199 protein-coding genes, 2 tRNA genes, 2 pseudogenes and 1 riboswitch (2 of these 204 running past the window's edge) are annotated in these 230686 nt (G+C 52.9%); of the genes and pseudogenes, 134 read left to right on the top strand and 69 right to left on the bottom strand.

Translation table 11 applies throughout. The features are described 5' to 3' along the window. The 5 genes from ACFFJP_RS01470 to ACFFJP_RS01490 all read right to left on the bottom strand — a co-directional run. Positions 1-353 carry the 5' portion of an ExbD/TolR family protein gene (locus ACFFJP_RS01470; RefSeq protein ID WP_377239713.1) on the bottom strand. The gene continues 61 nt to the left of window position 1, outside the view, so 353 of the gene's 414 nt are visible here — the first part of the coding sequence; it begins with the start codon at positions 351-353; its stop codon lies beyond the left edge, outside the window. Continuing rightward, positions 353-1090, bottom strand: a complete 738-nt coding sequence (locus tag ACFFJP_RS01475) for a MotA/TolQ/ExbB proton channel family protein (protein WP_377239716.1) — start codon at positions 1088-1090, stop codon at positions 353-355. Before ACFFJP_RS01475 ends, ACFFJP_RS01470 begins: the two co-directional genes overlap by 1 nt. Before the next feature lie 153 nt (positions 1091-1243). Beyond that, entirely contained in the window at positions 1244-1870 is a 627-nt protein-coding gene (locus ACFFJP_RS01480; protein WP_377239719.1) for an energy transducer TonB, read from the bottom strand. A gap of 195 nt (positions 1871-2065) precedes the next feature. Continuing rightward, entirely contained in the window at positions 2066-2848 is a 783-nt protein-coding gene (locus ACFFJP_RS01485; RefSeq protein ID WP_377239721.1) for a substrate-binding periplasmic protein, read from the bottom strand. Between the two features lie 104 nt (positions 2849-2952). Continuing rightward, a complete protein-coding gene (locus ACFFJP_RS01490) occupies positions 2953-4131 on the bottom strand; it encodes an acyltransferase family protein (RefSeq protein WP_377239724.1) in 1179 nt (392 codons plus the stop codon). 130 nt (positions 4132-4261) lie between these two features. Here ACFFJP_RS01490 and ACFFJP_RS01495 point away from each other — a divergent pair, with 130 nt between their 5' ends. Continuing rightward, entirely contained in the window at positions 4262-4546 is a 285-nt protein-coding gene (locus tag ACFFJP_RS01495) for a hypothetical protein (RefSeq protein ID WP_377239726.1), read from the top strand. Positions 4547-5035: 489 nt separating this feature from the next. Here ACFFJP_RS01495 and ACFFJP_RS01500 read toward each other — a convergent pair whose 3' ends face one another. After that, a complete protein-coding gene (locus ACFFJP_RS01500; protein WP_377239728.1) occupies positions 5036-5992 on the bottom strand; it encodes a methylenetetrahydrofolate reductase in 957 nt (318 codons plus the stop codon). A 204-nt stretch (positions 5993-6196) separates the two neighbouring features. Between ACFFJP_RS01500 and ACFFJP_RS01505 the strand changes: the two genes are divergently transcribed. The 7 genes from ACFFJP_RS01505 (at position 6197) to ACFFJP_RS01535 (ending at position 11455) form a co-directional block, all read left to right on the top strand. Further along, entirely contained in the window at positions 6197-6907 is a 711-nt protein-coding gene (locus tag ACFFJP_RS01505) for a transporter substrate-binding domain-containing protein (protein WP_377239731.1), read from the top strand. A gap of 97 nt (positions 6908-7004) precedes the next feature. Beyond that, positions 7005-8483 carry a TrkH family potassium uptake protein gene (locus ACFFJP_RS01510; protein ID WP_377239733.1) on the top strand — a complete coding sequence of 493 codons (1479 nt, stop codon included), beginning with the start codon at positions 7005-7007 and terminating at the stop codon, positions 8481-8483. Positions 8484-8492: 9 nt separating this feature from the next. Beyond that, on the top strand, positions 8493-9506 hold the full coding sequence (locus tag ACFFJP_RS01515; protein WP_377239735.1) for a sensor histidine kinase: 1014 nt from the start codon (positions 8493-8495) through the stop codon (positions 9504-9506). Then, complete coding sequence (locus tag ACFFJP_RS01520) at positions 9503-10204, top strand: response regulator (protein ID WP_377239737.1); 702 nt, start codon at positions 9503-9505, stop codon at positions 10202-10204. Before ACFFJP_RS01515 ends, ACFFJP_RS01520 begins: the two co-directional genes overlap by 4 nt. A gap of 42 nt (positions 10205-10246) precedes the next feature. Next, positions 10247-10681, top strand: coding sequence for a hypothetical protein (locus tag ACFFJP_RS01525; protein ID WP_377239739.1), 435 nt, complete (start codon positions 10247-10249; stop codon positions 10679-10681). After that, the gene (locus ACFFJP_RS01530) at positions 10671-11147 is read left to right on the top strand and encodes a phage holin family protein (protein ID WP_377239741.1); all 477 of its coding nucleotides are present in this window, start codon (positions 10671-10673) and stop codon (positions 11145-11147) included. Before ACFFJP_RS01525 ends, ACFFJP_RS01530 begins: the two co-directional genes overlap by 11 nt. Next, the gene (locus tag ACFFJP_RS01535; RefSeq protein WP_377239743.1) at positions 11123-11455 is read left to right on the top strand and encodes a hypothetical protein; all 333 of its coding nucleotides are present in this window, start codon (positions 11123-11125) and stop codon (positions 11453-11455) included. The genes ACFFJP_RS01530 and ACFFJP_RS01535 overlap by 25 nt, the downstream gene beginning before the upstream one ends. A 55-nt stretch (positions 11456-11510) precedes the next feature. Here ACFFJP_RS01535 and ACFFJP_RS01540 read toward each other — a convergent pair whose 3' ends face one another. Further along, positions 11511-11930 carry a PRC-barrel domain-containing protein gene (locus ACFFJP_RS01540; protein ID WP_377239745.1) on the bottom strand — a complete coding sequence of 140 codons (420 nt, stop codon included), beginning with the start codon at positions 11928-11930 and terminating at the stop codon, positions 11511-11513. A gap of 290 nt (positions 11931-12220) precedes the next feature. Here ACFFJP_RS01540 and ACFFJP_RS01545 point away from each other — a divergent pair, with 290 nt between their 5' ends. From ACFFJP_RS01545 to ACFFJP_RS01560, 4 genes are all read left to right on the top strand, one after another. Further along, on the top strand, positions 12221-12382 hold the full coding sequence (locus tag ACFFJP_RS01545; protein WP_377239748.1) for a DUF3309 family protein: 162 nt from the start codon (positions 12221-12223) through the stop codon (positions 12380-12382). Between the two features lie 43 nt (positions 12383-12425). Further along, the gene (locus tag ACFFJP_RS01550; protein ID WP_377239751.1) at positions 12426-12737 is read left to right on the top strand and encodes a BON domain-containing protein; all 312 of its coding nucleotides are present in this window, start codon (positions 12426-12428) and stop codon (positions 12735-12737) included. A 93-nt stretch (positions 12738-12830) separates the two neighbouring features. Next, complete coding sequence (locus ACFFJP_RS01555; RefSeq protein ID WP_377239754.1) at positions 12831-13529, top strand: Crp/Fnr family transcriptional regulator; 699 nt, start codon at positions 12831-12833, stop codon at positions 13527-13529. A gap of 107 nt (positions 13530-13636) precedes the next feature. After that, positions 13637-14413, top strand: coding sequence for a Crp/Fnr family transcriptional regulator (locus tag ACFFJP_RS01560; RefSeq protein ID WP_377239756.1), 777 nt, complete (start codon positions 13637-13639; stop codon positions 14411-14413). A gap of 59 nt (positions 14414-14472) precedes the next feature. Here ACFFJP_RS01560 and ACFFJP_RS01565 read toward each other — a convergent pair whose 3' ends face one another. The 3 genes from ACFFJP_RS01565 to ACFFJP_RS01575 form a co-directional block, all read right to left on the bottom strand. Next, positions 14473-15672, bottom strand: a complete 1200-nt coding sequence (locus tag ACFFJP_RS01565) for an OmpA family protein (RefSeq protein WP_377239759.1) — start codon at positions 15670-15672, stop codon at positions 14473-14475. A 64-nt stretch (positions 15673-15736) separates the two neighbouring features. After that, entirely contained in the window at positions 15737-15880 is a 144-nt protein-coding gene (locus ACFFJP_RS01570; protein ID WP_377239761.1) for a lmo0937 family membrane protein, read from the bottom strand. Between the two features lie 57 nt (positions 15881-15937). After that, on the bottom strand, positions 15938-16411 hold the full coding sequence (locus ACFFJP_RS01575) for a PRC-barrel domain-containing protein (RefSeq protein WP_377239763.1): 474 nt from the start codon (positions 16409-16411) through the stop codon (positions 15938-15940). Between the two features lie 235 nt (positions 16412-16646). Here ACFFJP_RS01575 and ACFFJP_RS01580 point away from each other — a divergent pair, with 235 nt between their 5' ends. From ACFFJP_RS01580 to ACFFJP_RS01600, 5 genes are all read left to right on the top strand, one after another. Then, positions 16647-17063 (top strand): hypothetical protein, encoded by a 417-nt coding sequence (locus tag ACFFJP_RS01580; RefSeq protein ID WP_377239766.1) that lies wholly within the window; start codon positions 16647-16649, stop codon positions 17061-17063. A gap of 134 nt (positions 17064-17197) precedes the next feature. Continuing rightward, complete coding sequence (locus ACFFJP_RS01585) at positions 17198-18022, top strand: BON domain-containing protein (RefSeq protein ID WP_377239768.1); 825 nt, start codon at positions 17198-17200, stop codon at positions 18020-18022. A 101-nt stretch (positions 18023-18123) separates the two neighbouring features. After that, a complete protein-coding gene (locus ACFFJP_RS01590) occupies positions 18124-18600 on the top strand; it encodes a DUF4398 domain-containing protein (protein ID WP_377239770.1) in 477 nt (158 codons plus the stop codon). Next, complete coding sequence (locus ACFFJP_RS01595) at positions 18597-19520, top strand: OmpA family protein (RefSeq protein ID WP_377239772.1); 924 nt, start codon at positions 18597-18599, stop codon at positions 19518-19520. Before ACFFJP_RS01590 ends, ACFFJP_RS01595 begins: the two co-directional genes overlap by 4 nt. A 78-nt stretch (positions 19521-19598) precedes the next feature. After that, on the top strand, positions 19599-19982 hold the full coding sequence (locus ACFFJP_RS01600; RefSeq protein ID WP_377239774.1) for a DUF1840 family protein: 384 nt from the start codon (positions 19599-19601) through the stop codon (positions 19980-19982). Positions 19983-20018: 36 nt separating this feature from the next. On the opposite strand, the gene ACFFJP_RS01605 is transcribed toward ACFFJP_RS01600, so the two are convergent. Continuing rightward, the gene (locus ACFFJP_RS01605; protein ID WP_377239776.1) at positions 20019-20693 is read right to left on the bottom strand and encodes a diguanylate cyclase domain-containing protein; all 675 of its coding nucleotides are present in this window, start codon (positions 20691-20693) and stop codon (positions 20019-20021) included. Between the two features lie 262 nt (positions 20694-20955). On the opposite strand from ACFFJP_RS01605, the gene ACFFJP_RS01610 reads away from it, so the two are divergent. After that, on the top strand, positions 20956-21165 hold the full coding sequence (locus tag ACFFJP_RS01610) for a hypothetical protein (protein WP_377239778.1): 210 nt from the start codon (positions 20956-20958) through the stop codon (positions 21163-21165). A 181-nt stretch (positions 21166-21346) separates the two neighbouring features. Further along, entirely contained in the window at positions 21347-21541 is a 195-nt protein-coding gene (locus tag ACFFJP_RS01615; RefSeq protein WP_377239780.1) for a hypothetical protein, read from the top strand. 293 nt (positions 21542-21834) lie between these two features. On the opposite strand, the gene ACFFJP_RS01620 is transcribed toward ACFFJP_RS01615, so the two are convergent. Next, a tRNA-Pro gene (locus ACFFJP_RS01620) sits at positions 21835-21911 on the bottom strand. 237 nt (positions 21912-22148) lie between these two features. Beyond that, on the bottom strand, positions 22149-22340 hold the full coding sequence (locus tag ACFFJP_RS01625) for a ribbon-helix-helix protein (protein WP_377239782.1): 192 nt from the start codon (positions 22338-22340) through the stop codon (positions 22149-22151). A 514-nt stretch (positions 22341-22854) separates the two neighbouring features. Between ACFFJP_RS01625 and kdpA the strand changes: the two genes are divergently transcribed. The 9 genes from kdpA to ACFFJP_RS01670 all read left to right on the top strand — a co-directional run bounded on the left by kdpA (position 22855) and on the right by ACFFJP_RS01670 (position 36150). Further along, entirely contained in the window at positions 22855-24618 is a 1764-nt protein-coding gene (kdpA, locus tag ACFFJP_RS01630; RefSeq protein ID WP_377239784.1) for a potassium-transporting ATPase subunit KdpA, read from the top strand. A 35-nt stretch (positions 24619-24653) separates the two neighbouring features. Next, positions 24654-26702: a potassium-transporting ATPase subunit KdpB gene (gene kdpB, locus ACFFJP_RS01635; RefSeq protein ID WP_377239786.1), complete on the top strand. Its 2049-nt coding sequence runs from the start codon at positions 24654-24656 to the stop codon at positions 26700-26702. A 1-nt stretch (position 26703) separates the two neighbouring features. Continuing rightward, positions 26704-27363, top strand: coding sequence for a potassium-transporting ATPase subunit KdpC (gene kdpC, locus ACFFJP_RS01640; RefSeq protein ID WP_377239789.1), 660 nt, complete (start codon positions 26704-26706; stop codon positions 27361-27363). Between the two features lie 155 nt (positions 27364-27518). Next, entirely contained in the window at positions 27519-28265 is a 747-nt protein-coding gene (locus ACFFJP_RS01645) for a TorF family putative porin (protein WP_377239791.1), read from the top strand. A gap of 11 nt (positions 28266-28276) precedes the next feature. Further along, positions 28277-30997, top strand: a complete 2721-nt coding sequence (locus ACFFJP_RS01650; RefSeq protein ID WP_377239793.1) for a DUF4118 domain-containing protein — start codon at positions 28277-28279, stop codon at positions 30995-30997. Next, positions 30994-31671, top strand: coding sequence for a response regulator (locus tag ACFFJP_RS01655; protein WP_377239795.1), 678 nt, complete (start codon positions 30994-30996; stop codon positions 31669-31671). Before ACFFJP_RS01650 ends, ACFFJP_RS01655 begins: the two co-directional genes overlap by 4 nt. A 126-nt stretch (positions 31672-31797) precedes the next feature. After that, positions 31798-32409, top strand: a complete 612-nt coding sequence (locus ACFFJP_RS01660; protein WP_377239797.1) for a DUF642 domain-containing protein — start codon at positions 31798-31800, stop codon at positions 32407-32409. A 143-nt stretch (positions 32410-32552) separates the two neighbouring features. After that, a complete protein-coding gene (locus tag ACFFJP_RS01665; RefSeq protein ID WP_377239800.1) occupies positions 32553-33893 on the top strand; it encodes a sensor histidine kinase in 1341 nt (446 codons plus the stop codon). Between the two features lie 229 nt (positions 33894-34122). Next, positions 34123-36150, top strand: a complete 2028-nt coding sequence (locus ACFFJP_RS01670; protein WP_377243335.1) for a methyl-accepting chemotaxis protein — start codon at positions 34123-34125, stop codon at positions 36148-36150. Between the two features lie 48 nt (positions 36151-36198). Here the strand turns inward: ACFFJP_RS01670 and ACFFJP_RS01675 are convergent, their stop codons facing one another. Next, positions 36199-36852 carry a cupin domain-containing protein gene (locus tag ACFFJP_RS01675; protein ID WP_377239802.1) on the bottom strand — a complete coding sequence of 218 codons (654 nt, stop codon included), beginning with the start codon at positions 36850-36852 and terminating at the stop codon, positions 36199-36201. A gap of 34 nt (positions 36853-36886) precedes the next feature. Beyond that, positions 36887-37648 carry an SDR family NAD(P)-dependent oxidoreductase gene (locus tag ACFFJP_RS01680; RefSeq protein ID WP_377239804.1) on the bottom strand — a complete coding sequence of 254 codons (762 nt, stop codon included), beginning with the start codon at positions 37646-37648 and terminating at the stop codon, positions 36887-36889. Between the two features lie 162 nt (positions 37649-37810). Here ACFFJP_RS01680 and ACFFJP_RS01685 point away from each other — a divergent pair, with 162 nt between their 5' ends. From ACFFJP_RS01685 to ACFFJP_RS01700, 4 genes are all read left to right on the top strand, one after another. Further along, positions 37811-38344, top strand: coding sequence for a TetR/AcrR family transcriptional regulator (locus tag ACFFJP_RS01685; protein WP_377239806.1), 534 nt, complete (start codon positions 37811-37813; stop codon positions 38342-38344). A 665-nt stretch (positions 38345-39009) separates the two neighbouring features. Next, complete coding sequence (locus ACFFJP_RS01690; RefSeq protein WP_377239808.1) at positions 39010-39645, top strand: TetR/AcrR family transcriptional regulator; 636 nt, start codon at positions 39010-39012, stop codon at positions 39643-39645. Positions 39646-39760: 115 nt separating this feature from the next. Next, a complete protein-coding gene (locus ACFFJP_RS01695; RefSeq protein ID WP_377239811.1) occupies positions 39761-40861 on the top strand; it encodes an efflux RND transporter periplasmic adaptor subunit in 1101 nt (366 codons plus the stop codon). After that, entirely contained in the window at positions 40858-43938 is a 3081-nt protein-coding gene (locus ACFFJP_RS01700; RefSeq protein ID WP_377239814.1) for an efflux RND transporter permease subunit, read from the top strand. Before ACFFJP_RS01695 ends, ACFFJP_RS01700 begins: the two co-directional genes overlap by 4 nt. Positions 43939-44084: 146 nt before the next feature. On the opposite strand, the gene ACFFJP_RS01705 is transcribed toward ACFFJP_RS01700, so the two are convergent. Together ACFFJP_RS01705 and ACFFJP_RS01710 are read right to left on the bottom strand one after the other, a co-directional pair. Continuing rightward, positions 44085-46748 carry a TonB-dependent receptor gene (locus tag ACFFJP_RS01705; RefSeq protein ID WP_377239816.1) on the bottom strand — a complete coding sequence of 888 codons (2664 nt, stop codon included), beginning with the start codon at positions 46746-46748 and terminating at the stop codon, positions 44085-44087. Positions 46749-47185: 437 nt separating this feature from the next. After that, positions 47186-49060: a cyanophycinase gene (locus ACFFJP_RS01710; RefSeq protein ID WP_377239818.1), complete on the bottom strand. Its 1875-nt coding sequence runs from the start codon at positions 49058-49060 to the stop codon at positions 47186-47188. 405 nt (positions 49061-49465) lie between these two features. On the opposite strand from ACFFJP_RS01710, the gene yfcC reads away from it, so the two are divergent. Beyond that, positions 49466-50956, top strand: a complete 1491-nt coding sequence (gene yfcC, locus ACFFJP_RS01715) for a putative basic amino acid antiporter YfcC (RefSeq protein WP_377239820.1) — start codon at positions 49466-49468, stop codon at positions 50954-50956. A 12-nt stretch (positions 50957-50968) separates the two neighbouring features. After that, on the top strand, positions 50969-52150 hold the full coding sequence (gene iadA / locus ACFFJP_RS01720) for a beta-aspartyl-peptidase (RefSeq protein ID WP_377239822.1): 1182 nt from the start codon (positions 50969-50971) through the stop codon (positions 52148-52150). A gap of 75 nt (positions 52151-52225) precedes the next feature. Here iadA and gorA read toward each other — a convergent pair whose 3' ends face one another. Beyond that, complete coding sequence (gorA, locus tag ACFFJP_RS01725) at positions 52226-53575, bottom strand: glutathione-disulfide reductase (RefSeq protein WP_377239824.1); 1350 nt, start codon at positions 53573-53575, stop codon at positions 52226-52228. A 391-nt stretch (positions 53576-53966) separates the two neighbouring features. Here gorA and ACFFJP_RS01730 point away from each other — a divergent pair, with 391 nt between their 5' ends. Next, entirely contained in the window at positions 53967-54620 is a 654-nt protein-coding gene (locus ACFFJP_RS01730) for a DedA family protein (protein WP_377239826.1), read from the top strand. Between the two features lie 16 nt (positions 54621-54636). Here the strand turns inward: ACFFJP_RS01730 and ACFFJP_RS01735 are convergent, their stop codons facing one another. Continuing rightward, positions 54637-55056, bottom strand: a complete 420-nt coding sequence (locus ACFFJP_RS01735; RefSeq protein WP_377239828.1) for a DUF1801 domain-containing protein — start codon at positions 55054-55056, stop codon at positions 54637-54639. 55 nt (positions 55057-55111) lie between these two features. Continuing rightward, positions 55112-55825, bottom strand: a complete 714-nt coding sequence (locus ACFFJP_RS01740; RefSeq protein ID WP_377239830.1) for an ArsR/SmtB family transcription factor — start codon at positions 55823-55825, stop codon at positions 55112-55114. Positions 55826-55926: 101 nt separating this feature from the next. Between ACFFJP_RS01740 and ACFFJP_RS01745 the strand changes: the two genes are divergently transcribed. The 10 genes from ACFFJP_RS01745 to ACFFJP_RS01790 all read left to right on the top strand — a co-directional run bounded on the left by ACFFJP_RS01745 (position 55927) and on the right by ACFFJP_RS01790 (position 66821). Next, positions 55927-57102: a cytochrome P450 gene (locus ACFFJP_RS01745; RefSeq protein ID WP_377239832.1), complete on the top strand. Its 1176-nt coding sequence runs from the start codon at positions 55927-55929 to the stop codon at positions 57100-57102. Beyond that, positions 57102-57449 (top strand): antibiotic biosynthesis monooxygenase family protein, encoded by a 348-nt coding sequence (locus ACFFJP_RS01750; protein WP_377239834.1) that lies wholly within the window; start codon positions 57102-57104, stop codon positions 57447-57449. Before ACFFJP_RS01745 ends, ACFFJP_RS01750 begins: the two co-directional genes overlap by 1 nt. A gap of 115 nt (positions 57450-57564) precedes the next feature. Further along, entirely contained in the window at positions 57565-58917 is a 1353-nt protein-coding gene (locus tag ACFFJP_RS01755) for a DNA recombination protein RmuC (protein WP_377239836.1), read from the top strand. Next, positions 58917-59729, top strand: coding sequence for a substrate-binding periplasmic protein (locus ACFFJP_RS01760; protein WP_377239839.1), 813 nt, complete (start codon positions 58917-58919; stop codon positions 59727-59729). The genes ACFFJP_RS01755 and ACFFJP_RS01760 overlap by 1 nt, the downstream gene beginning before the upstream one ends. Before the next feature lie 22 nt (positions 59730-59751). Then, positions 59752-60255 (top strand): alpha/beta fold hydrolase, encoded by a 504-nt coding sequence (locus tag ACFFJP_RS01765; RefSeq protein ID WP_377239841.1) that lies wholly within the window; start codon positions 59752-59754, stop codon positions 60253-60255. A gap of 790 nt (positions 60256-61045) precedes the next feature. Beyond that, positions 61046-61930, top strand: a complete 885-nt coding sequence (locus tag ACFFJP_RS01770; protein WP_377239843.1) for a DMT family transporter — start codon at positions 61046-61048, stop codon at positions 61928-61930. A gap of 247 nt (positions 61931-62177) precedes the next feature. Continuing rightward, positions 62178-64355, top strand: coding sequence for a prolyl oligopeptidase family serine peptidase (locus ACFFJP_RS01775; protein WP_377239845.1), 2178 nt, complete (start codon positions 62178-62180; stop codon positions 64353-64355). A 140-nt stretch (positions 64356-64495) separates the two neighbouring features. Continuing rightward, a complete protein-coding gene (locus tag ACFFJP_RS01780; protein ID WP_377239848.1) occupies positions 64496-65344 on the top strand; it encodes an ion transporter in 849 nt (282 codons plus the stop codon). A 39-nt stretch (positions 65345-65383) separates the two neighbouring features. Next, on the top strand, positions 65384-65929 hold the full coding sequence (locus tag ACFFJP_RS01785) for a GNAT family N-acetyltransferase (protein ID WP_377239850.1): 546 nt from the start codon (positions 65384-65386) through the stop codon (positions 65927-65929). Between the two features lie 58 nt (positions 65930-65987). Beyond that, positions 65988-66821, top strand: a complete 834-nt coding sequence (locus ACFFJP_RS01790) for a type 2 periplasmic-binding domain-containing protein (protein WP_377239852.1) — start codon at positions 65988-65990, stop codon at positions 66819-66821. Positions 66822-67218: 397 nt separating this feature from the next. On the opposite strand, the gene ACFFJP_RS01795 is transcribed toward ACFFJP_RS01790, so the two are convergent. After that, positions 67219-68190, bottom strand: coding sequence for a transposase (locus ACFFJP_RS01795; RefSeq protein ID WP_377239854.1), 972 nt, complete (start codon positions 68188-68190; stop codon positions 67219-67221). A gap of 488 nt (positions 68191-68678) precedes the next feature. On the opposite strand from ACFFJP_RS01795, the gene ACFFJP_RS01800 reads away from it, so the two are divergent. Beyond that, a complete protein-coding gene (locus ACFFJP_RS01800) occupies positions 68679-69578 on the top strand; it encodes a hypothetical protein (RefSeq protein ID WP_377239856.1) in 900 nt (299 codons plus the stop codon). A 13-nt stretch (positions 69579-69591) separates the two neighbouring features. Continuing rightward, complete coding sequence (locus ACFFJP_RS01805; protein WP_377239858.1) at positions 69592-70212, top strand: class I SAM-dependent methyltransferase; 621 nt, start codon at positions 69592-69594, stop codon at positions 70210-70212. Here ACFFJP_RS01805 and ACFFJP_RS01810 read toward each other — a convergent pair. Continuing rightward, entirely contained in the window at positions 70209-70442 is a 234-nt protein-coding gene (locus ACFFJP_RS01810) for a hypothetical protein (RefSeq protein WP_377239860.1), read from the bottom strand. The genes ACFFJP_RS01805 and ACFFJP_RS01810 overlap by 4 nt on opposite strands. 470 nt (positions 70443-70912) lie before the next feature. On the opposite strand from ACFFJP_RS01810, the gene ACFFJP_RS01815 reads away from it, so the two are divergent. Further along, positions 70913-71245, top strand: coding sequence for an antibiotic biosynthesis monooxygenase family protein (locus ACFFJP_RS01815; protein ID WP_377239862.1), 333 nt, complete (start codon positions 70913-70915; stop codon positions 71243-71245). A 28-nt stretch (positions 71246-71273) separates the two neighbouring features. Here ACFFJP_RS01815 and ACFFJP_RS01820 read toward each other — a convergent pair whose 3' ends face one another. Further along, on the bottom strand, positions 71274-72659 hold the full coding sequence (locus tag ACFFJP_RS01820; RefSeq protein WP_377239864.1) for a MurL-like N-terminal domain-containing: 1386 nt from the start codon (positions 72657-72659) through the stop codon (positions 71274-71276). 297 nt (positions 72660-72956) lie between these two features. Between ACFFJP_RS01820 and ACFFJP_RS01825 the strand changes: the two genes are divergently transcribed. From ACFFJP_RS01825 to ACFFJP_RS01925, 21 genes and pseudogenes are all read left to right on the top strand, one after another. Further along, positions 72957-73322, top strand: coding sequence for a hypothetical protein (locus ACFFJP_RS01825; protein WP_377239866.1), 366 nt, complete (start codon positions 72957-72959; stop codon positions 73320-73322). Beyond that, entirely contained in the window at positions 73323-73820 is a 498-nt protein-coding gene (locus ACFFJP_RS01830; protein ID WP_377239868.1) for a cupin domain-containing protein, read from the top strand. A gap of 18 nt (positions 73821-73838) precedes the next feature. After that, the gene (gene fos / locus ACFFJP_RS01835) at positions 73839-74243 is read left to right on the top strand and encodes a fosfomycin resistance glutathione transferase (protein ID WP_377239871.1); all 405 of its coding nucleotides are present in this window, start codon (positions 73839-73841) and stop codon (positions 74241-74243) included. Between the two features lie 333 nt (positions 74244-74576). After that, positions 74577-74807: a DUF2798 domain-containing protein gene (locus ACFFJP_RS01840; protein WP_377239875.1), complete on the top strand. Its 231-nt coding sequence runs from the start codon at positions 74577-74579 to the stop codon at positions 74805-74807. A gap of 5 nt (positions 74808-74812) precedes the next feature. Beyond that, positions 74813-75331: a DUF2938 domain-containing protein gene (locus tag ACFFJP_RS01845; RefSeq protein WP_377239878.1), complete on the top strand. Its 519-nt coding sequence runs from the start codon at positions 74813-74815 to the stop codon at positions 75329-75331. A 24-nt stretch (positions 75332-75355) separates the two neighbouring features. Next, positions 75356-76267, top strand: coding sequence for a LysR family transcriptional regulator (locus tag ACFFJP_RS01850; protein WP_377239880.1), 912 nt, complete (start codon positions 75356-75358; stop codon positions 76265-76267). Positions 76268-76458: 191 nt separating this feature from the next. After that, on the top strand, positions 76459-77925 hold the full coding sequence (locus ACFFJP_RS01855; protein ID WP_377239882.1) for a glycoside hydrolase family 28 protein: 1467 nt from the start codon (positions 76459-76461) through the stop codon (positions 77923-77925). 301 nt (positions 77926-78226) lie between these two features. Beyond that, positions 78227-79807 carry a UxaA family hydrolase gene (locus ACFFJP_RS01860; RefSeq protein WP_377239884.1) on the top strand — a complete coding sequence of 527 codons (1581 nt, stop codon included), beginning with the start codon at positions 78227-78229 and terminating at the stop codon, positions 79805-79807. 76 nt (positions 79808-79883) lie between these two features. Further along, complete coding sequence (gene uxaC / locus ACFFJP_RS01865) at positions 79884-81305, top strand: glucuronate isomerase (RefSeq protein ID WP_377239886.1); 1422 nt, start codon at positions 79884-79886, stop codon at positions 81303-81305. Further along, on the top strand, positions 81302-82819 hold the full coding sequence (locus tag ACFFJP_RS01870; RefSeq protein WP_377239888.1) for a mannitol dehydrogenase family protein: 1518 nt from the start codon (positions 81302-81304) through the stop codon (positions 82817-82819). Before uxaC ends, ACFFJP_RS01870 begins: the two co-directional genes overlap by 4 nt. Next, entirely contained in the window at positions 82816-83490 is a 675-nt protein-coding gene (locus tag ACFFJP_RS01875; RefSeq protein ID WP_377239890.1) for a bifunctional 4-hydroxy-2-oxoglutarate aldolase/2-dehydro-3-deoxy-phosphogluconate aldolase, read from the top strand. The genes ACFFJP_RS01870 and ACFFJP_RS01875 overlap by 4 nt, the downstream gene beginning before the upstream one ends. Before the next feature lie 13 nt (positions 83491-83503). After that, complete coding sequence (locus ACFFJP_RS01880) at positions 83504-84457, top strand: sugar kinase (RefSeq protein ID WP_377239893.1); 954 nt, start codon at positions 83504-83506, stop codon at positions 84455-84457. Positions 84458-84546: 89 nt separating this feature from the next. Then, positions 84547-86169 carry an aldehyde dehydrogenase family protein gene (locus tag ACFFJP_RS01885; protein ID WP_377239896.1) on the top strand — a complete coding sequence of 541 codons (1623 nt, stop codon included), beginning with the start codon at positions 84547-84549 and terminating at the stop codon, positions 86167-86169. A gap of 279 nt (positions 86170-86448) precedes the next feature. Beyond that, the gene (locus ACFFJP_RS01890) at positions 86449-89523 is read left to right on the top strand and encodes a TonB-dependent receptor (protein ID WP_377239899.1); all 3075 of its coding nucleotides are present in this window, start codon (positions 86449-86451) and stop codon (positions 89521-89523) included. After that, the gene (gene pelA, locus ACFFJP_RS01895) at positions 89523-90782 is read left to right on the top strand and encodes a pectate lyase (protein WP_377239902.1); all 1260 of its coding nucleotides are present in this window, start codon (positions 89523-89525) and stop codon (positions 90780-90782) included. The genes ACFFJP_RS01890 and pelA overlap by 1 nt, the downstream gene beginning before the upstream one ends. A 318-nt stretch (positions 90783-91100) precedes the next feature. After that, positions 91101-91631 (top strand): annotated as a pseudogene (locus ACFFJP_RS01900) (family 43 glycosylhydrolase); the annotation flags it as partial. Between the two features lie 74 nt (positions 91632-91705). Then, positions 91706-92026, top strand: a pseudogene (locus ACFFJP_RS01905) (hypothetical protein); the annotation flags it as partial. A gap of 73 nt (positions 92027-92099) precedes the next feature. Beyond that, positions 92100-93182 carry a TMAO reductase system periplasmic protein TorT gene (torT, locus tag ACFFJP_RS01910; RefSeq protein ID WP_377239904.1) on the top strand — a complete coding sequence of 361 codons (1083 nt, stop codon included), beginning with the start codon at positions 92100-92102 and terminating at the stop codon, positions 93180-93182. 94 nt (positions 93183-93276) lie between these two features. Beyond that, positions 93277-94125, top strand: a complete 849-nt coding sequence (locus ACFFJP_RS01915; RefSeq protein ID WP_377239906.1) for a hypothetical protein — start codon at positions 93277-93279, stop codon at positions 94123-94125. Between the two features lie 129 nt (positions 94126-94254). Then, positions 94255-95055 (top strand): c-type cytochrome, encoded by an 801-nt coding sequence (locus ACFFJP_RS01920; protein ID WP_377239908.1) that lies wholly within the window; start codon positions 94255-94257, stop codon positions 95053-95055. Positions 95056-95145: 90 nt separating this feature from the next. Then, positions 95146-96006, top strand: coding sequence for a TIGR02285 family protein (locus ACFFJP_RS01925; RefSeq protein ID WP_377239911.1), 861 nt, complete (start codon positions 95146-95148; stop codon positions 96004-96006). A 47-nt stretch (positions 96007-96053) separates the two neighbouring features. Here ACFFJP_RS01925 and ACFFJP_RS01930 read toward each other — a convergent pair whose 3' ends face one another. Further along, a complete protein-coding gene (locus ACFFJP_RS01930; RefSeq protein ID WP_377239913.1) occupies positions 96054-96887 on the bottom strand; it encodes a LysR family transcriptional regulator in 834 nt (277 codons plus the stop codon). Between the two features lie 126 nt (positions 96888-97013). Here ACFFJP_RS01930 and ACFFJP_RS01935 point away from each other — a divergent pair, with 126 nt between their 5' ends. From ACFFJP_RS01935 to ACFFJP_RS01950, 4 genes are all read left to right on the top strand, one after another. After that, positions 97014-98189, top strand: coding sequence for an acyl-CoA dehydrogenase (locus ACFFJP_RS01935; protein ID WP_446686816.1), 1176 nt, complete (start codon positions 97014-97016; stop codon positions 98187-98189). Between the two features lie 181 nt (positions 98190-98370). Further along, positions 98371-100569: a thiamine pyrophosphate-dependent enzyme gene (locus ACFFJP_RS01940; protein WP_377239915.1), complete on the top strand. Its 2199-nt coding sequence runs from the start codon at positions 98371-98373 to the stop codon at positions 100567-100569. Further along, complete coding sequence (locus tag ACFFJP_RS01945) at positions 100566-101567, top strand: malonyl CoA-ACP transacylase (RefSeq protein WP_377239917.1); 1002 nt, start codon at positions 100566-100568, stop codon at positions 101565-101567. The genes ACFFJP_RS01940 and ACFFJP_RS01945 overlap by 4 nt, the downstream gene beginning before the upstream one ends. Before the next feature lie 382 nt (positions 101568-101949). After that, complete coding sequence (locus tag ACFFJP_RS01950; protein ID WP_377239919.1) at positions 101950-104685, top strand: Ig-like domain-containing protein; 2736 nt, start codon at positions 101950-101952, stop codon at positions 104683-104685. 230 nt (positions 104686-104915) lie between these two features. On the opposite strand, the gene ACFFJP_RS01955 is transcribed toward ACFFJP_RS01950, so the two are convergent. Then, positions 104916-105077 (bottom strand): tyrosine-type recombinase/integrase, encoded by a 162-nt coding sequence (locus tag ACFFJP_RS01955; RefSeq protein ID WP_377239921.1) that lies wholly within the window; start codon positions 105075-105077, stop codon positions 104916-104918. 16 nt (positions 105078-105093) lie between these two features. After that, positions 105094-105978 carry an integron integrase gene (locus ACFFJP_RS01960; RefSeq protein WP_377239923.1) on the bottom strand — a complete coding sequence of 295 codons (885 nt, stop codon included), beginning with the start codon at positions 105976-105978 and terminating at the stop codon, positions 105094-105096. A 254-nt stretch (positions 105979-106232) separates the two neighbouring features. Here ACFFJP_RS01960 and ACFFJP_RS01965 point away from each other — a divergent pair, with 254 nt between their 5' ends. The 10 genes from ACFFJP_RS01965 to ACFFJP_RS02010 all read left to right on the top strand — a co-directional run bounded on the left by ACFFJP_RS01965 (position 106233) and on the right by ACFFJP_RS02010 (position 111719). After that, positions 106233-106496, top strand: a complete 264-nt coding sequence (locus tag ACFFJP_RS01965) for a hypothetical protein (protein WP_377239925.1) — start codon at positions 106233-106235, stop codon at positions 106494-106496. A 62-nt stretch (positions 106497-106558) separates the two neighbouring features. Then, positions 106559-106807 carry a hypothetical protein gene (locus tag ACFFJP_RS01970; protein ID WP_377239927.1) on the top strand — a complete coding sequence of 83 codons (249 nt, stop codon included), beginning with the start codon at positions 106559-106561 and terminating at the stop codon, positions 106805-106807. A gap of 524 nt (positions 106808-107331) precedes the next feature. Beyond that, on the top strand, positions 107332-107721 hold the full coding sequence (locus ACFFJP_RS01975) for a GFA family protein (RefSeq protein WP_377239929.1): 390 nt from the start codon (positions 107332-107334) through the stop codon (positions 107719-107721). 181 nt (positions 107722-107902) lie between these two features. After that, positions 107903-108160, top strand: a complete 258-nt coding sequence (locus ACFFJP_RS01980) for a type II toxin-antitoxin system Phd/YefM family antitoxin (protein ID WP_233010640.1) — start codon at positions 107903-107905, stop codon at positions 108158-108160. After that, positions 108148-108450, top strand: coding sequence for a type II toxin-antitoxin system RelE/ParE family toxin (locus tag ACFFJP_RS01985; protein ID WP_377239931.1), 303 nt, complete (start codon positions 108148-108150; stop codon positions 108448-108450). The genes ACFFJP_RS01980 and ACFFJP_RS01985 overlap by 13 nt, the downstream gene beginning before the upstream one ends. Before the next feature lie 87 nt (positions 108451-108537). Next, positions 108538-108909: a nuclear transport factor 2 family protein gene (locus tag ACFFJP_RS01990; protein ID WP_377239933.1), complete on the top strand. Its 372-nt coding sequence runs from the start codon at positions 108538-108540 to the stop codon at positions 108907-108909. A 105-nt stretch (positions 108910-109014) separates the two neighbouring features. Beyond that, the gene (locus tag ACFFJP_RS01995) at positions 109015-109326 is read left to right on the top strand and encodes a hypothetical protein (protein ID WP_377239935.1); all 312 of its coding nucleotides are present in this window, start codon (positions 109015-109017) and stop codon (positions 109324-109326) included. A 704-nt stretch (positions 109327-110030) separates the two neighbouring features. Beyond that, complete coding sequence (locus ACFFJP_RS02000) at positions 110031-110609, top strand: pyridoxine/pyridoxamine 5'-phosphate oxidase (RefSeq protein ID WP_377239937.1); 579 nt, start codon at positions 110031-110033, stop codon at positions 110607-110609. 127 nt (positions 110610-110736) lie between these two features. Further along, positions 110737-111153 carry an ACT domain-containing protein gene (locus ACFFJP_RS02005; RefSeq protein ID WP_377239939.1) on the top strand — a complete coding sequence of 139 codons (417 nt, stop codon included), beginning with the start codon at positions 110737-110739 and terminating at the stop codon, positions 111151-111153. Next, a complete protein-coding gene (locus ACFFJP_RS02010; protein WP_377239941.1) occupies positions 111150-111719 on the top strand; it encodes a VOC family protein in 570 nt (189 codons plus the stop codon). The genes ACFFJP_RS02005 and ACFFJP_RS02010 overlap by 4 nt, the downstream gene beginning before the upstream one ends. Positions 111720-111830: 111 nt before the next feature. Here ACFFJP_RS02010 and ACFFJP_RS02015 read toward each other — a convergent pair whose 3' ends face one another. Continuing rightward, positions 111831-113063, bottom strand: a complete 1233-nt coding sequence (locus tag ACFFJP_RS02015; RefSeq protein ID WP_377239943.1) for a helix-turn-helix transcriptional regulator — start codon at positions 113061-113063, stop codon at positions 111831-111833. A gap of 79 nt (positions 113064-113142) precedes the next feature. Here ACFFJP_RS02015 and ACFFJP_RS02020 point away from each other — a divergent pair, with 79 nt between their 5' ends. Beyond that, on the top strand, positions 113143-113286 hold the full coding sequence (locus tag ACFFJP_RS02020) for a hypothetical protein (RefSeq protein ID WP_377239945.1): 144 nt from the start codon (positions 113143-113145) through the stop codon (positions 113284-113286). Between the two features lie 17 nt (positions 113287-113303). Then, on the top strand, positions 113304-114143 hold the full coding sequence (locus ACFFJP_RS02025; protein ID WP_377239947.1) for a DUF2306 domain-containing protein: 840 nt from the start codon (positions 113304-113306) through the stop codon (positions 114141-114143). Positions 114144-114166: 23 nt separating this feature from the next. Here the strand turns inward: ACFFJP_RS02025 and ACFFJP_RS02030 are convergent, their stop codons facing one another. Next, complete coding sequence (locus ACFFJP_RS02030) at positions 114167-115630, bottom strand: high affinity choline transporter 1 (RefSeq protein WP_377239949.1); 1464 nt, start codon at positions 115628-115630, stop codon at positions 114167-114169. Between the two features lie 353 nt (positions 115631-115983). On the opposite strand from ACFFJP_RS02030, the gene ACFFJP_RS02035 reads away from it, so the two are divergent. Together ACFFJP_RS02035 and ACFFJP_RS02040 are read left to right on the top strand one after the other, a co-directional pair. Next, on the top strand, positions 115984-117429 hold the full coding sequence (locus tag ACFFJP_RS02035; protein WP_377239951.1) for a Na+/H+ antiporter NhaC family protein: 1446 nt from the start codon (positions 115984-115986) through the stop codon (positions 117427-117429). 224 nt (positions 117430-117653) lie between these two features. After that, entirely contained in the window at positions 117654-119888 is a 2235-nt protein-coding gene (locus ACFFJP_RS02040) for a winged helix-turn-helix domain-containing protein (RefSeq protein WP_377239953.1), read from the top strand. Positions 119889-119948: 60 nt separating this feature from the next. On the opposite strand, the gene ACFFJP_RS02045 is transcribed toward ACFFJP_RS02040, so the two are convergent. The 3 genes from ACFFJP_RS02045 to ACFFJP_RS02055 all read right to left on the bottom strand — a co-directional run bounded on the left by ACFFJP_RS02045 (position 119949) and on the right by ACFFJP_RS02055 (position 124967). Beyond that, on the bottom strand, positions 119949-122768 hold the full coding sequence (locus ACFFJP_RS02045; protein WP_377239955.1) for a TonB-dependent receptor: 2820 nt from the start codon (positions 122766-122768) through the stop codon (positions 119949-119951). Positions 122769-123345: 577 nt separating this feature from the next. After that, positions 123346-124242, bottom strand: coding sequence for a matrixin family metalloprotease (locus ACFFJP_RS02050; RefSeq protein ID WP_377239957.1), 897 nt, complete (start codon positions 124240-124242; stop codon positions 123346-123348). Positions 124243-124466: 224 nt separating this feature from the next. Next, positions 124467-124967 carry an aldolase/citrate lyase/malate synthase family protein gene (locus ACFFJP_RS02055; protein WP_377239960.1) on the bottom strand — a complete coding sequence of 167 codons (501 nt, stop codon included), beginning with the start codon at positions 124965-124967 and terminating at the stop codon, positions 124467-124469. Positions 124968-125109: 142 nt separating this feature from the next. Between ACFFJP_RS02055 and ACFFJP_RS02060 the strand changes: the two genes are divergently transcribed. From ACFFJP_RS02060 to ACFFJP_RS02085, 6 genes are all read left to right on the top strand, one after another. After that, complete coding sequence (locus ACFFJP_RS02060) at positions 125110-126630, top strand: DUF3612 domain-containing protein (RefSeq protein WP_377239962.1); 1521 nt, start codon at positions 125110-125112, stop codon at positions 126628-126630. An 81-nt stretch (positions 126631-126711) separates the two neighbouring features. Further along, a complete protein-coding gene (locus ACFFJP_RS02065) occupies positions 126712-128595 on the top strand; it encodes an alpha/beta fold hydrolase (RefSeq protein WP_377239964.1) in 1884 nt (627 codons plus the stop codon). 208 nt (positions 128596-128803) lie between these two features. After that, complete coding sequence (locus ACFFJP_RS02070; protein ID WP_377239967.1) at positions 128804-129901, top strand: HDOD domain-containing protein; 1098 nt, start codon at positions 128804-128806, stop codon at positions 129899-129901. Positions 129902-129938: 37 nt separating this feature from the next. Next, on the top strand, positions 129939-131219 hold the full coding sequence (locus tag ACFFJP_RS02075; protein WP_377239969.1) for an efflux RND transporter periplasmic adaptor subunit: 1281 nt from the start codon (positions 129939-129941) through the stop codon (positions 131217-131219). A 3-nt stretch (positions 131220-131222) separates the two neighbouring features. Then, positions 131223-134291 (top strand): multidrug efflux RND transporter permease subunit, encoded by a 3069-nt coding sequence (locus ACFFJP_RS02080; RefSeq protein ID WP_377239971.1) that lies wholly within the window; start codon positions 131223-131225, stop codon positions 134289-134291. Then, positions 134288-137353 carry an efflux RND transporter permease subunit gene (locus tag ACFFJP_RS02085; RefSeq protein ID WP_377239973.1) on the top strand — a complete coding sequence of 1022 codons (3066 nt, stop codon included), beginning with the start codon at positions 134288-134290 and terminating at the stop codon, positions 137351-137353. The genes ACFFJP_RS02080 and ACFFJP_RS02085 overlap by 4 nt, the downstream gene beginning before the upstream one ends. 10 nt (positions 137354-137363) lie before the next feature. On the opposite strand, the gene ACFFJP_RS02090 is transcribed toward ACFFJP_RS02085, so the two are convergent. Next, positions 137364-138416 (bottom strand): ROK family transcriptional regulator, encoded by a 1053-nt coding sequence (locus tag ACFFJP_RS02090; protein ID WP_377239976.1) that lies wholly within the window; start codon positions 138414-138416, stop codon positions 137364-137366. Positions 138417-138594: 178 nt separating this feature from the next. Between ACFFJP_RS02090 and ACFFJP_RS02095 the strand changes: the two genes are divergently transcribed. Continuing rightward, positions 138595-140208, top strand: a complete 1614-nt coding sequence (locus ACFFJP_RS02095; protein WP_377239978.1) for a methyl-accepting chemotaxis protein — start codon at positions 138595-138597, stop codon at positions 140206-140208. A 26-nt stretch (positions 140209-140234) separates the two neighbouring features. On the opposite strand, the gene ACFFJP_RS02100 is transcribed toward ACFFJP_RS02095, so the two are convergent. Next, positions 140235-140495 carry a superinfection immunity protein gene (locus tag ACFFJP_RS02100; protein WP_377239980.1) on the bottom strand — a complete coding sequence of 87 codons (261 nt, stop codon included), beginning with the start codon at positions 140493-140495 and terminating at the stop codon, positions 140235-140237. A gap of 236 nt (positions 140496-140731) precedes the next feature. Between ACFFJP_RS02100 and ACFFJP_RS02105 the strand changes: the two genes are divergently transcribed. Continuing rightward, a complete protein-coding gene (locus tag ACFFJP_RS02105; protein ID WP_377239982.1) occupies positions 140732-141307 on the top strand; it encodes an outer membrane beta-barrel protein in 576 nt (191 codons plus the stop codon). Between the two features lie 65 nt (positions 141308-141372). Further along, a complete protein-coding gene (locus ACFFJP_RS02110) occupies positions 141373-141510 on the top strand; it encodes a hypothetical protein (RefSeq protein ID WP_377239984.1) in 138 nt (45 codons plus the stop codon). Positions 141511-141514: 4 nt separating this feature from the next. On the opposite strand, the gene ACFFJP_RS02115 is transcribed toward ACFFJP_RS02110, so the two are convergent. Further along, complete coding sequence (locus ACFFJP_RS02115; RefSeq protein ID WP_377239986.1) at positions 141515-141841, bottom strand: DUF4870 domain-containing protein; 327 nt, start codon at positions 141839-141841, stop codon at positions 141515-141517. Between the two features lie 289 nt (positions 141842-142130). On the opposite strand from ACFFJP_RS02115, the gene ACFFJP_RS02120 reads away from it, so the two are divergent. The 8 genes from ACFFJP_RS02120 to ACFFJP_RS02155 all read left to right on the top strand — a co-directional run bounded on the left by ACFFJP_RS02120 (position 142131) and on the right by ACFFJP_RS02155 (position 152386). Further along, positions 142131-142553, top strand: coding sequence for a MarR family winged helix-turn-helix transcriptional regulator (locus tag ACFFJP_RS02120; protein WP_377239988.1), 423 nt, complete (start codon positions 142131-142133; stop codon positions 142551-142553). 114 nt (positions 142554-142667) lie between these two features. After that, on the top strand, positions 142668-143039 hold the full coding sequence (locus ACFFJP_RS02125) for a bleomycin resistance protein (protein ID WP_377239990.1): 372 nt from the start codon (positions 142668-142670) through the stop codon (positions 143037-143039). A gap of 218 nt (positions 143040-143257) precedes the next feature. Continuing rightward, entirely contained in the window at positions 143258-144508 is a 1251-nt protein-coding gene (locus ACFFJP_RS02130) for a cation:proton antiporter (protein WP_377239993.1), read from the top strand. 85 nt (positions 144509-144593) lie between these two features. Beyond that, complete coding sequence (locus tag ACFFJP_RS02135; RefSeq protein ID WP_377239996.1) at positions 144594-146432, top strand: PAS domain S-box protein; 1839 nt, start codon at positions 144594-144596, stop codon at positions 146430-146432. Then, entirely contained in the window at positions 146429-148837 is a 2409-nt protein-coding gene (locus ACFFJP_RS02140) for a two-component system response regulator (protein ID WP_377239999.1), read from the top strand. The genes ACFFJP_RS02135 and ACFFJP_RS02140 overlap by 4 nt, the downstream gene beginning before the upstream one ends. A 144-nt stretch (positions 148838-148981) precedes the next feature. Further along, on the top strand, positions 148982-149488 hold the full coding sequence (locus ACFFJP_RS02145; protein WP_377240002.1) for a hypothetical protein: 507 nt from the start codon (positions 148982-148984) through the stop codon (positions 149486-149488). Between the two features lie 97 nt (positions 149489-149585). Beyond that, positions 149586-150455 (top strand): hypothetical protein, encoded by an 870-nt coding sequence (locus tag ACFFJP_RS02150; protein WP_377240004.1) that lies wholly within the window; start codon positions 149586-149588, stop codon positions 150453-150455. A gap of 143 nt (positions 150456-150598) precedes the next feature. Beyond that, a complete protein-coding gene (locus ACFFJP_RS02155; RefSeq protein ID WP_377240006.1) occupies positions 150599-152386 on the top strand; it encodes a putative bifunctional diguanylate cyclase/phosphodiesterase in 1788 nt (595 codons plus the stop codon). A 250-nt stretch (positions 152387-152636) separates the two neighbouring features. On the opposite strand, the gene ACFFJP_RS02160 is transcribed toward ACFFJP_RS02155, so the two are convergent. Beyond that, positions 152637-154277: a S8 family serine peptidase gene (locus tag ACFFJP_RS02160; protein ID WP_377240008.1), complete on the bottom strand. Its 1641-nt coding sequence runs from the start codon at positions 154275-154277 to the stop codon at positions 152637-152639. Between the two features lie 472 nt (positions 154278-154749). Here ACFFJP_RS02160 and ACFFJP_RS02165 point away from each other — a divergent pair, with 472 nt between their 5' ends. Next, positions 154750-157038: a sensor domain-containing diguanylate cyclase gene (locus tag ACFFJP_RS02165; protein WP_377240010.1), complete on the top strand. Its 2289-nt coding sequence runs from the start codon at positions 154750-154752 to the stop codon at positions 157036-157038. Positions 157039-157097: 59 nt separating this feature from the next. Here the strand turns inward: ACFFJP_RS02165 and ACFFJP_RS02170 are convergent, their stop codons facing one another. Further along, positions 157098-157991, bottom strand: a complete 894-nt coding sequence (locus ACFFJP_RS02170) for a dienelactone hydrolase family protein (RefSeq protein WP_377240012.1) — start codon at positions 157989-157991, stop codon at positions 157098-157100. Between the two features lie 302 nt (positions 157992-158293). On the opposite strand from ACFFJP_RS02170, the gene ACFFJP_RS02175 reads away from it, so the two are divergent. From ACFFJP_RS02175 to ACFFJP_RS02190, 4 genes are all read left to right on the top strand, one after another. Continuing rightward, a complete protein-coding gene (locus ACFFJP_RS02175; protein ID WP_377240014.1) occupies positions 158294-159334 on the top strand; it encodes a LacI family DNA-binding transcriptional regulator in 1041 nt (346 codons plus the stop codon). 154 nt (positions 159335-159488) lie between these two features. Then, positions 159489-159695 (top strand): hypothetical protein, encoded by a 207-nt coding sequence (locus ACFFJP_RS02180; protein WP_377240016.1) that lies wholly within the window; start codon positions 159489-159491, stop codon positions 159693-159695. A 36-nt stretch (positions 159696-159731) separates the two neighbouring features. Further along, a complete protein-coding gene (locus ACFFJP_RS02185) occupies positions 159732-161402 on the top strand; it encodes a GGDEF domain-containing protein (RefSeq protein ID WP_377240018.1) in 1671 nt (556 codons plus the stop codon). A gap of 17 nt (positions 161403-161419) precedes the next feature. Further along, the gene (locus ACFFJP_RS02190) at positions 161420-162217 is read left to right on the top strand and encodes an SAM-dependent methyltransferase (protein ID WP_377240020.1); all 798 of its coding nucleotides are present in this window, start codon (positions 161420-161422) and stop codon (positions 162215-162217) included. A 27-nt stretch (positions 162218-162244) separates the two neighbouring features. On the opposite strand, the gene ACFFJP_RS02195 is transcribed toward ACFFJP_RS02190, so the two are convergent. Beyond that, on the bottom strand, positions 162245-162820 hold the full coding sequence (locus tag ACFFJP_RS02195) for a hydrolase (RefSeq protein ID WP_377240022.1): 576 nt from the start codon (positions 162818-162820) through the stop codon (positions 162245-162247). A gap of 92 nt (positions 162821-162912) precedes the next feature. Here ACFFJP_RS02195 and ACFFJP_RS02200 point away from each other — a divergent pair, with 92 nt between their 5' ends. From ACFFJP_RS02200 to ACFFJP_RS02215, 4 genes are all read left to right on the top strand, one after another. Continuing rightward, positions 162913-163323, top strand: coding sequence for a cupin domain-containing protein (locus ACFFJP_RS02200; RefSeq protein ID WP_377240024.1), 411 nt, complete (start codon positions 162913-162915; stop codon positions 163321-163323). 184 nt (positions 163324-163507) lie between these two features. Continuing rightward, positions 163508-164764 (top strand): MFS transporter, encoded by a 1257-nt coding sequence (locus ACFFJP_RS02205; protein WP_377240028.1) that lies wholly within the window; start codon positions 163508-163510, stop codon positions 164762-164764. Between the two features lie 152 nt (positions 164765-164916). Then, positions 164917-165507 carry a LemA family protein gene (locus ACFFJP_RS02210; RefSeq protein ID WP_377240031.1) on the top strand — a complete coding sequence of 197 codons (591 nt, stop codon included), beginning with the start codon at positions 164917-164919 and terminating at the stop codon, positions 165505-165507. Between the two features lie 10 nt (positions 165508-165517). Next, complete coding sequence (locus ACFFJP_RS02215) at positions 165518-167497, top strand: M48 family metallopeptidase (RefSeq protein WP_377240034.1); 1980 nt, start codon at positions 165518-165520, stop codon at positions 167495-167497. 175 nt (positions 167498-167672) lie between these two features. Here the strand turns inward: ACFFJP_RS02215 and ACFFJP_RS02220 are convergent, their stop codons facing one another. The 3 genes from ACFFJP_RS02220 to ACFFJP_RS02230 form a co-directional block, all read right to left on the bottom strand. Beyond that, complete coding sequence (locus ACFFJP_RS02220) at positions 167673-168701, bottom strand: DUF2157 domain-containing protein (protein ID WP_377240036.1); 1029 nt, start codon at positions 168699-168701, stop codon at positions 167673-167675. Between the two features lie 41 nt (positions 168702-168742). Then, positions 168743-169345 (bottom strand): HvfX family Cu-binding RiPP maturation protein, encoded by a 603-nt coding sequence (locus tag ACFFJP_RS02225; RefSeq protein WP_377240038.1) that lies wholly within the window; start codon positions 169343-169345, stop codon positions 168743-168745. 81 nt (positions 169346-169426) lie between these two features. Continuing rightward, complete coding sequence (locus ACFFJP_RS02230; protein ID WP_377240040.1) at positions 169427-171631, bottom strand: TonB-dependent siderophore receptor; 2205 nt, start codon at positions 171629-171631, stop codon at positions 169427-169429. Between the two features lie 317 nt (positions 171632-171948). Between ACFFJP_RS02230 and ACFFJP_RS02235 the strand changes: the two genes are divergently transcribed. The 6 genes from ACFFJP_RS02235 to ACFFJP_RS02260 all read left to right on the top strand — a co-directional run bounded on the left by ACFFJP_RS02235 (position 171949) and on the right by ACFFJP_RS02260 (position 181098). Further along, positions 171949-173172, top strand: coding sequence for a PepSY-associated TM helix domain-containing protein (locus ACFFJP_RS02235; RefSeq protein WP_377240042.1), 1224 nt, complete (start codon positions 171949-171951; stop codon positions 173170-173172). After that, on the top strand, positions 173169-173627 hold the full coding sequence (locus ACFFJP_RS02240; RefSeq protein WP_377240044.1) for a PA2404 family protein: 459 nt from the start codon (positions 173169-173171) through the stop codon (positions 173625-173627). The genes ACFFJP_RS02235 and ACFFJP_RS02240 overlap by 4 nt, the downstream gene beginning before the upstream one ends. A gap of 489 nt (positions 173628-174116) precedes the next feature. Beyond that, the gene (locus tag ACFFJP_RS02245; protein WP_377240046.1) at positions 174117-175823 is read left to right on the top strand and encodes an alginate export family protein; all 1707 of its coding nucleotides are present in this window, start codon (positions 174117-174119) and stop codon (positions 175821-175823) included. Positions 175824-175843: 20 nt separating this feature from the next. Next, positions 175844-176839 carry an SDR family NAD(P)-dependent oxidoreductase gene (locus tag ACFFJP_RS02250; protein WP_377240048.1) on the top strand — a complete coding sequence of 332 codons (996 nt, stop codon included), beginning with the start codon at positions 175844-175846 and terminating at the stop codon, positions 176837-176839. Positions 176840-176995: 156 nt separating this feature from the next. Continuing rightward, positions 176996-178051 carry an efflux RND transporter periplasmic adaptor subunit gene (locus ACFFJP_RS02255; RefSeq protein WP_377240050.1) on the top strand — a complete coding sequence of 352 codons (1056 nt, stop codon included), beginning with the start codon at positions 176996-176998 and terminating at the stop codon, positions 178049-178051. Then, entirely contained in the window at positions 178051-181098 is a 3048-nt protein-coding gene (locus tag ACFFJP_RS02260; RefSeq protein WP_377240052.1) for an efflux RND transporter permease subunit, read from the top strand. Before ACFFJP_RS02255 ends, ACFFJP_RS02260 begins: the two co-directional genes overlap by 1 nt. A 50-nt stretch (positions 181099-181148) precedes the next feature. Here the strand turns inward: ACFFJP_RS02260 and ACFFJP_RS02265 are convergent, their stop codons facing one another. Continuing rightward, on the bottom strand, positions 181149-181595 hold the full coding sequence (locus ACFFJP_RS02265) for a hypothetical protein (protein ID WP_377240054.1): 447 nt from the start codon (positions 181593-181595) through the stop codon (positions 181149-181151). Between the two features lie 310 nt (positions 181596-181905). On the opposite strand from ACFFJP_RS02265, the gene ACFFJP_RS02270 reads away from it, so the two are divergent. Further along, the gene (locus tag ACFFJP_RS02270; protein WP_377240056.1) at positions 181906-182958 is read left to right on the top strand and encodes a CobW family GTP-binding protein; all 1053 of its coding nucleotides are present in this window, start codon (positions 181906-181908) and stop codon (positions 182956-182958) included. Positions 182959-183020: 62 nt separating this feature from the next. Here the strand turns inward: ACFFJP_RS02270 and ACFFJP_RS02275 are convergent, their stop codons facing one another. Then, positions 183021-183368, bottom strand: a complete 348-nt coding sequence (locus ACFFJP_RS02275; RefSeq protein WP_377240058.1) for a rhodanese-like domain-containing protein — start codon at positions 183366-183368, stop codon at positions 183021-183023. A 22-nt stretch (positions 183369-183390) separates the two neighbouring features. Beyond that, the gene (locus ACFFJP_RS02280; protein WP_377240060.1) at positions 183391-184248 is read right to left on the bottom strand and encodes a hypothetical protein; all 858 of its coding nucleotides are present in this window, start codon (positions 184246-184248) and stop codon (positions 183391-183393) included. Between the two features lie 190 nt (positions 184249-184438). Between ACFFJP_RS02280 and ACFFJP_RS02285 the strand changes: the two genes are divergently transcribed. Continuing rightward, a tRNA-Arg gene (locus ACFFJP_RS02285) sits at positions 184439-184515 on the top strand. 708 nt (positions 184516-185223) lie between these two features. Here the strand turns inward: ACFFJP_RS02285 and ACFFJP_RS02290 are convergent. The 7 genes from ACFFJP_RS02290 to cadR all read right to left on the bottom strand — a co-directional run bounded on the left by ACFFJP_RS02290 (position 185224) and on the right by cadR (position 193063). After that, positions 185224-185577 (bottom strand): copper resistance CopC family protein, encoded by a 354-nt coding sequence (locus ACFFJP_RS02290; protein WP_377240062.1) that lies wholly within the window; start codon positions 185575-185577, stop codon positions 185224-185226. Positions 185578-185624: 47 nt separating this feature from the next. Then, positions 185625-188741 (bottom strand): efflux RND transporter permease subunit, encoded by a 3117-nt coding sequence (locus ACFFJP_RS02295; protein ID WP_377240064.1) that lies wholly within the window; start codon positions 188739-188741, stop codon positions 185625-185627. Between the two features lie 9 nt (positions 188742-188750). After that, positions 188751-189995, bottom strand: coding sequence for an efflux RND transporter periplasmic adaptor subunit (locus ACFFJP_RS02300; RefSeq protein WP_377240066.1), 1245 nt, complete (start codon positions 189993-189995; stop codon positions 188751-188753). Between the two features lie 4 nt (positions 189996-189999). Further along, positions 190000-191277, bottom strand: a complete 1278-nt coding sequence (locus ACFFJP_RS02305; RefSeq protein ID WP_377240068.1) for a TolC family protein — start codon at positions 191275-191277, stop codon at positions 190000-190002. Positions 191278-191328: 51 nt separating this feature from the next. Beyond that, positions 191329-191643 carry a hypothetical protein gene (locus ACFFJP_RS02310; protein ID WP_233080762.1) on the bottom strand — a complete coding sequence of 105 codons (315 nt, stop codon included), beginning with the start codon at positions 191641-191643 and terminating at the stop codon, positions 191329-191331. Positions 191644-191690: 47 nt separating this feature from the next. After that, positions 191691-192575 (bottom strand): cation efflux transmembrane domain-containing protein, encoded by an 885-nt coding sequence (locus tag ACFFJP_RS02315; protein ID WP_306518626.1) that lies wholly within the window; start codon positions 192573-192575, stop codon positions 191691-191693. 68 nt (positions 192576-192643) lie between these two features. Continuing rightward, positions 192644-193063 (bottom strand): Cd(II)/Pb(II)-responsive transcriptional regulator, encoded by a 420-nt coding sequence (gene cadR / locus ACFFJP_RS02320; RefSeq protein WP_306518624.1) that lies wholly within the window; start codon positions 193061-193063, stop codon positions 192644-192646. Positions 193064-193153: 90 nt separating this feature from the next. Here cadR and ACFFJP_RS02325 point away from each other — a divergent pair, with 90 nt between their 5' ends. From ACFFJP_RS02325 to ACFFJP_RS02345, 5 genes are all read left to right on the top strand, one after another. Continuing rightward, positions 193154-193504, top strand: a complete 351-nt coding sequence (locus tag ACFFJP_RS02325; RefSeq protein WP_377240071.1) for a DUF3703 domain-containing protein — start codon at positions 193154-193156, stop codon at positions 193502-193504. A gap of 642 nt (positions 193505-194146) precedes the next feature. Next, the gene (locus ACFFJP_RS02330; protein WP_377240073.1) at positions 194147-194683 is read left to right on the top strand and encodes a hypothetical protein; all 537 of its coding nucleotides are present in this window, start codon (positions 194147-194149) and stop codon (positions 194681-194683) included. Next, positions 194680-196857 (top strand): hypothetical protein, encoded by a 2178-nt coding sequence (locus ACFFJP_RS02335; protein ID WP_377240076.1) that lies wholly within the window; start codon positions 194680-194682, stop codon positions 196855-196857. The genes ACFFJP_RS02330 and ACFFJP_RS02335 overlap by 4 nt, the downstream gene beginning before the upstream one ends. Further along, positions 196854-199562, top strand: a complete 2709-nt coding sequence (locus ACFFJP_RS02340) for a site-specific integrase (RefSeq protein WP_377240078.1) — start codon at positions 196854-196856, stop codon at positions 199560-199562. Before ACFFJP_RS02335 ends, ACFFJP_RS02340 begins: the two co-directional genes overlap by 4 nt. Beyond that, a complete protein-coding gene (locus ACFFJP_RS02345) occupies positions 199555-200775 on the top strand; it encodes a hypothetical protein (RefSeq protein WP_377240080.1) in 1221 nt (406 codons plus the stop codon). Before ACFFJP_RS02340 ends, ACFFJP_RS02345 begins: the two co-directional genes overlap by 8 nt. Positions 200776-201179: 404 nt before the next feature. Here ACFFJP_RS02345 and ACFFJP_RS02350 read toward each other — a convergent pair whose 3' ends face one another. Next, entirely contained in the window at positions 201180-202796 is a 1617-nt protein-coding gene (locus ACFFJP_RS02350; protein WP_377240082.1) for an MFS transporter, read from the bottom strand. Positions 202797-203108: 312 nt separating this feature from the next. Here ACFFJP_RS02350 and narL point away from each other — a divergent pair, with 312 nt between their 5' ends. From narL to ACFFJP_RS02365, 3 genes are all read left to right on the top strand, one after another. After that, positions 203109-203798: a two-component system response regulator NarL gene (gene narL, locus ACFFJP_RS02355; RefSeq protein ID WP_377240084.1), complete on the top strand. Its 690-nt coding sequence runs from the start codon at positions 203109-203111 to the stop codon at positions 203796-203798. A 3-nt stretch (positions 203799-203801) separates the two neighbouring features. Next, positions 203802-205097 carry a molybdopterin molybdotransferase MoeA gene (gene moeA, locus ACFFJP_RS02360; RefSeq protein ID WP_377240086.1) on the top strand — a complete coding sequence of 432 codons (1296 nt, stop codon included), beginning with the start codon at positions 203802-203804 and terminating at the stop codon, positions 205095-205097. Positions 205098-205227: 130 nt separating this feature from the next. After that, complete coding sequence (locus ACFFJP_RS02365) at positions 205228-206913, top strand: thiamine pyrophosphate-dependent enzyme (protein ID WP_377240088.1); 1686 nt, start codon at positions 205228-205230, stop codon at positions 206911-206913. A 22-nt stretch (positions 206914-206935) separates the two neighbouring features. On the opposite strand, the gene modC is transcribed toward ACFFJP_RS02365, so the two are convergent. The 9 genes from modC to moaA form a co-directional block, all read right to left on the bottom strand. Beyond that, positions 206936-208009: a molybdenum ABC transporter ATP-binding protein gene (gene modC / locus ACFFJP_RS02370; RefSeq protein ID WP_377240090.1), complete on the bottom strand. Its 1074-nt coding sequence runs from the start codon at positions 208007-208009 to the stop codon at positions 206936-206938. Continuing rightward, positions 208009-208710, bottom strand: a complete 702-nt coding sequence (gene modB, locus ACFFJP_RS02375; RefSeq protein ID WP_377240093.1) for a molybdate ABC transporter permease subunit — start codon at positions 208708-208710, stop codon at positions 208009-208011. Before modB ends, modC begins: the two co-directional genes overlap by 1 nt. Next, a complete protein-coding gene (gene modA, locus ACFFJP_RS02380) occupies positions 208707-209507 on the bottom strand; it encodes a molybdate ABC transporter substrate-binding protein (RefSeq protein WP_377243341.1) in 801 nt (266 codons plus the stop codon). The genes modB and modA overlap by 4 nt, the downstream gene beginning before the upstream one ends. Beyond that, on the bottom strand, positions 209507-209995 hold the full coding sequence (locus ACFFJP_RS02385; RefSeq protein ID WP_377240095.1) for a molybdenum cofactor biosynthesis protein MoaE: 489 nt from the start codon (positions 209993-209995) through the stop codon (positions 209507-209509). Before ACFFJP_RS02385 ends, modA begins: the two co-directional genes overlap by 1 nt. Beyond that, a complete protein-coding gene (locus ACFFJP_RS02390) occupies positions 209995-210258 on the bottom strand; it encodes a MoaD/ThiS family protein (protein WP_377240097.1) in 264 nt (87 codons plus the stop codon). The genes ACFFJP_RS02385 and ACFFJP_RS02390 overlap by 1 nt, the downstream gene beginning before the upstream one ends. Before the next feature lie 4 nt (positions 210259-210262). Further along, positions 210263-210748, bottom strand: coding sequence for a cyclic pyranopterin monophosphate synthase MoaC (moaC, locus tag ACFFJP_RS02395; RefSeq protein ID WP_377240099.1), 486 nt, complete (start codon positions 210746-210748; stop codon positions 210263-210265). Next, positions 210741-211295: a molybdenum cofactor synthesis domain-containing protein gene (locus ACFFJP_RS02400; protein WP_377240102.1), complete on the bottom strand. Its 555-nt coding sequence runs from the start codon at positions 211293-211295 to the stop codon at positions 210741-210743. Before ACFFJP_RS02400 ends, moaC begins: the two co-directional genes overlap by 8 nt. A gap of 16 nt (positions 211296-211311) precedes the next feature. After that, positions 211312-211911 carry a molybdenum cofactor guanylyltransferase gene (locus ACFFJP_RS02405; RefSeq protein WP_377240104.1) on the bottom strand — a complete coding sequence of 200 codons (600 nt, stop codon included), beginning with the start codon at positions 211909-211911 and terminating at the stop codon, positions 211312-211314. Between the two features lie 2 nt (positions 211912-211913). Then, positions 211914-212885, bottom strand: coding sequence for a GTP 3',8-cyclase MoaA (gene moaA, locus ACFFJP_RS02410; RefSeq protein WP_377240107.1), 972 nt, complete (start codon positions 212883-212885; stop codon positions 211914-211916). Next, positions 212877-213014, bottom strand: a riboswitch (molybdenum cofactor riboswitch). (Overlaps the previous gene by 9 nt.) A 418-nt stretch (positions 213015-213432) precedes the next feature. Here moaA and ACFFJP_RS02415 point away from each other — a divergent pair. After that, on the top strand, positions 213433-216144 hold the full coding sequence (locus ACFFJP_RS02415) for a nitrate reductase (protein ID WP_377240109.1): 2712 nt from the start codon (positions 213433-213435) through the stop codon (positions 216142-216144). Between the two features lie 86 nt (positions 216145-216230). On the opposite strand, the gene ACFFJP_RS02420 is transcribed toward ACFFJP_RS02415, so the two are convergent. From ACFFJP_RS02420 to ytfE, 5 genes are all read right to left on the bottom strand, one after another. Then, a complete protein-coding gene (locus tag ACFFJP_RS02420; protein ID WP_377240111.1) occupies positions 216231-217514 on the bottom strand; it encodes an NAD(P)/FAD-dependent oxidoreductase in 1284 nt (427 codons plus the stop codon). Further along, positions 217511-218365, bottom strand: a complete 855-nt coding sequence (locus ACFFJP_RS02425; protein WP_377240114.1) for an ABC transporter ATP-binding protein — start codon at positions 218363-218365, stop codon at positions 217511-217513. Before ACFFJP_RS02425 ends, ACFFJP_RS02420 begins: the two co-directional genes overlap by 4 nt. A gap of 42 nt (positions 218366-218407) precedes the next feature. Beyond that, on the bottom strand, positions 218408-219373 hold the full coding sequence (locus tag ACFFJP_RS02430) for an ABC transporter permease (protein WP_377240116.1): 966 nt from the start codon (positions 219371-219373) through the stop codon (positions 218408-218410). 3 nt (positions 219374-219376) lie between these two features. Continuing rightward, positions 219377-220690 (bottom strand): CmpA/NrtA family ABC transporter substrate-binding protein, encoded by a 1314-nt coding sequence (locus tag ACFFJP_RS02435; protein ID WP_377240119.1) that lies wholly within the window; start codon positions 220688-220690, stop codon positions 219377-219379. A 305-nt stretch (positions 220691-220995) separates the two neighbouring features. Next, a complete protein-coding gene (gene ytfE / locus ACFFJP_RS02440; RefSeq protein WP_377240121.1) occupies positions 220996-221676 on the bottom strand; it encodes an iron-sulfur cluster repair protein YtfE in 681 nt (226 codons plus the stop codon). A gap of 234 nt (positions 221677-221910) precedes the next feature. On the opposite strand from ytfE, the gene norR reads away from it, so the two are divergent. Together norR and ACFFJP_RS02450 are read left to right on the top strand one after the other, a co-directional pair. After that, positions 221911-223533 carry a nitric oxide reductase transcriptional regulator NorR gene (norR, locus tag ACFFJP_RS02445; protein WP_377240123.1) on the top strand — a complete coding sequence of 541 codons (1623 nt, stop codon included), beginning with the start codon at positions 221911-221913 and terminating at the stop codon, positions 223531-223533. A 4-nt stretch (positions 223534-223537) separates the two neighbouring features. After that, the gene (locus ACFFJP_RS02450; RefSeq protein WP_377240125.1) at positions 223538-224305 is read left to right on the top strand and encodes a HesA/MoeB/ThiF family protein; all 768 of its coding nucleotides are present in this window, start codon (positions 223538-223540) and stop codon (positions 224303-224305) included. A gap of 12 nt (positions 224306-224317) precedes the next feature. Here the strand turns inward: ACFFJP_RS02450 and ACFFJP_RS02455 are convergent, their stop codons facing one another. From ACFFJP_RS02455 to ACFFJP_RS02470, 4 genes are all read right to left on the bottom strand, one after another. After that, positions 224318-224704, bottom strand: a complete 387-nt coding sequence (locus ACFFJP_RS02455; RefSeq protein ID WP_377240127.1) for a putative zinc-binding protein — start codon at positions 224702-224704, stop codon at positions 224318-224320. Between the two features lie 195 nt (positions 224705-224899). After that, positions 224900-225832 carry a LysR family transcriptional regulator gene (locus tag ACFFJP_RS02460; protein ID WP_377240129.1) on the bottom strand — a complete coding sequence of 311 codons (933 nt, stop codon included), beginning with the start codon at positions 225830-225832 and terminating at the stop codon, positions 224900-224902. 81 nt (positions 225833-225913) lie between these two features. Beyond that, positions 225914-227116 (bottom strand): NnrS family protein, encoded by a 1203-nt coding sequence (locus ACFFJP_RS02465; RefSeq protein ID WP_377240131.1) that lies wholly within the window; start codon positions 227114-227116, stop codon positions 225914-225916. A 22-nt stretch (positions 227117-227138) separates the two neighbouring features. Next, positions 227139-228461 (bottom strand): MFS transporter, encoded by a 1323-nt coding sequence (locus ACFFJP_RS02470; protein WP_377240133.1) that lies wholly within the window; start codon positions 228459-228461, stop codon positions 227139-227141. Positions 228462-228772: 311 nt separating this feature from the next. Between ACFFJP_RS02470 and ACFFJP_RS02475 the strand changes: the two genes are divergently transcribed. Together ACFFJP_RS02475 and ACFFJP_RS02480 are read left to right on the top strand one after the other, a co-directional pair. Next, complete coding sequence (locus ACFFJP_RS02475) at positions 228773-230263, top strand: NarK family nitrate/nitrite MFS transporter (protein WP_377240135.1); 1491 nt, start codon at positions 228773-228775, stop codon at positions 230261-230263. 1 nt (position 230264) lies between these two features. Next, a protein-coding gene (locus ACFFJP_RS02480; RefSeq protein WP_377240137.1) for a bifunctional protein-serine/threonine kinase/phosphatase crosses the window boundary here: on the top strand, positions 230265-230686 show its beginning. The gene runs 1390 nt beyond the window's last position; the window shows 422 of its 1812 coding nt (coding positions 1-422); its start codon is at positions 230265-230267; the stop codon falls past the right edge of the window.

Raw genomic sequence — 230686 nt, forward strand, 5'->3', positions numbered from 1 at the left:
AGTGTCGACACGACGTGTTCATAAGCCACTGCGCGATCACCTTTGAGCTGAAAGGTGGGCTGCGGTGTTTGCAGCGCGGCTTGCTGTAGTCGTTGTGCCAGTTCAGTACGGCTCAATTTATCACGGTTCCAATACACAGAACCGTCGGCAGTGATGGCTAGTGTGACTGTGTCCGGCTTGGTTTGACTCGGTTGGTGGCTAACCTGTGGTAACTCCAGCGGAATGGAATGCGTCAGCACCGGCACTGTGATCATAAAAATAATCAGTAACACCAGCATCACATCGACCAGCGGCGTCATATTGATTTCGCTGATCACGCCACTGTCCTCGTCAAAATCATTGTGAAAAGACATCAGGCGGCTCCGTTCATCGGGTTGGTGTGCGTATGCGACACCGTTGCTTTTGGCGCGGCGCCGGTAATGAAATACGCGTGCAGCTGGAAAGCGAAACGGTTCAGTTGCGACACAATGCCTTTGTTACTGCGGCTAAAGGCGTTAAACGCCAGCGTGGCCGGGATCGCCACCGCAAGGCCAAAAGCCGTCATGATCAGTGCTTCACCGACCGGGCCGGCAATCTTGTCGATACTGGCCTGACCGCTGGCGCCGAGGCTGACTAAGGCATGATAGATGCCCCAGACAGTACCAAACAAACCAACGAATGGTGCGACCGAGCCGACAGATGCCAAGATCGCCAGACCCCGTTGCAGTTGTTCAGCGCTTTCATCGATTGCGCCTTTTAAATTCGCCGTCAGCCAATCGGATAATGGCAGATGGCCGTGTAAGTCGTCACGGTGGGTACTGTGATGCGCTAACGCCTGCTGGCCCTGATCAGCCAGATAAAAAAACGGATTGCCGGGGCCATCCACCGGCCGTGCTTGCTGTAACAAGCTGAGCCCAGCCTGAAAACTCTGGGCATGCCAGAATTCACGGCCAGCTTGCTGCAGGCGACGCAGTTGCCATAAGGCATAGCTACGCCGGGCAATCACGGTCCAGCTGGCAACGGACATCAGCAGCAGCAAAAATGCTACGGTTTTGCTGACCATATCGCCTTGTTGCCACAACAACGCGATGCCATAAGGATTGTCTTGCATGATGTACTCCTGTTTATTATCTGGGATCATGGCCCCGAAAATCTTATGTGGCCGACGCTTTTGGTGCGGTGACTTTTCTGCGCCGTATTTGCCTGTATTCGCCGTGGTGTAGGGTGTAATGAGCGTAGTGAATTACACCAATCAAGCCTGTGGCTAACCCTGCTGTAATGAGAACTTCAGTGGCAGCTCGTACCAATAATCAATCGGCTGACCTTGTTTAAGTGCCGGCTGGAATTTCCATTTTTTCACCGCCTGCAGCGCAGCCTGATCCAGCCGGTCAAAACCGCTGGTTTTTTTCAGTTTCAGTTCTGTGACCAGCCCGTCTTTACTGACCAGCAATAACATCCAGACCGTGCCTTGTTCTTTGCGTTTGCGTGACAACATCGGGTACACCGGTGCTTTATTATTCAGGCCTGCAGCGTCGGCACTGGGCAGTTGTGTGCTGGGCTCGGTTGTTTTTGCGCTGCTGGCCGGCGCCTGTCGCGTGACAGGCTTGGTGCTCGCTGGAGCCGGTGCTGCGCTTGCCGCTTTTGCCACTGGCGGCGGTGTTTTTTGCTTGGGCGCAGTCTGCTTCAGCGGCGGTTGTTTCGTGATGGGCTTCGGCTGTGGTTTCACCGGTTCCGGCTCAGCTTTAGGCGGCGGTGGCGCAACTTTGGGTTCAGACGCGATCAACATGCCCTGCAGCTTCGGTGGTTCCATGTCGATTTTGGGTTCTGTAATGGCTGCATCCGCCTGCACCAGCGCGGCAATAACGCTTAAGTGCAGTAATAGCAACAGCAAAAAAACTCCGGCAGATCCGCGCGACATGATAAAACTTAAAGCATATGAGAATGATTCGCATTATATGCAAGTGTAAAGGTTTTGTCAGCAGCTTTTTGTTTTAAGCGAGGACCCCGCTAAAACCTCGTTTGGCCACACAGGCTTGCAGCTGGGGCTGTGATGGATCTGGAGATTTGAGGCAGAGTAGTGAATTGGTTAATACAGTACGGTATCGCCCAAAATGCGTTGTAAAGAACCGTCTTGTTTCATTTGAGCCAGCACAGCCCGGATCTTGTGTTCCGTATCAGGGTGTTTTAGATGGCGGGACAAACCGATAAAAATATCCTCCGGCTGCAGATCGTCGTGCAGAAATTGAGTGCTTTGCAATTGCCTGGCGATGTCTGGATGTTGGTCCAAGACAGTTTTCACAATATTTGGTGACAGCAATGCCGCTTCAGTCCTGCCCATCGCGACCAATTTCAATGCGTTTAATGCCGAATCCACGTATTGAATTTGGCTGGCTGGTAGCGCGTCAGCAATTTTCTGTAGTTTGTGATGTAAGCGGAACCCCCTGACGATCACGATGCTCATGCTGCTGATTTGCGACAGCAGTAACACAGGTTTTGCAGCAGTGACGGGTCTGTACAGCTGGTCCGGCAGCCGCGAGGCGAACCTGATCAGGATAAACTGTCTGGCACGCTCCTCGTTATAGAGCAAATTGACCATGATGTCGGTGTCGCCTGCAGCGAGATCTTTCAGGCAACGGGCGATGGGTGTCTGACGCGAGAGCTCTAAGCTGAAGCCGGCTCTGTCTGCGATTGCTTGCATCATTTGAACAGAAGGGCCAGTCGCGGTCCTGCCTTTTGCATCAAATTCGTGTAAGCGCGGAAAATGATCCAGACACCAGCGCATCGCAACAGGCGCGGCCTCTGCATTTTTGCTACCGGCAGCGTTGCCAAGCAGCGCCAGGAGTAACCAAAGAAATGAAGGAAATTTCACTATTGCGCTGTCGGGTAATGGCGATTGTTAACAGCATAGCGCAGTAGCAGGGGGCACTGGCGCAAACTTTTGCGCCAGCCCGAGGAAAAGTATGTAGCGTCGAATTAACCAGGTACTTTGGCAGGCGCCGCGTGTTCAGGCTGCGTCGCAGGGCGAAAGATATCCGGATAAACGCGGTCTCGCAACGCCATCGCCGGTGCCTCCAGCAACTTGTACAACAGCGCGCTGACGCCAAGTGATATCGCAATATTCAGCAGCAGCACCAAGCCGTCTGACCAGCCATACTGCGGCGCCTGCTGTTTAATGATAAAGCCAATAGGTTTATGCACCAGATACAGTGAATAGGACCAAAGCGCCAAAGTCGCAGCGCCGGGGATCTGGTAGCGTGCCAATAGACTGCCCGGTTGCAGCGCGCTCGCCAGCAACAAGGCAAACGCCATTGCCAGTAAGGAATAGCCAAACACTGTGGCAAAAAAGCCGTAACCTTCGCCTTTGATATAGCCATAATTCAGCAGCAGATAGCACATCACTGCCACGGCGCCAAATGCCAGCAGCTGCAGCTTGGTCTGATGTTGCGCCAAGGCCGACCAGCGCGCCGGATACGCATTTTTAAACAGGGCCACTGCAAGCCCTGGCAGTAATTCGTCCATCCGGGCGAAGCTGGAATAATAAATAAATGCATTAAAATAGCGCGTCTGGCCATCGGCTTCATTCCCATATAACTGCCACATCTGATAACGATAACAAGTCGCCGCGACGATCAATGCGCCCATCAGCCAGAAGGCATGCTGCACTTTGTTACCCACCCGCAGGCAAAGCCAGACCAGCAATGGCAACAGGAAATAAAACTGTTCTTCAATACATAAAGACCAGGCGTGCGAAAAAGCGGTGCCTGGCATCAGTTGGTAATTTTGCGTGAAGGTCAGAAAGCGCCATAACGGTGGCGGCGTGTTGCCGCCCATCAGCTGTGGTAACAGAAAAAAGGCGGCCAGTACCAGCCAGAACACCGGCCAGGTGCGCAGGGCGCGCCGCCAGTAAAACCGCCGGAATGACAGCTGCTTTCCTTGCGCCAGTCCTTCCAACAGCTGATTACCAATCAGATATCCAGATAAAACAAAAAACAAATCCACGCCAACCCAACCGATTTGACTGAGCCAGCCAAAGGTCGGTTCGCCACTGACAAACACCATATAGTGATACATAAACACCAGCGCAATAGCGCAAGCCCGCAGCAGGTCCAGCCCGCTGTGGCGAGAAGAGTGGCGCGACGACAACACGTTCATTAAAACCCCGGGAATTGTGACGGAAACACGAATGAGAGCAGGCAATTGCATTGAAATTACCATCCTGTCCGGGGATTGTCGTCAGAATGTTCGGCCCGACCTGCCAGCGCTGGGATGAGTGGGGCACGGCATGGGATTGCAGATTGCTGTTTGCTGGTTTTCTGCCCTGTGGGCGGGTGTTTTCGCTGATGCTGAGTCTTTGTCCTACGGGCGGTTTTTATTCAAATTGCATTTTTGCCTGTTGCGGCAAGACCGCTTAGCAAAGATGTCACCTGACGGTGAGTTCCTTTCTTTTATGAATGGCTATGCCATTCACCCTTCGGGCCAGCTAAAGCTGTTCAATCGGACTTTGTCCGATTGTGTCTTGCCAAAAGAAAGGAACCGAAAGAAAAGGCGCCACCCGGTTCCGCTCTAAAGCCCGTCTGAAAAGTCGCCGTCCAAGGCGAAAACGTAACTCGCACGGCGCTAGCGTCGCCGTGCTCAGACACCCGTTTTCTTAAAACCTTGGCCAACGATTTTCAGCCGGTTCGCTCCAACGGGCAGCCGGTCTCAATTAGTGGTACTTGCTTTTAATTCTCTTTGGTTAAAATCAAAAACAACTAAAAAAGCCAATCCCCCCGTTGGAGCGAGCCGATGCAAATCAGCGGTTTGAGGTTTTAAGCTGGGGAGTGTTTGAGTGCGGCGACGGTAGCGCCGCGCGAGTTGCCCCAGCGCCTCAAATTGTTGATTTTCATCGGTCTTTCGAGCGTAACCGGGGTCGGTTTTTCTTTGGTTACTTTCTTTTGCTGAAACAAAAGAAAGTGACTCACCAACAGGTGAAATCTTTGCTAGACGGTCTCATCGTGAAGGTAAAAACGAGAAATAAGCCAAGTGCCGCCCGCAGGGCAAAAAACAAAGGTAATCGTCAGGCCACTTGCTTTTCAGCCAGATGCAGCTCCATCGTGGCTTTGAGCAGGCGGAACAGCAGCACTGAGGCGTCGATTTCTTCACGTCGGTTGGTCAGACTTTCCACGTTAAGGCCAAGCGGAATATCTAAATTGGCGCAGTGCTGCAGTATTTGTTGCAGGTTGTCGCGGCAGATGCGGATCGATTCATTCAGTGGATTTTCTGCATCCAGAATGCGGTAACGCGCTGCTTCTGGCACTGAAATGCCAAGCCAGTGCATAAAATCTAACGTCTGTTCACCGCCACAAGGCGTGAACGTCAGGATCACGCGGTTCGGTGTCAGGCCTTGCTGGCGGCAGCTGCGGGCGTAGCTAGTCAGTAAATCAATGGTGGCCTGCGCGTTGTAGACCGCCTGGGTGATAAAAAACTGACACCCTTGTGCCGACTTTTCGATCAGGCGCTGGTGTTCATTGCCTTTGCTGGCATGACGCTCAGCAATGGCGACACCGCCAAGATATACATCGGCCGGATGTTCCGCTAACTCGCGGTAAGCGTCGGCCAGACTCAGTTTGATCGTGCCGTTGGATGAAGGGCTGCCGACCAACACCAGATTCTGCAGCTGATAATCGCGCGCTGTTTCACCCAGCCAATCACGAAATTCGGCTGCATCGCGCTGCGCCACGGACTTGTAGGTGATCACATCCCGACGCGCCAGCTTACGCAGCAACAGGCTGTACTCACGCGGGTCCAGCGTGGCGTGAAACGGGAAAGGCCGTTCGCTGCTGACCCGGCTGCTTTCGTCCTGAATGTCATAAACAACTAAACCGTCGAATTCGATTTCGTTTAAGCGCTTCAGCAGCTTGCTGGCAATGCGTTCGGTTTTATCCGTCGCAGTGCCGGCTTTTGGCGGAGTTGTGCCAATCAGGTACACACCTTGGTTCGGGTCCTGAATCTTTTGCTGCAGACTGAGCGGCATCGTCGAAATCTCTTATAGCAGTTGATGCGGCTAAGTATACAGATGTTTGGATGGCTGGCCATCTAAATTTAATTGAATTTTTTCGAATCTTCAGTTGAGAAAAACTCAAACTAACTAGTCGAGATGGGGAAAGTGCAGAAAAATCACCTTAGATCGATTATCTTCATACAGATATTTTGCATGGATCTGGCCGGGAGTATTTCAGTGCGAAGCGTCGTTATTTTACTGTTGATATTGTCCAGCATGGTGACGCCGGCTGCAGAGGCCAACGCAACGGCAACGGTATATCCAAAGCTGGATATCTACCTCATTACAGATGAGGCGCCGGCCCCCGACGGCCGGGAAACTGAGGCAACCCTGCGCTTACGTAGTATCATGGCGAAAGTACCGGAACTGCGTTACCAACTGCACTATGTGTCCTGGCCCAAAGCGATGCGGCAGGTCGAACAGCGACATAATGCACTGATTTTCCAGATATTACGCACGCCGCAGCGTGAAGCACGATATCGTTGGTTGGTTGCCGACCAGCAAGTGCCGATCAACCTTGTGGCATTAAACCGGAATCCGAAAAAAAACTGGCCTTTGTCACGTTTGAAACAGGACAAAGACCTCAGGATCGCTTGCCCGGCAAATACCGCGCAGTGTGAAATTCTGTTACAGCAGGGCTTCGATGAGAATCAAATTGTGCAAATCAGCCCGCAACAACAACAAAGCCTGGAGCGGGTGTTGCTGGCCGGGCGGGTCGATTTTATTGTGGTGGCGCCGGTCGATTTACAGCGCAATATGCAACGATTGTCTGTGGCAGCTTCGGCCTATCAAATCAGCCATAAACTCACTTCAACTGACGACTATCTGGCCGGTGGTTTGTTCTTAGAACCGGCGGTACGCCAGCTGTTTCAGCAAAAATTTCCATGACCAGCCAGTCAGGCGCCGCAATCCTTATAGTTTCTTTATAAAGCCGTTCGCGCCACAGTTTTACAATAAACACCTCTGATGTTGAAGGTGTTTGCTGATGTCCAGCCTCACGTTGTCGGCGCCACGCCAGAGTGGTCGCCTGCTGATTTACAAAGTCCTCGGTTACTTGCTGTTATTGTTGTCGGTGGTACATCTGAGCGGCGCCGCGGTGTCGGTGTATTTTAACGAAAACACTTTTTGGACCTTCCTCGGTACTGCAGCGACCTGTGTCATTGTCGGCTACAGCCTGACGTTAATGGGCCGCGATGCGGTTGCGATGAAGCAGCGACAGTTGTTTTTGTTGACCACGTTAAGCTGGTTGGTCATTTGTGTTTTTTCTGCCTTGCCGTTCTGGCTGATTATTCCTAATTCAAGTTTTACCAATGCCTGGTTTGAGACGGTTTCCGGTATTACCACTACCGGCGCGACTGTCTACTCGGGCTTAGATAATCTGCCAAAAGGTATTTTGTACTGGCGCGCGATCCTGAACTGGATTGGTGGGATCGGCATTATCGTGATGGCCATCGCCATTTTGCCAGCGTTGAAAATCGGTGGCATGCGGCTGTTTAAAACCGAAAGCTCCGACACTTCAGAGAAAATCCTGCCGCGTAGCTCCTCGATGTCGGCGGCGATTGGCGGTGTTTATCTGGTGCTGAGTCTGGTCACGGCGATTGCGTATTATCTGGCTGGTATGAATGGCTTTGATGCCATTACTCATATGATGGCGACTGTTGCAACCGGTGGTTTTGCCAATTACGACGCCTCATTTGGTGTTTACAAAGAGATGCCACAGATTTATTGGCTCAGCAGCTTTTTTATGTTGCTGGCGGCGATGCCTTTTGTGTTGTTTATCAGCATGGTGAAAGGGGATCGCAAAGCGCTGTGGAAAGATCCACAAGTCCGGGCTTTCTTATTAATTGTGGCTTTTTGCACTGCGCTTCTGACTTATTATCAGGTAGCGCATAATGCGCGGGGCGCTTTTGATGCACTGACGCATAGTCTGTTTAATGTGGTGTCGATCATTACCACTTGCGGTTTTGCTTCGGAAGATTACACGCTGTGGGGCAATATGGCGGTGATGCTGTTTTTCTACATCACCTTTGCCGGTGCTTGTTCCGGCTCGACATCAGGCGGCCTGAAAATCTTCCGTATTCAGTTGTCTGCGATGTTACTGGTCAAACAGCTGAAATTGCTGATCCATCCTAAAGCGGTTTGGAGCCAGAAATATGGCGGCAAATCAGTTGATGACCAGTTGCTTGGCAACGTGCTGGCGTTTTGCTTTATCTATTTCGCCAGTATTGGTTTCATTGCGTTGATGTTGTCGTTTTATGAATTAGATCTGGTCACTGCGGTGACAGGCGCAGCAACAGCTGTGGCAAACGTAGGGCCGGGTCTTGGTTCTATTATTGGCCCCGCCGGCAATTTTTCCAGCTTGCCAGATGGTGCCAAGTGGTGGTTAAGTTTAGGTATGTTATTGGGCCGGCTCGAAATTCTGACGCTGGTGGTGTTATTTTCCCCGTCGTACTGGCGGTATTGAGGCAACACGATGGCCTTGGCTTATCTGCAAAAGAATAGCGGGTGGCGTCATTCACTGCTGTGGTCGGTCAGCGGGATCCTGCTGCTGCCGGTACTGGGGTGTCTGCTGCTGATACCGCTGCGCGAGGCCATCAGTCCGACTGATGTCGCGATGCTGTTGTTATTGTGGATCAGTGCGATGGCTCTGCAGTTTGGCAAAGCACCGGCGATGCTGACGACGATCTGGTCGGTGTTATTGCTGAACTGGTGTTTTGTGCCGCCGTATTACACGCTGAACGTGCATGATATCAGTAACTTTATCAGCTTTTTTGTCATGGCTGCGTTTGGGGTATTTATCAGCTATTTGTCTGATCGTTTGCGTCAGCAACTGCATACCAGCGCACAGCAACAATTGCAGGTGGAACTGGAACAACAACGCGCCGTGTTGCTGCGCAGTCTGTCACATGATCTGCGCACACCACTGGCGACCATCATGGGCGCGTCCAGTATGCTGGCGGATACTGATTTGCAATTGTCGGCCGAGCAACGGCAGCAACAGGCGCAGAATATCTATCAGCAAAGTCTGCTGCTCAATCAACATTTTGAAAAAGTGCTGGAATTAAGTAAAGCCCAGCTGATGCGCGATTCGTTGCGGATCAGTGTATTCAGTGCAGATGATTTAATTGCCGGCGCGCTGGCCAGACGCAGTGACGATGCCGGCTTAATGCCGGTTTGCCTGCGACCGGAGGGCGCGGCGCAGCAGCTATCCGGCGATTTGGAGTTATTAGAAATGGCGCTGGCGAATTTACTGGAAAATGCCCATCGACACGGTGCTCCGCCTTATCAGCTGGTGTTCAGCGCGGCGGACGGGCATTACCAGTTGCGACTGCACAATGCCCCCGGCGAAAAACGTCAGACGCAGCGCGACAGCGGCACCGGGCTTGGACTGCGGATCTGTCAGACCGTCGCGGCATTGCATCGTGGCCGCTTTGTGCTGGAACACAACGCGACCGGCGTGACGGCGTTGCTGGAGTGGCCACAATGAAAAGTACCACGCCAACATTAATGCCTGCACCAAACCGGGTCCTGCTGCTGGAAGACGACGCGGGTATGCAGAGCTTTCTGCAGGCTTTGCTGCAAAGTCAGGGTTATCAGCTAGAGATCTGTGCCGAAGGGCTCAGTGGTCTGGAACTACTGGCGCACCAACATTTTGATGTGCTGCTGCTGGATTTGGGCCTGCCAGACATCGATGGCATTGAGCTGTTACGCCAGTTGCGGCAATGGTCCGAGGTCCCGGTGATTGTCATTTCGGCCCGAGGTAAAGAACAGGACAAAGTGACGGCACTGGATTGTGGTGCCAACGATTATGTCACCAAACCGTTCAGTGCCGGCGAGCTGCTGGCACGGTTACGGGCAGCGCTGCGACCGCGGCATGGTCATACACCGGTCCTGGGCTTTGGCACAGTGCGGATTGACCCGGTGCAGCGGCTGGTCCACAAAGATGACGTCGCAGTCCATCTGACCAAAACTGAATACGAAATGTTGTTATGCCTGCTGCGTCACGCCGGCTCTGCATTGACCCACAACCAAATCCTGACCCAGGTTTGGGGCGCTACCTATCAGGACAGACCCGAGTACATCCGTGTGCATATGGCGCAGCTTCGGCAAAAGCTCGAAGACAATCCGGCCGCACCGCAGCATCTGAAAACCGAGGCCGGAGTGGGCTACCGCTTGTGTTTGTAACTTCACTTTGTTTGCGCGTTATTCCCCCGGTGATGCCCTTTTGTGACACAAGTGCGTCAGCGCACCGAAGTCCTGCGCTACAGCTGGCATAGTCGCAGTTCCTGCCCCGCACTGCTGCGGATCTGGCAGAGTTCTGAGGTAGCTATGCAAACGTCAACCGACCCGCTCAAAATGAATACCAGCGCCGATGCCAAAGCATCAGGTTTTAATCATGTGATTGACCAGGCGTCTGCTGCCGCCCATCCGGTAATTGATCAGTTCAGTGTCAAAGCCCATGACACTGTCGATCGGCTGGCCAGCGCCGCCAGTCATAGTGCCGAGAATTTTGATGTACGTTCCGAACAGCTGACCGCTGCCGGGCAACGTCTCGGTAACGCGGTCAGAGGCCAGATCCGTCGCCGGCCTGTGGCTGTACTTGGCGCTGCTGTGGCCACCGGTTTTGTCATCAGCTGGTTGCTGAAATCCCGTGCCGGCTGAACCGGCCGGACCTGCCGATACGCCCGGCGCTGCTCCGGTCCATGCCGCAGCGCCGGGTCTGGTGGATCAGCTGAAAGAGTATCTGCAGCTGATCCGCAGCCAGTGGCGGCAACAATTGCAGTTACTGACTCTCGAGACACAGCGCGCTGCCGAAAGTCTGGTGGCGATCTGTGTGCTTGGGCTCTTTGCCGCATTGCTGCTGCTCAGTAGCTGGGTGATTCTGCTGTTGTTAGTGTGGACCGGTTTGGCTGCGCTTGGCTGGTCAGCCTGGCAGGGTTTGCTGGTGTTATTGCTATTACAGCTGCTGGCGCTGGCAATTTGTTTGCGGCAAATCCGTTATCACAGTCACTTTCTGCGTTTTCCGGCGACGTTGCAAAGCTGGAGCGATCACCCGCCCGGCGATAGCGGCAACAAATCTGAACCACTTGCTGAGGTCGCACCATGTCCTTCACATCCAGTCAGTTAAACCAGCAAATCCAGCGCTGTGCCGGTTCATTGCAAGCCCGCCGGGCCCAGCGCCAACAAGTACAGCACCGGTTGATCGTCCGCTTGAAAACGCCACTGCTACTGGCTGGCGGATTGGTGCTGACCCTGAGTCTGCTGCAGCACCTGTCGGTCGGCGCTGCCGAAAGACGTAAAGGCAGATCGTCGTGGCTACAACAACTGCCGGTCTGGTTGTTCGCGTTGTGGCAGAGTGTACAGCATGTGCGTGTTCTGCCACAGCAACGCACCACGTCGCAGCAACGCGCCGCGGCTAAACAAGCAAACGCATAAAAAAACGGCGGGTGCACAGGTGATTTACTATCACCGGCACCCGCCGTTGCAGCGATTAATTCAGGTTGCTGCCGTAAAAGCTATGAAGTGATTTTTCCCATTCCACATCTTTCATATTGGGCCAGTGGCCTTTGTCAAAACCCGGCGCGTTTTTCAGCCGCTCGGGTGACAAATCCATGACAAAACATTTTTGCAGCGGGTCCAGTTTCAGCATCTTCCAAGGTACGGCGAACAGTTTCTCGCCGAGGCCAAAGTAAGTGCTGAACGACAACACGGCATAGCCGACGCGGCCGGTTTCCACTTCCAACATGATTTCTTTGATGTCACCCAGGGTTTGACCTGCATGATTCAACACGTTGTTGCCAATCAACGTTTCGGCACCCATCAAATGTGGACCCGGGCCTTGTGCCATTAGCGGCGGGGAAAACTGTGGATTGTTGTAAATGCCATAAATATCGCGTTCGTGATAATTCATCTGATGAACCTTCTGTGGTTGCCGGCGAACCGGGCAGTGACGATAACGCCGCGTTGGAGCCGCGGGCGGCGGATGTGTCCTGTAATGGACAGTTCATTGAGCATGCGCTGTCAGCGTGCGGTTCTCTGTTCGGCGGAGCACTTATCCCGCCGACGGCCGGGCTATTGCGCTGTATGTAAATTAGCCATTGCAACGGTGTTGAGTGCGCCAGCGCACCGATCGTCTGTACTGAACCGGGCAGACTTGGGTTATCCGGGACCTTCTGTGCTCCGGCGCCACGGAGGCCACCCATGTCCATTTCGACAATTTTGCTGATCATTCTGATCTTGTTGTTTCTGGGCGCTCTGCCCACCTGGCCGCATAGTCGTAGTTGGGGTTACCGCCCTGGCGGAGCCATCGGCATCATGCTGCTGGTGTTGATTGTGCTGCTGCTAACCGGTCGCGCCGGCTGATGCGGCAAGGTGATTTTTTCTGCTAAACCACGGAGTGTATGTGATGAAAACCAATCAAGTTCTGCGTATTTTTCTGCTGACGCTGAGTCTGGCGACCGTTGCCGGCTGCAGCTCTGAACACAACAAAGAAGGCACTGGTGAGTATCTGGATGACAGCGTGATCACTACTAAAGTGAAAGCGGCGATCCTCGGCGAAAAAACGCTCAGTGTTGCCGAAATCAATGTCGAAACCTTTAAAGGCGTAGTGCAGCTCAGCGGCTTTGTGAATTCACAGCAAGACATTAGTACGGCGATGCGGCTAACGCGCGATATTGGCGGCGTGGTGTCGGTGAAAAATGATATGCGGGTGAAATAACCAGCTATGGCGCAGTGATCGTTATCGCAGGACCAGCAATAACATGCTGGCAACCCTGTCATCTGTTTCTTCATGCGTTAAGAAAGGAGTCTTATGCCAGTCGTGATCCCCGCTACTCAAAGACCACAGATCCAGAACCGGTTGCTGCGACATCTGCCGGAAGCCGAACAAACGGCATTGTTGGCGCAGGCCGAATTGGTGCAACTGGAGTTTGCTGAGGCGCTCTGTTTGCCCGATGAACAATATCAGCATTTGTATTTCCCACTGACGGCGTTTATCTCGCTGATCGCCAAATTGCCAGGCCATCCACCGCTGGAAATGGGGCTGGTCGGCTATGAAGGCATGCTCGGAGTCACCATATTGCTGCAGACCCGGCAAGTGCCGTCAGAAGCGATAGTGCAGGGCGCAGGCCTCGCCTGGCGCTTCCCGGTACCGGTGTTTGAAGCGGCGTTGGCGCAGAGTGAACATCTGGCGCCTTTGCTTCGCGTGTACATGTATCTGTTGTTACGTCAGCTCAACAAAAACGCGGTCTGTGCGCATTTTCATCAGGTCGAAGCGCGGTTAGCGCGGTGGTTACTGATGAGTCACGACCGGATCCAGACTGATGAATTGTATTTAACCCATCAGTTTCTGGCTGACATGCTGGGCGTGCGCCGCAGCAGTATCACGGTCGCCGCCGGCGATTTACAGGCCAACGGCATCATTTTGTATAACCGGGGCCGGCTGCATATTCTCGACCGGCAAAGCCTATTGGCACGCAGCTGCAGCTGTTACCAGCCCTTGAGTGGTTAGAACAACAACTAAACACCGCATATGTGCGTTACCGCACATAGCGATAAATTTTTTCTCGTATACTACAACTGTATCTTTTTAGGTACGCTACCGCAAAAGGATCTGCTATGACGATTGACCCGCCGGCAGTAAAATCTGTATCGGAAAAACTGCACACCAAAGCTACGCAGCCGCCACCAGAAGCAAACCGCCTGTTATGTGAACTCCCGCCTGACGTCAAACAACGGATTAACCCGCACCTGGAACTGGTGGAACTCAAACTGGGCCAGGTGATTGGTGAAGCTGGCTGCAAGATGCGTTACGTGTATTTCCCGGTCGACTCGATCATTTCACTGTTATATGTGATGGAAAATGGCGCTTCGGCAGAAATAGCCGTCGTTGGCAACGACGGCATGGTTGGCGTGGCGCTGTTTATGGGCGGCGAAAGCACCACCAGCCGCGCCGTGGTGCAAAGTGCCGGTTATGCCTACAAGTTGTTTGGTCAGCGCCTGAAAGACGAATTTAACCGCCACGGCGCTTTGTTATATTTGCTGCTGCGTTATAGCCAGGTATTGTTAACGCAGATGGCGCAAACGGCGGTGTGTAATCGCCATCATAGTATCGAACAGCAGCTGTGCCGCTGGTTGTTGTTGTCGATAGACCGGCTGCCAAATGATCATTTGCTGATGACGCAGGAACTGATCGCCAATATGCTCGGTGTGCGCCGGGAGGGCGTCACAGACGCTGCCGGTAAACTACAGCGAATGGGTATCATCAATTACAGTCGCGGTCATATCGAAGTGGTGAACCGCAAGCTGTTGGAAGACACCTGCTGCGAATGCTACAACGTGGTCAAACATGAATCGGAACGTTTAATGCCACCGGGGCATTGCGGCAAATTCTGATAATTGACAGAAAAAAAACAGCGGCCTTAGCCGCTGTTTTTTTTGTCGTGCGGAAGTCGTTATTGCAACAGCAAACGAAACAGTACCCGCATATTGGCCATTGCTGCGCTGGAACGCAGTTCGGACGGCTTAATCTCCACTTCGGCCGGTGACGCTTCGCCGTAACCGATACTGGTCAGCCGGGCTGGGGTTAGCCCGCCTTCATTGGTCAGATAGTCCTGCACTGCTTGCGCCCGGCGCTCACTGAGCTGCTGATTATAAGCATCGGTGCCACTGGCCGAGGTATAACCGGCGATCTGTACCTGCGTATCCGGTTGCGCTTTTAACGTTGCAACATGCTGCGCCAGGATGGTTTTGGCGGCAGGCGTCAGCGCAGACTGGTTAAACTCAAAATGCACGTCGGCCAGTTCTATCAATACCGGCGCGGCGTCTGGCGCTGCAGGCGCTGGCGGATCGGCGTACGGTTCCGGTGCTGCAGTTGGCTCGGGTGCTGCCGTGGGCTCAGCATAAGCGGTGCGCTGACCATATTGGTACACCAGACCCAGCGACAGCAGCTTCATATCGCCCTGGTCGCCCCAGAGATCATCCAGCCGGTAGCGTTCCAGTTCCAGCCGCATGCCCCAATCCGGCGTCAGCTGATATTCCAAACCTGCACCAAATTTATGTTTCAGATAGTGCTTACTGCGGTCGTACTGATCCAGATTGATCGGCCGCTGATACTCAAGCCGCGAATCAGTGTCGTTATAGGTCAGACCCAGTCGCGCCGTGACCGCAAAAGCACTGCCTAATAACATCCGCGCCACCAAATCCAGATTGGCCCCCTGATCACGCAGATGACCAGCGAGCGGATACGTGCTGCCGTCCGGCGTGGCGGCAGTGACAGCGGAGAAATCCACTTCACCGAGGCGAAAATAACCGCCCTCCAGTGCCAGATAATCATTCAGCGCGAATCCGGCAAACAGCTTATAGCCGGTGTCATTGGTATTGCGCGACAACGACGCCAGCGGTAAACCTTGCGCCTGCATATCACGTTCAAGTTGTGAGGTATCGAGACTGAGCCGCGATTCGCCAACACTGGCACCGACATACCAGGAAGGTGTTTCCATCCGGTAACTGTCGGCCATTACGAGCTGTGGCAATACTAAAACGCAGCCGCTGCAGAACCACAACGCCAGTGTTCGCGGCGTCAAATGTGGGCAAGATGCAACAGATGCGTCAGCGGGCAGTGCCGGGGCGACGCCTTTGGATTGTATTAACATAATCATCTCCAACAAATCCGGACCTGCCTTACGGGGGCGGAACCGGCAATAAACGGGACCGTCTCTAACTGCGGGCCTGAAAGACATCAACCAGCAGCAGGATCAGCGCAAATACCAATAACGCGTGGATCAGGCTGCCAATCCCTATCGGCGCTAACAGCCCAAGCAGCCACAGCACCAGCAATACCAAAGCGACGGTTCTTAACATGTCAGTTCTCCTATGGGTTGTTGGCCAGCTGACGGCGCGTCCGCGCTGGCCAGACTGTCAGTCACTGCTGTAAAAGCCATCTACCTTGCGCTGCCACTGCGGATCGGCCATCGCCGGCCACAGGGCACGGTCAAAACCAGCCTGACGCTGTAATTCGGTATGTTCAGCTTCAGCGCTAAAGTGGCGCTGGTCAGCATCCAGCACCAATGCATGCCAGGGCAGGGCGAACAGGCGCGGCGGTGCGACAAACGAGCTGGGATAGGCCAGCACTGCATAGCTAATCCGGCCGGTTTTCAGGTCCAGCACAATGCTGTCCAGCGTGCCTAATACCTCACCGCGATGATTCTTCAGCCGCTGCCCGACCAGCTTTTTACAGCCAAGCAACAAAGTGTCGGGATTATCTGCGTTGACTGGATATGGCTCAGTCGATCCGGCGTGCATTGCGGCATGGTTTGCGGCATGGTGCCGCTGCGCGGTACCGCCCGAAATGGACCCTGTTGCTGCTAAGGTTGCTTTATGGTGTTTGTTCATCGGACGCTCCTGTGTCATGACATTCACTCCCTGCAACATGGCTGGTTTGACGGCGTTGATCTGTGCGCTGCAGCACCGAGTCCGTAAAAGCCCCCGGCAACAACCCTGATTTGCTAACAGCATTGCCACAATTGATGCCATGCGCGCTAACGCACCGACTACAGCCTGCTGACTTGCCAAGCTGCACGTCCGGTTCCTGCAACTCTGCAAGACGCCGAATTACCCTGAGGTCCTTATGAATAAGTTCACCGAACAGAATAAAGCTGCTGCAAAAATCGACCCGAATACCACCACGGCAAAAACTGACGCTGCGGCCAAAACGGCCAAAGACGATGCCAAAGCAACTGCCAGCGACACCACCAACATGAGCAAAGCGGTTGCCGCTGATAAAGCGAAAATGGACGCCACCAGCCACAAACCTGCTGATAGCGGCAAACCGGCTGACAGCGTGAAAAAAGATGCGTTTAACGGCAAATGGCATAGCCAAATTCAGGCGGCAAAAAGCAACTGGAGCAAAATCAGTGAAAGCGAATTACTGAAATCCGGTGGCGTGGAGACCAACCTGACTGATTTGGTGCAACAGCGTTATTCGCTGAGTCAGGACATGGCGAGCAAACAGGTAAAAAGTTTTATTGATAAATGCCATTGCTAAGTGAATTTGCACCAGGACCTGACCAGACGGCGGAGCCTAAATAGCTGATTCGCCGCTGTTGTCCGGCCCTGTGCAGCACAGCCGGCGCTGCCAGTGCAGCACCGGTTGCCTTTTCCACCAACAGGAGCACGCTGATGAACCCTCTCTATCGCAAGTTTATGTTCGCCTCGGCCATTTTATTAACGATGGCACCGCAAACAGTTCTGGCCGCCGATGCAGTCACCACCTCGATGGATGACGTGCGGCAGGAAGCTCAAATCGCCACCAGCTATGCGTTAAATCCGTATTTGCGCGCCAACGATCTGAAAGTCACAGTACAAAAAGGCAAAGCGGTATTGACCGGTAAAGTGGATGAAAAAGTCAGTAAAGAACTGGCCAGTGAAATCGCGCTGGGCGTGTCAGGAATTACGGATGTCGACAATCAAATTGTGGTTGAAGCCAGTTATGTGCCGCATTTTGGCCAGAGTGGATTTGGCGACAAAATTGATGATGCCAGCATTTCTGCCGCTATCCGCTCGAAATTGCTGTGGAACAAGGATGTGGATTCGGTGGGCACCGATGTCAAAACGAAAAATGGCCGGGTCACCCTGACTGGCAGTGCCGACAGTCAGTCCGCCAAAGATATCGCCAACCGGCTGGCAATGAATACCCGCGGCGTGATGTCTGTGACCAACAATCTGAAAATTCAGGATCATCCGATGAGCGACGACGACAAAGCAAAAGCGAAAAAGCAGGATGAAAGTCACAACATTTCGGACAGCTGGATCACGGCCAAAGTGAAATCCAGTTTTATGTACTCCAGCAATATCAGCGGTGGCGACATTGATGTCAGCACCAACAACGGCATTGTGACACTGACCGGCAAAGTGGCCAGCGGCATTGAACGCTCACTGGCGATCGAAACTGCGCAGAATATTCGCGGCGTTAAAAGTGTGACCTCAAAAGCATTGTTGTTCTGATATGCCGGATCCGGCAGAGCCTGGCAAGACAACATGCCGGGCGCTGCAGGGCTTTTGTCCTGAACACTCCCGGTATCAAGAACCCGGGCAAGGAGTTGCAGATGTCGAATCAAAAGTTGAATCAAATGTTGAATCAAATCCAGAAATGGTTGCCGGACTGGCCGCGCTTACCATTCTGGCCGCGCCTGCCGCTCTGGCGCCGGCTGCTGCCGGTAATAGCGCTGCCGGTGCTGGTACTGACCGGCGCTGCCGCCTGTAGCTCTTCGCCGCTGGCCACCACCGATGAAATGACCAGAGCAGAGCGCACCATCGCCCGCGCTGAACAGGACCGTGTTGGCCAATATGCCGCCAGTGAACTGGCCGAAGCGCGGCAAAAACTGCAGGCATCACGCAGCGCCTTATTGCATCGGGACGCCGTCAATGCAGATCGCTATGCCATGCAAGCCACACTGGATGCCGAGCTGGCTGTTGCCCGCGCAGATTTGGCGCAGGCCAATAGTGTCAACGACGAGATGAAAACCAGTCTCGGTATCCTGCAGCAGGAAATGCTGCGTAACACGCAAGGAAATCAGCCATGAACCTGCCCTTTGTTTTGACCCCGTTACGCCGGGCGCGCCAGCTGTGCTGGTATGGCCTGACGCTAACTGTATTGACGGCCTGCAGCAGTGCACCGAAGCTCGCCAGTGGTATTACTGATGTGCGCGCTGAACTCAGTGCCCTGCAGGCCAATCAGGAGCTGGCGGTGTTGGCGCCGACGGCGATCACGCAAGCTGAACAGGCGGTGCGCGCAGCGGAACAACCGGTAAAAGACGAAGCATTATCCAGTCATCTGGTGTTTGTCGCTGACCGCAAAGTGAATATTGCCTGGGCGCAGGCGCAAAGTCGTTATGCCGAAGATCAGCAAAAAGTGCTGACCAAAGCGCGCGATGACGCCCGGCTGGATTCCCGCACCCGTGAAGCGGATTTGGCGCAGCAGGATGCACGTAATGCCCGCACTGACGCTGCGGCGGCTCGCCAGCAAACTGATGTGGCGCAGCAGCAGGTATTAACTGCCAAAGCCGATGCTGATAACGCGGCGCAATTGGCCAGCGAACTGCAGGCACAAATAAAACTGCTGAACGCCCGCCAGTCGGAACGGGGTTGGGTGGTGACCTTGGGTGACGTGTTATTTGACACCGGCAAAGCCAATCTGAAGTCCGCCACCAGTCAGCATCTGAGCGATCTGGCATCGTTTCTCAGCAAGTATCCGCTACGGGGCGCCATTATTGAAGGTCACACTGACAGTGTCGGCAGTTCGGGTTACAACCAGGGATTGTCGCAACAACGTGCGGACAGCGTGCGGAATTTTCTGTTAGGCCGCGGCATTCAGTCCGGCCGGCTCAGCAGTCAGGGCAAAGGGGAAGAGCTGCCGATCGCCGGCAATGACTCAGTGGGTGGACGTCAGCAAAACCGTCGGGTCGAAGTGATCATTACGGAACCGGCGCTAGCCGCGCGCTGATCCGTAGCATCAATATCAAGCATCGCAGCTGCCGGGTGTGACACCGGCAGTGTTTTTTTCAATAACGGAGTGATGATTATGATTACCTTCACAACACCAAACTGGTACCCGCTGACCTACCTGCAGGCTCAGGGGGAGCAGATGCTGCAAATGATGGGCTGTACGCCCTATGACAACAACACCGGTCGTGGCGGCAAAGCGGCAAAAGCCGAAGGCATAGTGCCGGCTGGCGCCGTTGCTGATGCGCTGGCGTTATTGCAACAACACAGTGACGCTGACGCCCAGGCCGCCGTACAGACTGACCAGGCGGACAACAGCAATCTGGCCGGGCATATCGCGCCGGTATTGCAGCTGGAATCACAAATCAGTCTGGCTACCCGTACCTTTCCACTACTGCAGTTACTGCAGGCCGCTCAAACGGCGGGCCAACCGGTGATTTGGCGTCATTCGACCAACAGCTGACCGGCGCTGCGCCTGCAACGCCGGGCGAGATAAAGGTTAACCGGTAGTCTTGCCATTCATTGCACTGATGCGAAAATGCCGGCCACCATCCGCTTTGGCGGCGTACATCGCCTGATCAGCCTTTTCAATCAGGCTGGCCAGAGTCTGACCATGTAACGGGTAAATCGCGACGCCGAGACTGATTTGTGGCACTATGACCTGCTGACTGATGGTCATCGGTTGCGTAGCACAATGCAGCAGTTTGTTAACCAGCAGCTGGACATCACGTGGTTCACAGGTCAGTGGCAACAGCAAGACAAACTCGTCACCGCCATAGCGGCAGACGGTGTCAGTGATCCGCAAACATTGTTGCAACCGCGCCGCTAACTGCACCAGTACCTGATCGCCGGTACTGTGGCCAAAGTGGTCGTTGATTTGCTTAAAACGGTCAATATCGATAAATACAACTAACACTTCGGTATGTTGACGTGTCGCTTGGCGGAAGGCTTGGGAAGCCCGATCACTTAGCAACAGCCGGGTTGGCGTCTGGGTCAGAAAATCGAGCTGACTTTGTTGGCGCAGCCGCTCAAAGGTTTGTAGGTCGTTGGCAATTTGCTGGCGGGCCTGATAAAGCTCAGTGCGTAACCAATTGTTTTCAATCACGAGTTGCTCTGGAGTCAGTGCTGACGTTGCACTGTGCACCAGTAATGCCTGTTTTATTTTTTCAGCCATGTTATTTGCTCTCACAATCCCTTTTTACGCACTGCTGTGCTGGTGGCTGCCTGACAACATCACGTCTGCCTTGCAGAGACGGTTAAAGCTTATCAACTGGTCTTAAGATGATCGGTTCGATATCCCACATGGCTGATGCACGTGGCTGTGGGCTAGCGCACCGAACATTGGTTAAACGCGAACGATAATAGCGCCGTCTGTACAGCAATACCGCTGACACTCCGCTGTTTTTGCCGCTGTATTATTTTAAGTAAGGACACCCATGATCATCAAAGCGAAGACTGAGAACACAACACCGCTGCGGGCCGGCTTTAACAGCCTGGTGCCGGATCCGGATAAATGGCTGCAGTTTGACCAAAACCAACGATTGTCCCGGGCACTGCGCAGCAAAGCGACTGCGGAGCAGAATTTTTGGCATGGCTGGAGTGCCATGTTGGTGAAGTTACATTTGAAGACCAGCCCCGGTAAATGACCGGGCCAGCGTGGCGACCGCCGCATTGTTTGAACCCCACCGCAACACCAGGAGCGCCAGAAGCCATTAACCAGCCAGGCTGACATGAAACGGTTATACCGGCTTTGATTGTCATTGCATTATAATAAGATTATAATGGCTGGTTAATGTGCTTTTCATGTTCAAATCAGGAGTTGATTAGATGCAATCTTTTTCCGAATCGCAATGGCGTGTTGGTATTGATGTGATTGTCACTGATTCAACCAGTGAATATTTTGGTCTGGTGGGGTCTGTCGTACGGATCTCCACGCGGGAAAAAGGCGTCAGATGTTCAGTCAATTTTGACGGGGATGTATACGGCTTTGAAAAAGATGACCTGCAAATAGCGACGCTCTAAATAGAACTGCTCTGAATAAAGTTAAATAAAACAGTTATTTAACCTTGATTAATGCTACGGCCGAGGCAGAGTTCGGCCAATGAATCCCTCACTGAATTTCCCGTTTTTTTTATCGTCATGTCTGCGGCAAATACGCCTTATGAGCACCACTGCGTCGATCAATATCGCGATCGGGACAAGCTGCTTTGCGCTGTCTGATAAAGCTGTGTCTGAGAGTGCGTACTGTGGTCGTTGTGGACTGAACAAGGCTGGTACTGCGGGGCCACAGCGACAACAGGCCGGCAGAAAAAAAATGGTCGGTGATGCAAGATTCGAACTTGCGACCCCTTGGACCCAAACCAAGTGCGCTACCAAGCTGCGCTAATCACCGACTGCTGAATTGGGGAAAAATCAATTCTGCTGACATGGTCATCAATGGGTATCTGATGATAATCGCATTATAATGTGATTACACTTCGATTACCAGATATTGGCACACTGATTATTCCTGCTGACTTTGAACAGCAGCCTCAACGAGAGCTAATGGGTGGGTTGTGGTCACAGCGCAGCCCAGACTGTTGACCAGAGTTTTGCTTGATATGGTGGGGCAAAACGTAGTGAGCGGCAGTTATGAAGAAGCTTCACCGTCGCGCTTGGCGATCCTGGCTTTGTAATCAATACCATGGTCCGTCAGGTAGCTGCGGATCAATTGCCGCAACACCTGTGACGGGGTGATGTCCTGTTGCAGACACAACTCTTCCAATGCAGCTTTTTTATCCGGGTCAATCAAAATGGTTAACCGGGCTGTTTTCTTTTCCATGGGCACACTACTTAGTTAAGGTTGTTCAGTACGGGCAGAATCAGATTTTTATCTGCTAGTTATTACCATCTTATTGTAAGGCGATTGCAATAAGTTGCCAATGTCACTACAGCAGCTGATATGCCGTGTTCCAGCATATTCATTGCAAATCTTCACGCTGAAACAGCGCTCTGATCTCGACTTCTCTATGACCCTGCATGGGCTGTGTTCGGCCCAAAACAGCGCCTCATCCAAGTCTTTGACCTGCCACAGTCAGAAACCGGCAGCTCGCTGTCCGAGCGAGTTATAAGGCTCTTTACTGACTCGAACACGCCCATTGTGGCGCTGATTTTACGCCTTCTTTACGCCAGCCCCTGCTTTGCATCTGGAGACTTTACGGCCGGAACTCTGACAATTCTCAATGGAATTACCACTGAGGAAAAGTGATGAACTGGTTGTTGTTATTCACCCTGTGTGCTCTGGCGCTGGTGCTGGCGGAAGCCATGCGTGCGCCGGAAAGATTTTAGGAGCGGCGATGGACGTTGTATTGATTTTACTGGCGGCGGGGCTGTTGTCCTGGCCGCTTGGCCGTTATATGACGGCAGTGTTTGCCGGTGCGCTGCACTGGTCCGATAAAATATTCGCCGGACCGGAGCGGTTAATCCTGCGCCTGCTTGGCGTCGATGGCCGTGCCGGTATGAACTGGCGGCAATATGGTCTGGCGTTTATTGCGGCTAACCTGCTGCTGGGCATCATCGCCTATGTACTCTTGCTGAGTCAGCATCTGCTGCCACTAAATCCGGATAATGCCGGGCCGCTGAGCTGGGATTTAGCGCTGCATACCGCCGTGTCGTTTTTAACCAATACCAATCAGCAACATTATTCCGGCCAGCTGCAACTGAGCTTTTTCAGTCAGAGCGTGGTGCTGGTGACTTTGCAGTTTTTAACGCCGGCGATGGGGCTGGCATTAGCACTGGCGGTGCTGCGCGGCATGACCGGTGGCCTGAATGCTGCGACTTCTAAAACCGGCGAGCCCCGTAACCTTGGTAACTTCTATCAGGACACACTGCGCGCTTTTACCCGCGTGTTGTTGCCGTTGTCGGTGGTGTTGGCGCTGTTGCTGGGCAGTCAGGGCGTACCGTCGAATTATCAGCTGGCAACTGAAGCTGTGTTGCTGGACGCGCCGGCTGAACAGGCACAAAGCCAGAAAATCCCACAAGGCCCGGTCGCTGCGATGGTCGCGATCAAACAGCTCGGCACTAATGGCGGCGGCTGGTATGGCCCGAACAGCACGAACCCGCTGGAAAACCCAACGCCGTTTTCAAACGCCTTACAAACCATTGCGTTAGTGCTGGTGCCAATGGCGATGCTATGGCTGATGGGCGGCATGTTAGGCCGTGCCGCTGCTGCCGGTGGTTCAGGCACACATGCCGGCCTGAGCGTTGCGGCAGGACAGGGATTTGCCCGGATGAGCTTTGCCGTGATGGCCGTGCTGAGCCTGTGTTTTGTCGCAGCGGCTGTCTATAGCGAATTGCAGCCGAATGCGGCTTTTGCCGGCCTTGGCGCCACTGGTGGCAACATGGAAGGGAAAGAAGTGCGTTTTGGCACCGATTTGTCAGCGCTCTGGTCGACACTGACTACGCAGACGTCAAACGGCTCGGTCAATGCCATGCATGATTCAATGAATCCGCTGGCGGGCCTGATCAGCCGGGCCGGCATGCTGATTAACGCGATCTGGGGCGGTATTGGCTGTGGCCTGATTAACTTTATCGTCTACATCTGGCTGGCCGTGTTTATTGCCGGGCTGATGATTGGCCGTACGCCGGAGATCTTTGGCCGCAAGCTGGAGAAAACCGAACTGAGCTGGCTCGGCCTGTTATTGGTGCTGCCGAGCGCGGTGATCCTTGTGTTGACTGCGATCACGCTGTCCGTTCCAGCCTGGACCGGCAACAGCAATCCGGGTCTGCACGGTATTTCCCAGGTGTTTTATGAATACACCTCCGCCTTTGCCAACAATGGTTCTGGCTTTGAAGGCCTCGCTGACAACACGCCATGGTGGAGCCTCAGTACTGTGCTCGCGCTGCTGCTGGGTCGTTATCTGCCACTGCTGATCCCATTGCTGATTGCCGGCCGTTTGGCGAGAAAAGCCGTGACGCCACCCGGCGCAGCCAGTTTACCGCTGCAGAGCCTGACCTTTGGTGTGACTGTGGTGGTGGTGATCCTGTTGCTGAATTTCCTGTCTTTCCTGCCGTCGATGGTGCTTGGCCCGATTGGCGAAGCCCTTGTTGACCTGCGTTAGTGCCTTAATTATTGAGTTTCGAAGCGGAGTATCTGATGAATCATTCAATGCGTATCAGCGCCAGCGCAGTGCGGACGGCCAGTCTGGATGCATGGCGCAAACTGGCGCCAGGGCTTGCCATTAAAAGCCCGGTGATGTTTGTGGTCTGGGTTGGCACTGTGCTGTCGTTTGGTATGACGGTACAGCGCCTGGCACAAGGCGAACCTTATGGTTTTGCGCTTTGTACCAGCCTGATTTTGTTTTTTACCGTCTGGTTTGCCAACTTTGCCGAAGCCATCGCCGAAGCGAGAGGCCGCGATCAGGCGGCGAGTTTAAAAGCCACCCGGCGCGATTTAACTGCGACTTTGCGCAACAAAGCCGGTCAGCTGACGCAGGTTAATGCCAGCGCGCTGAAAAATGGTGATCTGTTGGTGGTTGAAGCCGGCCAGCTGATCCCAGCCGATGGCGAAATCGTGTTAGGTGTGGCCTCCATCAACGAGTCGGCGCTGACCGGGGAATCGGCGCCGGTGCTGCGTGAAGCCGGCACCGACCATTCCGGGGTGATCGCCGGCACTATGTTGCTGAGTGGCCATATCGAAGTGCAGGTTACGGCGGAATCCGGCCACAGCTTCTTAGACAAAATGATCCGGCTGGTTGAAGGCACTCAGCGGCAAAAAACACCCAACGAACTGGCGCTGACCGTGTTGTTGGCGGCGCTGACCCTGGTGTTTTTGCTGGCGGTTGCGACGTTACCGGCGATGGCGGAATTTGTTGGCATCACACTGGACCCGCTGCTGCTCATCGCTTTACTGGTGTGTTTAATTCCGACCACGATTGCCGGTCTGCTGCCAGCCATTGGCATCGCCGGGATGAACCGCGCTTTAGCCGCTAACTTGATTGCTAAATCGGGTAAAGCGGTGGAAGTGGCCGGTGACATCGACACTTTGCTGTTGGATAAAACCGGCACTATCACGTTCGGTGATCGCCAGGCAACAGCATTCCTGCCGCTGCCGGGCGTGACGCAGACCGAACTGGTGCGCGTTGCCGTGCTGAGTTCGTTGCAGGACCCAACACCGGAAGGCAAATCTGTAGTGAAACTGGCACGGGATCTTGGTGATGTCACGACATTGCCGATTGATGCCGAGTTTGTACCATTCAGTGCCGAAACCCGCTTATCTGGTTTACGCCTCGCTGCGGCAGAGTCGTCTGGCAAAGATAGCGGCTTTGCTCACGCTTTTGCCTACAAAGGCGCCAGCGATGCGATCCGCCGCTTTGCATTAGCGCAGGGACTGGCAGTGCCACAGGCGCTCGATGGCATTGTCAGCAAAGTCGCGCAGCAAGGTGCCACGCCGCTGGTGGTGGTGTCCCAACAACGGATCCTTGGCGTGATCCAGCTCTCCGACGTGATCAAACCCGGCGTAGCGGAACGTTTTGCCAAATTGCGCGCGCTGGGTGTACGCACCGTGATGGTGACCGGTGACAACCCAATCACTGCCGGTGCTATTGCCGCGGTGGCGGGTGTTGATGACTTTGTTGCTGAAGCGCGGCCAGAAGATAAGCTGGCGCTGATCCGGGCCGAGCAGGCCAAAGGCCATCTGGTTGCGATGGTCGGGGATGGCACCAACGACGCGCCGGCACTGGCACAGGCGGATGTTGGCCTCGCGATGAATTCTGGTACTCAGGCAGCGAAAGATGCCGGCAATATGGTCGATTTGGATTCAGATCCAACCAAGTTACTGGCGGTGGTCGAAGTAGGCAAACAGCTGCTGATCACGCGCGGCGCGCTGACCACTTTTTCGCTCGCCAATGACGTGGCCAAGTACTTTGTCATCATTCCTGCCGTGTTTGCCGCGTCTATGCCAGGCATTGGCCTGTTGAACCTGATGCAGCTGCCAGATCCGCAACTGGCGGTGATCTCAGCACTGATTTTTAATGCGGTGATCATTCCAATTTTGATCCCACTGGCGCTCAAAGGCGTGGCCATTCGCGCCATCAGCGCAGAAAAACTGCTGCGTAATAACCTGCTGATCTATGGACTGGGTGGTCTGCTACTGCCTTTTGCTGCGATCAAACTGATTGACCTTGGCCTGAACTGGATGCTTTGAGATGAATTCTAAATCTGCTTTTGCTCAACCTATTTCTGTGACCACGCCAGACGATGCGCCTGTTGCGCAGCATGCCGTGTGGCAACCGGCGCTGCGCTTTAGTCTGGCTGGGTTGGTGCTATGTGGCGCTTTGTATTCCGGCGGCGTGACGCTGCTGAATCAACTGCTGTTTCCGGCACAATCTGCCGGCAGTTTGATTCATGGTACCGATGGCAAAGTGCTGGGCTCGGTGCTGGGCTCGGTGTTGGTGGCACAGCCGTTTAGCGCTGAGCACTATTTTCATGGCCGGCCGAGTGCGGTGAATACCGACCCAATGAATACCGCCGGTTCTAACTTAGCGCCATCAAACCCGGCGCTGCGCGAGCGGGTGGCGGCTGACAGTGCGCGTCTGAGTGCTTTGTATCAGGTGAAAGCCGAGGCACTGCCACTGGACCTGCTGGCCAGTTCCGGCTCCGGTGTTGACCCGCATATCAGCCCGGCGTCGGCACAACTGCAGGTTGACCGTGTGGCGAAGGCCCGGGGTTGTGCACCTGCGACTGTGGCTGCTTTGGTAGCGCAACAGACCCAAGCGCCGCAGTGGGGTGTGCTTGGCGAGCCGCGCATTGCCGTGTTGCCGCTGAATCTGGCGCTGGATCAGGCTTGTCCGCAGCAAGGACAGTGATCTGCTGCTGAAGTGCTGGGTTTCGCTGCGCTCTATCCACCCTACGCACCGGATACAGGATTGTAGGGGGCAAAGAGCCTGCGAATTGCACCGGATACCGCGTATCGCATACCGGGTATCGCATACCGGGTATGACTATTTTTTTAAGGATCTTTATGAAAGCTTTATCTCGTGCCGTATTTGGTTTCGGTAAAATTTGTGCCGTAGCAGCATTATTTGGTTCGAGTGCGCAGGCAGACGCTGTGCAATCCGGCTGGCAAAGCAGCGGCAATCTGACTTATATCTCGGATTATCTGTTTCGCGGCATCTCCCAAACCAATGAGGGCATGGCGTTGCAGGGTAGCCTGACGCTGGCTACTCAGGACGGCTGGTATGTCAGCAGTTGGGCCTCCAATATCCGCTTTGGTGAGGGTAGCATGGAACTGGATTTGCTGGCCGGGCGCAAATGGACGCTTTATGACGACATGACGCTGGATCTCGGCCTGATGCAGTACCGCTATCCACAAGGCCATAACAGCAGCAATGGCTTTAACTACTGGGAAGCCTACAGCAAACTGAGTCTGGGCGCCTGGACCTTGGGTCTGGCGCTGACCGACAATTATTTCGCCACTGGTGTCGGCAAATTTGGCTACCTGAGCGCCGACTGGCAACAGGCGCTGACTGCCACTGTGCAGCTGCAGGCGCATGCCGGGCTGAACCGGTTCGCAGCAGCCGATGAGTTCAGCACTTTTCTCGGTGGCGACACTGCCGCTAGCAGTTATCTGGACTGGAGTCTGCTGCTGCAGGCGCAGTGGCTGACGCTGGACTGGGCGGTAGGCTTCGCCGGCACTGACGTCTCGGCTCAGGCTTGTCCGGCGCTGTGTGATGATCGGCTGTTACTGCGTCTGAGTCGCAATTTCTAGGGATGTAAGCAATGAGTTCGACCCGCTATCCATCGCAGCATCAATACTCTGCATCAAAGCCTGACCTTCGCCGGCAACAGGCCGATGCGTTGTTAAAATCGCTGACGCCAAGCGGCGGCCAGTTGAAAATTTTCCTTGGTGCTTCGCCGGGCGTGGGCAAAACCTGCGCCATGCTGGAGGCCGCGCGCGAGCTGCAACAGCAAGGTGTGTCGGTGCTGGTCGGACTGATAGAAACCCATGGCCGCAGTCATACTGCGGCCTTACTCAGTGATTTCCCGCTACTGCCGCGGCGCGAAGTTGAGTATCAGGGCCAGCTGCTGACCGAGTTTGATCTGGATACCGCACTGGCACAGAAACCGAAACTGATCCTGGTCGACGAGCTGGCGCACAGCAATATTCCCGGTAGCCGGCACAAGCGCCGTTATCAGGATATTGCCGAATTGCTGGAAGCCGGCATTGATGTCTACACCACGATGAATATCCAGCACGTCGCCAGTCTGAACGACCTGGTGCTGCAGGTCAGCGGCGTGCGGGTGCGCGAAACGGTGCCGGACCAGTTTATCGACGATGCGCATCAGCTGGTGTTTGTTGATTTAGAGCCGGCGCATTTGCTGCAACGGCTGGCGCAGGGCAAAGTTTATCTGGGTGACTTTGCCACACAGGCGCAGCAGCAGTTTTTCCAGCTGGAAACCTTAACGGCGCTGCGCGAAATGGCGATTAAGCTGGTGATGCACCATGTCGACAGCCAGCTAAAAACTGAGCAACAGGCCAAAGCGACCAGCCAGGACTACACCATCGCCGACAAGCTGCTGGTGCTGATCTCCAGCCGGCGTGACCATGAATATCTGATCCGTATCGGCCGGCGCGTGGCAGAAAAACGTCAGGTACCCTGGGTCGTGGTCTGGGTCGATACCGGTGCAATGCAATATCAGGCGCAGCAACAACGGCTGCAGGCGGCTTTTGCTTTAGCGCGTGAACTCGGCGCCAGCACTGATGTACTGCGCGGACCTTCCACCTTGCAGACCATCGGGCCTTATATCACCGAGCAGCGGATCAGTGCCGTGCTTGTCGGCGCCGGCACGCTACGTTGGTGGCAACCCTGGCGTAAACCTTTGTATCAGCAGCTGGTCAATAGCGGCTTGCCGCTGGAAGTGTCAGTGTATCGCGCTGATGCCTGCAGCCATGCCGAACTGCCATTGCCGGCCAGTCCTTTTGGCCAGACCACCGGTTATGGCGTTGGCGCGCTATTAATGGCGCTCGCCAGCGCTGTGGCACTGGTGTTGCACCGGGTGCTGGATAACGACAATCTAGTGCTGATTTATGTACTGGCGGTGGTGGCCTGTGGCCTGAAATACGGCGCGCGACCGGCGATTTTTACCGCCGTCTTGTCGTTTTTCAGTTTTAACTTTTTTCTGACTGAACCCTATTTCAGCTTTAACGTGAATAAAAGTGACGACCTGGCCACGCTGATTTTTATGCTGGTGATTGGCATGGTCTGTGGCCCGGCGGCATCAAAAATTCGCCAGCAGCTTTTACTGCTGAAAGCCGCCAATCGTTTTTCCGAATTTCAACGTGATTTTGCCGCTCGACTGACCGTGGTACATCAGACCGAAGAACTGGCGCAGGTGCTGGCGGCGCAACTGAGCAGTGCGCTGCAGGCGCCGGTGCATCTGGCGATCAAAGCAGAAAACCAGTGGCAGTTATTGCCTACGGCCACTGGGCCATTATTGCCGATTGACGGTGCGGTGCTGGACTGGTGTCGCCAGCATCAAGCTATGGCCGGCCGCTTCAGTGATACGTTAAATGCCAGCGTCTGGACGGCACAGCCGTTAATAGTGCAGCAGCAAGCTGTGGCGGTGTTGATGGTCCGGTTTCCGACTCAGCAGGCTGTGCTGCGACCGGACGATGAGCGCTTGATCACCAGCTTATTGCAACAAGCCGGCTCGGTCTGGCAACGCATCAGCCTGAGCAGTGAACTGGAAAGTTCGCGCGTGAAAGCAGAAATGGAGCAGCTGCGCTCAGCATTGTTAAGTTCAGTGTCGCATGATTTGCGCTCGCCCTTATCCGCCATGATGGGCTCGGCTGAAAGCCTGTTGGTGCTGGAGCAGCAGATCAGTGCGGCGGATCGGCATGAACTGCTGCAAACGATTTTGAGTGAAAGCCAGCGGCTGGACCGATATATCCAGAATCTGCTCGATATGACCCGGTTGGGCCATGGCCAGCTCAAATTGGAACGCGACTGGGTGTCGGTCAATGATATCCTCGCCAGTGCACGGCAACGCTTAAAACGGTTTTTCCCGCAGCAGGAATTGTTGTGTCAGGTCAGTGCTGAATTGCCGCCATTGTTTGTCCATGCCGCATTGCTGGAGCAGGCGCTATTTAATATTCTGGAAAATGCCGCCCGTTACAGTCCGCCGGACGTGCCTATCGTCGTGACGGCCGAGCTGCGGACGGATAAGGGTCATCGTTGCTGCCATATTGAAATTGAAGATCAGGGCCCAGGCATCGCGACAGATTTACGCGAAAAAGTCTTTGATATGTTTTACGTGGTGGCTGACGGCGACAGCAAACGCCACAACACCGGCATGGGGCTGGCGATTTGCCGCGGCATGATTGGTGCGCACGGCGGTACTGTCGAAGCCCGTGCCGCGAAGAGCGGTCAGGGGTCCTGTTTTGTCGTGGAATTACCGCTGCCGGCGCAGTGCCGTGAGGCGCAGGAGGAGATGGTGTGAGCGCAAAAGTACTGGTGGTCGACGACGAGGTCCAGATCCGCAAAATGCTGCGTATTGCGCTGAAAAGTGTCGGTTATGAAGTAGTCGAAGCGGACAGTGTCGAGTCTGGGCTAGCCGCTGCGGTGCGCCAGCAACCGGACTTGCTGGTGCTGGATTTAGGTCTGCCGGACGGGGATGGCAGTGAATTGTTGGCGGAACTGCGCAGTTTTAGCAAAGTGCCGGTCATCGTGCTGTCGGTACGCGCCAGCGATCGCGATAAAATTCAGGCGTTGGATTTGGGCGCACAGGATTTTGTCACCAAACCGTTTAGCGTCGAAGAGTTGCTGGCACGGGTGCGGGCGCAGCTGCGCGATCGCCTAGTGCAGACGGCCTCGCCGGTGCTGAGCGACGGCCATTTGCAGATTGATTTGGCACTGCGGCAGGTGCAGGTGGCTGGTCAGAGCGTCGAGTTAACACCGAAAGAATATGCGGTGCTCGCCGCTCTGGCGCAGCAAGTACACAAAGTGGTGCTGCAAAAACAGCTGCTCGAGCAAATCTGGGGCCCCAGTCATGGCGACAATACTCACTATTTACGGATAGTTGTCAGTCACTTACGGCAAAAGCTGGGTGACGATCCAACTGCACCGCATTATTTAAAAACCGAAGCCGGAGTGGGTTATCGCTTGTGTCTGTGACGGACGAAAAGAATAAAATTTAACCAGCTCAATGACTTATGTAATGATTAAAAAACATACTGGTCAGGCCTGAAACAAACTGATAGCATGCGCGCCACTTTCAGGTTGTACAGAGGACTGTGTTGTATGAAATGGGCTGTAATTTCTGCGTTATTCCTGGCACTGGCTGGTACTTCAGCACAGGCAACTGTGATCGCTAATGGTAACTTTGAAGACAACGTGATTGGCAACAACAGCTGGCGCTGGTTTGGTGCCGATCAGGTGAATGGCTGGGATGGCAGCAATCTGGAGATCTGGCGTGGTTATGCCGGTGTTCAGGCATATAGCGGTCAACAGTTTATTGAATTAAATGCCCACGGCAGCAATAACGGCGCCTGGTCGATTTTCCAGACTTTCAATACCGTCAGCGGTGCACGTTATCAACTGAGTTTCGCCTACCGCGCCCGCGCCAGCGACAACGAAGTGTTCAGCGTGTCAGTGGCAGATCTGAACCAGATCATGACGGACCACAGCACTGCTGAATGGCGTCTGTTTACCGGTTATTTCACCGCCGGCAATACCAGCAGTTTGCTGCGTTTTACTTCCGGCAATAACGGCACTATCGGTAACTTTATCGATGATGTCAAAGTGACGGAACTGCCGCCGCAAATCGCTAGCAATCCGGTACCAACAGGCCCAACGGGTGTGTTATTGGCTATCGCCGCTGCAGCCATGTTTTGGCGTCGCCGCGCAGTCTAACCGACGAATCTCTTGAAAAGCCGCAGCTCAGTCTGCGGTTTTTTTTATCTGCGCAATAGCTTAATTCACCTCAGATGCTCCGGGAATGCATTACTCTGATATCCGGACGAGATATCACCGATGCGTTGATAAAGGACTCCCGGATGATTGATGAACAACTGCGTAAAGTCATTGAAGGCATCACCAATACTTATGGTGATGAGTTTTTTGTCGCCATTACCGGCCACCTGCATGACATCATTGGTGCTGACTATACCTTTGTCGCCCGGCTTGATTTGGATAGCTACCAGGCCTCGACTATCGCACTGATCGCCAAAGGACAACGCGCGGAGAATTTCAGTTATTCCTTGCTGAATACGCCTTGCGCCAATGTGGCAGACAACAGCGTGTGCTTTTATCCACGGCAGGTCTGTAATGTGTTTCCCGATGACCAGCTGTTAATTGATATGAAGATTGAAGCTTACATCGGTACACCGCTGCTGAATGCTGCCGGAGCAGTGATTGGTCTGATCGTTGGTTTGTATGAAAAAGAAGTGCCGGATGGGGCGCAAACCAAAATGCTGTTTCAGTTATTGTCTGGCCGGATCGCGGCTGAACTGCAGCGACATGATTATGAGCAACGTTTGTTGCTGCTGAACAATGCGCTGGAAGAAAAAGTATCGGCACGAACCGCAGAGCTGGAGCGCACCCTCAGTGACTTGCAACAAACCCAACATAAATTGATCGAGTCGAAAAAAATGGCCTCGTTGGGAGTGTTGGTCAGTGGTATTGCCCATGAAATCAATACTCCGCTCGGCATCGCTATCACAGCGGTCAGCTCCATCTCTGAAGATCTCCGTACACTGGGCAAAGCCATTTCGCAGCGGCAGCTGACCGTTGAGCAACTCAGGTTGTTTCATCAATCCTCTACTGAATTAACCGCTCTGATGGAGCGCAATTTGTTGCGGGCGGGCGAGTTGGTGGAGAATTTTAAAAAGTCATCGGCTGACCAATACTCAGATGAGTTTGGCGTCGTCAGATTAAAAGCCTATTACCTGTTAGTGATTTCAACGCTGAAGTCATTTTTGAAAAGTAACAAAGTAAAGGTAGAGATTGATGCAGATGATGCGCTGACCTTTGCTACCTTTCCGGGTGTGCACGCCCAAATCCTGACCAACCTGATTATGAATAGTATTCAGCATGCATTTGGCCAAACGCCTGAACCGCTGATCCAGATCCGAGTGCGGATGGATGCAAATGGTCTGGACTTCTTGTATGTTGACAATGGTTGTGGCGTTGCAGACATGATTAAAGCGCAGATTTTTGAGCCTTTTGTCACCACGAACCGCTCTGGTGGGGCTACTGGGCTTGGCTTGTTTACCGTGTTTAATCTGGTGACGCAAAAGTTAAAAGGTCAACTGGAGTTAAATGCGGACACAGGTTTTTCCCTGCGGATCCAGATGCCAAAGTTAGCACAAAGCTCCATTTGCAGCGCTGTTGGCTAACGCTGCTTTGTTTACGACCTGGCAAAACAGGGAATATTGTAAACAGCTCGAATCTTCCTACATTTGGTTTTGGCTTGCTGATTTACATTAATTGTTCATTTGTACCTTAATCGTTCCAGCTTTGACTGGCTCGAATATTAATTTAATATAATCAAAGGATTGCTATTTACTATTCGTCAAAAGGACTTCATCTTTAGCGCATGTCTGCACCTTGAGGAGAGTCCTGGTGATGCTGAATTTTATTATTGGTCCTGCGATCCGTTTGTCCCGCAACTTAAGTTTTCAAAGCAAATTTTTACTGATTTTTACCGCATCAATTTTGCCTGGTTTGTTGTTATTGCTGAATTCGCTTTTAGCTGATTTGGCCTATATCGAACGGGATGAAACGGAGCTCGCCGGTAAACGATTTATTTCAGCGTTAACACCGGTCAGCCGGGCTATGTCCGATCACCGGACTTCGACGGCGTTAGCCCTGAACGGTGATGAAAGTGCCAGGGCACAAGCCAAGGCCGACGCCGGGAAGGTTGAACAAGCGTTAGAGCAGCTGAACAAAACGACTCTGCTGATGCATGTAGAGCAATGGCAGGACAAAATCGACGAGTTTTCAACCAAGTGGCGGGACGTGCGTCAGCAGTGGCCACAAATGTCGGCGAGTCAGAATTCTCTGGCGCATATCGAGATGATTGGTCTGGTGTATGAATTCAGACATCATATTGCCGGTGACAGTGGTTTGTTGCTGGACCCGGATGCCAGTACTTATTACATGATGATCACCGTGGTGGATAGCGTGCCGGCTTTGGCTGAATCGCTGCAGCAACTGCGTGGCTCTTTGTCATCGACGCTGGCTGCCGGTGCTGTTGGCGACAAACGCCTGGGGCGAATGGAAAGTACCGTGCAGCGCGAAATCCCGAAAATGCTGCAACGCATCAATAACGATTTGGAATTAGCCAATGATGTTGACCCGCAGGCGGCGCGGGATCTACTGCAGAACTGGGAACCCATCGTTAAAAATCTGGACGCATTTACCGGCCAGTTACAGCAGGTTAATTTTAATAGTCAGTTCGATAAAACCCAGGTCGAAAACCAGCTGATTCAGGTCGATAAAATTCTGGCTGAATTACTCGATCTGGAAAATTTCCTGACGGCAAAACTGGAGAAGGGATTGCTGGCGCGGATTGACAGTCTCTGGTTTGAGTTGTATCAGTTACTCGTTTTGGGTGTCGGTATTCTGCTGTTCGTCGGCTGGCTGATTGCCGGTTTTGCCCGCGATTTAACCAGTCGGGCGCGCAATCTGGAGCAGGATATGAGCGTGTTGGCGTCGGGCGATTTCAGCGCACATGTGCGTGAACGCGGCGACGATGAACTGAGTCGCATCGCGCAGAGTGCAATCGAGCTATCGCGGCAATTGGGCGCGATGCTGCGCGAAGTGCAGCAAAGCGCAGGTCAATTGATGGTTGCCGCCAATGATATCGCTGCATCCAGTACCCAACTGGCAGGCTCCAGCGCCGATCAAAGTCATGCCGCGGCATCGATGGCGGCAGCGATGGAGCAACTGACGGTCAGCGTCAGTCAGATGTCGGATAATGCGCAAGAGGCAAGAATTCAAACCGAAGCATCCGGCAAAGCCTCGGTCGCGGGCAGTAAAGTGATCCACGACACCGTGCAAAGTATGCAGAATATCGCCGCGACGGTGCGCGAAGCGTCGGCCAGTGTGGTGTCGTTGGGGGATAACGCCAAAGCGATTTCCAGTATTGTCGATGTGATCCGCGGCATTGCTGAGCAAACCAACTTACTGGCACTCAATGCGGCGATTGAAGCGGCGCGCGCTGGCGAATCCGGTCGTGGATTTGCCGTGGTCGCAGATGAAGTGCGCAGTCTGGCCGGGCGTACCGCAACTTCTACCCGTGAAATTGCCCAGATGATTGAACGCATCCAGACTGGTACCACTTTGGTGGTGAACAACATGGAACGTGGCACACAACAAGTCGAACAGGGTGTGTTGCTTGCCACTGAAGCCGGTGTCGCGATTGCCAGCATCAGTGAGCGTTCCGCCAATGTCGAGCAGATGGTGCTGATGATGACGCAAACCTTGAGCGATCAGGCCGCGGCGGCTGCCGAGGTGGCGCTGAAGGTGGAAACTATTGCGCAAATGTCGGAAGAAAACACGCAGGCGACCCATCTGACCGCCAGAACTTCCGGCGATCTGAAACAAGTGGCTGCGGTTCTGGATGCGAAAGTGAGTCAGTTCAGGTTCTAAGGGCAGGCCAATCGGCTTGCTCCGGCGCATCCGCTGGAGCAAGCTTTGTTAAGCAAACGGCAGGTGTCCGGTTTTCACCAGGATGATGGTCTCTTCCCGGACAAAAGGCGTGTGCTGACTCAAATGCGGGCTGCGCAGCCAGCTCAGCGCCGGATATTCACCGAATTCATCACAAAAAGTCCCGCTCAGCACCAGTATTTCTTCGCCACCAAAATGGCGGTGTGGCAGAAACACCTCACCGGCCGGCCAGCGCACCAGCGCGGTATGTTCGCCTTCGAAGCTATGCAGCGGCATCACCTGTAAACCACCATGTCCGGGTAACCAAGCGGTATTTTTGCTATCAATCCGCACTGTGGCCTGATCGGCCGGATCAAACTGATGAAGTTTGACAAACAAAGTGCAGCCGTCGCGGCTAAAAGGCGCATGCTGGCTACCCGGCGGATTACGCAGGTAAGAGCCAGGGCCGTAGTCACCATGTTCATCACTGAACACGCCTTCCAGCACCAGAATTTCCTCGCCACCCGGATGCGGATGCGATTGAAAGCTGGAGCCGGCGGCATAAGATACCAGACTGGTGGCATGGCCAGATTCTGCGCCGCCGCGCGACAATGGCTTTCGCTGCACGCCCGCCATCGGGCTCGGTTGCCACGGCAGTGTTGTGGTATCAATCACCACACGTTCGGCAAAATTCATATTCAGCATTAGAGTCTCCAATCACTTTGCGGAAATTGCCGTTTTAATTCCGGCCCGCCATCACACCACCATCCACATCGACAATAGTACCGCTGATCCAGCTGGCTCGATCAGATAACAGAAAAAACACCGTTTGCGCGATATCCAGTGGTGTGCCGATCCGGCCCAATGGATGGAAACCGGCAAAACCGGCCAGGGCGTCGCGGATCTCGGCTTCAGCGATAAATGATTTGTAAATGGTCGACAACACGACCGCCGGAGCAACCGCATTGACACGGATACCATATTCAGCCAGTTCTATCGCCAGATTTTTAGTCAGCGCGTGCAAGCCGGCCTTTTGCATCGAGTAGGCCGACGACGGTGTCGCTTTGACCGCCTGATGGGCCCACATCGAACCAATATTGACGATGGCGCCGCCGCCGTGCAATTGCATGTTCTTCGCAACCGCTTGGGTGATAAAGAAAAATGCCTGATTGATGTCCATCTGTGCCGCGTAATCCGCCGGGCTGTGGTCAAGAAAACTGACCGGTTTAAAGTAGCCGGCTGCGTTCACCAAATATTGAATATGACGTGATTCTGCAGCCAGTTGCGAGATAAAGGCTTGGACTGCCTGTGTGTCATATAAATCCACTGGCGCAATCTCGACGCCAGCGCCGCTGAGTTGTTTCAGTTCGGTTTGCGCAGCCAATAGTTTGTCGTAATCACGGCCCACTAATAACAGCGGCGTGCCTGCTGCGGCCAGTAACCGGGCTGTCGCCAGGCCAATACCACTGGAACCACCGACGATTAACGCGATCTGTTGCATGCTGTTCTCCTTCAGGTTGATTGATGTTTAGCTACCTATCGATAGGTAGGTGGCTTGGTGAGCAAAATATAGATCTGGCGGTTTGCTGTCAATACCTACCTTTTGATAGGTAGAAAAATTTGTTATGCTGCGCCGCATCACATAAGACAAAAGGGGGCTGTTATGGCTGGTTCAACCGCTGAAAAAATTATGGATATCGCCGAATCGCAGGTGCGGGCCGGAGGCTATAACTCCTTTAGTTTCCGCGAGATATCGCAGGAAATTGGTATAAAAAGCGCAAGTATTCATTACCATTTCCCAACTAAAACTGATCTGGGTGTGGCCATCGCCAGCCGGTATACCACGCGGTTTGCCGAACAGCTGGCGCTTATAGTGACGACATATCCAGGCGCCAACGACCGGCTTCAGGCCTATGTGGCGCTGTTTCGCCAGGCGTTGTTACACGACCAAAAAATGTGTTTGTGCGGCCAGCTTGCCAGTGAATCCGATGTATTGCCTGAGCCAATCCGGTTGGAAACCCGGCGGTTTTTTACGCTGAATTTAGACTGGCTGGCCAGTGAAGTCTTTACCGGCGATGACGCAAAAGCACGAGCCGCATCAGTCCTGGCGGCGTTGGAAGGCGCTTTGTTGATGAGTAAAGTATTGGATCAAGCTGACTTATTCGAGCAAGTGGCGGCGGGTTTTGCTGTGATCTAGTCCCGTGACGACAATTCACCAAACTGACACCATTGAAAGCTGAACGGCACCACGCTTTGTAATTGCTGGCAGTTGAGTGTGACCGTTATAAGAGAAAATCCCACCTGTCGTGGCAAAGCCACCGCCGCCACCACTACGTTCGCCAGTTCGCGCCTCCCGCGTTCACTCCGTGGCTGCCGATGCTGGCTTTGTTGGAGTATGGGACAGCAGCTTTAAGCGAATTGCAGACATTCCGTTCAGGCTGTTTGACGCTGCGACAGGTGTCAAAGGTGCAATTCGCTTTGCTCATTGCACCCTACGATCGGGCCGCTGGCTCGTAGGGTGGGTAGAGCGCAGCGAAACCCACCGGTTGTCGCACAACGGTTGTCGCACACAGAGTGTTGCTGACCGTACCTACACTCATGTCGGGGCGGTAGGTACCGGCAAGCAACGCCCGCTGGGCGTCACACGCCGTACATGATAATTAAAGAATGTCAGCTTCTAGCACCCAGCCGCTATGACAGAGAGGCTGCCGAACTACTGCGCCTACTTCATTCTATTACTGCATATTCTGCCCCAAAGTGAACTCCCACTTGCATAAAACCTGAAACATTTTCAGATTTTGCTTGTGCTGGTTTTTTAATCTGAGCTAAAATCTGAAAAATATTCAGATTTAGGGCTTTGTCATGGACCAAACCAATGAACCTGTGGTGCGCTCGCCACAGCAGCAGCGCAGTAAACAGCGTGCGGACCAAATTCTGGCTGCAGCCCGAGCCATCATTCTGGAGAAAGGCTGCGCCAATCTGACGATCAGCGAGATCGCTGAAGTGGCCGGTATCACGCCGGGTTCGATGTATCAGTACTACCGTAATAAAGCCGCGATAGTGTTAGCACTGGGTCAGTACTATGTAGAACAGTTTCAGCTGCGGCTGGCGCAGATTTTTACCGAACCGGTCAGCAACCGCGAGCAATTGTCGATGCTGTTTTTGCAAGTGTTGGAGCAACACTATCAGCTGTTTCGCGACGATCCGGTGGTGCGCGATATTTGGGCTGGTGCTGCCACCGATAAAGATATGCAGAATCTGGAACAGCAGGATAACGTCCGGCATCTGCAGTTTTTCTGCAGCGCGGCTGCACCGTTTTTCCCGCCGTCCGCAGCGCCAGAGCTGCACAGAACCCTGAACCTGCTGCTGCATTTTGGCATTGCCGGTTCACGGCTGGCGCTGGACCAGGATGAGGTAGAAGGCCGCCAGACGCTGAATGCAGCGAAAAAAATGCTCGGCGAAGTCTGGATACAATTTTGTCGCAACTACACTGATTAGGCCCCGGTCGCGGGCCTTTCATTTGTCATGTCACACAGGAATTGATGGTTCAATCTGAATCATTCACAAGGATGGAACGCCACCTGCCGGTGGTCATGTACTCATAGGAGCTCTTATGTCTGTTTTTCCCGATTTATCCCGTCTGTTAGCGGCAAGTTGTGGCTTGTTCACGCTATCTTTGCTTAGTGCTTGTTCTGAAGCGCCACCAGCACCGGCCGAGACGGTCCGCCCGGTCAAAACTGTCGTCGTCAGCGCCGGTACCGGTGCAGAAAAATTGGTGCAAACCGGTGAGATCAGGCCTTCGGAAGAGACCAGTCTGGGCTTTCGGATTGATGGCCGTATCGTCAAGCGTTTAGTCGATGTCGGCGCCGTGGTCAAAGCCGGCGATGTGATTGCGACGCTGGATCCAAGCGACAGTGAAAACCAGTTAAAAGCAGCAAAAGCACAGCTCGACAGTGCCGTGACCGCAGAGAAACTGGCGTTATCGAATTTCAAACGGCTCAAACAACTGGCGCCGGGCGGTGCAGTCTCTGAAGCGCAGTTAGAGCAGGCGGAGTCTGACCATGAAGCTAGTTTGTCGGCCCGTCAAAGTGCTGAAGCCAACGTCACCAGTGCGCAGGACCGTTTGAATTTTACCGCGTTGACCGCCACCAGTGAGGGCGTAGTGTCGGCAGTGACGGCCAATCCGGGGCAGGTGGTCAGTGCCGGTCAGGAAGTGGTGCGGCTGGCGGCGCTGGCCGGTCGCGATGCGGTGTTTGATGTGTCAGAAAGTCTGGTCAACAGTAAAGCCGGCCATCCCACTGTCTTAGTCAGTCTATTATCCGATCCGTCTATCCAGGCTATTGGCCGTATCCGGGACGTCAGCCCGGTGGCAGATCCGGTGACCCGCACCATTCGCGTGCGCGTCACGCTGGAACAACCGGCCGCAGCCTTTGGTTTTGGTGCCACAGTACAGGGCAGTATCGACAAACCGGCCTCCGACCAGCTGGTGGTGCCGGCGAGCGCGATGACGCGCGACGGTACAGAGCCGGCGGTGTATGTGGTAGACCCAAAAAGCTCTCAGCTACAGCTAAAAAAGGTCAGCGTCAGCCGCTATTCTGACACTGAAGTCTTTATCAGTAGCGGTTTAACCGACGGTGAGCGTGTGGTGGTGGCAGGGGTTGGCAAGCTGCGGCCAGGCCTGACGGTGCGTCTGCTGACGGAGCCAAAAGCATGAGTATGCCGCTGACAACACCGGACGAGAAGCAGCAAGGCTTTAACTTATCGGCCTGGGCACTGGCCAATCAGCAGTTAGTCGCCTTTTTGCTGCTGGTAGTGATGGTCTGTGGGGTGTTGAGCTATGACCGGCTGCCACGCAATGAAGATCCGGCTTTTACCATTAAAACTGCCGTAGTATCAGCGGGTTGGCCCGGTGCGACTGTGCTGGATACGATGAATCTGGTCACAGAGCCGATGGAGAAAAAGCTGCAGGAAATTCCGTATCTGGATTTTGTCGAAAGCTACACCAAAAGCGGCGAGGCTTTGGTGTTTCTGGCGCTGAAAGACAATACCCCGCCGGAAATGGTGCCGGACATTTGGTACAAAGTACGGAAAAAAATGCAGGATCTGGCGCCCAGTTTGCCCGTCGGCGTGTCGCCTCCAGGCGTCAATGACGAGTTCGACGACACCTTCGGCACTATCTTTGGCTTTGTCGCCGACGGTTTTAGCCCGCGCGAACTGCGTGAATATGTCGAAACCATGCGCACTGCGCTGCTGCAGGTGCCGAACGTCGGTAAAATTGACATCTTAGGCGTGGAAGAAGAGCAGATCGTCGTCGAATTCTCACCCCGGCGGATGGCGGGGCTTGGTCTGGACCCGATGATGGTGATGCAAAGCATTCAGGCGCAAAATGCCGTGACGCCAACCGGTGTGGTGCGCACCGACAAAGAACGCATCAGCTTGCGGGTCAGCGGTGCCTTTACCTCTGAACAAAGTATTCGTGATATCACGCTGCGCCTCGGCGACCGCTTTGTGGCCTTGTCCGACATTGCGACCGTGTCGCGTCAGCTGGCCGAACCGCCGGTGCCGCTGTTTAAGGTTAACGGCGATAAAGCGCTCGGCCTCGCCATTTCAATGGCGCCAACCGGCAATATGCTGGAATTCGGTCAGGCGATCCGCGCCAGCATGACCCGGCTTGCCGCTGACTTACCGCATGGTATTGAGTTGCACGTGGTGGCCGACCAATCGGCGGTGGTCAAAGACGCCGTCGGTGGTTTCCTTAAAGTACTGATTGAAGCTATTGTCATCGTGCTCGCGGTATCTTTTGTCTCGCTCGGCACCCGAGCCGGCTTGGTGGTTGCGGTGTCGGTGCCGGTGGTGCTGGCGATGACCTTTGTCGGCATGGAACTGGCGGACATTGGCCTGCAGCGAATTTCGCTGGGGGCGCTGATTATCGCGCTGGGTCTGTTGGTAGACGATGCGATGATCACAGTCGAAGCGATGGTGTCGCGGCTTGAAGCCGGCTGGAATTTACGCCGTGCCGCTACTTATGCCTATGAAACCACCGCATTTCCGATGTTGACCGGCACGCTGGTGATGATCGCCGGTTTTATTCCGGTCGGTTTTGCCTCCTCCAGTGCCGGTGAATATTGTTTCTCGTTGTTTATGGTGGTGCTGATTGCGCTGGTTAGTTCCTGGATTGTCGCGGTGTTGTTTTCGCCATTGTTAGGCGTTTGGTTATTAAAAGCCACGCCGGGCGCGGCACATCCGGCGCCGGGGCGTTTTGCGCTGGCCTACGACCGTTTACTTGGGCAGGCGCTGCGCCATCGTGGCAAAAGTATCGCGCTGGCACTGGGGATTTTTGCGCTGTCACTGCTTGGCGCGGGTCAGCTGCAGGAAGAGTTTTTCCCGGCGTCCGACCGGCCTGAGCTGCTGATCAGTATCAACTTGCCGCAAAACAGCGCGCAGGCGGAAACCGCACGCCGCACCGCGCAAATTGAGCAGATGCTCAAAGCTGACCCCGATGTGGCCTATTTTTCCAGCTATATCGGCTCCGGCGCTATCCGGTTTTATCTGCCGATGGATGTGCTGCTTAGCCATGAACATGTGGCGCAAATTGTCGTGGTAACCAAAGGCCTGAACGAGCGTGATGCAGTGCGTCAGCGCCTCGATGCCCTGGTGCTAGAGCAATTCAGCGATCTGGTGGTACGGGTGTCGCCGCTGGAACTGGGGCCACCAGTCGGCTGGCCGCTGAAATACCGCGTGATGGGGCCGGATATTGATGTGGTGCGCACGCAAGCCTTAGCGCTCAGCGGAGTCATTGGTCAGAACCCCAATACCCGTGATGTCAATATGACTGCCGGTGAGCCGGAGCGCACTGTACTGGTCGAAGTGAATCAAACCGAAGCCCGCGCCGCTGGTTTTAGTTCCGAAGACGTGGCGTCGGCGCTGGCGACTATTTTCTCTGGCCAGACTTTAACGTCGGTGCGCGATGGCAAACGGCTGGTCAATGTGGTGGTACGGGGTCAGAGCAATGAACGCGAAGATTTAGCCACTGTGGCGAACCTGCAGATCCGCACCGCGGATGGCCGCGCCGTGCCGCTGCGGCAAATTGCCAAAGTCAGTTATGGCCTGGCCGATCCGATGGTCTGGCGCCGGCAACGCCAGGCCTTTATCACAGTGCAGGCCGATGTGGCGCCGGGCATGACCGCGCAGGGCGTGGTCAACAGTCTGGCCTCTGATGTTGCAGCCTTTAGTGCGCAGCTGCCGGCTGGTTATCAGCTGGAAGTCGGCGGTGCTGCGGCCGAGTCGGAGAAAGGCAATGCGTCGATTTTTGCCGTGCTGCCGCTGACGATGCTGGTGATGCTGGTGTTATTAATGATCCAGCTCAAGCGTATTTCGCGCACCTTGCTGGCATTTATTACTGCACCTTTTGGTCTGATTGGCATTGTGCTGGCGATGTTGCCGACCGGCACACCGATGGGGTTTGTCGCGTTGTTGGGTTGTATTGCATTAGCCGGCATGATTATCCGTAATGCGGTGATCCTGATTAGCGAAGTGGATAGCAATGTCGAGCAAGGCATGGCGCGGGACGACGCCATTATGGCCGCGACCCGGCACCGGGCCCGACCGATTTTGCTGACCGCTGCCGCGGCTATTCTCGGTATGATCCCGATCGCGACTCAGGTATTTTGGGGGCCGATGGCCTACGCCATTATCGGTGGTTTATTTGCTGCGACTATTCTGACGCTGACGGTGTTGCCTTGTGCGCTCAGTCTGCTGATGCAGCGCGAAAGCAGACCGGTGCATGGTTGATGGACGTGATTACCGGTTGTTACTACACATCGCTTCACTCGGGTTTTATCAAGATGCAGTGACGGTGGTGTATTTTGTGATCGCTGGATAAAGAAAAGGGTCGGTAAGCAAAGCGCTACCGACCCTTTATGTTGGTTAAACCCTTATCAGAACTTCACAGTGTAACGCACAGTCCAGACGCGACCGAGCCAGTCGTGGATTGAGCTGGCATAGCCGTTGGTTGGCGATGAGGCGTACGGTGGTTCTTTATCGGTCAGGTTACGCACGGCGAACTGCACATCCTGTTTGTCGGTGATGTTGTAACCGACGCTGGCGTTTAAGGTCAGCCAGGATTTCACCGTCTCGTTATCAAACTTAAAGTCGCCGTCGCCGAGCGAGCTGACATAGTGCGTGCTGATGCTGGCGTTCCAGTCTTGCAGTTCCCAGTCAATCGCGGCGTCACCGACAAATTCCGGCCGGGCGATTTCGCTGGCACCACTGAGTTTGCCCAGCAGATCTTCTGCCGGATCATCTGCTGTCAGCTGACGCTCGTAGCTTAAGGTACGGGTGCCGGCAATAGTCGTGGTGAAACGACCGACACTGCTGTCAAAACCATATTTCAGTTTGACGTCGATACCGTCGGTTTCCTGCGCGCCGACGTTAAAGAAGCCGGTGCGTAAGAAAGTCAGATCGCCACCGGAGTCTTTGACGCAACCAAAGGCGCCATTTAAAGCATCAGCATTGGTGACTGTTGGTGCGGTGCCGGCCAGACAGGCTTTTAACGTGGTGTTGGCATCAACATCAACGATATCGGTGTGTTCATAGCGCCAGTAGTCGACTGTCACGTTCAGGTCGTCGGTCAGGTTCCAGGATAAACCGGCGTTCCAGGCTTCAGAGTTCTCTGCATCGAGGCCGAGGTTACCCAGCGTTTCCTGGTCAAATTCCAGTTCACCGGCCTGAGCACCGAAGCTGCCGCAAAGACCGTTGTATGGTTTGCCGCTACCACAGTCGATGTAGTTCGAGCCTAATGAAGTACCAGCGCCCAGTTCAGATAAAGACGGTGCACGGAAGCCGGTACTCCAGCTGGCACGCAGGATCAGATCTTCGGTTGCTTTGTAACGCAGCGACAGTTTCGGGTTGGCGTCGCCACCAAAATCGCTGTAGTGGTCATAACGGACAGCGGTGATCGCATCAAGTTGTTCGGTCAGCGGCAGGTTAAATTCGGCATAACCTGCATATTGCGTGCGATCGGCTGCAGCATCACTGGCGCCTAAAGTACTGACCAGACCTTGTTGCGCCACCAGCGCCGGACGGTCAAAAATCTCTTCGCTGCGCCATTCACCACCAAATACCGCGCTGATCGGGCCGGCTGGTAATTCACCGAGTTGACCGCTGAAGTTAAAATCGACTGATTTCACATCAGATTCACCGGTCCGCGGCGCCAGTTCACGCAGGCTGGCCAGTACGTCGGGCTTGGTGTCACGGCCTAAATTGAACGGATTGAACTGCCCATTGGCATTGGCTGCAGCCACGCGGTCCAGATGGAAATAACCACTGGTGTGCAGCACTTCGTTGTCTGATTTACCGATGGTTGCGGCGGTTTCCCAGCGCCAGCTGTCGCTGCTGCCAAACAATGTGGTTTCACCACGCAGACCGGCGAGCAGGCGGTAGCTGTTGCTGTCGTATTCTTGCATCCGCACTTCCGGATAACGCGAGCGGATGCGGATAGTGCCGACAGAACCGTTTTTCGCATCGATATCGCGGACCCATTGCGGCACTGTGCTGAGGCTGCCTGGCACACGCAGGTCAAAAGAGCCGGCAGAATCATAAGAATGGCCGCTATTTTGCTGATACATAGCTTCAACAAACAGTTCTTTTTCACCACCGAGGCGGTAAATATGGTTCAGCGTGGCACCGACGTTTTTGGTATCTGGCTGAATAGCCCGCTCGCCAACATAATCGTACTGACAGCGGGTGCCGCCATTGCTGGTTTTGCTGCCACACCAAGGCTCGGCATAATCTTTGCCGTCAATGGTGACGCGGGTTGATGATTTGAATGTGACATCGATTGGCCGATCGGCATTCATCAGTTCGTCGCGTTTGAAATAATCCAGCACTACTGTGGTGCTGGAGTTTTCAGTGGCGAAACCGCCGGTATAAGTGAAGTTGTAACGACCAAAGTCACCGGCGGCTGAATCGTCACCGTACAAGGCGCTGACTTCATGGCCTTCATAGTCTTTTTTCAGGATGAAGTTGATGACGCCGGCGATAGCGTCAGAACCGTACACGGAGGCGGCGCCGTCGGTCAGCACGTCAATGCGCTCGATGGCGGTCATCGGAATGGCGTTGACGTTCACAAAGGAATCAAAGCCGTTAGAGAATGAATCGACTGCGACGCGGCGACCGTTCACCAGCACCAGCGTTGAGCTGGAACCCAGACCGCGTAAGCTAACGCCGGCCGCGCCCGGTGGCGTGCCATCAGAGCCACCGACGTTACCGTTTTCGGTGAAGGTACCAGCGCTCGCGGCTTGCGGCAGGTCACGCAGGAAACTGGCAACGCTGTCGTAGCCCTTGTTCATCAGCTCTTCGGCAGTGAACACCTGCAGTGGGTTCGCGCCTTCCATATCGACGCCTTTGAGACGTGAGCCGGTGACTTCAATTTTTTCAATTTTCTTTTCGGCTTCAGCACCTTCGGCGACTGCAGCTTGTTGAGCCTGCGCGGAAAAAGCCAGCAGCAGCGCACTGCACAGTGCCGTTTTTTTCAGGGCCGATTTTTTCAGGGTGGCGGCCAGCATATGGCGTTGTTGTTGCTTCATTTTTGTTGTGTACATACTCATTCCTCTGGATCAAATGTTGCCTGCAGGCAAGCTAGTTTTTATGTTCAGAAAAATGACGAAGAGGGGGCCGCACAGGCGGATCCGGAGTGACAGGCTCTGCACAGATCACCAATAACATCAGCACATGCCCGCAGGGAGTACGCGTTAGCATGCACATCGGTTATTGCCGTAAAGCCGGGATCTGTGAAGCGTCCCTCTGCGTCAGGCAGAGGGCTGGCTAATTATTAAACCACTCGGAGAGGTAGTAAGGGGAGTAGCGATAGTTGCTAAGATTGACTGCGCATTTCAGCATAACTCCCCTCCTATCTGGTTGCAGGCGCCTTCGCGTCGCTGCGGGTGATGATGGTGTGTGACTCAAACCGAAAACCGGCTGTGCTTTCAAACTCACTGATTTAGAATTTTCTGTCAAGCGGTTTTTTTTAACTCGTTCCTTAACGTTTGATCTGCAGATAAAAATTCTGGTAAGAACAATAATTCACCGCTTGGTCCGCTGCGGCAAAAGTTCCGGCTGCCGCTTTGCTGTCCTTACCCCGAAGCAGTTGTACCTGCGCGACAGCGCTTTGGCCATGCGCCTGAGCTTGGCCGCTGCGGCATAATTCACCGGCGAGTTGGCGGTAATTGTCGTCTGCCAGAAAGTCTTTGGACCAGCTCTTTGGCTTGACCTGTTGCTCTGTCTTGGTTGCCTGAGTGTCAACGATTGCATGAGTGTCAACGTTTGCATGAATGCCGACCGGTTTTTTCCAATCCGCAAAGCGAACACTGAGCTCGCCGTTTTGCAAAGTGGCCTGATCTTCTCGGCTCAGGTAGTGCGTGCGCACCTGATTGATTTGCCAGTCTGCACCATTGCCGTTGGCTTTGGCGCCTGCCAGATCGGCGATATAAACACCGGAAGCACCAATCACCCCGAAGCGGGCGTTGGTGGGCTGCGCCGGGTCAAACCCCACCAGCAGCGCTGTGGCTTCGTCAACGCCAAAACCATACCGCGTTTGTGTATCGCTGAGTAGCCGCACCAGACGGGCTTCGCGGCCGCGTTCGGAAAAATGCGTATCCATCACACCAAACGGGAATAAACCCAGGCCACCCTGGGCGCGATAGGTCAGCTGGTCTTCAGCCAATGCCGCCGGGCAACTGTGGTTTTTCTCACAACCGGCCAGCGGGGCCGCTGCGGCAACGGCGCCAGTTTGTAACGCTTGCCGGCTACTGCCGTTGCTGATCATCGGTATTTGTCCCTGTGCAAACTTTGCCCCAGGCTTGCCGCCGGACTGCACCGCAGTACCGGCACTGGTGCCGGCGACAATCAGTTTGCCGGCCTGCATCCGGGCCGTGATGGCCTGTAATTCCGGAGTCGGCGTGCCATCTGCCAGGCGCAGTGCCTGCAAGGTCAGGCTTTGGTCGCCGCCGTTAAAAAAAATCGCATCGGCTTGCTGGATTTGCGCCACCGCATGAGCCGGGCCTTGTTGGCAAAACTCAGTCAGCTGCTGCATCAAATCCGGGTAAACCGTCGCCCGGCCATAACTGCCGTGGATGTCGGCCAGGTACTGCGGCAACTGCTGGCAACTGGCTTTACCGGCGGTTTTTTGCTGCTGGGCGGCCTGATACGCAGCGTTCAGTGGCAACCACTGCACCTCAGCGCCGGTTTGGGCAAAAGCGCTGAGATAAAAATCGACCGCAGACAACGGGTCGCGACTGGACGCAGTTACCACCAAAATGACTGGCTTTCCCGGCTTTTGCCGAACTTTAGATGCCAATTCGCTGATTTTTTCATAGACTTCAACGCTGAATTTGTCTTTTGTCTGTGCCAGACTAGCGACCTCACTTTGTCGTTGTTGCTGGCGGCCTATTTTTGCTTGTTGCAGCAGGTCTAAAATCAGATTGAGTTCCAGTTCGGACAGCTGCTGGTACAGCGTTTCACCACTGATGGTTTTGTCTTGTTGAGTCACTTTGGTGACGCGCCAGCGCTGCAGCAATTCGTCTTCGCTCATCGCCGTCGGGCCAAAATCGAGCAACAGCTGGCTCAGAATGATTTGGGTTTGCTGGCGTTGTTCCGCCCGGCTGGCTGGCCAGACCGGTGCCTGCACGATTTCGATGATACGGGGCATGCTGATGGCATAGTGTTCGGTAGTTTTGGCGTCAGTCGGAAACTGCGGATTGTCCTGACAGGAAGCCCGGCCTTGTGAGCTGCAGGTATGCAGGCCACCACCGACTAAAACCATTGAATATTCAGGAAATTGTGGCGCAGCGGCTACAGTGGATGCGGCGCTGAGCAGGCTCAGAGCCATGAGCTTTCGGGTAAGATGATGTTTCATTATAGGGTCCGTATTGACGTGTTTATTTACTAATACGCCGGGCCATGCTGCAAAATCCAGCAGTTTTTTTTGGTTGGTGCAGCTTGACTTCTCGCCGGCAAATCAGTAATTGTGAAAAGGACTGCCGGCCGTCAGGCCCAGCATCTGAACATTTCCCATGGTAGCGATATGCTGAAAAATGCCTTTTCCCTGAGCTCATATCACTACTCGTCCTACTACCTGTCGGAGTGGTTTAACGAGTAGCACGCAGCCAGACATCCAGTGTCTGGCTGGCGTTTCTCATGCCGCCCCAAATCCATCACATGCAGTTTGCGACCTGGAACATCCGGGTTAAGACCGCAGTGTGTTGTTCCCAAAGCTCTCCGGCCGTCTTGTTGTTACCGGCCGTTTTTCACAGGTTATGTCATGTCTGTTGACCATAAAACGACTCCATCATCGTCCATGCCGGACGCCATGGTGATCCTGTTTTTTATCATGGTGCTGGCGGCGATTGCGTCGCATCTGGTGCCGGCCGGCTCTTTCCAGTTACTGGAGCCGGCGCCCGTCGCGGAAGGGGCGGCCAAACTAAAAGGCAAGCTGGACCCGAACAGTTTCAGTTTTGCTGAAAATAGTCAGAGTGGTGTGCCGCTGTTTGCCGAAGGCGGCGGTATCGGTTTTTTTAATTACGCCTTTGAAGGCCTGGTGTCGGGCAACAAGTGGGGCTCGGCGGTCGGGGTTGTGATGTTTATCCTGCTGACCGGCGGCGCTTTTGGCATTTTGATGAAAACCGGCGCTATCCATAACGGTATTCTGGCGTTGATTGCGCGCACCCGCGACTTACAGTTTTTGTTTATCCCTATTTTGTTTTTGCTGTTTTCGCTCGGTGGCGCCGTGTTTGGTATGGGTGAAGAGGCCATCGCCTTTTGCATCATCCTGCTGCCGCTGATGCTGGCACTGGGTTATGACGCCATTACCACAGTGCTGGTGACTTATGTCGCGACGCAGATTGGTTTTGCCACCTCGTGGATGAACCCGTTTAACGTCGCGATCGCGCAGGGCATTGCCGAGATCCCGCTGTTTTCCGGCCAGGAATTGCGAATGGGGATGTGGGCTGTGTTCACGCTGTTTGGCCTGGTTTTTACCATGCGCTACGCCGCCCGCATCAAAGCCAATCCAACGCTGTCGCTGAGCTATGAATCTGATTTACGTCAACGCGATCAACAAAGTAGTCAGGTTGTCACCCAATACCAAACGCTGGATTCGGTGATCTTATTGGCCTTTTTTGCCGGTCTTGGTTGGATCATCTGGGGCGTGACCACTCGCGAATATTACATCCCCGAAATTGCCAGTCAGTTTTTTACCATCGGTGTTGTGATTGGGGCGATCGCCGTGCTTGGCCGGCGCATGAGCGTCAACGATGTCGCGGACGGTTTTAAACAAGGCGCCGCAGAGTTGCTGCCGGCCGCCATGATTGTCGGCATGGCCAAAGGCATGTTGTTGCTGCTTGGCGGTGGCGATCCGGAAACACCGTCGGTGCTCAACACTTTGCTGTATTACTCCGCACAATCACTGCAGGATTTACCGACTTATCTGTCGGCCTGGCTGATGCTGATCGTACAGTCGGTGATTAACTTCTTTGTCTCATCCGGCTCCGGCCAGGCGGCGTTGACGATGCCGTTGATTGCACCGTTATCTGATTTGATTGGCCTGTCGCGCCAGACTGCCGTGCTGGCTTTTCAGCTCGGCGATGGCCTGACCAACTGCATTATTCCAACCTCTGCAGCGCTGATTGGCTGCCTCGGTGCTGTGCGGCTCGACTGGACTATCTGGTTGCGATTTGTCTGGCGCCTGCAGCTGTATCTGTTTGGTCTTGCCAGTCTGTTTATGCTGCTCGCCGTGGCCATTCAATATCAGTAAAAGGAATTTTTTGTGAACTCAATTCTTCTGTTTAAAAATGCTGAATTAATGGCGCCTGGCCCGCTGGGCCGGCAGGATCTGGTGGTGGCCGGCAACCGCATTGCCGCTATTGGCAGCGATTTTAATTTGGCGGGCAGCAACTTACCGGTGACGGTGATCGACTGCGCCGACTACTACCTGACGCCAGGTTTTGTCGATTCGCTGGTGCATTTTATCGGTGGCGGCGGTGAAGGCGGTTTTGCTACGCGGACGCCGGAAATGCAGCTGACCGACGCGACGCTTGGCGGCGTGACCACTGCTATTGGCGTGTTGGGCACGGATGCGACGACGCGCACCCTGACCAATCTAATCGCCAAAGCCCATGCGCTTGAGACTGAAGGCATCAGCACGTATTGCCATACTGGTTCTTATGAGATCCCTTGCCGCACGCTGACCGGCAGCATCACCGACGATTTAATCCTGATCGACAAATTTATCGGTGTTGGTGAAATTGCTATCAGTGACCATCGCTCGTCGCAACCCACCACGGACGAAATCCGCAAAGTGGCGGCTGCGGCACGGGTCGGCGGCATGTTGTCTGGCAAAAGCGGCGTCGTCAGTGTGCATGTCGGTGCTGGAGAGCGCATTCTGCAGCCGCTTTATCAGGCGGTCAGTGGCACTGAGCTCAGGCTCAAACAGTTCTATCCAACCCATATGAACCGCAATCGCCGGGTGTTTGAAGCTGGTATTGAGTTTGCCAAAAAAGGCGGTGTGATTGACTTTACCACCAGTACTACCGACTTCGATTTGCAGCATGGTGAAGTCGCTGCTGCTGCAGCATTGGCCGAAGCCCTGTATTTGGGCATTGCACCACTACAGCTGACATTGAGCTCAGATGGCAATGCCAGCTTGCCGCTTTACAACGACGACGGAGAGCTGCAGGGGCTGCAAGTCGGGCAAGTCCGTAGTTTGTTCCAGAGTATGCGCGATGCGGTGCAACGCCATCATGTGCCGCTGGCGCAGGCATTAACCAGCGTGACGGCGGCGCCTGCTGCGGTGTTAGGTCTGCAACAAAAAGGCCGGTTGGCGCCGGGGCTGGATGCGGATTTGGTGCTGTTGCGCCGTGACGACCTGCAGATCGACTCGGTGATCGCTAAAGGCCGGATGCTGGTGCAGGGCGGTGCGGCGCTGGTCAAGGGTACTTTTGAGCGCTAGTAAATCGCCGATCTGTGGCTCATTGATTGAGATGAAACCTTGATTAAGGCGGGTCTGTGCAGACCCGCCGAACCCTCAGCGCATCGTGACGAATTCCTCGGCAGAGGTAGGGTGGATCGCGACGCAGTTGTCAAAATCTGCTTTGGTGGCGCCCATTTTGATTGCGACAGCAAAACCCTGCAGCATTTCATCGGCGGCATAACCAATGACATGCAAGCCCACCACTTTTTGTTCGGGACCGGCGCAGACCAGTTTCATCCGCGTTGGTTCGCGGTGCGAGGTCAGCGCGCGGTACATCGCGGTAAATTCGCTGGTGTAGACCCTCACCGCTGCGTCGCCGAATTCAGCGCGCGCCTGCGCTTCAGTCTGACCGACGGTGCCAATCGGCGGGTGGGAAAACACCACAGTCGGCACTAAGTCGTAGTTGAGATGTTCGTCGGTTTTGCCGTTAAACAGCCGTTCTGACAGGCGCCGGCCTGCCGCAACCGCGACCGGCGTCAGCGCCAGCCGGCCGGTATTATCGCCAATGGCATAGATGCCCGGCACATTGGTGTTCTGGTATTTGTCGGTTGGAATAAAACCTTGTGCATCAATCTCAACGCCCGCAGCTGCCAGATTGAGATTTTGTGTATTTGGCGTGCGGCCAATCGCCCAAATCAGGCAATCAACCTGCAGCACGTGGCCACTGTTGAGTTTCAGCAGTAACGAGCCGTCGGCGTCGCGGCTGACTGCAGTGACTTCACTGTGCGAATGTACCTGAATACCGTTTTGCTGCATCAGCTGATGCAGAGTGTCTGACAACATGGCATCAAACTGGCGCAAAGCTTTGTCGTGGCGCACCAGTAAATGCGTTTCGCTGCCCAGTGCCTGCAGTACGCCGGCGATTTCGACCGCGATGTACCCGGCACCGACCACCGCGACCCGTTTCGGGCAGTGGTCGAGAGCGAAGAAGCCATCGCTGTCGATGCCAAGCTCAGCACCAGGAATGGCCGGCCAGGTTGGTACGCCGCCGGTGGCAATGCTGATATGGTCGGCGCTGTAGCGCTCGCCGTCGACTTCGATGGTATGGGCATCAACAAAGCGGGCAAAGCCATTGATCACGGTCACCTGATTTTTGCCGAGCACCCGCTCGTAGGAGCCGTGGATCCGTGAAATATAAGCTTCGCGGCTTTCTACCAGTTTGCCCCAGTCGAGCGCTGGCGCGACCACGTTGTAGCCGTAATCCGGCGCCAGTTTCATCGCATCGGCAATTTGGCCGGCAAACCACATGGCTTTTTTCGGCACACAGCCGACATTGACACAAGTGCCGCCTAATACTTTGGCTTCAACAATTGCACAATTTTTGCCGTAACTAGCTGCTCGGTTGGCGCTGGCGATACCGCCGCTGCCGCCACCAATCGCGATGTAATCAAAATGCCGGGTCATAAAGCTGCCAAAGAAGGGGATAGATTGTTGTCGGTTATAAGGACTGCCGTACGGAAAAACAAGGGGAACGGTGACTCTGCTAACAGCGGCGCGAAGCTTTTTTCCCAGGCGCGGAACTTTCGCTGGCTATACAGGTTCTTTATAAATCAACAGGCTGATTGGCATTTCCGTGTGACAGATAGAAAAACAGCTGAGATTGTGCCGCTTTGTGCCAAAAACTTTGTTTGACGAAACGCCTGTCAGCCGTTAAAAAGTCCGCCTTCGCACAGCTGAAACGCTGCTGTCTGTATTTGACCGGAACGATGAAAAGTGATTGCCGCAGCGGTATTGCCGGCAGCTGACATCTTCCCAGGTTGACGTCACTGTCAGCCTTCCAGAGGAACCGCAGTAGATGCAAGAAATGCTCATGGCAATCTGGCACCAGAATTTTGATCAGTTGATCCAGCTGGGAAAAGTGGATTTGCTGATTTGGTGTTTAGTGTTGATTTTGTTTCTGGAATCAGCGTTTGTATTTTTACCTTTACCCGGCGATAGCCTGGTGCTGATGGCCGGTGGCTTGTTAGCGGCGGGCGTTGTGCAGCCGGAAGTGGTGTATGTCTATATGCCGCTGGCGGCGGGGCTTGGCAGCTTGCTGGCGTATTGGCAGGGCTATGCGCTGGCACACACCCGATTTATGCATCATATCGGGCGCATAGTGCCCGACAACAGCCTGCCGCGGGCCACTTCGTTGCTGGAGCGACACGGTTTGCTTGCCATGTTTTCGTCGCGGTTTATTCCATTTGTCCGCGTGCTGACGCCGATGATGATGGGCATGACCAAACTGACGTTTTTTCATGTCACAGTGATTAGCCTGGTCAGCGCCTGGTGCTGGGCTGTTGCGTTAAGCCTGGCCAGCGCGACGCTGATGAAATTGCCGTTTTTGATGAAATATCACGAACTGCTGGGGAAAGGGTTGATGTTGATGTCACTAGGACTGTTTGTGCTGGCTGTGTTGGCGATTGTCTACCGTCTGATGCGCAGCCAGAAAACGGCAACAATCGACTAAGCCCGGTTGCAACCGTTTAGTCAGGATACTTCAGGCGTGTTGCTTGTACTGAACCGGCCATCAGCTGCTGTAATACCGGCAGCTGAATATCGCTGAGGCGACGTACCGACAAACAGGCTTTGCCCATTTTATGCCTGCCCAGCTGCGCTAGCAGCTGTTGCTGGTTCTCACCAGATGCGACCAGATAAATACTGATATCAGTTTTGCGGCTGGAAAAACCAATAATACACATATCGCCTTCACGGCCGCTGTCATAGCGATAATGATACTGATCAAAACCGACAATACCTGGGCCCCACATTTTGGCGGCACAGCCGGTAATGTCCTGCATCATGGCCTGTAACCGCTCACAATCAATACGACGCTGCGGATCGGTGATGGCCGCGAGATAAGCCGAAACCGGCTCAGTGGTGGCGATGGTTTTGTTTTCTGGCATGGCAAGCTCCTGTTGGCAGGTTCCCGGATCTTCAGTAATTTTGAGTATAAATGGCTCAGTCGCGTTCGGGCAGACTCATTGCAAAATGCTGTTTTAATGCGATTTGGCCTTTGTTTGTCAGGTGTAGTACCCGATCATCCGGCTCCCGCAGCAGCCACTGTTGCGCTAGCATCATTTCAAGTAAGGCGGCACCGAGATACCCCCCTAAATGCGCTTTACGTTCGCTCCAGTCCAGACAGGCGCAGGCATATTGCCGCCGACTGCGTGGTTTTGGGTGCAGTTCTACGCCCAGTTTTATGAACAGTTGTGCGCCGGTGCTACTGAGCTGATAGTGCCGGGTGCCTGTCTGAGGTTCGTCAGCAGCGCTGACTAACCAGCCTTGCTTTAGCAATTGGTCGTGCAAGGCGACAGCCACTGTACCAGCGAGATGGTCGTAGCAACTGCGCGCATAACGCAGGTGGGTTGGCGTATTTGGGCTAAAGCTGGCTGCAGGTGTTGCCGAGAGCTGCAATAGGGCTTCCAGTGCCGTGGCGACCTGCGTATTGGCCAACTGAAAATAACGGTGTTTGCCCTGTCGAACTACACTCAGAAAACCCAGCTCAGTCAATTTCGCTAAATGCGCACTGGTGGTGGAGCTGCTGACTTCTGCACTGATACTCAGTTCGGTTGCGGTGCGCGCTCTGCCGTCCAGCAATGCACACAGCATGCGGGCGCGTGCCGAATCCGCGATAGCACCAGCGACTTTAGCCAATTGCAGATCTGCGGTCATAGTTCGTTCCAGAGCGAAGCGTAGATGTAAAAGAGCATGCATGATGCCGGCAATTCAGCGTAGGCACAAGAATCGCTGAAACCACAGGAGCCGAGACGAACATGACAAAACCTTTATTCACGATACTACAGGCAGCAGTGCAGCCAGACCCATACCCATATTACTCCGAATTGCGGCAAGGTCCGTTGTTACCCTTCGACACTGGAAGCGGCTGCTATCTGGCCAGTCGAGCCGATGTGGTCACCGAGGTGTTGCAGCATCCGGCTGCCAGGGTACGGCCAGTCGGGCAACCGGTGCCAGCGGCGCTACATGGGCATCGCTGTGGCGAGGTGTTTGCCGCCTTGCTGCGGATGACCGATGGGCCACGCCAACAGCAGCTGAAAGCGATTTTGCAGCGCCAGCTTGCGACAATAGCTCCGGCGCAACTGACAGGCTTATGCCAAGCCGTTTTGCATGAAGCGATGGGGGCGATGCTGCCTGACGCGACGCAGATTAATCAGCTGATTTATCAACTACCGGTGCGGGTCATGGCGCAATTACTTGGCATGCAGCCGGCCGCAGCCCACTTGGCCGCAACGGCGATTGCAGATTTTGTGCGTTGTCTGCCGGCACAGGCTGATGCTGCTGATATCAGTGCCGCCGATGCTGCTGCATTAAAGCTACAGGAGTTGATCCAGAACTGCCTGCAAGACGCCGGAAGTTGGAGTGCTGCGCTGTCAGATGAATTTGGCACGGCGGCGGTACAGATCGCAGCAGCGAATTTGCTGGGGCTACTGTCGCAAAGTTATGAAGCGACAGCGGGTCTGATCGCGAACAGTTTAATTGGCTGTTACCGGCAGCCAGAGTTGGCACCTAAGGACCAGCTGCAGGCGTTGTCTTTTGTCCGGGAAGTCAGCCGGTTTGACCCACCCGTGCAGAACACCCGGCGCTTTTTAGCGCAAGATGCCGTAATCGCCGGCGAGCATCTGCCTGCGGGTTCAACCATATTGCTGCTATTGGCGGCGGCCGGGCGTGATCCGCTGCTGTGGTCTGCACCAGAACAGTTCAGGCCATATGACCGTTTTTGTTTCAGCGAAGGGAAGACCGATCTCAGTTTCAGTCTGGGCGCGCATCAATGCCCGGGCCGTCAGCTGGCAGAGCAAATTGCTGCGACGGCCCTGTTAGTTGTGTGGCCGCAATTGCGTGCTTTGAGCCAAGGCGCTGAATTACGCTGGATCTATCAGCCATCGATGAATGGTCGGCTGGCACAGTTTCAACTTAGTAAAGGAGCACAGTGATGCTAGCCGTGATTTTTGAAGTAACCCCAACCATGACTGGCGAAGCCGATTATTTGGCTGCAGCCGCAGCGCTGAAACCGTTGCTCGCCGACATTGATGGATTTCTTGGCATCGAACGTTTTGCCAGTTTGACTGAGCCGGGCAAGATCCTGTCGTTAAGTTTCTGGCGTGATGAAGCCGCAATTGCCCAGTGGCGTCAGCTGGAAGCACATCGCCTTGCCCAACAACGAGGCAGGCAAGAGCTGTTTGCCGACTATCGGTTACGGGTGGCGACAGTGGTCCGGGACTATGGGATGACTCCAAGGGCAGAAGCGCCGGCAGATAGCAAGCTGCATCATTCCGGTTGAGGTTGGTGGCGGCTGGGTATTTTACTACTGAGTCCTGAGTGCTTCGCATCCACAATAGTGCAAAAAGCTGTATAGTAATACAGTGGTTGTGCTAACCCCTTGAAGTGGAGGCAAAATGAACGAATTGACTGAGATCCGGCTGTGGCTGGAGCTGCTGTTGCTCGCAGGCTTCGCCGCTGCTGCACTGGCTTGGTGGCGCCAGCAACAGGCGCTGCGGGCCCTAAGCGACCAGCATATCCGGGTGCAGGCACAGCTGGAACATCAACAGACCTTGCTCAATGACCATCGCATGCAGTTGCAGCAAAGCCAGGATGAAGTGCGCCAGCAGCAGCAGGATTATTTGCGGCTGAAAGAAAAACACGACCGGCTGCAGGTACTGCTCACAGAAAAACAAAGCCAGTATCAGCAGCAACTGGCGTTGTTGCAGGACAGTAAACTGCAGTTAAAACAAGAGTTTGAAAACCTTGCCAACCAGATTTTGCAGCAAAAAGGCGAGCAGTTTGCCCGCCAGAGCCAACAAAGTTTGCTGCAGCTGTTAAGCCCCTTGCAGGCCGATATGAAAGGCTTCCGTGACAAAGTCGAATCCATTCACACGGAAGATTTAAAGCAGCGTAGCGAGCTGAAAACCGAGCTGCTGAATCTGCAAAAGCTGAACAGTGCCATTACCGATCAGGCGGCCCGTTTAACCAATGCACTGCAGGGCCAGAAAAAGCTGCAGGGCAATTGGGGGGAACTGATGCTGGAGAATGTGCTGGAGAATTCCGGCCTGCGTCCCGGTGTCGATTACCGGCGTGAAGTCAGCTTCCAGACCGAGCAAGGCCGGCGCCGGCCAGATGTCATTGTTGACTTACCACAACAAAAACATTTGGTGATCGATGCAAAAACTTCATTGCTGGCCTATACCCGTTATGTCAACGCAGAACATGATCTGGAACGCGCAGAGGCATTAAAAGACCATTGTCAGGCCGTCAGTGATCGAATTAGCGAGTTGGCCGATAAAAGCTACTACCAGCTCGATGGGCTGAATTCGCCGGAAGTGGTGTTTATGTTTATTCCGATTGAGTCGGCTTATGTCGAAGCTCTGAAACATGACCCCTTGTTATATCAAAAAGCGCTGGAGCGGAATGTACTGGTGGCGACACCAACCACGTTGCTGACCAGCCTGAATATCGTCCGGCAATTGTGGCGGTTTGAGCAGCAAAACCAGCACAGCGCAGAATTGGCACAACGGGCCGAACGGTTCTACGCCAAGTTGGCTGCATTCCTCGAATCCATGCAAGGTGTTGGCCGGCAACTCGACAAAGCGCGGGAAAGTTACGACAAAGCCCTGGGGCAACTTTATAGCGGCAAGGGTAATCTGATTAAACAAGCAGCAGAATTTAAGGAGCTCGGTGTGGCGGTGAAGCAGGAACTGGATCAGCAGCTGGTAGAAAAAGCCCGGCTCGAACTGTCGGCAGAAGCCCAATAATGCTGAAGAACGTGCGCTGCGCAGCGTTGCTTATGTTCGGGCTATTGCTCAACCTGCCCCTTGTTGCCGAAGAACTGTTGCCGGCAGCCCCACCTGCGCAGCCGCCTTGTCATCTGGTCGCGCATCTGAATGAATCCAAGGACCTGACGGATGCAGCCGGCCTGAAATTGCCGCGTTGGTATGATTTACACCACCGCTTGCTAAAACTACTAAACGACAAAGCCGGGTGTACCTTAGAGGTGGTCGGTAGCCCTTGGCCACGGAGTCTGGCGCTATTGCGCGATGGCAAAATCGATTTAATGCTGACGATGTCATACACCTATGAGCGAGAGCTGTACGCCGATTTTATTGGCCCGCATTATCTGGAAGAAACGGTACTGGTGCTGGATAAACAGTATCTGCCCAAAGTGAATAAACTCAGCGATATCCTGCTATTACCCGGTGCGGTGGGCGTGTTACGCGATGCCTGGTACGGCGAAGAATTCGCTCAGGTCAGTCTGGAAACTGAATTTCAGCCTTATTTGCAATATGCCAACAGTCTGACGCAGAAACTGAATTTACTGCAAAAAGAGCGGGTGGTCGGCATGTTGGAAGATAAAACCCAATATCTTGAGTGGAGCCGCGCTTATCCTGAACTGGCAGCCCGCTACCAGATTGCTTTTCGTCTGCACAGTAACCCGGTATATATCGTGGCCAGTCGCAAAGGTGTGCCCTTTGCAGTGCGGGAGCGGCTAAAAAAAGCCTGGTTTGAGGTTTATGGCGGGCCTGAACATCGCGCTATATTAAAGGAATTTGGTTGGGCGCTGGAGTAGCTTCACGGAGGTTTGCGCGCAGATGAGCACCGAGACTTCAATTCGCGAATTACGCCGGATCGTTTGGGTCGGCGGTGCCTTGGATAAATACACCGGGCTGGTACGTCAGCATGTGTTACCGGGCCAGCATTATTTTCAGTGGTTTGAACAACGCGCATTAAGCCGCTTTTTGCAGGAACAGGCGGGTCAACCGGTACTGGTGATCGCGCACAGTTATGGCGCCAGTATGGCGACCCGGGTGATTGCCAATGGTTACCGGGTCGATGAGTTAGTCACGATAGACCCAGTGAGCTGGCGCAGACCCAATGGCGCACTGGTGCACAAAAACTGCCGGCACTGGCGCAATTATCTGGCCGGTGACAACAAGCCGAATTTCGCCAATCTGGTCGCCCGCTGCGGCGGCTGGTGGCAGGAGTGGCCAAAGTTACATGCGCATCAACATCTGGTGCTCAATGCCGACCACGCGCTGATCGTCGATGCGGTGCTGCAATCGTGGCGGCAAGGGGCGGTGCAGCGCGTGGCTTGACGCTTTTTTGCCCTGCGGGCGGCGATGGGCTTACATTTCTTTTTTTCCTGCGCGGAAAGATCGCTTAGCAAAGATTTCACCTGACGGTGAGTCACTTTCTTTTGTTTCAGCAAAAGAAAGTAACCAAAGAAAAACCGACCCCGGTTCTGCTCGAAAGCCCGCTGAAAAATGGCAATTTGAGGCGAAAACGCAACTCGCGATTCGCTAACGTCGAATCGCTCAAACACTCGTTTTCTTAAAACCTCAAATCACCATTTTTCATCGGCTCGCTCCAACGGGGAATGGGTTTTCTGAGCTGTTTTTGATTTTAACGAAAGAGAATTAAAAGCAAAGCCAACTACTGAGGCTAGCTGCCCGTTGGAGCGAGCCGGCTGAAAATCGTTGGCCAAGGTTTTAAGAAAACGGGTGTCTGAGCACGGCGACGCTAGCGCCGTGCGAGTTACGTTTTCGCCTTGGATGGCGACTTTTCTGACGGGCTTTATACGGGCTACGCCCTATCCTTCGGACCAGCTAAAGCTGTTCAGCGCAAGCGCTGTCGAGTGGAATCGGGTGCGCCTTTTCTTTCGGTTCCTTTCTTTTGGCAAGGCAAAAGAAAGGAACTCACCGTCAGGTGAAATCTTTGCTAGGCGGTCCAACCGTCAAGGTAAGACTGAAAAATAAGCCAATAGCCGCCCGCAGGGCAAAGAACCAGCGAAGAGCAACAGACTGTTGCAACAAAGCGGACTTGCTAAAACAGAGTTCGCTGCCGCACTATCAGGCATTATTTCGATACCTCAGAACAGGAATATCCATGCAGAGTTTACTGCAACACCCGCAGTTTGCCGGTAGCTGGCGCATGCTGGTGGCGATGTTGATGTCGGGCACTATTGGTCTTTTTGTCGTCGAAAGCGGTCAGGATACGGCTACTGTAGTGTTTTATCGCTGTTTGCTGGGAGGCGCGGCTTTGTTGGCTTATCTGAGCTGGCAGCGCGGCTGGCAAAAACTCAGTGCTTTGCAAAGCGGCTATTTACTGGCCGGTGGATTTGCTTTAGTCGCAAACTGGTTTTGTCTGTTTGGCGCTTACAAGCTCAGTTCGATTTCTATTGCGACGCTGGTCTATCACACGCAACCATTTTTCCTGTTACTGCTAACCGCGCTTGGTAGCAAGCAGTGGCCGCCGGCAGCGAAATGGGGCTGGTTGGCGCTGGCCTTTGTTGGGGTGGCCGGGACTACGGGCTTAGATCAGGACAGCCACAATCCACTGTTATGGCAAGGCGTCGGTCTCGCCGCGGTTGCCGCCTGTTTGTATGCTGTGGCAACGCTGACAACACGAAAACTGACCGGGGTTGCGCCGGCGCAGATTGCCGGTTTACAGATGGTGCTCGGCGTATTGCTGATGTTACCACTGGAGAAAACGTCAATGTTGGTGATGCCGGCGCTCAGTATCGGCGCGTTGCTGACGTTGGGTCTGGTGCATACCGGCCTGATGTACAACCTGATGTATAGCGCCTTTCAGCGTTTGCCGGTCACCAGTATCGCCTTTTTGTCTTTCGTGTACCCGCTGCTGACCGTGCTGATTGATTTCTGGTACTACGACCTGACTTTAAGCGCGAGCCAATATGGCGGTATGGCGCTAATAGTACTGGCTTTGGTTGCCCATCAGCGTAATTGGGGCGTTTATCCCCGTCATCATTGAAGCTGTGAGGTGTTGGCCGCCTTCACTCACTCAATTACATAGATCGCTATGCTCATTTTCCGGGCTGGCGTTCCAGTTCGCTCAGTTGCCGTCTACCCGCAGTTTCAATGATTTAGGGGATACAAATTAGTGGGTATTGGCGGCGAAAGCCGGTTGATGCGCGCTCAGTCGCTGCTGCCTGCATTTGTCTGCTGTGAAAATTTTGTTATCCTCGTGGCTTTGTCTGTTTAAGCAAAGGGGAGCTTTGATGAAACGAATGATGTTAGGCGCAGTTGCGCTGGCTGTATTAACCGCCTGTGGACCAAAACCAGAACAAGCTGCAACTGCAGCAGCAGGCACAACAGTGGCGGAGGCCGCACCTGTGGCAAAACTGCAATACGCACCAACCAAACAAGGTGATGTGGTCGACACTTACTTTGAAACTAAAGTAGCGGACCCATACCGTTGGCTGGAAGATGACCGTAGTGCCGAAACTGCGGAATGGGTTAAAGCCCAAAATAAAGTGACCTTTGATTATCTGGCGCAGATCCCATATCGCGACCAGATTAAACAGCGCTTAGAAGCGCTGTGGAACTACGAAAAAGTCGGCGCGCCAACCAAAGAAGGCGCTTATACCTATTTCTACAAAAACGATGGTCTGCAGAACCAATATGTCGTGTATCGCCAGAAAGATGGCGGCCCGGCGGAAGTGTTCCTCGATCCAAACGGTTTTTCTGCGGACGCGACCACGTCACTGGCTGATTTACAGTTCACTGACGACGGTTCAATCGCCGCATATGCCATTTCTGAAGGCGGCAGTGACTGGCGCAAAGTCTTTGTCATCAAGGCTGAAACCAAAGAAAAACTAGAACCTGAACTGGTTGACGTCAAGTTCTCCGGCATTTCGTTTAAAGGTAACGAAGGCTTCTTCTACTCCAGCTACGACAAGCCAAAAGGCAGTGAATTGTCGGCCAAAACCGACCAGCACAAGCTGTATTATCATAAAATCGGCACGCCACAAAAAGACGACCAGCTGGTTTATGGCGGGACTGATGCGGAGAAACACCGTTATGTCGGTGGCACCGTAACGCAGGACGGTAAGTATCTGGTGGTGTCTGCGGCGAATGCGACTTCAGGCAACAAACTGCTGGTGAAAGACTTAACCAAACCAGACAGCGTTTTTATCACGCTGGACGGCGAGGGCAGCTCCGATTACAACCTGATCGACAGCAAAGGCGACATCCTGTACTTCTCGACTAACTTTAAAGCGCCGAATCAGCGTCTGATCGCGATTGATATGACCAAGCCTGCGCAAGCAGAGTGGAAAGACGTGATCGCGGAAACGGCGAACGTGCTGGAAGTCAGCAAAGGTGCCGGTTCTTTCTTCGCGACTTACATGGTCGATGCGATCTCCAAAGTGCAGCAATATGATTACGACGGCAAGCTGGTGCGTGACGTGCAACTGCCAGGCGTCGGTTCTGTCGGCGGTTTTGACGGCAAAGCCAAAGATGCCGTGTTGTATTACAGCTTTGCGAACTACAACACACCAGGCTCGATTTACGCCTACGACCCGGCTACCGGCGAGTCTAAAGTGTACTTCAAACCTGCAGTGAAGTTTAACAGCGACGATTATGAATCCAAGCAGGTGTTCTATACGTCAAAAGACGGTACTAAAGTGCCGATGATCATCACCCACAAAAAAGGCCTGCAGCTCGATGGCACCAACCCAGCCATGTTGTACGGCTACGGTGGTTTTAACGTCAGCCTGACACCAAGTTTCAGCGTTTCCAACCTGGTGTGGATGGAAATGGGTGGCGTCTACGCCGTGCCGAACCTGCGTGGCGGTGGTGAATACGGCAAGGCCTGGCATGAAGCCGGTATTCAGCTGAAAAAACAAAACGTGTTTGACGATTTTATCGCGGCCGGTGAATACCTGGTCGCGCAGAAATACACGTCAAACGACAAACTGGCGATCCGTGGCGGTTCTAACGGCGGTCTGTTAGTCGGTGCGGTAATGACACAACGTCCGGATCTGATGAAAGTCGCACTGCCAGCGGTCGGCGTACTGGATATGCTGCGTTATCACACCTTCACAGCTGGCGCTGGCTGGGGCTTTGATTACGGCACGGCTGAGCAGTCCAAAGAGATGTTTGAATACCTCAAAGGCTATTCACCGGTGCATAACGTGAAAAAAGACGTGGCTTATCCTGCGACTTTAGTCACCACCGGCGATCACGATGACCGCGTGGTTCCGGCACACAGCTTCAAATTTGCCGCTGAACTGCAGGCCAAAGCGGGCGGTGCCAACCCGCAACTGATCCGCATTGAAACTAATGCCGGTCACGGTGCCGGCACGCCAGTGTCAAAAACCATCGAACAAACAGCCGATACCTTTGGTTTCACGCTGTGGAACATGGGCGTGAAAGAAGTGGCGAAAGCGCAATAATCTGCGCTTACACTGAGTCCCGACGAAGCCGGCTTAACGCCGGCTTTTTTTCGGGCTCTGCCTGGTGATTTGAGCACTGGCGCTGTGCTTCAGCAACGCCAGTCGTTACAATCGCCGCAGTTCATTTCAAGGAGTCTGTTATGGAAACTGCACCACAGCCTGTGGCCAGCCCACTGAGATTGCGCGTCAAAACCTTTGTTGAATTACCGCGGTTTGGCCAGTGTATTTTGGCGTTGATTTTGCTGAATGCGGTATTGCTTGGCATGGAAACGTCGGCAGCGTTGATGGCGCAATATGGCAGTACTTTATTACTGCTTGATAAAATACTGCTGAGTGTTTTTGTCGTTGAACTGTTGTTGCGGATTTTTGCTTACCGCGCTGCTTTTTTTAAAGATCCCTGGAGTTTATTCGATTTTGCCGTAGTCGCTATCGCGCTCATCCCGGCGTCAGGGCCGCTGGCAGTCCTGCGTTCGCTCAGGGTGTTACGGGTTCTGCGGGTGCTGTCGATGGTGCCATCAATGCGTCGTGTTGTTTCTGCGTTATTGGGGTCTTTGCCCGGGCTGTCTTCAATTGCGCTGGTATTGGTTCTGATCTATTACGTCTTTGCCGTGATGGCCACCAAGATCTTTGGTGCTGCTTTTCCTGAGTGGTTTGGCAGTATCGGTGGGTCGTTTTATACCTTGTTCCAGGTGATGACACTGGAGAGCTGGTCGATGGGTATTGCGCGCCCGGTGATGGAGCAATTTCCTTATGCCTGGCTGTTTTTCGTGCCCTTTATTCTGGTCGCGACTTTTACCATGCTGAACCTCTTTATCGCGATTATCGTCAATACGATGCAGACTTTCAGTGAGGAAGAACATGCCTCGCAACGCGAACTGGACAAACAGGCCGAGCTGCGGGAGCAACAGCTGCTACATACTGAGCTCAGAGCTATCCGTGAAGAGTTACAGCAGCTGCGTGAGGCAGTCAAAAGTCAGTCTGGGGGCTGATAAAAGCGTCAGCTCATCTTATCTAACCGGAGAAATGCTATGGAGCGCTCTCTCGAATTGACCAGTGCCAGGTTACAGCTGCGTACTATGCGTGCCGGCGACTGGCCGCTGTTTTTGCAATTACACCAGGATGAAGCGGTTCGGCGTTATGTCTGTGATGCGCTGAGCGAAGCGCAAATCCGTGGCCGATTTGATAGCCGGCTGTTGCCCTGGACGGTCCATCGTCCCGACATGATGGCGTTAGTGATAGAACGACGGGACAATTCAGCCCCTGTCGGCGTGATTGGTTTGCGTAGCGACTGGGCGAACCGGCAGGCGGAAGTCGGTTTTTTACTGCTCCCGGCGCAGCAAGGTCAGGGGTTTGCCGGCGAAGCACTACAAAGTCTGTTGCAGTTTGCGGTGCAGAATTGTGGCTATCATAAGCTGGTTGCCACTGTGACCCAAGGCAATGAGCCGAGTCTGAAGTTACTGCAAAAACATGGTTTTGTGCAGGAAGGCTTGCTGCGTGAGAACTATTTCCTCGGCGGCCAATATGTTGATGATTTAAAACTGGGTTTGCTGGCGCGCGATTGGCAACCTCTTTAATCTCAGGGCCTGGCGCGTTACACTGCTTCTGCTGGTATTTTGCTGGCAAGGAGTGTCAATGCGCCGAATCTTGCTAAGTCTCAGCTGGTTGGTTCTGTGGCCGGTTCATGCTGCAGAATTGTTGCTGATGTCGATGAGCCCTGCTGAATTGTATCAGGCACAGCATAGCACTTACCTTCCGGTCGCCATGGTGCAGCAGGTACTGCGCTATTATCCCGCGCCTTACAAAATTGAAACTGTCAGCCTGAATCGTGCACTCGCCGGGATGCGAAGTACTGAGGGGGCTTGTGTGTCGGGTGTGCGTAAGTCCGCGGCAAGGCAGGATGAGTTATTGTACAGCGAACCCTATGTTATCGCCCCCGATGTCCGTCTGCTACTCAAAACCGATTCGCCTTGGGTAAACCGTCTGAAGACGATGCAGGACAAAGATGGTCGGGTTAGTCTGGCCCGCTTGCTGGCATTGACCCATCCGCCGGTGCTGGTCACTGAAGATGGACGGACTTACGGTGCCACTATAGATCCGATCTTGTCCGCACATCGCAAAAGCAAAGCCGTCTATATCAGAACCTCCAAAGTATCGCGCTTTGGCGAAACCTTGCCGATGCTGACCAAAGGCTTTGTCGACATGGCTTTGGAGTATTCGGTAGCGATAGCGCCGCAGGAACTCTCGCAGTTGCAGACTTTTAAGCTATTGGAAGCAGATCCCTTCGCGTTAGCTTTTTTCGCCTGTAACCACGATGCTGAAACGGCAGAGATCCTGCAGCTACTGGACAGAGCCATACTGACTTTCCGGAATAAACCGGAGTTTCAATCCATGTTGCTGGAGCCTTTTCCACCTGCCGAGCGGGCTGAAGCCTGGCAAGCCTGGCTCAGGCTTACGGGCGGCCGCTAATCTGCTGGCATCCCCATAATCTTGTGCATAATCTTGGACATCCACCAATTGCATAATCTTGGACATCCACCAATTGAGTTCATCCCGGATGCATAATCTTGGACATCCATCAATTAAGATCATCCTGGACGTCTTGATCGTCCCGGATACCCACCAATGGAGCTAGTTTTCATCGCGCCTGTAAAGTGTCTGGAGGCAGTCAGATTCTAAGAAAATAACGGCAACAATTATTACAAAAGGATACCTAGTGTCTAAGAGGCAAAAAACCGGCTGTAGGCTCATTCGTTAGAACGTTTTCAGACCTGATTTCATTATTGAATTGTAGCCAAGCCCAAAGTGACCAGCTTTGCGCTCAGATGACTTCAAATCTGTGAGGAGAGGCGATGTTTTTGTAAATTTAGCCAAAACTTCGTCGGCAGGCGGTTTGGCCGTGAACCCATCTTTGGCCAAGTTTTTGACAAAACTGTTTCAATAAGCTGATAGGGCCGATCACCTGATGAAACTTGGTTTCAAGTAGTTGGCAGTTTTGTAGCCAACAGTAAGTGGGGATATTCAGACGTGCGAGGATAGAGGGAGTGGTGGTGTTGATACTGCCGCGTTTATCTTGGCGCATTTGTTGGCCAGTCCAGTTAACAAGCTCAACGTAATCAACGAAATGATAAGGAATATGCTGTTGAGCATTCTGCTGAAGACTATCTCCGGCAAATGGCAGCAATTCACCGTGAAAAGTGCAGTGGATCGCTTTACCAAGTCGTTGCTGAATACTGGTGTAGTTGGAAGCTTCCGGCGATGGCGCCATTTTTGCTCTGATTGGATTTAAATCGACATAGGCCATCGCCGTGAGGAGAGCTTTTTCATTGAGCAGTGCTTGCGATTTAAACCGACCTTCCCAAAATCGCCCGGTACAGTTGTCCTCCGAGTTTGCAAGCCTAGCAATGTGTTCGTTCAGGCAGCGCATAAACCAGCTGATATCACAAAGCCGTGAACGCCAGTTTTCTAGAATATTTTCAACAACGTGATTTTCAGCGTCACAGCTTGAATTGCCACTAAGATAACGTTCGACTAGTATCGGTAACCGAAACAACAGTTGCCAGCGGTCAGCGACGTCCTGATAACTCCAGTGGGCCGACCTTGCTACATCAACCCTGACTACCAGGTGATAGTGATTCGACATCAGCGCAAAAGCTGCGATATCAATAGCGAACATCTGTGTGAGCTGATGCAGCCTATCCAAAATCCAGTTCCGGCGGTGTTCAAAGTTATAAGCTTCTGTAATACCACATAAAAATGCACGGCGGACGCAACGGCTAATTAGATGGTAATACGGTGTTTCGCTAAGAGCGATTTGTTGTTTGCGCGGTTTAGGCATGGTGTCATCCTGACAGTCAAAAATTCATTTGGTATAAATTTGGTTGCAAAAAAGTTAATGTCAAGTCGATTTCAACAATCGAGCGTGCTCGCTTTCTGTTTCCGCCTATGTTGGCAATCAATGGCTGTACGCTTTCGGCTGCTGTTTCCGCCTATGTTTGCAATCAATGGCTGTCCGCTTTCGGCTGGGCTCGTTCGGCTGATCAATGGCTGTCCGCCTTCAGCTGTTCAGCAGATTGCAACGGCTGTCGGTTGCCATAGTCTCGTCAGACTCAGTGGAGTCAATGTAGCGAAACCGCAGGTGACGGCTGCACATGAAATCACTGTGTGTTTACCTGCATCTAGCTTTGTGCGGACTTCTGGTTTTTAGGTAGGAATTCGGTCCGGCCCATTTACTTCTGCCGTTTTTTTATGCAGTCTTTTCCTGTGCCTGTGATCTTTGCAGGCTGACCGCGATTTTCAGCGCTGCATCAGGAAAGGACCCGCGCGATGATGGCAGACCGATCTGTTGGTTTATGGTTCAGTGTGGTGCCGGTACTGGCTGGGTTTGCTGTGCTGGCGCTGGCCGATGTGGCTTTACCGCTTTATTTGGTGCAGGTCGGCAGTTTATTGCTGGCGGCGGTGTTGGTCTGGCTGGGAGCGCGCAGTCAAGGAGATGTGTTACCTGGCACTTTACAGGCGCTGGCCTGTTTATTGGTGTTATTGCTGGGCGTGCCGTTGCTGACGGTGTTATCTCCTGACGCACCGGCGCAACCGTTGCGCTGGTTGCAGTTTGGCCCGGTGCAGCTGTATAGCGGCAGTTTATTATTGCCTGCCATTCTGGTGCTGACTGCACAATTGTTACAGCAACCGGCGCATCAGGCGGCAGCCTGCGGTATTTTGCTGGCCACTGCGGTATTTCTGGCGATGCAGCCGGATGCGGCGCAAGTGCTAGCGCTGACCATTGCGTTCCCATTATTGTATTTACAGGCCTGCCGTCCAGCCGGCGTCACAACCAGCACGCCAGGTCTTTTACCTGGGCTGGTCTTTCTACCATTGCTGGGGTTATGTTACTGGACGCTGCGACAGCAGGATGAGCTCAGTGCCGTGCCTTATGTCGAGGGTGTATTCGCTCTGGCGCTGGAGTATGCGGTGTGGGCAGGGCTGGCTGTGATCGCCAGTGCCGTATTACTACTTCTAGCCCTGTACCGGCAAAGCCTGCTGGATCAGCCCTGGCTTGCGGCGGTGTCGGTATATTATGCGGTGTTATATGGCGGTTCAGTTGCCGGTGCGACGCCGGCGCCATTGATTGGTTATGGTGCCGCGCCAGTGTTAGGTTTTGGCCTGATGTTGGCACTATCGTTGTGGTTGCGGCAGCGTAGCCGCACCGAAATGGTCAACTCAGAGTAAAAAGGAAGTAGTGATGTCTCAGGATTTTTTTGCCGAAAAAGCGGCGTCTTACGAGCAAAATCCACAACGGGTTGATAATGTCGTTGCGATCGGTCGGGCGATTAAAGCGGCGGTAGCATTGCAGTCTGACATGCAGTTACTGGATTTTGGTGCAGGCACTGGGCTGTTACTACAGCAAATCGCCCCTTGTGTGGCCAAAATTACTGCGCTGGATGTATCACCGTCGATGAACGCGCAGTTGCGGGCAAAAACGGCGCAGATTGCTTGTGAGCTGGAGGTTCTGGAGCAAGATCTGCTGCAAACGCCGCTGCAACGCCAGTTTGACGGCATTATTTCGTCGATGACCTTGCATCATATCGCAGATATTCCCGCGTTATTTCTGCAGTTTCATCAGTTGCTGCGGCCCGGTGCTTTTATCGCGCTGGCCGATCTCGATACTGAAGATGGCAGCTTTCATACCGAAGATACCGGCGTATTTCATTGTGGTTTTAACCGCGCAGCGATCGCCGCACAGGCCCTGGCCGCTGGTTTTACTGAAGTGCAGGTTTGTGATGCCAGTGTGGTGCAAAAGCCGCATGGCCAATACCCGGTGTTTTTATTAACCGGCAGACGCAGCGCCGCGGCTGCCGGCTAAACCAGCTGCTGTTCCAGCCAATCCGCCAGAGCCGGCCATAGAGTGTGCTGGTGCTTGCGGCGGAAAAAGCCCATATGACCGATAGCGCCCTGTTGTGGCTGGATCTGCCGCCGTTCCGTCTGGCAATTCACTAGCTGACCCACCAGTAAATCAATAACCGTGGGCGTCGCCCACAAATCATCGGCAAAACCCATCGCCAGTACCGTTATCGCTGGTCTAGCAAAAGACACTAAGACGCTGACAGTTGCTGAAAAAGGCAATTTGCGTAGCAAATATCGACAAAATATGTCAATTGCGTATTTCAATTGCGGATATTTCAATTGCGGACAGCCACCGTCCGGAGTCATCATTGTGATCGTACATTTTCAATTGCAGATTTTAGCGACAGCCATTATGCGACCCTCGGTGGGTTTCGCTTCGCTCTACCCACCCTACGGTTAGGCAGCCGGCTCACAAGTTAATTGCGGACAGCCACCGTCCGGAGTCATCATTGTGATCGTACATTGTCAGTTGCAGACTTTAGCGACAGCCATTATGCGACCCTCGGCGGGTTTCGCTTCGCTCTACCCACCTTACGGTTAGGCAGCCGGCTCACAAGTTAATTGCGGACAGCCACCGTTTGTGGTGATCATTGCGACCGAGGTTGGTTCACGGTAGGCTGACCATAAGCCTAATGTCTGAACTGCAAGGGAATTCAACCATGCCGCTTCTTGCACAAACCCCAGTCCCGCCGTATTACGCGGTTATTTTCAGCTCTGTGCGCACCGAAGGTGATCACGGATATGCCGACATGGCTGATCGGATGGTCGTGCTTGCAGCGCAACAAGCCGGCTTTCTCGGCATCGAATCTGCACGCGAAGCGCTGGGCATTACCGTGTCGTATTGGACAGATCTGGCAGCGATTGCGGCGTGGAAAGCTGATGTCGACCATCTGGCTGCACAGCGGCTCGGTCACAGTCAGTGGTACAGTGCATTTAAAACCCGGATCGCAAAAGTAGAACGCGATTATGGGATGGACCAGGCGCAGCAGTGACAGCGTGCTGTGCCTGGTCAGCTATGGATTAACTGCAAGCCTGTTTCAACACCGCCATAAAGCGATCCGGGACATAGTGGCCCTCGGTATTCACCGACAAAAATTCAGCGCGGGCTGCCGGTACTGAGATGTCCGCACAGCTTTTTTCCAGATCGCGTCGATAGGGTGCTGCGCTGAATTCCTCGGTCGGACGACGATCCAGATACATCCGCAATGCCAGACGACATTCGTCCTGCAGACCAACACATTCCCAGGCTTTGGTCTGATTGCTGCACAAGCGCAGCACATGTTTACGGATCTGCTGATTCTGCATCAGTGGTTCGCCAAAGATCCGCACAATCTCATCATCATCCAGATAAGCGCCCATACATAATAAAATGAAGGCGCATTTCTCACATTTCTTACACCAGATATTTTTACTGATGCCAATGTTGCAGCTAATAAATTTATCAAAATACTTTGGATATTGTGAGAATATTTTGACGATGGCTAGTTCATAAATAGGTCGGAATAAGCTGAAATAATGTACGCCGCCTTGAGTGACACTTTGGGCGAAGTTTCGATAGTGTGATTCAAAATCTAATGATTTAGAGTACTGGTGATTGATTTCAACACCGGCTACAACCAGATTAGGATCATCTGCGGATCGTTCATTGCTGAATACAATATATTTATAACCTTTCAGGTAGGCATGCAGTAGTGCGGTGGCAGAAATGAATGCCGGGCCAGCGATCGGGGTGTAAGAAAATTTCGCATTCTGACCAATCTTGCTGTCGGTTTTGTAAGTGATCGACAAACTGTCGCCGCTGGCGGCCGTCTCGATCACGGTTTTTCGCACTGTGTTTAAACCGACTGTGTACCAGGCAAATGGCAAGCCAGCTTGTTTTGCCAATTCACCAGAGGTGATGGAGTCCTTTCCGCCACCATTCATCACCAGACATTGCTCGTTGAATTCCCGCGGCGGCAACTGCGTATCTGTTTTACACACTGCGTTGCCGGCGACCGTTAGGGGGTGGTGTAAAGACAAGCCTTGCAGAAACTTAAACTCGCCGAGTGCGCGTGACAGCAGGTATTGATGGAATTCAGTCCAGTTAGGCCCGAATGCGGCAAACCGGCATTCGATCCTGTTGATATGGTCAATTTTAAAGAAAACATTGCTCATCATGATGGCAATATGCGCCACTAGTAAATTTAATGTGGCGGCGTCTACTGATTTGAAATCATCTTCAGTCAAATCAGTAAACTCAATCTTATTCTGATAGTTGACGCCTTTAAATTCATATTCGATAAATATCAGTGGATGTTGCAGTGACCAGCTATTGATAAATAAAGTCTGATCTTTGCCTTGTGGGTAGCGGACTTCATTTAATGCCCGGCGGATGTAATGTTTTGATAAAGCTTTTAGATGATTCACGCAGCAAGTACCTCTTTTGCATGGAAAATTGGAGCAGCTGAAGTCAGAAAACTGCAAGGGCTGAAAGTCGCGGTATGATTGTTGCCCAGTATTGTGCTGCTGTATTGTTGTAATAGTATGGCAGATTGTTCATGACGCGTCATCGTACAGCACTGTTGTCTCCAGCTGCCGGACTCCGTATGCTGAGTTATTTGCTGACAGTCAGGTTCTGCGATGACAACACAAAGCTCAGGCTACTGGTTGTACCTTCCTTTTCGGAGTAAGGGGGCTCCCCGGCGAAATCACGCCGCGGTGGCTGTGACGCTGCTATTGCTTTGCGGCTGTACCCGCGGCCATTTGGACTATGTGACGCCACAAGGTGAACACAAAACCGGTTGCCACACGGAGTACAGCTGGGCACCAGCCGTCGATCATTATGCGGTCGATTACGTGCTGGCGTATTGCGCCAAAGGCGCAGCGGCACAGGGGCATCAAATTAAGGATCTGCGCTTGCTGCAACTAGATATGACGATCCCGCATGCACCACAAGGCCAGCGCTGGAGCCATGAATTGGCGGCAACTCAGCATAAAGCCGGCAAGATCAACGACCAGCAATATGGCTACATTGTCGCTTATCTGGATTTAGGTCTGGACCAGCCGCAAACAAAATCAAAGGAGCGTTAAATGAGCGATCCAGTAACACCGATCACAAGTAGTACCCCATTGGCAGTCGCAGCGCAGGATGTGGCGCCGCGGCAAAAGCCGTCAATTTATCCACCGCCGTTTGCTGCCATGATGCAGGGCCGGCAAAAACGGGTGCTGGGAGATTTGTTTGGCCTGCAGAATTTTGGCGTCAATCTGACCGAACTGGCGCCTGGCGCGATGTCGGCGCTGCGGCATTGTCACAGCCGACAAGACGAATTTATTTATATCCTCGAAGGCGAGGTGACGTTGATCACCGATGCCGGCGAGACTTTATTGGACGCAGGCATGTGTGCCGGCTTTGCCGCCGGCAGTGGCGATGGTCATCAGCTGGTCAACCGCAGCAGCGCAGTGGTGCGTTATCTGGAAGTCGGCGATCGCAGTGCCGGCGATGCCGTGGTATATCCGGACAATGACCTGCGCGCTGATTTTGTGTCTGGTCAGTGGCAGTTCAGCCACAAAGATGGCAGCCCGTATTAAGATGGAAGCCCTTATTACATGTTAACCGGTCTGAATCACATCACACTTTCAGTCAGTGACTTGCCGCGGGCACTACAGTTTTATCAGCAGTTGTTGGGCTTTCAGCTTGAAGTGCAGTGGGCGCGTGGCGCTTATCTGAGCTTGCCTGGATTCTGGTTATGTTTGTCGTTGGGCGAGGCAAAACCGGCACAGGACTATAGTCATCTGGCGTTTAGTATTTCTGAGCAAGACTTTGCTGCTTTTGCTGCCAAACTGCGTGCTGCAGCGGTGCTGGAATGGCAGCAAAACAGCAGTGAAGGTGCTTCACTATATTTTCTGGACCCGGATGGCCATCAGCTCGAGATCCACTGCGGCAGCCTGCAAAGCCGGCTGGCGTCGCTGCGCCAACAGCCGTATGCCGGCCTGCAATGGCCGCAAAGCTGAGATATTTCAATTCGCTGCGTATACCCAAAATCATTGAAGATTTGGGTAGGCGGCAACTGAGCGAATCTGGAACGCCAGTCCGACTCAGGAGCATAGTTAACTATGTGACTGGGGTGAGTGAGGGCAGCCAACACCGCCAAATCTTCAAGGAATAAGGGTATATACCCTCAGGAAAACTGATACCCCCATCCAAAATGACAATTAGACGGCACCGGCACTGCGCTGCACACTGTGCGCATTGCCGGTAGCTGAAGCTTTTGCGGTAGCAGTGACCGGCTACAACCAACTTAAATCTGGCTTGAGGGTGTCGCAACGCACACCGGGAGAGGAAGAGTGATCGCACGCAAATATACCCCATATGTGTTCTCGTTTTTTATGTCGCTGCTGATGTCCGGCATCATGTCTTTTGTTATTACGCTGCTGAATCTGGGGCCGGTTGATGGCCTTGCCGGGATCTGGCTGCACGCCTGGGGCATGGCGTTTATTGTGGCATTCCCGACAATTGTGCTGGTGACGCCGCTGGTACGGGCGCTGGTCACTGCTGTTGTCGATAAAGACGCCTGAGGTGGATGATGGATGCATTTATCGATATGGCCGCCGCAGCGCTGGTGCTCGGCATCGGCGCGACATTGCTGCTGGATGGCTGGTCTTGGTTACTCAACAAAGGTTTTGGCGTCAAATCGCTGAGCTTTTGTCTGGTTGGTCGTTGGTTTGCGCTGATGCGTCATGGCCAATTCCGCCACAATGGCATTGGCAAAGCGCCGGCGCAGACTGGTGAATGTGTATTGGGCTGGACCGCGCATTATGCGATTGGCGTGTTATTCGCCTTACCACTACTGTATTGGCAGGGCGGACAATGGCTAGCCGCGCCAACGGTGGCACCGGCGCTAATCCTCGGTGCAGTTACAGTGTTGATGCCATTTTTGCTGATGCAACCGGCCTTTGGGCTGGGGGTTGCGGCGGCTAAAACACCTGCACCCTGGCAGGCGCGGCTGAAAAGTCTGAGCAGTCATCTGGTGTTTGGTGTTGGCTTATATCTGTCTGCACTGGTCTATAACGCCTGGTCAGTGAGTTTATTGCCGGTTTAAGCCACGTCCGGTACAGGAGGCGATATGGAACTCTATCAGTTAAAGATTTTCGTCACAGTCGCCAAGACCGGGGCAGTGACCAAAGCGTCAGAGCAGCTGTACTTAAGCCAGCCGGCGGTCAGTGCCCAGATCAAAGCGTTGGAAGAAGAGTTAGGGTTGGCGCTGTTCGAACGCACGGTACGCGGCATGAGCCTGACACCGCATGGTGTGGTGATTCTTAGCAAAGCCGAGCAGCTACTGGGCCAACAGCGTGATTTGCTGGACGAAGCGCGGCGGTTACGTGGCGGTCTCACAGGTCGTTTGCGGCTCGGATCAAACCGCGGCGCCAGCGCGGTTTTATTGGGGAAATTGCTGGCACAGCTCAGTGAAACGGCGCCAGAACTGGATGTCAGCTTAGAGTTCGGCAGTCCGGCCGATATAGTCACCGCGTTGCGCGAAGGGCGGCTCGATGCCGGTTTTTACACTGAGTATGAACAGCACGAGCTGCTACACAGTGAGGCCGTGGACCGTTTTGGTATTCAGCTGGCGGTTGCGCCGCAGCTGTTACCGGCGGGCTTCAGAACTGAGCCAGTACCTGACTGGCAGTGGATCGCACTGTTGCCGTGGATCAGCGCACCGGCGGGCAGCTGCTGCGGCCGTGCCGCTGAGCGCTTGTTTCGCGAGCAGCAGTTCCGCCCGGCCAAAATGATTGAAGCCGATCAGGAACATCTGATCCGGGCGTTGATTAGCAGTGGTGTGGGTATCGGCTTGCTACATACGCCAACGGCAAGGGATGCCGCCGCTAAGGGCGAAGTGCGCTTAATCGGACCTGTGCTGCAGCAAGTACAGCTGTTATTTGGCTGTTTGGCGCGCAAGCAGCAGGAGCCATTATTATTGCTGGTGATGCAGCTAATGGCACAAATAGCCGCGGATTTGGCTCAGAGTTCAGAAGCATAAACAGCATTTGGAGCACCTTTTAAAGATAGAGTGCTTCAACTGCTGGTCTGATTTCTGTCCTTCGGTGGCAAAATTTTTTCTGCACCTATTGCCACCGGTGGCAGCTTGTCTTATGCTGGTTTTCACAGCAGACTGATCAGGCACTTTGCTTGCCATTCGGTCAGCGCAAAAACTCAGCACAGGAAGATGCCATGCCGATGATGCCAAAACGCCAATTTCTCAAAGCCGGTCTTGCCGCCGTGCTGCCATTGGCATTGTGGCGTTGTGCCGGTGTACCGGGCGCAGTGGCGGACACCACTGATACGCCGCGTAGCGCACTCGATTTATTATGGGATCAGGCTGATGCGATTGAACGCGATTTAGCCCGCACCAGCTTTTCCGCCAGAACTTTTGCTGTCACTGATTTTGCTGCACATACCGGTCGGCAGGATGACCTGAATACGGCGCGGCATAACAGAGCGGCGTTTCAACGCGCCATCGACGCCTGCCATCAGGCCGGTGGTGGCCGTGTTTTGGTGCGCGCTGGTGTCTGGCCTTGTGGCGCTCTAACGCTGAAATCCAACGTTGAACTGCATCTGCAGCAGGATGCTGTACTGGCCTTTCATCCGGCCCTTGAGCTTTATCTGCCGCTGGTGTTTACCCGTTGGGAAGGCATGGAGCTGATGGGCTATCAGCCGCTGATTTATGCCTTTGGCGCCGAGAATATCGGCCTGACCGGCAGCGGCACCATCGATGGCGGCGGCAGTAACAGCAGCTGGTGGCCGTGGAAAGGTCAGTGGAAACATACGCCTTGGCCAGTCGACAACGCCAAGGTGCAACATGCCGGCCGGGATTTGTTAATGCAGTGGATTGAGCAGGGCAAGCCGGTGGCGGAACGGGTGTTGCCGGAGAATTTTCTGCGCCCGCCGCTGTTACAGGTTTATCAGTGCAGCAGAGTACTGGTCGAAGGCCTGACCTTACAGAATTCACCGTTTTGGGTGATGAACCCGGTGTTATCCGAAGATGTGTTGATCCGCCACGTCAAAGTCGTGTCGCATGGCCCCAATTCCGATGGCTGCGATCCGGAATCTTGTCGCCGCGTGCTGATTGAACATTGTCTGTTTGATACCGGTGATGACTGTATTGCGCTGAAATCCGGCCGTAACGCCGATGGCCGTCGCCTTAACAGACCGGTGGAGCAAGTGCTGATCCAGGATTGCACGATGAAAGCCGGACACGGCGGTGTGGTGATTGGCAGTGAGATTTCCGGTGGCGCTAACCATATTTTTGCCAGGCGTTTGCTGATGAGCAGCCCCGATCTCGACCGTGGCCTGCGTATCAAAACCAACGCGCTGCGCGGTGGTTTGATTGATACCGTGGCGCTGCGGGACATCGTCATCGGCGAAGTGAAAGACGTCATCGTCGTGAACTACTTTTATGAAGAAGGCCGGGCCGGCGCGTTTTTGCCGACGGTACGTAACATCTTTGTGCACAATTTGCAGGTCGATAAAGCGCAGCGTTTGTTTGAACTGCGTGGTTTCCCTGAAGCCCAGATAGGACCCCTGCAATTATCCAGTGTGCAGGTGAATTGTCAGAGCATTGGTGTGCTCGAAGCGGTTGGACAGCTTGATTGCAAGCAAGTGCTGGTCAACGGCGCGCCGTGGCGCTGGCAAGGTTAAAAAGTTTTGGCATTGCGCTTTTAAAGCGGCGCAGGCTTTTTGTCTATTAAATTGCCACCGATAGACAGTGCATGCCCAAAATCATTGAAGATTCGGGTAGGCGGCAACTGAACGAATCTGGACCGCCAGTCCGACACAGGAGCATAGTGAACTATGTGACTGTGGTGAGTGAAGGCGGCCAACGACCCCGCATCTTCAAGGATGACGGGTATATGCAATTAAGTGAAATAACCGCGATGACAGACGCTGTCTGCCACGCTGATCACAATCAAACATTAGTTTAAGAACAGGCACTGATTAGATGGCGACTGAAGTAAATACCAACTCCAGCTGTAGCGCTCCGCTGTTGCAAACGCCGCAGATCGCGTTGTGGCAAGTGCACCCGCGCGATAATGTGGCCGTAGCACTGCATCAGCTTGAGGCCGGCTTTGTGCTGCCGGCTGACTTTACTGCCAGTCCGGTCGCTTTGCCGGCCGTTTTGCCCGCGGAGGTACCGGCCGGGCATAAATTAGCGCTGACGCCTCTGAAAGCCGGCGACAGCGTGATCAAATATGGTTATGCCATCGGTGTGCTGACACAGGACGTGCCGGCCGGTGGTCATATCCATAGCCATAACTTAAAGACCGGCCTCGATGGTGAACTGGCTTATCAGTACCATGGTCTGTCGCGCGATAACGGCAGCTATCCGTCTGATTTACCGACTGAATTTATGGGCTATCCACGCGCCAACGGCGAAGCGGGTACCCGCAATGAACTGTGGATCTTAAACACAGTCGGCTGTGTGAATCAGGCGGCCAGCCGCATCGCCAAGGCGGCGCAGCTTTATGTGGACAATCAGCAACTGGCCAATATCGACGGTGTGTTTGCTTACACCCATCCGTTTGGCTGTTCACAGCTCGGCGACGATTTGGCCCATACCCGCAGTGTATTGGCCGGTTTGGCGCAAAACCCTAATGCTGGCGCAGTACTGATCATTGGCCTTGGTTGTGAAAATAATCAGCTCGCGACTTTGTTAATGGGGCTCGAGCATCTGGATCCGGCGCGCATTCGCGCTTTTAACGCCCAGCAGGTTACCGACGAAGATGAAGAAGGTCTCAAAGCTGCGATTGAATTGTTGCAGTTGATGGCCGGCGACCAGCGTCAGCCTTGCCCCATCAGCAAACTCAGTTTTGGCATGAAATGCGGCGGCTCAGATGGTTTCTCTGGCCTCACCGCCAATCCGCTGGTCGGGCAAATCGCCGATTTAGCCGCAAGCGCCGGCGCCAAAGTGATTTTGACCGAAACCCCCGAAATGTTTGGCGCTGAGCAAGTGCTGATGGCACGGGCGCGCACCGCGGAAGTATTCAGCGATATCGTCAGCTTAGTAAATGAATTTAAACAGTATTTCATCGCCAATAACCAGCCGGTCTATGAAAACCCAAGCCCGGGCAATAAAGCCGGTGGCCTCACTACGCTGGAAGAAAAATCCTTAGGTGCCATTCAAAAAGGCGGCAGTGCCGTGGTCGAGCAGGTGATTGGCTACGGTGAGCGCGCCAAAGTGCCAGGCCTGACCTTATTACAAGGCCCCGGCAACGACGCGGTATCGTCGACTGCGTTGACCGCCGCCGGCGCCACCATTTTGTTATTTACCACCGGTCGTGGCACGCCGCTGGGTTTCCCGGTACCGACCGTCAAAATCAGTTCAAACAGTGCCTTAGCCGTGCGTAAACCGACCTGGATCGACTTTGACGCCGGCGCCATGTTGCAAGACGGCGTGGCGGTGGAAGCCTTTGCCAAAGACTTTTTCCGTTATTTGGTCGCGGTCGCATCGGGTGAGCGCACGCGCAATGAGATTTATCTGAATAAAGAAATCGCCATCTGGAAAAACGGCGTGACGCTTTAACAACACTTTTGTGGCCGGGAAGGCAGAAATTAATTCGCCCGCGGGCTTTGACGGGCAAGCAGCAAAGAGATCATTTATGTCAGCATTAAGCAAAATTTTAGAGTTACATCCGGACCGTCTGTTTGCCGCCGATCCGCTGCAGCGGGATATCGCCCGGCGTTTGTATGCGCGGATTCAAGATTTGCCAATCGTCAGTCCGCACGGTCACACCGACCCACGTTGGTTTGCCGATAATCAAAACTGGGACAACGCCACCAGTTTGCTGCTGCTGCCGGATCACTATGTGTTCCGCATGCTGTACAGCCAGGGCATCACGCTGGAACAACTCGGTATTCGTCGTCGGGATGGCGTTGCCGTCGAAACCGACTATCGGAAAATTTTCCATATTTTTGCTGCGCACTACCATCTGTTCCGTGGCACGCCGTCACGGATGTGGCTGGATTCGGTGTTCCATGATGTATTTGGCCTGCGTGAAAGCCTGACCCCGGCCACCGCTGACCTGTATTACGACCACATCAACGCCGCACTCGCCACTGAAGCTTTTAAACCGCGTGCACTGTTGGACCGTTTTAATATCGAAGTGATTGCCACTACCGAAGGTGCGCTGAACGATTTAAAACATCACGCCAAACTCAAAGGCACTGGTTTTGAAAAACGCGTGATCACCACATTCCGCCCTGATGATGTGGTCGATGCTGACCGAGCTGATTTTGCGGCCAATGTGCAGAAACTCGGTGACATCACCGGTGAAAATACAACGACCTGGCAAGGCTATTTGCAGGCGCTGCGTATCCGTCGGGCCTATTTCCGCGACCATGGCGCTACCGCCACAGATCACGGTCACCCGACCGCTAACACTGCTGATTTGTCATTGTCTGAAGCCGAAGCCTTATTTTCCCGCTGTTTAGCCGGTGCCAGCGCTGCCGACGCAGAACTGTTCCGTGGCCAGATGCTGACCGAAATGGCCGGCATGAGCCTCGAAGATGGCATGACGATGCAAATTCACCCGGGCGCACACCGTAACCACAACGCGGTGATTTTCGAACGCTTTGGGCCGGACAAAGGCGCTGATATTCCAAGCCCGACTGAATATGTGCAGGCACTGAAACCTTTACTGCAGAAATACGGCAACGAAGCCCGGCTGAACATCATTCTGTTTACCCTCGATGAAACCACCTACGCCCGTGAACTGGCGCCACTGGCCGGGCATTATCCAGCGCTGAAACTGGGCCCGGCCTGGTGGTTCCATGATTCGCCTGAAGGCATGCTGCGTTTCCGTCATCAGGTCACAGAAACAGCCGGTTTCTACAACACTTGTGGTTTTAACGACGACACCCGCGCGTTCTTATCCATTCCAGCGCGCCATGACGTGGCACGGCGTATCGATTGCCGTTTCCTCGCGCAGCTGGTGGCAGAGCATCGTTTAAACGAAGACGAAGCGCACGAATTGGCTTATGACCTGACTTACCGTCTGGCCAAGCAGGCCTATCAGTTATGAATCGGTTAAGTCTCAGCACTGCCGGCGCGTTATTGCCGGTCTATTTAACACCGCAAGGTGACAACCCACAGATCGGTATTGTGCATTTGGGCCCCGGCGCGTTTTTCCGTGGTCATCAGGCGTTTTATACCGATGCGGCGATGGCCAAAGCCGGTGGCAACTGGCGCATTTGCGCGGTGTCGATGCGCAGCAAAGATGTGGCACAAGCGCTCAATCCACAAGATGGACTTTATGCCTTAGCGCAAATGGAACAGGACAGCCACTTATCGCTGATTGGCAGTATTGCTGAAGTGCTGGTTGCGCCTGTCGACTACGCCAAAGTGCAGGCGCGTTTAACGGCTGCCAGCTGTAAATACGTGACGATGACCATCACCGAAAAAGGCTATTGCCTGAATAACAGTGGCGAGTTGGATTTAACCCACGCCGATATTGCGGCGGATTTGCAGTTAGCCGATGCGATATCGCAGGCGAAATCAGCCATTGGTTTGCTGACGCAGGCGTTATGGTTGCGCCATCAAGGCGGTTTACCGCTGCTGACCCTGATGAGCTGCGATAACCTGACCGACAATGGCCATAAATTAAAGGCCGCAGTACGCTGTTTCGCTGCAAATGCCACTATTTTTGCCAAAGATGTCGACTTTTTACTGCAACTCACTGAGTTGATTTGCCCTTGTTCTATGGTCGACAGCATTACACCAGCCACCGACGATGCGCTGCGCGATTTGGTCGCGACACGACTGGGCGTGCAGGACGCCTGGCCGGTGAAGCGCGAAGCGTTTTGCCAGTGGGTGGTCGAGGATATTTTACCGGCCGACCAGCCAGCCTGGCGCGACGTTGGCGTGGTGTTCACTAAAGATGTCACCGCCTTTGAAAAAGCTAAATTGCGCCTGTTAAACGCACCGCATTCAACGCTGGCTTATCTCGGTTCTTTACTGGGAATTGAGACGGTATTTGATGCGATGGCGCATCCGCAGCTGAGTCAGCTGGTGCGACAGCTGGTCGAGAGCGAAATTCTGCCGTCTGTGCCTTTGGTCGATGGACTGGACCTACAGCAATACAGTCAGGACATCTTCCGTCGTTTTGAAAACCCGTCAGTGCGGCATTTGCTGGCGCAAATTGCCTGGGACGGCTCGCAAAAGCTGCAAATGCGCTTGTTGCCGGTGCTCCGTGACAATCTGGCGGCCGGCCGCTCTGTGCAGTTATTGGCACTGGCGATTGCCAGCTGGCTGCAGTTTATTCGCTTACGCGCCGCGCAGGCGGCCGAGCTGGGCGCGGCAGCCCCGGCGCTGGTGGACCCGTTAGCGCCACTCTTGCTGGCCACTGCAGCGCAGTGTACCGGCGATGCAAGTACTGACGTACCGCTATGGCTGGCGCTTGATAGCGTTTTTGCCGCGGACCTGATCACTCACACCGCATTTGTGTCGGCGTTATGGCAGGCCTATCAGCAGCTGAGCCCAATCCTGGCGGGTGGTCCCGCTGATTTATCGCAGTTTTTATCCGGAGTTGATGCATGAAGGCCTTATCGACCTTATTAAACGGCAGCCCGCTGCTGCCAATTATTCAGACCGAACAGCCGGAACAGGCGGTGGCTATTGCAGAGGCCATGCGCGACGGTGGCGTCAAAGCGGTCGAAGTGGTGCTGCGCACGCCGAAAGCGCTGGCTGCAATTTCCGCGATCCGTGCAGCGTTGCCAGACTTATTGGTCGGCGCCGGTACTGTATTAAACGCAGAGCAGGCGCAGGCCTGCAGTTGGGCCGGCGCGCAGTTTCTGGTCAGCCCGGCTGCCACGCCGAAATTACTGGAAGCGATGTTATCGACTGGTCTGCCGTTAGCCCCCGGTGTGCAGACTGTTACTGAAATGGCAGCCGCCCACGAGATGGGCTTGACCGAGCTGAAGTTTTTCCCGGCGCATTTAAGTGGCGGCCCGGCCTTGCTGAACGCAGTGCGCACTATTCTGCCAAAAGTGCAGTTCTGCCCGACCGGCGGTATCGGCATCAATAATCTGGCGGATTATCTGGCGCTGCCCAACGTGTTTGTCGTTGGTGGCAGCTGGCTGACCCCAGCCGCAGCATTGCAAAACGCGGACTACGACGCTGTGCGCCGCCTGACTGAACAGTCGCTGCAAATTGCTGCAGATGTGCTGGCAGACAAGCTACAAACCCAGCAGTTAAAAAAATCAGCCTGACAGGAGCCTGCTCATGGCCACAACCCAGATAAACCCGCGCGTGGTGATTTTCGGCGAATGCATGGTCGAGCTGTATCAGCTGGTCGAAAACGTCTATCACCAGAATTTTGCCGGCGATGTGTTTAACACCGCGGTCTACCTCAAACGGGTCAATCCGGCGTTGCAGGTCGACTTTTTCTCAGCCATCGGCACCGATCTCATCAGCGACAAACTGCTTGCTGCCGTTGAAGCGGAAAAGCTGGGTAGCAGCCTGTTGCTGCGCAGCAAAACCGCGCGCCCAGGCCTTTACATGATTAATACCGACGCCTTTGGCGAGCGCAGTTTCGTTTACTGGCGTGATAGTTCTGCCGCCAAACAAACGCTGCAGCTGTTCCGTGCCCGGCAGGACAGCTCGCCGCTGACCAGCGCGGACTGGTTCTATTTCTCCGGCATTAGCCTGGCGATTTTATCGGAGGCTGATCGGGAAGATTTGTTTGCCCTCATCGCCGAGTTAAAAGCCGCTGGCGTCAAGATTGGTTTTGACCCGAACTACCGTCCGGTGCTGTGGCAAAGCGTGCAGCAATGCCGCGATGCATTCTGCCGCGCATATGCCCTGTCAGACATCGCGCTGCCGGGCCTTGACGATCACAAAGTGCTGTTTAATGCGCAAAGCTGCGACGATGTGATCACGCAGTTAAAAGCGCTGGGTACGGCGGAAATTGTGGTGAAAAATGGCAAAGAAGGCGCCGTGGTTTTTGCCGGTGGCGAACGATTTGTCATGCCGGCGGTGACGGTGAAAAAAGTAGTGGATACCACCGCAGCCGGCGACTCCTTTAATGGTGGTTATCTGGCGGCGCGCCTGGCTGAACAATCACCTCAAGCGGCGGCACAGCTGGCGGCGGCGCTGGCAGCCTTTGTGGTGGAACACACCGGTGCCATTGTCAGCATGGATAACTTCCGCGCTTTTAAAGCGCATTACAGTTTGTAAAACGCTGAGTTAAAACAAGAGCTGCATCAAACGCCGCCAGTTTTCTGCAACCACGGACACGGCAGTATTTAGTCAATAAGGAACTGTGTATGTCTGAGTTAAGTTTGTTATTTCCCACTGCAGCGCAAGTTGCAGCCGAATTTCCGGCGCCGGTTTATCTGGCGCAGCGTCACTATCTGATTGATGGTGAATTATGTCATTGGTCCGGTGAACTGGCGGAAGTATTCAGTCCGGTGCAGATCCGTGATGAGACCACCGGTCAGATCGCAGCAGCGCGCCTCGGTGCTACACCATTGCTGGATAGTGCTGCAGCGCTGACGGCGCTTGATGCGGCCGTGCGCGCTTATGATTTGGGTCGTGGCGAATGGCCCACGATGCCGCTGCTGCAGCGTATCCGCCATGTCGAACAATTCCTCGCGGCGATGCAGCAAAAGCGCGCCGACGTGGTGAATCTGCTGATGTGGGAAATTGGCAAAAATGCTGCAGACGCCGCCAAAGAATTTGACCGCACCTGCGATTACATCCGCGACACGATTCAGGCGCTGAAACAGCAGGACCGCGCCGACAGCCATTTTATTACTGAGCAGGGCGTGCTCGGCAAAATTCGCCGCGTGCCGCTTGGTGTTGCGCTTTGTATGGGGCCTTTTAACTATCCGCTGAATGAAACCTTCACTACGCTGATCCCGGCGCTGATGATGGGCAACACCGTGGTATTTAAACCGGCGAAATACGGTGTGCTGCTGATTGAACCGCTGCTGGACGCCTTTCGCAGCTGTTTCCCGGCCGGTGTTATTAACGTGATTTATGGCCGCGGCCGCGAAACGGTCGGTGCGCTGATGCAAAGTGGCAAAGTCGATGTGCTGGCATTTATCGGCACCAACAAAGGCGCCAGCGATTTAAAACGGCTGCATCCGAAGCCGCACCGGCTCAAAGCGGTGCTCGGCCTTGATGCGAAAAACCCGGCGATTGTGCTGCCTTGTGCCGACCTTCCTGCCACTGCTAAAGAAGTCATCGCCGGCGCCTTAGCCTTTAATGGCCAGCGTTGTACTGCTTTAAAAATTATTTTTGTGCCACGGGCACAGGCTGCTGCGTTGTTACCGCTGCTGGCGGCGCAAATCGACGCGCTGAAGCTGGCGATGCCGTGGCAGGCTGGCGCGCAAATCACGCCGCTGCCGGAGCCAGGTAAAACCGACGCGATGGCGGCGCTGATTGCTGATGCCCGCGATCATGGTGCGCAGGTGGTCAATAGTGGTGGCGGCGACTTTGCCGGCAGTTTGATGCGTCCGGCGTTGTTGTATCCGGTGTCGCCACAGATGCGGCTGTATCAGGAAGAGCAATTCGGGCCTTTGGTGCCGGTAGTGCCTTATGACGATATCAGCGAAGTGATCGACTATGTCATTCACAGCAACTTTGGCCAGCAATTAAGTATTTTTGGCACCGATGGCCGCGCAATTGGTCCATTAGTCGACATTTTTGCCAATCAGGTTGGCCGGATCAATATCAACAGCCAGTGTCAGCGTAGCCCGGATAGTTTTCCTTTTACCGGCCGCAAAGATTCGGCGGAAGGGACTTTGTCAGTGCAAGACGCTTTACACCAGTTTTCAATCCCAACGCTGGTGGCGACCAAAGGCAATGAAGCCGGCATCAATTTAGTGCGCGACATGGTGCAGCAACGCGATTCAGCGTTCCTAGCCACGGACTTTTTGTTTTAGAGCATAAGCAACTTGGGATCGGCCATGTAGCGGTGCAATTCGCTTTGCTCTTTGCACCCTACGGCACCATCTCGTAGGGTGTGTAGAGCGAAGCGAAACACACTGGGTGTCGCACACCGGGTGTCGCGCACTGGGTGTCACACATTGAGTCATCGCTTTAATGTTGTTTTGCTACCGGTGGCATTCAGCCGAACGCAAGACAAATACTTAAAAAATGCAGTTAAAAAAACGGAAGTAAAACAAGAACGTAAATAAATCAACAAGAAAGGACGACAGGGTATGACACAACATAAAAAAACAACGGGAAAACCACAATTTACATGTCAGGCGCTCAGCCATGCGATCTGGCTGGGGCTTGGTCTGATCGCCGCGCCTGCGCTGGCACAGCAAACGGCAGCAGAGCCTGCCGCCGACACAACTGCCAAAACAGCCAGCAGCAAAGCCAAAGCCAAAGCCGAAGAGATTGAAGTGATTGAAGTCTCAGGCTTTCGCGGTAGCTTAAACGTCGCTTTAGCGGCCAAACGCGAAGCGGTTGGTAGTAAAGAAACCATTTTGGCAGAAGACTTAGGCAAATTTCCGGACTTAAATATCGCCGACAGCTTAGCGCGCGTTCCGGGCATTGCGATTGAGCAGGACGCCGGTGAAGGTCGTCAGATCAGCTTACGTGGTCTGGGTGCCACTTTTGTTAAAACGACGATTAACGGCATGGAATCGGCGTCGGCCGGTGCTGCCACCGATGCGTCGGGCGGTGCCAATAAAAGCCGGGCTTTTGATTTTAACGTCTTTGCTTCAGAGTTATTCACTCAGATTGATGTGAACAAAACCGCTGCAGCGGAGCTCGAAGACGGCGGTATTTCCGGGAACGTCAACCTGCAAACCGCCCGGCCTTTCCAGTATCAGGACGACAAGTTCGCCTACAACCTGAACGCGCGTTACAACGATGTCGCGTCTGAAGTTACGCCGCGTGCATCGCTGATGTTCAGCAAAAACTGGGACAATACCTTTGGTGTGCTTTTATCCGCCGCTTATTCAGAAGGTCTGGTGCAAAGCGAAGGTGCCACCACAGTGCGCTGGAGCGTGAACAATCCATCGTGGAAAACCGGTAACGCCGGCAACAAACTGACCGCAGCGCCGGTCACGCAATTAGATCCAAAAGGCGTTTATACCAATGCCAATATGGAAGGCTTGTGGATCCCGCGCATTCCGCGTTATTCGATTTTCAACAAGCAGCAGGACCGGCTGGGTTTAACCGCCGCCGCGCAATATCGGCCACACGACAATCTGCTGCTGAACTTTGACCTGTTACACGCCAAGCTCGACAGCACCATGGACGAGTTCCAGTACTCGGCGCTGTTACGCGGTAACGTCTCCAGCAAAACCAAAATATTTGCCGAGAATCTGGTCACTGATGCTAATAACACAGTCGTAGCCGGCACCTTGTCTGGCGTGCCGATCCGCTCAGAAGCGCGGCAGGACGTGTCGACTTCTGATTTTAATCAGGCCACCTTTTCCGGTGACTGGCAGATCAGTGATGCGCTACAGATGACTTTCCTTGCAGGTCTAGGCAAATCCGATTTGGACATCCCGTATCAGCGTACTTTTGCGCTGGATGCGAATAACTCAACTTTTGCCTATAGCTATGACAGCAACATTGATCCGGTCAGCCTGATTGGCACGAAAGGCACCGGGTTTGGCAGCGGCACTATGAATATGGATATGCCGGCTTTTGCGTTTGCGCCGGGCCAAGCCTTTGGTAAAAGCTACACACAGGCTGAATTACAGGCGCTGATGCTGAATCCGGACTTGTACAAAGTTGGCCTGGTTCGCAACAGGAACCAGCAAATTAATAGCGAAAACACCAATTTTAGCGTCAACTTCAAATATGAGCTGAATGACGAACTGACGCTGAAGTGGGGCCTGAATCAACGCGAATTCACCACCTACAACGCGCAATATGACAACGCCTGGAAAGTGCTGAATACCACCACCAACAAAACCAGTGGCGACGCGGCAGAATCGCTGGTGCTGGGCTTACCGGCTGCGCGCATCGCTGGCGCTTTGTATGGCATCTCGCTCGATGCCGCTGGCCAGCATTTTGGCAAAGCCGCTGACGTGCCGGGGAGTTCCACGCTGACTGCAGGCAGCTGGCTGACCACCGACTATCAAAAAGTGATGGCAGCCTTTTCCGGCGAAAGCTTTTTTCAGGCTAAGCAGCGTTACAACGCGACGTATGACATCGAAGAGAAAGTGACAGGTGCCTTTGTGCAGCTCGATTTCCGCTATGAATTAGCAGGTCGTGAGCTGCGCGGTAACATTGGTGGTCGTTACATCGATAACACCAATACCTCAGGCATTGTGAATCTGGACCATATCTACGCCGATGGTTACACCGCCGGGCGCGGTGAGGGCGCCGCGTTAGACGGTGGTCATGGCTGGCGTTACACCGAAAGTAACGGCAAAGATTTCCTGCCAAGCTTAAACCTGGCCTATGACCTCAGCGAAGAACTGGTCGGCCGTCTGAGTTTATCGCGCGCCATTACCCGGCCGGCGATTGCCGATTTAGCTTCGGCGATCAAAGTGAACACGCCGGATGACAAAGACCCGACGGCGACTATCGAAATGGGCGCTGGCCCAACGCTGCGGCCTTATGAATCAGATCAGGTCGATCTGGCGTTAGAATGGTATTTTGATGAAGAAGCATTATTGGCGCTGTCGGTGTTTTACAAAGATATCACCGGCCTCAGTAAAGGTTCACGGCAAGAAGTGTTAGATGCCGACCAGTTGAAAAACCTCGGTATTGACTTGGGCACCCGCGATCCGGCGGCTGTGACCTGGGATGTGACGCAGTTGCTGAATACGCCAGCTGAAGGTGTACGCGGCGTCGAACTGATTTATCAACAACCGTTTAGCTTCCTGCCGGAGCCATGGAATCGCTTTGGTGTGACGTCAAACCTGACCTGGATTGATTATGACCGCGACATCGCCGATCCGATGACTAAAAGCGTGATCAGTTTATTGGCGGAAGAAACATCGCGGCTGAACTACAACTGGACGCTGTACTACGAGCACAATGATTTCAGTGCGCGGCTGTCGTACAACTTCCGTGAACGTTACATCAAAGAATATCTGGATAAATACAAAGACGAAGGTAACTGGGGCCGTGGTTACGAAGACAAAGGCCAGCTGAATCTTTCGTCACGCTACAAAATCAACGACAACCTTTCGGTGAGTTTTGAAGCCATCAACTTAACCAATGCGGCAACTGAGCAATGGAGTGATGTGTATACGTCCAGACCGGTGGAATATCTGTTAACCGGCCGGCAGTATCTGGTTGGGATCCGGGGGAATTTCTGATGGAGAACACAGCTACGGGCGCGGCGAATCTGGCGATGCTGATCGCTGGGTTGTTGCTGCCCGTCGGGTTGTGGCCAGCGGTTCAGGCAGCAGAGGCGACAGCCGCCTCTGCTGCCGACACCAACCTGTGGGGACAGCCGGGTGCGTTGTCAGCGGACTGGCAGGCCTATCAGCAGCAGTCTGCCGCCGATGCGGCTATGCTGCAGCAACAGCTGCAGGCCGAGTTAGCGACAGCGAAACTGACGGCGCCATTGCCAGCCCGGAAAGCAAAAAACTTCGGTCTCAATGGCATCGACAACCCCGCAGCGCTGAACGCCGTGCTGAGTTATCAGACCCTGTTGGGCGGCTGGAGCAAACGCACCGATATGCAGCAAGTGCGTAAGCCTGGCCAGTTGGCTGGTTCCGAAGCGGCCTATATTCCGACCTTTGATAATGGCGCCACCAGCACGCAAATACGCTGGCTGGCGGCTTATCATCCGAACGCATCAGCCGCGGATCAGGCAAAGATCCAAGCGGCACTGACGCAAGCCGTGCAGTTTGTCCTGCGGGCGCAATATCCAAACGGCGGCTTTCCGCAGTCGTATCCGCTGCGCGGCGGTTACCATGATGCCGTCACGCTGAACGACAACGTGATGACGGACCTGCTGAATCTGCTGTGGGATATCGCCAATCAGCCGGATTATCGCTGGCTGGCCGCTGATCTGCGTGCCGCAGCGCAGGCCGGGTTTCATAAAGGCGTGGATTGGCTGGTGCAAGCGCAGGTGCAGGTGGATGGCAAGCGCACTGTCTGGACGGCGCAGCATCATCCGCTCAGTGGCGCGCCGGTCGCGGCGCGCAAGTTTGAACAAATCAGCCTGGTCAGCAGCGAGAGTGCGGCGGTGTTGCAGCTCCTTTTAGATAAAGGGCTGGATAAAGGGCTTTATAAAGAGCAGAGCATTCCGGGTGTCCTGCCGGCGCTCTGTAGCGGGGTCGCCTGGCTGCAACAGCATCAAATTCGCGACAAAGCCTGGCAACGGCATGAAACAGGCTCTGCTTTGGTTGAGAAAAAAGGCGCACAGCTGTGGGCGCGGTTTTACAGCCTGCCGCAGCAACAACCGGTGTTTTTTGACCGAGACGGTCAGGTATACAGTGACGTGAATCAGCTGTCACTGGAACGCCAGCAAGGCTATGGCTGGTATCAAACCAATGCCAAAGGCGTGCTGAAAGCCTGGAAGAAAAAACCAGAGCTGGCCGCACAGTGTGAAAAGATTGGGGGCTAACGTGAAGCTATATTTGTATGGCTGCATCGCCTGCCTCGCACTACAGGTGGCTGCAGCCCCGGCTTTGCAGCTGCCGGGCTCTAATTCGCTGCCGCTGGGGGCGGGCGTACGCACCGCCGACCCCTCCGCGCATGTCTGGCCGGACGGCCAGTTGTGGCTGTATACCCTTATTCCTTGAAGATTCGGGGGTGTTGGCTGCCTCCACTCACCCTAGTCACATAGTTAACTATGCTCCTAGGGCTTCGCTTCGTTGCCGCCTACCCGAATCTCCAATGATTTTGGGTATATACCTCGCATGATCAGGAATGCCAGCAGGATTTCCATATGAAAGACTGGCTGGTGTTCTCCACTAAAGACCTGAAAAGCTGGACCTCACACGGCGTCGCTTTAGCAGTCGACCAGCTGAGCTGGGCCGACGACTATGCCTGGGCGCCGGATGCCGCCTATCGCAATGGCAAATACTATTTAATTTTCCCGGCCGGCACCGGCGTGAAAAACCGCCAGGATCCAAGCAAGAGCACCAAATGGATGGGCATTGGCGTGGCGGTCAGTGATAAGCCACAAGGACCGTTTAAAGATGCGATTGGTGGCCCGTTATGGCGCACGCCATACGCCAATGACCCGGCGTTATTTATCGATGACGACGGCACGCCCTGGCTGTATTTCCACGGCAAAGACTTTGATTATTATGTGGTGAAACTCAATGACGACCTAACCGCAGTCGCCGGTGATTTTATCAAAATGGATATGGGCGGTTTTGAACCGAAAATGGAAGGGCCCTGGGTGTTGATACCCAAAATCATTGGAGATTCGGGTAGGCGGCAACTGAGCGAATCCTCAGGAGCATAGTGAACTATGTGACTGAGGTGAGTGAAGGCAGCCAACACCGCCGAATCTTCAAGGAATAAGGGTATAAACGCAACGGCCTGTACTATTTCACCATGCCGGAGCAGAACCGCGACTTGGCTTATTACACGTCGACCTCACCGACGGGCCCCTGGTCGTATCGGGGGATTTTTATGCCACGCGATGGTGAGCAGAATAATCATCACTCCATCGTGCAATATCAGGGGCAGTGGCTGCTGTTTTATCACCGCTGGCTGGAAACTCCAGGCTGCGCACGCAAACAGCGCCATGTTGCCGCTGAGATGCTGACATTTGACGCAGACGGCAGTATCCGGCCAGTGCAACGCAGCCTGACTGGCATCTCCGGTCACCCAGCCGCAGGGGTGAAATCTAATTAAATTGAGCAGTCCGGCAGAAAAACCAGACTGTTTTGGCTATGCTCAGGCAAAAGGACTCTGTGGAAAGTACCGGATGCTGCCAGCCATTTCAGCGCTGCCCGCAGTACGCCATTGGCGGGCTGCTTCTTTGATTTTGTTGATATTTTTCTTATGCCCTGCGTCAGCGCAAGCGTTATGGCCGGCCAAAGTCATTGCCGATGGCCAGCCGAAAGACTACCAACCGGTTGCTAAAGCCGCCAAGCAATGGCGTATTTGCGCGCTGTTGCCGCATGGCAAAGATCATTATTGGTGGGGCGTGGCCTGGGGCTTATCGGAACAGGCGGCGGCCAGCGGCGTTGAGCTTGGCATCTACGAAGCCGGCGGCTACGAATTTGGCTGGAAGCAGCTGCAACAAATTCAGCAATGCCGGCAGAAACAAGCAGATGCTTACATCATTGCCGCCATTCATGCGACCGGGCTCAACGCAGACATCAAACAGCTGACTGACGAAGGCAAGCCGGTCATTGATCTGATTAACGGCATTGATAGCCCTGATGTCAGTGCGCATTCAGCAGTGTCGTTTGCCGAGATGGCGCGATTATCCCTGCAGTTTATCTTACAGAACAACGGCAGTGGCAGCCGGATTGGCTGGTTGCCCGGACCGCGTGGCGCCGGCTGGGTGCAGGACGCAGAATCCGCAGTGCAGCAACTGAAGCAGCAGCATAAATTGCAGTGGTTCCCCGGCGGTTACGGCCCGCCGGATGCTTTTCATCAAACCAGTCTGGCACGTGCGCTGATTGAGCAGCAGCCGCAACTAGAGTGGGTATTGGCCAATGCGGTAGCGATCCGTGCGCTGGCGCAACTACAGGCCAGATCCAAAGGCTCAGTGCCACAGTTGGTGGCTTATTACAGTAATCCGGATGTCGTCGACTTATTACGGGAAGGCCGTATCGCGGCAGCGGCGACAGATTCACCGGTGTTGCAGGCCCGGATAGCGGTCGACCTCGCGATCCGGCTGTTGCAAAAACAACGGGTGCCAAAACACATAGGTCCCAAGATCCAAATCCTGACACCGGACAATTTGTCGCAGTACAATCTGCAGCAGCTGTTACCGCCGGATGAACAGTGGATTATCCGGCGGGAATTATTAAACAAAGATCCTGCAGGCAAACCCTGAAAGAAGCGTTCAGGATCGGCGAAATTATCCTTGTATCGCCGCCGGGTTTCGATATATTAGTTCCTGATAATGTAACAAGAATGCAAGGAAGCCGATGCTGACACGCTGGTTGTTCGGATTGATGTTGTGCTGCCCAATCTGGCAAGCCATGGCTATTGACTGGTATGTGCGGGACTGGCCGCCATTTAACATGCAGCAAGGCCCTGATGCCGGCCAGGGATCTTATGACCTGATGTTAGGGCAACTCGTCGCGGCTTTACCGCAGTACCAACACCGTCAGTTTTTTGCCACCTTGGTTAAGCGTCAACAGTTGATGCAGCAAGACGTACCGCATTGTTTATTTGGCGTGCTGAAATCCAAAGAGCGGCAGGAAAAAATGCTGTTTTCTGACATCGCTTTTTATTCACCCGCCTTGCGCTTAGTCGCGTTGGCCGATCATCCGTTGTGGCAGGCAAATAATGCCGGCGCAGCCATTGAATTATCGACGCTGTTACAGCAACCCTGGACCGGTATGGTTGAATACAAAAGACTATATCCGTCACATATTCAGCAATACACCGGCAAGTTGTTACAAGTCACAGATAGTTCTACCGATCTGGTCGCGATGTTAAAAGCAGGCAGGGCCGATTACGTCGTGGAATACCCGGATCGGATACACTGGCTGGCCAGTCAGCATCCGACTGTGTCATTACGTTACGCCCGTCTTGCCGGCGAAGCACCGGTGGTGCCGGTGTATGCCGCTTGTCAGAAATCAGCACAAGCTGCCGAACAGATTGCTGCTATCAATACAGCGCTGCAGCAGTTGCGCCGTAGCCCCGCTTATCAGCAGGCCTGGTTACATCAGTTGCGCGATGTGTCGCGGCAGGAACTGCAATTGCAGATGGCACGGGATCCGCTGTTTCAAACGCCCGCAGCCCTCAGCACTAACCCAGTGGCGCAGTGAGCCGCCACACAACGCTGGCCTGGATCACGGTCAATACAAACAGATTGTGAGCTGCGGCTCAAACGCCGGACTTGACCTGATGCCGTCGCACCCGCTTAATAACAGCAACGGAACTCTCAGGACAAAACGATGAAATTTGTGGGGATGTTGTGGCTGTTGTGCAGCACGTGGTCGCTGGCGGCCGAGCCCGTGCTGACACTGGTCCACAGTGGGCAAAGCAAAGCGTGGACGCTGGCGCAGTTAAAACAGCAGTTAGCAGTGCAGCAGGTTAGTCTGAATGACCCATCGTACAATCAGCCAAAATCTTATCGGGGGTTCGCCTTTAAACAGTTATTGGCGAGCGCCGGTTTTCCGGAACTGAATGGCGACGATACGCTGGTGTTAACCGCCAGTGATGGTTATGCACCGACGCTATCAGCGCAATTATTAACCAAGCAGCAGCCGATGCTAGTGTTTGCCGAAGCCGATAAGCCGGATTTTAGTTTTACCCCGCTGCAACAAGGCAAAGGCATGTTGTCGCCAGCGCCCTTTTATTTGGTCTGGCCCGGTGCCGGCAAGGCGGGCGAGCAATATGCCTGGCCCTATCAGCTGGTGAAAATTGAGTTGATCCGCTTCAGTGACCGTTATGCGCAGGTGATCCCGCCCGGCACAGCGTCAGCGCAAGTGCAGCAGGGTTTTGCCTTGTTTAAACAGAATTGTCTGAAATGCCATTCGATCAATTTGCAGGGCGGTGTGTTAGGCCCCGAACTCAATGCGCCGAAAAATGTGACAGAGTACTGGCAACTGCATGATCTGAAAGCCTTTATTCGTAATCCTGAATCCTATCGCTACCAGTCAAAAATGCCGGCGTTCAGCCACTTCAGTGATGCCGATATCGATGCTGTGCTGGCATATCTGCAGCAAATGAAACAGCAGAAGCTGGTCCGCTGAGCGCAGACGGGCCGTAACGTCACACTTTATCGATAAAGTTTTCGGTATATGATAAATAAACTGCGCTGCAGTCAACAAACAGAGGTCGTTATGTTCAGGTTTGGTGTTTGGTTGTTCGGGAGTTTTGCTTGTGTACAAAGCGCCCTGGCTGACACCATGGACTGGTTTATCCGGGATTGGCCACCGGTCAATATCCTGCAGGGACCGCAACAAGGGCAGGGCGCATACGACGTGATGCTGCAGCGGCTGATGCTGGCGTTGCCGCAATATCAGCATCAATTACATGTCTCTACGCTGACGATGCGCCAGCAAATGATGCAACAAGAAAAATCGCATTGCCTGTTTGGTTTGTTGAAAACACCACAACGTCAGACCTTTCTGCAATTCTCTGAGCCTGTTGCAGTGATCCCAAACCTGCAGCTCGTCGCCCGCGCAGACCATCCCATGTGGCAGCAAATTCAACAGCGTCGCACCGTCGATCTGACCTGGCTGTTTGGTCAATCCTGGCGCGGCATGGTCGAGGAACATCGCACTTATCCGTCGCCAATTGCGGAACATTTAACTGAGTTTGTTCAAGTGTCGGCCACCGAGACCAATCTGGTGCAGATGCTTAAAGCCAACCGTGCTGACTATGTCCTCGAGTATGCTGATCGGATGCACTATCTGGCGCAGAACTCTGATGGGCTGAAATTAAGAGCTTTGCCATTGCAGGGCTTACCGGCGGTCACTGAAGTGTATGTCGCCTGCAGCATCAGCGAGCAGGCGAAAGCACAAATCAAAGCGGTCAATCAGGCGTTACAACAACTCAGGTTCGACCCGCAATATCGGGCTGCCTTGTTAGATTGGCTGACCCCGGAGTCGCGGCATTTAATCAAAAACTATATGGCGCAGTCGCCGATGTTCAGCAATGTCAGTCAGGTCGCTCCGGCTGACAGACCACGTGCCCGCTGAGTCGCTTTTTTAAAGGGCTGTGGGCAAATACAGCGACGATCAATGAATCACCCGCGCGCTGCGATCTCACACAACAGTTTCACCGCATTCTGATGCTGCTGGTTTTTATCAAACGCCAGCACCAGTTCGCGGGTGAGTGCCGGGCCCTGAATGGCGCGGTACTGCAGGTCTGGACGAAACTTTTGCATCTCAAAATCCGGCAGCAGCGCGCAGCCGATGCCAGCGCCGACCAGCGCGATGGCGTATTCGATGGTATGAATATTGGCGCGAATTTGCGGCTTGATATTGGCTTTACTGAGCGCGAGCGCCACCTGATCCCAGGCCTCACAGGGCGTGCGTTTAATCAGCGGCAGTTTTTTAAAATCACTGAGCTGGATCTCGGGCTGCGTACACAATGGATGCTGTGCCGGCAGCGCCAGCAAATAAGAGTCGGTCCAAAGGCTTTGATACAACTCGCCGGCTCTGAGCTGCCGGATATTGATAATGCGCGCATCACAAGGCTCGTCCGGTTCCACCAGATGCAGCTCCAACCCCGGCAGCTGGCTATTAAATTCTTTTAGCAGCTGGCTCATCCGTTCCACCCCCAGCGCTTTGACCAGCCCAAGGCGAAACAACAGCCGCTTCGCCGGTTTGTTAAAAGATGCCTGCAGCGCCTGCATTTGGCTCAAAAGCTGACACGCCTGCACATACAGCCGTTCGGCATCTTCAGTGGGCTGAACACCTTTGGGTAAACGTATAAACAATAAGGTGCCGAGTTGCTGTTCGAGCTGCTGCAGCGCACTGGAAACGGACGGCTGCGCGATATCGAGCTGGCGCGCCGCCGCACTGATGCTACGCTGCTCATAAACCGCGACAAAATAAGCCAGCTGACGTGTGTCCATAGGTAATTCCTATAGGTGTGACAGTTTCTCTATATTTTTACTTTAAACCCGCCGTCAATAAGATGGCAATCAACATCTTAGCGCGGCTGAAAATAACAGCCCAACGCCCGTACCGGAGCCTTTCTGATGAGCAAAACCGCTTTTAACTGGCAAGACCCGTTTTCTTTCCAGGCCTTGTTAACCGACGAAGAACGCATGATCCAGCAAGCCGCCCATGATTATTGTCAGGACCGGCTGATGAGCCGCGTGCTGCTGGCCAACCGCCATGAACACTTTGATGTCGAGATCATGCGTGAACTGGGTGAACTCGGCTTATTAGGCGCCACGCTGCCGGAAAAATACGGCTGTGCCGGCGTCAACTACGTCAGTTATGGCTTGGTCGCGCGCGAAGTAGAGCGGGTCGACAGCGGCTATCGCAGCGCAATGTCGGTGCAATCAAGTTTGGTGATGCATCCGATTCACGCCTACGGCAACGAAGCACAGCGGATGAAGTATTTACCGAAACTGGCCACCGGCGAATGGATTGGCTGCTTTGGCCTGACCGAACCAGATGCCGGATCAGATCCTGCCAGCATGCGCACGACGGCGAAAAAGGTCGACGGCGGTTTTATTCTGTCCGGCAGCAAGATGTGGATCACCAATAGCCCGGTGGCCGATGTGTTTGTGGTCTGGGCCAAATTAGACGGCGTGATTCGCGGGTTTATCTTAGAAAAAGGCTGGAAAGGCCTTAGCGCACCAAAAATTGAAGGCAAATTCTCGTTACGGGCATCCATCACCGGCGAAATCGTCATGGATGAAGTTTTTGTGCCGGAAGAGCAGTTACTGCCGAACGCCAGCGGCTTGTCCGGCCCCTTTGGTTGTTTGAACAAAGCGCGCTACGGCATCGCCTGGGGCGCACTCGGCGCTGCCGAATTCTGTTTCCACGCCGCGCGCCAATACACGCTGGACCGGCAACAATTTGGCCGGCCTTTGGCACAAACCCAGCTCATTCAGAAAAAACTGGCTGATATGCAAACCGACATCAACCTCGGTTTACTCGGCTGTTTACAAGCCGGCCGCCTGATGGACGCGGGCCAATTACCGGTCGAAACCATCAGCCTGATTAAACGCAATTCCTGTGGCAAAGCGCTGGAAATCGCACGCATCGCCCGCGATATGCACGGCGGTAACGGCATCGCCGATGAATACCATGTCATCCGCCACGTGATGAACCTCGAAGCAGTCAACACCTACGAAGGCACGCACGACGTCCACGCACTGATTTTAGGGCGCGCCATCACCGGGTTGCAGGCGTTTTTCTGATCTTTTTTGATTTGTAGAAAGACTGGTGAGCTGTCAAAACGCGGTTTGGCAAATCTCAATGAAGATAAGGCGACTATAGAGCGGTGCGGGATTTGTAAAAGCAAACCCGCCATCGCTTTGCTCCGGACTCGGCTCCCAGTGATAGCTTTGGCAAATAAAACAATAAAACCAAGGACTTCCGATGAGCCAACAAGAATTCCATCCGTGGGCAGTCAGCTACCTGCAACGGGTCCGTGACGGCCGCTTACCCAGCCCTGTCACCAACGCCGACAACCTGCCAACCCCAATACTGGCGCAAATTTTTCAGTCGATGCTGCAAAGCCGGCTGCTCGATTTACGCTCCCGCCTGCTGCAGGCCAAAGGCCAGAGTTTTTACACCATAGGCTCCAGTGGCCATGAAGCCAATGCGGTGGTGGCGCATGTGTTAAACCGCACAGATCCGGCGTTTTTGCACTATCGCAGCGGCGCTTTTTTTGTCGAGCGTAGCAAGCAGTTAAACGGCAGCACACCGCTGTACGACATGCTACTGAGCTTCGCCGCATCCAGCGACGACCCGATCTCCGGTGGCCGCCATAAGGTGCTCGGTAGTTTGCCGCTGTGCGTGCCGCCACAAACTTCGACCATTGCCTCGCATTTACCCAAAGCGGTCGCCACCGGCTTTGCCATCGATTTATCCGAGCGCTTAGGCATCGACGGCAACTGGCCGCACGGCGCTATTGCGGTTTGTAGTTTTGGCGATGCCTCGGCCAACCATTCTACCGCGCAGGGCGCGATTAATGCCGCCTGCTGGGCCGACTATCAGCATGTACCGGTGCCGGTACTATTCTTGTGTGAAGACAATGGCTTAGGTATTTCCACACCGACGCCGTGCGGCTGGATAGCGCATAGTTTGTCGCCGCATATGCAAACCTTCACCGCCGATTCGCGCGACTTGGGCGACGTGTACAGCGCGGCGCAGGCGGCGGTCGAGTTTGTCCGCAGTAAACGCAAACCGGCGCTGTTGCATTTAAAAACCTACCGGCTGTTCGGCCATGCCGGTGCCGACGCCGAAGTGGCGTATCGGAAAAAAGAGCAAATCGAAGGCGAGCTGGAGCAAGACCCACTGCTGTATGCCACGGCGTTGCTGTTAAGTCGCGGTGTTGAAACTGCTGAGCAGTTGGCGGCGCAGATTGAACATCTGGATCAGCAAATTGCCCGGGTCGCACAGGAAGCGACGCAACGACCAAAACTGCAAGATGCGGCCGCGGTGATGAAATCCATAGTGCCGCCACCGAGCGGTAAACCGGCTTTGCCTTTGGCGGACCGAAGCATCGCGCTTGGGTTTGACAAACACAACCTCGGCAAGCCGCAGCATATGGCGAAACTGATTAACTGGACGCTGCATGAAATTTTTGCCCGCTACCCAACCGCCGTGATGATGGGCGAGGACGTCGGTAAAAAGGGCGGCGTGTACGGCGTGACGCAGCAGTTGGTGCAGCAATATGGCCCGAACCGCGTGATCAATACGCTGCTCGACGAGCAAAGTATTCTCGGCCTTGGCATTGGTGCGGCGCAGCAGGGTTTGCTGGCGCTGCCGGAAATTCAGTTCCTGGCTTACGTGCATAACGCCGAAGACCAAATTCGCGGCGAAGCGGCAACGCTGCCGTTTTTCTCCAACGGCCAGTATCAAAACCCGATGGTGGTGCGCATTGCCGGCCTGGCTTATCAGCGCGGGTTTGGCGGCCATTTCCACAATGACAACAGCTTTGCCGTGTTCCGCGATATTCCGGGCCTGCTGCTGATTTGCCCGTCCAATGGCGCAGATGCGGCGTTATTGCTGCGTCAGGCGGTGGAACTGGCGTATCGCGATAACCGGCTGATAGTGTTTTTAGAGCCGATCGCGCTTTATATGACACGCGATTTACATGCCCCAGGTGATAACGGCTGGACCTTTGAGTTACCGGCGCAGGATGCGGCATTGCCAGAATTTGGTACGCCAGCGGTGGTGGAAGCGGATGATTCGGCTCAGGCTGACATTGTTATTGTCAGCTACGCCAACGGCTTTTATCTGTCGCGCCAGGCGCAACAGCAGCTGGCGGCGCAGGGCATTCGCGCCAGGGTGCTGGATATCCGGTATTTAGTGCCGCTGCACGCCGACAAAATCGCCGCTGCGATTGGTGATTGCCGCAAAGTGCTGATTGTTGATGAATGCCGCAAACGCGGTAGCCTCAGTGAAGAGCTGTTCACCGCGCTGCATGAGCTGCAGCCAAACCGCTACCACATCAGTCGGCTTTGTGCCGAAGACAGTTTTATTCCGCTTGGCGCTGCGGCCTATCACGTCTTGCCGTCAAAAGGCGCCATTGTTGAGGCAGCTTTGATGTTGCATGGAGCAGAAAAATGAGCAAAAAGACCGCAGTGGTGATTTGCCCGGGCCGGGGCACTTATCAGAAAAATGAATTTGGCTGCTTAAAACCGTTTTACGACACGGCGCTTCTAAACCAAATCGACCAGGTGCGGGCGCAGCTTGGGCTGGAGACAGTCTCGGCGCTCGACAGTGCTGACAAATACCTGCCAGCGCGCCATCAGTTGCCGGTCAATAACGCTGCGCTGATTTATGCCGCTGGCCTGTGCCAGTTTAACGCCATCAATCCGGACGAGTACGAAGTAGTGGCCGTCACCGGCAATTCGATGGGCTGGTACACGGCGCTGAGCTGTGCTGGCGTCTGGGATGTCGACAGCGGTACTGAAATGATGTCGGCGATGGCAGGCTTAACTGCCAACTGCAAAGGCATCAACGGCGATGTGGGCGGCCAGCTGATTTACCCGGTATTAAACGAACACTGGCAACCGGATGCGACGCGGCTGGCTTCAGTTGCGGCTGCGCTAAAAATCCCCGGCATGTACCGCTCGATTCAATATGGCGGCTATGCGGTGCTGTCCGGCACCACACCTGCGGTGAAACAGGCGTTGGCGCAATTACCGCCGGTCGATGAACGTTTCCCGATGCAACTGGCTGGCCACAGCGCCTTTCATAGCCCGCTGATGCAGGATGCTTCTGATCAAGCCTTAGCGCGATTTTCCGCTGAGTATTTTAACCAGCCAAAACTGCCGCTGATTGACGGTCAGGGCCACATCTGGCCGGATTTACCGGTAAACCCGGAGCTGCTGCGCTATTACACCTTCCAAAGCCAGGTTAGCAGCGACTACGACTTTAAAACCGCGGTGCAGGTTGCCGTGCGTGAATTCGCGCCGGACCAGCTGATTTTGCTCGGCCCCGGCACCGCACTTGGCGGCGCCGTGGCGCAAAGCCTGATTGAAATCAACTGGCACGGCTTGAGCAGCAAAGCCGACTTCGTTGCACTGCAAGAGAGCGCTTCACCGTTTTTACTGCAGTTGTAGTGGGGTAATGTGACGGCGGTGCGTTGCGCTTCGCTTAACGGCTCCCTACACATCGGTTCGGATGTAGGGTGCAATGAGTGAAGCGAATTGCACCTGTGTTTGCCGAAACTGTCACATACGGCGTCGACGGTCTCCTCGTTAAACCGAATAAGTAGGTACCGGCCAGCGTAGCCCGTTGGGCGTCACAGGCTGGGCGTCACACGTTGGGCGTCACACGTCGTGCAGCGACTAATTGATAGCTCGCGTCTTGATTTGGGGTATTTGTGTAACTTATTGGTTATTTATTTGTTTTTTTAATCTTCTTTTTAAGTTCTGATTTTGCCATCATGTCCAAGATGTAATCCATATGGATGGAAGTTGTCTTTTAACAACGGATTTGATGATGTTGAAACAAATATTAGTTGCGGCCTTTATTGCCAGTATGTCGGTCGCCCAGCCTGTCGCGGCTCAAGTGTTTGATCCTCTGCCGCAGGATAAAAATTTTGGAAATATCGAAGCCGGACCTGTGGTTGTCGGTGACTATGCGTATGTGCTCACCCTCACAGGGGGGGATCAACAGAAGGAAAATCTGTTATGGCGCGTTGATAAATCCGGTGAAATGAAACTAGCCGCTCAGATGCCAAATCAAGTTTTCGACGCTGGTTTCCTGCCGGATCACGATTCCATTTCATTCAAATCACTACAAGTCCGCGATGGTAAAATACTGATTAAAGCTCGCAGTATGATCCTCAGCTATGACCCGACCCGTGAGCGTTTAGGCTTGTATCAAGGTGACATCCGTGGTTGTACTTCGAAAGATGACGCCATTTGTCTGGAATCAATCGATGGCAAGGCATATCAGTTTAAGCGCACTGACAATGAGCGTTTCAATGGGTTTCACACGAGCTTTCAGCCAGATTCAGCGTTAGTTTTGCTGCATGATGACTGGCACAATCTTCGCGTTTACAAAATAGGTGCGGATAACAAATCTCAGCTGCTATATACCATCGCGAATCCGCCGGCAGAGTTAGCTGCCGGGTCGGTGATTAGTTTTAGTGAGCATTCACTATTATGGAAGCGCGAGCAGGATGGCCGGATCCAGCCAGATGACAATCTGATTAAGTTGTATCACTTTGGCACGAACAAGCTGCAAAGCATTGCACTGAATAGCGTGCCTGCAAGGCCAGGGCAATCAGGGCGGTTCGCAGCAATTTACGATTTGTCGACCAGACAATATTTGTTGTCTCTGAGTTACGACCATGCTTTTTGCACTGCGGAAACGCGCCAGCATGCGATTGAAGCATCTGTATTGTTTCGCATTGCAGAATCTGTCGAATCTGTACAAAAAGTCACAGGCTTACCACATGGCCCAGGCGCTGGGGCGAAACCTTTTCATTTTCATGGCGATATTGCTTGGCTTTGGTCCAGTGAACACCAACGGGTGACCACGTCGGGCGGCACGCATTCATATTGTTTTCCGGACTCGTTTTTGTTGAAAAGCGCGACCATACCGCAGTATGTCGAGGCTGGTAAGAATAAATCAAAGACACAGGTGTCGGAGCTGGTTCAAACCGATGCGCAGTCGTTCGTTGCCTTTAATAACAAACTATTTTTACTGCGACAAAGCCGCAGCACTGCAACTAACACTCAGTTATATCTTGTTGACCCGAGCACGGGCCAAAGCCGGTTATCGCAAGATTTGGGACCTTGGGCATATAGGTTTTTGCCACTACGCGAACAGCTCTACCTATTCAGTGCCAACGATAAGAAGCTGTTACGTTATGACAAAACAACGCAAAAGTTCGTTGCAGTGAATGTCAGGGTTCCGATAGATGAACGGGTGCAGGACACTGCGCACCTGTGGCTGCATGGGCAGTCACTGCTTGATGTTTATTATTCTGATGCCAAGCAGAGCTATGTGCTGATGCGTTATCAGCTGCAGGACGGCCAACTCAGTGAACAGAATGTCGGGACTGTCAGATCGTTGTTTGAGACGCCTGACGGCCGGCTGTATTTATTGACCACGCAAAACACCTCCCAACTGCTGGAGTTAGATGCAGCCAAAGGAGAATTAAGAACTGTCGTAGACTTTCCGGCTGGGTTTGTCCCGAACTATGTCGGCAGCTATCAACAACAATTGCTGTTCAGTGCTTACCTTTTTGAGGCACCGTGGATCGCAGCCCCTTTTGGTTTTAGTGTGGATGTAATGACAGGACAGCTACAACAGCAAAAAGCACTTGGTGCCCTTGTGCTCGCGTCCCAAACTTACGGGGTTGAGGCTGCTTTTGTTGTTGGTAACGACCTGTTGCTTGAAAGAGAAGCATTGTACACATGTAGCATGTGTGAACCTGGAGAGCCATTTACCCGGTTCATTAAACTATTTAGTGCCAACCTGACAGCAGAAGGCCTGCAGACTGAGTTCGCGGCGTTTACTGCGATGGGAGCGCGAGTATCCCCATTGTCGGTATTAAACAATAAACCGGTGCTGCTAAATGTGAATGGCGAACTGGAGAGTGACAAGTTAGGCCTTGCTGTACAGGGGTTAAAGAGTAAAGCCGTTGCGACTTTACCTTGGGCCGACCAGTTAATTGTGATTGGTAATCAACCAGGTTTGATTAAACACAAGCAAAGCAAACCGGTATTTGAAGCCTTTATGCCGGAAGAAATTACCCTGGCATCCAGCGTGATCCTGAAAAAAACCTTCTATGCTGCCGTCATCAAACCGGACGGTCAGCTCGAGATCCGCCTGATTGCATTGCCCAACCGTTCTCCTGTTGCGAGCGCAGATCAGGCTGCTACCGATAATCGCACTGCGGTAACCGTGGATGTCCTCAAAAATGATGTAGATCCTGATGAAGACCAGTTGGTAATCGTTAGCGCAGATGCGAAAAATGGCCAGGCTGTGATCACCACGGAAGGACAGCTGCGTTATAGCGCGAAAGCGGATTTTATCGGTGAAGATGTCGTTATTTATCGCATCCAGGATACAGATAAGGCTGAAGTATCGGCGGAGCTTCGGATAAACGTAACTGCAGCTCCGGTGGTGAAGCCAGACCCTATAGCGGAAACAAAATCATCTGGTGGCGCATTGCATTGGATTTGGTTTATCGGTTTGGTGTTGCTGCGACGCAAAGCCTGATTAACCCTGTTGCGGGTACCTTAGGTCTGGTTTGAACCGCAGGTACCCGCAAGCGCAGCTGCTGGTCGTCACACGATGGTCGTCACACGATGGTCGTCACACGATAGTCGTCACACGATGGTCGTCACACGATGACCACGTGTCATATATTGCTAGTAAAACGCAAGCTGATACAACTCCGGCAATGACATAAAACCTGTCTCTGAACCAATTCATCTGATCCATGCAAATCATGCCGAACCACCATTTCCACCATGCAACAACAAACTCAACGGGCTTTTGACGGCATTGCCGCCCCGGCTTAATACATGGGTATAAATCTGCGTGGTTTTCACATCGCTATGGCCGAGCTGTTCCTGCACGGTGCGGATATCGGCACCGGATTCGAGCAAGTGAGTTGCGACAAATTCATCGGGAATGAATTTGAACAGCCGCAGGCTGGCCCGCAGGGGAAACTACAGGGATGTAGTTTCTAAATGAATGCCTGAGCGTGTGGCAAGTGACGTTTTTCTGGATTTTGGCCTGAAAAGCAGCGAATTTGATCGCCTTACGCACACAAGTCTCGTCCAGATGGTGACGGCGGATAAGCGCCGATTCAGGGTCTCGACTGAGCTGATTCGATGGAAACAAGTAGTGCCAACCGAGCTGCTTGGGCGCCGCCGGATTTTTCAGTGCCAGCGCATAAGGCAGCCAAACGCCGCTATAGATTGGGTTTTGCATATCGGCATCCAATAAGCGTTCGACATGGATGATTTGCTGCCGTAACGCGGGTACTAACTCGCTGGCCAATGTAACGCGCCGGTTTTTATTACCTTTGCCTTGCCACACCATCACTGACAAATAGTCAAAATCAATATCTTTGACTCGTAGCCGCACCGCTTCCATCAAACGCAAACCACTGCCGTACAGCAGCTGAGCCACCAATTTGTATTTGGGATCGATCCAGCGTAATAGTGCGCCGACTTCAGCGCGGGTAAGTACCACTGGCAGTTTGGGCGGTGTTTTCGCCGCATTAAAGTTAAGTTGTAACGAGAGAGGTTGCTGCAAGAATTCACGGTATAAAAACACCAGCGCATTCAGTGCCGAACTTTGGGTTTTAAACGCCACATGGCGCTCCACAGCCAGCCAGGTTAAAAACTGTTCCACCTCCGCATTGCCGAGCTGCGATGGATGCTGCTTTTTGTGAAACAGAATATAAAACCGAATCCAGTGTTGGTAAGTCTCGATAGTGCGCTTGGCATAACGCCGGGTACGCATATAGTCCGCAACTTGTTGTAAAAATGACGACGCCATCGCAGTTCCCTCTGCAGCGCAAAAATCTAACTGCAGAATGTAAATTTAATGTTTCAAGTTAGATCAAAGGCACCTTGCACGCTTTCGCTTTTCGCAAAGCGTGCAACAGCGACGAAGAGATTGAGATCTGTAGCTTTTTTCGGTAGTGTTAACTGATGTTAAAAAAGATCAAATGCACAGCGCAGGGTTTAAAGCGTGCGTTTTGCCGTTGATTAATATGTTAAATGCTATTTCGAGTTCCGCATATGAGAACCATGACATTCTGGTTATTAGTTGCAGTAGGTTTGTTTTTTACTATCGTCATTGGCGCGGACGGGATTTATGTCGGTTTATTCGCAAGTCACCCGGAGTTAAATCAATATCCTTGGGGTACTGAACAAGGTTGGCAGTACTTAAACAAGCAAAACTACATGTACTCTGCACTATTAAAAACAGCTGCTTCATGGTTACCGCTTATCATGTTGTTGTTAGTTAGGCATTTAACAAGGCGCGGCACTCGCGGCCTACGGCCGCAGTGACGCCAAACGCGCTGCGCGGTTTGCCGCACGTGCGCTTATAGTTATGTACTAGGTGCTAAAGGTTGGAACTGAATACATTAAGAAAAATTCAGCGAATAATCGCAGTAGTTTTTGTTCTTTTGCTTGCGTTGTTTTTTGCTGCTTTATACAGAATGAATACTTGTGGTTATGACTGCGGCATGTTTTCGCTGGCATTTGGTGGCGCTACTGTTATTTACTACTTGCTTTCTTTCTGGTTAGGTATCATTTCATTTGCAATCTTAGTTGGTGTTAGTGTTTATATTTTTATAAAGCCAACTTTCAAAGGCTAATTTAATAAAAACATTGCTGTTTCAAACGTACATAACAAGCAAATGTTAATCGCCCACGCTGCGCGGCTTTCCGCGCTAAATTTGGTAGTTATAAGGCTAGAGAAGCATGAGTGACGAATATAAGTTCGTTGAGTGCTGCACACACGGCAAACAACAAGCAACATACGTGTGCCAACACATCGTGCAAACCCTGAGAGACGGGAAGCCTAGGGGCTTTTGGTCAGCAGAGCTGGAGCAGGGAAACGAGCGTCCAGACTCTTGGTGCACTGCCTGCGAAGATAAGGTTAATAGCTTAGGCGGAGCGTGGAATGATGAGTCGGAAGCATTTGCTGGTGTAACGTTGCTATGTGGCGCCTGCTACGATCGCGCAAAAGAATTAAATAGAAAAATATCGTAATCGTGCAAAAGCCTTATAACAAGTCGCTCAACCTCGATCGCTGCGCTCACTGGACTCGCAAAAGCTACGCTTTTGCTCGCCGGTTAGCTTAATCGTTATACCGCTTGTTCATCTTAGAGGATGTTTCATGGAAGGAAGTTGTAACTGTAAGAGTGTTCAATTTAGTTCATCGGATGAGATCAGAGCTATCGTTAATTGTCACTGTAATCTTTGCCGAAAAATGAATGGAAGTGCATTTTCATCATACGTAGTTGTTGCAGAAGAAGGCTTTATTTTAAAGAGTGGTGTATTGAAAACAGTGCAAGTATCAGAAAACGCATCCAAAATTTTCTGCGATCATTGCGGTACGCCAATATACAATCAAAATCCTAAACTTGCTGGCCTAAAAATTTTATATTTGGGTTCAATAGACAACGCTCCGAATCTTAAACCTGCAATCAATATTTATTGTGAGTCACAACTTCAGTGGGTTAATCAAATCGCTACATTACCCAACTTTGAGCAAGGTGTGGTGTAGCGGTATAACAAACCGCTGTAGACGCAAGCGGAGCTTGCTGGGACAAAACACGTGGGCTGTCCTCGCTTCGCTCGATATTATAGCCCACGTATTTTTGCCCCTAAGCGGGGTGTTAGCTAGAATTGCCTTCCCCATAAAGTGATACTATAGTGCCACTTTAAAGTTAGCACAGGGTGACCGCATGAAAGTTGAGCTAGTGACGAATCTAAAGCGCCAAGCTACAAAGATTCTGGCAGATCTGCACTTATCGAAAGAGCCCGTATTGATTACGGAGCATGGTCAGCCATCTGCATACCTTGTTGATGTGCAAGATTATGAATTCATGCAGCGTCGGCTTGCGCTGCTTGAGGGGCTCGCCCGGGGAGAGCGCGCTGTACTTGAGGGAAGAACGTATAGCCAAAGTGAGGCCAAAGAGAAAATGAGTAAATGGCTGAAGTAATCTGGACAGAGCCAGCCCTGCAAGAACTGGATGCCATTGCGGAGTATATTGCTTTGGACAATCCTGCTGCCGCAAGCGATCTCGTGAAGGCCGTTTTCGATAAGACTGCGCGTTTGGAGAATTTCCCCAAATCCGGGCGGATTCCGCCTGAGCTACCAGATTCGGTATACAGAGAGGTCGTGGTGCCGCCGTGTCGCATTTTTTATCGTGAGGATGAGCAGCGGGTTTTGGTCCTCTTTGTCATGCGAGAGGAGCGACAGCTTCGTGCGTTCATGCTTGAAAACAGCTAAAAATCTGCGTCATTCGTGGCCTGCGGCCGCAGCGACGCTCACAAGTTCGCGCGCATGCGCCGGTCGTTAGTCCGTTTTGGAGCTCCTGTGGAAGATTTAAAAACTATATTGATTGAGCTTGAGGAGCGACTTTTTCAGCCTGATGTTCGAAGCTCTTCAACTGCGCTTTCTAAATTAATTTCCGACGATTTCATTGAGGTTAATGCTTCAGGATTGCGATTTGGTAAGGTTAACGTTTTGGAGCGTTTACCAACTGAAATTGCCTCTGAGATAACTGCGAGAGATTATGAGTTGCGAATGCTTGGTTTAGATTGTGCTCAGTTATTATACAAAGCAGAAGTGTTAAAAAATGAACAACTATCACCAACTTATTCGCATAGGTGTTCCATCTGGCGGCGGAGTTCGAGCGGTCAGTGGCAAATGATTTATCATCAAGGGACAACATGCACTCCGCTCTAGTTTATTGCCCTAACAATCTTTACCAAAACGCCACTGCGTGGCCAGGCTCGCAACAAGTTGCCCGCGTTTGTGGTGGGCGTTATGTTTCTGTGGATACGCCGAAAGATGCGCAGCAAAACTTTCTTTAGGTCCAAATACATAGCCACTGTTATTTCCATTTTTAGTTTGGTTGCATTTGGTTTCTATTCAAACGAAGCGCGTAAAGAAGTGTATTTTATTTGTGGAAACTATGGCACGGGTGATTCTTTGGAGCATGTTGTTAAACAGTTGAATACTGTTAACTTGTCTGAATACAAAGTAGAAAACGTTGAGCAAGGGAAGCGAATTACTCATAGTAGTAAACTAAATTTTCATCTGGTTGGATGCAATATTCAATTCACCCCTGAAGAGAAGGTAGTTTCTGTTTCATATGGCTAATCATAACCAGGCGCGGTACTCGCGGTCTTCGGTCGCAGCGACGCTCACCAGTGCGCGCGCATGCGCACGGCGTTAGCAAAAATCTTAAATTTTGAATCTTGTGATAAGGAGAATCTAAAAATGGCGCAAAGTGAATCGTCGCAAGCTTTTCGTAAGTACTTTGTCTACGGCACTGTCTTTGGTGTAGCCGTTACCTTGATTGTTTGGTATTCACTCAAATTTTTTAAATAAAACATTAGGTTATGTTTGTTGCTAACAAACGGCAACACCGCGCGCGCTCGGCGGCGGGCTCGACAAGACTAACTCGCCTGTGTGGCGGCAGTTATCATTAAAAGGAAAAACAAAAAATGGATGTGTCATCGTTTCCAATCGTTCCGTTGATTATTATTGTCGTGATCTGTGTCCTTCTACTTTTGCAAAATTTTGCGAAGAAAAATGGTTACTTTGTAAAGGTTGAATATTCTAAACCCAAGCGGTTGTTTTGGGCTGTGCTGATATCTTTAATAGTCGCGAGTAATAGTGTTGTTTTTGGGAATGTGTATTTTATTTTACTGGCTGTTGCTATTGGTTTTTATTTGTATTTTTTCAAACAATATTATGTAATTAAGCCCAAATAATGCGAATGCGGCGCGGCAACCTTCTACTGCAGCGACGCTCAATGCGTTTGGTTCGGTTATAGTTACACCTGAATGAGATTGAGGCTTATGGGCAACCCGATTATTCAATTTGAACGTTGGTGGCAGGCAGCGTTGGCTGATAGTCCTTTGCAGCAAAAAAATGCAGTCTGCGTTTCCACCATTGATGAAAATGGTTTTCCGTCGGGCAGGTTTGTCGATTTAAAAGCGGTAAGTGATACAGGCTTTGTTTTTTGCACCTATTTTGATTCAGCCAAAGGCCGGCATATTTCGCAACAGCCAAAAACTGCAATGACAATCTGGTGGGACCACGTTGGTTATCAAATCCGCATTGTTGGTGTCACTCACTTGATATCTGATGCTGAGGCGGATTATTTTTGGCAAAGCCGCAGCAGAAGTGCCCAGTTAACCACGACGGCTTTTTCACAAAGTGAACCACTAAACTCTGAACATGAGTTGAGCACTCGGCTTGAAGAGTCATCTGCACATTATGCTGACCGACCGGTTCCCCGACCAAAAAATTGGGGTGGTTACCGTATCAAGCCCATTTCAATTGAGTTTCTCACGTTTCGGGAAAGCCGCTTACATCTCAGAGAGTTATTTGAAATCAAAGGCGATGGCTGGGTAAAGCAACTACTTCAGCCTTGAAGGTATCACCATCGGTGTATTGAGGGCTGCGGCACACACTACATTTGGGGCATGTGCGGGGCGTTAGTCTCATTGTCACTGGAAATCATGTTGCTGATTGCGAGAATGTCTGGAATAGGAGTGTCTGATGCCACCGATTAGCGACCTTGCCACGCTACTGCGTAGCCTCCAGCCTGAACTGCACGAGGGCATCTTCGTGTTTGCTACGCTCGGTCCGGGTCAGCAGGTTGACCTTGCCGAACTGGTCGCGATGGTGCGCGAACCTGAAGGCGTGTCGGTGGTTGTCGCCGAGCAGGTTGCAAGGCGGCTTGGGCTCAATGCGATGTTCCGCTGCGGCTGGATCACCCTGACGGTGAATTCCGATCTGCAGGCGGTCGGGCTCACCGCCGCATTCTCCACTGCGCTTGGCCATGCCGGAATTAGCTGTAACGTGGTGGCTGGCGCGAATCACGACCACATTTTCGTGCCGATTGAACGGGCCGCTGAGGCGATGGCGGTGCTGCAACGTCTGCAACAAACTGACCTGGCGCAGGAGGCCAGATGACGCGGAACACCGCATTCAAGCGTTGGTCTCGCCGCGCTAGGCTGCGCTGGAACATGCATACAACATCACTGTTCCGCTTGATAAAAATGTCGTGCCGCGACGCAACCAAAAGCGAAGCGCTGCTGGTGGTCGTGGCCTGTATGGCGCTCCAGCTAGCAGCATGTTCAACCTATCAGAGGCAAGAGATGGTACAGAAACAGAACCCGGCACTGTATTTTGAGATCCCGGTTAACGACATGACACGCGCCATGGCTTTTTATGCAACAGTGTTCGGTTTTGATTTTGAGCTTGAAGAGATCCACGGCAATCAGATGGCGTTCATGCCGTTTGCAGTTGATGGTAGCGGCATCAGCGGTGCCCTGGCGAAGGGCGAGATTTATAAACCGACCGTCAATGGCACTCTCATCTATCTGCACACTGCCAGTATTGATAACACGCTCAACGCGGCGCAATTGGCCGGCGCGAAAGTGCTGTTCCCGAAAACTAAAGCTGGCGACCATGTCTATGTCGCGGAAATCGAAGACAGTGAAGGCAACCGCATTGGGCTGATGGAGCCGTTGGAATAACCCATTCTTGCTTCTTGCAGAAGTGACCATGCAGAGTTTCAGCGGCAGCAATTGCCAGCCGATTGTCATAATCAGGCGCAGCAGTGAACTGCAGCCGTCTTTTTCACACCATCAAGAATGCACCCAATCGGCCAGCACGGCCGGCTCGCGCTGTTTCAGCCGGTATTCGTTCGGCGTGTCGCCGGTCTGGGTTTTAAATGCGCGGGTGAAAGGGCCGACGGAGGCAAAACCGCTTTCCAGCCCGACCACCAGCACTGGCCAATGCTGTTTGGTGGGATCTGCCAGCAGTGATTTGGCGTGTTCTATCCGTAAGGTGTTGATGAAGTTATTAAAATTACTGGCATGCAACTGGCTGCGGATCAGCCGGCTGACGCGGTATTCCGGCACCTGCAGCTGCTGCGCAACATCGGTCAGGCGTAAGTTGGCCTGCAGGTAGAGTTTCTCCTGAAACAGCAGCAGCTGTAGCTGTGCGAAAAGCGCCAGATCGGCTTGGCTCAGCGCCGTGGTGCCCGTGGCGTCGCTGCTGGCTGCCGTTGGCAGGGCTGGTTGTAGCTGTTGCTCTCGCTGTGTCTGTGTCTGTGTCTGTGTCTGTGCCTGTGCTTGCAGCTGTGTCTGAAGCGCTTGCTGCACTGAGTTCGCTATAGCTTGAGGTTGATGTTCCGGTTCAGCAGCCCCAGCTGACTCTGCAGTTGGCGCGGCAAAGCGCTGGCGGATCAACCATTGTGTCATGACCAGAATAGCCACAGCGGCGCCGGCACTTAGAACCTCCATTTGCAGCGCAGCGCCTTTGGCCGGCAACCAAATTTTGGCAATCACCGCGCACAGCGTCACAGCTGCGACAAAGGTGGCCAGAAACAGCTGGCGGTGCCGGCGCTCGGCACCTTGGGTCTGAGCGTAGCCCCGGCACGCTTCCCAGGCCGTCAGCATCAAAATCGTCGAGGAGAATAAATTCAGCAGCTCATTAACGATGACGCGGCTGGAGGTAAACAGCGGCTGGCCGGCGGGCCAAAGTTGTTGCAGCAAAGACAGCCCTTGCGAGGCCACAATCAACAGCGCAATGGAGCCTGCCACCAGCACGTGTTGCCAGTTGATAGCATGCTGTTTGCGAAACATGGCTCTGGACAATAACCAATAGCCGTTACAGGTCATGCAAATGCCCATGCCAACCAGATACTGATACAGGCCGAGGTCCGCGCCACCCAACCTTTTAATCGCCATCAGGCAAACAGAGCCGCAAAACGCCGCAAACAGCAGATGCACCAGTTGCTTTTGGCGGACCAATAACTGACTGCATAACAAAGCAAAACTAACGACGAGTAATAACAAATGAATGCTTTGGTGCATGGTGACAGTTCCTGAGCCCGCAGAAATTCGATGGTAACAGCTGGTTTTAGCGAGCGTCAAAGCAGAAGCCGCTGATTGGATGCACCGTACTGTTACAAAAGGTAACGGCGGTTCAGTGGCCGCTGATGTCGTCGATGAAAGCAATGAGCGCAAAAATCATAAGCCGAATTCCGAATCCGGCGCGATCAACGCCGCTGTTGCCGCCATGCTGCCTGAACATTAGTTACTTCAGGAGTTGTTATGACGACCTCATCCATTCGAAATCCCGCGCCGACACTGCGCCAGCCAGACCGTGCTGCGGCCCTGCTAAAAGGCAGTGTGTACAGCTGGTTTGTGCTGGCGCTGTGCGGCCAGTGGTTATTTGCCATCTACATCATGGCGCGCTATGGCTCGCCGCTGCTGAGTGGTGATTATCAAAGCGTCAATCAGGGCAATCATATTGGCGGTTATAAAGCGGGCGAAGGTTTTTACAATCTGATTTATTTCGGCCATATCCTGCCGGTCGTGCTGCTTGGGCTGGGTGGCATCCTGCAGTTTGTGCCCAAGATCCGTCAAAAAATGCCCAAGCTGCACCGCTGGAATGGCCGGATGTTTATGACGCTCGGCTTGAGCGGCGCCATCACCGGATTGTACTTAACCTGGGGCGCCGGCAACCGGCTGAGCGATTTGGGCGCGATGGGCATTACGCTGAATGGCTTGCTGATCCCGGTGGCGATTTTCTTCGCCTGGCGTTATGCCATCGCCCGCAATTTCACCGCGCATAAACGCTGGGCCGTGCATAGCTTTTTGCTGGTCAACGGCGTCTGGAGTTTCCGCTTATACCTGTATGGCTGGTTTGTATTGAACCAGGGGCCAAATGGCAATAGCAGTAAGCTGGACGGGCCGATGGACTTATTCTTCAGCTTTGCCTGTTATCTGCTGCCGATGGCCGTCGCCGAACTGGTTTTCTGGGCACAGCGCCAGCGCAGTGCCGCTGTGAAATGGGCAGTAGCCAGCCTGATGGTGCTGGGATGTCTCGTCACGTTCGGTGGCATTGCCGCCATTGGGTTTGTCAGCTGGGTACCGACGATTACTGGCTGAGGCCAGCCGGTGCCCAGTCCTTATCACAACGCACTATGACCATGCTCACCCCGGTGTAACTGGTCATGGACTTGGTGGTTGTGCGGCAGATATTGCGGCAACAAAGAGCCTATCAGCATGCCGGCCAAGCTGGCCAGAAAGCCGGCAAACTGTGGAGCTAGCAGCGGGTCTTTTGGTCCCAGCCAGATCATGCCCTGCCAGACCAGCAGACCGGCGCCAATCGCACACAGCGCGCCCTGATTACTGGCACGACGCCAGTACACACCAAAAGCCAAAGGCACAAAGGCGGTGACCAGCGTGACTTGATAAGCACTTTCGACCATGGCAAAAATCGACGCGTCGCTGTGCAGGGCATAAGCGAGCACTGCGCAACAAAATACAAAAGTGACCGCCTGCATCAGTCGCAGCAGCTGCCGGTCATTCAGCGGTGGTAATAACGGCCGCAGGATGTTTTCGGAAAAGGATACTGAAGGCGCCAGCAAGGTTGCTGAGGCACAGCCCTTAATGGCTGACAACAAAGCGCCAAAGAAGATCACCTGAGCGACAAAAGGCATTTGGTCCATGACAAACTGCGGCAGGATCAGCTGACTGTCGGTTTGCATCAGTCGCGCCACCATCTCGGGCTGCAACATGGTGGCAGCATAGGCAATAAATAGTGGAATAAAGGCAAAGAAGAAATAGCCAGTGCCACCGCAAATGGTTGCCCAGACAGCAATTTTTTCTGATTTTGCGCTTTGCACGCGTTGGAAAATATCTTGCTGCGGAATTGACCCCAGCATCATGGTTAACGATACGGCGACAAAGGCCAGCACTGCTTTTAAATCCCAGCTTGGCCAGAAAGTAAATTTGCCGGCGTCCGCCGCATGCTGCACCACGGTGGCCACGCCGCCAGCCATGTCCGCCACTTCACTGCTGATATATAACAGGCCAAGAATAATCACCACCATCTGGACCAGATCGGTGATGGCAACGGCCCACATACCACCGACCAGGGTATAAACCAGAATGGAACCAGCACCAATCCACATACCGAGTTCCTGACTGATCATCCCGCCAGAAACGACATTAAATACCAGCCCGAGCGCAGTGATTTGGGCGCCGACCCAGCCCAGATACGAAATCACAATAGCGAGCGAACAAAACACTTCGGCAGTACGGCCATAGCGGCGCTTATAGAAGTCACCAATGGTCAGTAAACGCATGCGGTATAAAGGCGCGGCGAAGAATAGCCCAACTAAAATCAGGCAAATCGAAGTACCAAAAGGGTCAGCAACGATAGAGCCAAGATTGCCGTCGAGGAAAGTGGCAGGGATGCCAAGCACGGCTTCAGAACCAAACCAGGTGGCAAAAACGGTGGCTGTGACCATGTAAAAGGGTAGGTGACGCCCGGCGACCGCGAAATCAGCGCTGGTATTGACCCGGCGTGCCGCCCAGAGCCCCAATAACACTGAGAAGATCCAATACGCAATGACCAGATTTAACAACATGGGCCGCCCCTTGTGCGCAGATTCATCAGCATAGTGTGCTGCTTAAAAGCACTAAACTGCAAATTTTATACATAAACAGAAGCTTATGAATGAAGAGTCCCCATTTTTTACAAGCTCAGCCGCAGCGTTTCCGAGAGATTGTTGCTGCACAGAATCTGAATCAAAGATTGAGTCAGCAGCATATTTTGTTATCATATCCGACCACAATTCCCGCTGAGTTGTGCAAACAAAAAAACAACAAAGGCAGCACGCAGGCGTCAATCTGCCAGAGCCCGAGTGAAATCTGACGACAAGCTGTCTGTTTGTCGTGGTGTTATTGACCAGTCACCTGGAGTTTTTGAAAGGAACCCCTGATGGATTCACCCAGTGCGTTAAGTTTAATCCCACCAATTGTGGTGATGGCGGTAGCAATTTGGTCGAAACGGCCAATTCTGTCGCTGGTAGTTGGTGCTGTAGCAGGTTTACTGCTGTTATCACCGGCCGACTCGTTTAATAATTTTGCCGAAATCTCGCTCAAAGTCATGCAGGACGAAACCATTGGCTGGTTAATTCTGGTCTGTGGTGGTTTTGGTGCTTTGATTTCGTTGCTGATCCACACCGGTGGCGCCCTGGCCTTTGGCCGTTTCGGCTCTCGCCTGGCGACCGGTCAGCGCTCGTCGATGTTTATGACCTTCATTCTGGGCTGTATCATCTTTATTGATGACTACCTCAATGCGCTGTCAGTTGGCGAAGCGATGAAGCGCGTCACGGACAAGTACAAGGTTTCCCGGCAGAAGCTGGCGTATATCGTCGATTCAACAGCTGCACCAATCTGCGTGATTATTCCGATCTCGACCTGGGCCGTGTTTTTTGGCGGCTTACTGGTTGATAACGGCATCGCGGAAAAAGGCAAAGGCATTGAGGTCTACATTCAGGCCATTCCGTACATGTTTTATGCATGGCTTGCCGTGTTGATGGTGATGCTGGTTGCGCTGAAAATCATTCCTGATATCGGGCCAATGAAAAAAGCTGAACTGGCGACTCAGGCCGGCACGCCGATTGATTGCGAGCTGGCGGCAGACGCCAAAAATATTGTGCAGGGCAGCCATGGACAACACCATGCGCAGCATGAAATGCCGCACCATACCAGCGACGAATATGCGGTACAGGCTATTGAGCAAGAGTTTGAACACTCGGATAAACAAGGCCAGTTGCATAATTTCGTGGTGCCAATGCTGGCGCTGATTGCCTTCACTATTTACTTCGATATCGACGTGCTCAAAGGCGTCATTGCGACTTTGCTGCTGATTATTCCTTATTATTATTTCCAGAAACTGATGACGATCAGCGAAATGATGGAAGTGATGATGAACGGCTTTAAGACGATGTTGCCGGCGATTAGCACCGTCATCGCTGCGTTTATTTTCAAAGACGTCTGCGACAAAATCATGCTGCCGCAGTATGTCATCGAGAACCTGACGCCTTACATGAACGCAACCATGTTACCGGCGCTGGTGTTTGTGGCGATGGCGTTATTGTCGTTCGCGACGGGCTCAAGCTGGGGTATTTTCGCCGTGTCGATTCCGATTGTGATGCCACTGGCCACTGCGGTAAATGCCGACATTCCGCTGGTGATTGGTGCGCTGTTATCTGCGGCGTCTTTCGGTTCGCAGGCTTGTTTCTACAGCGATTCGACGGTGCTGGCGGCACAGGGTTCAGGTTGTAATCTGATCTCGCACGCAGTGACACAACTGCCGTATTGCCTGATTGCCGCAGCATTGGCCTTTGCCGGCTTTATCGGTCTGGCTGCAATGGGCTGATATCAGCCCAGTTGCTAAAAACCGCCGGGAGTGGTTTTTAGCAACGCAATGGGCCCGCTTGCATAGTGGCTACCATGGATAGCAGTGCATGAAAAACCACATCTGGTTGTTTTTCAGTCGCTGCTATCTTGTCCAATATGTTTGACAAAGCAAATCCCTAAATGCAACATCAGCCACAATTTTGATCCTGCTGGTTTTTACCCGGACCTATCTCCACACCAACCATGAACAGCACTACAGATCCTACGCCATCGACGCCGACCAGTATTCGTATTGGGTTAGTCGTATTGGATCCATTCTGTCGTACGCTCTGCCGGGATGAACAGCGGCTGCATATTGAGCCGAAGATTTTTAATGTCTTGTGGTTAATGGTCCACAGCCCCAATCAGCAGGTTAGCCGCGAACAGCTCATTCAGGGGATCTGGCAGCAGCGAGTGGTGAGCGACAGTGTGATCCACCGGGTGTTCTCACAGTTACGCAAACAGTTCGCTATTCTCGATGATTCTCAGGACTACATCCAAACTATTGCAAAAGTAGGGTACCGGCTGGTTGCCAAAATCGAGCCCATTGTCCCGTCAACAGAGAATAACCATCGCAGCACGCTGTCGCATGACTCTGCCGATCGTGGGGCCGATGAGCTGGAAGACGCTGCGCTCGCTGCCGTTGGGAGGGCTGGGCATGCTGACGACAGCACCCGGACTTCCGATGGAAAAGCGCCGCTATTCAGACCATTTTGGCAGTATCCTGCGATCCTGCTGGGATTGGCTTTTTTTAGCGCGGCCGGATATTGGTTAATGACCGGCGCCAACGGTTCTGCTGAAACGGCGTCGGCGTCTTTCGTTCAACAGTTTCCCCTGACCAGTCATCAGGGCAGTGAAACGCACATCAGTACTGACCGCAGCGGACAAGTGCAGTTGTATCTGCAACAAAGTCAGTCGAATCAGGCGGTCTTATGGCGGCATCAGGCTGGTCAGCATCAGCAGTTGTTACCAGCGTTAGAGGGGCTGCGTTTCGCCATGTTGTCGCCGGATGGCACACAAGCTGTTCTTGTGACGCAGACAGAACTACCGTCAGAAACATGCCAGGTCCTTTTAGCGACATTGAATTCCACACCGATTGGATTGAAAACATTGTTGACCTGCGCGAGCGACGGTCATTTCCGAATGCAATGGCGGGCTGACAGCCGTGGTTTTTATTTTCGCCAGCGCGTGGACAAAACCCAGCCATACAGCACTTTCTATATGGACCTCATCTCCGGTCAGCCACAACAGATTTCCTTGCCGGCGGCTTATGTGACGAACGGTGATATCGCTGCAGCGCCATCGCCCGACCACCGGCAACTGGCGATTGCACACTATAAAACAGTCACGCAGACTGAATTACAGTTTTGGCGGGTCCCGTCATATCAGCGCCAGTACAGCCATCAGGTGGATTTGGCCGTACGGCAATTGCATTGGCTGGATCCCGATCATTTACTGTTGGTTACTGATAAAAACGTCTACAGGTACAATATTCCAACTCAGACTCACCAGTTGGTGTTGGCCGAGAAAAACTATATTAATAGCCTGGCCGTTAGTGAATCGCGTTGGTTTGTCGGCCTGAGCGAGCAAAACACTGATATTTTACGTGTTACCTTGCCGCAATCCTGTGAAGCCGGCGAACGACAGGCTGCGATTGCGGCTGCCATACCTGTGGTACAAAGTTCCAAAATGGACCTGTTACCCCGCATTAGCCCGGATGGCCACTCACTGGCATTTTTATCTGACCGCATGGGTGTTTTTAGCATGTGGCTGAAACCGTTAGCTGCGGATGGTCAGGATTTGAAGCTGTCAGAAGCCGCCTTACCAAGTTTGCCAGCTGAGCAACATTTTTTGCGTTTTAGCTGGGCACCCGATAGCGAACAAATCGTATATAGCCAGGGTGACGCGCTTTATGTGCAACGGATTGGCCATTCGATGCCAGAGTTGTTATTACCGGCCAGTGCAAAGGCATACAGCGCCAACTGGGCAGCGGATGGCCACAGTGTGATTTTTGGCAGTACGCAATCCGGGGATTGGCAGTTATGGCAGTATCAACCGGCCAATCAGCAGTTAAAGCAATTAACGACTGATGGTGGTTACAATGGATATCTGATCGGTAACAGATTGATTTTCAGTAAATTTAATCAACCCGGTCTCTATCAGAAATTGCTTGATAGCGCAAAAGAAGAGCTGTTACTGGTCGATTTTAGTGTGACCAATTGGCTGAACTGGCAGATTGTGGGTGACCAGCTGTATTACTTCAAAGCGGGCTTTGGTGTGATGCGTTACCATTTGGTCACTGGACGTCAGGAATGTGTATTTCCGGAAGGATCCGGTTTCGTCGACCAGTACAGTGTGCAGGGTTCTTACCTTTATTTTGTCAATGCCCATCAAGTGCAGGGCGATATCTACTGGTTGGCCCCTCCCATTCGTGACTAAACAGTCAAAAAGTGCGGCAGCATCAGACTGCCGCACAGATCACTTCATCAGCCAAAGCTATCAGAAGCTATAGTCAACACCCAGATAGAAGGTGCGACCAAACGCATCGGTATAGCGGTGATCATAGCCAGTCTGGTGACCTTGACCGCCGCGTAATGACAGCGGAGGTGCAACGTCTGTCAGGTTATTGATACCAAAGGTTAAGACTGTATTTTCAATACCTTTGTACGAGGTTTGATAGTTCACCGTCGAATAAGATGGAACGGCCAGCTGGATAGCAACACCGGCACCACCGGTACCGCCTAACCGAACTTCGCGGCTGGCAGCAGTAATTGCACGGTCTTCATAACCTGAACGGTAGCTCAGGATCACCGAGTGGCTAAAATCGCCATGCTGTAAGCTATTTGTCCACTTCGCAATAGTGCGGAAGTCCACAGCCTGGTTCGCACCAAAACGGCCTAAGCTGCTGATCCAGTCATCGGTTGTACCCGGACGGGTGTATTCTTTTTGCAGCAAATAGGTACCGGCAAAACTGGTGGTCCAACGACCAAATGACAGGTCATGCCCGACCATCAGGTCCCAGTCAACACCGCGGGTAATGGATTTACCAACGTTCACCGAACTACGTAAAATTGCCAGCTCAGTGCGGCCTGTGGCTAGATTGGTATTTGGCAGGAACCGGTCGTAATAGCGGGCAGCATCAGCAAAAATCTGTGCTTCTGTCAGACCGGTGACCAGGTTTTCCATGTTAATACGCCAGTAATCCAGCGCCAAGCTGAAGTCTTTTGACGGTGCATAGACGAAGCCATAAGCGAATTGTTCAGAAGTTTCCGGCTTCAGCGCAGGGCTACCCTGCGTAAACACGGTGTATTGCGAACGGGTTGATAAACACCAGGCGGCTTTTGGATCATTGGCGGCAAAAGGACAATCGTAAGAACCACCGGTCACGCCGGCCGGTACGCGTGGCTGCGCAATGTCTAACATCGATGGTGCTTTGAAGCCTGTACCTGCAGAACCACGTAATAACAGGTCATCTGTTGCCTGATATTTCAATGACATCTTGTAGGTGACGTCAGACATATCGTCGTTGACGGTGAAACCTGATGAGCCTTTAATCGGGAAACCTGCGGCATTGTAGGTTGAACCGTTGTAAACAGCACCGATACTGTCATAACGGACTGCCGCAGACAGTTCCATCCCTTCCATGACCGGAACTATGGCTTCTGAGAACAGGCCATAGGAATCCCGGTCCAGATCGTAAGCGGTGTCACGGCCGAGGAACAGAATCTTTTCCTGTTCATTCGCATCAGCGATTTTGTTGCTGTAATCCATTTTGCGGTATTCAGCACCGGTACCGATGTACACCTGACCTGCCGGCAATTCAAAGACTGGCATCGACGCTTTGAGGTCAACAGCCTGCATCGTGGTCTTGTCGTTGGTCCACTCACCGTTGTAAACCGTCTTCATCAGGGCATCACGGTTGGCAGTACTTAACTTGTCTGGTGTGGTGAAAATATCGATAGTGCCTGAACGCATCAGGTTGACGAAGTCATCACGCAGTAACCAACCGCCAACAAAGTTCTGAGTTGAATCGTTGATCGAGTAGGTGTAACCACCTGAGTAATCAAGATCACCGCTGACACCTTCAAAGCCCAGGACCAGATTGGTTGCCTTGTTGTTCCACTCGGTAGCACGGGTACCGACCGGTAGTGCGCGCCAGCGGGCATTGACGCCGGTCACAGTGGCTCTTTGTGCCGGTGTCAGGTTTGGCATAATCCATTGCTGAACAACCGGCGATGTCAGTGGTAGCGGGAAATAGCCGGTTGGGTAAGGCGCAACGCGGTTGGTTTCCGAATAATCAGTGGCATTAAAGTTAGCAAATACGCGGAAATCATCAGTCACTTTGAATAGTGAATTGATCATTAAGTTATCGCGCACACTTTCCGGGAATACTTCAATCGTCGAGGTAAAGTCCCACGAGCACTCAGTGCCTTCAGCAAAGGTATCTTGCGGGCAACCGCCGTTAGTGCGGGCATACGGGCTAAAGACGAGTGGCGTATTGGAGCCTGACAAGAACACCTGAGCATTGGCTGGAATGCCGTTTGGCGAACCAGCGACAAATGTATAGTCCGTTTCATTGTAACGGAATGGAATAATGCCTGACTTAGCAAACTTACGATCGGTTGATTTCAGCTGCGCCTGATCATCGCGGGACACTGACACCAAAACGTTGTAGCCATCGGCATCAAAATCACCAAAACCGGCGGAAGCTGAGATGTTGTTGCTTTCGCCACCGGTTTCCTGTGGCTTATTGTAACGGGCGCTCAGGTTGAAGCCTTGCATGTCAGACTTGGTAATAAAGTTGACGACCCCGGCAATCGCATCAGAACCATAAATGGCAGACGCACCATCCGTTAATACTTCAATGCGTTCAATAGCGGCCAATGGAATCGAGTTTAAGTCGATGGTACTGCCTGACCCCCTTGGTGCTAAACGGCGACCATTGAGCAGGACTAATGTGTATTCAGAACCAAGGCCACGTAATGACGCTGTTTTTTGACCGCCACCGCCACCGCCCACGGACTGAGCGGCAACTGTGAAACCTTGCATTGCCGGTAAGCTCTGAATTAACTCGCCAGCCGAAGTAAGACCTGTTTTATCAATATCTTCACGGTTCATCACCTGAACAGGTAATGCCCCTTCCATATCTGTCCGTTTAATACTGGAACCAGTCACCTGGATACGTTCAACGTCTTTTTTATTGGTGGTTTCAGTCGTCTGTACGGCAGAAGCAGAGGACATAAAAGTTAACGCGGAAGCGGTAGTACCGAGTACGAGGGCCGTGCGGATTGATTTGTGTAACTTGTTTGCAATAAACATGCAGATTATCTCCGTCGATCACTAAAAAGTGATTCTCATTTTTGGATGTCAGCCCAGCAATCGATGGGCAGCAGACCACTGGCGTGTTTACGAATCAGCATCAGTACCGGGCTGACTCGCTGCACAGCACCCGGTAGCGGACTTTCCTTACCGCTAGCGGATGATGCGTGGCATAGAGACTGTGATCAACTGGCCTGCGCGACCATAAAAAAAATCGGAGGAAAACCTGATGATTTGCTGATGAATGTAAAAATAGCGTGAACCGATGCAGGTTGATGCGGCAAAAACCCATCAATCAAGCGGGTGGTATTCGCATTGTTTCTTCTGACTGGTAACTTTTTGTTAGCAAGTGCGGTTTCAGGCATTCAGGTGACAGAGGGGTTGGCAATCGGATAGAGCTGTATAGATATGGGGTCCAATCTTAACCGGTTATGCTGCGTGACCGCCGCAGCAATCGATAGCGCTGAAATATTTGAGTAGTGCTCGTTGCGCCCTGAGCGCCTGATGCGATCTTTAGCCGTATGGCTGCCCCCAGCATGGTGCTAAGTTGCACAGCCATAGCCACTGTGACGACGATTCAGCGTTGTCCGGCCTGCACACATTGTTGCCGCCAGGCCTGAATATCGGCGCTGGTCAGGTCTTGCTGCGAGCCATTGAGCTGGCTGAACATGATACTGCTGTTGTCAGCTAAGTGGTCGATGCCGAGCGCATGGCCAAATTCGTGTAGCAGTGTCAACGTCAGGTGATGGTCGTCTTTGTAGGCGAATATGGTCATGGTACGGTTGGCGCCGCGTTGTTCCAGCAATCCCACTTCGGCCAGGCCACTGGCTTGTTGCTGTGGGATCAGCGCATTACGGTCGGCGATGGTGTTGTTCAGCTGTTGTTGCCGATCCTGCAGTTTCTCCGACAGAGCATCTAACTGTTCGGCCTCCAGCGCATGCTCTTTCTGCCGACTCAGCAATTCGGCCTGCTCACGACCCAATAATGCTGCTGCGCCCGGATCTGCTTGCTGGGCTTTTGCATTAAACAAACTGATATCTGCGGCCAGTTGCTGGTCTTTTTGTTCAAAAGCGCTTTTATCCTGCTGGAATTCGGCCAATTGGCGTTCGAAATCCTGTTGCTGGTCGGCAATACGGTCATCATAGCGGTGCAGATTGCGCTCTAGCATCAATTGCTCCAGCTGCTGTTGCTGGCGGGCATCAAACACAAACCGGATCGGGAAACCTTGCTGCGGATCATAGCGCAGGACTTCTTTGCCAAGCGCCTGATTCCAGCGCGAAGCGGCATTCTGGATCAAGGGCAGGGCTTGCTCAGGGCTGAGGCCAAAAGCCGGGTCTATCGAGTCCAGACGCCACAGGATCACCTGATCACAACTGGCGGTTTTACTGCCTAGCGGGGCTTTGAGCGGCGTCGCAGTGGGCCAGAATACCCAAAGCAGCACGGCTGCCAGTAACAGGAGTAAGCGCAGGATCAAGTTCAGTTAGCTCCGTGGTTGTTAAACCAAATCTGCAGCGGCATTGCCGCGTCTGACGATAAAGGGTTGGTCGGTGGAAAAACCGCCATAGTTTACCTCAGAGTGAAGAAGGGGTAAAAAATTCCGTCGCCTTGGCGATTTTGTCAGCAGGTAGGGGGCAGAGGTGTTTTACGGGCCGACGCCTGTGTCGTGCTGGCATCGGCCCATTGCATGATGCTGTGGGTTTAGTTTAACCGGTAGTCGCCGCCTGCTTTGTGCGTATAGCAGGCACCACTGCGGCATTGTTTTTGTGTCGTGACCACAGTGCCACGCACCAAAGAGAACCATTCGTCGCCAGACAGCTGCAGCTGAATGTCTTCAATGCCGGCGCTAGCCTGATTGCCGCGGTCGCTGTGGCGGCACAGGCTGATCTCCAGATGGCGGGTGCCATCGTTGAACAGCAAGGTTTGTGGTTGTTCTTTACTGCCACATAAAGCGACAAACTGCGCCGGATTTTTCAGGCCTGTGCTCTGACCGTCGGCGAAAAATGCCAGTAAGTGCTGGTAATAGACCACATAGCTTTTCACTTGCTGATGCGAGCCATGTTCTAGTGGAAACAGTTTATCCAGCATGGCTTTTGAGTAATCCAGTACCTGACGCAGATGAGCGTCGTTCAGTGCAGTCAATTGTTGCAGCTGTTGCTGGATCATCGGGTCGGTTTCAATCTGCAGTGCGGTCATGGTCATCTTCGTATCCTCGCTCACTCTTTGTCTGTTTGGGCCCGGTAGGGTGGCGGGCATGGCGGCTGTTGTACTTGCCTGAAAAACAGTCTATGTTGTTTTTAAGCGAAATTTCACAATTAAAACTTCACAGTGTGAATTTTACAAAATGACCAATAGCAAAAGCCTGTTACGCCAATCACATTTCCTCGGGACTAAGATTAGAAACCTGAGGAAACGCAATAACTTAACGATGGATGACTTGTCCACACGCTGTATCCGCATCAATGCGGAATACGCGCCGTCGGTGTCATATCTGTCGATGATCGAAACCGGTAAACGGGTGCCTTCCCCCGAAATGCTGGAAGTGATCGCGGAAGTTTTTCAAAAAGCCCCGGACTGGTTTTTAGACGGCGAAGAAGCTGGTCATGACCTGACACCAGCCAAAGGCAGCCGTGGCGGCATTTCCGGGATGGCGCTGGAGCCGGGCTTTTTATTTGCGCCGGATATCCTGCAAATTGCCATCCCGGAGCTGTTGTCGCAAACCGGCACCGGTGGACGTCAGTTTGCCCAGCTGCTGATCCGTGCCCATCAGGAACACCACCAGAACCACTTTCCGGAACTGGAGCGGGCCGCCGAAGAGATTGGCAAAAAACGGATGCCGCTCAGTAGCGATGATTTGTTGCAGATCGCGAAAAAAGTTGGCTTGCAGGTGCGTTGGTTTACCGAGGTACCTACTGAGCTGCTAGACGAGCTCGGCGTGCGCAGTAAAAACGTGCAGACTTCATATTTCCTGCCGCCCGGTACTTTGCATTTAAACCGCATTCTGGAACAACATCCGACCCGGCTGAAATATGAGCTGGCGGTACATATCGGCCACGCGGTGCTGCATAACAAAGACGGTGTGAAAAGCAGCATGCGCGTCGGCGGCGCGCATGAAGCATCAGATGGCAACGTCAATCTGGCGCCACAGGATATTCTGCATGCGTGGCGTGACTTTGAATCAAGCTTTTTTGCCGGCGCGCTGCTCTGTCCGAAATTACCATTCCGTCAGCTGTTAGACCGGCACGGTTATGAAATCAGCTCGCATCAGGCGGCCGGTGTGTCGGCCTCGGTAGCGATGCGGCGGATGACGGCGGTATCGCCTTATCAGCACTGGCATTATTTTGATGCTTATACGCCGGGTAAGCTCAAGGCCGTATACCGTGGCAATGGTATTCCGTTGCCCTGGGGCAATATGCGCCAGGTGGAAGACCCTTGCCAGCATTGGGCCGTGTTCCGCATGTTTGAAGCGGCAACGCTGCAGCACTCTGCGCAGCTGTCGCTACTCGATGTGCAGGGACAGCCACGGATTTATTGCTGTGAGTCGACCAAAGTGATGGATTTGGCCGGCAACCCGCACGTGTTGTGCGCCGGTGTCGATTTAAACCCGGCGATCAGTGCGCAGGGCATTGATGCCGATAGTCTGGCGCTGGAGCTGAAACAACTTTGTGTCAAAGGCGGCGGCAAAGTCGCGGTACCGGCACCGATCCGCTCGACGCTGACCACCATCAGTAACATTCTGAATATTAACTGGGTAGCGCGTTCGCTGGACAAACCGGCGCAATTGATTTGTAGCCGCGGCAACAGTTGTCCTAGGGAGCCGGGCTGTTATGCAGATTGTCAGCAGGAAGGCCCGGGTTGTCGCTGACAGCGGTGAGGAGCAGCGCACTGGCACAGAGCACTGGGCTGGTCTAGGCTCGCTATAAGCCTGATAAAAGGATAAAACTGCATGATCAGACTGATGTTTTTGGGTGTGCTGAGCTTGTTTGTTGCGTTGACGAAGGCGGATGAACCGCCGCCTGTCAAAGAGCCACCGCCGGCCTTTACGGCACAGCCCTGTGATATTGCTGTGGTATCGGCAGCCGTCTCGGCGCGGCTACAGTGCGGCACACTGAAAGTACAAAGTCCCGATGGCAGCGTGTTTCAGCTGGCCGTGGTGCGCAAATCAGCGGCTGAACCCAAAGCCGGTGCAGCGCCAGTGCTATATCTGCATGGTGGCCCAGGTGCTGAGATGACGCAGTTCCTCGGCCGGTCAGAAGCGGATTTTGTACCGGGGCATGAGCTTATCGCCATTGATATGCGTGGCTCTGGTCGCAGCACACCGTTGTTCTGCCCGCAACTGGCAGCGAACTTAAGCTCGCTGTTGCAGCACAGTGTGGATGACAGCAGCTTGCTACAGCAACGACGCGACGCGCTGCTGCAATGCCAGCAACAGATGCTGGCGCAGGGGTATAGTCCCGCCGATTTTGGCACAGCGCAGACAGTTCAGGATCTGGAACTGTTGCGTGAGCAGCTCAACATTGAAAAATGGCATTTGTATTCAGTTTCTTACGGCACCGTCGTGGCACTGCATTACTTAGCGGTCGCGCCAAAGGCCATCGTGTCGGTGACGCTGGACTCCGTGTATCCACCAGATGAACTGCTGACGTCGTTTAAACTGCAGCAAGACCAATGGCTGCGCAAGCTTGACCAGTTGTGCCGGCAACAGCCTGGCTGCAGCCAAAGGTTTGGCGAGATGCCAGCGCTGTTTAACCGTGCGCTGGCGCGGGTTAGCCAAAGCCCACTGCAAATGGGGGCGTCGCCTGCGCAAATGCTGCTGACGCCGGACAAACTGCGCTTAGCTGTGATGGCCGCCGCAACTGCAGAACAACCGCTGTCCTTGTTGCCGTTATGGCTCGAAGCGGTTAGTCGGGGCAAGCCTACGCTGTTGTCACCTTGGGCCAGGTTGTTGGCGCAGCCATCGGATTTGCAGCTGGCCGCGGCGATGGCAACGGAATGCGCCGATCGCAAAAGATTTTATCAACAAAACCGGGCTGACAGTCTGGAGCAGATATTTGCATTGCCGGAGGGGATTTGCGCTGCTTTTGCTGGTGTCGCGGCAGCATTGCAAACTCCGCTGGTGCCGGAGACTGCCAAAGTCCGTACACCGGTATTAATCCTGGCCGGTGGTCTCGATCTGTTTCAGCCCGACAGTTTGGTGTTGTCACAATGGCTTGGCCCACATAGCCAGCTGGTAGCCGTGCCGTTTGCTTTACATGGCGTGCGGGGGCCGGATCCGTGTTTGCGTAAAATGGTCAGCGATTTTATCCGCGCTCCCGAGCGGTTTGGCCCGCCGGCGTGCCTGAAACAAGCCGTAATGCCTTATTTGATCACCGACCTGGAGCCAAATGCGCGGTTGGCCGCTGAGTATGCTGCGCTCAATCAGGGCGCGCCAAGCACGCTGTTACTGGTGTTGGCAGCACTGCTGGTCGCAGCCACGTTGATTGGGTTGATCTGGCCGTTGCTGGCGGGATGCTGGCGCTGGTTAGCCGGTACTGCACAGCACTGGCCGAAGCCTGAACTGCTGAGTGGGGCTTTAATCGGCCTGACGCTGAGCGCCTGGTCTGGTCTGGCTCTGGTGTTGTGGCAAGGACTGGAGCGGCAAAGTGCTGAACTTTGGCTCGGATTACCCGTCGACAGTCAGCTGTGGCGTATGGCGCTGTTGATCCTGACGCTGCCGGCGTTTGGCATGGTCTGGTGGCTGGCACGCTGCCGGTTGTGGCAACAGTTACTGGCACAGCTGATGGGATTGACTGCGGCTTTGGTTGCACTGGCGCTGCATCTGTTGCCGTGACTTCGATAAATAGCCTGTCGTTGGTCATCGATCCCGCCGCGCAGGCCGCTTATCGGATTTGACGGCAATACGGCTGGCTGCAACCAGCCGGACTATGCTAATGAAGACGCGTTTTGGCGTCATGCAAAGGTTATGTAAATTCACTACGGACACGGCAAAGCTACTGTTAAAGTACAGCTGCCGTGACTGCTTCGGAGAGAATCATCAAATGTTTCAAGTAGTTGTTATCGGCGTCAATCCGACATTACAAAGCCTGGTCCGGCATCTGTGCGCGGAACATTCTCAACTCTGGCACTGTCGCTTTTTTCCAACAGTGGGCAGCTACCTGCAGGCACCGCGTCTCGACAGTCAGATTGATTTATTGATTTTTGATGGTCTGAATACCACCGCCAGTCTGGAAGATAAACGACTGGTTTGTTTTCAGGCGCCGTTGGCGCTTCGCGTCATTGTGACGACGCCGGAACATGATGATGTGGTGCTGGGCCATCTGAGCCATTTTCATAGTTTTGTTGGCAGTGAACTAAATACCGAACATTTGGAGCTGTTGTTCAGCAATGCGGCGCGGTTATCTGAGTTGCCTATAGGTGAACAAGAGCGCCGGCTGGTAGGTGGCCTTATTGATTTCCCGCAGCTGCCCGCGTTGCTGAGCGGCCTCGACAAACTGCTGGCTGAGCCGAACGTCAGTTCTGCTGCGGTGGCTGGTTTGGTCAGTACTGACCCATTAGTCGTATCCAGACTATTCCAGCTGATTAACTCGCCTTATATGGGCTTTGTCAGCGAAACCTGGAACCTGGAAGTCGCGATTAGCCGGCTCGGTTATCAGAGTTTGCGCAGTCTGGTGCTGTTACTGGCCATGAAAGGCGGCAACGTACAGGCAGAGCAACAGGCTGAGTATCAGCGGGTGCTGGACCAGATCCTGGCACAGGCCGGACAAGCGCGCAGTTATGCCCGCAGTTCCGGTTTTAATCGGGTGCTGCAAGATCAGGTATTTATCGCGGCACTGCTCAGTGGTTTTGGCAAGCTGGTATTGCTGCAGAACGGTCGTGAAGCTGGCGATGCCGAGCTGACAGAAGTCAATCCGGCCGGGCGTGGCAGTTATCTCGCAGTGTCAGCGTTTTTACTGACCTTGTGGGGTTTTGAAAATTGGGTGGTTGCCGCGGTGTTGAACCAGCACTGCTGGCAGACCTCGGGGATCGGCGCGCAGATCAGTAATTGTCTGTTTCTGGCGCGGGCGCACCAACAAGGCGCAATCAAATTAAATGCATCGGAGCGACAGCAGGCATTGCAGGCTGGTTTTGTGCTCTGAGCGCAATCAGCAATCAGACAGAGTTGGATAGGGAAAGATGCAGTTAAAGACTTGGGTTTCAGGCGCAGTATTGCTGGCAGCAGCAGGGATTGGCGGATATTTCTGGCAACAACAGGCCGAAGATCCGGTTGCATCTGGGCAAGGCGCGGCTGCTGCTGCCGGACCTAAAGCGGGTGGGCCACAAGCGGGTGGACCACAAGCGGGCCAGCGTCCGGCTGGCGGCGGTGAAGGCCGCGGACCGCGTCGCGCTGGTGGCCCGGGTGGTGCCGGTGGCAATCCATGGAACGCCGCCGTGCCGGTCCGGGTGATCGAAGCACAAACCACAGATTTAAAAGTGCAGTTTAAAACCATTGGTACCGCGACCGCATTAAACACCGTGCTGGTGCAACCGCGGGTCGGCGGCCCATTACTGCAGCTGCATTTCACAGAAGGGCAGAAAGTCGAAGCCGGTCAGTTGCTGGCTGAAATCGACCCGGCACCCTATCAGGTCAAACTGGCGCAGGCCGAAGGCCAGCTGCAACAAAATGTCGCGCAGCTGAAAAATGCCGAGCTGGACTTAGCGTTGTACGAAACACTGAAAAGCCAGAATTCAATTTCGCGCCAGCAATACAACACGCAACAGGCGCTGGTCAATCAGCTCAAAGGCTCGATGAAGTCCAATCAGGCGCAAATCGACGCTGCCAAGCTGGAATTATCCTATACCCGTATTCTGGCGCCGATCAGCGGCAAAACCGGTTTGCGTAAAGTCGATGCCGGCAATCTGGTGCAGGCCAATAGCGCCGAAGGTCTGGTCAGTATCACGCAAAGCGCGCCGATTTTTGTCGTGTTCAGTATTCCGGAAAGCCAGCTGCAAAGCTTGCGTCTTGCTGTACAGGATCAACAAAAGCAGCAGAAAAAGCTGGTCGTCGAAGCCTGGGATCGCAGTGACAAACAGTTACTGGCAACCGGCGAACTGACCACGCTGGACAACCAGATAGACCCTGCCACCGGCACATTGAAGCTCAAAGCGCAGTTTGCCAACAGTGACGACAGTCTGTTCCCTAATCAGTTTGTCAACGTGCGGCTGAATATCGCCGAACAAGCCGGTGCTGTCACCATTCCACAAGACGCGGTGCAGTATGGCGCCGACGGCACTTACATTTACGTGGTGGAAAACAACAAAGCGCAGCTGAAAATGCTCGAGCTTGGCGTGGTCGACAATGGCCAGGTTGAAGTACGCAAAGGCTTAACCGCCGGCGACCAGATTGTGATGGAAGGTCTCGACCGGTTGAGACCAGGTCGCGACGTGACAGTGGTGCAAAGCAGCAAGCAGGATTAAGCCATGCAACTGTCCAAACCTTTTATTTTGCGTCCCGTTGCCACGTCGTTACTGATGCTGGCGCTGCTGATCGCCGGTTTGCTTGGTTGGCGGCAACTGCCAGTGGCGGCGCTGCCGCAGGTGGATTATCCGATCATTCAGGTGTTTAGCTTTTATCCGGGCGCGAGTCCCGATGTGATGGCGCGCACCGTGACTGCACCGCTGGAACGCCGGCTGGGCCAAATTCCCGGCCTGAAACAAATGTCGTCGTCCAGCAGTGGCGGCGCTTCGGTGCTGACGTTGCAATTCGCCTTAGTGGTGGATATGGGCGTCGCTGAGCAGGAAGTGCAGGCGGCGATTAATACCGCGTCATCCTTGTTACCAAACGACATGCCAATTCCGCCGGTCTACCGCAAGGTCAACCCGGCCGACGCACCGATCCTGACGCTGGCCGTCAGTGCCAAAGCGATGGCGCTGCCGCAGGTGTACGACTTAGTCGATACCCGGATGGCGCAGAAGCTGGCACAGGTTAATGGTGTCGGTATGGTGAGCCTGGCGGGCGGGCAACGGCCGGCTATTCGGGTCAAAGCTAATCCGTCCGCGCTGGCAGGTCTTGGCCTGACGATGGATGCACTGCGCACGGCGATTGTTGCCGCCAATACCAATCAGCCGAAAGGCAATTTTGACGGTCCGTTCCGCTCTACGATGCTCGAAGTCAATGACCAGCTCAGCTCGACCGCTGAATATGAAGCGCTGATCGTCGCGTTTAAAGGCGATGCGCCAGTGCGGCTTGGTGATGTGGCGAAAATCGAGCAGGGCGCCGAAGACCGTTTTCTGGCGGCATGGGCTAATCAAAGCGCAGCAGTGCTGATTAATATTCAGCGCCAGCCCGGCGCCAATGTGATTGAAGTGACCGATCGGGTGCGTGAGTTATTGCCGCAGCTGACCGCGACTTTGCCGGCAGAGCTGGATGTGTCAATCCTCAGTGACCGCACTGAAAGTATCCGCGCCTCGGTGCGCGACGTGCAAAAAGAGCTGCTATTTGCTGTGGCGCTGGTTATTGCCGTGACCTTTGTATTTTTGCGCACTGTGCCTGCCACTATTATTCCGTCGCTGGCAGTACCTCTGTCGATCATCGGTACTTTTGCCGTGATGTATCTGCTGGAATTTTCGATTAATAACCTGACGTTGATGGCGCTGGTGATCGCCACCGGTTTTGTCGTCGATGATGCGATTGTCATGCTGGAAAATATCGCGCGGCACCGTGAACAAGGCGAGTCGGCGCTGGAAGCGGCAAAAAAGGGCGCGAAAGAAATTGGTTTTACGCTGATTTCATTAACCTTCTCATTGATCGCCGTGCTGATCCCGTTGCTGTTTATGGCTGATGTGGTCGGCCGGTTATTCTTTGAATTTGCTGTGACGCTGGCGGTGGCGATTTTAATCTCCTTGCTGGTATCGCTGACGCTGACGCCAATGCTGTGTGCGCACTTGCTCAAAACCTTGCCTCCACATGACGATGGCACCGGCTTTATGGCCCGTGTGATCCGCCGTTATGGCGAGATGCTGCAGTGGGTACTGGCACATCAGCGCCTTGGCATGGCGGCGATGGCGGCCAGCGTCGCGCTGACTGCGGTGTTGTATCTGGCTGTGCCGAAAGGCTTTTTCCCGGTGCAGGATAGTGGCGTTATTCAGATTGTCACCGAAGCGCCACAGGATATTTCGTTTGCCGCGATGACGGAGCGCCAGCAGCAACTAGCGGCGGTATTGCAGGACGACCCGGCCGTGGCGAGTCTCAGTAGTTTTATCGGCGTTGATGGCAGCAATGTCAGCCTGAATGCCGGTCGGATCCAGCTGAATCTGAAACCGCATGCCGAGCGGGACGACCATGCACTGGCGGTGATCGACCGGCTGCGTGATAAAGCAGAGCAGGTGCCTGGCATCAAAGCCTGGTTCCAGAGTGTGCAGGAACTCAGTATTGAAGACAAAATCAGCCGTACCCAATATCAGTTTACGCTGACCTCGCCGGACAGCGCCGTGCTGGCTGAGTGGTTACCGGAAGTGATGGCTGCGCTGCAAACCCGGCCTGAACTGGCCGACGTGGCGGACGATTTGGCGGAAAACGGCTTGCAGGCTTATGTCGATATCGACCGCACCGCGGCGGCGCGGCTCGGCATCAGTGTCAGTCAAATTGGCACTGCGCTGCAAAGCGCTTTTGCCCAGCGTCAAATCACGACCTTGTTTACCCAGGCCAATCAGTACCGCGTGATTTTGGAAGTGGATCCGGAGCAGGCACAGGGCTTGGATGCGCTCGATAAACTCTTTATCAACACCGCCTCCGGCAGTCCGGTGCCGCTATCATCGGTCGCCACAGTGACGCAGAAACCGGCGCGTTTATTGATTAACCATCAGGGCCAGTTCCCGGCGGTGACGCTGTCGTTTAACTTGGCTGAAGGCTATTCGCTCGGTGATGCCGTCGCTGCGATTGAACAAGTGCAGCAGGATTTACAGCTGCCGGCGTCGATGGAACTGACATTCCAGGGTGCGGCCGAGGCTTTCCGGGCGAGCTTGAGTAACACCTTGTGGCTAATCTTGGCTGCGGTCGTGACGATGTACATTGTGCTGGGCGTGTTGTACGAGAGCCTCATTCATCCGGTGACCATTTTGTCGACTTTACCTTCGGCGACCGTCGGCGCGTTGGCGGCATTACTGATCACCGACCGGCCGCTGGATTTGATTGCGGTCATCGGCATTGTGTTGCTGATTGGTCTGGTGAAGAAAAACGGCATCATGATGGTCGACTTTGCGCTCGAAGCGCAGCGTAGTCGCGGCTTAACGCCGCAACAGGCCATTTATGAAGCGGCCTTGTTACGCTTCCGGCCTATTCTGATGACCACGCTGGCCGCGTTATTTGGCGCCGTGCCCTTGCTGTTAGCCGATGGTTCCGGCGCTGAACTGCGTCAGCCGCTTGGCCTCGTGATGGTCGGTGGGCTGTTGGTCAGTCAGGTGCTGACACTGTTTACTACGCCGGTGGTGTATTTATGGTTTGACCGCCATCTGAGCCGCAAAGCTATGGCGCCGGCGGAGGCGTTATGAAATTGAGTCTGGCGCTGATTCAGCGGCCCATTGCCAGCAGTTTATTGGCGCTTGCCATCGTATTGCTTGGCTTACTGAGTTACCGCGCGCTGCCGGTGTCGCCGCTGCCGGCGGTGGATTTTCCGATGGTGGTAGTCACGGCCAGTTTACCGGGTGCCAGTCCCGAAGCGATGGCGGCGACTGTCGCTACGCCGCTGGAGCGCCAGCTTGGTACTATCGCGGGCCTGCGCCGGTTAAGTTCTTCCAGTAATCAGGGCTCGACGCAGGTCCGGCTCGAGTTTGATTTAGACCGCAATGTTGACGAAGCCGCGCGCGAAGTTCAGGCGGCGATTAACACAGTGCGGGGCCAGTTGCCGGCCGGTATGCCGGGCAATCCAACCTATCGCAAAATGAACCCGTCACAGATGCCGGTGATGGCGTTGGCGCTGTCGAGCGACAGTCTGCCAGCATCAGCGTTATACGACACTGCTGCGACGATTCTGGCGCAGAAAATCGCGCAAATTCAGGGCGTTGGTGAAGTCGAAGTGGCCGGTTCTTCGTTACCGGCGGTGCGGGTCCAACTGAATCCGGCGCTGCTGAGCCAATACGGCGTGGCACTGGATGAAGTACGCAGCGCCATCGGCGCGGTTAATTCCAATCTGCCAATTGGCACGCTGGAACAAGGCGATTTACGCTGGCAAATCAACCTCAGTCAAACGCTGAGAAACGCCGATGATTATGGCGATCTGGTAGTTAAATACGTCAATCAGGCAGCGATCCGGTTAAAAGATGTGGCTGTAGTCAGCGATTCGACTGAAAACCGCTACAGCGCCGGCTTTCACAATGATAAACCGGCGGTGATTTTGCAGATCAGCCGGCGCAGTGGCGCCAATATTGTTGCCACCATCGATGCGATATATCAGCAGATGCCGGTGCTTGAAGCGTTAATCCCCGAAGGTGCCAAGCTTGCAGTGGTGATGGATCGCAGCCCGGTGATCCGCGCGACCTTAGATGAAGCGCAGTTCAGCTTGCTGTTATCGATTGGCTTGGTGGTGGCAGTCGTGTTGCTGTTTTTACGCAGTGTCCGGGTGGCACTGATCCCGACGCTGGCGATCCCGGTGTCGTTGATTGGCGCGTTTTGTGTCATGTATGTGTTTGGTTTTTCACTGAATAATTTGTCGGTGATGGCGCTGATTGTCGCTGCCGGTCTGGTGGTCGACGACGCCATCGTCGTGGTAGAGAACATCAAACGCCATCTGGAGCAGGGCCTGTCGCCGTTAAGTGCGGCGCGGCGCGGCGCCAGTGAAGTGGGGGTCACGCTGGTGGCGATGAACCTGGCACTGGTGGTGGTGTTTTTATCGATTCTGTTTATGGGCGGTTTGGTCGAGCGGCTGTTTCGCGAGTTCTCGATCACGCTGGTTGGCGCCATGCTGATCTCGTTGCTGGTATCGTTAACGCTGACGCCAGGCCTGTCGGCACGGCTAATGGTAAAGGAAACGCCGCATCAGCAGGCGGACGGTTTTTTCCGTCGCTTTCAGCAACGTTATCAGCGCAGTTTACGCTGGGTGCTGGTTAAGCGGCATTGGGTGCTGGCGCTGTTGGTGTTGTTATTTGCTGCCTCAGTCTGGTTGTTCCGCACGCTGCCTGGTGGCATGTTGCCGGAGCAGGACACTGGCCAGCTGAATGGTTTTGTCCGTGGCGATGATGGCTTTTCTTATCAGCTGATGCAGCCAAAAATCGAAGCTTACCGTCAATATCTGCTGAAAGATCCGGCGATTGCCGATGTCACTGGTGCCAGTGGCGGCGCGATGGGCACCAGTAACTCATTCCTGCGCATCCGGTTAAAACCATTGGACGAACGCGGAGTGTCGGCGCAGGAAGTCGTCAACCGCATCCGCGCCGGCGCACCGGTGATCCCGGGTGGCATGATGTTTTTAAGTGTCGATCAGGACATCCGGCTGGCGTCACCTTTTGCCAGTTCCGACTATGAACTGCTACTGATGTCGGGCGATCTGAAACTGCTGAAGAGCTGGTCGAAGAAAATCGCCAAGGCGATGCAGGAATTACCGGAGCTGGTCGACGTGAATACGCCGGGCGGCGAGGACACCCAACAAATTGTGTTGTCGGTTGACCGTGAAGCGGCGCAGCGACTCGGTGTTGATATGCGTGCGGTCGCCACGCTGCTGAACAACTCATTTTCACAACGTCAGGTTGCGACGCTGTATGACGAAATGAACCAGTACCGGGTCGTGATGGAGTTGTTGCCAGGCTACACCGCCCAGCCGGAAGTGCTGAAACAGCTGCAGTTAATCAATAGCCGCGGTGAGCGGGTGCCACTCAGCGCTTTTACCAGTTATCAGTACGGCCTGTCGAATGACCGCATTCGTCGCGACAACCAATTCGCCGCACAAGGGATCGGCTATGCCCTGGCCGAAGGTGTCAGCGCACAACAAGCGGATGCTGCACTGGACCGGATGCTGGCTGAACTGATGGTGCCGACGGCAATTTATGCGCTTAATGGTGAAGATCAACGCAACGCGGTGTTCAGTCAAGGCGACCAGCTGTGGTTGTTTATCGGTGTGGTGCTGGCGGTGTATCTGCTGCTTGGTATTTTGTATGAAAGCACGCTGCAGCCGCTGGTGATCCTGTCGACCTTACCCTGTACAGCGCTTGGTGCATTGCTGGCGTTGTATCTGACTGATACACCGCTGAATCTGATCGCGCAGCTCGGTTTGTTCCTGCTGATTGGTATTGTGATGAAAAACGCTATTTTGCTGGTCGATTTTGCCTTAGCCGCTGAACGCCAGCAGGGCCTGTCACCACTTGAAGCCATTGTTCTGGCCGGTCAGCAACGGCTACGGCCTATTCTGATGACCAACTGCGCCGCGATGCTGGGTGCGGTGCCGCTACTGCTTGGTATGGGCGAAGGCTCGGAGCTTCGACAACCACTCGGCACCAGCATTGTCGGTGGTTTATTGCTCAGCCAACTGTTCACGCTGTATAGCACGCCGGCGGTGTATCTGATGTTAAGCCGGTTCAGGCGCAAGGCCAGTCGTGCCAGCGTACCGGCGACAGAGCTGTAAGGTCAGGTGCTTACAGCACAGTCCGGTCTGCTGCATAGGTCTGATACAAGGGTAACATCGCGGCGCCAAGCAGCATTGCGTTAGCGCCGAGGCTGCCCTGTTGCAGTGTTGGAGCCAGCAGACCAAATGTGGGCCAGGTTTGTAGTCGCTGTTGTATGCCGGCCAGCAGCGGCGCAAGATCGCGTGCTGTGCTGCTGTCGATAATGACCAGCGGAATATCCAACAGCGCCATAGCCGCTTGCAGCCCTGTGCTAATCGCGTCGGCATCTGGCTGTTGTAGCAACAACTGGCCTTGTGTCACCGGTAACACCGCCAGATGAGCGGCGTTACCGTGGCGGCCACGCCACAGCTGACCGTTGAGCACTAACCCTCCTGCGACCAGCTGGTCGAGATACAGATACAAAAAATCCGTTGCCGTCGGTTTGCCAAGCCACAACTCGGCTGCAGCAGCGGCAGAGCCATCATTTTCCAGATAAACCGGTACCTCGAGTTCAGTCTGTAACGCGGTTGCGAGATCAACGCCTTGCCAGGCCTGTTGCAAAGCCTGTAGTTGCTGCGCCGTCAGTTGCGGATATAAGCGGGCAGCAAACTGACTATTGCCGGCAAACCAGGGCATGGCAAGGCCAATACCACAGAGTCGCTCCAGCTGCAGTGCGGACAGCTGCGTCAATAACTGCCGGGTTTGCTGTAATAAGGCGGGCTGAACTTGCTGCGGCAGCCAGTCGCTTAAGGGGCAGCGCTGGCGGCGCAGAATATTGCCGCAGAAATCGACGAGCACCAGCTGCAGTCGCGTGCGTTGTAATTGGATCCCAATACTGAACACCGCGTCTGGCACAAGCTGATAAAACTGGGTCGGCTGGCCCACACCCAGAGTTTTTTTACCACAGCTCTGCAGCAATCCATCGCGACAAAGGCCGGCGACAATCCGCGTCACTGCTTGTAACGACAAGGCCAGCTCCGTCGCCAGTTCAGGCCTTGAGACCTGACCACGCCGGCGCACGGCGCCCAGAAGTAGTCGGACATTCAGGTCGCCGAGGGTCGCGGAATTTGCTGCTGTTCTCACTGGGATTATCCTCGTCGGCATCATGCTATCAGCACAGTTCAGTATCATATCGCATCTGACTGATTTAGGAGCAGATTTGGCAGAAAGTGAAAGAGCCGACCATACTGCAATGTACCCCCATTAGTAAAACACCTGATTGGGTGTTTACCGACCATTCTCAGGACTGAGGTAAGACACGATGAACTGGCAGAGTATCCGAGTCAAAAGTAGTATTCCGGTGGTGATGTTAGGCGTCAGCCTGCTCGCTGTGATGTTAATGTTCAGCAGTTTAATTGCGATGCAGCATAAAGCGCTGGAAGTGCAGGCCGAGAAGTTTTTGCAGGCAATCTCGTTAGTGTTAAACGCGGACCGCGATATTTATCAGGCTAAACTCGCAACCACTCATTTGCTTAGTGGGGTGGGTGATGCCGCCGCGGAGCGCAAAGATTTTGCCGACAATGCGGCGCAGGTGAAAGAACGTTTTGATCAGTATCTGAGTACATTAAAAGCTTATCCTGATATTACCGGCCAATTTTCCGGCTTCGAAACTCAGTTTCAGCGTTGGCAGCAAAGTGCGGTGACCTTGCTGGATAATCAGGATGCTGGGCAAAAGGCCGCATTGGCAGAGCAGGAGCAAACGGAGTTCTCTGCACTACGCGATGTGCTGGATAAGGCTGGAGAAGCTGCATTGGCGCGGTCTGAACAAGAGCAAAAAGAGCTCAATGCCAGTATCTCGATAACAAAAATTTGGGTATACAGCCTGTCGTTGTTACTGCTTGTGATTGCCGCCTGGTTTAGCTATCAGGGGCCGAAAAAACTGGCCGAACAAATCCGCACTTTATCCGCCCGCTTAAGCGATATTGCCAATGGTGATGGTGATTTAACTGCGCGGCTGCAGATCGATACCAAAGATGAAGTGGCTGATTTAGCGCATGAATTCAATAACTTCATCGGTAAGCAATGTGAAATGATCGCGGCCATTTTGCGCCAGGCCAATCAGCTTAGCCAGTTAACCGGACATTTGTCAGAGTCGGCTGACAGGACCAGTGCGATCACCCAGTCTCTCAATACCGCGTCGGATTCGATTGTCAGTGCTGTGCATGAAATGGCGATGGCGAATAAAGAAATGGCGCAGGTAGCCACGGAAACGGCGCAAGTGTCAGAGCAGGCCAAACGTAGTGCTGGTCAGGGCCTCGAAGTGGTGAAAGTAGTGAACAGCAGCATGCAGAACTTAACCCGTGATGTGCATCAGGCGCTGGGGGCGGCCGAAGAGCTGGAACAAAGCTCTTCGACTATTTCTTCTGTGCTCGAAGTGATCCGCAGCATTGCCGATCAGACCAACTTGTTGGCGCTGAATGCAGCGATCGAAGCGGCACGCGCCGGTGAACATGGCCGTGGTTTTGCGGTGGTGGCGGATGAAGTCAGAACGTTGGCGTCACGTACCCAACAAAGCACCAATCATATTCAGCAGATGATTGAGCAGTTGCATTTGCGGGTCACGGAGTCGCGGCAGGCCATCGGGAGTGGTAAAGATAATGCCGATTTGACGGTGAACAACTTCGCCCGCGCTGAACAGGTATTTCAGGACATTATGCAGTCCAGTCTGCAGGTAAATGACATGGCAGTTCGCACTGCGGCTGCCACTGAAGAGCAGACCACAGTGTCGGATGAGATCAGTAAAAACCTGTATGCGCTCAATGATCAGGCGCTGGCGGCCGGTGAAGTGGCGAAACGTAACGATCAGTTATCGAATGAAATCAGCACCTTGTCACAGATGCTGTTTGGTCTGGTGGGTAAGTTTAAAGTCAGTTGAGGCTTGGTTATCAGTAAAAAGGGCGCTTAATTGCGCCCTTGTTGTTTCTCGAACCACTGGTTAAAACGGCCACTGACTTTACCGCTACAGGCCCAGATAATCAGTGCGCCCCAGGCGATAAACGACACGCCGGCCGGTACTGCCGCGATGGCGATATATTTCAGATGTGGCCGGTTAAAAAAGACTGCCAGGATCACCGGTAAAAACCAGATAAACAGTACCAGTGGGATCAGAGTAGCCCAGAACATCGGGCTGGCATTGCTAAAAGTTTGCATCAGTTCGTTCATTAGTCTCTCCGGATGGTTAGGGGGCGGCGACTGCGTATGGTTATTACGCAGTTGATGAATGCATTCTGCCTGAGTGGCTCAGTTGCAGGGAAAAATAGTGATAAACGGCGTTCCATCAGGAAAAACGGCGACTGGAGCCAGTGCAGTGGTTCCGTTATCGCGCCAGGTCAGCTTGCAGTTAACATTTACTTAATGTAACTTAAACAAGACTTTAGTGTCTAAAAAAGGAACTTAAGATGTTACGTGTGTGCTCTAAAATGTTGTTGATTGGGGTTGCAGTACTGGCGTCGCAAGCGCATGCGACCAGCGATTTTTATGCGGTCGCCGGCGCGCAATACAGCCGCAGTGGTGAACCTGTTGATGTGAGCGGCGCCGGTTATCAGCTAGGCGCTGGTTATGTGATCAACCAGCAGTGGTCCGTTGAGCTCAGTGCTGAACAGTTATTTGCGGAAAAGAAGCAAGTTGAACTCGGACAGAGCCGACTGGACAGTGATGCGCTGACGCTATCAGTGTTGGGCAAAACCCGGATCAGTGATGATGCTGTGCTGTTTTACCGCGCTGGCGCCAGCAGTGTGGATCATGAGGGTTATTATCCATACGTGGTCAGTAAGAAAACTCTGCCAAATGCTACTGTCGTGACCACAGTTGGTTATAAAGACATAGATGATGATCTGGTTCACGGGGTGTTGGGTCTGGGCCTGGAGCAGAATTTCACTGCGCAGTGGTTTGGCCGGGCAGAAATTGTTCATCTGTTTAAGAAAGACCAGCTGCAGGCAGACACTTTCCGCCTGAGCCTGGGTTACCGCTATTAACCGAATCCTAAGAAGAGCTTTGCTGCGGTAGGCGAATATTTTCCTGCTGCAGCAGGCACTGGTTGATGAAAAATCCGCCTGCTGCCAGAGCTTTGTTGTGTGTGTTTACCGGTGGTATTCCTGAGCCGGATCTTCTGAACATTGTGGCCGCCATGACGGCTGAATGCCACCAGGCGGTGTTTTGGTTCGATGCGAAACCCTGACCTGTTACTGCAACAAGCGCCAGGTCAGCGGAAAACGGAAGATCTGGCCTTCAGTCGCGCCTTTCGCCGCCAGTACATACAGCACCACGGTGACCAACCACAGCAACGGCATCAGACTGATGCCAATAATGCTGATCCCCAGCACGATATAAACCAGCAATACCGTAATGGCGAAATTAAGGCACTCTTTGGCGGTCTCTTTGACAAACACATCGTCACTTTTCAGCAGATACACCGCCAATGGCGCTAGAAAGGCAAAGAAAATTGCCGCGATATGGGTGATGGCCGCAATATTTTTACTGTCTTTATCAGGGGAATGCAGATTGTCCATGTGAGTCCTTCCAGGGATTAATTTTTATCGAGGGTCAACAGCAGACTACTGCAGCACCGGTCAGCTTGTAAACTGATGGATCAGCCAGCGGCATCTGTAAAGTCAAAGGCTGTTCATGCCGGGTAATAGAGTTTTGCCTGTGACGGCCACCGTGTGACGGCCCCAGTATGAAAAGAAGCGCCGGATCACGTTCCTGTCGAATGCAAATTCCGCAATAAGCTGATCGATGCTTGACTACACAAGTAATTTAATGAATACTTGAGTACTCAAACACTAAGCAAGAGAGTGCATGATGTCAGAACCAATCGTTGAACAACTGGTTATTGAGCTTGGTAACCTGCAAGCTAGGATCCAGAAAAAAGTTGGTAGCGCTTTATCGGTACACGGATTGGGTTTATCCGACTATTTTGTTTTAAACCAACTATATGTAGCACCGACACAAACCATGCGTCGGCATGATTTGGCTGAACTGGTGGGGTTAAGTCCATCCGGCATTACCCGTTTGTTGTTGCCGTTGGAGAAGATTGGATTGGTCGAAAAAGAGACGAATCCCCGCGATGCGAGAGTGAGTCTGGTGATTCTGTCTGCCGCAGGAAAACAACTGTATGAGGATGCCAGACTTAGTTTTGCCGAGGCATCCAGTCAGCTGTTTAAATCTCTTAATGCTGAACAACAAAACAATCTGTTGGCCATGCTGCAGGCGCTGCGGTAAAAGCGTAGGCTATGACTATGAAACGCATCACAGCTGTGATGAACCATAGAGTGTTCAGATGTCTCATTGTCGTCTGAACGCAATGAGTGACTGAGACCGCCGCCAGATGGAGCCATGATGAAAACGCCAGATATCGCCATCCCCTTGTTACCCAGCCGGTCTATGGCTGATACCTTGCGTTTTTATCAGAAACTGGGGTTTGATGGCGAGATAGTCTCGCCAAACGGCGACTATGCCATAGTCGAGCGCGGTAGTCTGGAACTCCACTTTTTTCTGCATACCGCGCTAAATCCGGCCGAATCGGCTTTTGGCTGTTATTGCCGGGTGCAGGATGTCGACAGTGTTTATGCCGCTTTTTGTCAGGCGCATTTGCCGCATCATGGCATCCCACGTATCACCGTGCTGGAGAATAAACCCTGGGGTATGCGCGAATTCGCCGTGATCGATGAAGATGGCAGTTTGCTGCGCATCGGGCAGGTGTTGTAGCAGTCTGCGCTGATCCATCAGCAGCGCGGGAGCCTGTCTCGCGCCAGCAGACTGATGGGTGGCGCTGCGTTCAAATCGCCATAAAACCACCGCTGCCTGCTGGCGAGCTCTCGCCGATCCAAGATACCGCGCAGCACCAACCTGCCAGCCGATTTTCTTTGGCCTGTCACAGAGTCGCCGTTACAATGCCGCGTCTTAATTAGCGCTTGGAGCGAAATGTGGAACAATTGCCGGCCGGTGTCAGTGCCTTTTTTATTCAGTTGTTGGTGATCCTGGCTGTGGCTCGCGGAGTTGGTGCGCTGGCGTTGCAAATTGGCCAGCCACGGGTGGTCGGTGAGATGATCGCCGGCATTTTGCTCGGGCCGACTTTATTTGGCGCGCTGGCGCCACAGCTGCAACAACAATTGTTTGCGCCGGAATACCGGCCCTATTTAAACCTCGGTGCGCAGGTTGGCATCGGCCTTTACATGTTTCTGGTGGGGTTAGATTTTGATACCGGCATGTTTAAAAGCCGGGCGCGCAGTGCCATCGCAATTTCTGTCTCCGGCATTCTGGTGCCATTTCTCATGGCTTGCCTATTGGCAACCTGGCTGGTGAGTCACGGCGGCTTGTTCGCCGACAATATCAGCTGGAGTCAGGCCACGTTATTTCTGGGAGCGGCCATTGGGATCACCGCGTTTCCAATGCTGGCACGGGTGATTCAGGAGCAGGGCCTCGCCAATAGTAAAATCGGCACGCTGGTACTGGCGGCGGGTGCGATAGACGACGTGGCGGCCTGGTGTCTGATGGCGTTATTGCTGGCCAGCTTCAATGGTGACGATTCGTTGTTTGTTAAAGCGGTGCTGGGCGCAGTGATTTTTGCCGGCCTGATGCTGACGCTGGTGCGCAGATATGCCGTCCGGTTGGAAGACTGGTATCTGCGCGAAACCCGGCTGACACCGCGACTATTGCTGGTGATTTTGCTGTTGTGGGTGGTTAGTGTCAGCACCACCGAATGGATTGGCTTGCATGCAGTGTTTGGTGGTTTTGTGCTGGGGGTGGTGATGCCACGGGGTTTATTGGCCAGCCATTTAATCAAACGCTTGCAGCCGATTGTGCTGATCGCGCTGGTGCCGTTATTTTTCACCGTGTCGGGTCTGAAAACCGACCTGTCGTTGCTGGCAGAGGGCACCTTGTGGCAAGTGGCGCTGGCCGTCATCGCTGCGTCTATCTTTGCCAAAGCGGTGGCCTGTTATATCGCGGCGCGGCTGTGTGGCGAAAACCATCCGATGGCGCTGGCGGTCGGCATTCTGATGAATGCCCGCGGCATGATGGAACTTATTTTGCTGAATATCGCGTTGCAAAATGGCGTGATTAAAGCTGATTTATTTTCGGTGCTGGTATTGATGACCATCGTCACCACGATGATGGCGACGCCGTTGTTTAACTATCTGCAACGCCGACCGTCCTTTCGCCAGCAGATCGAATGACAATAAGCGCATGAGTTTGGCGACTTGCTGAAACAGGGACAGACAACTAACCTTAACATCCGATAGACAATGACGGATGTTAAAGATGGAATCGGATGCCCTGGTCAAGGCGCAGGCTTTTGACTTGCTCATGTTGCAGTTGCCGGTGGGCCTGGCAATTCTGGATCGACAGCAACGTTATCTGGCAATCAACGAACGGTTGGCACAGTTTCATGGTATCCCGCAGGCCAATCATCTGGGCGCGACGGTCGCTGAAATGCTACCCGAGTTATATCCGGCTATCGCGCCGCTGCTGGCGCAAGTCATGGAATCCGGCAATCCGCTGCTGAATTTTGAGATCCAGAATGCCCCTGCGACTGACAACTCCGAACACTGGTTTGGTTCGTATCTGCCGTTGCATGATGAGCAGCAGCAGGTACAGGGCGTGCTGGTGATTGCGCTGAATCAGACTATGGAATGGGGCGTGCAGCAACGCCGGCAGCAGGATCTCGATAAACTACGGCGGGTGTTGAACAATATGTTTGCCTTTGTCGGCATTCTGGCTCCGGACGGCACGCTGCAGGATGCCAACCAGCCGCCGCTGGAACTGGCCGGTTTGACATTGGCTGATGTGCAGCACAAAAAATTCTGGGACTGTTTCTGGTGGAGCCACGATCCAGCGGTCGCTGAGCAAATCCGTCAGGCTGTGCAACGGGCGCAGCTGGGCATCGTTAGCCGCTTTGATGTTCGTGTCCGCATGCAACACGGCATTATCGATGTCGATTTTATGCTGGCGCCAATGTATGACCAGGATGGTCAAATCTGCAATCTGATCCCGTCCGGCATTGAAATTACCGACCGCAAATCGTCAGAACAACAATTAAAAGATAATGAACTGCGTTTTCGGCGGGTATTTGACAGTGTCGCTGACGGCCTGATCTCGGTGGACCGCAACGGCCGCATTTCGCTGGTCAATGCGCGTGCGTTGGAAATGTTTGGTTACCCGCAGCAAGAGATGATTGGCCAGCCGATCGAAATGCTGGTGCCGCTGGATAAAGTCCCGGCGCATCACCACAGCCGGCAGCAATATTTGGCCAGTCCGTCGACCCGTACCATGGCCGAACTGAAAGAGCTGTTTGCCCGCCGCCGCGATGGCAGCCTGTTTCCGGTCGAAATTGGCCTGACTTACCTCGAAGGCGACAGCCTGGTCTCTGTGCTGGCGACAGTCACTGATGTCACAGATGCCAAAGCGATCCAGCAGGACCTGCAACAAATTGTCCATGACAAAACCACTCTTTTGGCGGAGCGCACAGCGTTGCTGAATGAAGTGCATCACCGGGTGAAAAACAATTTGCAGGTGATGTCGAGTCTGCTCAGCCTGCAATCGCGCAGTGCGCCGCCGGAATTAAAACAAGCTTTTGCTGAAAGCCAGATGCGCGTGCGCAGCATGGCGCTGACCCACCAGTTATTGTATGAAAACCGCAATTTCAGTTCAGTGCCGTTGGCAGTATATCTGGAGAAGTTGTGCCGGCTGATCCAACAGACTTTAGCTCCCACCAGTCATATCCGTTTTAACTACAGCGGGTTAGATCAGTCATTGTTACTGGACCTGGAGCAGACCATTCCTTGTGGTCTGCTGGTGAATGAAGTAGTAACCAATAGTTTAAAACATGCTTTTGTGACGAAAGTCAGCGCTGGCAGCAGTGCGCAGAGCGAGGGAGAAGTCCGCCTCGGTTTACAAGCGCTGGCGGATGGCCGATATCAGCTCGAGATTGGCGATGACGGTATTGGCATGCCGGCAGATGTCAAAATTGGCAGTGGGGTGTCGATGGGCATGCAGCTAATCCCGGCGTTTATCGCCCAGATTAATGGCGAACTGGAGCTGTACCGTCACAACGGTACTTGTTATCGCATCAGTTTTAACCCGCAGAAGGAGGCGCGATGAATAGCAGTATTCTGATCGTTGAGGACGAGTTTGTTGTCTCGCTCGATTTAAAAAATATGCTTGAAGATCTGGGCCATCAGGTTGTGGCGTCGGTATCGCGCGGCGAGGATGTTGTACAGGCGGCTTTGCGGGAACGGCCTGATCTGGTGCTGATGGATATCCGCCTTGCTGGTGTCATGACCGGTACTGAAGCCGCGGTGTTGCTGAAACAACAGATGGACGTGCCGGTGGTATTTCTCACAGCGTATTGTGATGAAACTGTGTTGCAAGACGCTGAACGCAGCTATCCGCACGGCTATCTCGTCAAGCCGTTTGACCGGCGCGAATTGGCCGCAACTATCCGGATGGTGGCGAATAAACATCAGGCGGAACTCAGTTGTCGTCGTTCTGAGCAACGGCTGAAACTGGCAATGGCCGCGGCGCAGCTTAGTTATTTTGAACTGGAAGTCAGTACCGGCACATTGGAATTGCATGGTCCGCTGGCGACAGATCTGGCGCTGGAGCCGATAATGCTGCAGCAGATGTTGGCTCAGACTGAGCATGAACGACTGGATAAGTTATTGCGTTCCGGCAAAGCCTTCAGTGGCGTATTTCAGGCGGTTAGTGAGCAAATGCCGCGGTTTTTACAAATTCATGCGCAGCCACAGTACTTAAGTGACAGAGCCAGTCCGGTGTTGATTGGCGTGATGGAAGACGTTTCCAGACAACAGCAACATGACTTACAACGACGCCAGGCGCACGCGGTATTCAGCACCACCGCTGAGGCGATTTTAGTGCTGGATGAGCACGGCGTCGTGGTGCTGGCGAATCCGGCATTCAGCCGCATTAGCGGTTATTCGCTGGCCGCTGTGCGTGGTCAGTCGCCGCAGCAGTTTTTATACCCTCAATCGCCGAACTCGCCGGTAACCCCGGAGCTGCATGAAGTCAGCGCGGCCCACTGGAGCGGAGAAGTGACCTGTCAGCGCCAGGACGGTACCCTGTTTCCGGCCTGGCAACACCTGTGCAAAGTACGCGCGCCGATGACCCGTGGCCGGCGCAATCATTATGTCTTGATGTTTTCGGATATCAGCGCATTGCGCCGGGCGGAAGAGCATCTGGTGACGCTGGTGAATCTTGATCATCTAACCGGACTCGGCAACCGGCGTAAACTCGAAACTGTGTTGAAAACTGAAATTGAACGGGCGCAGCGGTCCAGCACTATGCTGGGCATTTTGTATCTGGATCTGGATGGTTTTAAGCTGGTCAATGACACTCTCGGCCATCATGTCGGCGATTTATTGTTGCAGGAAGTGGCCAGCCGTATTTTGCAGTGCACCCGTGCCGGTGACGTTGCAGTAAGGGTTGGCGGCGACGAATTTGTACTTATCACGCCGGATATTCACGGTCCGATGGATTGTTATGCTGTGGCTGAAAAGTTGCTCAGTGGGATTTCGGCCGATCTGGAGTTAAACGACAGTCAGGTCAGTATCTCAGCCAGTATCGGTATTGCGTGTTATCCGAATGATGCAATGGACTACACCGAATTACTCAAATGCGCCGATTTGGCGATGTTCGCGGCCAAAGATGCCGGTCGTAACCGCTACATGTTTTTTAATCCGTATTTGTCGGAAAAAGCCCATCTGCGCGTGCGTCTGGAACGCGATTTAAAAGTGGCGCTGTTATGTCCGGCCACGGCGCCGCAGCTGGCGGTGCATTATCAGCCGATCGTGGATGCCACGACGCTGCAAATCTGTGGCGTTGAGGCACTGATGCGCTGGCAGCATCCAAAACTCGGTGCCATTTCGCCGGACCGTTTTATCAAACTGGCAGAGCAATGCAATCTGATCCAGGACCTGTCAGACTGGTTATGTGCACAGGTACTGGCCGACTGGCCCCAATTGCAGCAGCTGACCGCACCGACATTTTATCTGGCGCTGAATTTATCGGTGCGGCAGTTTGACGATGGCTTACTGGTCGAGCGTTTGCAGCGTTATTTTGACCGCCCAGGGTTGTGGCCGCAGTTGCAGTTTGAATTAACCGAAACTGCCTTTATGCAGTCAGACCGACTGGAAAGTAGCCTGCAACAGTTGCAACTGCTGGGTGGGTCTATCGCACTGGACGATTTCGGTACCGGTTATTCGTCGTTAAGCCGGTTGAAAGAGTTGCCGCTGGATTGTCTGAAAATCGATCGCACTTTTGTGGCAACCATGACCGATGACAGCCGCAGCGCGCAGATCGTCCAGGCGATTTGCACGCTGGCGCAGGCGCTGGATTTGATGCTGGTTGCCGAAGGCGTGGAAACGCATGCTCAGCTGGCCGGCTTGCAACAGATGGGTTGTCAGCGTATTCAGGGCTATCTGATCGCAAAGCCGGTGCCACTGGACCAACTGTGTGCATTATTGCAACATGGGATCCATCTGCATTAACGCCGGAGCCGGAACGTTGCCGAACCGCCCATTTCTGCAGCGCTATCGTCTGATATAATCGCGTTGCACAGTCCGCGCTTGTGGTTGTGCAGCGTGACTCTTGTAGACTGGCAGTTATGTTATGCGTTGCATCAGGATCTGGCAGTGAGCGGTTATGTCTGCGATGCGCTCAGCGAGGCGCAAATCCGTCAGCGTTTCGACAGCCGTCTGCAGCCGTGGACGGTGCAACATCCGGACATGATGGCACCGACGATCCAACGGCAGGACAATGCTGAAACGATCGGAGTGATTGGCCTGCGCAGTGACTGGTTCAATAAAAAGGCTTTGGCGATATTGTGCTGGAATACACTAGTGTATTGTCAGCCGCGCAGTTGGCGCAGTTTCAGGTATGCCAGATTCAGGAGGCTATCCTTTTACCTCTGCTTATTTTGCCTGCGCCCGCGATGCGGCGACCCGCGCGATCCTAACATTTCGCCGGCCACTATAGAATCAGCAGTTGCTGCTCGAGCTTTTCCCTGTGGTAGAACAAACACAGTCGTGGCAGGTCTGGCAGCAAATGATGGTCGCCCGTTAAACGCTGCATACTGCCATTGTGGTCTCAGTCCCGCTTTTCGCTATAAAATTAGTTTTTCAGGAACATCAACCGGATAGGCAGGATCCGGTCGGTTTGCCCGTGCTGTCAGTTTGACACTGCCAGCTGTACTCCTACACTGCAAACACACTGTGGCCGGCTGACAAGGAATTGGTTATGCATGGGCTGAAATTATTCCTCTGTTTTTTATTGTTACAGCCGCTGCATGCGACCGAGTTATTGCTGCTATCGCTGACACCGCCGGTGGATTATCAGGATGAATATAACGATTATCATCCGGTGAAAATGGTGCGCCAGGTGTTGAAGTATTATCCCGAGCCCTATGCTATTGAATCGGTCAGCCTGAACCGTGCCTTTGTGGTGTTACGCAAAACGCCGGGCAGCTGTACGCCGGTGGTGCGTAAATCGGCAGCCCGTCTGCAGGAATTTTTGTTCAGCAGCGCTTTTATTATCGCGCCAGATATCCGCCTGCTGGTGAAAACCGGTTCCCCTTGGTCGGCCCGTTTACAACGGATGCAAGATCGCAATGGCCGGATTAGCCTGGAAAGTCTGATGCAGTTGCCGCATCCGCCGGTGCTGGCGACTGAAGATGGCCGCTCTTATGGGGACAAACTCGACCAGTTGCTGACATTGCTGCGCGAAGTGCAATCGGTGTATGTCCGCACCGCGAAAACAGCGCGTTACGGTGATTTACTGCCAATGCTGCAGAAGGATTTTGTCGATGCCACGCTTGAATTTGTCGAAGCGCTGCCGGCTGAAGAAAAAGAGAAATTCACCGCATTCCGGCTGACCGAAGCGGCTGATTATTCGCTGGCGTATTTCGCTTGTGCCAATGATGCACAAAGTGCCCAGATCATGCAGCAGCTGGATCAGGCCATCATGGCGTTTCGCCTGTCCCCGGAGTTTCGGCAAATGTTATTGTCACCTTTTCCTGAAACTGAGCGGCCCAAGGTGTGGCAGGCCTGGCTGCAATTGAACTGGCAGCAGGAACAGCCTTCGGCGGTAGCGCAACCACATTTGTGGTAACTGCTGCAGTATTGATCGGCTGGTCACGTTCTTTTGATGTGAAAAGGTTGAATTCAATGGCGTGCATTCGTGATGCTGGCTTTTGCCTGCTATAACACAAGGACGCATTGGAGCAATGAGTGCACGCCTGCATGCAGACACAAATGAGCGCCAGAACGCTGAACCGCATCTTATTCACAGGCGGCGTCGTCGGGCTTGGCACTGCGCTGTTGTTGTATATGGAGCAAATTTATCCGCTGTCGATGGTGATTGACGGCGGAGCGGGTTTGTTGCTGGCGTTGGGATTTGTATGGCGCAAACAGCTGCAACCGGAGCAGAAGTTGTGGTTACTGATGAGCTGCGGGGGCGTTGTCGGTGCTGTTGCCGTGCTGCAGGGGCCTTTTACCGCGGATGGTCTGATGGTGCTGGCCGGTGTGTCAGCGCTGGCATTTAGCAATTGGTCCGGTGGCAAAGCACTGTGGATCCCAGCCTTATGTCTCAGTTACCTGTTATGCCTGACGCTACTGGTCGCGCTGCGATATGTCCAGTATCCGCTGAATGTATTGGCGGACGTCAATCATCCGGGATTGTGGCTGATCACCAGCGGGTCATTTTTATTGTTATTGCTGGCAATAGGTGCAAGTATTTTTGAGCTGAAAGCGCGGCTCTGGCAAAAAATTCAGCATCTGCAAACCAGCAATCAGCAATTATTCAGTGCCGCCTATCACGATGAGCTGACCGGCTGCGTCAACAAACATCTGTTACAACAACAGCTCGACCCTCAGCTCAAAGCGGGCGGTTGCGGCACTTTACTGGTACTGCGGTTGACACATTTACGTCAACTCAACGCATTACACGGTCATCAGCAAGGCGATGAGTATATCCGGATGCTGGCGCGCCATTTGGCAAATAGTCTGCGCTCGCCGCAACAGCTAGCGCGGCTGAATGGCCCCCAGTTTGCTATCTGGCTGCCGGATCTTTCTGACGCGCAACCGCTGGTAAAGCAGCTGCTGCAGGTTTGCCAGGCCGAGCTGGATCTGGGACTGAGCGGGGTCAATCTGATCGCAGCTGCCGTGACTGCCCCGGCGCATGGCGCTGATTTGGCCGAGCTGTTAAAAAATGCCGATGTGGTGTTTAGTCACCAACGTCAAGGTGAGAGATTTACCGCGTTTTCGGCACAAATGGCCCAGCAACTGAGTGCACACAGCCTGGCCAAACAACGGGTGCGCCATGCGCTGGATACCCAACTGTTTTATCCGGTTTATCAAAGCAAAGTCAGTAGTCATGACAGCCATATTTGTGGTTTTGAAGGTCTGGCGCGGATGCAGAGTTTTGATCAGCTGCCGCCATTGACGCCGGGGCAGTTTATTCCGCTGTTGCACGAAGAGGGCTGGATGGATGAGTTTGGCCGCTCGATGTTACAGCTGATTATTGGTGACATTCCGTTATTGCAGCAGAAATTCGGCGCGGCGTTAAAAGTCTCGGCCAATGTGTCACCACCGCTGTTTCTGGCGCAAGGCTTCACCGCTTTTATTCGTGACTGTCTGGCGCATCACCGGGTGGCGCCGCAAAACTTGGTGCTGGAGATCACCGAAGAGGTGTTTGCCATTGAACCAGCCCGGATCATTGCCGTGACGCAGGAATTGCAGCAGATGGGGGTTGAAGTGTCGCTGGATGATTTTGGTACCGGCTTTTCTTCGCTGAAATATCTGCAGCTGGTGCGGTTCGATGAAATCAAAATCGATAAGTCTTTTGTCGATCGGATTGCGCTGGATGACAACAGTTTTGTGTTATGCGCCGCCATTTGTCGTTTAGGTACTGATTTGGGCTGCCGTATTGTGGCGGAAGGTGTAGAGCAAGCTGAACAGGTCGACCAGATCCGCCGCACCGGCTGCCAGCAAATGCAGGGGTTTTATTATGCAAGGCCTGTGTCGTTAACGGCGCTGTTGTAGGTGTATCGGTTATCGCCTAGCGGCTATTGAAGGTGCAATTCGCTTCGCTCTTTGCACCCTGCGCCTCGCATTTGACGTAGGGTGTGTAGAGCCGCGCGAAACACACCGGGTGTCGCACAGCTGCTATGGAAGGTGCAATTCGCTTCGCTCTTTGCACCCTACGCCTTGTATTTGACGTAGGGTGTGTAGAGCCGCGCGAAACACACCGGGTATCGCATACCGGGTATCGCACACCGGGTGTCGCTACCTGTTACTGGCAGCTGCCGTTATTTTTCCACACGTCCCATTGGCCGGATTTTTGCGCCGGGTTTTCACCTTGCGTCCACCATTTGGCTGTGTATTTGACACCCTGATGCGCGACGCTGTTACCGGCTACATAAATACCGGTGGCCGACCAGGTTGGCAGACCGTTACAGCCGCCGGTGTTGCCACTGCTGACGCTCAGTGTCTGACTGACGCTGTGGCTTAAGCCTTCCGCGTCTTTGACGGTCAGGGTGACGGTGTAACTGCCATCTGCCGCGTACGTATGGGTCGGTGCGTTTGCGCTGGAGCTGTTGCCATCACCAAAGGTCCAGGTGCTTGATACCACGGCTTTATCGTCAGTTGACTGATTACTCAGGGTTACGCTTCGGCCGTTGATGCTGACGTTGAACTTGGCGACCGGCGCCTGGTTCTGACCCGTGCCGCCGCCGTTACAGCCAGCGGTCAGATAGTCATACGCGGCTTTGGCGTTGATAATACCAAAGCCAAAATTGACATCGCGGCCAGCGCTGCCTTTGTCCACAGCCGTTTTATTCAGTGCATTGCGGATTTGTACGTTGCTGCACTGCGGATAATGGCTCCAGACCAAAGCCGCAACGCCCGATACATGCGGAGTTGCCATCGACGTACCGCTAATTGATTTGTAACCGCCATCCCGCCAGGTTGAATTGACGCCAACCCCTGGCGCGGCAATTTCCACCTGATTGTTATATTGCGAGAAACTGGCTTTGGCACTGTTGCTGTCGACCGCAGCAACCGACACCACGGCATCATAAGACGCCGGATAGGACAAAGTGTTGTTGCCGGCGTTACCTGCAGCGGCTATGTGCAGCATGCCCGCGGCATAACTTTGTTCAAAGGCCGTGCGTTCCGCGGTAGATTGACCACTGCCGCCCAGGCTCATGCTGGTGACATTGGCGCCGGCCGCTTTACATTGATTAATGGCGGCAATCAGGTCGGAACCATAGGCCCAGTTGCCGGCATTGTTAAACACTTTGACGATATGCAGCTTCAGCTGGCCGTTGCGGTTGACGCCGACCACGCCTTGATTGTTACCGCCGACGGCGGCGATAGTGCCGGCGACATGGGTACCATGACCGTTGCCGTCTTCATACCAGTTACCGGTGTCGTTATTGCCATACCCATCATCACCGGTGACACCGCTGTTAATCAGATCGGGGTGATTCAACGTATAGCCGGTGTCCAAAATACAAACCTTGCGATTACTGACCAGGTTATCCGGCACCTGCAAGGCTTTTACCATCGCAATACCATAAGGCGTGGATTCTGCTTGCAGATAGCGGATTGGGTCTACTTCGACCAATGCCACTTGCGGGTTGGCTTTGACCTTGAGCAGTTGCTCCGGCGTCAGCTCGACGCTGATCAGATTTTGCTCCGGTACCGTGAGTTGTGGCTCCAGTTGCAAAGCATTGGCAAAGTGTTGCAGGCGTTGTTGCTGTGCCTGTAATGAAGCTTGTTGGTGGGCGCCTTCGAGTTTTGCGCCGGCGTTAAGGACCACGATATAGCGGCTGCTTTGCTCCGCTGCGCTCAAGCTGCTGGCGACACAGAGTGCAAGGGCGCTGATGGCAAGCCCGCTCCGGCGGGAGTTTAAACGAGATAAAACGTGCATGGTGGTGTTTCCTGTTGTGCTGATTTTTTATTGTTGACGTCTGTTATTTTTAACATCTGTGGATGTGCGACTCGGACAGCCATGCAGGCTGGCTGAAATGACAACGCTGTCGGTGCAAGATTAAAGCAACAAAACTGTCACGCTCCGGCTTGATATCTGCGCGATAAATTTTGGATAAAAGCAGGATTTAGCGGTGTTTAAATTAGAGTTTTCACTAAGTGCGTGAAATATAAACCGTGTTTTTGCTGGCCCTGTAATCGGTCTGAGGTGTCGATTCATGCTGCGACGATTTGGTCCGAAGCGGGCGCCGTGCCGTACCGTAGTCAGTGTGGCCGCATCGCTGTCGCAAAAATAAATACTAAATGTTGTGGTAAAACTGGTAACTGGCGGCGGGACTGCTAATTTTGCCTGACAAGTGCTGGATTATTCTGTGGCAACTCCGAACAATCAAGGCAGATGCAGAGACTGATGTATGAATGAAGTAACGCGCTTAGATACCATCGCCGAGTACTCGTTGCAGGTCGCTGAAGAAGACCCGAGCCTGAACCAGTTGCTGGCCGCATTGGCGCAATTGTTTGATGCGCCTATTGCGCTGGTCAGTCTGATCGGCGCTGATTTCCAGTTTTTTAAAGCCCGCTATGGCCTTGCTGCAGACAGAACCCGGCTGGAAGATGCTTTTTGTGCCCATGTCGTGGCACAAGACGCGCCGCTGGTGGTGGAAGATGCCAGCATACACGCCGATTTTCATCATAACCCGCTGGTGACCGGCGACCCGCATATCCGCTTTTATGCCGGTGTACCGCTGCAGCTGAATCATGTACCGGTTGGCGCTGTCTGTGTCATCGATAAGGTTCCCCGCACGGTCAGTGCGCTGCAGCTGGCTTTGCTGGAGAAAGTCAGTGCGCATGTATCACATTATCTGACGCTGTGGCATCAACATAAGCAGCTGCAGCAGGAACAGGACCTGCTGGAACAGTCTCCTGCAGTCCTGATGCAATGGCGTAATTTACATGGCCTGAGTCTGAGTTATGTGTCTGGTAATATCGACACTCTGTTTGACCTGCCGGCAGAGGCGCTCAGGCAGAAACAAGCAGTGCTCGAAGACTTTATTCTGCCATCCAGTCTCAATGACTTTAATTTTCTGCTGACTAACCACCAAAGTGGGGTTGCAGCTGCCGAAGCGCATTTCCAGATTAAATCACGGAACAACAAGCTGTTTTGGGTCAAATTAATCTCGCGGGCGTTTTTCACCAATGACGGCCGGCTCGATGCCATTCACGCCATGCTGATTGATCACACCGCGAATCGCTACACCGAGGTCAAACTGACCGAAACCAATCAACAGATGCGCCTGTTATTAGATGCATCAGGCCTGGGAACCTGGGATTGGAATATTCAGTCGGATGTCAGCAAAGTAAACCGGCGCTGGTGTGAAATGCTCGGGTTGGATTATGAACTCTTCGATAGCAGCAGTTTGTTCTGGCGCCAGCTGATCCATCCAGCTGACCAGACTGGCCTTGACGCCGAGCTACAACGTCATCTTGACGGTAAAACGTTGGTGTTCAATACGGTGTACCGGATGAAACATCAGGCTGGACATTGGGTCTGGATTGAAACTTACGGCAAAGTCGTGACGCGCGACAGTCAGCAACAACCGGTTCGCCTAGCCGGCACGCACCGCGATATCACGGCCAAAAAAGAAGCGGAGTTACTGGAAACCAAACAGCGCCAATTGCTGAGTTTTATCAATAAAGCGCAGGCGATTTACCTGCGAACCGGTGATTTGTCAGATGCCTGTCGTGAAGTGTTAGCCGAATTGACCGAGATCGCTGACAGTCAGTTTGCATTTATCGGTCAGATGCTGCCACATAACGGGCAGCAGAGTCTGTTTATTCATGCAATCACCGAGTTGTCCTGGAATGAACACAGCAGCCAGCTGGTGGAATTGTATCAGCAGGGCCAGCTGTATTTTGACAGCTTCGATAACCTGTTTGGCAAAGTGATCACCAGTCAGGCACTGATCATCAGCAACGAGCCGGCCAGTCACCCTGCGGCTAAGGGCACGCCGGTCGGGCATCCGAAGATTTTCCGGTTTCTTGGCCTGCCGATCATGCTCAAAGACGGGCTCGTCGGCATGATAGGCCTTGCCAATAAGTTTTCTGATTACAGCGCGGCTGATGCGGCGTTTTTGCAGCCGCTGTGTGATGCGCTGGCGGGTTTGTTTTACGCGGTGGAGCAGGAACAGGCGCGGGTGCGCGCCGAGGAACAGCTGAAGAATCTGGCAATGACAGATCCGCTGACCGGCATCCCGAACCGGCGCGCTTTTATCGAACATTGTGCCCGCTTAAAAAACAGTCCGACTGGCTATGTGCTGGCGATCCTCGATATCGATCATTTCAAAAGAGTTAATGACACCTATGGCCACGCCGCCGGCGATGAGGTGATCAAGCTGATTGGCCGCAAACTACAGTTTTGCCTGCGGTCTGACGATTACAGTGCCCGGCTCGGCGGCGAAGAATTTGCGCTGCTGATTGAACATACCGAAATCGATATGGTGCATCTGTTGCTGGAAAATCTGCGGTTGGAAATCAGCGCCGAAGTGGTGAATACCGCAGATGCCGATGTGTCTGTCACCGTCAGTATCGGCGCGCGTTATGTGCCGGCCGGTGAAGTGGAGGACTTGCACCTGCAAATGGCCGATGCCGATGTGGCCTTGTACAAAGCCAAAGAGAATGGCCGCGATTGCCTGATGTGGTTTTGATGGCCGGCCTTGAAACAAGGCGCGGCCATGAACGGTACAAGATCCAACAAAACGGGCTGTCAGGCCTTCAGATGCTGGTTAAAAAATGCCACAGTCCGCTGCCAGGCCAGTTCGGCGGCGGCTTTGTCGTAGCGGGGCGTGGTGTCGTTGTGGAAACCGTGTTGCGTGTCCGGATAGACAAAACTCTGTGCGTTTTTGCCGGCGGCTTTTAAAGCGTCGTCATAGGCCTGAGTACCGGCATTGACCCGCTCGTCGTTGCCGGCGTAATGGATCAGTAATGGCGCTTTAATCTGCGTAACTTTGCTCAACTCGCCCTGACGGCCATAAAACGGCACTGCTGCCGCTAATGTAGGTAATTCAGTGGCGAGGAAGTTGGCGATCCCGCCGCCATAACAGAAACCAACTACTCCGACTTTGCCATTGCCGCCCTGCAGTTTTTGCAGATACGCCACGCTCTGGACGAAATCCTGCCGCGTTTTGGTTTGATCCAGCTTGCCAAATAATTCACGGGCTTTGTCTTCATCGCCCGGATAACCGCCGAGTGTAAAGAGTGCATCCGGCGCCAACGCGATAAAACCGGCCAGCGCGAAACGGCGCGCTACATCTTCAATATGTGGGTTTAAGCCACGGTTTTCATGCACGACCAACACCACTGGCAGCGGCCCTGTTGCTTTGGCCGGCTTCACCAGATAACCACGCACAGTGCCATTGCCTTGTGGGCTTGGGAATTCAACAAAGCTGGTGGTGATACTGTTATCGTCCGGCTTGACCTGCTGACCCAGCGCATAGTTCGGCGTTAAGGCTTCTAGCACCGATAAAGCGGTAACACCAGCGACCGTAAACTTCGCAGCACCAAGCAAAAAGTCGCGCCGGCTGATATCGCCATGCACATAACGGTCAAACAATCGCATTGTTTCCGGATGAAAATCGTTGGCGGTTTTACGCTCAGACATAAACAGACTCCTGGTGCTTGGTCGGCAAAAAAACGCGGTATTGAGACCGCGGCAATGTATCGATTTTATATACTGCGCCAGGGCCGAAAAAGTGCAAATGTTTTTACTGGGTTTTGAATCAGGCTGGTATTTATCTGCGTTACTGGCGAAAGAAAGCAGTGACCTTTGGCTACATCTATTACGTTTGGTTAAAAACCGAAAAACTGCGTGTCGATTAATCCGGCAAAAAAACGTTAGCCTGTTGTCCTTTCCGCGCGAATTTGTGTATAACGAGGGATTATTGCGGATTTTGTTTGCCATTTATGCCAAAACCGACCCAAACCCTGAAAACCGTCGCCCAGCAACTTGGGGTGTCGACGGCCACTATCTCTAACGCCTTCAGCCGACCTGATCAGCTCTCTGCACAACTGCGGGAAAAAATCCTGACCGCCTGTGCTGAGCTCGGTTATCAAGGTCCGAACAAAGCGGCGCAGTCGCTGCGTAAAGGCAGTTCCGGCATTATCGCGGTGATTTTATCTGATTCGCTGGAATATATGGTTAGCGACCCGGTCGCCAGCCAATTTATCCGCGGCGTCGCCAACGCGCTGGAACAGCATAAACGCCATTTACTGCTGTTTTCCGGCAGTGCACCAAGCCTTGATGCTATCGTCGATTTTGTTGACGGTTTCATCTGTTATGGTGCGCCGCGCAACACGGATTTGATTTCTCAACTGGAAAAGACCCGCAAGCGGGTGCTGACGGTGGATTGCGATTTAACCGACCGGCCGTCAGTCAATATCGACAATGAACAGGCCGCTTATGAAATCGCCCGCCAGGTACTGAGTAAGGATTCAACAGTGGCGGTGTTAGGCTTGCGGCTGATTGACGCACCGGATACGCGTCCAGTCGGCGATGCGCCGCTGTGGGATAATCAAAGCTCTGTCGCTCACCGCCGGCTCGACGGCTATCAACGTGCGTTAAGCGATGTTGGCCAAACTTTAGTGCCAGAGCGGATCTGGCACATTCCGGAAAGTAACCAGCAACAAGCCGCGCTGGCTGCGCGCGCCGCGCTGGCATTAAACCCCAGACCCGACACGCTGCTGTGTATGAGTGACCTGATTGCATTAAGCGCGATGCGTGAAGTGCTGCAGCTGGGCTTACGTATTCCGGAAGATGTGCAGGTGGTTGGTTTTGATGGCATTGAAGAAGGCCAGCGTTACCACCCGACGCTAAGCACCGTTTGGCAACACAGTGACCAAAAAGGGATTGCGGCGGTCGAGGCCTTTATCCGCGGTGAAGAAGGCCGGATGTTATTGCCTTATGAAATCCGCGCCGGCGAAAGCTGCCGTTCCGTGCAGCGTTGAATGGTTCGGGGCAGCTCCCGGTCATTTGGAAAATTTGTGTGAAATTTCAGTGATATGGCTTGCAGCATGGCTTAAAGTGCAATAGATTGAGCCCTCGCTGTTACAACATTATCATTTGGCTCACAATTTTTTCTGAATCAGACACGGAGTATGTATGTCGACTTTAGCGCAATTTATCCAGCAACTGGCCACAGATCCTGCATTACAAGCCGCATACGCCCTAGACGCAGCTGCAACCTTACAACAACATGGTGTCAGCGCAGCTGAAGCCGCCGCAGTGTTAAACGGTGATAAAGCTGCCGTGGAACAGCTGGTTGGTCATGGCGTGAAGCCGGTGACTTATTACTTCCCTGCCAAGTAATTGAAGTTAAAACATATACTGTTCTTTTTCGGAACGTTGTTAAGCGTTCCAGCTTGGTCGGCAAGTGAAATTGCCGACCTTTTAGCATCTGCCGAAAACAACAGAACCAGCAATCCCACACTGACACAACAAAATCTACAGTCAATTGAAGCCAGACTCGCTGAATTAACGCCGGAACAACATGCGCGTTATGTATTTATTTCTGCGTATTCCAGCGCCTTTAGCGGAAAGCTGGATAAAGCAATTGTGTTAGCCGAGTCGATCACAACTACGCCTTTTGTTGACACCCGCGTTAAAGCAAATTTGTTACTTGCCAATATGAACGAATCAATTAAGGATTTTCGTAAGGCATATAGCTACTTATATGAAGCATTAAAAGATTCCCATCATCTGAAAGACAATGCGATCCTGAACAACATCTACACCGTCGCTGCACAGCTACATATCAGCGCTGGTGCCTATGAAAAAGCTTATGAATTCGCCCGGACCATGGAGTCGATCGCTACGACGGAGCGACATTTATGTATCAGTCAGTCACAACAACTGCATGCGTTGATTGGGCTGAAAAACAGTTACGACCCGACCAGTTTTCAATCGGCATTTGCGCACTGTGAAGCCGCAAACGAACGGCTGATGGCACTGGCATTGTATGTTTTTACGGCGGATATTGAATTAAAACGTGACCCGGCTGCTTTGCTGCAACGCATGCAGGACATTTTGCCGGAACTGGAGAAAATCGGCTTCCAGTTTACCATCCTCAAAGCGCGTTATTACCGTGGGCTGGCGCTGTTGCAGCTGCAACGCCTCAGTGAAGCCAAACAGGCACTGCAGCAGGTGTTTAGCCAGGCCGAACAGCTGCAGGACCATGATATTGCCAACAAAGCTGTATTGCATTTGGCCGAACTGGCGGAACAGGCCGGGCCGCAGCCGCAGGCGGTGTTGTTGTACAAACAACATATCGCCGCGCTAAACCAGCACCTGAGCGAATACAAAGAACGCAGTATTGCCTACCATCTGGCGCAGGCCAACTACATGGAAAACCAGAATAAACTGCTGCTGCTGCAACAGCAAAATGCCGTGCTACAGCTGGAAGCCGAGCTGAAAAAACAAGAGTTATGGTGGACAGTCCTGGCTGGTACCGCTTTTATCTGCCTGCTGCTGGCAGTGTTGGGATTATTGCAACGCAAACAACGCCAGTTGTTTTTACTGGCCAATACCGACGGCCTGACCGGCTGCTTAAATCGCCGCCGTTTTAGCGAGCTGGCGCAGCAGTGGCTCAGTCAACATCCGCAGCAAAACGTCGCTTTATTATTGTTTGATATCGATTTATTTAAAAATATTAACGACCGTTATGGCCACAGTGCCGGTGATGCTGTGCTCAAAGCGCTGGTGAGCCGGCTGCAGCAACTGCTGCCGCCTCAAGGCTGGTTTGCCCGGCTTGGCGGTGAAGAATTTGCCATCTGGCTGGGTGGCGCCAGCCTGACCGAAGCCGCGTTGCTGGCCGAACAGTGCCGGTTGGCTTTATGCAACGCCCCCCTGCAGTGGCAACAACAGCAGATCAGCATCAGTGCCAGTTTTGGTGTGGTGGCAGGCCCGGCCCCGGCAGAGCTGGAAACCCTGCTGCAAAGCGCCGATCAGCTGCTGTATCAGGCCAAGACCGCCGGCCGCAACTGTTGTATCAGTAAGCCGCTGCAACGGGTGGAATGATGCGACAGGATAATTTGATGCAACAAGGCCGGTTGCATTGCATCGGGCTTGGCATCACCTTGGGCAGCCAGCTGACACTGCTGAATGCGGAGTTGCTGCGCAGCGCTGATCTGGTGTTTTTCCACGCTAATACACAATATCTGGCCAACTGGCTGGCGCAGTTTAATCCTGCGCTGGTCGATTTACAGCCGTTTTACCGGCCGGGTCAGTCCAGAGCTGTCAGTTATCAGGCGATGGTCGATGCGGTGCTGGACGCAGTTCGGGCCGGCAAAAAAGTGGTTTGGGCCTGTTATGGTCACCCCGGTGTCGCCAGCTGGCCGCCGCATGAAGCGCTGCGTCAGGCCAAAGCCGAAGGTTTCTTGGCCAAAATGGAGCCAGGCATTTCCGCCGACGCCTGTTTGTATGCCGATTTAGGCATAGATCCGATGGCCGAGGGCTGTCAGCAATATGAGGCCAGTCAGTGGTTGTTTTATCAGCGCCAGATTGACGTGTCGGCACTGCTGATTTTATGGCAGGTCTGCATCGCCGGTGATTTCAGCCTGACCGCGCTCGACAGCGAAGCGCAGCGCATCGGTGTGCTGACCAGCGAACTATTGAAACATTATCCGGCCGCACATCAGGTGATTTTGTACGAAGCGGCCGATTTGCCGATTTGGCAACCACGCATTGAGTACATCGCGCTGGCTGATTTACCGCGGGCGACACTGAATCAAATCACCACGCTGGTGATCCCAGCTGTTACCGCGCGCCGTCCCAATCTGGCGGTACTGGACCTGTTGCAGGTGCCCCTTGATCATCCGCTACGACAGGGCTGATCTTCCCACGACTTTATCGCTGTATCTTTAGCGCAGCCAGCCTTTACTGATATGACGAAACTGCGCGGTGCCGGCCCGCTGCAACCATTCAAACGCGACCATTTCACGGCTGACAATCACCACACCCGCTTGCTGTAACCTGCCAAGCGCCAGCTGTTTATCGCTGTCGCGCCGCGATCCACAGGCTTCTGCCACCAGATAAACCTGATAGCCGGCGGCAACTAAATCGAGCGCAGTTTGCAGCACACAGACATGGGTTTCAGTGCCACAGAGGATGATCTGACGGCGGCCGACATCGGCGAAAGCGGCCTGAATATGCGGCTCTTTGTACGCACTGAAATGGATTTTCTCCAGAATTTCTTCGCTTTTCAGCAGCGCCAGCACTGATGGCACTGTCACGCCAAGCCCCTGCGGATATTGCTCGGTCGCGAGCACCGGCACCGCCAGTTCGCGCGCGACTTCGACGAGCCAGCGGCAGTGTTGTTCAACTTCAGCGTTGTTGTGAATGGCTGGCGCCAATTTACTTTGCAGGTCAATCAGTAGTAACAGACTGTGATCGGCGGTTAATAACTCAGCGGCTAATGACTCAGCGGTTAATGACATAAGATGCTCCGGGATCTGTGCAGCCGTTACTATGCCAGTAACTGCTGCTACAGTGCATACTCGATGCAAAAAACTGATTGTTGGAGGCTGATATGGCTGAACCTGCAGAGAAACCGCTGAACCTGCGCGATGTTGCGCTGGTGCTGGATACTCAGCAGCGGGTCCACGCGATGCCAACCGGGCCCGAGTTATACCCGCAGCTGGATACGCAGTTTAATCAATTTCTTGGTTGTGTGCTGTTGTCGGAATATGCATTTAGCGCCAACTGGTCATCCTATGAGATGCATCCGGCCGGCGATGAAGTGTTGTATCTGTTATCTGGCCGCTGTGAGCTGCTGCTGGAGCAACAAGGGCAGACGCAGCGCATTCCTTTTGATACACCAGGGCAGGTGCAGGTGATTGCCAAAGGCTGCTGGCACAGTGCCGATGTCAGGCCGGGTGAGTCATGTCGTATTCTGTTTTTCACGCCGGGGGCGGGTACTGAACAGCGGGCGCGCAGATAGCTGAAATCAGCCAGACAAAAAAATTTCACTTTTCTGTCGCAGTGTTATTGATTCTTAAACGTTTAAGATGTATACCTTGGCACAGCTGTCGGTCATTACACCGGCAGAGCGCTGGAACCCCTGCAACGGAATTGAGTTGGACTGCAGTGTTCCGGTTTTCGCAGCGCGAACGGATGAGGCAGCCATGATCAATAGCGATTCAATACAGGTAGGCATGACGGAGCAACAAACACAGCAGCGTCAGCTCAGTCAGGTTAAGTGGATGACCTGCCTGATGTTTTTTGTCTTTGCCATGACCACGGACGCCGTTGGCGTCATTATCCCCAAAGTGGTGCAGCAGTTTAATTTGAGCCTGACTGAAGCCGCCGCGTTTCATTATGTGCCGATGGTATTGATTGGCCTGTCGGGTTTATTGCTAGGCCGTCTGGCTGACACTATCGGTCGCAAAACGGTGATTATGGCGGGCCTGGCGATTTACACTCTGGCCTGCGTTGCCTTTGCTTTTGGCGATACCTTTTTGTTTTATTTGGGTTTATTAGGCGTCTCTGGCCTTGCCATCGGTTTGTTTAAAACCGGCGCTTTAGCGCTGATTGGCGATATCAGCCCGGATAATCAGCAACACACCCGCCTGATGAACCGCGTTGAAGGCTTTTTTGGCTTAGGCGCCATTGCCGGCCCTTTACTCGTCACTTTACTAATTAGCTACGAACTGGACTGGACGCAGCTTTACCTGCTGGCCGGTTTGATTTGTGGTTTGTTATTGGCACTTGCCGCGATGGTGCAGTACCCAGACTATGAACCGGCTGAGCAGCAAGCGGACTTATGGCAGAGCCTGAAGCTGGTGCGCGACCCTTATGCGCTCGGGTTTTCTATTGCTATCGCCTGTTACGTTGCGGTGGAGGTGGCAGTATTTGTCTGGCTGCCGACTTTGCTGCAAAGCTATCAGGGTGAATATCAGTGGCTGGCGCTGCATGCCATTACCATTTTCTTTGTGCTGCGTACCCTGGGGCGTTTTATGGCGGAATGGATTTTAAGCAAGCTGGAATGGAGCCTGGTGCTGGCGTTGTTCAGTAGCGCGATTTTACTCTGTTATGTCGCCAGTATGCTCGGCGGTGTTGAGGTCGCGGTGTGGCTGATGCCATTGTCCGGTCTGTTTATGTCGATGATGTATCCGACCATTAATTCCAAAGGCATTAGTTGTTTCCCGCGTGCCCAGCATGGCGCCGTCGCCGGATTACTGTTGGCTTTTACCGCGCTGGCCGCTGCAGTGGGCCCACTATTAATGGGCATTGTCGGCGACTGGTTTGGCGAAGTGCGTTATGGCTTTTATCTGGCGACCGGCGTGGCCGGCGCGCTCTGTCTGCTGATGTGGCTCAATACCCTGTTTAAACCTGCTGAGGCCCGACTGGCGGCGCAGGACCAACCTTCACTTTCCCGGTGATGTAAGCACGGCAGGCTGTGCGCCTGTCTTCCCTGTTGCGGCGGCCATTGGTCGCCGTTTTTTTTGCTTGCATGCCCGATGGCTTTGCGCGACAGTGGTTAAAATTTAGTTGCTGTTTTGTTCGAACGAATCAACCAAATCAAGGAGTTAAGATGACTGGGATTATTCTGCTGGTGCTGATCGCGGTATTGGTGTTTGTGGTGATTGGCGTTTATAACCGCTTAGTGGCGCTGAAAAACCGCTGGCAAAACGGCTTTGCCCAAATCGAAGTGCAGCTGAAACGTCGTTATGACCTGATCCCGAATCTGGTCGAAACCGCGAAAGGTTATATGGCGCATGAACGGGACACGCTGGAAGCGGTGATCGCGGCGCGCAATAGCGCAGTGTCTGGTTTAGCGGCCGCCGCGGCAGCGCCCACTGACGGCGCGGCAGTGCATGCGCTGGCCGGTGCCGAAAACGCTGTGCAGCAGGCGATGAGCCGTTTTAGCGTAGTGATGGAAGCCTATCCAGATTTAAAAGCCAATCAAAATATGCTGCAACTGAGTGAAGAGCTCAGCAGCACCGAAAACCGCGTCGCCTTTGCCCGTCAGGCCTTTAACGATGCCGTAATGGACTATAACAGCTACCGTCAGAGCTTCCCGGCAGTGGTACTGGCCGGCAGTTTTGGCCATGGTAAAGATGCGACGCTGCTGGAGTTTGCCGACAGCGCCGCCATTCAGGCTGCCCCCGTGATCAAGTTCTGAGCCTGCGCCAATGGCGATGAACTTCTTTGAAGCGCAGCAACAAGCCCGCAGCCGCACCCGGCTGCTGGTGTTTTTGTTTGCTGTAGCCGTGTTGTTGCTGGTCGCCCTGACGGACTTCGTGGTGCTGATCGCGCTGGCGTTTTTGCAGGCGGATCAGCTGGATCCAGCCGCACCTGAGCAGTTCCCATGGGGCTATCTGGCGGTCAGCAGCCTGGCTGTGGTTGTTGTCATCGGTGCTGTGGTGTTGTTCCGGCTGCTGCAGCTGAAAAAAGGCGGCAAAGTGGTGGCGGAAGCACTCGGCGGCCGTCGGTTAAAAAGTGACGAAACAGACCCCAAAGTGCGGGTGCTGCAAAATGTGGTCAGTGAAATGGCGATTGCGGCCGGCGTGCCGACACCGCCACTTTATGTATTACCGGAGCAAAGTATCAACGCTTTTGCTGCCGGTTTTTCGCCAGCAGACGCTGTGATTGGCGTCACTGAAGGTACGTTAAATTTACTCAGCCGCGATGAATTACAAGGCGTGATTGCGCATGAATTCAGCCATATCCTCAATGGCGATATGCGGTTAAACCTGCGCTTATTGGCGCTGTTGCACGGCATTTTGTTTATCAGTGAGGCTGGGCAGCAATTGCTGTTTGTCCGGCACGGTGGCGGCCGTGACCGCAACGGTGCTGTACTGGTGGTGCTGGGGTTAGGGCTTAGTTTTATCATCATTGGCTACATCGGCGTGTTGTTTGGCCAGTTGATCAAAGCTGCAGTCAGCCGGCAGCGTGAATATCTGGCCGATGCCAGTGCGGTGCAGTTTACCCGCAATCCGGCCGGCATTGCCGGCGCGTTAAAGCGCATCGCCGCACTGCAACAAGGCGGGCGGGTCAAACATCCGCAGGCCAGCGAAATGAGTCATTTGTTTTTTGCTGACGCCTTGTCGCGCTGGCAAATGGGCTTTATCGGCGGCTGGTTTGCTACCCATCCGCCGTTACCGGATCGGATTAAACGCATCGAACCACATTGGATCGGCGGCCTGCCGGATGCGGCCACCGCCGCGACACCGCCTGATGCCCCGCGTACAGAGGCTGTATCGCAACCGCTGGAACAGCGCATGGCGTTATTACAGGCCGCACTACTGGCAGGACATTCGGGCGGAAATGCCGGCGGGCAAATGCCGAGCACATTAGCAGGGACATTGCCAGGCGCGCCGGAACAGTTGTTGGCCGCCGATTTGAAGTTACAGCGCCAGCAGTTGCAGGCCGAATTTGACAGTCTACCGGCCGCAGTGCGTCATGCCAGCCAACACGAATTACCAGCGCAGGCATTGTTATGCTGCTGTCTGATGAGCGAACACGAATTGCCGCGCCAGCTCAAACTGGTACAAGGCCTCGGCATGCCGGGATTACTCAGTGAAGTGGACCGTTTATTTGATCTGGTGCAGCCGCTGCAGCCGTTAACGCGGCTGACGTTGCTGCAACAGCTGGTGCCAACATTAAAGCAGCTGAGCCAGAGCCGGTTTACTCATTTACAGCAGTTATGCCGGGCACTGATTGATCTCGATGGCCGTTGTGACACCTTTGAAGCGCTGGTCTGGTTATGGCTGGATCATGTGGTCGCCGCCGAATTCGACCCACAAGCACAGGCAAAAGCGCGGCATGGCCGTTTGTCGCAAGTATTGCCGACGCTGTTGCCGTTATTACATTGGGTCAGCCTGCAGTCGGCAAATCCTACTGCTCAGCTCGACAGTTGGCAGGCGGGGGTCCGCGCGCTGGGCTTAGAGCCGGCGTCTGTGCTGCAACCTGAGACCCAGGCGCTCGGCAGCATGCAGCTGATGCCGCTGATTAACAGTACTCCGGCCGTCAAACAGCAGATTTGGCAGTCGTTGCGGGCAGCGGTCGCCGCCGACGGTCAGCTGTTGCTTGACGAATTGCTGGTGCTGCAGGGCGTGGCGTTATTGCTGGAGATCCCGATCGACAGCGCGCCGGCAGCCAGTGGGTTTTGATTCCGCCTTGTGACCCGGCGCGTACGGCGATGTTGTGTACGGCGGCACTGCGTTTGCCGTACCTACTAATGCTTTAAAAACGTAGGTACGGTAAGCAACGCGCCACCGTACGATCAATGCCCGCTGGCCACCACGTGGCGTACAAAACCGTCGTCGCCTCATCAAATCTGTACATTTAACTGCGCCTTGCAACCAGCTGCTGTACCTGCGCCGGCAGCAGTTGTTGTAAGGCGGCAGACCAGCGCGCTTCGTGACGCTGCCATAACACACCAGCATAAATCACAGCAAAACCGATAGCGCAGAGCACCAACGGGAACCAGTTGCTGTCTTCGAATAAATCAAAAGCCAGATGGCTCAGATAGATCAATATACCAAAGCCACCAAACACTGCGAACATACGCCGCGCCAGCGCGACGCCAATTAATAACAGGCCAATGTTAATTGCAGCGTATATGGCTTTGCCGATTTCACTGTCCGAATCCATCGACGTCAGGCCACCCCAAAAACTCAGCAGGCCGGATAGATACAACCAAAAGGCAAAATCGGCTTGTCGACGATTGCGCAGGTCGACATAAAACGCCAGTGCCAGCGTCAGCAGACCCCACCAGACCGCCACCCATTTGCGTTGTTGCCAGTCCGGATCTAAATCCTGCAACAGCAGCGGCGCCAAATCCATGCCGAGATACCACAGAGTTACAGCCACTGGCAGCAGTAAAAACGGTAGCCGGTAGCGATATAAAGCCACCGCCGAGGTCAATAAAGTCGCCAGTTCCATCCAGAGCCAGCGCGCGTCAATCCATTGATGGTAATGCTGGTAGTCGCGGTTGTCCCACAAGCCATATCCCAGCAACAGGCCAAATACAAAGAGCGGGGTTTGCACTAACGCAAAAGTGGCAAAGATGCCGGTTAACAGCGGTTGTTGCCGGCTGCGTTGATGTTCAGCCAGCGCCAGCCCCAACAAGGCATAACAAGCGGCCAGCGTGGCGAGGCCTAGTCCACCATAAAAATCATGGCTGAGGCTCATAAATAACGACATCGCCGCAATCGCCAGCACGCCGCCAAAGTAATACAGCAGATGGGCGGTTTTGAACTGCGCAATTCCTTGCTGTTGTTGCTGCAGAAATTGCCAGAGTTTTTGGTCCTGGCCTGGCTGCAGAATGCCTTGTGTGACGGCTGCTTGTAATTGTGTATTGGTGATTTTCATCGGGGCCTCCCTGGCAGATCTGGCTGTGATGGCATAAGCCGCTAGCTCAACTTACCACGCCGCAGATAATAATCCAGACTCAGATAACGGCCGCCACCAAACCACAGCAGGCAAAGTAGCATCACAAAATACGTAGCGGCGAATTCGATGCCGTTATTCAGCACCACCAGATTGCCGCTTTCGCTCAGCCAGTCGTAGTTGCCGTGTTCTTGTAGCAAATCCCGCGCGCGCTGCAGTTTTTCCGGTGCCGCCAGAATGCGCTCTGAATGCAGGAGAGTGCCGTCGGCGAGCCAACTAGATGCATCGGCTATCGCCAGCCAGCCATTTTTGGCATGCACAGTGATCATCGCAACAAGCATGGTGACAGCCAGCGACAACGCAGCGAGACGCGTCAATAAGCCAAATAATAACAACAGACTACCGCCGATCTCAGCCGCGATAGCCAGCGCAGCCAATAGGGTAGGGAACGGCAGTCCCAGGCCCCATTCAGTGTTGCCAAACCAGGCGACAGTGTCGGCAAAGTGCAGGTACTTGTTCCAGCCTGCCTGCAACAGCACCGGGGTCAAATAGAGGCGTAACAACAATAATGGCAAACCTTCGCTTATGCGCAGGCCAGCCAGCAGACGGGAATACCAGACAAACATAGGCAAGTCTCTGTGGGGAAATTGTCCCCACAAAGACCGCGGTACATCGACTTTTCTTTCAGCACTTTGCTGAAAATATCATCAGAACTGGTAACTGACGCTCAGGCTGTAATTGGCCGGCGCGCCATAATAGGCCTGCGCCCAATACAGACTGTTCAGATAGGTTTCGTCGGTCAGGTTATTGGCATTGACCTGGACCTGCCACTGACCATTGATGTCATAGCTGGCCATGATGCCCAGCAAGCCATAGGCATCTTGGGTCGTGACAATATCCTGACCAGCATTGGCATAGACTGCCGCGACTGTGCCTTGTTTACGCGAAATGGCTGACTGCCAGCGATAGTTCAGGCCGACGCGGGCGCCCGGTAATTGTGGCAGCTGGTAGACCGCAGCGAACTTGGCGACGCGCTCTGGCGTATAGCCTTTGACTAAATCATCACCGTCAATGTCGATGCTGGTCAATGAGCCGCTCAATTGCAATTGTTCGGTCAGACTGCCGGCCAGTTCCAGTTCAAAACCTTTGCTTTGGATGCCATCAGCAGTGCGGTACACCTGATACAGGCCCTGCACCGGGTCTGACACCGTTTTATCAAATACCGCCAGATCCTGCTGGTCGATATCAAAAGCGGCAAATGACAGTAGCGCTTTGTCGTCAAACAGGCTGGCTTTGAGGCCCAGTTCCAGCGCTTTGCCGTCCACTGCCGGCAGTAACTGGCGGTTTTCATCACGTTCTTTTTGCGGCTGGAAAATCGCAGTATGGCTGGCATACATACTGATCTGTGGCGTCAGTTCATATACGGCACCGATGTAAGGCACCACTCCGTCGTCGGCCATGGTCTGGTCGACGCCATAAGCAGTTCCTGCTACTTCGGCGTCAATCCAACGCACGCCGGTGATCAGTTTCAGGCTATCCGCCAGGTCCCAGCGCACTACGTTGTACAGCGCTTTTTGGTCGGCGTCGATGGCGCTGCCACTTTGGCCGTCTTTAAAGCTCGGCAGTGCGGTGTTGCCATCCCAGCTGGTTAATGCCGGCATGGCCGGAAAACCGAGGCCGGTGCTGTAGTCGTACAGCGACACATCGGTGTATTCACGGTCGGCGATATTGAGGCCAGTGACCAGTTCATGTTGGCGACCACCGAGGCTGAATTTGCCCTGCAGGTACAGGTCGCCAAACTGGGTGTTTTCGTCTTTGCCATAAAAACTGCCGTAACCGGTGCTGCCTAAACCGGTTTTTGGATCTATGCCGTTCGGCGCGCTGACATAGACATAAAACAAGTCACCGGCCTGATCGACGTTCATCAGCTGGTAGGAGGTCACCAGTTTCCAGTCGGCATTGATCTGGTGCGCCAGTTCAACAAAAGAGCGGTTGTCTTTGACCTGCCAATAAGACCAGTTGGCGGACGTGCTGGCGGAACGGTCGTAGTTTATGCGGCTACCGTCGCCATAATGCAGCGTCAAAGCGCCCCACATGCCGCCATTGCCCTGGCTGTCCTGGGCGCTGTGGCCAAACGTCAGCTGGGTGTTGTCGCCAAGTGCTGCGCTGGCTACGACATAACCGACAGTTTTATCGTGGTTGTAACGGTCGAGGTAAGAATCTTTATCCTCTTTCACCAGCACAGCACGGGCGTTCAGGCCGTCAGTTAAAGCACCCTGCACATCGCCTTCAAGCCGGGTATTGGCCCATGAACCGTAGCTGGCTTTGACGTTGGCGGCGAAATCATTGCCAGGGCGTTTACGCACCATATTCACCGTCGCCGACGGATTACCGACGCCGGACATCAGGCCATTGGCGCCGCGGATCACTTCTATCCGTTCAAACAAGGCGGTGTCCAAATCACCTTCGATACCACCGCCGGTGAACGGCAAACCCAGGCCGTCGACCTGGAAGTTGGTGATATCAAAACCGCGGGCGTTGTAATAAGTGCGGTCGGTTTCTATGCGTTCAACGTTCACCCCAGTCGCCTGGTCCAGTGCCAGATTGATGTTGGTCAGGCCAAAATCCTGCAGTTGTTCTGCGGACAAAATGCTGATGGCTTGCGGCGTGTCTTTTAACGACAAGTCGAGCTTGGTGGCGCTGCTGTTTTGATTAACCAGATAGCCTTGAGTGCGGCTGCCTGTCACTTCAATCCGCTCGACACTGCGATCAGCCGCGATGGCGCTGTCGTCTGCAGCCAGTCCGGCATGGCTAAAAAGGGCACTGCTGATGGCAAGCGCAAGCAAAGAAGGAGCCTTGATACCGGTGGCAGCAGGCATGTTTTGCAAAGGGGTAACCACTGACTTGGACATGATAAAAACCTATGTTAAGTACGCAAATAAGAATCATTATCACATGCGTTTTTGCTGATTTCGACTAATAAATTTTTGGCTTATTACTAAGTGACTGTTTTTAAATTGAATTAACTGAGTTTATTTGCAAATCTTAACGCGAATAATTCTCAAATATATTTGAGAGCTAATGATAATTCAGGTACATTGCGTTTTTCCAACGTCATTGCCGCAGGTTTTTACGGCAGTGTGAGACTGGCGGCGATCTGTGCTGTGGCTGCTGCTGGCAGGCGAGTGGTGGTTGGTCCGGTGGCAGGTTAAGTAACAGGTAAAGTTCGATGAAAATCTCGCAAAAACTCTGGTTTCAGTTACATGGCTGGTGTTCGCTACCGGTCTGGCTGATTTTTACTGCGGTCTGCCTGACCGGCACTATTGCCGTACTCAGCCATGAACTGACCTGGTTGTTTAACGAAAATGCCCGGGCACTGAATCCGCAAAACCTACCAGCCAAACCTGTCGCTGAACTGGTTGCTGCCGTGCAGCAGGCTGAGCCGACGGCTGCTGTCACTTCAGTGATGGTGCTGGAGCCATATTTAGTCACTGCGGTGCTGTTCACCACTGAAACCATGCCTGCCGCCATTGCCTATGTAAATCCTTATACCGGCGTCGTGCAGGAGATTAACCCCGGCATCAACTTCATCACTTTTATGCGCAGTTTGCATGGCTGGTTATTGTTCCCATGGCAGCACAGTTACAGTGTCGGTTATTACCTGGTCAGCGCGATGTCGTTGCTGATGCTGGGCGCTTTAATCACCGGCCTGATCATTTACAAGAGATTTTGGCAGTCGTTTACCGCGCCGAAACTGCGCTTGCATCAGGGCAAAAAGACGGTACTGGCGGACTTGCACCGGCTGGCGGGCGTCTGGTCGCTGTGGTTTTTACTGCTGATGTCACTGACCGGCTTGTGGTATCTGGTTCAGGCGGTGCTGTGGCACAACGAGGTCGAGTTTTCTTATGAAGTGGCACCGCTGAGCAGTCTCTATGTGCCGGCACCGGTAGCGGACGGCGACGCCTTACAAACAGTACCGGCGATGATCCCACTGGCGCAGGCGGTTGCGCGTGCACAGCAGTTCTTGCCTGAACTGAAACCGGCTTTTGTCGCGATGCCGGAACATCCGCGGGATTATTACCGGATCTCAGGTTATGGCGATTCGATTTGGTTTGATCAGTATTCCTACAACGTCTGGATCAATCCCTGGACCGGCGAAGTGGCCGACACTCGGGTACCGGCGCAAATGGGCGCGCTGGAAACGCTGATGTCGGTGGCGGACCCGCTGCACTACGGCACTATTGGCGGCCTCTGGACCAAAGCCATCTGGTTTGCGTTTGGTTTGCTGGTTAGCGGCATGGCGATCACAGGTTTTATGATCTGGGGCAGCCGGACTATCCGTGGTGCTGCCGGTCGCGAAGCGCGGGAGCGGGTTGAAACAGCCATGACAGCACCGCAGCAAATACCGACTCTTTCCCGCACCACCGACAGCAGCGCAGGAGCCAGCCAATGACAGAGCAGTATCAAGGACTGCGCCAATTTTGGGCGCGGCACAAGTTTAAACTGAATGGTCTGGTGTTAATCCTGCCGTTCTGGTTTTTATATCAGTCGCTGAACCTGCAGTTCCCGCCGGCATTGCCAAAAGCGCAGCTTGGGCCTTATGCAGTCACGGCGATGCCGCTCAGTGAAGACGGTCCTTATGCGCATCATGGCGAATGGGTAAAAGACTATTACCTGCAGTGGTGTGCCGGTTGTGTCGAAAAGATCCGTCAGGGCTTTTTGCTGGTCAGCGACAATGAGCCGGATTTAGCCAGCTTAAGCCGCGACCACAGCAGCCTGTTGCACGGCAATAAACACGGCCTGCATGTGCACGCGCGCACACCGCAGCAACTCAAAGCCGGCGACAAACTCTGGCTGATTATCGAAGACTGGCAAGGCCAGGTCTACTCGCATCATTGGGTGTTATAAGACGCTTACATCTGTTGTTGCTTTGCCCCGCGGAGTTTAGGCCGGCCCAGCTGGATGAGCTGGCCGAACAGTGGCGCGAGCAAAAATATCGCGACGACCTGAGTAATATGTATCTGACCGCTATTTCGGCGATCCGAAAGACAGTCTTTGGCCAATGCTCGGTTTAAGTTTCTGGGGCTTCGCGACTCATATCATGCCCAACGACAGCTCAAATGCTTTTGTTTTGTTCAAATACAAAATCGATGCTGATTTTAAGCAGCAATAGCTGGCTGTGTTGATGAGTGTCGGGTAGATCTCAGTAAGTCTGGTGTTAACAGCGATCTGGATTACGCTAGCAATCACGGGAGAGGCTTTCATATCACAGGGCACACTGTGCGTGACCTGATGTCATGCGCCAGACACATAATTAATTTTTTGTTAATTACTTGCGGGTAGGGTGTATGTGAATTAGTTTTTATTATCAATTGACTAAATCAGAAACGCCCGTTCATGTTCACCATCAGAATTCTGTATGTCCTTATCTCCCTTGTCGCGGTCTCTTTGTTGTTTCGTCCGGTGTCTGCACAAGTCGCTGTCAATCCTTATGAAGAGCAACGAATAGACTCAGTCAGTGTGGTACTGGTGACGCCTGCACCTGATGCGGCGAAAAGTGCCCGTCTGGTCGACAAAGTCCGCAAAATGCTCGCGCTCTTTCCGGGCGATTTATACCGCGAACATGCTGTACAGCTCACACTGTCGACGATTAAACGGCTTCCCGATATCGCCAACCTGACACATGAAGTCGAGTTTAGTCCGCGAGGCGGTTTGCAATTACTCGTCAAAGTCGAGTTGCCGCCGGAAAACATCAGTGCTGAATCTGTACCTCAGTTTCCCTGGTTGTATGACCGGCAGGGGACCTCGATCAAGGCCAAAGTTGAGTTATTGGGCATGTATTACGGTAATCAGGATGCCTGGTTTGGCCGGGAAGAAAAAATGCTGGATGGCAACCCTTTTGCCATTGGCAAATCTGCGGGCAAAGGCTATTCAGACTGGATTGAGGGCTTTGTCCATGGCGGTATTTATGGCATCACGCCGGTAAGTGACGATGTCAGTGTGTACGGCGGGTTTAGTGCCATTGCATCAGGTTCAACCGGGCAGGAGCTTTTTACCGATCAAACTCGCACACATGTGGCCACGGAAGATGCTTTTGCCGGTATCGTTGGTGGTGTGGTGACAGAAGATGGAGACAGATTCGTCTACAACTTCTCTGCCGGCCGGCAGCGTTTTAGCCTCGGCGAAGGTTTTTTACTGGTGAATACCTCACAAAATGGTTTAGACAGAGCGGCATTGCAGTCAAACCCACGCTGGGCAAGCGATCAGGTCGTATTGGCGCAATTTGCCTATAACAACGTCAAAGCTGAATTTTTTGCAGTCGATCCGGACGAGTTGGCAGCTATCGATTCAAAAACCAAAATTCGTGGTGTGAATCTGCAGACCAATCTGACCGATTATCAATTGGGTTATGCTTATCTTTCCGTACCTGAATCTTCCACAGGCTATTACACCACCAGTGCGCAATATAGTCGCGAAGGTTTGCGGGTACACAACGTCAGGTTGCGCTGGCAGCCAACGGCGCCACAGCAACATACCACCGCAGTGCCATTTGCCGGCGCTGAATTCGCCAGGCAGAGCAACCGCAATTTTTCAATGGCTGCATTGGGTTACTTTGTTGAAGGGGGTTATGTCTTTCCGTCGGTCAGCTGGTCACCGACTGTCAGCTATCGCTATGCCCGGTTTAGCGGCGACAAAGCTGACACTCAGACCTTTGAGCGCTGGGACCCTCTGTTATCCGGTGGAAACGGTGAAACCTGGGTGCAGGGTATCAATCATTTTAAGATTTTTCAGAACTCCAACCTGATTAGCCACAGGGTGCAGCTGCGATTAAGACCAAAGCCACAAATCGAATTGGTGCCGCAGCTCTGGTGGTTCAAAGCGGATTCCCTGACAAACTTAGGCGGCAATCCGGCGTTGTCATTTCTGCCGGATGACGATCTGGGCAGGGAGCTCAATCTGACCGCTAAGTATTTTTATTCCAGAAACATCATGTTGCAGGGGCATATAGCGGCCACCTTTGCCGGTTCTGCGGTCAAGGATGCTTTGGGTACACATCACAGTCCATGGATCAGCACTATGCTGTTTTTGCGGGTTGGTTTTTAAACAGAAAAGAAGGATTTGCTATGGAACGCAGAGATTTACTTAAGTACAGCGCTTTTATGACGCTGGCTACTGCAGCCGGTTCGGGTTTTGCTCAGGTGCCATTGAAACAACCCCCGCCGGTCCTAGGTGTCAAAGATGTAGATGCCGTGCCTGAGAACTATTTTGTGCCGGATCGGTTTAAAGGCAAAACGATCATTGTCACCGGGTGTGCACGTGGTATGGGCGCAGCGGCAGCAATCCGCGCGGCCCGAGAAGGTGCGAATGTGGTCGGGGTGGACTGGATCGAAGATCTGGGGGCGGCCACCATCAAGGCTATTACTGATGCCGGTGGTAAAGCGATTTTTGTGGCAGGCGATGTCGGTAAAACAGAAACCTGTGAACGGATGGTCGCAGCGGCCGTTCAGCAGTTTGGCCGGGTTGATTATGCAATTAATAACGCCGGGGTCATGGATGGCGTTTATTCCGGTGATCCGATCAATTATCAAAAACAAAAGTCACTGATTTTTGCTCCGGTGCATCTTGCTAGTGACGAATATTGGGACCGGGTGTTTCACAGCAATGCGGCCGGGGTGTTTCGCAGTATGCGGTCTGAACTGAAACAGATGGTGGCACAAGGCGGTGGTGGAGCCATCGTGAACGTCGGTTCGATTGCTGGCCTAACCGGCCTTTCCGGAAATCCGGCCTATGTCGCCAGTAAGCATGCCGTGACGGGGCTGACCCGCAATGCCGCAATTGACTATGCGCCTTATGGTATCCGGGTGAACTCAGTCAACATGGCAGCGACCGACACACCAATGGTGGCGCGCGCAGGGGCTTTGGTTAAAGAAGCGTCCAAAGAAGCAGGCCCAAAAATGGGGATGATTAAGACCCAAAGCATTCTGGCTTATGCCGATAGCCAGAAGCGTCCTGCAACCGTTTGGGAACAAGTCTCGGTCATGCTGTTCCTGCTGTCACCGGAAGCCTCCAACCTGACCGGTGCGACCTATGCCACCGATGGTGGCTGGACCACTTACTAGTACTGCGCAACCGAGCCCTGTGGCTGGCAGTTTCTGACACTTGCCAGCCATTTGGTCGAACTGACGCTCTGAGCGGCTTCCAGCGCTCTTTTGCTATTCCTGTGACTGCTGCTGGTGCAGCCCCGATTATCGCAACGGCTTATAAAGGACTTAACAATGCTCCCCTCTCTGAATCGTTCCTTACCTGTGCTTTTGTCCTTGTTGTTGCATGGTTGTGACAAACCCGCTGAGCAGGCGACGGCGCCTGTAGATGTGTCAAGACCGGCCCTAATCTACACCGTGCAGCAATCCGGACTGAGCGCAGCGAGTTTTACCGGTGTGTTGCGCGCAGCACAGCGAGTCGAGCTGGCGTTTCGTCAACCGGGTAAGCTGACGCAGTTGCATGTGCAGGAAGGTCAGCAAGTCGTTGCCGGCCAGCTACTGGCGGAACTGGATAATCAGGAGCTGGCGACGCTGCTGGACTCTGCCCGTGTTGAATACAAACAGGCCCAGGCAAACTATGCCAGAGGCGAGACTATCTTTCGTGAATCTCAGGCCATTTCGCGCAGCGACCTGGAACAGTTACTGACCAAACGCGATGTCGCCGCCAATAAAGTCAGTCAGGCAGCACAGAATTTAGATAATGCGCTGCTCAAAGCACCTTTTTCCGGTGTGGTGGCACAAAAGCTGACCAGCAATTTTGCTACGGTGCAGGCGAATCAACCTGTGTATGTGTTGCACAACCCGACGGATTTTGAGGTTGTTATTGAGGTGCCGGCGAAATACTTCGTGAATCCCAGAGCCAGCGTACATGGCCTGGCTGAGATCGAAAATTTACCCAATCAACGTTTTGCCGTGACTTATCGCTACCACGCCAGTGCGGCCGATCCGATGGCGCAGACTTACCAAGTGGTGCTGGGATTTGATGATCTGGCCGGTGCCCGGTTAATGCCGGGCATGAACGCAAAGGTATTTGCCAAATCAGCGAGCGGTGCCCAGCAGCAAAATATTCTGATCCCTGTCACAGCGGTGGTGCCTGCCAATACCGGCGAACAGTTCCTCTGGATAGTGGGCTCCGATAACAAGGTGCAAAAGCGCACTATTATGCTTGGCCGGCTGTTTGGCGATCAGATTGAAGTTACGGATGGTTTATTAGCCGGTGATCGGATCGTTGTTGCCGGTGTGCAGGCGCTGACGGCCGGCATGAGTGTGCATGCGATGGAGACGCGCTGATGAATATCGCCCGTTATTCGATGGCCAAACGCACCAGTTTGTGGGTCCTGGTGTTGATTATTCTATTTGGCGGCTACCTGAGTTATCAGCAACTGGGTCGTTTTGAAGACCCAGAATTTATTATCCGTAAAGCCGTGATCGCAACACCGTATCCGGGGGCCAGTGCCCGCGAAGTGGCCGATGAGGTGACCGATCTGATTGAGCGTTCGGTCCAGTCACTGCAAGAGGTGAAACAAGTCAAATCGGTATCCAGTCAGGGCATGTCGGAAGTGACGGTTGAGATTGATTTGCGCTTCGCCCGTACCAGTGCTGAGTTGGATCAGGTTTGGGATAAATTAAGGCGTAAAATCGGTGACGCTCAGCGGGGCTTGCCGAAGGGGGCCGGACCTGCAGTGGTCAATGATGACTTTGCCGATGTCTACGCGCTGTTTTATGCCATTACAGGACCTGGCTATTCTGACAGGCAACTTTATGATTATGTTGATTTTTTAAGTAAAGAACTGGCCATGGTGGCGGGGGTGGCTAAAACCGCCGTACTGGCCAACCGGCAGGAAGAAATTTACCTGGAGTTTTCCGCCGCGCGCCTTGCCGCGCTGGGGATGACAGCTCAGCAATTGTATGGCGTACTGCAAAAACAAAATCTGGTGGCGACTGCCGGTGAGCTCAGTGCCGGGCAGATGCGCATTCCGGTGCGACCGGCGGCAGCAGTGGACAGTTTTGCCGCATTACAACAGCTGCCGGTAGCGGTCGGACCCAATGGTAAAACCCTCGCTTTGTCTGACGTAGCCACTATCAGCCGGGCGTCGAAAGAGCCGGCCGGCTTGTTGGTGACTTACAACGGTGAACGGGCAATTGGCCTGGGGGTCTCCAATATCAAAGGCGGCAATGTCGTTGCAATGGGGGACGCCGTGAAGGCCCGCCTGGCCGAACTCGAGTCACAACGCCCGGTTGGCATGGAACTGAATCAGGTCTCTGTGCAGTCGGAATCAGTGAAGGCCTCAGTTGCAAGCTTTGTTGATAATCTGATCGCTGCAGTCCTGATTGTTTTTATTGTTTTGCTGTTTTTTATGGGCTTCCGGGCGGGCGTCATCATCGGCTTTGTCTTGCTGCTGACTGTCGCGGGAACCTTAATCATCATGTTGATTGACGATATCGCGATGCAGCGCATTTCACTTGGCGCGTTAATCATTGCTCTTGGGATGTTGGTTGACAATGCCATCGTGGTGACTGATGGCGTGATCGTTAAGCTCCAGCAAGGCGAAGAGGCCGAGCAGGCCATCAGCGATGTTGTTGCTGCGACCATCTGGCCTTTATTAGGCGGTACGCTGGTTGGTATTCTGGCCTTTAGTGCTATTGGCCTGTCACCAAGTGATATGGGGGAATACGCCGGCTCACTGTTTTGGGTCATCTTGTATTCGATGCTGTTGAGCTGGATATTTGCCGTGACGGTGACACCGATGCTCTGCCAGCAGTTTTTAACGGTGAAGCCGCAGAATGCCGCAAGCGCGGATAGCCGCATCATGCGTTGGTACCGGCAATTGCTGGAACAGGTGCTGCGTTATCGCCTGCTGAGCGGTGTTATTCTGCTGGTATTGTTTGTGCTGGCGGTGTTTGGCATGCGCCTGGTACCGCCAGGTTTTATGCCGGAATCGCAGCGGGCTCAATTTGTCGTTGATTTATACCTGCCACAAGGCACATCGATCGAGCAGACTGCCGCAACTACCCGTCAAATCGCAGCCGATGTGGCTCAACACAGCGGCGTGACTCACATCACCAGCTTTGCTGGCGGCGGTGGTCTGCGTTTTATGCTGTCGTATTCACCGGAGGCCCGCAATCCGGCTTATGGTCAGTTGCTGGTTGACGTTTCCGACCACCAGCAAATCAGTGCGATGGTGAGCCTGTTACAGCGACAGTTGTCCGCGGCTTACCCCGACGTCTCAATCAAAGTCTGGAAATTTATGCTGGGCCGCGGCGGTGGCAAAAAAATTGAAGCCGGTTTTAGCGGTCCGGATCCGAAAGTGTTGCGTGTGCTGGCAGAACAGGCCAAAGGCGTCATGCTGAATACTCCGGGCCTGATTGCCGTCCAAGATGACTGGCGTCAGCAAGTGCCGGTATTGGTGCCGGTTTACGACACCGCTTTGATGCAACAGCTGGGATTGACCCATGTTGAAATTAATCAGGCGCTGCAACAAACCCTGAACGGGAATGCCATTGGCAGTTTCCGGGATGGTCATCGCTTGATCCCCATAGTAGTGCGCGCGCCGGCGTCGGAACGCACAGATGACCGCTTGCTGGATACGGTACAGGTCACCAGTCCGCTGACACAAAAACCAGTTCCTCTGAGCAGTCTGACAGTGAGTTCTGCGGTGCAGTGGCAAGACGCGATGATCCGACGTATTGATCGTCAGCCAACCATTCTGGTGCAGGCTGATCCGGCGCCAGATGTGCTGACCAACGAAGCGTTAGCGCTGTTACGGCCACAAATTGAGGCGATTGACTTACCTGCAGGTTATCAGTTGACCTGGTATGGTGAATACAAAGCGTCTAACGATGCCAATCAGGGCATTGCCAGCTCAGCTCCGCTCGGTTTTGCCGCGATGATCCTCACGGTTGTGCTGATGTTTAATGCAGTACGCCCGGCTCTGGTTATCTGGCTGACGGTGCCGCTGGCTATAGTCGGGGTAGTGATTGGACTGGTGGCCTTTAATACGCCTTTTGAGTTTATGGCGATCCTCGGCTTTTTAAGCCTGATTGGCATGATGGTAAAAAACGCCATAGTGCTGGTTGATGAAGCGGACCACAACATCAAAGCCGGGTTGGCACCATTCCTGGCCGTGATACAGGCGTCCGTCAGCCGGGCAAGACCCGTGGTGTTGGGCGCTTTGACGACCATTCTTGGTGTTGCACCGCTGATACTGGACCCATTCTTTAAAAGTATGGCGGTGACCATTATGTTTGGCCTGCTGTTTGCCACAGCGTTGACGCTGGTGGTGATTCCATTGCTTTATGCGGTGCTGTTGCGGATCCCGTCGCCGCAACCTGAATAATGGACCGTACCAGCCAGTCACCTGCGGGACTGGCTGGTAATCGGTTATGCTTAATGCAGATATGACGTGCTATGGCGGTCCGGGGTTGCCGACGCCACCTGGTGATACCCACAGTGCAGCAACGCCTCCTGCAAATCAGCCTGCAGCTTCAGCAGGCTGGCGCAGAGCGCTGCGGGGAGTTTGGGTTGTTGCAGCGCACAGCAGAACCAACGCTGGGTTTGTTTTAGCAGGGCGCGGCTGCGACCTGGCTGGCCGGCGGCGCGATAGCTGTTGGCTAAGTTGCGTACGGCCACCACCAAGCAGCAGCTCGGCAGACATAATTCATCATCACTCAGGCGCTGCAGAGCACCCGATTCGGCCGCAGCGCCTAATGTGCTTTCCAACCAGACCGGCCAGACATCCTGCATTGCTTGTTGATAGCAGTGTTGGGCCTCCGGCCAGTTGTCAGCAAAATAGGCCTGATTGCCCAGTTCCATCCAATGTTGCCAAATCTGCATAAAGCCTCCCTGTGCTGTGAACTGCTGGTCAGCCTGCCAGCGGTTGCGTCGGAAACCACTGATATTGCTGATTTAATACTAAAAACAGCGTGACCAGTGCCACAGTACAAAGCGGGGCTAATTTTTTACGGAAGTTCATTTGCGGTTCCTCCACAGCAGGGATAACAGCAGTATAACTAAATGCGAATAGTTATCAATAACAAAAATTAATCAATATGAGTGGAAAAATTGCTGCAACGCCGGCGTCATGGCTGGCAGGGTTTTGTGATACTATCACGCTGTTTTCGCCTGCAACTGCCCCGGAGTTTTTATGCGCCATGAACGTATCCCACTGATTTTATTAACTGGTTTTTTGGGTAGTGGTAAAACTACGTTGTTAAATCAGCTGGTGCAGTTGCCGGAGTTCAGCCGCACGCTGGTCATCATCAATGAGTTTGGTGAGACCAGCCTGGACCATTTGTTGGTTAGTAAAAGCAGCGACGACCAGATTGTCGAGCTATCGAGCGGTTGTATCTGCTGCACTATTCGTGGCGATCTCGCCAAAACGCTCAGCGATGCCACCTGGCGTTTTGCCCGCAACGGCGTGCGCCAGTTTGACCGGGTGGTGATTGAAACCACAGGTTTGGCCGAACCGACGCCTATTCTGCAAATCATCAGCAATACGCCAAAACTGTATGACAGCTACCGGATGCAGGGCACTGTGACGGTAGTCGATGCGGTCAATGGCGCCGGCACCCTGGCGACACATCCCGAAGCGCAAAAGCAGGTCGCGGTTGCTGATTTACTGCTGCTGAGTAAATCGGACCTTGCCACGCAAGCCCAAGAAACCGAGACACGTGAAGCGATGTTGCTACTGAACCCGACGGCGCCGGTGCAGCTGGTGCTGCAGGGGCAGACTCAGGTTGATGAGATTTTGGCGCTTGATCATGCGGAACCGGTGCAATCGACCGCGCCGCTACACAGCTGGTTGCCTACCGAACAGCTGAGATTTGCACCGGTTAGCGGCAAACAAGGGCTGCTCCGCGCCGATCAATCCAGCGCAGCACCGGCCGATCTGAACCGCCATAACGACCGCATCCGTGCCTATTGTTATGTGTTGGAACATCCAGTCACTGCGGCGCAAATCGACCAGTGGCTGGACGCGCTGATGCCGGAACTGGGGCCGCAGTTACTGCGCCTCAAAGCGATTTTAAATGTGGTCGGGTTCCCGGGACCGCTGGTGGTACACGCGGTGCAACATCTGTTGCATCCGGCGGGGCTTTTAAAAGAATGGCCGGACGAAGACCGGCGCTGCAAGTTGGTGTTTATTACCGACAACTTAAGCGCCGAACGGCTCGAGCAGAGCCTGCAGTTGTTACAGTAGCGGCAGGCTATTGTGGGCGGGGCTGCCGAAGCGCCCCGACCGGGTTTTGTCTGGCCACTGCGCTAGTTGGATGTGCCGCCTTTTTCTGCCGCCGCTTTTAACGCCTCATAACCACCAGCGTTATGCACATTGGTAAAACCCAGCTTTTTCAATTCAGCTTCCGCCAGGCCCGAGCGGCGGCCTGAGCGGCAGTAAAGCTGGATCTCGGCATTTTTATCCTGAGTCACTGTAGCGATTTTAGCGGCGATGTCGGTATGGACGATATTGACGGCGCCGTCGAGATGACCAGCCTGAAACTCTTCGACACTACGCACGTCAATCCAGATTTTGTCAGCGGCCAGCGCCAGTGGGCTGCAAAGAGCCGACAAGCTGAGCAGGGCTGTTGCGCACAGCATTTTTATCTTATTCATCAGTCATTCTCCGGGTTGAATATCAGAAATTTGTGCCATACGCAGTATTGTACAGCTGGGTCAATTCGCTATGTAAATCAGGCGAAAACCAGTGCAAATGTGCGTCCAGATAGGCGCGTTGTTTGCTGACGCTACTGATAGCGTGTTCTAGCCTGGCCAGGAAAAACCGGCCTTTTGACGTATCAGCGCAAATAATATGGCCAGGTAATGTGGTCGGCGACTCCGCTAAGGCAAAACTCAGCACTGCGGGTTGCTGCGGCAGTTGCGCCAGATAGTGTTGCACCACATTCGGGTATTCAATCAGCAGGTCAATGCGGCCCCGGCTGAACATCTGCAGAATGGCGCCGGCGTCATCAGGGCCGCTGCGAGAGAACAAGTGGCTTTCGCCGGGCGCTTGCTTCAGCAGCCGGTCCAGCTTATCGCCATAACTGCGCCCGGCAGCAAAACCCAACTTGAAGCGTTGATTGCTGTCCAGCAAACGTTGCAGACTCAGCGGCTTGGTTGCGCCGAGTTGTTGCAGCCAGGGCACCAAGCCTGAAGATTGCAACACATAGAGCCGCAGCCCCGGAAAAATCACCTGCGGCTGATGGCTGATGAGCCCCCAGTCACGCCGCGCCGGCAGCGGAAGTTTGTTACCAACACAAGCATGCGGATTGCTTTGCAGCAATTTGGCGGCACGCAGCGTAGTGGCCTGTTGCCGGCTGACCGTCACCCCCTCTAACTGTGCTTCCAGTAAGCGGAAGGTGCTGTCATTGATATCCAGCATCTGTAAGTTCTGGTCTGGTGCATGTTCCGTCAGCCACAGCAGCGGGTGTTCGGTCCGCCCCGAGACATGAGCAGCGAAACAGCACAGCAACACCAGCAAAGCCGCTTTCAGCATCCTGCGTCCTTTAATATACAAAGGTCTAATATACTCTGAAAAACCACCTTGTCCCGCACTTCTATCGCATAGAAAAAACCAGTGAACGACAGACTGGTCAAATTTTGACTAATCAATTGATAAAGTGGATAAACCGCCGTTTTTGCGGCTGGACAAGCGCCGCCGCGCACAATACAATGGCCGCCGTCGCGCACCCGTAGCTCAGCTGGATAGAGCGCTGCCCTCCGGAGGCAGAGGTCTCAGGTTCGAATCCTGACGGGTGCGCCATATAAATCAACCACTTAGAGGCAACTCAAGTGGTTTTTTTATTTTCTGTGACAGTAAAAATCGAATTTTGTGACACTTTCCCTGTACTGGGAACCGCTATTTTTGACCTCTGCTCTGCGTCTCGTTTTTCAGCATTTTGTGCCTGAATAGGCACGTTCTCAACTTCAGTGTTGTGATTATTCCTGGTTTTGGCGAGAACATATCAGCAGGCTACAAGCTGCCAGATATCCTTGTCTGAGAGAGCCTTAGTATTAAAACAACAATCTATTTCACTAGAGCGGCTTTTGGGGATTGGTGTTATTTGTCATTTATGGACGTTGACCCTACGAATAATCGAATCGCTGCTTTTCACTGAAAGCAGACAATCCTGCCAAAACTAAAGCTGAGCTCTCGAAAATTTCGAGACTTCAATACATCGTTAAAACGTAAAAAAGCGCACATTGATTTTTTCTTTTTTTACTGGTTATCAGCGTTCGGATTATAACGATGTGGCACAAATTAGCTGTCCACTACAATAAACCGAGCCAGAAAGCACTGTGCCGATAAGACGAGCAATGACATTTTTATGTAATAAAAACCACCATCAAGGGAGACTGACAATCAGATAGCTATGTAAGGAACAATTGACTGCAAACGCTCTGCTGAACATCTTCGCTTTCATTTAGAGCCCTCGATGCTCAATGGAGTTTCGAGGGCTCTTAAACAACGTCATTTCACAGTGAAGCTAACTTTATTGGTTATCTCGTGTAAATCCCGACCCTTTACCATATAACTAATCGTATATTGGCCTGCCGGTAAACAAGGCAGCTGAACACGATGCTCCCAATTCGTAGTGGTCCTTGGCCGAAACCCGACGTCAATAAGTGTCCCTTTCGCATCAGAGAGCATGAACTGCTTTAGTTTATGCTTTTGCGTGAATCGGACATAGAACGTATCTGGGCATGTTGGAAACACGTCGCCATCAGCAGGAGAGACTTTCCGGGTGATGGGGTGCGCGTAGGTAATATTTGGCCACAACACTAAAGCCATGGTAACTATCAACAGCAGTTTGATAAGACGCATACATCCTCCTTTGAGGATAAAACGCAGCTTTCGCTGCGTTCATTAGGTTACTTGTTAGACCGGATAAGCCGGCACAACGCGGGCAATACCACCAGAGTTAGCAAGGTTGACGAAATAATGCCGCCAATCACCACTGTTGCCAGTGGCCGCTGAATTTCCGCTCCGGTTCCGGTGTTAAATGCCATAGGCACAAAACCAAGACTTGCCACCAACGCCGTCATCAGTACCGGTCTTAAGCGTGATAAAGCGCCATTTTCAATTGCCTGACACCATCGCTGACCTTCTTCCTGCAACTGCTTAATAAAACTCACCAGCACGATACCGTTCAGTACAGCGATCCCCGACAGCGCAATAAAGCCAACGGCCGCAGAAATAGACATCGGCATATCACGCAGCACTAAGGCAAAAACACCACCGGTCAGTGCCAGTGGCACACCACTGAACACCACCAATGAATCCCGCCAGGAATTTAACGCGCTATAGAGCAAGGCGAATATCAACAGCAGCGTCAACGGCACAACAATGGATAGTCGTTCCGATGCGGACTGCAGTTGTTTGAAGGTGCCGCCATAATCCACCCAATAGCCATCAGGCAGGACAACATCGGCCATCACCTTTTGCACATCCTGAATAAAACTGCTGATATCCCGACCATCAACGTTGGCGGTGACCACCACATTACGTTTGCCACTTTCCCGGTTGATTTGGTTAGGACCCACAATTTCATTGATCCGCGCAATTTCACCCAGTGGAACATAACGCAGCTCTGCCGAATCATCGACCGGTAAGGCCACAGGGATTTGCGCCAGTGCAGACGGATCTTCCCGCAGCGATTCAGGTAAGCGCATCAATAATTTAAAGCGCCTGTCGCCTTCATACATCAGGCCCAGTTCCCGGCCACCAATAGCGGTCTGAATCACCTGCTGCATCATCGCGACATCCATCCCCACCAATGCCAGGTGGTCACGCTCCGGCTCAATCGAAATCATCGGCAATCCGTCGGCTTGCTCCATCCGGGTATCAACCGCTCCCGGCACATCGGCAAGCACGGCAGCTACTTTCGCGCCGACGGCATTCAGTGCATCCAGATCATCACCGTAAATCCGAATAGCCACATCCGCTCTGACTCCGGCAATGAGCTCGTTAAAGCGCATCTCGATAGGCTGCGTGAACTCGTAATTGTTGCCGGGGACTTTTTCCACAACAGCACGAATGCGCTGCTCCACGTCCGCTTTGGTATCCGAAGGCTCTGGCCACTGGCTGCGCTCTTTGAACATGATGAAGGTATCCGCGACATTCGGTGGCATCGGATCGTTGGCTATCTCTGGAGTGCCAATTTTAGAGAATACCCGTTCTACTTCAGGTACCTGTGCAATTTTTGCTTCCAGCGCCAATTGCATCTGAACGGATTGCGCAAGGCCGGTGCCGGGAATACGCATGGCAAACATCGCAATATCCCCTTCGTCCAGGCGGGGCAAAAACTCACTGCCCATTCTGGAGGCCTGCCACACAGAGCCACCGACCAGAAACAGAGCTGTAATGGCAACAAGCAACGGCTGACCCAATGCAAATTTCAGCATCGGATGGTACGTGCGACGCACGGCAACCATCAGGCGGTTTTCTTTCTCAGAGAGAGGACCACTGACAAATAAACCGATGGCCGCTGGCACAAAGGTCAGGGCCAGGATCATGGCACCCAATAATGCAGCAATCACCGTGAAAGCCATCGGCTCGAACATTTTGCCCTCGACACCACTGAGCGCAAAAATCGGCAGATACACCAGCATGATGATAAAGACACCAAACATTGCGGGCGTGATCACCTCTTTTGTGGCGTGATAGACAATCTCCAGCCGTTCAGACAGTGTTAGTAACCGGCCATGATGGTGCTGAGCCATGCCTAAGCGTCGCAGACAGTTTTCAACCACGATCACCGCACCATCGACAATCAGGCCAAAGTCAATTGCGCCAAGGCTCATCAGATTGCCGCTCATTTTATTGGCTGCCATGCCGGAGATCGCAAACAGCATACTCAAGGGGATCACCAGGGCCGTGATAATGGCGGCGCGGATGTTACCCAAAAACAAAAACAGCACGACAATCACCAGCACCGCGCCTTCAAACAGATTGCGCTTCACCGTATCGATGGTTTTATCAACCAACACTTCCCGGTTGTAGCTGATTTCCGTTTGCACGCCTTTGGGTAACCGCTGATTAATATCTGCAAGCTTCAGGGCAACATCCTGTGACACGGTTCGGCTGTTTTGGCCAAGCAACATCATCACAGTGCCAAGGACCACTTCCTGTCCGTCCTGCGTCGCTGCGCCGGTGCGAAGCTGTTTGCCGATAGCCACCTGCGCGACGTCTTTGACCCGGACCGGGGCATCATCGCGTTTTGTCACGACCAGCTCTTCAATCTCGGTAATTGACTTCAGCTGACCTGGTGAGCGGATCAACCATTGTTCCCCATTGCGTTCAATGTAGCCTGCACCGATATTGGCATTGTTGCGCTCTAAGGCATCGGCAAGATCATCCAGCGTCAGCTTAAACGCCAGCAATTTGACCAGATCAGGGGCAACCTGATATTCGCGGACAAAACCACCAATGGTATTGATTTCCGTCACGCCTTTGACTTTCAGCAACTGGGGTTTGATCACCCAATCCTGAATGGTCCGCAGATCTTCAGCGGTATAAGGCTTGCCATCTGCGTTCAGTGCCTCGCCGGTGGCTTTGACGGTATAGGAAAAAATCTCGCCAAGCCCCGAGACAATAGGCCCCATTTCCGGCTCAATGCCTGGTGGAATATCCTGACGGGCCATCTGTAACCGCTCTGCCACTTGCTGTCTGGCCCAATAAATATCGGTGCCTTCTTCAAAGACGACGGTCACCTGAGACAAACCATAGCGGGATAATGAGCGGGTGTACTCCAGCTGTGGCAGACCCGCCATCGCGGTTTCGACCGGATAGGTGATGCGCTGCTCAGATTCAAGCGGGGAATAACCAGGCGCAGCCGTATTGATTTGGATCTGCACATTGGTAATGTCGGGAACCGCATCAACCGGCAGTCGTAATGTCTGCCAGACGCCCACGCCGAGGATCAGCAGTCCGAAGACCATCATCATCCACGGGCGACTGAGCGATAGTCGCAATATATTCTTGATCATGGCTGGCTCCTAGTCTTCATGGCTGGCGCCAGACTTCAGGATGTCGGCTTTGATTAAAAAACTATTCTGGGTGACCACCTCAACGTATTCTTCCAGACCTGACAACACCTCGATAAAGCTATCGTCACTGGCACCAAATTCCGGCATTCGCACTTCATAAATATCGCCAACCCGGATGAACACAACGGTCTCACCGTTAAATTCCTGCAGGGCTGATTTCTTCACGATTTGGCGCGCTTCCACCGAGGCCACTTCCACATCGGCTTTCACGTGCATACCCGGACGCCAGTACCCGTTGTCATTACGCACAACGGCACGGGCTCTGGCGATATGGCCACCGGTCATTTGTGGCGCAATATATTCAATCTGGCTGGAAGTTTGCTCTTCGCCATGAACATCACGCACGACCACCGGATTGCCCCGCGCCATTTTGGCGGTATCCCCCGGAAAGGCCGACATTTCGACATACACGGTGGATAAATCACTGATCTCCACTAACGCCTGGTCCGATACCTTTTCTCCGGGATTCACAAACCGGTTAGTAACTTCACCGTCCGACAACGCCTTAATGCTGTAATTTTTTAATGTCGCTGCGTTTTGTACCGTGGCCACAACCTGACCCGCTTTGACCTTGTCGCCAATCCGCACCGCCACACTTTGCACGACGCCCGGATAGACCGCACTGAGCCTGCTTTGCTGCTCTGGGATCACCGATACCACACCAAACAAATGCGCCTGAGTGCGAATACGACCTGAAGTCACAGGCTCGCTGATTAAACCGGACTCTTTTGCCACATCCGCTTCAAGTTCGGTGCGTCCCTCGTAGGACTCAAAGTGCCAGGTATGATTTTGACCTTTGGCACTGAGTGCAACTTCCACTTCAAATGAATGCGGCTCTGCGACCGGCTCCTGACTGACCAGCATGTCACCACGTGGGCGCAAAGTCAGCACATCCCGACGACCTCCCAGACGCTCCAGTGTCAGTCCGGCCTGATAAGTCCCGGGGGCCAGAGGCTCTCCATTATCAGATGCAAATAAACGAAACTCTGGTTTGCCGCCGTTTTCACTGAGCACAACTTCCAGTGTCAGCGAGCCTTTTTCCAGTAAATGCCCGCCATTGGGGCCTTTTCTCTCTTCGGTTTGTGCGTGTTCGTCAGCATGGTCATGCTCTTCGCTGGCTTGTAACGGGCCACAAAACCCTGTGAATGCCGTTAGCAGTAAAGCCGTTGATATAAAACGGATGTAATTCATCATATTGTTATTCCTTCATGCGGGATGGTAATGCAGCAGGTCCGTTGACCACTAAAGGCATTCCCACCAGACGTTCGAGTTCGACTAACTGACGGTGAAACTGGGCCTGAGCGTCAATCATGTTGCGTTTGGCGCTTAGCAAATCTTCATGGGCAGATAGCAAATCCGTCATATCAAAGATGCCGGTCTCATACCCTTTAAGTGTGCTTTGCACGACCGACTCCGCCGCCGGAAGAATGGCCTGTTGCTGATCATGGATTTGCTCTGAAAGCAGGGTTAATTGCTGATATAACCGGCCCGTAGAGAGCTGCAATTGCTGACGACTGAGCTTTAACTGATGCGCTGAACGCTCTGAAGTCACCCTCGCTGCTTCAATCTCACCGGCATTGGGGTTTGAAAGTGCCAGAGGCATGCTGACACTGAGCACAAACGCATTCTCATTCAGCTGCTCGTTACGGCGCACCCCAGCCCCGACTGTAAGGTCGGTTTGGCCATTGGCGATCGCCAGGTTTTGCAGCGTGCCCGCCAAACGCTCCTGTGTCAGATAGAACCCAAGTTGTGGCGAGCTATCAATCGCTGCCAGCATCTCATTGAGCGATGGCAGCATCGGCAACACCGCCAACTGCCCCTGCACCGTATCGAAATCCGGTTCATTGGACCAATTGGCGGCTAACTGGCGTACTGCAACCTGCAGTTCGGCTTTGAGCGCTTTTAAATCCATCTGGCTTTTGAGCACCCGACTTTTCAGCCGCAATACATCCGCGTCAGTGACTAGTCCTGCCCGTGACCGCTCTGTCGCGACCTGCAGTGCGTTTTGCTCCATCACCAGGCGTTCAGCGGTCCAGCTGCGCACCGTCTGCAATTCCAACACATCCAGATAGTCGGTCATGGTTTTGGCCAGAACATCCACCCGGTCGAGTTCGTATTGGGCCTGTGTCAGTGCTTTCCCTGCACTTGCGCTCTCCAGACGGCGCTGACGCTTGTCGCCAAGTTCAATGACCTGACTCAGTGTCAGCGTAAGCTCTGCGCTTTTAACGCCGCTGAGGCTGCCATTTCCAAGGACGTTCTCCACAGAAACACCAAGCTCAGGGTTTGGTTTAAGACCAGCTTGTAGGGTTTTAGCTTCATCAATCCGAAGCTGATAAGGATAAAGTTGCAGTTGTGGACTGCTCGTTAAAGTTCTTTCTAACGCTGTAGTGATCGCAAGCTCTTGCGCCGTCACCGAAAAAGATGCGACACACAGCAATGCCAAGGCAACAGCGCCTTTGCAATAAGGGCGGGACATAGAAATTCTCCGTCAAATGTAAAATCACGTTGTTAACTAAAAACGATGATCTCAGGCATTTGGCGGGGGCACAGCAGGAGCGTACGTCATGCTGAAGGCTTCAGCACGGGAAAACGGAACTATGGTCTGAACAACGGACTCTGCCGCTGCGCTTGTCATATAAGCGACAAAACACATCACATGCACATGGGGCTCATGTGGGTCGTCAACATCATTGACGGCCTCATTGGCGTGAGATGTTTGATGTTCATTGTGTTGGTGCGCAGCATTATCCCCGAAAGAAATCAGATTATGATGTTCTGTCGGTAAATGTACGACAATGCTGTCACAGGCTACAAAAGCATGATTAAGCATAATCGTAAACATAAACCACAATATCCATCGGGAATATTTAGACACAACAATCCTTTATGTTAAGTGCGTAGCGCTAATATACGTCTTGCACCATCAAGGACAATTATCCCAATGATACCGCCAATCACTAAATCCGGATAGCCCGATCCCGTCCAGGCGACTAGGCCACCGGCAACAATCACCCCGAGGTTCGCCAGAACATCATTGGTCGAGAATATTTTGGTCGCTTTCATATGCGCACCGTCACTGCGTGACTGTGAGATGAGATAAAGACATAAAGTGTTCGCTATAAGTGCCACACTCGCCATTACAATCATCAGCGTCGACATGGGTTCAGTGCCAGCCCAAAACCGTCGTGCTACTTCGAACAACACACCGGCTGCAAGCAACGCCTGCAACCAACCTGAAAGATGGGCAGCCCTGACTTTTTTGGCGGCGCTAAGGCCAACAGCCAGCAAGGCAACACTGTAGACAGCGGCATCGGCCAGCATATCTAACGAGTCGGCAATAAGGCCGGTGGATTGTGCCCAGACTCCGACAATAAGTTCTGTGACGAACATCACGGCATTAATCGCCAACAATCGCTGTAATAACTTACGTTCGTCTGCATCGGCTTTGCTGTTATCAACTGACGCTGTTGGGTCGGCCTGAAACGGCGCTGAGCTTTGCAGTACTGCACCTAAATTTAATGACTCCAGACGTTGGGTGATGGCGTCCGTACCGCCTTGATGCACCACATCAAGCTGCCGGTCTTGCAGGAAAAATTGCAACTGTAGCACCTGTGGCAACGCGCCAAGCGCCATTCGAATAAGATTTTCTTCTGAGGGGCAGTCCATCTTGCGAATGTGGTAGCGGGTTTTGTGGTGCAAATCTGATACAGAACACTCAGGCAACGGAGCATTTTCAGAGGCTTGCACCTGGGCTTTACATTGGCAATCTGACATAGCGGCCTCACTTTGAACAAGATACCGCCATTAAAAACTATAAAGCCACTTTAAGGTCAACAGTTTTTTCACCGATGTTGTACACAATCACTGGCACATGGATGCACCAGATTTTTCAGGATCTCGCAGTCTTTGGCCTGATGGTCATCCTGGCAAAGCGCCCGTAATGCCTGTAAATCCGCTTTTAATTGATGAAGTTGGGTTAATTGCGTGTCTAAATGCCCCAATTGCTCATCGATCAGCGTATTGACCTGCCCACAAGGTTGGCTGGGAGCTTCACGAAACTTCAGGAGTTGCCGGACCAACGACAGACTCATATCAAAGGCCCGGCAATGCCGGATAAATTGTAAATCTTCGAGATGGCGCTGCTGATAAGTCCGATATCCGGAGGCGGTTCTTGCAGGAGCGGCTAACAATCCCTGCTTTTCATAAAATCGGATGGTTTCCGTTTCACATCCGGCCAGTGCCGCCAGTTCACCAATTTTCATTGCCTTTCACCAACTCTAAAGTTACTTTAAGCATTAAATGTATCATAATGCAGCCAGCAGAAACTGCATTTTAATTGACCAGGGATAGTGATGGAACCAAAGGTATTGCTCGCCTATTTTGAATACCTGGCGCTGGCCGACCAAGCGCGCAAACCAAAGGACTATGAGAGAAGTTTTACGTACCTGGAGTACGCCCACATCCTTGGTCAACAAGACGTTTTGTGTCATTTGCAGATGCTCTGGTTGGCCCTTTGTACCGCAGACTGGCGCGAACTGGCAGGCCTAAGCTATCGGTTGTTGTTAACACCTTTTGGTCATCTTTTTAATCGCCTGCCACTTGGCAATACGGGGCGTTCGAACGCCTGTGCCTTTAAGCCGATGGCCATTCCGGAAGAGCTCAGAGAAATATTAGCGCTTGTAGGGAAAAAGCAGGACTCGTAGTCCTCACCCTGTGCGCGTAAATACACTTGAGCTATTCCTGATTCATTTGCGACGATGACCCAAAAGTCAAAGCTCGTTTTTTCGCTTGCAAGCATGTTAAGCCGTTCAGGATAAATCAAGCTCAATTTCGTAAGAATAGATCGTGCTAGCAATTAGCGTGAGTCGAGAAACTGAATTTGATCTAGTCAGTTGGCACTGGTTTGTGAACTACAACACCTGCTCAATGTTGACTTCAATTGGGGGCGGTGGCCAACTGAATTTAGCCAACTAATTTGGAAGAGAATCTCAGAGCTCAGAAAAAACGAATGTCCACAAATAAGGCAAAGCAGAGATTCGTTTTTTCGAGATCACCTGGTTTAGACAGCTGCAATTAGGTCAAAGCAAAGTGGCTCCTTGCTGAATCCCTGTTGCTTGTGTGCGGCAATTGCAATGAGAAGGTCAGTTTGAGTACGTAAGGAAGCGTTCCACACATCATTTGGTGAAACATCTCGACATGTATCCGAAAAAGGTATTTTTTACCTTTTAAAGGTGCAAGAGAATGAAGAAAGATCTCAGACCCCCTGTTTTAACTACGTCCAATTTTACACAGACGCAAAAAAGTGCGTAGATTAACTAGCTATCTGAACAAAACAGGTAGCAGCCATGCCCAAAATTTCACTTCAAAAAATCATCGTGTTGCCAGATTTTTTAGCGGCCGATGCATACGCGAATTCCAAACGTCTATTCGATATCTTGCATCGACGTGGTGACAGTAGTCTTCTCGAAACACTGCTCTCGAACATTCGTGTGCTCGAATACCAAAAAGAATTTTATGCGTTGGAGCAGCATAATCTGATTGCAGTCGCCGCAGAGCAGTTGCCACGTTTTGACGCTACGGTCGTTATTGTCTCGAAGGCCAAATCAAAACCTGAGCTGATGAGGCAGTTGCTGAATATCGCGAGTATTCAATATGTCACTCAGCGTTCTGCTGCCGCAACACCAGCATGGCACCAAGCTGTGGCGGACGACTATGCCATTGAACAGCTGTTTTCCATGCGTCAGTGGTCTGAAATCATCGATAGACATCGCTCTGCGGTCTATCGCCGCAAGCCAAAACTTCAAAAGAAGAAGTCGATCACGACGGTTGATATCCAACGTGTGTTGAAAGCTATCCCTTCGCCGCAGGGGGATGGCAAATGAAACTGAGAATTCTCGAGCTTTTTCAGGTGCCAGAAGAGTTTTCTTTTCTTGAACTTGCCACGCGGCTCAAACGCATTCTGCATTACAAAATCGATGTCGCACCGCTCACTCGATTCGAGCTTTTGCAAACTCAGGAGATGATTGAATTTTTGTCGCAGGTGCCATCCGCTGAGGTTCCAAAACGGACTAGGTCCGCGCTGCATAACCATCTGAAATCGGATCCATTTTTAGCTACGCTGCTGCTCGTGGATGAGCCTAGTGACGACCTCTACGCGGAGAATTTACTCAACCAACAATATGCTTTGTTGACGCATGTGTATTGTGTTCGCGGCCTTCGCGACTACACAGCTTATCTACATTTTTATCGTACTTTTATTGAAAATAAGTTAGCAGTGCTGCCACTACATCAGCTGCTTCACCTGACAACTCGTGAGGTGCATCAGCGCTTGAGCAGCGCTGCTGCTCACGTGCAGGATTTGCGACTTGTCGCGCCATTTTTTCTAAAAACGCAGCGCTCGCAGTCTGGCAGCAAAGCATTGTTAGCTGCTGACAATCATCACGTACAGGCGATTGACGATGATATTGAGTATGTTGAAACCAGCGATGAAACTGGCGAGTCATCATGCAGTGTTATGCGTCTGGCGAGTGAGCTGTCACTCAACACTGAGCAGCAGCGTCGCAAGTTTCGATTCAAAATGGCTGGTGCACAGCGTGCTTATTATGCATTTGAAAACGCAACCGCGCTTGGTATGCAGGCTGCGATGCCAAATGAGCTCAATGAATTTTTAAAAGTTTGTGCGCCAGGCTTGCTTCGCAATAGTACGGTAGCGATAGCGCCTGTTGATGCTGGCTATCTACTACTGTTCATTTTTCAGCTATTTGGTGTGCCATCACCGCTAAAGTTAGTTCTCAATAACAAGTTGGCAGAGCGATTACCAGTCGAGCAATCACAGAATTACATTGCCTATCAATTTGAGCGTGAGGGCCGGTTTATCAGTGCCGAGCTTAATCTGCGCGCTGATTTATTGCAGACAATGTCTCCAGAAGGTAGCGATGCACGCATTCATTTTGTGGCATCAAGCCGGCTGCAATTGTCGCTTCCATCGACCATTTTGGATCTACTTAATACCACTCTGCGTGCCATTGGTAGTGACGCGCGCCACGGTTGCACACTGCAAAAAGCGTTAGATATCGACGTCGTAGACTACCGCCGGTGGTTGAATACAAAACTAAAAGCGACATCGTTGCCGCTCCGGGGAATTGGTAGCTCAGCACTGCACCGAGCATTTTTGCAGTATTCAAAACATACAATTCCTGAAACCTACCGTGCGTTTTTAGCGCAAAACACCATTGTGCAGAGCCACTATGTGTCTGCTGAACCGCATAAAATCGGCTCGACAATGCTTCGTGCATGGCGAGATTTTTGTGATGTAACGGGCATGCGGTGGTCGCATATTGATGCACATGAGACCGCTAGATTTGCAGTCTCAAGGCAGTTTCACTGCGAGGTCGGCTCCAAAATCACTTTAAGATCTGAGCTACTTGCGGGGTTGTATCAGGTGTTGTTGGCTGAACCTGACCTCAATTCCATTGCTCTTTACATTTACCTTCGCATTGCCAGCACCTCTGCAATTCGCCCCGTGCGTGAGCCGTTTCCTCCATTTTCGCATCTAAATGTGGAAGGCGGCTACATGACGGTGGCGGACAAGCGCGTGCACCACGCGGATGAAAGGCGCTTTGTTGTACTGACATCCCTGGCATGCCAATTGCTCAGCGCATGGCGTAACGCCGCTGTTTCTTATGCACTCCGGGCCCTCTTCGCGTCACCGACACACGCATTAATGTGGTTCGACGATGATTGCAGGCAATGGCAACACTTTGGCCGCAAAACGGTGGATTCGTTACTTTATCAACGGACCAATGAATTGCTCAAATCGCACAGCTTTCGCCATGTTGCGGTTAGGCGTTTCCTAACATCGACCGGCCGATTTGACCAGCGACTGCTGAATTTTTTGATGAATCACTCAAAAGCTGGCGTCGGTCTGCTGGACCGCTTTTCTGCGTTATCTCCCAAGCGCGCAGCTTATTTAATGCGCCAACAAATGGAGCAATATGACCTTGAATTTGCTGAGCTAGATGCACAAGCCCTCGCGCAGTTGGAGGGATTGGCATGATGACTCCAGATCAATTAATCATTTGCTTTGCGAACGAGGATAAATCACTCCGGCATACGCTCGATTTTGTTCTTGATGTGTTCGAGCAGTACAAAGTATTTAAGTTGACCCCATCAAAACGCCATTTCGTTGAAATATCGAGAGAAATTTATTTCGAGGCGACAACTGAACTTGAGCTAAGCGCGCTACAAAAAGCGCTCTGGTGGTGCTATGAATCTGCTGTACTGGACCTGCCATATTTATTGCCGCCGGTTCAAACAATACGATTGCTACCGCCGAAGCCATTTTTTAACGAATCGACTGCAAGAGTCGGTGACATTGCCGCAGTGTTAGCGTATTTCCAGCCTCTCTTGGCACATTTCGACACGACACTGCAAAAGTTGGCAACTGCATTGCTGCTGGCAAAACATGTCGCAGTGACTCGAGTCGAACAGCTTTTCTGTATCGATGAAATTGTCGTAATGCCGGATGCTAATCGAGCATTGGTACCTCATGGCGATGGCTACCTGTTGTTGGACGCAGTTGGACTTCTGCTGTGGCAACGTTTGCACAAATCGCGGATATCTGCTGACCAGCTCCGAGCAGTTTATGCAGACATATACTCGCCAGAATTTGGACAGCTTCGAACGCTTGATGATGCTATATCTGCTATCGGTTTGATGCAGCAACCGCTGTTCTACCATGAACTGAATCCACTCAGTGCTTCGTTAAGTGCACCAGATATCATCACGCACCTGACCAATCAACCGCACGAAAATAAAAATGAAGTAAGAGATAAGTCATCAAAACGCCGCAAGCGGCGTGTGGTTTTTGGCTCGCGGGAGCAATTGCAAACTGCTGCATCTTTGGCATTTGGCCAGAATCAGGACGATGGTGTCGTCATGTCTGGATTGTCGTTATGTTTGCGCCGCTTTCAGCAACAATCCGAAAACGAACATCGAAACACGCGAGCTTTCAATATCTGCAAAGCTGAATTGCAAGTTCTTTTGCAGAAAAGCCGCAGCTGCAGCGGGATATGTGGAGTGCTTCTGAATTATTGCATCTCGCTTTTTCTGCATGGCTCTGCTTGGAAAACGCGCTTGGCGGTGAATACAGTGTTGACCTATTTATCGACGCTGCAACAGTTTTGTATAAACGTGTTCAACGATGAAGCGCTGCTCCAGCTAGCTCAGTCGGAAGGTGATGCTCTCGCGGATCTCACTGAGTTGATTGAGGATTATCTGGTCACATTGGCGCCAGATAGACAAAATACGGTGCTAATTTTTCTGCAGTTCGTTAGCGAGTACGCGCCGATCAGGTTGGTTGGTGAATCGCTAGATGTGATCTCTGAGAAAGTGGCCGTAACGCGCACACACTATCTGTCTCCGATGCTTTTCGAGCAGGCGATTGCAGCCGTATCTGATGTTTCAACACAGTGGTTTCTGCGGATTTGCTATTTTTTGGGGCTCCGACATGATGAGGCGATGACATTATTTGTCGATGATGTCAGCGCCGAATTTTTATATGTCACCAGGCGCTCAAAACGTAAGAGCCGAACCTCGGTGCGACGTGTCAGCTTGATGTTTATGCCAGCTGATGTACGTTCCGCTTTTCTGCAATTTGTAGCGATGCGAAAGCAGCACTCAATCAAGATATTTTCTCCGCGCGTGATTGCTTTTTACCTGCCTAGCGCTCTTGCCGCGCTTCGCAAACTGGCAGGTAACAATCAGTTTGTTGTGCACTCGCTACGTCATTGTGCAGCCAACAACATGCTGTTTATGTTGATGATGGCGGCGTTTGACAGTTCGGATTGGCGAGAACGTTACGCGCTGTTTCAACATCAATTATTTAGTGATGACACCATCTCACAGTTAAAAGAGCAGTTTCGGCGGGTCGGCCATCCGTTGTTACCTCAGGCATCAGTTTTCAACATTCTGGCGTGTCAATTAGGCCATGCATCACCTGTGGTCAGCGCAGCATGTTACTTACATTTTTTGCCGTTTTTGGCTTTTGAACTCAACTCATTACGAACCGAAGCTCCAGACCGAGACATGCTGGCATTGCTCCTGTCCGCCAATAGCTATCGCTATGAAATTCTGGGTCATCAACAGTTTGACGAAACTAAATGGTTTAAACATGCCAGTCGTGGTCTCAAGAAAACAGTGGTCCGAAATATGGTTGATGCACATGAGGAGGCGAGGACATTTTCGTTTTCAGATTATGTCACGGCGCTACATGAATTTTTAACTACGAACCAAAGCTCTGCAGTTTTTCAGCACAGCCAAGACGTGCCGTCGATTGACGTAGTTACCCTCACCCGGATGCTCAATCAGTCTCGCACGCTGCAACAAATCGAGTTTATTTCGCAACAACGCTGGACCGCCAAATCCATTCGAGCGCTTTACACACTGCAAGAACTTGTTACTCAAGGCCATGAGATTCGGGATGTCAGAACGCTACGGCAAGTGCTTTTTGCACTGAATTCGATTGGTTTCAGCAGGTTGCAGGCTGTTGTCAGTTTGCCAATTAACGATCTCCCACGCCAGGCATGGCTCGACGTTGCTCAGCGTTTTGACTGCGCTTTGCAGTTTGAAGCTAGCAGTTCGCCAAAAACATCTATTTCGATGTCGTCATTTAAGAGATGTCAAAAAGGCACGCAGTATTTATTTGAAATAATTGAACTTATTAATTTTTATAACCATAGTCGAGGTGTCATTAATGACTAATTGTATATACGTTGAATACGATAAATTTATAGTGATTTTAACACTCATTAGCAATCTGAAGGCCCCCACACATAATTTCCAAAAACATCAAGAAATCCGTATTTTTGCACAGCGAAATCAAGATTTTATGTCAATCCAAACACACACGACTTTGCAGCCAGCCATTGTTGTCGCTTCGTTGAAAATCAATAACAAGTGGGATGGTGATCTAGACATTACTGTATCGGCGGAACCTATGCTCAAGTGTTTGAATGGATTGGATTGTACAAGCTTTGTGAAGCTAACTTTAGAGGATTCACGGCTGCGAATTCAGCCGGCTATGTATACTAATGACATCTTTAACACTGATGATTTCAGCGAAATTCAAACCGCTAGCCTACATCATGTTATATACCAACCGACAAAATTAATTACCGACTACAGTTCTGTGACTGTTGACCAGTCAAACATCTTTTATTGTCGTAATAACCTCCTTGAAACTTTTAAGTGCATAAAAGCGTATGCGATGTCCTCAAAAAAACAAAAGAAATTGCAGGTCATACTTTCGAGCGATGCATCCACACTGTTCATCGATTTAGTTGCGCTTGATATTTCTGCGCGGTTGCGGCTGTTAGAACACGAGCTCGAGAGTGATACATACATTCGTTTGAATTCAGAGCAGTTGAATTATCTCACAAAAGCTTTAGCGCTACTTTTGAACTCAAAACTTGGTCCAGTGGAAATGAGTGTTGGCAATCAATCACAACTGGTTTTGACCTGCCAAGGTATAAGTTGTGAGCTCTCACAGCGCGATGACTTCGAGTTGATGGAACAACCTATCTTCGGCGTGGCAAAAAAAGGCTGGTGTGTTGATTCGAACTGGCGGTTGCAGCAAGGACTGAAACAGATAGTCGTAACAACGAGGCCTTCGGAGGACATCGTCGAAATTCAAATGATTGACGGTCAAATCCATCTTCTGCAATTGACCGAGTATGCGAGCGGTTCATTTCATACTGATGTAATAGCCGACAAAGGTGCAACCAACGGCCCCGCGGTTGTCGTTAATCGTGACCAGTTGTTTTCAGCATTAGCATGTTTTAATTCATACGAAAAATTAAAAATCCATGGTCTGTTATCTCGTGAAGAGCGGCTTTTAATCAGGCCTTCCAGCAATGAAGACGAATTTGTAATGTTGGCCATTACCGAGCCACTCGATGTGGATCATCAGGTGTAATCATTCGGTTAGTTTGAGTTCTTTGGAGATGGATGTGGGGATTGAGCTTCCCCTCTTGGAGTTGCGCTGTTTGTTAGGCCACTCCAGAGTTTGTCGAATACAGGTTAAAGCAGGACCTGCTCAAGCCAGAGAACTGGTTGTTCTATAGTTGTGTCTTTGGCAACTCGCCGACGAAGAACACTACGGAACTGATTGTCAGCTTGCTAATCGGCGACTTGACCCATTAATTCGCTTGTAACAAAGGTTGCCACAACAGCAACTCTATCAAAAAAGTAAAAACCAGCGACAGATGATGTCTGTGCCTGAAGTGAGTTACTGCGGTGCGCTCAATATAAGTTAAAAAGCCAGCCGCAGGTAAACTGAAGCTGGCTTTTTCGTTCGCTAAAAACGTACTTTGCATTGCTCTACGGATTATAAAACTCGCCGTTTTTACGCAGGTAAAAGAACCAGTTCAGTACCAAGCAAATGGCATAGAACACTGCAAAACCGACCATCGCATATTCAGGTGTCGCCGCTTTAATTTGTTCACCAAATACCTGAGGAATATAAAACGCGCCATAAGCTGCGACCGCAGATGTCCAGCCTAATACTGGGCCAGCCTGTTCTTTCGGGAAGACAACCGCGATTGTGCGGAACGTTGAACCATTACCGATACCGCTGGCAGCGAACAGGCCCAGAAAGATTAAAAAGAATGGCATGAAAAACTGCTCTGGCGTTGCGGATTGATAGGCCTGTTGCATGTAGTAACCGGCTCCGAGTGCACAGACAATCATGACGACAGAACACAATTGAGTCACAAAAGCACCGCCCAGTTTATCGGCAAGCCAGCCACCGACAGGACGAATAAGCGCGCCGATAAATGGTGCTATCCAGGCATAAGTCAAAGCGCTGGGTGCATTTGGGTTCACCGTTGTGTGTGTCATGACGCCGTCGGCCAGTTGATGGCTATAACCAAAAATGACTTGGATAGAGAGTGGGAATGCTGCAGAGAACCCAATAAATGAGCCGAACGTCATTACATATAATACGCTCATCACCCAGGTGTGTTTATTACCAAAGATTTGATACTGACGTTCTAAACTGGCTCTGATAGCGCCAGGAAGCAGTTTCAGCAGAAAGACTGTGGCAAACAATACCGCAATTAACACCAGCTCTTTTGGGATGCCAAAGCCTGAACCGTTTGCTGTGGCTGGTAGCATCAACCACAAGCCGGCAATGGCAGTTAAAAAGCCGATGGACAGCATGGAGAGTTGGATCGCAAAAGACACAGGCGCGGATGGTAGTTTTGGCGTTACTTCGTCGGTATTGATGTTGTTCATACCAAACCAGGTGGCAAACGCTAATGGTACTAACAGCAGTAACCAGACAAAGCCGCCATTTTGTACCCAGGTTTCACTACCTGCCGGAATCGCGCCAATCAGGGTGCCGCTCGCCTTTTGCAGGATCATGGAGTCGCCACCGCCAAGTGCAGTGAAGGCGCCGAAAGTCATGAAAAGAGGCACCAGAATTTGCATACTGGTGACACCAAAGTTACCAAGACCTGCATTTAATCCCAAGGCTAGGCCTTGTTGTTTTTTTGGAAAAAAGAAACTGATATTCGACATCGACGCCGCAAAGTTACCACCACCAATACCGGATAGAAGCGCCATCAGCTGGAATACCCAAAACGGCGTGTTTTTGTCCTGTAAGGCCAAGCCGGTGCCAATCGCCGGTATCATCAATAGTGATGTCGTCAGAAATATGGTGTAGCGGCCGCCGCATAACCGCACAAAGAAACTTGCCGGGATGCGCAAAGTTGCCCCGGTTAATCCGGCAATCGCAGTTAACGAGAATAAATCACTGGCACTGTAAGGAAAGCCAAGGTTGAGCATCTGAACGGTCAGAATGCTCCACAACATCCAGACGGCAAAGCCGCATAACAAGCTAGGGATCGAGATCCATAGATTCCGTGTGGCAATGGCTTTACCAGTTTGTGACCAAAACTGTTCATCTTCTGGTTGCCATCGTTTTAGATCGGCCATAAAAACTCCTGCATATTTTTGCGTATCACAATTACTATGCAGGGTGGTTCAGGCGACCTCAATGGATCTGAATAGTTAGCAAAAATCAGCTATTAGCTTGTTGGTGATACCTATTATTGGGTAGGTTGATTCATAGCTTGATAGAAAAGTTCATTAGAAACAGATGGATATGAGCTGTTGAAGGAGCGTGTTCTATGGTTGAGAATTACCCCTGCATTTCGGTCAAATGCTCAGACATGATATAAATCAACATACAGACAAACGGAATATTTCTTAATAGGCACCTGACCGGATGCTAACAGGACACCTGAAATGCCAGAGCAGCAAAAAAATACAACCGATACAGCAGAAACCGACAGTTTCAGTGTGATGCTGGTCGATGACCACCCTTTGCTTCGCAAGGGATTACGCCAGTTGCTGGCGTTTGAGGAGGAGCTGCAGATTGTTGCAGAGGCCAGCTCCGGTGCCGAAGCTATCGTACTGGCCAATGAGCTGGACCCGGATTTAATCATCCTTGATTTGAACATGCAGGGCATGGATGGCCATCAGACGCTGAAAAAATTACGCGACGATGGCGTCACTTCCCGCATCGTGATGCTGACGGTATCGGATTCGAATGAGGATGTGATTAAAGCGATCAGCCTGGGCGCTGATGGTTATTTGCTGAAAGATTCAGATCCGGATGAATTACTCGAGCAAATCAAAAAAGCAGTGCATGGCAAAATGGTGCTCAGTGAAGCCGTAAACGCAGCACTTGCTGATGCGATCCGCAGACCTGTTGAAAAGCCAGCGACAGATCTCAGCCAACTGACGAACCGAGAACAAGAAATTCTGGAATTGATTGCGAAAGGGCGGAGCAATAAATTGATTGCCCGCGAGCTCGATATTTCTGATGGCACCGTCAAGGTACATGTGAAGCACTTGCTGAAAAAACTGAATTTACGCTCACGCGTAGAGGCAGCAGTGTGGATGGTCAATTTTCAAGGCAAAAAAGGTAGCTAGAACTTGATAACCAACAACATGCAACCAAAAGTGGCGATGCTACCGCTCTCCGAGGCACAAGAGCGTTTATTAGCTGTTATCCGCAGCAGAATGCAGCTGACCGCCACAACCGTCAGTATTTTCTCTGCGCTAGACCGCACACTTGCTGCTGATGTGTTTTCACCTATTGCGGTCCCAACAGCGACTAACTCAGCAATGGACGGTTACGCGTTGCGTTTTGCTGATGTGATGTTAAGCACACAGCAACGCTGGCAGATAGTTGGACAAAGTCTGGCCGGTCACCCGTTCGAGGGCGAGATACCTACAGGGGCTTGTATTCGGATCACCACGGGGGCTGTGGTTCCGGCAGATCTGGATACAGTGGTGATGCAAGAGGATATACAACTGTCGGCAGAGCTTGATACCGCATCGCTGGTCATTAAACGACGGCCGATTGCGGGGCAACATATACGTTTATGTGGCAGTGAATTAGAAGTCGGTCAATTAGTTTTGCAACAGGGCACGGTATTAGGCCCATTGCAACTTGGTTTACTGGCGACTTTAGGGATTGCTGAAGTTTCGGTATATCAGCTCGTTCGGGTTGGCGTGTTATCCAGTGGTGATGAATTAAAACAGCCGGGGGAAGTGCTGCAGGACGGCGATTTGTTTGATAGTAATAGAATTATGCTGCTGTCAGTTCTGAAGCGATTTGGTTGCGATGTCGTCGATTTAGGTTGGGTGAACGATGACCCGCAGGCGCTCAGGTCGTTACTGCAGACTGCGGCAAATAAGGTCGATGTCATCGTATCAAGTGGTGGCGTGTCAGTGGGGGACGCTGATTATACCCGTCAGGTACTCAGCGAACTCGGTGAAATGGATTTTTGGCAGGTTGCCATCAAACCAGGCAAACCATTTGCGTTTGGTTGGCTGAACCGGGCTGATAGCGAATGTCACGATCAAATCTCGCCGGTTTGGTTATTTGGCCTGCCAGGCAACCCGGTTTCTGCCGCGGTCACCTGTGAACAACTACTGATACCGGCGCTGCAATTATTAAGTGGTCAACAAGTTCAAAAACCGGTGTTGTGGCCGGCTAAAACGGTGCAGGGCTTGCGTAAAAAGCCCGGCCGGCTTGATATGCAACGAGTCAATTTACAGGTCACCGTTGACGGCATCAAAGCGGAGTCTGTAGGAACTGATAGTTCAGGGATGTTGAGTTCGATGATGCATGCCGATGCTTTGACCTGGCTTGAACAACAACGCAATGACGTAGAACCTGGCGAAGACATTTGGGTCCAGCCCAAAAGTTGCTGGTGGCGTTAACCGCAAACAGCATTAACTTTCAGGGATACTCCTTTTGCGCCGCAGACAGCGGCGTTTTTATTGATGTAGCGCAAAGCCAGCGGCTGTTGTCACTGCACAATAGCACGCAATTTTATTGCGGAGCGCAACAATGATTCTGGCAGACCTGTTACAGCGGCAACTCAGTGACAACGGCATCTACGACCTTTATACCATTCCCGGCGACTTTATTCTGCCGTGGCTGGGCGCGCTGGAGTCGGGACAACGGCAACAAGCAAAGCCACTGCGGCTGATCCAGCTCAGCCATGAACCCTCAGCAGTCTATGCCGCCGATGCAGCGGCGCGTTGGCGCAATGCGCCTTCTGCGGTGATGCTGACCTATGGCGCAGGAGCTCTGAATGCGGTGAATGCGATTGCCCAGGCCTACATGGAATTTGTGCCACTGCTGGTGTTTGCCGGCTATCCATCGCAGCAGGAAGTAGCCTCTGGTTTATTGCTACATCATCAGGTAAGTGATCTTGACGCGCAGCGAAGAATTTTAACTGAAGTCACCTGCGGGCAATGCCGGCTCGATGATCCCGCAACGGCAGTTCAGCAGCTTACTGAGGTGATTCAACGGGCAATAGCTGAAAGTAGACCGGTATTGATAGAACTGCCCCGCGATATGGCGAATGCACAAGTGTTGTGTCTTTCTCTTCCGGAGATGCAATCTGGCGCGTCGGATGATGTCAATGAAACAGCTCTCAGGGATGCACAACGTCAGCTGGAGCAGTTTTGTCTGGATTTGCCGACCAAAGTAACAACCCCCTGTTTATTGATCGGCGTGAAAGCAAAGCGTTTTGGCTTTGACCATGCAGTCGCCGAATTGGCGCAGCGCTGCGGGATCCCGGCGCTGACCACGTTATTGGGGCGTGGCGTGTTAGATATCAGTGCCGCCAGTTACAAAGGCGTATATAGCGGGGCGAAGGACGACCCGGTATTACCCTGGCTGCTGCAATCTGACTTGTTAATATGTGCCGGTGTTATTCGCTCTGATAGTAACTTTGCTGCACATCCCAGCCTTTTGGCCGGAAGACCTGTGCTGTGGGTGGACGAGCAGCGAACTCAATTGCCAGATGGCCATGTCATTAAATTACCTGCAGTTGAGGTATTCGCCGCACTGCAACATGCTTTTACTACCCGAGCTGAGGCAAAACCACAGGTGCAGATGCCCGCAGACTGTGATGAAAATGCCTCAAGGTCAGCATCAGAACAAAACGCACAAACAGATAAAGGCTGGCGTTCTGACACGCTGGTAAATCGCTTGCATCAATTATTAAGTCAACAAACGCACACCTACCCTTTTGTTGTAGACATCGGTGATTGTTTGTTTGCAGCCTTATCAGCCAATCCTTCTAAGCTACTAGCACCAGCATTCTATGCCTCGATGGGTTTTGCAGTGCCTGCTGCGCTTGGCCTGCAGTTAAGTTCTGGATTACGTCCGATAGTACTGGTCGGTGATGGTGCATTTCAGATGACAGGGCTGGAGCTTGGTCATTGCCAGCGGTATGGACTGAATCCGATCGTCATAGTATTGAACAATCAAAGTTGGGGCATGATTAAAGCATTTGCACCAGCTCTGGCCGCAGCCGGGTTAGCCGGCTGGCAATATGCCGCGCTTGGCAGAGCTATGGGTTGTGGTGCCAGTCAAATCTGGAATCTGCACCAGTTCGATGGCGCGCTGGCCGACGCACTTGCGGATACACGTAGACCAAGGTTGATTGAAGTCATGTTGCCACAGCACAGCTACAGTGAGACTCTGGCGAGTTTTCAGCGCGGACTGTGTAACAGCGCATAAGCAAGTGACATAGTGAGTGTGGTTAGCGGATGGCGATTGCTTTAACCAGGGCAAACACTTGCAGGCCGATAGTAAGCTTTAGCTGTGCAACTGCGTATGGTGTTATTTCAGCTTGTAATAGCTGGCCATCGGCCAATTGCAGTTGGATTAGGAATTGCTGACGGTAAGGTATTATGTTGATGATTTGTGCTGGTAACTGATTTTGGATCGACAAATCTGCGATTGGTGAAAGAGCCAGACTCACGTCTTTGGCCCGAATACTGAGTCTGATCTGACCTTGCGACGTTGGAATTGGAGCCGTGCAATCTCCCAGCCAAAGACAACAAGCGTTGCTGAGAACTGGAATCCGCCCCCAGCTGTCTTTTTCAGCCGGTACCCCGAAAAACAAAGAGATGATGTCGGAACCATCAAACAAAGGATTATTTGGGTTTGCCAATGCAGCAGTGAGACTGGATTGTTCTGTGATTTGACCGGCATCCATCAAAACTAGCTGGTCTGCAAGTTTTTCAACCTCCCGGCTGTCATGCGAGACAAAAAACAGCGGAATACCGGTTTCATCAACCAGGGTCCGGATATAGGGCAGTATCGCCGTTTTACTCTGATTGTCCAAGGCCGCGAAGGGTTCATCTAACAGCAACAATTGGGGATTCGCCAGCAAGGCCCTGCCAAGAGCCAAGCGTTGTTGTTGCCCACCGGACAGGCTGGCTAACGGTTGCCTCAGTAATGGTTGCAGTTCAAGCATCCTGATGACGTCTGCAGGCATTAACCGGCGTAGGTCTGGCGGTACGCGCTGAAAACCATATAAAAGATTCTGCTCTGTGGATAAGTGAGGTAATAATCCGCTTTGCTGAAAGACCAGACCAATGCGGCGTCGATGCAGCGGGACAAAATTTTGCTGGTGTTGCCAGGGGTGGTCGGCAAACATGACCGTTGCATCAGGGACGATCTCGAGGCCTGCTATCAGTCGCAGTAAACTGCTTTTGCCACAGCCTGATCTGCCGAACAATGCGGTGATGCCGCTGGCAGGCAAAGTGGTATCGATGTTCAGATTGAAGTGATGTCTTTGCCAGTGCGCTTTTATCCGTAATGCCGTCATCAGAGACTCCCGATTTTGCGACGAGCACCGTAAACCACAAAAAGCACCACAAACGAAAACAGCAATAACAACAATGAAAGCTGCTGTGCTGCCGCATAGTTCATGGCCTCTGCATGATCGTAGATAGCGATGGACAACACTTTGGTCTGGCCCGGAATACTGCCACCTAACATCAGGATCACGCCAAATTCGCCAAGGGTATGGGCAAAACTCAGCGTCGCCGCGACGATAAATCCACCACGGCACAAAGGCAGGATCACAGTAAAAAACCGGTCTACCGGGCCAGCGCCCAGGCTTGCCGCGATCTCAACCGGCTGACGGCCCAGCTGCTCAAATGCCTGTTGCAAAGGCTGCACGGCAAATGGCAACGAATACAGCACCGACGCCAGCAATATACCCGAAAAGGAAAATGCCAGATGCGGCAACCCCAGTTGTTGCAGTGTGTTGCCGACAACGCCTTGCGGGCCAAGAAACAACAGCAAATAAAACCCAAGCACTGTGGGTGGGAGGACTAAAGGCAGAGCAACCACTGTTTGCACCAAAGTCCGCAACCAATAACTAAAAACGGATAAGCCACGTCGTTCGCCAGCCAGCCACCAGGCTAATGGTGTAGCAATCACTAACAGCAGCAGCATTGTGTAAAAAGCAAGTGTCAGGGTCAGCTGAATTGCTTGCCAGTCTGCTGCAGTTAGCGCTGTCATTCAGCCGCCTTTGGTGTTGGCTCAGGTAACTCAAACCCATAGTTCGCCAAAGTTTGCTGAGCTTTGGCGGTGCGCATAAATTGAACCAGAAGTCGCGCCGATGGTTTTTCGGCGCCCGCCTTGGTTAAAGCGTAACTTTGTAGCAGCGGTTGATGGGTTGATGCATCGAGCAACTGATAATGCGCTGCAGTGCCTGGAGTTAATCGCTGATTTTTCACCAATGACAGGGCGATGATCGCCACATCTGCTGCGCCACTTTGTGCTAATTGTGCAGTTTGCGCGATGTTTTCGCCATAAACCAGCTTATGTTCCAGTTGTGACCACACTCCGGCAGATACCAGACTTTGGCGGGCTCTTTCGCCATATGGCGCATGAAGAGGCTGCGCAATGGCGATTTTCAGATACTTATCTGCTGTAAGCTCTTTTAGCGAGACACCGCGCAGATCATGCTTTGGACTCCAAAGCACCAGACGACCGCGTGCATAAACGGTTCCCTCGTCAGTGGTGAAGTTTCCGCGAAACAGCTCTTGAGTGAAATGCTTATCTGCTGAAAAAAACACATCAAATGGTGCGCCTTGGCGGATCTGATTGCTGATTTTTCCCGACGAACCGTAAATCACCTGAACCGATACTCCAATGAGGTCCTGCGCATATTTCGCTTTAAAATCACGCAGAACGTCTTCCAGCGCAAAACGCAGATCTGACGCTGCGGCGATAAAGAGCTTGTCTTGCGCAGAAACATTGATCCAGATACCACTGAATATCAGCACAAACACCAGACGCAGCAAGAGGTTCATCACTTTGGTTGTTCCCAGCGTTGCAAAGCGTTTTTATCCGCGGCTTTTGCTTCCACCCACTCGGCGGATTGATGAAAATGGGCTTTTTTCCACAGTGGCACTTCATTTTTAAGATAATCCATCAGCATCTCGCAGGCAGCGAACGCATCGCGCCGGTGTGGTGCGGCAATACCAACCAGCACTATCTGCTCACCAACAGGCAATACGCCAACCCGGTGAATAATAGTGACAGCCCGTAAGTCAAAGCGTCGCGCCGCTTGCTCTGCAATTGTTGTGATGCTGCGCTCGGTCATGCCAGGATAATGTTCCAGTTCAAGCGCCTGAAGCCGGTCAACGTTAGTTGAATTGTCGGTGTCCGGCTTAAACTGGTCGCGCACAAGGCCGGAAAACAATACCACTGCACCGCAATCTTGCCGAACAAGTGTCTGATACTCTTCAGTTAGTGAAAAATCCTCTACTTGGATCCGGCAGTTAATCCACGTCATCATCAGCCCCCGGTCACTGGTGGAAAGAGGGCGATGGTGTCGCCGGGTTGGACCATACTTTGCTGACTTGCCAGTTGCTCATTGATGGCAACCAACAGCTCCCGCTCAGTCAGGGCCGCGGCGAAAAGAGCCGACTGTCCGGCAATCATCAGGATTAAATCTTTGACCTCTACCGGTTTAGTGAGTGTTAGCTTTAGATTGCCGATCTGCATGGCTTCACGCAAAGATGCAAAAAATAACACCTCTGTGACAGGCGCTTGATTCATGTTGTCATTTTCCGCTTGATTCAGTTCTTATCCAGTGGCCTGATTTGCCGCCAATTTTCTCGATAAGATGGATTTTGTTGATTTCAATGGCTGGATCTGCGGCTTTGGCCATGTCGTGTAATGTCAGGGCTGCGACACTCACCGCAGTTAAAGCTTCCATTTCTACACCGGTACTGCCTTCTACTTTACATAAAGCCCGGATCAATACTTTGCCAAGCGTAGCGTCTAATTCAAATTGAATATCGATTTTGCTGAGCAACAATGGATGGCACAGCGGAATTAATTCTGCAGTTTTTTTCGCGGCCATAATGCCTGCGATCCGGGCGCAGGCCAGAGCATCACCTTTAGGTAATTGGCTTAAGGTCGAAACGATTGAAGGTAACATACTGACTTCTGCCTGGGCGACGGCAGTACGGCTAGTCGCGAGCTTTCCAGCAATATCAACCATTTGTGCTTCACCTTGTGCATTCAGGTGGGTCAAATCAGTCATCTTTAGTTCCTTTTACTGCAGAAGTACCACAAGGGCTGCCACGGCGCAGCAGACTGGTAAAATTACAGGGTTTGGTATGCGCAATGAGCTGAGGCCAAATAATCTGGTCTGCTGCCAGATGAGCGGCATCAACACTGCCAGGTATGGCAAAAATAAGTTTTTGGTTGGCAATCCCTGCGATAGCACCGGATTGCAGGGCGGCACTGCCAATTTTTTGATAGGACAGGGTCCGGAACAACTCGCCAAATCCAGGGATCTCCCGGTCAAATAATGGTGTGATAGCTTCAACCGTACAATTTTTGGCATGGAAGCCAGTGCCACCAGCCAGCAAAATGACTTGTGCTACTGCATCAGCAATTAATGAACTGACAGCCGCACGGATTTGATACAAGTCTTCTTTCACTATACCGCGCTGATAAAGCTGATGCCCCTGCTGTTGTAATGCATTGTTGAGCCAGACACCGGTATCGTCCGTTTCGAGGCTGTGCCGGTTGGATATGGTCAGAAGCGCTATTTGCAAAGGCGATTCGCCCGGAAACGAAGTCATATTAAGCTCCTGATAATTAACTGCATATATGTGTAACTCCCAGTTGACGGGCATTATCTGGCGATAGAAGTTTATGAATACTGGCAAAGCTTGTCGGGTCATTGCAGTTTTGAAATGCAAAAGGCGCTAGCAGGGGGAGTGGTCTCAGCCCCAGCTTTGTCCAGGCCTGATGTAAAGAGCGCTTTGCCGTTGGATCTGACAGCGTAGTAGCCAGAGTTTGTTGTAACTCGTCCGTTTTTCCGAGTAAAACCGGTAACGGAAAGGCTTCGATAAAGCTGCCTGCTGGACATGAACTTAAAAACAAAGGTTTAAGCGCGGCAGGCGTCAGCAGCGGCATATCAACCGGCAATACCAATAACCAGTCTGTAAGGCAATGAGGCAGTGCCGCAGCAATGCCTGCCATCGGACCGGCGTCGTGGACCAAGTCCTGAATAAAACCGGGTTCATTACGGCTGACCAGCACTTGTTGCGCACCAAGCGCCTCGCCCAGTCGTTTGCTGCGCTCTAACAAAGTTTGACCATCCAGTTGCAGCAAAGCTTTGTCTCGTCCCATCCGGCTCGATTTCCCACCACTGAGCACCAGAACTGAAAAGGCTGGCTTAGTTATCTGAGGCATCCTCAACCTCCGATCATAGCGAGTTGCCGGGTCTGACCGGTCTGCGCTTTCGCCAGTTGATGACTGAACGGCTTGAATTGCAGTTGTGCCTGTAGAAATTCGACAATTGCAGCCGGGTTATCCTGGTTCAGCAAATGGCGTAAATTCTGATGTTGTTCGGCGAATAAACATAAAAACAACTGGCCTGTGCTGGAGACACGTAGTCGGTTGCAGTCATCGCAAAAGTGATCGCTGTAAGGCATGATAAGGCCAATAGTGCCCAGATAGTCGGGATGGGCATATTCCAGCGCTGGGCCTGCGTTGGCCAACCTTGGCATAAGTTGCCAGCCGGCGGCAGTGAGCTGACTGATAATGCTTTGGCCACTGACATGCTGCGTTTTAAAAAATGCACCGTTATCGCCCGTTTGCATCAGTTCGATAAAACGCAAGCTGATCGGTTTATCGCGGACAAATTCAAGAAAGCTGCTTAACGAGCGGCCATTGTACTGGCGCAATAATACGGTATTGATTTTGACTTTTTGCAAACCCAGTGCGAGGGCGCGGTCAATGCCGGCCAGGATATCCGGCAGCCGGTCCTGACCTGTGACGAGATGAAAAGTATCTGCATCCAGGCTGTCGACACTGACATTCAGCGCAGTGAGGCCCGCGTCCAGCCATTGATGGATGTCTTTATTCAAACGATAGCCATTGGTGGTCAGGGCAACTTGGGTGATGCCGTCGGTGGCCCGCACCGTTTCAATAATGCTGCATAAGTCGCGGCGTAAGGTTGGCTCGCCGCCTGTCAGCCGAACTTTTGTGGTGCCGGCATGGGCAAAGCCTTGGACCAATTGCTTAATTTCAGCCAGCGTCAGTTCAGCCGCTTTATTGTCACAAGCGCTGCCATCAGGCAGGCAATAGTTGCAACGGAAATTGCAGCTTTCGGTCAGCGATAAACGTAAATAGCTGAACCGGCGTTCGAATGAGTCTTGCAGCATAAATCGACACCTTTCCAAGTGGGGAGGTCAGACCGTTTCCAGTCAGGCCCGGTGGCATGATTGCCACGGCCGCTCTGGCATGTCAGGTATCCCTGAGTTAGCACAGTAGGGCTCGGCGTTGTTTGTATTGTAAAAGTCCGGTGCTCCGGCCGTCATTGCCTTCTCTGGGCAGTTTCATTACCTCTTTGTGGGTAGAGCGTGCAAAAACAAAAAGGCCAACCACCGGTGTTCCGGCAGTTGGCCTCATTGCCAATCAGAATGACTGTTTTCTCTAGGCTTTCAATTTTAATGCCGTAGATTAAGTTTATGAAAAATATAGAAATATATGAAATTGTTGCTGGCTCCGGTCGCCAGATGTACAAAAATGGGGCAGCACTGCACCAGCCTGAACCACATGTGCAGCAAAGCACTCGATCACTTCTATACAAATCAATCACTTAATAACTGGCATCAGATATGCTGTGTTGGGGGACATTCTTATTCCGGTAAAGGCGCCTTCGCCGACAAAACAGTCGGCAGCGGCGCCTTTTTTGTTTTGGAGCAACGCATGCAGTCTCACGCCCCCCAGAATACCCACAGTACTTGCCCTTATTGTGGCGTAGGCTGCGGTGTTGTCAGCAACAAAGGCAGTGCAACCATTGCCGGAGATCTGCTACATCCGGCGAACTTTGGCCGGTTATGTGTCAAAGGCACTGCATTGGCTGAAACCCTGAATACTCAGGGCAGGTTGTTGCAGCCGGTGGTCGACGGCATGCCGGCAGACTGGCCGTTGGCGCTGACCACGGCTGCGTCCCGCTTGCAAAAAATTATCGTTGAGCACGGCCCCGGCAGTGTGGCGATGTATCTGAGTGGTCAGCTGCTCACTGAGGATTATTATGTCGCCAACAAGTTGCTGAAGGGCTTTATCGGCAGCAGCCATCTGGATACCAATTCGCGCTTATGTATGGCGTCTACCGTGGCGGGGCACAAAAGAGCCTTCGGCGAGGATGTCGTGCCGGGCTGTTATGAAGATCTGGAACTGGCCGACCTGACCGTGTTGGTGGGCAGCAACCTGGCCTGGGCGCATCCGGTCCTTTTTCAGCGCCTGCTGGCGGCGAAAGCGGTAAGCCCAGACAAAAAAATCGTCGTGATTGACCCCCGGCGCACGGCGACCGCTGAATCTGCTGACTTATTTTTGCCAATAAGGCCAGGGACAGATGTCGCAATGTTTAGTGGCCTGCTTGCCTATCTAGCCCGGCAAGGTCAGCTCGATACCGATTTTACAGAGCAGCATTGTACTGGCCTGACGCAAACCTTGGAGGCAGCACAGTGTTGGCTGAACATCGCGCAACTGGCTGACTACTGCGACGTCCCAGTGTCTGATTTAACCACTTTTTTTCAGTGGTTTGGCGCAACAGCCCGGACAGTGACTGTATTTTCTCAAGGGATCAATCAGGCCGCCAATGGCACTGACAAAGTCAACGCCATCATCAACGTTCATCTCGCAACTGGCCGTATCGGTAAACCTGGCGCTTGTCCGTTGTCGGTGACAGGGCAGCCCAATGCGATGGGAGGCCGGGAAGTGGGTGCGCTGGCCAACCAATTGGCCGGCCATTTGCGTTTTCCGTCTGAGCTGACCGGAATTGACGAAACCCCGGATGCAGAGTGGCAAGCACTGCGACAGTTTTGGCGTGCGCCTGATTTGGTGCAACAAGGCGGTTATACCGCCGTCGATTTGTTTGCTGCTATTGGCCGCGGTGAAATTAAAGCAGTTTGGATCATGGCTACCAATCCTGTGGTCAGTATGCCGCAGGCTGATTTGGTGAAGCAGGCGTTGCAGCGCTGTGAACTGGTTTTGGTCTCCGATATTTATCAGGACTCGGATACGGTTGCCCAGGCCGATATTGTGTTTCCGGCCCTCGGTTTTGCAGAAAAAGATGGCACAGTGACCAATTCCGAACGGCGCATCTCACGTCAGCGCGCTTTTTTACCAGCCCCCGGAGAGGCCAGAGCGGACTGGCAGATTGTCTGTGATGTCGCCAAAGCACTTGGATTTGCGCACGGGTTTAACTACCAGAACCCGGCACAAATTTTCCGTGAACATGCGGCATTAACCACTTTATGTAACAACGGCCGACGTGCGCTGGACTTAACTGCGTGCCGTGCCATGTCTGACGCAGCTTATGATGCCTGGCAACCACAACAATGGCCATTGCCGCAGGTTGGCTATGACAGCGCCCGCTTGTTTGCCAATGGCCAGTTCTATACGGCAGATCGTAAAGCAAAGCTGGTGCCGTTATCAGGGCTAGAGGTTTTGCCAAGGCAAGGAGGCGACTTTGTGCTCAATAGCGGCCGGATCCGGGATCAATGGCATACGATGACCCGGACCGGGCGGGTTCCTGCGTTGATGCAACATCAAAGTGAGCCCTTTGTCGCCATGCATCCAAATGACGCCCGGCGCTATCAGCTCAAAGACGGTGATTTGGTTGAGTTGTCGAACGCATTGGGCATTTTTCGTGGCCGTGCCCAGTTGACCGATGCACAGCGTTGCGGTGAATTGTTTGTCCCGATGCACTGGAGTGGTCAGTTTGGCTTTTTGTCGCGTTGTGACGTGCTCTACGATGACAGCCGGGATCCTATCTCCCGCCAGCCGGCCTTTAAACAAGGTCAGGTGCAGTTAAAAAAGCTGGTTGTCAGTGCAGAACTGGTTCTGTTCAGCCGTCAGCCGGACTTACTGCCTCAGCTACATGGGCTTTGCAGTTATGTCGTGACTGTGCCCCATGCCAATATGACTGAATACAGAATGGCACTGACAGTGCCGGCTAACGCCTTGGCGCAACTCATCAGTTTAATCAGTCATCAGTTAATCTCTGCTATTCAGCAGTCTGCGGCAGGCGCACCGCCAGAACAAATCCAGGCACAGGCACCGCAGCACTGGCGTCAGGCTTATGTGCAGGATGATCAGTTACAAGCCTTGCTTTATGCCGGCCCGACATTGCCGGCGCTGGATCGTGCCTGGCTTGACCAATGTTTTGCTAATCTGCTCACAGCAACAACAAGACGCCAGTTATTGCGCGGTGCGCCGCTGGAAGCCGGAGATTGTTCAGCACTGGTCTGTAGCTGTTTTCAGGTCCGACAACAGAGTATCCAACAGGCGATCACAAAAGGGGCGCGCTGCAGCGCCAGTTTGGGTCAACAGCTCAAATGCGGCACCGGCTGTGGCTCTTGTTTACCTGAAATCAGGCAATTATTGCAGCATGCGCCAATGCTGAAAATCTGAGGCGTACATAGCGAAAGCGAAGCAAGCATGCATGCAGCAAGAGGCCGGCAGCGGACAGAACGGGCTGAAAGAGCATTGGTTTCGAATCAAGCAACCTGAAACAACCACGTATTCAACCAGTCCTCTGTTCCAGCTGCAGGGCTTGTTGTCTGCGGTACGTGCATCAGTTGTTGATAGTGCTGAATGAGGCTGGTATCCCCACATAAAACTGCGCCTTGCAACTGGCCATTGAGCAACCAAATTCGCCGATAGTCACCTTGTTGCTGGTCTTGATATACCAAACTGTTTAGCGCGGGATTCGTATTTTTAAGCAGTGCACCAATGTCACCGACAGTGCTAATCGCAAGACCACTGATTTTTAGATTGGTTGCGCTGGTATTGGCTTGATACCGCGCATGTGTCTGGCCGGATAGAACTGGCCGGGTCAGCACTTGCGCCAGCACAACCGCCTGCTGGTACACCGGCGCGACTAAGCCGACTGTTTCGCCGTTACATTCTGCGCATTCTCCGATGGCAAAGATATCAGGATCACTGCTTTGCATCTGGTGGTTTACCAGAATGCCCCGGTTGGTGTTGATGCCGGCCAGCTTCGCCAGTTCGCAACGCGGTTTTACCCCAAGCGCTGCAATTAGCAACTCTGCAGCGACAGTGCGTAAACCTGCAGGTCCGGACAGTGCGAGCTGTAGTTTGTGCGGGCTTGCTTTGGCACCGTTAATCTCGGTTTGCAGTAAGACCTCAATACCACGCTGTTCTAAGGACGCTTGTAACAACAGCGAGGCGGTTTCATCCAACAGCCGGTTCATTAAATACGGACCGCGGTGACAAACAGACACCCGATAATGCGCACTGAGTGCTGCGGCAGTTTCCAGTGCAATAAAGCCACCGCCCTGAATGACGATATGGCTGCCAGCTGGAAATTCGCTGATCTTTGCCACATCGCCAGTGTGTCGCAGTGCCAACATGCGTCCGTACATTCCGCTGCCTGCGATGTCTTCCTCGTTGCAAAAATCCGGAAACACAGGAGCAGAGCCGGTGGCAAACACCAATTTCCGGTACACAAAACATTTGCCTGACTCGGTGTGCAGCTGTTGCGTCTGTCGACTAATGCTAACAACCTTTTCATCTGACAACACAGTGACGATGTTTTGACCAAAATTAAGCGCAGGCAGAGATATATCGGTACTGCTATCTTCGATCAACTGTGGCAGCAATACCCGGTTATAAGCCGGTAATGTCTCTTCCCCCAGCACCAGAATACGTTTGGGCGCCAGCGACAGCTGCCCAAGTTCCTGTAACAGCCGATGGCTTGCCATACCAAAGCCAATAATGATCAGATCATAGGCAGTTGAATGGTGACTGTGCGCCGTCATGCACGCGCCTCCTCTTTGATGAGTCGTTTGTCCTGGCTGGCTTTTGCAGAAGCAACGGGCAGCGGCTCCACTTTGCGTTGCTTTTCATACAGGAAACTTAAAACCTGATGCCGGTAGTGGTTATATTTCGGGCAATCTGCCAGCGCCAGCCGGTCACGCGGGCGCGGCAAATCAATCTGCAGCACTTCGCCCACAGTTGCCGCGGGGCCATTGGTCATCATTACGATGCGGTCGGACAGCAGCACGGCTTCATCCACATCGTGGGTAATGAGGATCACTGTATTGCCGAGTTCTGCCTGAATTTGTTGCACACTGTCTTGCAAATGCGCCCGTGTCAGCGCGTCCAGAGCGCCAAAAGGTTCATCCATCAACAACACTTGTGGCTGCATTGCCAAAGCGCGCGCTATACCAACCCGTTGCTTCATACCGCCGGAAATTTCCGCCGGCTTTTTATCGCGGGCGTGGCTCATCTGCACCAGTGCCAGATTGTGTTCTATCCAGTCCTGCATCTGGCTTTTGGTCATTTTGCCGGCAAACACCTGACGCACTGCCAAAGCAACGTTTTCATAGACCGACAACCAGGGCAATAACGAGTGGTGCTGAAACACCACGGCGCGTTCCGGCCCCGGTTCGTTCACTTCTTTGTGATTTAAAATCACGCCACCTTCGGTTGCTTTTAACAAACCCGCAATGATATTGAGCACCGTCGATTTGCCGCAGCCGGAGTGGCCAATCAGACTGATGATTTCGCCTTTGGCGATGCTCAGATTGACATTCTGCAGCGCGACAAAAGGGCCTTTTGGCGTTGGGAAACTAATACCAACCTGACTGAGTTCCAGATGTTTTTGCATGACAATTCCTCTTTTAAACAGGGGCCACTGAATACTGACGGATCAGCGCAGCTGCACACTTTTGTCCCAGCTGACTGCTTTTTGCAGGCTGAGCATCAGCCTGTCCAGCAGTAAACCAATCAAACCAATCACTGCGACAGCGACACAAATACGCGCCAGCGAATCGCTGGAACCGTTCTGGAATTCGTCCCAGACGAATTTGCCAAGGCCGGGGTTTTGCGCCAGCATCTCTGCCGCTATCAGCACCATCCAGGCGATGCCCAGCGACAGGCGTAAACCGGTAAAAATCATCGGTACAGCAGAGGGCAACACAATTGCGCGCACATGGCGGAACCAGTTGAGCCGCAACACTTTGCTGACGTTTTGTAAATCAGCCGGCACCTGCGATACACCCACAATGGTGTTGATGAGCGTGGGCCACAACGAACAGAGCGCTACCGTCAGGGCCGACACCAGATAGGAACGGCTCAGTAACCCGTCTGCCGGATAACTGGCGCTGACCACAATAGTAATGAGGGGCAGCCAGGCCAGCGGTGATATTGGCTTCAGCAACTGGATGAGCGGGTTGGCAGCGCTGTAGCAAAGCGGACTTAAGCCAATCAGCACACCGGCCGGAATTGCAAACAGACTGGCGAGCAAAAAGCCGCTTAGCACCGTTTGTAAACTGGTTTGAATTTGACTGAAAAAAGTGGGGCGACCACTATAAGGCCGACGCACCGCCTCTGGGTTTTTCTCCAAACGCTCCTGCTGGCGCTGATAAAACAGCTGCTCCCGGCTTTTTTCTGCCTGATGTTCAGCTATTAAGGCTTTGAACTGAACGGCCACAGCAGTGGGCCCGGGAAACTGACCCAATGATGTCTGCAAATTTGCCGCTAAAGCCGCCCAGCACAAGACAAAGATAGCAAGGCCGGCCAGTGTCAGACTGCCCTGACGTAAGAGTTCCCGTAGTTTTGGCTGCCAGCTGGCAATAGCGCTGGCTGGCATCGAGTTTTTCAGTTGAATAATCATCTGTTAGTCCTTGTAACCAATATCAAATTGCAGCAGGTACTGATTCGGTTTATTGGCATCAAAGGCTTTGTTGTCGGCAAATTTGTAGCGTTCCGGCGCTTTAATGCCAGTCTCCTTGGTAAAGTCTGGGAAATCCGTGCTGCTGAATTTGCCTTCAGTGATCAACGCTTTTGCAGCTTGTTGGTACAAAACGGTGTCAAAAGCAGCCTTTGCGGTGGCCTGATACCAGCTGTCCGCTTTGGCTTCGCTCAGCTGGCCCCAACGGCGCATTTGTGTCAGATACCATATGGCGTCGGAGTAAAATGGATAGGTGGCGTGATGGCGAAAAAACACATTAAAATCAGGTGCTTTTCGAATATCGCCCGGAGCAAATTCAAACTGACCGGTCATACTGCGTTTGATGATGGCGGCATCCGCACCGACATAGTGCGCGGCGGAGATCATTTGTGCAGCCTCAGAGCGGTTTTTATTGTCCTGTTCATCCAGCCAGGCGCCTGCGCGGATTAAGGCTTTGACTAACTTCAGATGCGTGACCGGGTGCTTTGCGGCCCAACGGCTGTTAACGCCCAGCACCTTTTCCGCCATAAAACCGCGAATGTCACTGTTGCTAATCACCGGGACACCAAGTTTTCGGGCTGCGGCCTGTTGATTCCAGGGTTCACCAACACAAAAACCAGCGACGGTGCCAGATTCAAGCGCTGCAGGCATTTGAGGAGGCGGCACCACAGAAATCAACACATCGGCATCGAGCTGACCCGAATTGTCACCGGTTTTAGGTGCATAAAAGCCAGGATGTAACCCCCCTGCGGCCAGCCAGTAACGCAGTTCATAGTTGTGGCTGGAGACCGGGAACACCATGCCAAATTTGAGCTGGGTGGGAATGCTTTGCAGCGCTTTGGCATCCAGCGGAATTTGCGGTGTTGATTTGGCGGACAGTTGTTGCCAGATTTGGCTGCTGAGCGTGCAGGCATTGCCGTGCAGATCCAATACCAGTGCTGTCTGCAGCTTCTCAGTGCCAGTCATACCTGCCTGACTGGCCAGAACTTGGCCGGCCAGCATGTGGGCTGCATCTAACTGACCATCCAGTACCCGATCTTGCAATACTTTCCAGTTCGGTTGGGCTTCCAGTTGGACAGACAATCCTTCATCGTCGAAATATCCTTGTTCTAAGGCCACCGCCAGTGGTGCCATATCGGTCAGTTTGACAAATCCCAGTTTAAGCTGCTGCTTTTCAGCTTCGGCACTGATGCCGGACAGGGGCAGAGTCAACAAGATGCCGCTTATCCACAGAGTCGTTTTTTTCATTAGTTGTTTCAAATCATGCCTCCGGTATCTGTCTGGAGAAATCACAGGCAAAAAAAAACGCTGATGGCTGCCGTCGAGCGGGCCTATCAGCGTCTTTGCTGTGACATCTTTAGTGCGCCAGAACTTTGCTGGCAGTTTGGTTATTCAGTTTTTATGCCAGTAGTCATGGGGTGTTTTAAGTGTTTGAAAAAATACAGTAAAAATAATTTTTTGGCAGGTGGTGGAAGTCGTGGTTAGTCGTTTTCTGTACAATCTTGGTGCGAGAACGCACCAAGATTGTTGCACGGCCACTAGTGCCCGCTAGTCAGCGCAGGAACTTATTGGCAGGAACCACAGCAGCTGCCTTTTTGGCTGACAGGCTCTACAAATAGAATTTCGTTTTCAAGCAGGATATGTTCCATCAAATCTTCTTTGAGCTCATTCAGGCCCAGATATAAGGCCGTCCAGGTATTACAGGCTCCATCCGGCAACTGCAGCTGATGTGCGAGTTTGAGCATGTCGCCCAGAGCATCGCCATGCTGTAAATGTTCGTGTTGCATCACATGAATTGGGCCCGCGGGGTAAAAGCCGTTGCACAACATTGGAAACAGAATTTGTTCTTCTTTCATCATATGGCTTTCCAGCTCTTGCTGCATATGACTTAAATGTTCTGCAAGGCCGGTTGGGCATTCTGTATGGTCGCCATGGACGGTCTCGACCCGTCGGGCCAGCCGGATTAATTCTGGTAATTGCTCACGGTGTTTAGCATGGAAGCGTTCTAAAATATGGTGCACCAGCTCTGCAGGTTTTGCAAAGCGCCAATCCCGGGTGGTGATTTGTTGTTGGAGTTCACTGAGTTTGGTGATGATTTCTGTAGCATCCAAACCCCGTTCCGCAGCGACTTCTGCCAAGGTTCTGGACCCGCCACAACAAAAGTCGAGTTTGTATTGATGAAAAACGCCGGTAGCCCCCGGGATACTGGTCGCCAACTGGCCAAGACTTTGATTTGCATGGATCATGACATTACTCCGCAACTAATTGAAAAAGTGAGGCCGGTTTCATTTTACAAAACCACAGCCGGACGCTTTATACAGTCAAAATTTGGGCCAGAACTACCACCTTTGATTTATATAGAGTTTTATTGAGGTCGGGTAAAATCAACCCTGAATCGTCATGGTGTGAATGACCCAGCTGGGTATAAATCACCCTGCAGGCCCCCTTAGCAATAGTTAAGCAATAGGATGACTGAATAGATGCTGGATGAAAGTTTGATAGCCGATTTGGTCACTGAATTGCCCGTTGCGGTGCGCCTGGAGCGTCTGGTTATAACGCTTAAAATGCATTTTGGCTGTCATGCAGTCGCTTTGTTACAGCTTGAACAAGAAACATTAAAACCGGTCGCATTCATTGGTCTGGTTGAAGAAGTTCGGGGCCGCCGCTTTGAAGTGTCTCAGCATCCACGTCTGGCGCAGTTAGTCGCCACCCGGCAAATTGTGCATTTTCCGCCAGACCCCAGTTTACCGGATCCCTATGATGGCTTGGTTGAATCTCATGCAGGGCAATCCTTAGCGGTGCACGATTGTATGGGGGTGTCCCTTTATGTTGAGGGGAAATGTTGGGGCGTGTTGACGCTCGATGCGCTAAGTGCCGGCACTTTCAGCCGGCTGACGGTGCTGGAGTTACAGCGCTTCTCTTTGTTGGTTGAAGCCATTATCCGGATTGGTCAACTGGAAAACCAACTGCGACAAGCCCGCATCGCAGGTATTAACCAACCTCTACCTTTTGACAGCAAAATTGAGCACACCCAGGAGCTGATTGGTCAAAGCATGGAGCTCAAAGCTGTGCTTTCCGAGCTTGATACGGTGGCTCGTACTGAATTACCGGTGTTGTTATCTGGCGAGACCGGCGTGGGAAAAGAGCTGTTCGCCAGACGGCTGCTACAAAAGTCGTCGCGAAAGCAAAAAGCGATGATTTATGTCAATTGTGCCGCATTGCCGGAAACCTTGGCTGAAAGTGAGTTATTCGGCCATAAAAAAGGCGCATTTTCCGGAGCAGTGCAAGACCGACTTGGTAAGTTCGAGCATGCGGATGGCGGAACATTATTTTTAGACGAAATAGGTGAGTTGTCTTTGTCCGTGCAAGCCAAGCTGTTGCGAGTCCTGCAAAACGGCGACATTCAGCGGCTAGGCAGTGATGATTGCCGCCGTGTGGATGTTAGAGTAGTGGCAGCCACAAACCGTGATCTGGCAGCAGAAGTTACTGCCGGCAATTTTCGTGCTGATTTATTCCATCGGCTGTCGGTTTATCCCATCCATATTCCACCACTGCGTAAGCGGCAAGGCGATATCGTCTTGCTGGCGGGCCATTACCTGGAACTGAACCGGGTGAGGCTTGGCGTGCGGGCACTGCGTTTATCCATTAGCGCCGCACAAGCGCTCGAGGTTTACCATTGGCCCGGAAATGTGCGTGAATTAGAGCACTGCATTAGTCGGGCTGCGCTAAAAGCTCTGTCACAAGGGGCGAGCCGGCAGGATATCATTACTTTGACGCCATCACTGTTGGAGCTGAGTGAACCATCGGCTTTTAGCCAGAGTCCGACGGAGTCGACCATGCAATGTCGAGAGGGTCCGTCTGAAACTACAATCCAGCTGCCATCTGGCATAGGGTTAAAAGCGGCAGTTGCGCATTTTCAGCGTGAGATGATTGTGACTACGTTACAAACTAGCGATGCAAATTGGTCAATTGCTGCCAGGAAGTTGGCGTTGGACCCAAGTAATTTGCATAAGCTCGCCTTAAAGCTCGGTATCAAGCAGTCTGCGAAACATAGTGAAAAGCTGACACAATTAGCTGCAACTACTTTATCGGATAAGGAATAATGCCATGGTTAGTCCAATGGTAAGCTTGGATTCTTTGCAGCAAACCCGCCGTTATAGCAGGCAAATTATGCTGCCAGCTGTCGACTTAGATGGGCAGGAACGATTGCTGAACAGTAAAGTTTTGCTGGTAGGCATGGGTGGCTTAGGCTGTGCGGCGGCGCCATATTTATGCAGCGGTGGTGTAGGGCAGTTAACCCTGGTTGACGGTGATACGATTGATCTGACGAATTTGCAGCGCCAGATTTTATACACCAACGCAGACATCGGTAAATTTAAGGCACAAACCGCAGCACATTGGCTTTCACAGCAAAATCCGGACATTCGTATCGAAGCGATTTGTCAGTTTGCTGATGAAGACCTTTTAACAGAATTGGTTGGGCGCCATGACCTGGTGCTTGATTGCACAGATAATTTGGTTATCCGCCAACAAATCAGTGATGCTTGCGTGCAGGCACAAACACCATTAATCAGCGCTGCGGCTATCCGCTTCGAAGGTCAGCTCTGCTGCTTCAAAAATGACGGTAGCGGGCCTTGTTATCGTTGTGTATCCAGACTGTTCGGCGAACAACAGTTAACCTGTCTGGAGGCCGGGATTTTTGCACCGGTGGTTGGACTGATTGGCGTGCAACAAGCCCTATGGGCCATGTTGTGGCTATCGGGTGCTCAGGATTTACCATGGCACCAGCTCAGGATATTTGATGCATTACAAAGCCAGTGGCAGAGTTTCAGTATCATGAAACAACAGAATTGTTGTTGTGATAAAGCCACGTAAATTTTGCAGAATTCAGTGCAAGCCCGCATGAGGTTCTGACAGCAACTCGCCCTGAATATGTTGCAGCAATTCATAGGCGGCACTTAAAGTACAATCTTCTTGTCGCGATTTTTTATAACCAAAGGAAGTGACTTCAATGTGCCAAGTCGGAATGACGTTCACGGTAGCCAGTGTCTGACGCACGCAATTTAGTGGGCAGCCATCCAGTGCCAGCACCGGCCGCCCTGACTGTGCGACTTTGACCAGAGATTTAATTTTGCCGCCGATCCCTGCTATACAAGACATTTCGGCGATCCCTTCTCTGTCCAGCACAACCGCTAAATCATTGGTCAGTTGTGCTACGTTTGAGCAGCCTGAACAGGCATACACCAGCGGTTTTTGATTGGCAAAATGAGACATCCTGAAAACTCCTGTTGAAGTATTGGACTCAGTCTGCGGCTTGGTTGCGTGTTAGAACTTGATATAAATCAAGCTGGGTTCGCGCCTACTCATTCAGGGGTAGTTGTGTTACTCGGAGAGGTTAAAACAATGATCTATTCAATGAAAACCGTTTTCTGACTAATAATCTCTAAGGGCTTAAGAACCACCGAGTTTTTAAAATGCGATTGTTGCTGACTGCACTGAACTCACTTTATTTTTCTTGCAGATACTTTTAAATCGTTGGCTGACGGCTGATAGATATTTGTCCTGATGCCAGCATAAGTGCAGCTGGCGCGGCATGGGTTGGCTGAACGGCAACACGACTAAGGCGCCGCTGCGCAGCCGGTCCTGCACCGCGAGTTCAGACACCAGTGTCAGGCCGAGGCCTTGTTGCACGGTATTCAGCACCGCTTCTAACGTATTCAGTTCCAACACTGTGCCAAGCGCTGATAACTGTGGCCGCAAGTATTTATCAAACTGCTCGCGGCTGCCGGACTGTGCTTCCCGCAGCACCCAATATTGACCAGCCAAATCGGCGGCGCTCAGCACTGCGTCGCTGGCTGCCGTGCGCTGCGCCAGCGGATGTATTGGGCTGGTCACCAGCAGCATTTGGTCCTGCTGCCAGGCTTCGCTGTGCAGCTGCGGATGCGTCACTTCACCTTCAATCAGCGCCAAATCGAGCTCAAATGCCAGCAACCGTTCGGCCAGTTGCTGACTGTTGGCGATAAACACACTAAGCCGCCACTCCGGCCCGAGCTGCGCCAGCAAAGACGGCAACAGATAATTGCCGATGGTCTGACTGGCACCGATGCGCAGCACGGCTTTGCCGCTGCCGCCTGTTTCACCGCTCTGCTGAAACAGCGCGCTGATATCATCCAGCCGTGTCAGCATTTCATCCGCCAGCGGCAGCAACAACGCGCCTTCACTGTTCAGCAGCAGATGCGGATGGGCGCGGTCAAATAACGGCGTACCGAGCTGCAGTTCCAGCTCTTTCAGCGCTTGGGAAATGGCGCCACGCGTCAGGCATAGCTGGTCAGCGGCCGCGCCTAAATTACCGAGCCGCGCCACGGCGACAAAAGCTTTGAGCTGACGAAAACTGATATTCACATCGTTTTCCTTTTTCACCCATTCGTCAGACTGTTCTTATAGCAGCAGCGGCACCGAATCAGCCTTCGTTACTCATCACCATTATCCGGGATGCCCATCTGCACGCGGGCTAGTCAGAATTTTCCAGTAACAGAGCAGAAACAGCATAAACCCGACAACCCAACAAACGGCTGATATTAACACCCCGGTCAGGTACCACTGGCTGGATTGCAAAGGCAGCAATACACGACAAACCATGGCGGCGATTAAGGCAGCGAACGCCAGCGGCATCCAGCGCGATGTCTTCAGTTGCCGGCCGGTATGTCCCAGTGACACTCTGGACATCATTGACAGGATCATCGCCCCCATAGCGCCAACCGTCAGCATATGGATCGCAAGACTCTGTGTCACCGCAAGACCTGCGTAGCGTGCGGCAAAGAGCGCCAGACCGGCCGGAATACACCAATAAGCCACATGTAAAGACCACAGTAGTGGCTCTTGCCAGGTGATCCAAATTTTCCAGCGGGCAGCCCGCACTGCGAGCAGCGTTGCGGCGACTGAACACAATAAAAAAGGTACTTGGGTGGGAAGCCACGTTTGCAAATGGAAAAAGTGAAAGCCAAATACCGCCCAGCAGCTGCCAAGTGCCGCCCGATCCAACCAAACCAGTGAGGTAACCCGCGTGGTGCGAGTGCCATTGGCGGTAAACATCGGCAGCACGCGGCCGCCAACAATCGCCATCACCAGCGTGATCAACAACACCGCACTGGTAGACCCATGATTCTGTAACTGTTCATAACCCGGTGTTAGGCCAAACCACATCAGAGCATTGCAGATGGTTAATACCAGCAATAACGGAATAAAAAACAAGTTGCGATATTGCCGGGCGGCAATCAATGGTTTTGCCAGTAACCCGGCAGCCAATGGTAAAAAGCTCAAATCAATCAATATCAACAGTGGTAACGGCATTGCGACTGGCGCTGCGTTCGCCAGTCGCGCCAGCAACCAACAGGCCACTAACAGGGCTAATGGTTTGCCATGCGGCGCGCGCAGCCCGGTCCAGTTTTGCATCGCAGTCAGCAAAAATCCGGCAACAACGGCACTGCCAAAACCGAACACCATTTCGTGGCTGTGCCAAAAAACTATAGGCAGTGCAGGTTTGAAAGTAACCCAACCGGCGAGAATGGCGCCCCACCATGCAATAGCCAGAGCTGAAAAAGAGGCAGCGCCTAAAAATAACGGCCGAAACGCCAGACGCAGTAACACTGGAATTTTCTGCTCCTGAGCTAGATCTGTGATTTGCATAAAGTCCTCATACAGCGACGAGTTAATGGTCGTCAGCTAGAAAGTTGTCCGCGCGTGCTTTGGCAAGCGCTAGTTGGAATTGCTCACGTTGGTTAGCAAAAAACATCAGGATCATGCAAAGGGCCAGCACGCCATACAGCAGCATAAAACAACCGCTGTAAATGCCCAGCAAGTCCTGAGATAAGCCAAATAGGATGGGGAGTGTGAAACCGCCGGTTGCTGCAATCGCAGAGACCATGCCCGATGCAGCACCAAATCGTTGCGGGTAATAGCGATATAACAAGCTGTACACGCTGGCACGGCCTAAGCCCTGGGCGATGCCGACGATAAACAACAGTGCAGTGAACAGCCAAACATTAATTTCAATGTGCAGTGCAACCTGCTTATCAATGCCGCGGATCACTAAGTCGGTGGGCGGGTAACTTAAGAAAAACAAACAACACAGGCAAATCCAGAACACGCTCCAGTTGATGGTTCTGCTGCCAAATCGTTGCGCGAGGTAGCCGCCAAGCCCACGGACCATACTGGAGGTCGCGACAAAAAACAGGGTGAAACTGAGCGCTTGTGCCATCGGTAACTGATAGGCCGTCATGTAGTAATGCGGTAACCACAACAGTAATGCCAAAAAACAACCAAACACAAAGTAGTAATACAGTGAAAAACGCCAGAGCCGGCTGTCGGACAACAAATCTCGCCAATCTGGACGTATGGTTTCCATATCCATATCCATATCCATATCCACATCCACAGCAATAGACTGCGGATGCAAGGTTTTTGCCTGGTTCTGCGAGTTTACCGGTGGACAGAACCAGCTGAATAAGCACAACACCAGTAAATTCAGCCAACCCAGATAAAATCCGGCGTCCAACAACAAAGCAATTTGGTCAGCAACCAGGCTGGCGACAAATAACGAGACTGCCGCGCCGGCGTTACCAATACCGAAAATGCCCAGCACAAAACCTGCTTTTTGCGGCGCCACCAACAGGGTCAAATAGCGGGTGCCAAGAGTAAAGCTGACACCTGAGATGCCTAACCAAAGCCCACAAAACAGATAGCCAGTGAAAGTTTCGACATAACTGAGCAGAAAAAGCGGTGGCGTTTGCAGCAATAACAATATTTGCCAGAGTTGCCGCGGACAAATCCGGTCAGCCAGAATGCCGGCAGGCAGGCGCAATAATGCTCCTGATAGTATCGGGCTTGCTAATAACAGGCCTAATTCAGTGCCGCTGAGTTGCCACTGGTCCTGCAATAACAAACCTGCGGCCGCATACCAAGTCCAGACAGCAAAACACCAGCCAAAAGTCATAGTTGCGGCAATCACAACAGGCCACGGCAGCTTGGTCATTTTATTTCCCAGTCTGAAAGTTGATGGTAGTAATGCTATCGCAACCGGTATCAATACGCTGTCTGAGTAAAGAGGTACTCCGCAATTGCCATCTTCAGCAATACGAACAATCAACCTAACCATAAAGGAGTAGTTTCTGCTGCTTTTACCTGCGTCTCCCGTTGAGTGAGGTCTACCTAGTTGTAGGTATACTCAATATTAATCAATGAGATAGCAGTTAAATACTTTGATGTCGGTCAAAGGAAATGTCCATTAGGCTACCTAAAGTAGATCGGGATTTATAAATAACTGGGATGCCAGTGGAGGACATTATGGCGAGTACCGCCCATGGGGGCGCTGGCAAAGTTGAGTTACTGAACTTTGCTGACCCGAAGATTAAAACTTTACACTTAACCTGGTTTGCGTTCTTTCTGACCTTTGTCATGTGGTTTAACCACGCGCCAATTCTGGCGGATTTGAAGCAAGCGTTAAGTTTGACCGATGCGCAGATCAAAGCATTGTTGATTCTCAACGTGGCGCTGACGATTCCGGCGCGGATTGTCGTTGGCATTCTGGTCGATAAATTCGGCCCGCGCATTATGTACAGTGTGTTGCTGTTTTTATCGTCGATTTTCTGTATAGGCTTTGCTTTTGCCAACACTTTTGAAAGTTTGGCGCTGTTCCGCTTTTTATTGGGGTTTGTCGGAGCCGGTTTTGTGATTGGTATCCGCCTGGTTAGTGAGTGGTTCCCGTCTCATCAGGTGGGGACCGCAGAAGGCATCTATGGCGGCTGGGGGAATTTTGGCTCAGCTGCAGCTGCGATGACCTTGCCGACTATTGCTTTGATGTTTGGTGGTGCAGAAGGTTGGCGTTATGCGCTGGCAAGCGTAGGCATCTTCAGTATGGGTTATGCGTTGGTGTTTTATTATGCTGCACGCAATACACCAAAAGGCTCGGTGTATTTTAAACCGAAAAAATCCGGCGCGATGGAAGTGACCAGTTGGGGGGATTTATGGTTACTCATTCTGATGAACATCCCGATGTATCTGGCTTTAGCGATGCTAGCCTGGAAAATGTCTCCTGCCGGCGTCAACCTGTTCAGCACCGCCGCTATGGAAGCGATTTGGATCGGACTAGTGGTGCTGTTTGTGATCCAGACCCATCAGGTATGGCGGATCAACGCGGAGCACTTGCGCAAAGGTGTACCTGAGCACGAGAAGTATTCATTTAAGCAAGTCGCCATTCTGGACGTTGCATATTTCACTACTTTCGGTTCTGAGCTTGCTGTTGTTTCGATGTTGCCATTGTTCTTCCTCGAAACATTTAGCAGTCTGACACCCGTAACTGCAGGTTTGCTGGCGTCGGGTTATGCCTTTATGAATCTGGTTTCCAGACCGCTGGGCGGCTGGTTCTCTGATAAATTCGGCCGGCGCAAAAGTATGGTGTTGTTGATTGGCGGATTAGCAGTTGGTTATTTACTGATGGGGACTATCAATAGCAGCTGGCCTATTGCCGCCGCAGTGATCCTCTGTATGACCTGTAGCTTCTTCGTACAAGGTGGTGAGGGCGCAGTGTTTGCCATAGTGCCGTTGATTAAACGTCGGATGACGGGGCAAATTGCCGGGATGGCGGGTGCGTACGGTAACGTAGGTGCTGTCGTGTACCTGACTATTTTCAGCTACGTTGATTATGCGACTTTCTTCTACATGATTGGCGGTACCGCCCTAATTGGTCTGGTTTCTGTGATGTTTCTGGCAGAGCCAAAAGGCCATCTGACTGAAGTCGATGAAGACGGTAATGTGCACCATATTCAGGTAAGTTAAGATGAGTAGACCCACATTGATGGTGAGCAAGGGAATGGCAGAGACTGAGCTCGTGTTATCGCCACCGTGGCAACAAAGCGCGCAGGTCAGCGGCCATCAATTGTTGGTTGAAACCGCCGGTGAAAGTATTGCCGGCGGAAAATTCCCGAATGAAGATGCGATTTGCCTGCCATCAGACGTCACTGATCATGCTCAGATCTATAAAGGCATTGCTGTTGCATTGGCGGATGGTGTCAGTTCAGCCGAGGCGGGGGCCAGTGCAAGTTTATATGCTTGTACCAGTTTTGTTGCTGACTACTATAAAACGCCGGATAGCTGGAGTACCGACCACAGCGTTGCAACGGTACTGACCTCGATCAACAGTACCTTGTATCAGCGCTCACACCAATATCAACAAGATGACCGTGGCCATTTGTGCACCTT

It is taken from the genome of Rheinheimera tilapiae, assembly GCF_042432165.1.
Classification (GTDB): Bacteria; Pseudomonadota; Gammaproteobacteria; order Enterobacterales; family Alteromonadaceae; genus Pararheinheimera; species Pararheinheimera tilapiae.

Bases quoted from the DNA above. Each gene is read 5' to 3' on its own strand.
- ACFFJP_RS01475 (WP_377239716.1), bottom strand. From the start codon at position 1,090: ATGCAAGACAATCCTTATGGCATCGCGTTGTTGTGGCAACAAGGCGAT.
- ACFFJP_RS01490 (WP_377239724.1), bottom strand. From the start codon at position 4,131: ATGAACGTGTTGTCGTCGCGCCACTCTTCTCGCCACAGCGGGCTGGAC.
- ACFFJP_RS01495 (WP_377239726.1), top strand. From the start codon at position 4,262: ATGGGATTGCAGATTGCTGTTTGCTGGTTTTCTGCCCTGTGGGCGGGT.
- ACFFJP_RS01500 (WP_377239728.1), bottom strand. From the start codon at position 5,992: ATGCCGCTCAGTCTGCAGCAAAAGATTCAGGACCCGAACCAAGGTGTG.
- ACFFJP_RS01510 (WP_377239733.1), top strand. From the start codon at position 7,005: ATGTCCAGCCTCACGTTGTCGGCGCCACGCCAGAGTGGTCGCCTGCTG.
- ACFFJP_RS01515 (WP_377239735.1), top strand. From the start codon at position 8,493: ATGGCCTTGGCTTATCTGCAAAAGAATAGCGGGTGGCGTCATTCACTG.
- ACFFJP_RS01520 (WP_377239737.1), top strand. From the start codon at position 9,503: ATGAAAAGTACCACGCCAACATTAATGCCTGCACCAAACCGGGTCCTG.
- ACFFJP_RS01535 (WP_377239743.1), top strand. From the start codon at position 11,123: ATGTCCTTCACATCCAGTCAGTTAAACCAGCAAATCCAGCGCTGTGCC.
- ACFFJP_RS01540 (WP_377239745.1), bottom strand. From the start codon at position 11,930: ATGAATTATCACGAACGCGATATTTATGGCATTTACAACAATCCACAG.
- ACFFJP_RS01545 (WP_377239748.1), top strand. From the start codon at position 12,221: ATGTCCATTTCGACAATTTTGCTGATCATTCTGATCTTGTTGTTTCTG.
- ACFFJP_RS01550 (WP_377239751.1), top strand. From the start codon at position 12,426: ATGAAAACCAATCAAGTTCTGCGTATTTTTCTGCTGACGCTGAGTCTG.
- ACFFJP_RS01555 (WP_377239754.1), top strand. From the start codon at position 12,831: ATGCCAGTCGTGATCCCCGCTACTCAAAGACCACAGATCCAGAACCGG.
- ACFFJP_RS01560 (WP_377239756.1), top strand. From the start codon at position 13,637: ATGACGATTGACCCGCCGGCAGTAAAATCTGTATCGGAAAAACTGCAC.
- ACFFJP_RS01565 (WP_377239759.1), bottom strand. From the start codon at position 15,672: ATGTTAATACAATCCAAAGGCGTCGCCCCGGCACTGCCCGCTGACGCA.
- ACFFJP_RS01570 (WP_377239761.1), bottom strand. From the start codon at position 15,880: ATGTTAAGAACCGTCGCTTTGGTATTGCTGGTGCTGTGGCTGCTTGGG.
- ACFFJP_RS01575 (WP_377239763.1), bottom strand. From the start codon at position 16,411: ATGAACAAACACCATAAAGCAACCTTAGCAGCAACAGGGTCCATTTCG.
- ACFFJP_RS01580 (WP_377239766.1), top strand. From the start codon at position 16,647: ATGAATAAGTTCACCGAACAGAATAAAGCTGCTGCAAAAATCGACCCG.
- ACFFJP_RS01585 (WP_377239768.1), top strand. From the start codon at position 17,198: ATGAACCCTCTCTATCGCAAGTTTATGTTCGCCTCGGCCATTTTATTA.
- ACFFJP_RS01590 (WP_377239770.1), top strand. From the start codon at position 18,124: ATGTCGAATCAAAAGTTGAATCAAATGTTGAATCAAATCCAGAAATGG.
- ACFFJP_RS01595 (WP_377239772.1), top strand. From the start codon at position 18,597: ATGAACCTGCCCTTTGTTTTGACCCCGTTACGCCGGGCGCGCCAGCTG.
- ACFFJP_RS01600 (WP_377239774.1), top strand. From the start codon at position 19,599: ATGATTACCTTCACAACACCAAACTGGTACCCGCTGACCTACCTGCAG.
- ACFFJP_RS01605 (WP_377239776.1), bottom strand. From the start codon at position 20,693: ATGGCTGAAAAAATAAAACAGGCATTACTGGTGCACAGTGCAACGTCA.
- ACFFJP_RS01610 (WP_377239778.1), top strand. From the start codon at position 20,956: ATGATCATCAAAGCGAAGACTGAGAACACAACACCGCTGCGGGCCGGC.
- ACFFJP_RS01615 (WP_377239780.1), top strand. From the start codon at position 21,347: ATGCAATCTTTTTCCGAATCGCAATGGCGTGTTGGTATTGATGTGATT.
- ACFFJP_RS01625 (WP_377239782.1), bottom strand. From the start codon at position 22,340: ATGGAAAAGAAAACAGCCCGGTTAACCATTTTGATTGACCCGGATAAA.
- kdpA (WP_377239784.1), top strand. From the start codon at position 22,855: ATGGACGTTGTATTGATTTTACTGGCGGCGGGGCTGTTGTCCTGGCCG.
- kdpB (WP_377239786.1), top strand. From the start codon at position 24,654: ATGAATCATTCAATGCGTATCAGCGCCAGCGCAGTGCGGACGGCCAGT.
- kdpC (WP_377239789.1), top strand. From the start codon at position 26,704: ATGAATTCTAAATCTGCTTTTGCTCAACCTATTTCTGTGACCACGCCA.
- ACFFJP_RS01645 (WP_377239791.1), top strand. From the start codon at position 27,519: ATGAAAGCTTTATCTCGTGCCGTATTTGGTTTCGGTAAAATTTGTGCC.
- ACFFJP_RS01650 (WP_377239793.1), top strand. From the start codon at position 28,277: ATGAGTTCGACCCGCTATCCATCGCAGCATCAATACTCTGCATCAAAG.
- ACFFJP_RS01660 (WP_377239797.1), top strand. From the start codon at position 31,798: ATGAAATGGGCTGTAATTTCTGCGTTATTCCTGGCACTGGCTGGTACT.
- ACFFJP_RS01665 (WP_377239800.1), top strand. From the start codon at position 32,553: ATGATTGATGAACAACTGCGTAAAGTCATTGAAGGCATCACCAATACT.
- ACFFJP_RS01670 (WP_377243335.1), top strand. From the start codon at position 34,123: ATGCTGAATTTTATTATTGGTCCTGCGATCCGTTTGTCCCGCAACTTA.
- ACFFJP_RS01675 (WP_377239802.1), bottom strand. From the start codon at position 36,852: ATGCTGAATATGAATTTTGCCGAACGTGTGGTGATTGATACCACAACA.
- ACFFJP_RS01680 (WP_377239804.1), bottom strand. From the start codon at position 37,648: ATGCAACAGATCGCGTTAATCGTCGGTGGTTCCAGTGGTATTGGCCTG.
- ACFFJP_RS01685 (WP_377239806.1), top strand. From the start codon at position 37,811: ATGGCTGGTTCAACCGCTGAAAAAATTATGGATATCGCCGAATCGCAG.
- ACFFJP_RS01690 (WP_377239808.1), top strand. From the start codon at position 39,010: ATGGACCAAACCAATGAACCTGTGGTGCGCTCGCCACAGCAGCAGCGC.
- ACFFJP_RS01695 (WP_377239811.1), top strand. From the start codon at position 39,761: ATGTCTGTTTTTCCCGATTTATCCCGTCTGTTAGCGGCAAGTTGTGGC.
- ACFFJP_RS01700 (WP_377239814.1), top strand. From the start codon at position 40,858: ATGAGTATGCCGCTGACAACACCGGACGAGAAGCAGCAAGGCTTTAAC.
- ACFFJP_RS01705 (WP_377239816.1), bottom strand. From the start codon at position 46,748: ATGTACACAACAAAAATGAAGCAACAACAACGCCATATGCTGGCCGCC.
- ACFFJP_RS01710 (WP_377239818.1), bottom strand. From the start codon at position 49,060: ATGAAACATCATCTTACCCGAAAGCTCATGGCTCTGAGCCTGCTCAGC.
- yfcC (WP_377239820.1), top strand. From the start codon at position 49,466: ATGTCTGTTGACCATAAAACGACTCCATCATCGTCCATGCCGGACGCC.
- gorA (WP_377239824.1), bottom strand. From the start codon at position 53,575: ATGACCCGGCATTTTGATTACATCGCGATTGGTGGCGGCAGCGGCGGT.
- ACFFJP_RS01730 (WP_377239826.1), top strand. From the start codon at position 53,967: ATGCAAGAAATGCTCATGGCAATCTGGCACCAGAATTTTGATCAGTTG.
- ACFFJP_RS01735 (WP_377239828.1), bottom strand. From the start codon at position 55,056: ATGCCAGAAAACAAAACCATCGCCACCACTGAGCCGGTTTCGGCTTAT.
- ACFFJP_RS01740 (WP_377239830.1), bottom strand. From the start codon at position 55,825: ATGACCGCAGATCTGCAATTGGCTAAAGTCGCTGGTGCTATCGCGGAT.
- ACFFJP_RS01745 (WP_377239832.1), top strand. From the start codon at position 55,927: ATGACAAAACCTTTATTCACGATACTACAGGCAGCAGTGCAGCCAGAC.
- ACFFJP_RS01750 (WP_377239834.1), top strand. From the start codon at position 57,102: ATGCTAGCCGTGATTTTTGAAGTAACCCCAACCATGACTGGCGAAGCC.
- ACFFJP_RS01755 (WP_377239836.1), top strand. From the start codon at position 57,565: ATGAACGAATTGACTGAGATCCGGCTGTGGCTGGAGCTGCTGTTGCTC.
- ACFFJP_RS01760 (WP_377239839.1), top strand. From the start codon at position 58,917: ATGCTGAAGAACGTGCGCTGCGCAGCGTTGCTTATGTTCGGGCTATTG.
- ACFFJP_RS01765 (WP_377239841.1), top strand. From the start codon at position 59,752: ATGAGCACCGAGACTTCAATTCGCGAATTACGCCGGATCGTTTGGGTC.
- ACFFJP_RS01770 (WP_377239843.1), top strand. From the start codon at position 61,046: ATGCAGAGTTTACTGCAACACCCGCAGTTTGCCGGTAGCTGGCGCATG.
- ACFFJP_RS01775 (WP_377239845.1), top strand. From the start codon at position 62,178: ATGAAACGAATGATGTTAGGCGCAGTTGCGCTGGCTGTATTAACCGCC.
- ACFFJP_RS01780 (WP_377239848.1), top strand. From the start codon at position 64,496: ATGGAAACTGCACCACAGCCTGTGGCCAGCCCACTGAGATTGCGCGTC.
- ACFFJP_RS01785 (WP_377239850.1), top strand. From the start codon at position 65,384: ATGGAGCGCTCTCTCGAATTGACCAGTGCCAGGTTACAGCTGCGTACT.
- ACFFJP_RS01790 (WP_377239852.1), top strand. From the start codon at position 65,988: ATGCGCCGAATCTTGCTAAGTCTCAGCTGGTTGGTTCTGTGGCCGGTT.
- ACFFJP_RS01795 (WP_377239854.1), bottom strand. From the start codon at position 68,190: ATGCCTAAACCGCGCAAACAACAAATCGCTCTTAGCGAAACACCGTAT.
- ACFFJP_RS01800 (WP_377239856.1), top strand. From the start codon at position 68,679: ATGATGGCAGACCGATCTGTTGGTTTATGGTTCAGTGTGGTGCCGGTA.
- ACFFJP_RS01805 (WP_377239858.1), top strand. From the start codon at position 69,592: ATGTCTCAGGATTTTTTTGCCGAAAAAGCGGCGTCTTACGAGCAAAAT.
- ACFFJP_RS01815 (WP_377239862.1), top strand. From the start codon at position 70,913: ATGCCGCTTCTTGCACAAACCCCAGTCCCGCCGTATTACGCGGTTATT.
- ACFFJP_RS01830 (WP_377239868.1), top strand. From the start codon at position 73,323: ATGAGCGATCCAGTAACACCGATCACAAGTAGTACCCCATTGGCAGTC.
- fos (WP_377239871.1), top strand. From the start codon at position 73,839: ATGTTAACCGGTCTGAATCACATCACACTTTCAGTCAGTGACTTGCCG.
- ACFFJP_RS01845 (WP_377239878.1), top strand. From the start codon at position 74,813: ATGATGGATGCATTTATCGATATGGCCGCCGCAGCGCTGGTGCTCGGC.
- ACFFJP_RS01850 (WP_377239880.1), top strand. From the start codon at position 75,356: ATGGAACTCTATCAGTTAAAGATTTTCGTCACAGTCGCCAAGACCGGG.
- ACFFJP_RS01855 (WP_377239882.1), top strand. From the start codon at position 76,459: ATGCCGATGATGCCAAAACGCCAATTTCTCAAAGCCGGTCTTGCCGCC.
- ACFFJP_RS01860 (WP_377239884.1), top strand. From the start codon at position 78,227: ATGGCGACTGAAGTAAATACCAACTCCAGCTGTAGCGCTCCGCTGTTG.
- uxaC (WP_377239886.1), top strand. From the start codon at position 79,884: ATGTCAGCATTAAGCAAAATTTTAGAGTTACATCCGGACCGTCTGTTT.
- ACFFJP_RS01870 (WP_377239888.1), top strand. From the start codon at position 81,302: ATGAATCGGTTAAGTCTCAGCACTGCCGGCGCGTTATTGCCGGTCTAT.
- ACFFJP_RS01875 (WP_377239890.1), top strand. From the start codon at position 82,816: ATGAAGGCCTTATCGACCTTATTAAACGGCAGCCCGCTGCTGCCAATT.
- ACFFJP_RS01880 (WP_377239893.1), top strand. From the start codon at position 83,504: ATGGCCACAACCCAGATAAACCCGCGCGTGGTGATTTTCGGCGAATGC.
- ACFFJP_RS01885 (WP_377239896.1), top strand. From the start codon at position 84,547: ATGTCTGAGTTAAGTTTGTTATTTCCCACTGCAGCGCAAGTTGCAGCC.
- ACFFJP_RS01890 (WP_377239899.1), top strand. From the start codon at position 86,449: ATGACACAACATAAAAAAACAACGGGAAAACCACAATTTACATGTCAG.
- pelA (WP_377239902.1), top strand. From the start codon at position 89,523: ATGGAGAACACAGCTACGGGCGCGGCGAATCTGGCGATGCTGATCGCT.
- torT (WP_377239904.1), top strand. From the start codon at position 92,100: ATGCTGCCAGCCATTTCAGCGCTGCCCGCAGTACGCCATTGGCGGGCT.
- ACFFJP_RS01915 (WP_377239906.1), top strand. From the start codon at position 93,277: ATGCTGACACGCTGGTTGTTCGGATTGATGTTGTGCTGCCCAATCTGG.
- ACFFJP_RS01920 (WP_377239908.1), top strand. From the start codon at position 94,255: ATGAAATTTGTGGGGATGTTGTGGCTGTTGTGCAGCACGTGGTCGCTG.
- ACFFJP_RS01925 (WP_377239911.1), top strand. From the start codon at position 95,146: ATGTTCAGGTTTGGTGTTTGGTTGTTCGGGAGTTTTGCTTGTGTACAA.
- ACFFJP_RS01930 (WP_377239913.1), bottom strand. From the start codon at position 96,887: ATGGACACACGTCAGCTGGCTTATTTTGTCGCGGTTTATGAGCAGCGT.
- ACFFJP_RS01935 (WP_446686816.1), top strand. From the start codon at position 97,014: ATGAGCAAAACCGCTTTTAACTGGCAAGACCCGTTTTCTTTCCAGGCC.
- ACFFJP_RS01940 (WP_377239915.1), top strand. From the start codon at position 98,371: ATGAGCCAACAAGAATTCCATCCGTGGGCAGTCAGCTACCTGCAACGG.
- ACFFJP_RS01945 (WP_377239917.1), top strand. From the start codon at position 100,566: ATGAGCAAAAAGACCGCAGTGGTGATTTGCCCGGGCCGGGGCACTTAT.
- ACFFJP_RS01950 (WP_377239919.1), top strand. From the start codon at position 101,950: ATGTTGAAACAAATATTAGTTGCGGCCTTTATTGCCAGTATGTCGGTC.
- ACFFJP_RS01960 (WP_377239923.1), bottom strand. From the start codon at position 105,978: ATGGCGTCGTCATTTTTACAACAAGTTGCGGACTATATGCGTACCCGG.
- ACFFJP_RS01965 (WP_377239925.1), top strand. From the start codon at position 106,233: ATGACATTCTGGTTATTAGTTGCAGTAGGTTTGTTTTTTACTATCGTC.
- ACFFJP_RS01975 (WP_377239929.1), top strand. From the start codon at position 107,332: ATGGAAGGAAGTTGTAACTGTAAGAGTGTTCAATTTAGTTCATCGGAT.
- ACFFJP_RS01980 (WP_233010640.1), top strand. From the start codon at position 107,903: ATGAAAGTTGAGCTAGTGACGAATCTAAAGCGCCAAGCTACAAAGATT.
- ACFFJP_RS01985 (WP_377239931.1), top strand. From the start codon at position 108,148: ATGGCTGAAGTAATCTGGACAGAGCCAGCCCTGCAAGAACTGGATGCC.
- ACFFJP_RS01995 (WP_377239935.1), top strand. From the start codon at position 109,015: ATGCGCAGCAAAACTTTCTTTAGGTCCAAATACATAGCCACTGTTATT.
- ACFFJP_RS02000 (WP_377239937.1), top strand. From the start codon at position 110,031: ATGGGCAACCCGATTATTCAATTTGAACGTTGGTGGCAGGCAGCGTTG.
- ACFFJP_RS02005 (WP_377239939.1), top strand. From the start codon at position 110,737: ATGCCACCGATTAGCGACCTTGCCACGCTACTGCGTAGCCTCCAGCCT.
- ACFFJP_RS02010 (WP_377239941.1), top strand. From the start codon at position 111,150: ATGACGCGGAACACCGCATTCAAGCGTTGGTCTCGCCGCGCTAGGCTG.
- ACFFJP_RS02015 (WP_377239943.1), bottom strand. From the start codon at position 113,063: ATGCACCAAAGCATTCATTTGTTATTACTCGTCGTTAGTTTTGCTTTG.
- ACFFJP_RS02020 (WP_377239945.1), top strand. From the start codon at position 113,143: ATGCACCGTACTGTTACAAAAGGTAACGGCGGTTCAGTGGCCGCTGAT.
- ACFFJP_RS02025 (WP_377239947.1), top strand. From the start codon at position 113,304: ATGACGACCTCATCCATTCGAAATCCCGCGCCGACACTGCGCCAGCCA.
- ACFFJP_RS02030 (WP_377239949.1), bottom strand. From the start codon at position 115,630: ATGTTGTTAAATCTGGTCATTGCGTATTGGATCTTCTCAGTGTTATTG.
- ACFFJP_RS02035 (WP_377239951.1), top strand. From the start codon at position 115,984: ATGGATTCACCCAGTGCGTTAAGTTTAATCCCACCAATTGTGGTGATG.
- ACFFJP_RS02040 (WP_377239953.1), top strand. From the start codon at position 117,654: ATGAACAGCACTACAGATCCTACGCCATCGACGCCGACCAGTATTCGT.
- ACFFJP_RS02045 (WP_377239955.1), bottom strand. From the start codon at position 122,768: ATGTTTATTGCAAACAAGTTACACAAATCAATCCGCACGGCCCTCGTA.
- ACFFJP_RS02055 (WP_377239960.1), bottom strand. From the start codon at position 124,967: ATGACCATGACCGCACTGCAGATTGAAACCGACCCGATGATCCAGCAA.
- ACFFJP_RS02060 (WP_377239962.1), top strand. From the start codon at position 125,110: ATGACCAATAGCAAAAGCCTGTTACGCCAATCACATTTCCTCGGGACT.
- ACFFJP_RS02065 (WP_377239964.1), top strand. From the start codon at position 126,712: ATGATCAGACTGATGTTTTTGGGTGTGCTGAGCTTGTTTGTTGCGTTG.
- ACFFJP_RS02070 (WP_377239967.1), top strand. From the start codon at position 128,804: ATGTTTCAAGTAGTTGTTATCGGCGTCAATCCGACATTACAAAGCCTG.
- ACFFJP_RS02075 (WP_377239969.1), top strand. From the start codon at position 129,939: ATGCAGTTAAAGACTTGGGTTTCAGGCGCAGTATTGCTGGCAGCAGCA.
- ACFFJP_RS02080 (WP_377239971.1), top strand. From the start codon at position 131,223: ATGCAACTGTCCAAACCTTTTATTTTGCGTCCCGTTGCCACGTCGTTA.
- ACFFJP_RS02085 (WP_377239973.1), top strand. From the start codon at position 134,288: ATGAAATTGAGTCTGGCGCTGATTCAGCGGCCCATTGCCAGCAGTTTA.
- ACFFJP_RS02095 (WP_377239978.1), top strand. From the start codon at position 138,595: ATGAACTGGCAGAGTATCCGAGTCAAAAGTAGTATTCCGGTGGTGATG.
- ACFFJP_RS02100 (WP_377239980.1), bottom strand. From the start codon at position 140,495: ATGAACGAACTGATGCAAACTTTTAGCAATGCCAGCCCGATGTTCTGG.
- ACFFJP_RS02105 (WP_377239982.1), top strand. From the start codon at position 140,732: ATGTTACGTGTGTGCTCTAAAATGTTGTTGATTGGGGTTGCAGTACTG.
- ACFFJP_RS02110 (WP_377239984.1), top strand. From the start codon at position 141,373: ATGAAAAATCCGCCTGCTGCCAGAGCTTTGTTGTGTGTGTTTACCGGT.
- ACFFJP_RS02115 (WP_377239986.1), bottom strand. From the start codon at position 141,841: ATGGACAATCTGCATTCCCCTGATAAAGACAGTAAAAATATTGCGGCC.
- ACFFJP_RS02120 (WP_377239988.1), top strand. From the start codon at position 142,131: ATGATGTCAGAACCAATCGTTGAACAACTGGTTATTGAGCTTGGTAAC.
- ACFFJP_RS02125 (WP_377239990.1), top strand. From the start codon at position 142,668: ATGATGAAAACGCCAGATATCGCCATCCCCTTGTTACCCAGCCGGTCT.
- ACFFJP_RS02135 (WP_377239996.1), top strand. From the start codon at position 144,594: ATGGAATCGGATGCCCTGGTCAAGGCGCAGGCTTTTGACTTGCTCATG.
- ACFFJP_RS02140 (WP_377239999.1), top strand. From the start codon at position 146,429: ATGAATAGCAGTATTCTGATCGTTGAGGACGAGTTTGTTGTCTCGCTC.
- ACFFJP_RS02150 (WP_377240004.1), top strand. From the start codon at position 149,586: ATGCATGGGCTGAAATTATTCCTCTGTTTTTTATTGTTACAGCCGCTG.
- ACFFJP_RS02155 (WP_377240006.1), top strand. From the start codon at position 150,599: ATGAGCGCCAGAACGCTGAACCGCATCTTATTCACAGGCGGCGTCGTC.
- ACFFJP_RS02160 (WP_377240008.1), bottom strand. From the start codon at position 154,277: ATGCACGTTTTATCTCGTTTAAACTCCCGCCGGAGCGGGCTTGCCATC.
- ACFFJP_RS02165 (WP_377240010.1), top strand. From the start codon at position 154,750: ATGAATGAAGTAACGCGCTTAGATACCATCGCCGAGTACTCGTTGCAG.
- ACFFJP_RS02170 (WP_377240012.1), bottom strand. From the start codon at position 157,991: ATGTCTGAGCGTAAAACCGCCAACGATTTTCATCCGGAAACAATGCGA.
- ACFFJP_RS02175 (WP_377240014.1), top strand. From the start codon at position 158,294: ATGCCAAAACCGACCCAAACCCTGAAAACCGTCGCCCAGCAACTTGGG.
- ACFFJP_RS02180 (WP_377240016.1), top strand. From the start codon at position 159,489: ATGTCGACTTTAGCGCAATTTATCCAGCAACTGGCCACAGATCCTGCA.
- ACFFJP_RS02190 (WP_377240020.1), top strand. From the start codon at position 161,420: ATGCAACAAGGCCGGTTGCATTGCATCGGGCTTGGCATCACCTTGGGC.
- ACFFJP_RS02195 (WP_377240022.1), bottom strand. From the start codon at position 162,820: ATGTCATTAACCGCTGAGTCATTAGCCGCTGAGTTATTAACCGCCGAT.
- ACFFJP_RS02200 (WP_377240024.1), top strand. From the start codon at position 162,913: ATGGCTGAACCTGCAGAGAAACCGCTGAACCTGCGCGATGTTGCGCTG.
- ACFFJP_RS02205 (WP_377240028.1), top strand. From the start codon at position 163,508: ATGATCAATAGCGATTCAATACAGGTAGGCATGACGGAGCAACAAACA.
- ACFFJP_RS02210 (WP_377240031.1), top strand. From the start codon at position 164,917: ATGACTGGGATTATTCTGCTGGTGCTGATCGCGGTATTGGTGTTTGTG.
- ACFFJP_RS02215 (WP_377240034.1), top strand. From the start codon at position 165,518: ATGGCGATGAACTTCTTTGAAGCGCAGCAACAAGCCCGCAGCCGCACC.
- ACFFJP_RS02220 (WP_377240036.1), bottom strand. From the start codon at position 168,701: ATGAAAATCACCAATACACAATTACAAGCAGCCGTCACACAAGGCATT.
- ACFFJP_RS02225 (WP_377240038.1), bottom strand. From the start codon at position 169,345: ATGTTTGTCTGGTATTCCCGTCTGCTGGCTGGCCTGCGCATAAGCGAA.
- ACFFJP_RS02230 (WP_377240040.1), bottom strand. From the start codon at position 171,631: ATGTCCAAGTCAGTGGTTACCCCTTTGCAAAACATGCCTGCTGCCACC.
- ACFFJP_RS02235 (WP_377240042.1), top strand. From the start codon at position 171,949: ATGAAAATCTCGCAAAAACTCTGGTTTCAGTTACATGGCTGGTGTTCG.
- ACFFJP_RS02240 (WP_377240044.1), top strand. From the start codon at position 173,169: ATGACAGAGCAGTATCAAGGACTGCGCCAATTTTGGGCGCGGCACAAG.
- ACFFJP_RS02245 (WP_377240046.1), top strand. From the start codon at position 174,117: ATGTTCACCATCAGAATTCTGTATGTCCTTATCTCCCTTGTCGCGGTC.
- ACFFJP_RS02250 (WP_377240048.1), top strand. From the start codon at position 175,844: ATGGAACGCAGAGATTTACTTAAGTACAGCGCTTTTATGACGCTGGCT.
- ACFFJP_RS02255 (WP_377240050.1), top strand. From the start codon at position 176,996: ATGCTCCCCTCTCTGAATCGTTCCTTACCTGTGCTTTTGTCCTTGTTG.
- ACFFJP_RS02260 (WP_377240052.1), top strand. From the start codon at position 178,051: ATGAATATCGCCCGTTATTCGATGGCCAAACGCACCAGTTTGTGGGTC.
- ACFFJP_RS02265 (WP_377240054.1), bottom strand. From the start codon at position 181,595: ATGCAGATTTGGCAACATTGGATGGAACTGGGCAATCAGGCCTATTTT.
- ACFFJP_RS02270 (WP_377240056.1), top strand. From the start codon at position 181,906: ATGCGCCATGAACGTATCCCACTGATTTTATTAACTGGTTTTTTGGGT.
- ACFFJP_RS02275 (WP_377240058.1), bottom strand. From the start codon at position 183,368: ATGAATAAGATAAAAATGCTGTGCGCAACAGCCCTGCTCAGCTTGTCG.
- ACFFJP_RS02280 (WP_377240060.1), bottom strand. From the start codon at position 184,248: ATGCTGAAAGCGGCTTTGCTGGTGTTGCTGTGCTGTTTCGCTGCTCAT.
- ACFFJP_RS02290 (WP_377240062.1), bottom strand. From the start codon at position 185,577: ATGCGTCTTATCAAACTGCTGTTGATAGTTACCATGGCTTTAGTGTTG.
- ACFFJP_RS02295 (WP_377240064.1), bottom strand. From the start codon at position 188,741: ATGATCAAGAATATATTGCGACTATCGCTCAGTCGCCCGTGGATGATG.
- ACFFJP_RS02300 (WP_377240066.1), bottom strand. From the start codon at position 189,995: ATGATGAATTACATCCGTTTTATATCAACGGCTTTACTGCTAACGGCA.
- ACFFJP_RS02305 (WP_377240068.1), bottom strand. From the start codon at position 191,277: ATGTCCCGCCCTTATTGCAAAGGCGCTGTTGCCTTGGCATTGCTGTGT.
- ACFFJP_RS02310 (WP_233080762.1), bottom strand. From the start codon at position 191,643: ATGTTTACGATTATGCTTAATCATGCTTTTGTAGCCTGTGACAGCATT.
- ACFFJP_RS02315 (WP_306518626.1), bottom strand. From the start codon at position 192,575: ATGTCAGATTGCCAATGTAAAGCCCAGGTGCAAGCCTCTGAAAATGCT.
- cadR (WP_306518624.1), bottom strand. From the start codon at position 193,063: ATGAAAATTGGTGAACTGGCGGCACTGGCCGGATGTGAAACGGAAACC.
- ACFFJP_RS02325 (WP_377240071.1), top strand. From the start codon at position 193,154: ATGGAACCAAAGGTATTGCTCGCCTATTTTGAATACCTGGCGCTGGCC.
- ACFFJP_RS02330 (WP_377240073.1), top strand. From the start codon at position 194,147: ATGCCCAAAATTTCACTTCAAAAAATCATCGTGTTGCCAGATTTTTTA.
- ACFFJP_RS02335 (WP_377240076.1), top strand. From the start codon at position 194,680: ATGAAACTGAGAATTCTCGAGCTTTTTCAGGTGCCAGAAGAGTTTTCT.
- ACFFJP_RS02340 (WP_377240078.1), top strand. From the start codon at position 196,854: ATGATGACTCCAGATCAATTAATCATTTGCTTTGCGAACGAGGATAAA.
- ACFFJP_RS02345 (WP_377240080.1), top strand. From the start codon at position 199,555: ATGACTAATTGTATATACGTTGAATACGATAAATTTATAGTGATTTTA.
- ACFFJP_RS02350 (WP_377240082.1), bottom strand. From the start codon at position 202,796: ATGGCCGATCTAAAACGATGGCAACCAGAAGATGAACAGTTTTGGTCA.
- narL (WP_377240084.1), top strand. From the start codon at position 203,109: ATGCCAGAGCAGCAAAAAAATACAACCGATACAGCAGAAACCGACAGT.
- ACFFJP_RS02365 (WP_377240088.1), top strand. From the start codon at position 205,228: ATGATTCTGGCAGACCTGTTACAGCGGCAACTCAGTGACAACGGCATC.
- modC (WP_377240090.1), bottom strand. From the start codon at position 208,009: ATGACGGCATTACGGATAAAAGCGCACTGGCAAAGACATCACTTCAAT.
- modB (WP_377240093.1), bottom strand. From the start codon at position 208,710: ATGACAGCGCTAACTGCAGCAGACTGGCAAGCAATTCAGCTGACCCTG.
- modA (WP_377243341.1), bottom strand. From the start codon at position 209,507: ATGAACCTCTTGCTGCGTCTGGTGTTTGTGCTGATATTCAGTGGTATC.
- ACFFJP_RS02385 (WP_377240095.1), bottom strand. From the start codon at position 209,995: ATGATGACGTGGATTAACTGCCGGATCCAAGTAGAGGATTTTTCACTA.
- ACFFJP_RS02390 (WP_377240097.1), bottom strand. From the start codon at position 210,258: ATGAATCAAGCGCCTGTCACAGAGGTGTTATTTTTTGCATCTTTGCGT.
- moaC (WP_377240099.1), bottom strand. From the start codon at position 210,748: ATGACTGATTTGACCCACCTGAATGCACAAGGTGAAGCACAAATGGTT.
- ACFFJP_RS02400 (WP_377240102.1), bottom strand. From the start codon at position 211,295: ATGACTTCGTTTCCGGGCGAATCGCCTTTGCAAATAGCGCTTCTGACC.
- ACFFJP_RS02405 (WP_377240104.1), bottom strand. From the start codon at position 211,911: ATGCCTCAGATAACTAAGCCAGCCTTTTCAGTTCTGGTGCTCAGTGGT.
- moaA (WP_377240107.1), bottom strand. From the start codon at position 212,885: ATGCTGCAAGACTCATTCGAACGCCGGTTCAGCTATTTACGTTTATCG.
- ACFFJP_RS02415 (WP_377240109.1), top strand. From the start codon at position 213,433: ATGCAGTCTCACGCCCCCCAGAATACCCACAGTACTTGCCCTTATTGT.
- ACFFJP_RS02420 (WP_377240111.1), bottom strand. From the start codon at position 217,514: ATGACGGCGCACAGTCACCATTCAACTGCCTATGATCTGATCATTATT.
- ACFFJP_RS02425 (WP_377240114.1), bottom strand. From the start codon at position 218,365: ATGCAAAAACATCTGGAACTCAGTCAGGTTGGTATTAGTTTCCCAACG.
- ACFFJP_RS02430 (WP_377240116.1), bottom strand. From the start codon at position 219,373: ATGATTATTCAACTGAAAAACTCGATGCCAGCCAGCGCTATTGCCAGC.
- ytfE (WP_377240121.1), bottom strand. From the start codon at position 221,676: ATGATCCATGCAAATCAAAGTCTTGGCCAGTTGGCGACCAGTATCCCG.
- norR (WP_377240123.1), top strand. From the start codon at position 221,911: ATGCTGGATGAAAGTTTGATAGCCGATTTGGTCACTGAATTGCCCGTT.
- ACFFJP_RS02450 (WP_377240125.1), top strand. From the start codon at position 223,538: ATGGTTAGTCCAATGGTAAGCTTGGATTCTTTGCAGCAAACCCGCCGT.
- ACFFJP_RS02455 (WP_377240127.1), bottom strand. From the start codon at position 224,704: ATGTCTCATTTTGCCAATCAAAAACCGCTGGTGTATGCCTGTTCAGGC.
- ACFFJP_RS02465 (WP_377240131.1), bottom strand. From the start codon at position 227,116: ATGCAAATCACAGATCTAGCTCAGGAGCAGAAAATTCCAGTGTTACTG.
- ACFFJP_RS02470 (WP_377240133.1), bottom strand. From the start codon at position 228,461: ATGACCAAGCTGCCGTGGCCTGTTGTGATTGCCGCAACTATGACTTTT.
- ACFFJP_RS02475 (WP_377240135.1), top strand. From the start codon at position 228,773: ATGGCGAGTACCGCCCATGGGGGCGCTGGCAAAGTTGAGTTACTGAAC.